This window comes from Stenotrophomonas lacuserhaii, assembly GCF_039674585.1.
Taxonomy (GTDB): domain Bacteria; phylum Pseudomonadota; class Gammaproteobacteria; order Xanthomonadales; family Xanthomonadaceae; genus Stenotrophomonas; species Stenotrophomonas pennii_A.
This window is the reverse complement of record NZ_JBDJNU010000001.1, coordinates 1-193060: the sequence shown is the minus strand read 5'-3', so window position 1 is coordinate 193060 and position 193060 is coordinate 1. Positions and strand designations below refer to the sequence as shown.

Sequence of the window (193060 nt, the reverse complement as noted above, 5' to 3'; positions counted from 1 at the left end):
CCATGGATGGCGCGAAACGAGGCCCGCAGGAGCGGCTCTTGCCGTCCCACGCCAACCCACCACGCCCCGCCCCGCCAACAAGCGATCCCGCTTTGGACGTTGACGTTGACGTTGCTTCAAAAGCGGGCAGCCGGGCCGCAGGCCCGGCAACCACACCCGATCACCAGTTGCCGGCACCCGGCACGTGATGGGCCACCGCACGGCGGCGCATCAGCAGGTTCAGCCATTCCACCAGCACCGAGAACCCCATCGCCGCGTAGATGTACGGCTTGGGCACGTGCACGTCCAGGCCATCCAGGATCAGCACCGCGCCGATCAGCAGGATGAAGGCCAGCGCCAGCATCTTCACCGTCGGGTTGGCATCGATGAAACGGCCCAGCGGGTTGGCCGCCAGCAGCATCACCGCCACCGACAGCAGGATCGCCGCCACCATCACCGGCACATGCTCGGCGATGCCGACCGCGGTGATGACCGAGTCCAGCGAAAACACGATGTCGATGATCGCGATCTGCAGGATCACCATGCCGAACACCGCCGACGCCTTGGTGGTGGTCGGGTCTTCGTCTTCACCGCCGGTGATCAGCTCGCGGATTTCCATGCCGCCCTTGATGATCAGGAACAGGCCACCCAGGATCAGCACCAGGTCACGGATGGAAATGCCCATGCCGGCCACGGTGAACAGGTTGGCCTGCATGTGCGCCAGGTAAGCCAGCGACACCAGCAGCAGGATGCGGGTGATGCAGGCCACCGCGATGCCCAGCTTGCGCGCGAACGGGCGGCGCGCTTCAGGCAGCTTGCTGACCGCGATGGAAATGAACACCAGGTTGTCGATGCCGAGCACGATTTCCAGCGCACTCAGCGTAAGCAGGGTCAACCAGACGTTCGGATCGGAAAGGAGTTCAACAAAGGGCATGGCGGTATCTTCGAAGTAAGTCGGGGAGAGAGGGTCAGAACAAGCGGGGCACCAGGATCAGCCCCCAGCACAGCAGTACATTCATCATCAGCACGAACACCGCGGCCGAGCCCATGTCCTTGGCACGACCGGCCAGTTCGTGGATCTCCGGACCGTAGCGCTCGATCACCGCCTCGATGGCCGAATTGAGCAGCTCGGTGGCCAGCACCAGCAGCATCGAGCCGATCATCAGGATGCGCTCGATGGCACTGTCACCCAGCCATAGCGCCACCGGGGTGAACAGCAGCAGCAGCCAGGCTTCCAGCCGGAACGAGGACTCGTGCAACCACGCCGCGCGCAGGCCCTGCCAGGACCAGCGTGCGGCCTGCAGGATGCGTCGCGGGCCGCGCGGCATGTGGCCGAACTGATCAGCCATGGCGACGTGCTCCAGCGGAAGCGCAGGCGATCGGGTCGCGACGAAGCAACCGCAGGGACAGGGAGCGGACGGTCATGGAAAGCCAGGGTGGGCAGCAGGCCGCTATTTTGCCATAAGGGCATGCCTGCCATCCCGCCGCGGCCGGCAGTGGCAGCCCCAGCGCCGTTATCATCCAAGGCTGCAACCCGCTGGAGATCCTGATGAACCTGCCACGCCGCCCCCTGCTGCTCGCCCTCGCCCTCTGCCTGTCCACCGCCGGCTTCGCCCACGCGCTGTCGCCGCCGCGGCCCGCGCAGGTGCCGGAAGAAGTGTCCAACGTCGCCTGGGCCGATGACATGGCCGCCTTCGCCAAGGCCGACCTGGTCAGCCCGCCGCCGCGCGACGGCATCGAGTTCGTCGGCAGTTCCTCGATCCGCATGTGGGACAGCCTGGCCGCGGATTTCCCGGGCAAGCCGGTGTTCAACCGTGGCTTCGGGGGATCGGAGGTGCGTGACAGCACCTGGTATGCCGACCGCATCGTGGTGCCTTACGCGCCCTGCAAGGTGTTCCTGTATGCCGGCGACAACGACCTCAACAGTGGCCGAAGCCCCGCGCAGGTCCGTGACGACGTGCTCGCGTTCGTGGCCCGCGTGCGCCGCGAGCTGCCATCGACGACGGTGGAGTACATATCGATCAAGCCCAGCCCGTCACGCGCGCACCTGCTGCCGGGCATCATCGAAGCCAACACGATGATCCGCAGCGCACTCGCTGCGCTGCCGAAGACCGGCTACACCGACATCTACACCCCGATGCTGGGCCGCGACGGGCAGCCCGATCCGTCGCTGTTCCGCGAGGACATGCTGCACATGACCCCGGCCGGGTATGCGATCTGGAAGAAGGCGCTGGCGCCCAAGGTCAGCTGCGATTGAGTAGTGACGGCCGCTGGCCGTCATTTCGTGGTGGGTGACGACCGTTGGTCGTCACGACCTTGCCGCTGCGCTCGCCGAGCATGGCTCGGCGCTACCTGCATCCGGGTTCAGCGGAAGATCACCGTCGCTTCGGTGCCCTTGCCCGCCTGGCTGGTCAGGGTGACCTTCCAGCCGAAGCGGTCGCACAGGCGGCGCACGATCGACAGGCCCAGCCCGGTGCCCTGCGGGCGGTCCGGCTCGGCACGGTAGAAGGGCTCGAAGGCCTTGTCCAACGCTTCGGGGGACATGCCGATGCCGGTATCGATCACGCGCACGCGGTCGTGTTCGACGAACACGTCCACGCGGCCTTCGTCGGTGTAGTTGCAGGCATTGCGCACCAGGTTGCTGATCACCACCTGCAGCACCCGTGGCGGCCCGTGCAGCTCGACCGCGCCGTCGTGGTGCAGCTCCACGTGTACGGGTCGATCGGCCATGAGTCCGGTGGCGGTGTCCACTTCGTGGCGCACCACCTCGACCACATCGAACATCTCCATCTGCGGCTCGACATCGGCCTCGCGCGCCAGGATCAGGAAAGCATCGATCACCGCTTCCATCTCGCGGCCTGCGCGCTGGATACGCTGCAGGCTGCGCTGCTGGCGCGGCGACGCGGTTTCATCGGCCAGGGCCATGTCGCTGGCCACCCGGATCACGGTCAACGGGGTTCGCAGCTCATGGCTGGCATCGCGGGTGAAGTTGCGCTCGCGGGCGACATTCTCGGTGACCCGGTTGGCCAGCGAATGCAAGGCTGCGGCCAGCTGCCGGGTCTCGCCCTGCATGTCGGCGGGCAGTTTCTGCGGGTCCAGGTCGCTGGCCTGCGGCTTGGCCGGATCCCAGCGCGACACCCGGCGCGCCAGCCAGTTGACCGGCGACACCAGCCGCTTGGACGCGCGGTAAGTGACCCAGCTGGCGCCGTACACCGCCAGCAGGGTAAGCAGCACCGGCACGATGCCGAACCAGAACGCCAGCAGCTCGGCGCGCGAGCGCAGGAACACCAGGTAGAGGCGACCCTCGGGACGCACGTCCACCCACACCAGCTGGTCATCGCCGCGCAGTTCATGGAAGCCAGCCGGCAGGTCGCGCAGGTTGGCCGGCAGCGACAGGCTGGAGCGCCCGGTTTCGACCAGGTAGCCACGGATGTTGTGGGTGTTGGGTGGCGGCTGCGTAGGCGACGCCTCGTGCAGCGTCCAGTAGTACGCCGCTTCCTCGCGCAGGGCGGCACTGACCAGGCTGTGCTTGATCACCAGCGACACCAGCCACGCACCAAGCAGGATGCCGAGGCTGGCCAGGACGGCCTGCAGGATGAAGGCGATACGTATCTTGCGCGGCAGGCCGTGCGGCATCAGGCGGGATCACTACGGAAGATGGCCGCGCCGAGTATAGGCAGCGGGTGCGTCATTCCCCCGTGCAGGGGCCGTTGGCGGCCTGCACGGGGACCATGACGGCGATGTCAGCCCATCGGCTGGGCGATATCGGCGATGCGGTAACCGGCGCTCTGCACAGTGTGCAGCAGCGGGCGGTCGAACGGCTTATCGATGATCTTGCGCAGGTTGTACAGATGGCTGCGCAGGGTATCCGAATCCGGCAGCCCGTTGCCCCAGATCTCGCGCTCGATTTCCTGCCGGGTGACCACGCGCGGCGATTCGCGCATCAGGATGGTCAGCAGGCGCAGGCCGATCGGCGAAAGCTGCAGTTCGGTGCCGGCGCGGGTGGCGCGCATGCTCACCGGATCCAGCACCAGGTCGGCGACCTTCAGCACTTCCGAGCCCACCTGGCGGCGCTCGCGGCGGATCAGGGCACGCAGGCGGGCTTCCAGTTCCTGGATCGCGAACGGCTTGGTCAGGTAATCGTCCGCGCCGAAGCCCAGCCCGGTGAGCTTGTCATCCAGCGTGTCGCGCGCGGTCAGCATCAGCACCGGCGTGGACTTGCGGGCATCGTTGCGCAGGCGGCGGCAGACTTCGATGCCGTCCAGGCGCGGCAGCATCAGATCCAGCACGACCACGTCGTAACTGTTTTCCGCCGCCAGACGATAACCGTCCAAGCCGTCCTGGGCATAGTCGACCTCGAAACCACGGCCTTCCAGATACTCGCCGATCATCTCGGAGATATTGCGGTTGTCCTCGACGACCAGAACAAGGCCGGAGGTTTCCTTCGTCTGACGCATGGTCTTCCCTCTAACTTCAGCTTTGTGAAACATGCCGGATCGACGGTGCACGCGGCGTGAAGTGGCCACGCCCATCGACTGAACGCTTCAGAGCAGGGGCTGCAGCAGCGGCCAGACGTTGGAAAGCACCTTCGGCTGGGCGCTCTGGGTAGGGTGCAGGCCGTCGGACTGCATCATCCCGGGCTGCAGCGCGACGCCCTCCAGCAGGAACGGCAGCAGGGGCACCCCGTACTGGTCGGACAACGCGCGATATACCGCGGCCAGGCGCTGGCGGTACGCCGGGCCGTAGTTGGGTGGCACGTCGATGCCGAGCATCAGCACCTTGGCGCCGCCCTGCTGGCTGGCCACGATCATCTTCTCCAGGTTGGCGCGGATCTGGGCGGGGGTCAGCCCGCGCAGCGCATCGTTGCCGCCCAGCGCGATGACTACCACGCCGGGTTTCTCCCGTGCCAGCAGTCCCGGCAGTCGGGTCGCCGCGCCGGCGGTGGTTTCCCCGCTCATGCTGGCATTGACCACCCGTGCCGGCGAGCCCGAACGGGTGCTGAGCCGCTTGCCCAGCAGGTCCACCCAGCCGGTGCCGGCCGGGATATTGTGGGCGGCACTGAGGCTGTCGCCGAGCACCAGCACCGTTGTGGCTTGACCTTTGGCACACGCCAGCACCGGCAACAGCAGCAACCATGCCAGCAGCATTCCCATCCGGCCGATGTTCCGGCCTTGTCCTGTAACGCGCATTGGAGTCTCCTCATCGACAGCCTGTCCCCCCGCAGCGCGCCCGTCGCCATCGCCGTCGACCAGGTCGGCAAATCCGTGCATGGCCCGGAGGGTGAAGTCCACATACTGGACAACATCAGCATGACGGTACATGAAGGCACCTCGGTTGCCATCGTCGGTGCCTCCGGTTCGGGCAAGACCACCCTGCTCGGCCTGCTGGCCGGGCTGGACCTGCCCAGCCGCGGCAGCATCACCCTGGCCGGCAGCGTGCTCGGCGGCCTGGACGAAGAAGCCCGCGCCCAGCTGCGCGCGCGCGAGGTCGGCTTCGTGTTCCAGAGCTTCCACCTGCTGCCGGCGTTGACCGCGGCGGAGAACATCGCCCTGCCGTTGGAACTGGCCGGGCGCGAGGATCCTGCCCGGGTCGAGCAGGTGCTCGAAGCGGTGGGCCTGGCGCACCGCGCGCGCCACTATCCGCGCCAGCTGTCCGGCGGCGAACAGCAGCGCGTGGCGCTGGCACGGGCCTTCGTGGCGCGCCCGCGCATCCTGTTCGCCGATGAACCAACCGGCTCGCTGGACCAGGCTACCGGCCAGCACATCAGCGACCTGCTGTTCGCCTTGAATGCCGACAGCGCCACCACCCTGGTGCTGGTCACCCACGACCTGCGCCTGGCGCAGCGCTGCCAGTTCATCCATCGCATCGACAACGGCCGCCTGCAGCAGGTCACGCACGGGGCGGACGCATGAACCTGCTGCGCCACGCGCTGCGTTCACTGCGCCGCGAAGCGCTGGCCGGCGACCTGCTGACGGTGTTTGCCGCGCTGGTGCTGGGCGTGGCGGTGATGACCGCGGTCGGCACGCTGGTGGACCGGGTCAACCTGGCGCTGGCCAACAGCACCGCGGAGATGCTGGGCGGTGACCTCGGCATCAGCGGGCGCGCCGAAGCGCCGGCCGAACTGGTCGGCGAAGGCACCCGGCGCGGACTGCAGAGCACCCGCATCGCCGCCTTTGGCAGCGTGCTGTTCCATGGCGAAGCCAGCCAGATGGCCACCATCAAGGCGGTGGAAGCCGGTTACCCGCTGCGCGGCCAACTGCGTGTGCGGACCGGGGCGGATGCCGTGTTGAACGAAGCCGCCGCCGCGCCGGCCCGCGGCGAAGCCTTCGCCGATCCCCGCCTGCTGCAGGCCCTGGACCTGCGCATCGGCGACGAACTGGAGTTCGGCGCAGGCACGCTGCGGGTGGCCGGCAGCATCGAATCGGAACCGGACACGTCCAGCGAACTGCTCACCCTGTCGCCCACCCTGCTGGTCAACCGTGCCGACGTCGAAGGGACCGGCCTGCTCGATCCGGGCAGCCGGATCAGCTACCGCACGATGTTCGTCGGCGAGGCCGAGGCCATTGCGGATTTCCGCCAGTGGCTGCAGCCGCGCGTGCAGGGGCTGCGCCTGCTCGGCGTCGGCGATACCCAGCGCGGGGTGCGCGAATCATTCCAGCTGGCCGGGCGTTTCCTCGGCTTGAGTGCCTTGCTGGCGGTGCTGCTGTCCGGCGTCGCCACGGCACTGGCCGCCAACCGTTTCGCGTTGAGCCGCATCGACCAGGTTGCGGTGCTGCGCTGCCTGGGCGCACGCCAGCGCGACATCCTTGGCAGCCTGGCGCTGCAGCTGGTGTTGATGGCGATCCCGGCCTGCGTGGTCGGCGTGCTGGTGGGCATGGCGGCGCAGGAAGGGCTGGTGCAGATCCTCGGCGGACTGGTGCCGCAGCGGCTGCCCCTGCCGCAGGCGCTGCCGGCGCTGACCGGGGCCGGCATCGGTCTGCTGCTGCTGCTCGGCTTCGGCCTGCCGCCGCTGCTGCGGCTGCGCAACGTGCCGCCGATGCGCGTGCTCAACCGCAGTTTCGCAACCCTGCCACCGGCCTCGCTGCTGGTGTATGCCGGCGCCCTGCTGGCCAGCCTGGCGCTGACCGTGCAGGTCACCGGCGACCTCAAGCTGGCGTTGTGGGTGCTGGGCGGACTGGCCGCGCTGGCGCTGCTCGCCGCAGGCGGTGGCTTCGCCCTGCTGATGCTGGTGCGGGGCCTGCAGCATCGCCTGCACGGCAACTGGCGCCTCGGCCTGGCCGCGTTGACCCGCCGCCGCGCGCTGGCGGTGATGCAGCTGGTCGGGCTGTCGCTGTCGCTGTGTTCGCTGTTGATGCTGGCCGTGGTCGGGCCGGGCCTGCTGCAGCAATGGCGCGACCGCCTGCCGGCGGACACACCGAACTACTTCCTGATGAACATCCAGCCGGACCAGCGCCAGATCGTGCTGGATGCGCTGACCGCGCAGGGTGCGGTGGATGCCAGCGTGGAACCGTTCGCCACCGGTCGCCTGCTGGCATTGAACGGCGACGCACCGCGTCGGCGTGGCGATGACCAGGACGCGGCGCAGGACAACGGCACGCCGCCAGCAGGCGCTGCGGACAACGACCGCGACCGGCCGCTGAACTTCAGCTGGCGCACCACCTTCCCGCCGGCAAACCAGCTGCTGCAGGGCCGCTTCTGGGCGGCCGACAGCACCGCCGCCGAGGCCTCCGTGGAAGAGGGTTGGGCCCGCCGCTACGGCGCCGGGCTGGGTGACCGGGTGACGCTGCAGGTCGGCGAACAGCAGCGCGAGTACACCATCACCAGCATCCGCAAGGCCGAGTGGAACAGCTTCCGGGTCAACTTCTTCGTGCTGGTCAACGCCAATGCGGTAGGCGATGCCCCGCACAACCTGATCTCTGCCTTCCATCTGCCGCGCGCCAAGGCGGCCGGACTGGGCCAGCTGGTACGCGAGCAGCCGAACCTGTCGCTGCTGGATATCGATGGACTGATCAGCGAGGTGCGGCAGGTGATGGACCGGGTCGCGCAGGCGATCCAGGTGGTGATGGGTTTCAGCCTGCTGGCCGGCGTGCTGGTGTTGCTGGCGGCGCTGCAGTCGACCGCCGGTGAGCGGCGCTACGACAGCGCGGTGCTGCGTACGCTGGGGGCCACGCGGCGCCAGCTGCGCGGTGCGGTGCTGGTGGAATTCGGCGCGTTGGGACTGCTGGCGGCGATCCTGGCGGTCGGTGCGGCGGCGATCATCGGCGTGGTGGTGTCGCGGCAGGTGTTCGAACTGGCGCTGTCGCCGCCGTGGCCGGGATTGCTGGCCGGTGGTGCCTGCGGGGTGGCGCTGAGTGTGTTCGCCGGATGGTGGGGCACGCGGCGGATCCTGCATACGCCGCCAGCGCTGGCGTTGCGCGAGGCATAGCCTGCAGGTGGGAGGGGCGCTCGGCTACGTGCCAGGGTCGGGCGGTGGGGCTGGGCGGGGGACGGCAAAAACTGCATCCATGCGGGCCTCGTTTCGCGCCATCCATGGCGCTCAACGCCCCCGCCCAGCCCCACCGCCCAGCCCTCGGAGAGATTCCGGGGGCCGCCACCCGCCAGTAAGAATGGCGGCAGGGGTCGTCTGCGGAGCGGGCGTCTACCGACGCGGGAGTCGGTTATCGGCCGATAACCCTCGGAACCGGTCGCGATTAGCGTGGAGACTCCTTCAAGGAGACTGCCCCGATGCGTGCCCCCGTGCTGCTGCTCTCACTCGCCCTGTTGTCCCCCGCCCTCGCCCACGGGCAGGCGTTCGTCCATCCCGGCATCCTGCTCGACGCGCCCGCGCTGCAGGCGACCCGGGACGCGCTGGGGGCCGGCGACCCACTCAAGACCACCGCCCTGGCCGCGATGCGGCAGAGCGAACTGGCGTCGCTGGAGCATGCCGCCACACCGTTCGCGCGGGTGGAATGTGGTTCCTTCGACAAACCCAGCATCGGCTGCAAGCCCGAACGCGATGATGCCAAGGCCGCCTATACGCATGCGCTGCTGTGGGCTTACCTGGGCGAGGAGGCGCATGCCCGCAAGGCCGTGGAGATCATGGACGCCTGGGCCACCACGCTGACCGGCGGCCACGCCAACAGCAACGCGCCGCTGCAGGCGTCCTGGGGCGCACAGTTGTGGACACGTGCGGCGGAAATCATCCGTTACACCAGTGCGGTGTGGCCGGAGGCGGATGCCCGGCGCTTCGGCGACTGGCTGATCGCGCAGTACCTGCCCGACATCGACCGCATGGGGCCCTGCCCCGGAGGCAACTGGCATGCCAGCAGCATCGAGGCTCGCATGAACATCGGCATCTACACCGATCGCCGCGATATCCATGACCGCGCCGTGGCCGATTGGCACACGCGCCTGCCGACCTATGTCTACCTGCCGATGGACGGTGCCACGCCATTGCCGCGCCCCGGCTGCAACACTCCCATCGAGACACTGTGGTTCGGACAGACCGTCATGGCGGCCGGACTGGCGGAAGAAACCTGCCGCGACCTGGAACATACGGCGTACGGCCTGGCGGCTTACCTCAACGCGGCCGAAACCAACCGCCTGCAGGGTGGCAGCCTGTACCAGGCGCAGGGCGAACGACTGGTCGCTGCGATGGAGTTCCACACCGACATGCTGGCGCGCCCCGTTGTTCCTGCATGGTTGTGCAAGGGCAAACTGGTTTCAGATGTGCGCGGCACGCTGGAGATCGGCTACGCGCATTTCGCGGGCCGCCTGGGACAGGCACTTCCACACACCGCTGCCTGGTTGGCCGGGCACCGTCCCAGCCAAGGTGATTTCCATTTCGTCTGGGAGACCTTGACGCACGGCACCGCGTTCGACGAATAGCCGCTGTTGACCTGTCGCGCACGCCGCAGGCGCATAATCCGCCGACCCCACCGGCGTGATCGACATGGCCCAGTACCTCTACCCCGTGCTGCTGCTCCTGGGCAGCAACATCTTCATGACCTTCGCCTGGTATGGGCACCTGAAATACAAGAGCGCACCGCTGATGACGGTGATCCTGATCAGCTGGGGAATCGCCTTCTTTGAGTACTGCCTGCAGGTACCGGGCAACCGGCTGGGCAGTGCGGTGTATTCGGCGCCGCAGCTCAAGGGCATGCAGGAAGTCATCACCCTGGTGGTGTTCGCGGTGTTTTCCGCGTTCTACCTCGACCAGCCGCTGAAATGGAACCACTACGCGGCTTTCGCCCTGATCGTGGTCGCCGCCCTGCTGATGTTCAAGGAATGACCCTGCACGCCTCAGGCGTGCAGGGCCAGCGCAGGCACTTCGGCGCTGCCGTCCGCGCTTTCAAGGCGGGCGATGCGGCGTGCGGTCGCACTGCCCAGCGATGACAGCGGGGCGAGGCTTGCCGCCAGGCCACTGCCCTGCTCCACCGCGTGCAGCTGCACCGCACACATCCGCCAGCGTTGCCCGCCCAGGCTGCCTGCCAAGCGCCGCCACAGGCGCTCGCCGATACTGGCGTCGTCGCCGCCGGCCGGGCGTATCGGCAGCCCGGCAACCAAGCGGTCCCACGCGAGGAAATCGCTGTCCGGCAGCAGGTACAGCCGCCAGCAGCAGCGGCCGCGCGCGTCGGTGAAGCACAGGCTCTCGCGTACACCTTCGCTGTCCAGCCCTTGGCAGGCGTGGGCGGCAACCGCATCCTGCCAGCCGGCCAGCTCATTGCTGTCGGCGCGGTACAGGCACAACACGGTGCCCAGCGATGCCAGCTGGCTGGCGGTCGGGCGGCGGATGGTGGGCGATAACGGCAGGCCGCGCGGCATGGTCGCGCGTACTGCGGACAAGGCTCTGCTCATGGGATCACCGTGTTGTGCACCTGGCCGTGCGGGGAGGGATCCCCCGGGGCCGCCACCAGACGCAACGAAGGCGCTGGCTGGCAGACCGAGGGGGAGAGAGACAGGAGGGGCGACCGCCCGCGTGGACCGCGTCGCGCCTGGGCGCGGCGCCGCGTCCGGGAGGGAGGCGGCCGACCCGTTTACTTGGTCAGGATCAGCTTGTCGTTGCTGGTGTGGCGCAGCCGATAGAAGCGGTCACCATGTTGGATGACGATCTCGCGACGCCCTTTCAGAAGGGCCTCGCTGTCGATCACTTCCTCGGCGGGCACGGCACGGACCGGGCGCTCACGGAGGGTCAGGGTTTCGGGACGAAGCAGCACTGCTTGAGCATTCATTCGTCTGGACTCGGTGCGAGGGACGACTCAAATGATAACGATTCTCAGTTCGCAATCAACACCCATTCTCAAATTGATTGATGGGATTGATGATTGAAGTCAGAACTTCAATAGCTCTCAACTATCACTGGTAGCGCCGAGCCACGCTCGGCGGATCCCCGAGAGCCGCGCCGAGCGTGGCCCGGCGCCAGCACCATCAGGCGAACACCGCTTCCACCCTGCCCCAGGCAGCCTCATCCAGCGTGCCCACCCGCTCCAGCGCCTGCAGGTTCTGCAGCAGCTGCTCGACCCGGCTGGCGCCGAGGATCACGCTGGAAACGTTCGGATTACGCAGGCACCAGGCGATGGCCAGGGTGGCCGGGGCGACACCCAGCTCGGCCGCCAGTGCGGTGTAGCGCCGTACCTGCTGCAACCGCGTGGCGCCGTCCGCACCCAGCACGATGTCCTGGAGCCAGGCCATGTCATCCAGCCCCAGCCGCGAACCCGCAGGGAAGCCGTCGTTGTACTTGCCGGTCAGCAGCCCCGATGCCAGCGGCGAGAAGGTGGTGGTGCCCAGCCCGGCCTCGGCATACAGCGGAGCGTACTCACGCTCCACCCGGTCGCGGTGCAGCAGGTTGTACTGCGGCTGCTCCATCGTCGGGCCCTGCAGGTTGTGGCGGCGGGCGATGTCCAGCGCTTCCTGGATCTGCGTGGCCGACCATTCCGAAGTCCCCCAGTAAAGCACTTTGCCCTGCCGGACCAGGGTGTCCATCGCATGCACGGTCTCGGCGATCGGCGTGTCTGCATCAGGGCGGTGGCAGTAGTACAGGTCCAGGTAGTCCACCCGCAGCCGCTTCAGCGCCGCATGGCAGGCATCGGTCACATGCTTGCGCGACAGCCCGCGCTGGGTCGGTGCCGGGTCCACCGCGCTGCCGAAGAACACCTTGCTGGACACGCAGAAGCCATCACGCGGCAGCCGCAGGTCGGCGATCACATCGCCCATCACCTGCTCGGCGCGGCCATTGGCATAGCCCTCGGCGTTGTCGAAGAAGTTGATGCCGTTGTCCCAGGCCGCCGCCACCAGGTTGCGCGCCTGGTCGCGGGCCACCTGGCTGCCAAAGGTGACCCAGGCGCCGAAGGACAGCGCGGAAAGCTTCAACCCGGAGGTTCCAAGGCGGCGGTAGAGCATGCACGACTCCTGCTGCAGGCCCGCAGATCGGGCCGGAAGGGGGGTCATTCTAACCGCGCGAGGTCGCCTGCATCCCTTGTCAATACAGAGCGTATCGGCGCTGATCGCCCCTCGCTGCGCGCTTTTCCTTGCCCCCGCCCCTGCCCTGCTCTAGGCTTCCCGTTTTTCGCGGTGCCCTCAGGGGATTCAACATGGTCGAAGGTTTGGGCAGGATCGGCTTCGGCCTGTTTGGTCTGGCGGTGCTCATCGGCATTACCTGGCTGTTCTCCAACAACAAGCGCGCGGTGGACTGGAAGCTGGTGGCGACCGGCCTGCTGCTGCAGATCGCATTTGCCGCCGTGGTGCTGCTGGTACCGGGTGGCCGCGATGTGTTCGATGCGCTGGGCCACGGGTTCGTGAAGGTGCTGAGCTTCGTCAACGAAGGCTCCGGCTTCATCTTCGGCTCGCTGATGAACGTGCAAAGCTACGGCTTCATCTTCGCCTTCCAGGTGCTGCCGACCATCATCTTCTTCTCCGCGCTGATGGGCGTGCTGTACCACCTCAACGTGATGCAGGCGATCGTGCGCGTGATGGCGCTGGCGATCACCAAGGTGATGCGCGTGTCCGGTGCGGAAACCACCAGCGTCTGCGCCAGCGTGTTCATCGGCCAGACCGAAGCCCCGCTGACGGTGCGCCCCTACATTTCGCGGATGACCGAATCCGAGCTGCTGACCATGATGATCGGCGGCATGGCCCACATCGCCGGTGGCGTGCTGGCGGCCTACGTCGGCATGCTCGGCGGCGGCGATCCGGAATCCCAGGCCTTCTATGCCAAGCACCTGCTGGCGGCCAGCATCATGGCCGCGCCCGCTACGCTGGTGGTGGCCAAGCTGCTGATCCCGGAAACCGGCACCCCGCTGACCCGCGGCACGGTGAAGATGGAAGTGGAGAAGACCTCCAGCAACATCATCGACGCCGCCGCCGGTGGCGCTGCGGACGGCCTGAGGCTGGCCCTGAACATCGGTGCGATGCTGCTGGCCTTCATCGCGCTGATCGCGCTGCTGAACGCCCCGCTGACGTGGTTGGGTGATGTCACCGGCCTGGCCGCGGCGATCGGTCGCCCGACCAACCTGTCCACCATCTTCGGCTACCTGCTGGCCCCGATCGCCTGGGTGATCGGCACCCCGTGGGCCGATGCCAGCACGGTCGGCTCGCTGATCGGCCAGAAGGTGGTGATCAACGAGTTCGTCGCCTACAGCGAATTGTCGCGCATCATCAACGGCCAGGTCCCGGGCGTTACGTTGTCCGAAGAAGGCCGCCTGATCGCCACCTACGCGCTGTGCGGCTTCGCCAACTTCAGCTCCATCGCGATCCAGATCGGCGGCATCGGTGGCCTTGCCCCGGAACGACGCCAGGATCTGGCCCGGTTCGGCCTGCGCGCCGTGCTGGGCGGTACCATTGCCACTTTCATGACTGCCACGATCGCCGGCGTCCTGACCCACTTTGGTTGATACCCTCGGGTACCACCGCGCTTCACTGAGAACCGTTTTCCTATGAGCAGCAACGTCGTCGTCGTCGGTTCCTTCAATGTCGATCATGTGTGGCGGTGCGAAGCACTGCCCGCCCCCGGCGCGACCATCGCCGGGCGCTACAGCACCGGCCCGGGCGGCAAGGGCTTCAACCAGGCCGTGGCCGCACGCCGCGCCGGTGCGCAGACCACCTTCGTCTGCGCGCTGGGCGACGATGCCGGCGGCGCGATGGCCCGCGGCCTGGCGGCCCAGGACGGCTTCACCCTGAGCGCCGAGGCGAGCACGGAACCGACCGGCACCGGCGGCATCTATGTCGATGCACGCGGCCGCAACACCATCGTCATCGGGCCGGGTGCCAATGCCGCGCTGAGCATCGGCTTCGTGCAGCAGCAGCAGGCGCTGCTGGCAGGCGCCAAGGTGGTGCTGGTGCAGCTGGAATCGCCGGTGGACACCATCGAGGCCGCCCTGGCGGTGGCGCGCGAAGCCGGCGTCACCACCGTGCTCAACGCCGCCCCAGCCGACGCGCCATCCAGCATCGGCCTGCTGAAGCTGGCCGATGTCATCACCCCGAATGAAACCGAATTCGCCGCGCTGCTCAGCCGCCATGTCGGCGAGCGGATCGATCCCAACGATGTCGCCGCGCTGGACGGCGCCAGCCTGCATGCGCTGTGCCGCAAGCTGGTCGGCAGTGGCACCGTGGTGGTGACCCTCGGTGCGGTAGGTGTGTTCGTGTCGCACGATGAAGACACCCTGCGCGGTGACAGCCAGCCGTACTACCGCGTGGGCGCCGAGCAGGTACAGGCCATCGATACCACCGGTGCCGGTGATGCCTTCAACGGTGCGCTGGTGGCCTCCATCGCGCATTCGCCGGATGCCCCGTTCGCGCGCCACGTGCGCTTTGCCAACCAGTTCGCCGGCCGTTCCACCGAAAAGGAAGGCGCCGCCGCGGCGATGCCCCACTTCACACCGGACGACCAGCCGGCGTAACGCACCGCCAGCTTGGTCGTGACGGTCGCTGGCCGTCACGCCGTAGCCCCGCCCCTGGTGGATGACGACCGCCGCCCTTGGTGGGTGACGACCGTTGGTCGTCACGCTGTTGCTCTTGCCGCTGCGCTCGCCGAGCATGGCTCGGCGCTACCACCCGGTCGTGCCGGGTGCATGCCAGCCGCCCACCATGCCCCGCGCCTGGGGGCGGCGGAAGCAACCGTCAAGCATCTGCTGATGCCGGTGTAGCATGAGCCCCATCCGGATCGGCCTGAACCGGGGGCTCCCCACAGCGGCCCGGCCTGCGCTGCCGCACTACAATGGCCGCATGCAGATCGGCCCTTATTCCATTGCCCCCAACGTCGTGCTGGCGCCCATGGCCGGCGTCACCGACAAGCCGTTCCGGCTGCTGTGCAAGCGCCTTGGCGCAGGGCTGGCTGCCTCGGAGATGACCATCTCCGACCCGCGCTTCTGGACCACCCGCAAGTCCCTGCACCGGATGGACCACGACGGCGAGCCCGACCCGATCAGCGTGCAGATCGCCGGCACCGAACCGCAGCAGTTGGCCGAGGCGGCACGCTACAACGTCGACCATGGCGCGCAGATCATCGACATCAACATGGGCTGTCCGGCCAAGAAGGTCTGCAACGCCTGGGCCGGCTCGGCGCTGATGCGCGATGAGGACCTGGTCGCCCGCATCCTGACCGCAGTGGTCAACGCCGTCGACGTGCCGGTGACGCTGAAGATCCGCACCGGCTGGGACTGCGACCACCGCAACGGCCCGCGCATCGCCCATATCGCCGAAGACAGCGGCATCGCCGCGTTGGCCGTGCACGGCCGCACCCGCGACCAGCACTACACCGGCCAGGCCGAGTACGAGACCATCGCCGCGATCAAGGCGGCGCTGAGGATCCCGGTGATCGCAAACGGCGACATCGATTCGCCGCGCAAGGCCGCCCACGTGCTCGCCGTCACCGGCGTGGATGCGGTGATGATCGGTCGCGCCGCGCAGGGGCGGCCGTGGATCTTCCGCGAGGTGGCGCACTACCTGGCTACCGGCCAGGAGCTGCCGCCGCCGTCGTTGTCCGAAGTGCGCGACATCCTGCTCGGCCACCTGCAGGCCCTGCATGCCTTCTACGGCGAACCGCAGGGCGTGCGCATCGCGCGCAAGCACCTGGGGTGGTATGCCAAGGATCGCCCGGAAAACGCAGCCTTCCGCGCGGTGGTGAACCGGGCCGAAGACCCGGCCAGCCAGATCGCGCTGACCACGGAATATTTTGATCGGTTGATCGCGGATACGCGCGAAACAGCTTGCGTTGATTGACCCCTTCGCCGGGCAGTGGCCCGGCGCTACCCGGATACCGCCATGACCCCGCCGATTTCTTCGCCTACCTACCTGCATGGCTTCTCCAGCACCGAACAGGAGCGCCTGATGACCCAGGCCCGCCTGCTGGAGCCGACCATCTTCGGGCAGATCGACTACACCGGCGTGCGCCGCCTGCTGGAGGTCGGCAGTGGCGTAGGCGCGCAGACCGAGATCCTGCTGCGCCGCTTCCCGGAACTGCACGTCACCGGCGTGGACCTGAGCGAAGCCCAGCTGGCCACCGCACGCGCCAACCTGGAGAAAACGCCCTGGTGCAGCGACCGCTACGTGCTGCAGCACGCCGATGCCGGTGAGCTGCCGTTCGGCGCGCGCGCCTTCGATGGCGCGTTCCTGTGCTGGGTGCTGGAACACGTGCCCTCGCCGGCCAGGGTGCTGAGCGAAGTGCGCCGGGTGTTGTCACCCGGCTCGCCGGTATACATCACCGAGGTGATGAACGCCTCGTTCCTGCTGGACCCGTATTCGCCGCACATCTGGCGCTATTGGATGGCCTTCAACGACTTCCAGCATGACCACGGTGGCGACCCGTTCGTCGGTGCAAAGCTGGGCAACCTGCTGCTCGCCGGCGGCTTCCGCGACGTGCAGACCGACATCAAGACCATCCACCTGGACAACCGCGAGCCGGCACGCCGGAAGACGATGATCGCGTTCTGGGAACAGGTGCTGCTGTCAGCCGCCGAGCAGCTGCTGCAGGCCGGTACGGTGGACGAAGAGACCGTGGACGGCATGCGCCGCGAGTTCCGCCAGGTGCAGAACGATCCGAACGCGGTGTTCTTCTTCTCCTTCGTGCAGGCCCGCGCGACGGTGTATTGATGCGCAATCCCGGTAGCGCCGAAGGCGGCGGCAGGAGCCGCCGCCAACGTCGCTTGCGACGGCCGCAGGGTGCCGGTCAGGACGACGGGCATAGCCGTGCCCGGGTAGCGCCGAGCCGTGCTCGGCGAGCGCGAAGCGCGGCCTGCGTCAGACACCGCACGATGCCGGACAGATTCCGCCGAGCATGTCTCGGCGCTACCGGCGCGGCATCCCGATAACGCCGAGCCATGCTCGGCGAGCACCCACCACAGCGGCGCTACCGTGCGGGTTCGCGCCAGATCCGGTCCCACATCAGCCCCAACCGGCGGCTGATGTCAGCGCGCGCTTCGGGGCTGCTGTAATCGCCACGCAACTGCTCCGGCACGATGCCCTGCCACCGCCCATCGCGCTCGGCCGCCACCGCGAAATTGAACGTGTAATCCGGTTCCAGGCCCATCCGCAGGTCGCTCAGCACCAGCCGGCCATCCACCACCTGCGCGCGCATGAAGCCACGATTGAACCATTCCAGCCGCTGCACGGCCGGAATGTCCGCAGCCTGGCGCAGGGCCTGCACGTTGGAGGCGAATCCTTCGAAATGCATCTCTCCCTTGTCCGCCACCAGCGAGCGATCAGCCACCACGTAGCCGCTGGGGGTCATCGCCACCACCCGCCACAGCAGGGTATTGAACGGCATGGGCACCGAGAACCGCGGCGCATCGCCCAGGCCCATCGCGGCCAGGCTGCGCTGCGCGGCGCGGTCCACCTGCGCCTTGGCCAGCAGGCTCCATCCCAGATAACCACTGCTGACCACCAGGGCGACCACCAGCGCCTTGCCGGCCCAGGGCCGGCTGCGCCCGAACCAGGCCAGCACGCAGCCCAGCAGCAGCCACACGGTGTACAGCGGATCGATGATGAAGATGTTCGAGCCCATTACCGGCGAAGGCCGCAGCGGCCACCACAGCTGGGTGCCGTACACGGTCATTGCGTCCAGCAGCGGGTGGGTCACCAGCGCCAGCTGCATCGCCCAGAACCAGCGCAGCGGAGACTGCGCCACCCGGCTGTTGCCGAAGCGCTTGAACAGCCACCAGACCAGCGCGGCGACCCACGGCAGCACCAGCAGCGAATGGCTGAAACTGCGATGTTCGGTCATCACCGCCACCGGGTCGGCGGCCCTGAAGCCCAACCACAGCGCGTCCAGGTCGGGCAACGTGCCAAGCGCGGCACCGGCAAGCAGGGCGGCACGGCGATGGCCGGCCGGGGCGATGGCAGCGGCTACCGCGCCACCGAGTACGATCTGGGTAAGGGAGTCCATCGGCCGATGCTAGCAGCCGCGCGTTGCGTGCGGACTGTTGCCGCTGCGCTCGCCGAGCATGGCTATGCCGGTCGTCCTGACCGGCACCCTGCGGGCCGGCGCAAGCGACGTTGGCAGCGGCTCCTGCCGCCGCCTTCGGCGCTGGCAGGCCGGCCCAACGCGGCGCCAGCACGGTCCGGTCATGGTTCCCGGCTACCCTCAGCCCGGGCACACCACCTTAACCACCGGCAACCCGTCGCAGTCCACAATGCACGTGCGACGCGCGCCGTGTATCATTCGCGCCCATCTTTCCATCCGAATTAAAGGATATAACGCCTGATGTCCAGCTACCTGTTCACTTCCGAATCGGTCTCCGAAGGCCATCCGGACAAGATTGCCGACCAGATTTCCGATGCGGTCCTGGACGCGATCCTGGCCAAGGACCAGCGCGCCCGCGTGGCCTGCGAGACCATGGTCAAGACCGGCGTGGCGATCGTGGCCGGCGAGATCACCACCAGCGCGTGGATCGACCTGGAAGCCCTGACCCGCCAGGTGATCCTGGATATCGGCTACAACAGCTCCGACGTCGGCTTCGACGGCGCGACCTGCGGCGTGCTGAACCTGATCGGCAAGCAGTCCCCGCACATCGCCCAGGGCGTTGACCGCAAGAAGCCCGAAGAAATGGGCGCTGGCGACCAGGGCCTGATGTTCGGCTACGCCACCAACGAAACCGACAGCTACATGCCGGCGGCGATCCACCTGTCGCACCGCCTGGTCGAGCAGCAGGCCAAGATCCGCAAGAAGAAGAACTCGCCGCTGTCCTGGCTGCGCCCGGACGCCAAGAGCCAGGTCACCCTGCGCTACGAAGACGGCCAGGTCTCGGCCATCGACGCCATCGTGCTGTCCACCCAGCATGCCCCGGGCATCAAGCAGAAGGACCTGATCGAAGCGGTCCGCGAAGAGATCATCAAGCCGGTGCTGCCGGCCAAGTGGCTGCACAAGGGCACCAAGTTCCACATCAACCCGACCGGCAAGTTCGAGATCGGCGGTCCGGTGGGCGACTGCGGCCTGACCGGCCGCAAGATCATCGTCGATACCTACGGCGGCTGGGCCCGTCACGGTGGCGGTGCGTTCTCCGGCAAGGATCCGTCCAAGGTCGACCGTTCGGCAGCCTATGCGGCCCGCTACGTCGCCAAGAACGTCGTGGCCGCCGGCCTGGCTGACCGTTGCGAAGTGCAGGTCTCCTACGCCATCGGCGTGGCCGAGCCGACCTCGATCTCGGTCACCACCTTCGGCACCGGCAGGATTCCGGACGAGCAGATCGAAAAGCTGATCCGCAAGCACTTCGACCTGCGCCCGTACGGCATCATCAAGATGCTCGACCTGATCCACCCGATGTACCAGCAGACCGCAGCCTACGGCCACTTCGGCCGCAAGCCGAAGGACTTCAGCTACCTCGATGGCAACGGCGAGACCGTCAATGCCACGGCCTTCTCCTGGGAGAAGACCGATCGCGCCGCCGCCCTGCGCGCGGATGCGAAGCTGAAGTAATCAGTACGCAGTACGCAGTATCCGAAGGGCCGCGCAAGCGGCCCTTCTTTTTTGCGGACGGTTTCCTTGATGGGATCGGCAACCCGCGCGAGCATGGACCCATGAAGGGGACCACCATGCTGTCCAGACTGCTCCACTGGCTGCCACGCAGGCGTCCCGACGAGGATGCTTTCGCGCAGCACTTCGTGCGCGCTGCGCGGCGCGCAGGTGTCATCGTTCCCCTGCATTACAACCGCGCACTCTTCCGTATCGATCTGGAGGAAGGTGGCCACGTCAATCTACATAATGCCCACCGTCGATACCTGTCCAGCCCTAGACACCTTCAGGAGCAGGTGGTTGCCCGCTATGTGGCGTGGTTGGTGGGTGATCACCCGGTACACGATCCACTGCAGGAGGTCAGGAGCCGGCTGCTTCCCGTGCTCCGCAATGCTTCGCTGCTGGACCAGACGAAGCTGGCGGCTGCGGAAAAAGCCGGCTGGGATGAAGACGCCTCGTTTCAGTACCGCAGAGTCAGCAACGAATGTGTCGTCCTGCTGGGCGTCGACAGTGAAGAGCACACCCTCATCAAACCGGAAGGGCCTGACGCGTCGTGGGGGATCGATCTTGAGCATGCATTGGCCGTTGCGCGTGGCAACCTGCGTGAGCAACCGGACCTGCCTTTCGAACAGCCCGCCGACGGCGTATTCAAGGCCGCCTGGGGCGACGGTTACAACAGCAGTCGTGCGTTGCTGCCTGACATGCTGCACCGCATCCCCCTACGCGGCCTTCCGGTCTTCATGATCCCCACCCGCGAGCTGCTGCTGGTTGCCGGCGATCGTGACCTGGACGCCCAAGCCACCCTCTTCAGGCTGACCGAGGAGGGCCTTGAGGATGGCTACGCCGTGTCATGGGAGCTGTTTCAGTACGTGGATGGTGAAATGCAGCCAGTGGAGCTTGCTACGCCACAGCTCCGCTCGCTGCAACGCAGGCTGCGCTTGCAGCTCCAGGAAGGCAACTACGCGGTCCAGCAGGAATTGCTGACGCACTTGCACCAGGTCCAAGGTAATCACGTCTTCGTCGCCGCGTACGGGATCAACATGAAGGCAGAGCGATCCTTCTGCTACTGGGCCGAGGGCGTGGAGGTGTCCCTCCCCAAGACCGACTGCATCGTGCTGGCGGCCCCCGATATCGACACCGAGCCGATGATGGTCGAGTGGGAGGCGGCGATGCCGGTGATCGGTCACCTCCTCGAGCAGGATCACCGTCATATCCACCCGCCCCGATACCGCGCGCATGAATGTCCCAACCGCGAGTTGCAGGCGCAACTGACGCCGGTGTCGTTCGATTAGGCACCGGTTGCTTCATGCGAAGATGGCCGCATGTCGACAGAACTGAAATCCCACCAGCTCACCATGACCGTGTTGATGACACCGGACATGGCCAATTTCTCCGGCAAGGTCCACGGCGGCGCCGTGCTGCGCCTGCTCGACCAGGTGGCCTACGCCTGTGCCAGCCGCTATGCCGGGCGCTACGTGGTCACCCTGTCGGTGGACCAGGTGATGTTCCGCCAGCCGATCTCGGTGGGCGAGCTGGTCACCTTCCTGGCCTCGGTGAACTACACCGGCACCTCGTCGATGGAGATCGGCGTCAAGGTGGTGGCCGAAGACATCCTGGAGCGCAGCGTGCGCCACGCCAACAGCTGCTTCTTCACCATGGTGGCGGTGGACGACGAAGGCCGGCCGACGCCCGTGCCGGCGTTGCAGCCCACCTCTTCCGACGAGAAGCGCCGGCACGCCGCCGCCCTGCTGCGGCGCCAGCTGCGGCAGGAAATGGAACAGCGCCATCGGGAACTGCTGGCCTCCAACCCGCCTGCGCCGGAATAACGATCCTGCCTGGACGGGTGACGACTTGATCTGGTGGGGTGACGATCTTGCTTTGGTGGGTGACGACCTTGCTTTGGTGGGGGTCGAACCTTTGTCGGGGCGCGTGCCCCCCCCGGGCGGGTCCGACCCCCGGGCGCACCCCCCCAGAGGTGGTGGCCGCCGGTTGTTCCGCCCGCTCCACCGCCCGCCGCGTGACGACCACGGGTCGTCACCCACCATGAGGCGGTCGTAACCAACATGAGGCGGTCGTCACCCATCATGAGGCCGTCCTCACCCACCGATACGGGCGTCCCCCAGCAGCGGCCTCAGCCGGTGTTCTGCACGCCCTGCGATACCCCGTTGACGCACGCCACCAACGCGCGCAGCAGGTCCTCGTCCTCTCCCCCGCTTGCCCGCCAGCGCTGCAGCAGGTCCACCTGCAGCACGCTGATCGGGTCTACGTAGGGGTTGCGCAGGCGGATCGACAGCGCCAACCGCTGGTCGTGCTCCAGCAGCGACTGCTGGCCGGTCAGCGCCAGCACCCAGCGCTCGGTCCGCGCCCACTCGTCCTGCACCTTCGGGAAGAAGCTGGCGTGCAGCTCACCGGACAGCCGCGAGAACTGCTCGGCGATGGTGATGTCACCCTTCGACAACACCATCGCGATGTCATCCAGAAACGTCCGGAAGAACGGCCAGTCGCGCGCCATCTGCCGCAGGGTGTCCTCATGTCCGGCATCCACCGCAGCCTGCAGGCCACTGCCCACGCCGTACCAGCCGGGGATCACCGCACGTGCCTGGCTCCAGGCGAACACCCAGGGAATGGCGCGCAGGTTGGTCAGCGCCGCATCCTGGCCCAGCCGACGCGAGGGACGCGAACCCAATGTCATCCGCTCGATGACGTCGATCGGCGTCGCGGTGCGGAAGTACTCCATGAAGCGCGGCTGGCCGACGAAGGCACGGTACGCAGTGCTGCTGGCATCGGCCACCACGTCCATCACCGGCCGCCATGCCTCCTCGCGCGGTTCAGGCGCGCGCGGACGCAGGCTCGAACGCAGCACCGCGCCGGTGGCCTGTTCCAGCGAGCGCACCGCCAGCGCGCGGATGCCGTACTTGCGGTGGATCACTTCGCCCTGCTCGGTGACCCGCAGGCGACCGTCGATGCTGCCACGCGGCGATGCATCCACGGCGTGGGTGGTCTTGCCACCGCCACGGCTGATCGACCCACCACGGCCATGGAAGAAAGTCAGCGCGATGCCGCTTTCGGCGGCCACCTCCAGCAGTTCCACCTGGGCCCGCTGCAGTCCCCAGCGCGAGGCGGCGATGCCCCCGTCCTTGCTGCTGTCCGAGTACCCCAGCATCACCATCTGCACGTCGTTGCGCGCGTGCAGGTGCGCGCGGTACACCGGATCGGCCAGCAGGTCGCGCAGGGTCGCGGTGCCGTGCTTCAGGTCGTCCACGGTTTCAAACAATGGCGCGATATCCAGCGGCACGCCGCCGGCTTCATCCACCAGTCCGCCACGCCGCGCCAACGCCAGCACCGCCAGCACGTCGCCGCGGTCATGCGCCATCGAAATGATGTAGCTGCCCAGCGCATCGGCACCGTGCCGACGGCGCGCGTCGGCCAGCGCGGAGAACACCGCGTCCAGCCGCTGGTTGCCCTCCTCGTCCGCCTGCGGCAGTGCCTGTTCGCCACTGGCGTAGGGTCCCAGCAAGGCCGCACGTGCCTTCGCATCGCGGGCCTCCCAGGCGGCCTCGCCATCCAGCGCGGTGGCCAGCGCGCGCGCATGCACGCTGGATTCCTGGCGCACGTCCAGCCGTGCCAGGTGGAAGCCGAAGGTCTTCACCCGCCACAGCAGGCGCTGCACCGCAAAGCCACCGGCGTGTTCGCCGCGGTTGGCGCGCAGGCTGTCGAAGATCAGCTGCAGGTCGTCGATCAGTTCATCCGGCCCGGCATACGCACCCGGTCCATCATCCCGCGTAGCCTGCAGCCGCGCGCGCATGCGGTCGTTCAACAGCCGGTACGGCATGTCGCCGTGGCGCGGGCGCGACTGCACGTCCGGCAGCCGCTGCTGGTAGTCCGCCAGCCGCGCCTGCAGCGCGTCGCTGACGCCCACCCGTTCGGTGGATTGGCTGAGCAGGCTGGCCAGCTGCAGCAGTTCCTTCTGGTACTGCGCCAGCACCGCGCGGCGCTGTGCATCCAGCGTGTTGCGGATGGTGCCGGCGTCCACGTTCGGGTTGCCGTCCATGTCCCCGCCGACCCACGTGCCGAAGCGCAGCAGCCGTGGCAGGGGCAGGCCTTCGCCGAAGGTATCCACCAGCGCCTGCTGCAGCGATTCGTACAGCACCGGGATGACCCGGTACAGCACCTGCACCAGGTAGAAACCCACGTGCTCGCGCTCGTCATCCACGGTGGGGCGCACCGGCGACGAATCGGTGGTCTGCCAGGACGCGGTCAGCGCCATGCGGAAGCGCGCATCGTCGGCCGCGGCTTCACCGGGGGTGCGCTGACCATCCAGGTTGTCGACCAGGCTGGCCACCATCAGCTGCTCTTTTTCCAGCAGTGCGCGGCGTACCGCTTCGGTGGGATGCGCGGTGAACACCGGCTCGATGTCGATCCGCGGCAACCAGTCCTGCAGTTCCTGCAGGGTCACGCCCTGCGCCTTGAGCTGCTGCAGCGCATCCTGCAGGCCATCCGGCTGCGGGGTGCGCGTGCCGGCGCGCTGGTAGTCGCGGCGGCGGCGGATGCGATGCACGCGCTCGGCGATGTTGACCACCTGGAAGTAAGTGCTGAACGCACGCACCATCGCCTCGGCCTGCTGCGGCGAACGTCCAGCCAGGCCCTCGGCCAGGTCGGCCAGAGGCGAGGCGTTCTCGCGGCGTGCGATGGCGCGGGTGCGCACGCTTTCCACGTCGTCGAAGAAGGCGTCCGATACCTGCTCGACCAGCAGGTCGCCGACCAGTGCGCCGAGGCGGCGCACGTCGTCACGCAGGGGAATATCGGGGTTGGCGAACATGATGCTGCTGCGGAACTCGTTCATCGGCGACGCACGAACCTCAAGCAAGGATCCCTCGCCAAGCCTAGCGCAGTTCAATTGCCTGCCGACGGTTGGTTTCAGTAGTGACCGCCCGTGCCCGGTAGTGACCGCCGCTGGCCGTCAGCCGCTGCCCTGGTGGGTGACGACCGTTGGTCGTCACGCCGTTGCCGTTCACCGCTGCGCTCGCCGAGCATGGCTCGGCGCTACCGGCCGATGCGTTCGCCCTTGCCGATGGTCTGCTCCAGCCAGCGTTCGCTCTCGGCCAGCATCGTCATGATCGATTCGCGCGCGCGGTAGGCGTGCGATTCGTTCGGCAGCATAACCAGCCGCGACGTGCCACCCAGGCCCTTCACGGCCGCGAACATGCGCTCGCTCTGCATCGGGAACGTACCGGAGTTGTTGTCGTCCACGCCGTGGATGAACAGGATCGGATCCTTGATGTTGGCTGCGTGGTTGAACGGCGACATCTTCAGATAGGTATCCTGCGCCTGCCAGTAGTTGCGCTCTTCAGCCTGGAAGCCAAACGGCGTCAGCGTGCGGTTGTAAGCGCCGCTGCGCGCGATGCCGGCCTTGAACAGACGGCTGTGCGCCAGCAGGTTGGCGGTCATGAACGCCCCGTAGGAGTGCCCGCCGATGGCGATGTGGTCGCGATCGGTGACGCCACGGCGCACCACTTCATCCACCGCTGCCTGCGCGTTGGACACCAGCTGTTCCAGGTAGGTGTCGTTGGGCTCCTTGTCGCCCTCGCCGATGATCGGCATGGTCGGGCTGGCCAGCACGGCATAGCCCTTGGCCAGGAACGCCTGTGGGCCCCAGTAGCTGACCGCGTTGAACAGGTACGGCGAGCCGGTGACCTGGCTGGCGGCCGCCGCACTTTTGTACTCGCCCGGGTAGGCCCACATCAGCAGCGGGCGCGGTCCATCACGCTTGGGGTCATAGCCTGGCGGCAGCAGCAGGGTCGCGGTCAGGTCCACGCCGTCCTTGCGCTTGTAACGGATCTGCTCCTTGCTGACACCGCGCAGCTGCGGCAGCGGATGGGCAAACGTGGTGAGCGCGCGCGGCGCCGCGGCCGCATCGCCAAGCGGCTGCACGAAGTAGTTGGCCGGCTGCTCCGGGCTTTCGCGGGTGAACAGCAGCGAGGAGGCATCCGCGCCCAGCAGTGCGATCGGCACCGAATGGGTCGGCGCCTGCGAATGGAACAGGCGGGTGGTCTTGCCGGTCGCCAGCTCGTAGCGGTCCAGGAACGGGCGGTCGCCTTCGGGCGATGCACCGGCACCATAGAAGTAGATGCTGTTGCCATCGGCGCTGGTCTGCAGCAGCGCGCGACCGTTGTCGTCGCGCAGCGTGCCCGGCTTGCCCGGATCGCTGTAACGGTCCTGCGCATCACGGTCGAACAGCAGCTTCGGATCGGTCGCCGCCTGATCCGGGGCAATCAACCAGGTCCTGGTGCGGCGGGTCTTCCACCACGACTCGTTGAGCAGGGCCAGGTCGCCGCGTGCCCAGGTGATGCCGGCATAGCGGCTGCCAAGCTGGGCCAGGGTCACCGGCGGCTTGTCGAACGGTGCGGCCTGCATCAGCACCGCGTCGCGGATGCTGGCCTCGCGGTTCGGATCGCCGCCGTCCTGGGCTTCGGCCCACACCAGGGTGGCCGGCGTATCGGCACGCCAGCTGATGTCACGCACGCCGGTCACTTCGGCATCGTTGCCGGTCGGCAGGCCTTCCACCAGCGGCCGCGTGGCCACGGTGTGCACCAGCGTGCCGGCGCGGTCGAGCACTTCGATGCGGCGCGGGAAACTGCTCACCGGCACCACGTACGAGTACGGCCGCTGCACGCGCTGGCTGAGCAGGTAGCCACCGTCCGGCGACAGGCTCAGGCCGAGGTACACGCCGGCCGCGCCGACCGCGCGGGACTGGCCGTCCAGGCCGATTTCGGTGGGCTGGCTGGTGGCGTAGTAATCGAACAGGCGCGCGTCAGCCTCGTTCTTCAGCAGGTCCTGGTAGGTGCGGATGGACACCACGCCGCTGCCTTCGCTGGTCTGCTGGACGGCCGGGCCGGTTGGCGCCACGTCGCGCGACGGCGGGCTGCCGGCGTTGCCAACGCGACTCATTACCAGCAGCCCGCGGCTGTCGGGCAGCCACTGATAGCCATCGCCGAGCACGGTGTTCAGTTCACCACGCAGCCGGCGCGCGCTGGCGGTTGTTACATCCACCAGCCACAGTTCGTTGGCCCCACTGGCTGGATCGACCTGGTTGAAAGCCAGCCATTTCTGGTCCGGCGACCAGGCCAGGCTGGCCACTGAAAGTGCCGGCGGCAGGCCGCTGATCTGCCGTTCCTTGCCATCGTTGATGCCCATCAGCCACAGCTTGGCGCCGTAGCTGAAACGGCTGTCGGAGAAGGTGCGCGGGTTGATCCGGCGGCCGGCCAGCTTCAGCTCCGGCTGCGCGACCACCTCGATGGACGGCAACGGCGGCATCTGCAGCATGGCGGCCAGATCGCGCTGCGGGGACAGGAACAGGCCCGGCGCACGCGGCTGGTCCACCACCGCCTGCAGCGCGGCCGAAGGCAGCTCATAGCCGCCCACGGCGGTGGATGCAGCAGTGGACGGCGCGGCCCCCACGGCCGGCGTCATCGCCAGCAGGGCCATCGACAGCACCACTCCCTTCCAACGCCCAGTGCGGCGCACGCGCTTGCTCATGACCATCCCTTCGCTGCTTGTGAATACCCGACCTTAACAGCCGCCGCGTCCTTCACCCCCTGCCGATGGTTGGGCCCCCCCCGGGCCGCGATATAATGGCCGCCTTCCCCTGCCGAGGGGCGCTGCGACCGGACAACCCGGCCAGGCTCGGAGGGTGGCAATGTAAAACGGCGCCCGGCCAGATACGAGCACCTGCTCGTCCACAACCGGAGCAATGAATGAACGCTGTTGCCAAGACCTTCTCCACCGAAGGTGATTACAAGATCGCCGATATCTCGCTGGCCGACTGGGGCCGCAAGGAACTGGACATCGCCGAGCACGAGATGCCGGGCCTGATGTCGATCCGCCGCAAGCACGCTGCCACCCTGCCGCTGAAGGGCGTGCGCGTGACCGGCTCGCTGCACATGACCATCCAGACTGCGGTGCTGATCGAAACGCTGAAGGACATCGGCGCCGACGTGCGCTGGGCGTCGTGCAACATCTTCTCCACCCAGGACCATGCGGCGGCGGCGATCGCAGCATCCGGCACCCCCGTGTTCGCCTGGAAGGGCGAGACGCTGGAAGAATATTGGGACTGCACCCTGGATGCGCTGACCTTCACCCTGGCCGACGGCACCCTGACCGGCCCGGAACTGGTGGTCGATGACGGCGGCGATGTCACCCTGCTGATCCACAAGGGCTACGAGCTGGAAAACGGCAGCACCTGGGTCGACGAGCCGGCGGCTTCGCACGAAGAGCAGGTGATCAAGAACCTGCTCAAGCGCGTGGCCAGCGAGCGTCCGGGTTACTGGGGCCGCGTGGTCAAGGACTGGAAGGGCGTTTCCGAAGAGACCACCACCGGCGTGCACCGCCTGTACCAGCTCGCCCAGGCCGGCACCCTGCTGATCCCGGCGATCAACGTCAACGACTCGGTCACCAAGAGCAAGTTCGACAACCTGTACGGCTGCCGCGAGTCGCTGGCCGACGGCCTGAAGCGCGCGATGGACGTGATGCTGGCCGGCAAGGTCGCCGTGGTCTGCGGCTATGGCGACGTCGGCAAGGGCTGCGCCGCATCGCTGCGTGCCTACGGCGCGCGCGTGGTGGTCACCGAAATCGACCCGATCTGCGCCCTGCAGGCGGCGATGGAAGGCTTCGAAGTCAACACCATCGAATCCACCCTGGGCCGTGGCGACATCTATGTCACCACCACCGGCAACAAGGACATCATCCGCATCGAACACCTGAGCGCGATGAAGGACCAGGCCATCGTCTGCAACATCGGCCACTTCGACAACGAGATCCAGGTCGATGCGCTGAACGCGCTGGCCGGCGTGCAGAAGATCAACATCAAGCCGCAGGTCGACAAGTACGTGTTCGACAACGGCAATGCGATCTTCCTGCTGGCCGACGGCCGCCTGGTGAACCTGGGCTGCGCCACGGGCCATCCGAGCTTCGTGATGTCCAACTCGTTCGCCAACCAGACCCTGGCGCAGATCGACCTGTGGGCGAACAAGGACAGCTACGAGAAGAAGGTCTACCTGCTGCCGAAGAAGCTGGACGAGGAAGTCGCCCGCCTGCACCTGGAAAAGATCGGCGTCAAGCTGACCACCCTGAGCAAAGAGCAGGCCGATTACATCGGCGTGCCGGTGGAAGGCCCGTTCAAGCCGGAGCATTACCGCTACTGATCTGCGGGTAACATCGCAGATCGTCTGGACGGGCGCCTTCGGGCGCCCGTTCTTGTTTGATGCCCGGTAGTGCCGGCCGCTGGCCGGCAATCCTGGATGGTCGAGGCCATAGCCTGGGTCAAGCCACGCCGGTGGTTGCGGCGTTACGATCCCCGCATGACTCCGGCCATCAACCTGCTCCAACGCGAGAAAGTCGCCCACACCGTGCGCAGCTACGTGCACGACGCGCAGGCAGACTCCTTCGGCGGCGAAGCCGTGCAGAAGCTCGGACTGGAGCCGGAACAGGTGTTCAAGACCCTGCTCGCCAGCACGGAAACGCATGAGCTGCTGGTGGCCATCGTGCCGGTGGCCGGGCAGCTGGACCTGAAGGCGCTGGCCGCTGCTGCAGGCTGCCGCAGATGCGCGATGGCGCCGGTGGATGCGGCGCAGCGCGCGACCGGCTATCTGGTCGGTGGCATCAGCCCGTTGGGGCAGAAGAAGCGGCTGCGTACGTTCATTGATGCCAGCGCGCAGGAACTGCCGACGCTGCATGTCAGTGCCGGACGGCGCGGCTTGGAAGTGGAGCTGGCGCCGGCCGAGCTGGCGCGGCTGACCGCTGCGGTGTTCGCGATGATCCGGCGTTGAACCTGCCTTCGCGGTAGCGCCGAGCCATGCTCGGCGGGTTCCCGCGCCGTCCATGGATCCCCGCAGAAGCGCCGCGCGGCGCGCTCGCCGAGCATGGCTCGGCGCTACCAATCCCACGGCGCGACCGATCACCCCCGCCAGTTGGCGTTGGCTTCCCAGAACGCCACCGCGCGGGCGTAGGCTTCGCGGTCCAGCGGCACGCCGGAACCGCCCTCCTCCACGCCCAGCGCGTTGCGCATCATGGTGATCGGGGCCATCGGTACTTCTTCGGGCCCGGCAGTGTAGATGCAGCCGACGATGCCCCAGTCGGCCGCGATGCCGGTGCCTTCCTTCGCCAGCTGCTCCGCGCTGTACAGGATCACCACCAGATAGTTCGCCACCGGCGATTCCACGCCCTCGAACCAACGCACCAGCACCGGCAGTTCGTCGCGGCTGCGCGCTTCATAGCCGCTGCGCAGCTGGTGCTGGTTGGCTGCGGTGATCGGCACGGTCAGGCAGCGCGTACTGGTCCAGTTCTCGTACACATGCAGCTTGCAGAACGGCGCGTAGCCATCCAGCTCCTTGAATGGCGCATGCGTGTTGAGGTGCTGCACGAACTGTTCGGCCGAACAATCCTGGATGGTGTTGGCGCGCGGCGTGCGCGGAAAAAGGCGAGGACGGGCGAATTCGGTCAGGACGATGGACATGGCAGAATCAGGAAGGGCAACCCCGCCAGACTAGCTGCGCGCGCGGTGCAGGGAAAGTCGCAATCAGGAACGTCAGGCCCCTTCCACGAAGCCCTGCTTTTCGAACAGGCGTCGGATATCGGCTCCCGTGTAGTCTCGGCCGGCGTGCAGCCTGATGCGGGCCGCGAACCGGCGCTCGTTGCCTTCGCCCTCCCATCTGTAACCAGAGGCGCCCAGGCGCTGCACGTGTCTCAACTGCAACGATCCCGCCCGCCCATCGTGATCGGTGTACTGCACCCTGCCTGCATCGAGCACGAACGTCGATGTCGGCAGAGGGGCGGAAGAAGCCATCACCGCAGCGGGCCCGGCAGGCTGGTCGCGCTGCACACGCAGGCGTTCATCATCGTCGGGCGGTGTCGGCCCCATTTGTGGCATCGGCAGGAGCCCGTTTTCCTGCAACACATGGGCCACCTCGTCAACGGTGTAGCGCCGACCCGACTGCAGGCCGTGCAACGCGGCGAACGTGCACACATCGAGCGTATCGCAGCGCAGCGCGCGGGCCTCGCGTGCGGACGCATCGGCGGTGTAGTACAGCGCGCCGCCAAGCCCGTTGGCATCGGCGAACAGGATCGTGTCGTCCAATGCCAGGAAGCTTCCCAGATACAGCGCGAAGGGCCGAGCGTAGCCGGCAGCCTGCACCACGACCGGGGAAAACGGGTCCAACGACCGGTTCAACGGCAGGGGGTGATCCGCATGGAGTGACCTCGTTTCGTTGAAATCGACGAAGAGATTGCGCGCGCGCGGGGCCACGTCACCTGCCAGCACGTGATCGGCCGGATCAGTGCAGCGCAGCCCGGTCAGCTTCTCGATGCTGGCCACGAGCACGTCGAGGGTGTCGCCGACGATGGCCGACCCATGCACCTTGTCGGTAATGCTCAGCTGGCCGCCCGCGTTCACCTCCACTTCCAGGAAACCCGCGTTGACGCCCGTGTTTGCGGGCTGCTCGCGGTGCAGGAAGTACGCAAGATACAGCCGGTCATCGCCGTCGACTCCGGAGTGCTGCATCACCTTGAAGCTGTTGCGCGGCATGAACCGCGGATTCCAGCCACTGGCCTCGCGCCGAAGCGGGTCATCCAGCAGCGACACCGTCAACAGCGAGAAGATGCGCTCATCGCCAAGCCACTGCCAGGGCAAGGGTGCGTCGAGCAGGATATCGCCTGCGCCGCCATGGTGGCGTACGCTCAACGGTCGCAGGGTGTGCGGCACATGTTCGTGCACGAGTTCGCTCACCATCCAGCGGCCTACCCCGTGGGCAGGAGCCATCGAGTCGCCGAACAGGCCCTTGAACCAGGGTGTGTCACGGGAAGGAATGCAGAAGCGCATCAAGGGCGGACGGTAGCGCTGCTGCCTGACCAGCAGCAGGGCGACACGCTCATCGTCGACCTGCAGGCAGTCCACTATGCGCCCGGGCATGGCCAGCGCCTCGCGCGCGAACGATGGATCATCCGCCCGCGGGCGCGGCCCGACGCCGTGCCCGGACCTGGCCCGTCCCCGCCCTGCGCCAACAGCCGCTACGCCATGGGGCACGGCGCCCGCACGTGGCTTCACCGCCGGATCCAACCGGATTCCGGCGGAGCCGCCGCCCGTGTGCTCATCGGCGGACGGGTAGACCGGACTCATGAGCAGCTCCTTGGGGCCGTCTGCGTAGCCGGCCATCGCGGTAGGCGCATAGCTGTGCATGCGTTCGCGGTGGCTGCTTTCACCCTGCCGCCTGCCACTGCCACGCAGGCTGCCGCTCGTCATCGGCCTGCGCTGCAGCGGACTGCGGCGTTCCCCACCGCCGGTCATCGGCCGCCCGCCGACGTGTCCGGCATGCTGCGCCGGGCGCGGGTGCGGATGCGGGTGGCTGCCACCATCGCCTCCCCTGGGTGACGCCGATGCGCCTGCGAACAACCAGGCCCCTGCTCCCGGTGCCGGTACCGGCGCGCCCATGCTGACGGCAAACAAAGCAGATTCCCTGACCGGACCCGCCCCACGGCGCTGGAGTGCCGTGCCCGCCCCTACTGGACCGGCTACCTGCGTGCCGTTGCCAACGCCTGATCGCCGATTGGTTGCATCAAGCAGGCGCAGGTTGCCGCTCGCCCCGTCCGCTTGCAGCACACCGCGCAGGCTCTCGTACGTCGCCCGCATCCCTCTCACCGCAGCGGCTGCAGACGAGGGCGCTGCTGGCAGCGGTCTGCTGTCCGGCGTTGCATGCAGCTCATGCAGCAGCGCCACGGCGGCCAGCAGCGCCAGTGTCGGATCATTGTCCAATCCGAGCATCACCCACTCCGGCAACAGCGCGTGCAGTGTTGCCCGTGCCCAGGCCAGCGCCTGGGGCGGCGCAAGTGCTGCCCATGGCACCTGCGCGGACGCTGCGGCGAATTCACCCCGACGTACGGCGCACAGCGCAAGCACGACCCGGCTCGCCGCATGGAGGTGCGTCAGCTCCGGCCATGTCCGCGCGCCGGCCTGTGCGGCACGGCGCACCAGGATGTCACCACCCCAGCTGACCAGCTCGCGGCAGACCGCTGACGAGGGCAACCGCAGGCGTTCCTGCGGCGGTGCGCGGTTGCACACTTGGCGCAGCTGCAGGGGACCGGCAGCGGGTAACAACGACCGCAACGTGTCCATGACGTTGATGGATCCGGAAGTACCACAGCGCGCCGAGGGACAAAGGGGCATGGGGAGCCTTCACTTGCGGGTCGCACGACGTTACCCGCGGCATGCGGTGGCGCGCTTGCAGATAATGGCCGCTTGCGTTCATCGCACCGCCGCGCAGCTCCCACTCAAAGCGCCATCCGCTCGCGCAGTTCGCGCGCCTGTCGGCGTGAGACTTCCGCGCGCGCCCCATCGGCGAGGAGCAGCTCGTAGCCATCGGCGATGGTCGGCTCCACCGCCCGCACCATCCGCAGGTTGACCAGCGTATTGCGGTTGGCACGGAAGAACAGCGCCGCGGGCAGCCGCGCTTCCAGCGCGCTCAGGCTGCGCGCCAGCAGCGCGTTCTGGTCGCGGAACCACAGGCGGGCGTAGTTGCCATCCACCACGATGCGGCTGATCTCGGCTACCGCCACGAACCAGCAGCGTTCCCCATCGCGCAGGAACACCTGGTCCTGTGGACCGAGCAGCGCACGTTCGCCCGGCGCAGCGTTGTCGGGAAGCCGCCGTTCCAGCGCGCGCTGCAGCGCCTGCTGCAGGCGCGGCGCTTCCACCGGTTTGACCAGATAGTCCAGCGCATTGGCCTGGAACGCCTGCACGGCATAGGCATCGTAGGCGGTGACGAACACCACCGACGGCACCGTCTCCAGCCCATCAAGTACATCGAATCCGCTGCCGGAGGGCATCTGCACGTCCAGCAGCACCACGTCTGGACGCAGGCGCGCGATCGCCTCGCACGCGGCCGGTACGTCGTCGGCCTCGCCGACACAGTTCACCCACGGCAACGCAGACAGCAAGGTGCGCAGTTCCTGCCGCGCCAGGCGTGCGTCATCCACGATCAGTACCCGCAACGGCGCGGTCATTGCGGCACCTCCAGCACGGCCCGCATGCGGTCCCCTTCGCGCCGCAGTTCAAAGCGGCCGCTGGTGCCGTCCAACTGGGCGCGCAGGTAGGCAAGGCCAACGCCATGGCCGGCGGTATCGGCGGCGACGCCCAGCGGATTCTCCACGTTGATAAGGAGCGCCCCGTCCTGCTGCCGTGCGGCGATGTGCAGTTCGCCACCGGACGGGGTCACCCCGATGCCATGCTTGATCGCGTTTTCCACCAGCAATTGCAGCGCCATGGCCGGCAACAGCGCGCCGCCGTCCGCGCTTATGTCCTTGACCACGCGCAGGCGCTGTTCGTAGTGAACCGCTTCGATGGCGAGATAGTCATCGACCACGGCCAGCTCCTCATCCAGTGTCACCCGGCCGGCGCCGCCGTGTTCCAACGCGTGGCGCAGCGTGCGCGACAATCGGGTCACCATTTCCCGTGCGCGTTCGGGATCCTCGTGGATCAACGCGCGCAGGTTGTTCAGGGCGTTGAAAACGAAATGCGGATTGAGTCGGGCCCGCAGGGCATCGCGCTCCAATGCGCTGTGCGCAGCTTCGGCGCGCAACTGCGCCAGCTGGGCCAGGCGTGCACGCCGCATGCTGTGCAGCCCGGCCCATATACCCGTCCACAAGGCCAGCACGATGGCTGTGTTGAGCCAGTATCCAAGCGCCGATGCAAGGCTGTAATCGGCAGTGCCCGCAGGCAGTCGCACCCATCCGTTGCGCAGTGAAGCCAGCAGCACGGCGGCAATCAACGCCTGCGCGAGCAGCGCGCCGAACACAACGCTGGCGGCCAGCTTGGACAGCAGCAACGGCGCGGGATCGTCCCACCAGTGCGCGGTGAGTGCACGCCAGCGCAGCACGCTGCTGATCGCCCACAACGCCACCGCCAACGCCACGCCGATGAGCGTGCCACCACTGCTGGCGCCGCCGAACTGGGCCATCAGGAAGACGTTGAGCAGCGCGTAGGCGGCCCAGGCGATGGTATTGAGCAACCAGAAGCGCAGCGAGGAATTCGGTTGGTGCATGGGCGTGCCTGGGCGGGTCATGCGTGGCGGTCTGGCGCCACGCATCAAGGCGCCTCGTCAGTCCGTGGTCTTCAGGAAGCTGCGGATCTGCCCGTACAGCCACTGCGGATCATCCCACATCAGGAAGTGGAAACCTTCCGCACTCATCTCGATACGCACGCCCGGCAGCCTGGCGTACTGTGCCGCGAAGATGCCCCGGGTGGACGCTTCGGTGGCTCCCATCGGCCGATACGCCGCCCAGCTGCCCAGCACCAGGGTCGGCGAGCGGATGCCCGCCACCGCGTCGCGCAGGTCGTTCACCAGCATCGAATGCATCGCCGCTGCCGTGGTGGCCCGGTCGCTTTCACGGGCCCAGCGCACCAGCACCGGCATGTGGTTTTCATCGTGCAGCATGCCCTTCAATGCCGCCTCGGCCTGGGCCTGGTAAGCGGCCGGTTCGGCCGCCAGCATGCCCGCCCGCATCTGGTCGGCCATCGGTCTGACGCTTGCCGCGGTGGTCTGCGGATTCTGGATGGCCGCATAGAACGGCAGCGAATCGACGATGATCAGCGGACCCACGGCATCGGGTGCGGCGATCGCCATCTGCAACGCCAGCACACCCCCCAGGCTGTGGCCGATGACGGCCGGCTGCTTCATTTTCCGTGCTTTGGCGTAAGCCAGCAGTTCGTCACGCATGGCCGGCAGGAAATCCTCCGGGAGCGGGTCGGCTGCCGCTGCGCCGGCAAAACCGGGCAGCTGCACCAGGTGGCACTGCACCTGCGGCTGCAGGGCCGCGCAGGTTGCGCGCCAGACCTCCGCGCCACTGTTGAGGCCGGGAATCATCAGCACCGGTCGGCCGCTGCCGACCACCTCCACCTGCAGGTGGCCAGGCTTCCCGATAGTGGCCGCTTGGCTGGCACCGGCGCAGGCCAGCAGGGCCAGCAGTCCGTTCATGGCCAGCAGCGTGACGCGTCCGGCGCAGTTGCGGGAGAGAGCGCGCTTCATCTGTCGAACTCCAGTCAGTGCAGGGAAGCACAGCGTGCCGTGGCAAGGCGCGCTGCGGCACGAAGAATGACCAGCGGCCGCAGGCGCACGGCAAGCGGCCGACAAACAGGATGGCCGATGGATTGCACATCTATCGCGATGAAGCGATATACTGGCCGCGAGCCCGCCGCCACGATCGCCATGACCTCTCTCAGCTTCGAGTTCTATCCGCCCAAGACCGACGAGCAGCGCAGCCAGCTGGACCGCACCGCCGCCCGGCTGCGCAGCTTCGGACCGGAGTACGTGTCATGCACGTTCGGCGCCGGCGGCTCCACGCTCAGCTATACCTCTGAAACCGTGCGCCATCTCAAGCAGCACCACCGCTTCGAGGCCGCGCCGCATCTTTCCTGCGTCGGTGGCAGCCGCCAGGAAATCCGCGAGCTGCTCAAGCTGTACCGCGCCATCGGCTGCACCCGCATCGTCGCCCTGCGCGGCGACCTGCCTTCGGGCATGGGCCATCCCGGTGACCTGCGCTACGCCGCCGAGCTGATCGATTTCATCCGCGCCGAGCACGGCGCTGCGTTCCGGATCGAGGTCGGCGCGTATCCGGAAACCCATCCGCAGGCCAGCGATGCATTGGCCGACCTGAAGCACTTCAAGGCCAAGGTGGACGCCGGCGCCGATGCGGCGATCACCCAGTATTTCTACAACGCCGATGCCTACTTCCATTTCGTCGATGCCGTACGTGCGCTCGGCGTCAGCGTGCCGATCGTGCCGGGCATCATGCCGATCTCCAACTTCAGCCAGCTGCGCCGCTTCTCCGAGCAGTGCGGCGCGGAGATTCCGCGCTGGATCGGACGCAAGATGCAGGCCTATGGCGATGACAGCGAATCGATCCGCGCGTTCGGCGCGGAGGTGGTGGCTCAGCTGTGCCAGCGTTTGCTGGAAGGCGGCGCGCCGGGACTGCATTTCTACACCTTGAACCTGGCCAAGCCGACGACGTCGGTGCTGAAACTGCTGCGCAGCTGACGCGTTTTCATCGCGCGGGCGGGCGCTGGGCGCTACCCTGCAGGCAATGAGAATCCTCGCCTGCCTGCTCCTTTTCCTGCTGCTGTCCGCGCTGCCTGCACCGGCCCATGCCCAGCAGGCACAGCGCCTGAACCGCTGTACCGATGCGGGTGGCCAGAGTGTGTACACCGACCGCCCCTGCGAAAGCCTGGGTGCCCGTTCGCGGCTGCCGGAGCTCACCACCGCAGCGGCCGGTAACACCCAGCAGCGCAACACGCTCGGGGCCAGCTGCCCGCGTCGCCTGAGCGAGCTGGTGGGTGCGCTGCGGGGCGCGATGGCGGCCAACGACGTCAATCGGCTCTCCACGTTGTACCTGTGGGGATCGGTATCCGACGCCGGGGCGCAGCGCATCCTTGGCCAGCTGGAGTCCATCGCGCGGCGCCCGCTGGTGGATATCGTGCCGGTCTATCCGCAGACGCAGGAACCGCCGCTGCCCGCAGCGGAAGGCGCGGCGGAGGCCGGGGAAGACCGACCCAATCCGATCGCACTGCGGTTGGAACAAGTGTTGCCCGGCACCGCCACGCCGGCGCGCAGCGTGCTCGGACTGCGCCGTCAGTACGGGTGTTTCTGGATCACCCTGTAACCGCTGCGTCACCGCTCTTGGAGGTAGCGCCGCGCCATGCTCGGCGGCTCTCCGTTCCGGGATCGCAATGCCGGACGCGGGCCGCGCTACGCGCTCGCCGAGCACGGCTCGGCGCTACCGGTCGGATGGCCTGACGGTCGAAGGGGGTCAGCCGGTCAGGCGGGCCACAGGCCGCGGATGGCGGCGACGCCCTGGGCACCGTGGCGGCGGGCGGTGACGATGTCTGCGGCACCCAGTCCGCCCAGCGCGTAGATCGGCAGGGCCACCTGCGCGCGCAGCGCGGCGAAGCGCTCCCATCCCATCGGCTCGGCACCGGGATGGCTGGTCGTCGCCTGCACCGGCCCCAGCACCACGAAGTCACAGCCCAACTGTTGCGCGGCCTGCAGTTGCGCCAGGTCATGGCAGGACGCCGCCACCAGCTGGTCGGCCGGCAGCGGTCGCTCCTGCAGGGTGGCCAGTTGCTCGGCACCCAGGTGCACGCCCACACCGAGCGTGCGCGCCAGCTCGATATCGCGGTTGAGCAGCCACTGACCGGCACGGCGATGGCCGCGCACCACCGCTTCGCACAGCGCCACGCGCTGCGGGTAGTCAGGTGGCAGCCGCAGCTGGATACGCTGGTGCCCTTCCGCCAGGGCCCGCCGCAACTGCTCGCTCCAGCGCAGCTGGTCGCTGTCCTCGTCGGCCGGCGCCGGGGTGATCAGGTAGCGGTCGGGCTGGCGCAGCGCGGCCACCACCGGCAGGTCGGCCGGCGGCATCGAATAGCGTCCCAGCTTCTCCGGCGCCACCCAGGTGATCGCCTGGCCTTCGCGGCCGCGCGGGCTGCCCTTCCAGCTGCGGATATGCCGCACCTCCAGCACCAGGTCCTTGTCCGGGTAACTCTGCGGCACGTCCATCAGCCAGTCTCCGACGTCCGCCTCGATGCCGAGTTCTTCGTGCAGTTCACGGGCCAGGGCCTGTTCGGAGCTTTCGCCGGGTTCGCGTTTGCCGCCGGGGAATTCCCACAGGCCGGCCAGATCGCTGTGTTCAGTGCGACGGTTGAGCAGCACGCGGCCACGGGCGTCGGTGATGACGCCAGCCACCACATGGATGGATCGTTTGGGGGAGGACATGGAGTCAGCATGCCGAAAACGGCGGAGGTGACGCAAGCTGCATGGGAAGGCCGTGACGACCAACGGTCGTCACCCACCGAACCACGAGCGGTCGTCACCCAGCGGGGTAACCGCATGACGGCCAGCGGCCGTCACTACCGGGTAGCGCCGCGCCATGCTCGGCGGGCATCCAACCGACCGAACGACAACGGGCTCCCGAAGGAGCCCGTTGCCGTCCTGCTACGACTCAGCGATGGATCAGAACGCCACGTTCCAGTTCAGCTGTGCACCGACTTCGCGCTGGCCGTCACCGGCGCGGCCCTGCGCGGCGAAGGACAGGCGGCTGCGGCTGGACGTATTGACCGACACGCCCAGCTCGGCGATGCCGACGTTGCGCGCCAGCGGCAGGCCCTGCACGGTGAAGCCGTCGCTGCCCGCCACGAAGCGGTGGGCCGAGTCCGCGCGCAGTTCGCCGGCCGCGTTCTGCCAGGCCAGCCCGGCTTCCAGTCGCGCACCGTCCTGCTGGCCGCCACTGATGTCCCAGGCGGCGCGCAGGCCGGCCGTGGTGGTCCACGCTTCGTCCTTGCTGGCGGCGATCGCCAGCGCGGCATTGCCGCCGGTTTCAACGCCGGCGTCGGTGGACAGGCGGGTGTAGGCCACCGCCACGTACGGGGTCAGCGTCAACGTATCGTCGAGCTGGAAATCCCAGCCACCTTCGACGAAACCGGAAACAGCATGCGCATCGCGGCGGTTGGACAGGGTCTGCCCCCACGCCGTGCCCGCACCGACCGTACGCCGCGTATCCAGCTCGTAGTCGGCATAGCTGGCTCCCCCGTTGAGGTAGGCAGCGTCGCCGCGGAAACCGGCATACAGGCCGCTGTGCACGGCATCCACGTCGGTCGTCGCATTGCGTGCGTTGACCTGCTGGCGCAGCGACTCCGGTCCACCTGCCACGCCGAAGGTCCAGCGCTCGCCGATGCTCCAGTCGGCACCGGCCATCAGGCCCTGGCGATGGTCGCGGGTGCGCGCGGCGCTGCCGTTACCGTCTCGCTGGCTGGAGGCACCGCTGCCACCGATCCAGGCAGACGGGCCGTCGCCCGCCGGCATGCCGCTGCGCAGGCGCTGGCTGATGCCATCGCGCAGGAAGCGGTCTTCCAGCAGCAGCGCACGGTTGCTGGCGTGGATTTCGCCGGACAGGTCATCAAACGCCAGGCGGGCACTGTCCGCATCCAGCATCAGCAGGCGGTTGTACAGCGCCAGGGCATCACCGGACTGCTGCAGCGTATCCAGCGCGGCCGCCGTGGCCAGCTGGTTGCCGGTCGCCGCCGCGGTGACGAAGACCTGCGGCGGCGGGGTGACCGGATCGACCGGCGGGGTGATCGGATCCACCGGCGGGTCGATCGGATCCACCGGCGGATCCACCGGGGGATCGACCGGCGGATCGACCGGGCCGGTGCCCTTCACGGCAATGTTCAGGCGCACGTCGTTGTCGGTATAGCTCAGCGAGGTGTCCAGGAAGGCCGAACGCGAGATCACGTCATCGAAGGTACCCGTCACGCCACCTGCCGCGCTGAGGATCGTGTAGCTCTGCCCATCCTGGTAGCTGGTGGCCGGATCCAGCGCGGTGACACGCACACCGGTGTCGCCCATCTGGCCGACGTTGGCACCTCGCCCGATGTAGGCCTTGCCGGCCACGGTCAGCAGGTCCGCCTGTCCGTTGCCCAGCACGTCCACGTCGAAGAAGGCCTTGTTCGCGACCTGCTCGGGCAGCAGCGCGTTGGCGTTGTAGAACAGGTCGCCGTCGATGCTCATCGTGCCGACACCGCCATGGCCCGGCGACAGCGTGCCGCCATCGCGCACATAGGTGGTGCCGACCGTCGCATTGCCGGCCAGCACGCCGCTGCCGCTTACTTCAGCCAGTGAGCTGCGACGCACCTCGCTGCCGAGTCCCGGGCCGAAATCGATGGTCTGCTGGAAGCCTGCCGCACCGTTCAGCACCAGCGTACCGCCACGCACGTCGATCTGCTGCTGCACGGCCTGGCTGGGGCCCGTGTAGCCTTCGCCCACGTACATGTCCGAGTTGATCACCAGGCTGCCGCCGTTGACGGTGATGTCGCCACCGAACGCGCGCAGGTCGCCATCGAGCGTGGTGTTGCCGGACACCTGGGTCAGTGCGCCGCCGTGCAGGTGGGCATTGGACGATCCCGTCGAGACGGTCTGCAGGGTGTTGCCCAGGGTGATGTCACCGGTGTGGTTGAACACCAGCCCGCCGGCGTTGCTGTCCATCGAGATCGCCGCGCCGTCCAGCGTGCCGGCTGCTTCGGCGGCCAGCCACTGCGGGCCGCCGTCGGCCACCGACCACGTCGCCATGCCGCCGCCCAGCACCAGGTAGCCGCTCTGGTCCAGCAGGATGCCGCTGCCACCGGCCACCCGCCCCCCGTTGCTCACGCTCAGCATGCCGTACGGACCGCGCATCAGCACGGCACCGACGGTCAGGCCGTTCACCGCTTCGATGGCCGATCCGGCGCCACTGACGCGCACCTGTTCGTCCAGCAACGCCGGCGTCATGGTGACGTCGTTGAGGCCGCCGCTGATGGCCACCGAATCACTGCGGATGACCGCGCCGTCCAGCACGTCCAGGTTGGTGCTGATGGCCATCGCACCGGTATTGGTCCATGCGGTACCCGCGCCGGTGATGAGCGCGGTGCTGGCGGTCGGGCCGAAGCTGTCCTTGATCGCCGCGCGATCGGACTCGATCAAGCCACCGGCTTCCAGCAGCAGATGGTTGCTCGCATCCACGCGCGCGGCGCGGATCGCCGAGCCGGCACCGGTCACCACGATGCTGCCGGTCTGGCCGTAATCACCGCTGCCCAATGCGTCGTACTTTTCCGCATTGACTTCGTCGGCGGTGACCACGCCGCCACCTTCGACGCGCAGCGTGCCGTCACCGTTCTGGCCCACCCGCACGGTGGTGGCGTCGACCACCGATCCCGCGCCACTGACGGTCAGCGTGCCCGCCGCGTTGTTGGACGTGCCGAGCACCAGGTCCTGCGACACCAGCTGGCCGCCGCCGCTGACGGTGATTTCGCCGCGACCACCCTGGGTGGCACCGGACTGCGTGCCTGCGCCCACGTAGATGCCGCGACCGGCTTCGACGCGGCCGCCGTCCACGGTGAGGCGACCCCGGCCCACCTGGCCGACCAGCAGATTGTTGTCGGTAACGAGAAGCTGGCCGCCGTTGCGGACGTTGATCGTGCCGCTGCCCGCCGGGTCCGAGCCGAGGCTGACGCCGAAGTTGTTCACCACCGTATATGCCATCGTACTGGTGACGCGACCGCCATCGATGTCCAGCGTGCCGGTGCCCTCGCGGCCGACCAGCAGCTGACGCGCAGTCAGGCTGGAGTCGGCGCCACGCACCAGCGCGTTGCCGGTACCGCCGGCGCCATAACCCAGCGACACTGTGTTGTTGGACGTGGCCGTGCCACCGTCGAGCAGCTGCAGGGTGCCGCTGCCGGCCTCGCCGATACGCAGCGCCGCGCCGGTCATCTGCAGGTAGGCGGTCGGGCCGATCACCCGCAGGGTGCCATTGGCGCCGGCAACCGTACCCAGCGATACCAGGCCATTGGAGGTCAACGCGCCGCTGCCGACCAGGTCGATCGCCACGGTGCCGGTGTTGCCGATGAAGAAGCCGTCGGCGTAACCACGGGTGTCGCCGATGACTTCGTCGCTGGTGAAATCGTAGGGCACCGCGAATGCGGACGGTGCCGCAGCGGCACCCACGCACAGTGCGGCGACCACGGCGACGCCGAGCGGTGTGCGACGGCGCGTTGCACCGTCGGTGCGGGCCGGCGAGGACGTGCCGGACGCAAGTTCAGAGGCCACCTGCATGGCACCGGTAGCGCGATTGAAGACCAAACGGTAAATCCTGTTCATGAAGCTCCTTGGGATGACGATCAAGACGCGGGTGAGCGCGTCGCGCGCGGGGGATGCGCGCTGGAACCCTGCGTGTGGAAGAACGCGCGGGGCCTGTGACCCTAGGGGGCAGGTCAGGAAAATCCGAGGGGGTGCTCCCTACTTATTTGTGGGGATGCACCCGACATGAAGGTCAGAAAACTCTGATTGGTGCCAATCAGTGACATCAATCACACGAGGCATATCTGATGTGATGCATTTGTGGTCGCGCATTTCCTGCACTTCTGCGCCGGTTTTGATGGCAATAACGACGCGCGCTCGCCGCGGGCGAGGCAATAGCGCCACGTCGGCGTGACGGATACGGCGCAAAAAAAACCCCGCTTGCGCGGGGTTGTTTTCAATCAGCATCAGCAGCGGTCGATCAGCTCAACTGACCATGGCAGTGCTTGTACTTCTTGCCGCTGCCGCACGGGCACGGGTCGTTGCGTCCGATCTTCGGCTCGCCGCCCTGCGCCAGGCCGTCCTGCTGCGCGGCCTGCACCTGTGCGGCCTCTTCGTCGGCGCCATAGCCGCCGGCATCCTGGTGCTGGAACTGCGACTGGCTCAGGCGCGCCTGTACCTGCTGGCGCTCGGCCGCTTCCAGTGCCGCCACTTCCTCGTCGCTGCGGATGCGCACGCGCGAGAGCATGGTCACCACTTCGCGCTTGACGTCTTCCAGCATGCCGGAGAACAGCTCGAAGGCTTCCTTCTTGTATTCCTGCTTGGGCTGCTTCTGCGCGTAACCACGCAGGTAGATGCCCTGGCGCAGGTAGTCCATGCGCGCCAGGTGTTCCTTCCAGCTCTGGTCGAGCACGGTCAGCATGACGTGCTTTTCCAGCGCGCGCATGGTCTCCGGGCCGACGCCGGTTTCCTTGGCTTCGAAGTGCGCGTTGACGCGTTCCTGCACCTTCTGCGCGATGCCTTCGGCATCCAGCTCTTCGTGGGTCCTGACCAGGTCGGTGACCGACATTTCCAGGCCGAAATCTGACAGCAGCGTGGCTTCCAGGCCCGGCAGGTCCCACTGCTCGTCGATCGAGTTCGGCGGCACGAAGCGCGCCACGATGTCGAAGATCACATCGTCGCGGATGCCATCGACGTTGTCCTTCACCGACTCGGCGTCCAGCAGTTCATCGCGCTGGGCGTAGATCACCTTGCGCTGGTCGTTGTTGACGTCGTCGAAGTCGAGCAGGTTCTTGCGGATGTCGAAGTTGTGCGCTTCCACCTTGCGCTGCGCCTTCTCGATCTGGCGGCTGACCAGGCGGTCTTCGATGACGTCGTCTTCCTTCATGCCCATCATGCGCATCGCCTTCTGCACCCAGTCCGAGGCGAAGATGCGCATCAGGTTGTCTTCCAGCGACAGGTAGAAACGGGACGAACCCGGATCGCCCTGGCGGCCGGAACGGCCACGCAGCTGGTTGTCGATGCGGCGCGATTCATGGCGCTCGGTACCGACGATATGCAGGCCGCCGGCGGCCTTGACCGCGTCGTGGCGCTTCTGCCATTCGGCCTTGGCGGCGGCGCGTTGTGCCTCGCTGGCGTCTTCGCCCATCTCGTGCAGTTCGGTTTCCAGCGAGCCACCCAGCACGATGTCGGTACCGCGACCGGCCATGTTGGTGGCGATGGTCACCGCGCCCGGACGACCGGCATTGGCGACGATGGTCGCTTCGCGGTCATGCTGCTTGGCGTTGAGCACTTCGTGGTGCACGCCGGCCTTGCGCAGGTGCTCGGACAGCATCTCCGAGGTTTCAATCGAGGTGGTGCCGACCAGCACCGGCTGGCCGCGCTTGTTGCATTCCTGGATATCAGCCAGCACCGCGTTGAACTTGCCCTGGCGGTTCAGGAACACCTGGTCCGGCGAATCCTTGCGGATGGTCGGGCGGTTGGTCGGGATGACCACCACTTCCAGGTTGTAGATGCTCTGGAATTCGAACGCTTCGGTATCGGCGGTGCCGGTCATGCCGGACAGCTTGCCGTACATGCGGAACAGGTTCTGGAAGGTGATGCTGGCCAGGGTCTGGTTCTCGCGCTGGACCGGCACGCCCTCCTTCGCTTCCACCGCCTGGTGCAGGCCGTCGGACCAGCGGCGACCGGCCAGGGTGCGGCCGGTGAACTCATCGACGATCACCACTTCGCCATCGCGCACGATGTAATCCACGTCGCGCTGGTAGATGGCATGCGCGCGCAGGGCGGCGTTGAGGTGGTGCACCACGGTCAGGTTCTGCGCGGCGTACAGGCCTTCGGTTTCGGCATCCAGGATGCCGGCTTCCACCAGCAGGCGCTCGGCGTGCTCCATGCCCGCTTCGGACAGGTGGACCTGCTTGCCCTTCTCGTCGATCCAGAAGTCGCCATCACCCTCTTCGCTTTCCTGCTTGACCAGGTTCGGCACGATGCGGTTGACGCGGATGTACAGCTCCGGGGAATCATCGGCCGGGCCGGAGATGATCAGCGGGGTACGCGCTTCGTCGATCAGGATGGAGTCGACTTCATCGACGATGGCGTAGTGCAGGCCGCGCTGGTAGCGGTCGGCCTTGGACAGCGCCATGTTGTCGCGCAGGTAGTCGAAACCGAATTCGTTGTTGGTGCCGTAGGTGATGTCGCTGCCGTAGGCTTCGCGCTTGTCGCCATGCGGCATGCCCGGGTACACCACGCCCACGCTCAGGCCCAGCCAGTTGTACAGCTTGCCCATCTGCGCCGAGTCGCGGCGGGCCAGGTAATCGTTCACGGTGACGACGTGGACACCCTTGCCTTCCAGGGCGTTCAGGTACACCGGCAGGGTCGCCACCAGCGTCTTGCCTTCACCGGTACGCATCTCGGCGATCTTGCCCAGGTGCAGCACCATGCCGCCGATCAGCTGCACGTCGTAGTGACGCATGCCGAGCACGCGACGGCTGGCTTCGCGGCAGACCGCGAAGGCTTCCGGCAGCACCTTGTCCAGGGCCTCGCCATCGGCGATGCGCTGCTTGAACTCCGGCGTCCTGGCCTGGAGCTGCGCATCGCTGAGCTTCTCCATGTCCGGCTCCAGCGCATTGATCTGGGCGACGATGCGGTTGAGCTGGCGCAGCTGTCGTTCGTTGCGGCTGCCGAAGACGCGGGTAAGCAGGCTGTTGATCATTGAGGGAACCGGTTGTCAGGTGAACGCCGGTACGGCTCCCTGGTGGAATCCGTCCGCCGCAAACGAAACGGGGCGCCCAGCGCCCCGTCGATGGCATCACCCATTGTAACTTGGGATGGAGGTCGGGGGTTTCAAGCGCTTGGCGGTTCGCTGGCGGTCAGGACGACCGGCATAGCCATGCCCGGCGGGGTGCCCGCCACATTCGGCACATCCACGGTCGGGCTGCCGCTGCGCTCGCCGAGCATGGCTCGGCGCTACCGGAATCCGTCAGCCGCGGGAAACGCGACCCACCGGCGTGTTGCCGCCATCGCCGAGGAACTTGCGGGGATTGACCACCCGGCCGCTTTCCCAGACTTCAAAGTGCACGTGGGCACCGGTGGAACGACCGGTGGAACCGGCCTTGGCCACTTCCTGCCCGGCACGGACCAGGTCACCGACCTTCACCACCAGGCGGGAATTGTGCGCGTAACGGGTGACGTAGCCGTTGCCATGGTCGACATCGACCACGTTGCCATAGCCGCCCTTCACCCCGGAGAAGCTGACCACGCCATCGGCCACCGACATCACCGGGTCGCCGACCCTGGCGTGGAAATCGATGCCCTTGTGGTTGCCGGCACCGCGGCCGAACGGATCGGCACGGGTACCAAAGCCGGAGGTCACGTAGCTGTTGCGGATCGGCATGCGCGAGGGCACGGCGTTCTGCTGCAGCTGGTGGTCGAACATCAGCGATTCCATCACCGAAAGCTGGCTGCCTGAAGCAGCGAACCGCTGCTCCAGCACCTGTAAGTCGGCGTTGATGTCCTTGACCGGGATGTCCACGGTCGGGCCGCCGGCATCGCCGTCACCCAGGCCGGGGGTTTCCTGGAAGTCGAACTCGCCGTCTTCCAGCTTGCCCATCTGGGTCAGGCGCTCACCCAGGGCGTTGAGCCGGGTGGCCTGTGCCTGCAGCTCGCCGAGGCGGGCCGCCAGGGCGTTCACTTCGGTCTGCGACTGCAGGCGGACCTGCGCCAGTTCGCGTTCCTGGCGGTCGACCTTGGCCTGCAGGCGGGAGTCGCCGAGCAGGTTGGCGCCCATTCCACCGGCGAAGCCGATAATGCAGCCCATGCCCAGCACGCTGCCCAACAGGGCGCGGGGGCGATCCTCGAAATAGAAGCGAAGACGCGCTAGTGGCGTTTTTGCCTTTCCATCACGCGTTTTGATTACGATCTTTTTAAATGCCATCAGTGAGTTTTCATGTCTGAGCCGAAATCCAGTACCCGTCCTGCATCAGCACCGAAACCGGCACTGGATGCAGTCATGGGTGACAAGAGCGGGAACCCGCTGCGGCGTGCCTTGTGGCTCGACGCGCTGGACCTGCAGTTGCGCCCCCATCTGCCGCCCAGCCTGCGCAGCCATTGCCGGCTGGCGAACGTGAGCGACGAGCACCTCGTTTTTCTCGTTGAATCTCCCGTGTGGCACGCCAAGCTGCGGCTTGCCGAAGCACAGTTGATCAACGCGGCCCGGTCCATCGGGCTGAAGGCCACAAAAGTGACCATCAAGACTGCGTCCCCCGCTCCACCACGCTCCCCAGCGATCGACAACCGGAACGGACCCCACGCAGTTTCAGCCGCCACGCACAAAGGACTACGCGACGCCTTGGCTAGCCTCCAGGACACGAAACCGTCCAGGTCCTGATGACCGCGAAGCCTCCGGCTCCGCCTCCCCGCACCGCCTGCTTCCGTGGAAGCGGCGTGAAACTTTGCGAGGACCGTGGGGCATCCTAACGGCGGACGGCCGCTCAGTCGTTAGGGTTTTGTTATTTAAACGTTAAATTCAGTCTTTGAGGGGAACAGGTTCACAAACTGTGACACGCTCAACCCTTGGACGCGCCGCGTCACTTCTGGCCATGCCAGAACGCGAAACGCCGCCCTGAGGCGGCGTCAAACCGTTGATCCTGAAGTGCTTTTCAGGCGTACGCGGGGGCGCCGTAGGCGACGGGTTCGGTCGCTGAAGGGGATTCATAGCTCACCCATTCCCATGCCGTGGCATCAGCCATCAGGGCCCGGACCAGCTTGTTGTTCAAGGCGTGGCCCGACTTGAACCCCTCATAGGCGCCCAGCACCTGGCCGCCCGCCAGGTAAAGATCGCCGATCGCGTCAAGGATCTTGTGACGGACGAACTCGTCGGCATAGCGCAGGCCGTCTTCGTTCAACACGCGGAACTCGTCCAGCACGATCGCGTTGTCCATCGAACCGCCCAGGCCGAGGTTGCGTTCGCGCATGTATTCGAGGTCGCGCATGAAGCCGAAGGTGCGCGCCCGGGAAATTTCCTTGGTGTAGGCCATGGTCGAGAACTCGATTTCCTGCCGCGACTGCTTGGCCGGGATCATCGGGTGGTCGAACTGGATGGTGAAGCCGAGCTTGTAGCCCTCGTACGGTTCAAAGCGCGCGACCTTGTCGCCTTCGGTGACCTCGACGGTCTTCAGCACGCGGATGAAACGCTTGGCGGCGTCCTGTTCGATGATGCCCGCCGACTGCAGCAGGAACACGAACGGGCCGGACGAACCATCCATGATCGGCAGCTCGGCCGAGGACAGTTCGACGATGATGTTGTCCACGCCGAGGCCGGCCAGTGCCGACATCAGGTGTTCGACGGTCTGGATCTTGGCGTCGTTGCAGGTCAGGCCGGTGCACAGGGTCACCTCGGTGACGAGCTCGGCCTTGGCTGGCACATCGACCACCGGATCCAGGTCCACGCGACGGAACACGATGCCATGGTTGACCGGTGCGGGACGCAGGGTCATGTAGACCTTGTCGCCGCTGTGCAGGCCAACGCCGGTAGCGCGGATCGTGTTCTTGAGGGTACGTTGCGGGATCATGGGGTGTGGCCAGGTGCATGCGGCGGGCCGCGATGGCCAGCCCAGGGGTGGGACAGATTAACACGCGGCCGGCCCTACCCCGGCTGAAGCCAGGCCGGTCACGGCGCGATGCAGGTACAGGTGCAGGTCGGGTGCAGCTCACGCATGACAGGGCCGCCGGGCCCATCCTGGCCCGGCGCCTGCATGCAGGACATGGTGCTTGCCGCCGGGGAGGACAACCCCGGCGTCGGCGATCAGTCCGCCTGGCGGCGCAGGAACGCCGGGATGTCCAGGTAATCGTTGGGCAGTTCGGCCGTCTGCGTGGTCGGGCTGGAAGACGCCGCAGCGGACGAGGACGAGGAGCTCGCCACGCTGTCGCTGCTGGCACGACGCAGGCCCAGGCCCACGCCACCCACCGCCTTGGACACCGCATCGCCGCCGTTGTCGAAGTCGGAGAACTCCGGCTGGCCGGTGGTCGCATTGCGGACCAGCTTGATCGGGGCACGTTCGCCCGGACGCTGGGTCTTGCCGGCGACCACGCGGTTCAGGCCGGTGGCCACCACGGTAACGCGCACTTCGTCCTGCATGTCCGGATCCAGCACGGTGCCGACCACGACCGTGGCATCTTCCGATGCGAAGCCGTCGATGGTGCGGCCGATCTCGTCGAACTCGGCCATGGTGAAGTCCGCACCGGCGGTGATGTTGACCAGGATGCCGTTGGCGCCGGCCAGGTTCACGTCGTCCAGCAGCGGGTTCTGGATGGCCGATTCGGCCGCAGCCTGCGCGCGGTCATCGCCGCGGGCGGTGCCGGTACCCATCATCGCCAGGCCCATTTCGGACATGACGGTGCGCACGTCGGCGAAGTCGACGTTGATCAGGCCCGGACGCACGATCAGGTCGGCGATGCCCTGCACGGCCCCCTGCAGCACGTCGTTGGCGGCACGGAAGGCCTGGATCATGGTGGCGTTGCGGCCCAGCACGGTGATCAGCTTTTCATTCGGGATGGTGATCAGCGAGTCGCAGTGCTGGCTCAGTTCCTCGATGCCCTTCAGCGCGACCTGCATGCGGCGACGGCCTTCGAACGGGAACGGCTTGGTGACCACGGCCACGGTCAGGATGCCCATTTCCTTGGCCAGCTGCGCCACGACGGGCGCTGCACCGGTGCCGGTGCCACCGCCCATGCCGGCGGTGATGAAGACCATGTCCGCACCCTGCAGCGCGTCCATGATGCGCTCGCGGTCTTCCAGTGCGGCCTGGCGGCCGACTTCCGGATTCGCGCCTGCGCCCAGGCCCTTGGTGACATTGGTGCCCAGCTGCAGCTGCAGCTTCGCACCGCAATTCTTGATGGCCTGCGAGTCGGTGTTGGCGGTGATGAATTCCACCCCGTCCACCGCAGAGTTGACCATGTGCGCCACGGCGTTGCCGCCGCCGCCGCCCACGCCAACGACCTTGATCACCGCATTGGGTGCCATCTTTTCAATCAGTTCAAAATGCGCCATGTCCGTGTCCTCGGTTGTATCCGCTTCCTTTGGCATGTGGCGGGGGAGGCATCCTGCCTTCCGCTGCATGCCGCCGTTGCGGCTGTAGTGGTGTGTTGTTGCCGTGTGTTGCGGTGTTGCGGTGTTGCGTTTTGAAGCAGCCGGCCGCGGCCGGCATCGCTGCGGTCAGAACTCGCCGCGGAACCAGGTCTTCAGTTTCTTGAACATGCTTCCCGCGCGCCCGGCCGGCAGTGAGGGCCGGCGCGGGTGCTCGATCTGGCTGCCCATCAGCAGCAGGCCGACGCCGGTTGCGTGGACGGGATTGCCGACCACTTCGCCCAGCCCGGTGACGTGCTGTGGAATGCCCACGCGTACCGGCATCTGCAGCATTTCCTCGGCCAGTTCGACCACGCCTTCCATCTTCGAAGCCCCGCCGGTCAGCACCATGCCGGCCCGTACCAGTTCCTCGAATCCGGAACGGCGCAGTTCGGCCTGCACCATTTCAAAGATCTCCTCGTATCGGCCCTGCACCGCCTGGGCGAGTGCATGGCGCGGCATGCGGCGCGGCGGTCGGTCACCGACGCTCGGCACCTGGATGCTTTCCTCGGCGGTGGCCAGCTGGGCCAGCGCACAGGCGTAACGCACCTTGATCTGCTCCGCTTCCGGGGTCGGCGTGCGCAGCATGTGGGCGATGTCGTTGGTGACGTGGTCACCGGCGATCGGCAGCGAAGCGGTGTGGCAGATCGCGCCCTGCACGAACACCGCGATGTCGGTGGTGCCGGCGCCCATGTCCACCAGCACGACGCCCAGTTCGCGCTCGTCGGCGGTCAGCACGGCTACGCTGGATGCCAGCGAAGACAGCACCAGGTCGTCCACCTGCAGGCCACAGCGCTGCACGCACTTGCTGATGTTGGCCGCAGCGGACTGCGCGCACACCACCAGGTGGGCGTGTACTTCCAGGCGCACGCCGGTCATGCCGACGGGATTGCGGATGCCTTCCTGCGAATCGTCCAGCACGTACTCACGCGGGATGGCGTGCAGGATCTTCTGGTCGGCCGGGATCGCCACGGCCTTGGCCGCATCCAGCACACGGTCGAGGTCACCCCAGGTCACTTCGCCGTCGCGGATCGGCACGATGCCGGGCGAGTTCTTGCACTGCACGTGGTTGCCGGAGATCGAGGCATACACCGAACGGATCTCGCAGCCGGCCATCAGCTCGGCTTCTTCCACCGCGCGCTGGATCGACTGCACGGTGGATTCGATGTCCACCACCACGCCGCGCTTGAGCCCGCGCGATTCGTGCGATCCGATGCCGATCACCTCGATCGGATTGCCCGGCGAGTATTCGCCCACCAGCGCCACCACCTTCGAGGTGCCGATGTCGAGTCCGACGATCAACGATTTGTCACCCTTGCGATTCATGTCCTGTCCTGCGTTTTCTTCGGCGCTGCGGCCGGCGGTTCACCCCAGCTGAGGGTGAAGCCATTGGTGTATCGGAGGTCGGCGCGCTCGATCGGCGCGGCCTGGCTGGCCAACTGCGGCAACACACGTACATAGCGCTGCAGGCGCGAACGCGCGTCGTCGCGGCCCACCACCACTTCGGTCCCGTTGCTCAGCAGCAGCGACCAGCTGCCGCGTGCATCCATGCTCAGCCGGGTCACGTCCAGCCCGGACGGGGCGAACATCGACCGGGCGTCGTTGTAGAGCGTCACCACTTCTTCGGTCTGGCTGTCCGGGCCATCCAGCTGCGGCAGCTGCAGGTCGGCCAGCTTCTTCGGCGTGGGGAACAGCTTGCCCTGCTCGGACAGCAGGCGATCGTCGCCCCAGCGTGCGAACGGCTTGTGTTCGATCAGCGTTACTTCCAGCACGTCCGGCCACTGCTTGCGCACGCGGGCGCTTTCCACCCACGGCAGGCGCTCGATGCTGTCCTGCGCATCCTGCAGGCGCACCGCGAAGAAGCCGGCGTGCGCATACGGCAGCAGCACCTTCTGCAGCTGTTCGGCCGGCACCCGCTTGAACTCACCGTGCACGCGCAGCTTGGCCAGCGGCCAGCGTTCGGCGCCCACCCAGCCATTGAGCACGGCCACCACGGGCAGTGCCACCACGGACAGGGCCAGCAGCCAGACGAAGATGCGCAGCACCGCGTTCATGCGTGGCGATTCTCCTGCGACGGATCGGCCAGGGTCTGTTCCAGCACGCGCCAGACCAGTTCTTCGAAACCGATACCGGCCTGGCCGGCGGCCTTGGGCACCAGCGAATGGCTGGTCATGCCCGGGGCGGTGTTCACTTCCAGCAGGAACAGGCGGCCCGTGGCGCGGTCACGCATCACGTCCACCCGGCCCCAGCCCCGGCAGCCGGCGGCGCGGAACGCGGCCAGCGCGAGGCGGCGGATCTCCTGTTCGTCCGCACCGTCCAGGCCCGGGCACAGGTACTGGGTATCGTCGGCCTTGTACTTGGCCTCGTAGTCGTACCACTGGCCTTTCGGCACGATGCGGATCGACGGCAGGGCGACATCGCCGAGGATGCCGACGGTGAGCTCGTCGCCGACCACCATCTGTTCCATCAGCAACTGGCCGTCGTAGCGCGTGGCCAGCGCCACCGCTTCGTCCAGGCCGGCATCGTCGAAGACCCGGCTGATACCTACGCTGGAGCCTTCGTTGGCCGGCTTGACCACCACCGGCAGGCCCAGATCGGCGGCCTGGGCATGCACGTCCGCGGCGGTCACCTTGCGGTACTGCGGCGTGGGCAGGCCGACCGACAGCCACACCTGCTTGGTGCGGATCTTGTCCATGCTCAACGCCGAACCCAGCACGTCCGAGCCGGTGTACGGCACGCCGAACGCTTCCAACAGGCCCTGCACGATGCCGTCCTCGCCGCCGCCGTTATGGCCGTGCAGGATGTTGAACACTCGGTCGACCTCGCCAGCGACCAGCGCCTTGGACAGGGCCGGGATGCCATCGATGGCGAACGCGTCCACGCCGCGCGCCTGCAGTGCTTCGAGCACATTGCGGCCGGAATCCAGCGACACTTCGCGCTCGCTGGAGGTACCGCCGAGCAGCACGCCGACCCGACCGAATTCGGCCGGATCACTGCTGCGCGGGGCCGGGAAAGCGAAGCCGTTCATGCCTGGCCCTCCACGCTGAAGCCTTCGCTGGCGATCTGCTGTGCGACCGCGCCGATATCGCCTGCGCCCATCATCAACAGCAGGTCGCCGTCCTGCAGTACATCAGGCAGCACGTGCGCCAGCTCGGTGGCCTTGCCGACCACCACCGGCTCACCGCGGCCGCGCGCGCGGATGGCGCGGGCGAGCGCTTCTGAATCGGCGCCGGCGATCGGCTCTTCGCCGGCCGGGTAGACCTCGCTCAGCACCAGCGCATCCACGCTGGACAGCACCGCGGCGAACTTGTCGAACTGGTCGCGGGTACGGCTGTAGCGATGCGGCTGGAAGGCCACCACCAGGCGCTTGTCGGCCCAGCCACCGCGGGCGGCGGCGAACACCGCCTCCAGCTCGCTGGGATGGTGGCCGTAATCGTCGATGACCCGGACTTTGGCACCACTGGCGGTGCTGACTTCGCCCAGGTCATTGAAACGGCGACCCACGCCGGCAAAGCTTTCCAGCGCGCGCGCTATGGCATCCGGGGCCACCCCAAGCTGCCAACCCACGGCGGCCGCGGCCAGCGCATTGAGCACGTTGTGCTTGCCGGGCAGCGCCAGCACCACTTCCTGGCTGGTGCCCTGCGGCAGGCGCAGGGTGAAGCGCATCCGCGATCCTTCCTGCACCACGTTCTCCGCACGGACATCGGCATGGTCGCTGAGGCCGTAGCTCATCACGTGACGCGGCGTCTTCGCCGCCAGCGCGGCCACTTCCGGGTCATCGATGCACAGCACGGCCAGGCCGTAGAACGGCAGGCGCTGCAGGAACTCGGCGAAGGCCGCCTGCACCCGGGCGAAGTCGTTGCCGTAGTTTTCCAGGTGGTCGGCATCGATGTTGGTGATGATCGACATCAGCGGGTTCAGGCGCAGGAAGCTGCCATCGCTTTCATCGGCTTCGGCGACCAGCCACTGGCCACTGCCCAGCTTGGCATTGGCACCGGCGGCCAGCAGTTGCCCACCGATGACGAACGTCGGATCCAGTCCGCCTTCGCTCAGCACGGCCGCGGTCAGGCTGGTGGTGGTGGTCTTGCCGTGCGTTCCGGCCACCGCGATGCCGCGGCGGAAACGCATCAGTTCGGCCAGCATCGCCGCGCGCGGCATGATCGGGATGCGCTGGCTGCGCGCTTCCATCAGTTCCGGGTTGTCTTCGCGGATCGCGCTGGACACCACCACGCAATCGGTGCCGAGCACGTTGGCAGCCGAATGGCCGCGCATGATGCGGGCGCCGAGGCCGGCCAGGCGACGGGTCGCGGCATTGTCGGCGTTGTCCGAGCCGGACACTTCATAACCCAGCGTCAGCATCACTTCGGCGATGCCGCTCATGCCGGTGCCACCGATGCCGACGAAATGCACGCGCGGGAAGGCGCGCACCAGGTCGTTGGTGTCGTGCAGGCGGCGGATCATGCGCAGCTCCGCGGGGTGTCGGCGCGGTGGCGCGGCACGTTGTTCATACAGCTTCCTCGAGGATGATGTCGGCGATGCGCTCTGCGGCATCGACCTTGGCCAGCGCACGTGCGGCTTTCGCCATCTGCATGCGGCGGGCGGGATTTTCGGATAGTTCACGCAACAGTGACGTGATGCCGCTGACCAGCGCGTCGCCCTGCTTCAACAGCACGGCGGCATCGCGTTCGACCAGGTACTCGGCATTGCGGGTCTGGTGGTCGTCGACGGCGGCCGGGAACGGCACCAGCACGCTGCCCACGCCGACCGCGCACAGCTCGGCCAGGGTGGACGCGCCGGAACGGCACACCACCACGTCCGCCCACCCGAAGGCATCGGCCATGTCGGCGATGAAGGGCGTGATGTCCGCCTCGACGCCGGCCTTGGCATACGCCTCCACGGCCTCGCCATGCATCTTTTCGCCGCTCTGGTGGCGCACCGTCACCGGGCATGCCGCACCCAGCGCGGCGATGGCCTGTGGCACGCCGGTGTTGAGCGCACGCGCGCCCTGGCTGCCGCCCACCACCAGCACGCGGAGCGGACCGCTGCGGCCGGCGAAACGCTGTCCAGGCGGCGCGATCGCTGCGATCTCGGCACGCACGGGATTGCCGACCGCCTCTTCGCGCGCGGCGAAGCTGCCGGGGAAACCGGTCAGCACGCGCTGCGCGAAGCGCGACAGGAAGCGGTTGGTCATGCCCGGTGCACGGTTCTGTTCGTGCACCAGCAGCGGCAGGCCGTGCAGGCGCGCGGCCAGGCCACCGGGGCCGGAGGCATACCCGCCGAAGGCGATCACCGCGCGCGGATTGCGGTCACGCAGGATGAAACCGGCCTGGCGGATCGCACGCAGCAACCGCCACGGCGCGCCCAGCAGGGCCAGCTTGCCCTTGCCACGCAGGCCGGCGATGTCCAACGTGTCGATCGCCACGCCGTGCTGCGGCACCAGGCGCGTTTCCATCTGCCCCACCGCGCCCAGCCAGGTTACCGGGACGCCACGCGCGCGCAGCACGCGGGCCACGGCCAGGCCGGGAAAAATGTGCCCGCCGGTGCCACCGGCCAGGATCATCACCGGGCGATCGACAGGCGCGCGGGCGCTCATGACAACCTCCCGAAGGTCGGTTCGATGCGCGTCTGCAGGCGGCTGGTGCCACGCGGGGCGGTTCCCTGCGCCGGTGCGTCCGGCCTGGTTTCCTGGCTGCTGGCGACGTTGGCCACGCGGCCCGGAACGGCGGCGGGCGCGGCGCCGGCCGGCGCGCGCACGACGTCCTCGCTGGCATCGTCTCCACCGCCCATGCGCACCGCGTGGCGGCGCTCGGCGCGGTCCAGTTCATACGAAACGCGCAGCAGCAGGCCCATCGCCACGCAGGTCATCAGTACGCTGGAGCCACCCGAGGAGATCAACGGCAGGGTCAGGCCCTTGGTCGGCAGGATGCCCAGGTTGACGCCGATCGAGACGAAGCTCTGCATGCTGATCCACAGCCCGATGCCGAAGGCGATGTAGCCGGAGAAGTGCCGCTTCATTTCCACGCAGCGCATGCCCAGCCACATCGTGCGCCCCACCAGCAGCGCATACAGCGCCACGATCAGGCAGGTGCCGATGAAGCCGAGCTCTTCTGCGGTCACCGAGAAGATGAAGTCGGTGTGCGCTTCGGGCAGGTAGTACAGCTTCTGCACCGAATTGCCGAGGCCGACACCGGTCCACTCACCACGGCCCACGGCCATCAGCGCGTTGGACAGCTGGTAGCCATCGCCCTGCTGGTCGGCCCACGGATCCAGGAAGGAGGTGATGCGGCGCATGCGGTAGGGTTCGAAGATCGCCAGCGCGGTCATGCCGATCATCCCGAAGATGATCGGCATGGACATGCGCGGCATGTTGACCCCGCCCAGCACCAGCATGCCGGCGGTGATCGCCAGCAGCAGGGTGGACGAACCGAAATCGGGCTGCAGCAGCATCAGCACCACCAAAGCGCCGGCCACGCCGAGTGGCTTGAGCATCGCCGGCCAGGTGGCGTTGACCTCGTCGCGGAAGCGCACCAGATAGCTGGACAGCCACACGATGTACAGCACTTTGACCGCTTCAACGGTCTGGAACTTGGACACGCCCAGGTTGATCCAGCGCCGGGCGCCGTTGACGCTGCTGCCGAGGCCGGGGATGAACACCACGATCAGCAGCGCGAAGCAGCCCAGCAGCAGCAGCTGGTTGTACTGCTCGATGGTTTTCAGTTCGGTACGCATGGCCAGCCCGGCCAGCACGATGCCCACCGCCAGGAAGATCAGGTGGCGGTTGAGGTAGTAGAACGGGCTGCTCATCAGCGCGATCGAACTGGACGCGACCATCACCACGCCCAGCCCGGTCAGCGCGATGATCGCGCCGAGCAGCCACTTGTCGAAGTGGCCTCCGATGGCTTCAAGGCGTGTTGCCTGGCGCGACAGGTCATTCATCAGCGCACCTTCAACGTGGCCAGGCCGACCAGCACCAGCACCACCGAGATGATCCAGAAGCGCACGATCACGCGCGGTTCCGGCCAACCCTTCAGTTCGAAGTGGTGGTGGATGGGGGCCATGCGGAACACCCGCTTGCCGGTCAGCTTGAACGAGGCGACCTGGATCATCACCGACAGCGTTTCAACCACGAATACGCCGCCCATGATCACCAGCACCAGTTCCTGGCGCACGATCACCGCGATGGTGCCCAGCACCGCGCCCAGCGCCAGCGCGCCGATGTCACCCATGAACACCATGGCCGGGTAGGTGTTGAACCACAGGAAGCCGAGGCCGGCGCCGGCGATCGCCGCGCAGATGATCACCAGCTCGCCCGCGCCCGGGATCTGCGGGATCTGCAGGTAGTTGGAGAACACCACGTTGCCCGATGCATAGGCGAACACGCCCAGCGCACAGGCCACCAGCACGGTTGGCATGATCGCCAGGCCGTCCAGGCCGTCGGTCAGGTTGACCGCGTTGGAGAAGCCGACGATCCAGAAATAGGCGATGGCCACGAAGCTGATGCCGGCCAGCGGCAGCGCCACCGACTTGAACATCGGGATGTAGAAGGTCAGCGCGGACGGCACGTCGGCGGTGAAGTACAGGAACAGGCCGGCGGCCAGGCCGAAGATCGACTGCAACAGGTACTTGTAGCGCGACTTCAGGCCGTTGGGGTCGCGGCGCACGATCTTGATCCAGTCGTCGTACCAGCCGATGGCGCCGAAGCAGATCATCACCGCCAGCACCAGCCACACGTAGCGGTTGCTCAGGTCGGCCCAGGCCAGCACCGCCAGGGTGACGGTCAGCAGGATCAGCGAGCCACCCATGGTCGGCGTGCCGGCCTTGGCGAAATGGGTCTGCGGGCCATCGGTGCGGATCGGCTGGCCACCCTTGAACTGGGCCAGCCGGCGGATCACCGCAGGGCCCATCCACAGCGACAGGAACAGCGCCGTCAACGCGGCCAGGATGGCGCGGAACGTCTGGTAGTTGAACAGCCCGAACGAGCTCTCCAGCTGCTGCAACCATCGAGCCAGTTCATACAACATGGGGGGCTTCCTCTCCTTGCGCGAGCAGCGCTTTCACGATCTTGTCCATGGCGCTGCCACGGGATCCCTTGACCAGGCAGCGCACGCCGGCATGCAGGTCGTCCTGCAGCGCGCGCGCCAGTGCGTCATGGGTTTCGAAATGCCGACCACCGTCGCCGAATGCAGCCGACGCGGCAGCGCTGAGCGGACCCAGCGTATACAGGCGCTTGAGGCCGCCCTGGCGCGCGCGCTGGCCGGCCTGCGCATGCAATGCCACCGCGTCCGGGCCAAGTTCGCGCATGTCGCCGAGCACCAGCCAGGCGTCCTGGCCACTGCCGGCCAGCGCATCGATGGCAGCCGCCAGCGAACCGGGATTGGCGTTGTAGCTGTCATCCACCAGCACCGCGCCGTTGGGCAGGCGGTGGGCGATCTGGCGGCCCGGGACCGGTTCGGTGACCGCCAGCGCGGCCACGATCTGCTGCAGCGGAATACCTGCCGCCAGCGCCAGCGCGGTGGCTGCCAGCGCATTGCCGATGTTGTGGCGCCCCGGCAGCGGCAGCGCTACCGTCGCTTCGCCTGCCGGCGTATGCAGCAGGAAGTGGCTGCCCGCGGCGTCGAAGCTGATCGCCGTTGCGGTCACGTCCGCGCTGTGGTCCAGGCCGAAACGCAGCACGCCGCAACGCGGCGGGGTGCCGATGAAATGCTGCTCGAACCACGGCGCGAAGGCGTCGTCGGCGTTGATCACCGCCACGCCATCGGCCGGCAGGGCGGCGTAGATCGCGCCCTTGGTGCTGGCCACGCCCTGCAGGCTGCCCATGCGTTCCAGGTGCGCGGCGGCGATGTTGTTCACCAGCGACCAGCGCGGACGCACGATGTCGGTCAGGTAGGCGATGTCTCCGGGCTTGCCGGCGCCCATTTCATAGACCGCGAAGTCGGCATCTTCCGGCGCTGCGATCACCGCCAGCGGCAGGCCGATCTCGTTGTTGAAGTTGCCCGGGTTGGCATGCACCACCTTGTGCGCCACCTGCGCGTGCTGGCGCAGGATATCCAGCAGCAGGGTCTTCACGCTGGTCTTGCCGTTGCTGCCGGTGATGGCGAACACGCCGGTGTTGCGATCACGCTGCATGCCGGCGGCGATGCGGGCCAGCGCGAGCTCGCCGTCGGCGACCAGCACCTGCGGCAGGTTCAGCGGCAGCAGGCGTTCGACCAGCAGCGCGCTGGCGCCGCGTGCCTGCGCATCGGTGCCGAAATCGTGCCCGTCGAAGCGCTCCCCGCGCAGCGCCACGTACAGGCTGCCGGGGCTCATCTGCCGGGTGTCGTTGCTGATGGCATCGATGGCGACGTCGTCGCCATGGATCTCGCCACCGGCCCAGTGGGCGATCAGCGAAAGCAGGGTGCGCCTCATGCGGCTCCCCCCACCTGCGCACGTGACGCCAGCGCAGCGGCGGCCACGCGGGTGTCATCGAAGGCGTGGCGCACGCCGTTGATCTCCTGGTAGGGCTCATGGCCCTTGCCGGCGACCAGCACGATATCGCCGTCGCCTGCCGCGGCTACCGCAGCGCCGATGGCGCGTGCGCGGTCACGCTGCACGACCACCGTGGACGCCGTGTGGAAGCCAGCGAGGATGTCGGCCACGATGCGGTCGCCGTCTTCGCCGCGCGGATTGTCGTCGGTCACGATCACCTGGTCGGCCAGGCGTTCGGCGATCGCGGCCATCTGCGGGCGCTTGCCGGCGTCACGCTCGCCACCGCAGCCGAACACGCAGGCCAGCTGGCCGGCGACGTGGCCGCGCAGGCTGGACAACGCCTGTTCCAGGGCATCCGGTGTATGTGCGTAATCAATGACCACGGTGGGCTCGCCCGCCGCGCCGCCAAGGCGGTTCATCCGCCCATGGATCGGCTGCAGCTGGCCCAGTACGCCGGCAATGGTGGCCAGCGGGTGGCCCAGCGCATGCAGGGTGCCGGCCACGGCCAGCAGGTTGTCCACGTTGAAGCGACCGAGCAGCGGCGAGCGCACGTTGGCGCTGTCTTCGTCGATCTGCAGGGTCAAGGCCAGGCCCTGCCCGTCCAGCACGATGTCGCGCGCACGCACCGCAGCGCCAGCCGCACCGCGCGAGCTCACGCCGATCGCCTGCTGGCCGGCCGGCAGGCGCGCGTGCAGTTCGCGGCCGAAGCCGTCGTCGAGGTTGACCACCGAGGCACGCAGGCCAGGGCGGTGGAACAACCGCTCCTTCGCCGCGCCATAGGTGTCCATGTCGCCGTGGTAATCCAGATGGTCGCGGGTGAGGTTGGTGAACACCGCCACGTCGTAGTGCACGGCGTCCACGCGCCCCTGGTCGAGCGCGTGCGAGCTGACTTCCATCGCTACCGCCTGTGCGCCGGCATCACGCAGCTCGGCCAGCAGGGCATGCATCTGCAGCACCAGCGGCGTGGTGAAGCCGGTCGGCTGCACGTCGCCGAACAGCCCGGCGCCGAGGGTGCCGATGCTGCCGCTGCGGGTGCCCAGCAGGTGCCAGGCCTGGGCCAGCAGCTGCACGGTGGAGGTCTTGCCGTTGGTGCCGGTCACCCCGACCATGCGCATCGCGCGCGATGGCGCGCCGTGGAACTGGTCGGCCATGGCGCCCATGCGCGCGCGCAGCCCGGGCACGGCGATGGCGTCGGCCGGTGCGGGCAGCTCCTGCGGCGCCGGCGGCTCGAACAGGATCGCCGACGCACCGGCGCCACGCGCCTGGTCGACGAAGCCGAGGCCGTGCGCGCCGAAGCCGGCGATCGCCACGAACGCATCGCCTGCACGCACCGCGCGGCTGTCCATCACCAGTCCGGAGACGGCCACATCGCGGCCGGCCAGGGCAATATCGGGAAGCAGGGTCGACAGCAGCATCGAACGGCTCATTGGGTGCCTCCCGCCGGTGCGGGGGCAGGCGCAGGGGCCTGCGCGGCGGTCGGCAGCGCGGCGTCGAATTCAGCGGTGGCATCGGCGGGCAGTACGGCATCGGCCGGCGGCGTCGGCAGCACCGAAGCAGAATGACCGGTCTTGCCTGACTGCTGCGCCGTCAACCAGGACTGGATGTCATCCGGCGGCACGTCCATCAGGCGCAGCGCGCCATCCATCACGTTGTGGAACACCGGCGCCGACACCAGGCCGCCGTAGTACTTGCCGGCCTGCGGATCGTTGATGACGATCACCGTGGCGAAGCGCGGGTTGCTGGCCGGCACCACGCCGGCGAACAGCGCGTTGTAGTGGCCGCGTTCGTAGCCTCCGGGGCCGGCCTTGCGTGCGGTGCCGGTCTTGCCGGCCACGTGGTAGCCGAGTACCGCAGCCTGCTTGGCGCCGCCCTGGGTGACCACGGTTTCCATCATCGCCACGACTTCCTTGGCGACTTCCGCATCGACCACCTGGCGGGCTTCGTTGTGCTGGCCCTTGACGAAGGTCGGCGGGATCAGCCGGCCGCCGTTGCCCAGCGCCGAATACGCCGTGGCGATCTGCAGCGGGGTCACCGACAGTCCGTAACCGTAGGACATGGTGGTCTTGGACGAACCGCTCCAGCGCGCCGGGCGCGGCAGCACGCCGCCGGATTCACCAGGGAAGCCACTGCCGGGACGGCTGCCATAGCCGAAGTTGTGCACCGAATCGTAGAACACCTGGTCGGTCATCTTGGCCACGACCTTGGCCGCGCCGACGTTCGAGCTGCGGGTGATCACGCCGGTGACGTTGAGCACGCCGTTGTTACGCGGTACGTCGCGGATGGTGTAGCGCCCCAGCGACATGTAGCCGGGGTTGGTGTCGATGATGGTGTCCTTGGTGACCACGCCGGCCTGCAACGCGGACGCGATCGTCAGCGGCTTCATCGTCGAGCCCGGCTCGACCAGGTCGGTCACCGCGCGGTTGCGGCGCGTGTCCGGCACCGCGCCATCCAGCGAGTTCGGGTTGTAGGTGGGCAGGTTGACCATGGCCAGCACTTCACCGGTGGCCACGTCCATGATCACGATCGAACCGCCCGCAGCCTTGTTGGCGATCAGCGCGTTGCGCAGCTCGCGGTAGGCCAGGAACTGGATGCGGCGATCGATGCTCAGGGTCAGGTCCTTGCCCGGCGTGGCGGCGCGCAGCAGATCGCTTTCCACCGTTTCGCCCTTGCGGTTGCGGATCACCCGCTTGGCACCGGCTTCGCCGCGCAGCCATTCGTCGAAGGCCAGTTCCAGCCCTTCCTGGCCGCGGTCGTCGATGTTGGTGAAGCCGAGCACGTGCGCCATCGCTTCGCCCTGCGGGTAGAAGCGGCGGAACTCGCGCTGTGCGGCAACGCCCGGGATCTTCAGCGCGACCACTTTTTCCGCATCGTCCGGGTTGATGCGGCGACGCAGGTACATGAATTCCTTGTCCGCCTTCTGGCTCAAGCGGCTGCTCAGGTCGTCCACCGACAACCCCAGTGCGGTCGCCAACTCCGGAATGCGGTCCGGCGTGCGCAGCAGTTCCTGCGGGTTGACCCAGATCGAAGCCACCGGCGTGGAGACCGCCACCGGCTCGCCGTTGCGGTCGGTGATCATCCCGCGCGAGGTCTTGATCGGCAGCTCGCGCAGGTAGCGCGCCTCGCCCTGGCGCTGGTAGAAATCGCTGTTGATCAACTGCACGTAGGCGGCACGACCGACCAGCGACACCGAACACAGGCCCAGCGCCAACGCGACCCAGCGCAGGCGCTGGCGCAGGTTGAAGGCGTTGCGGGGACGGTTGCGGCCGGTCTTGTTCATGGGCGGACCACCACCACGTCGGCGGCTTCCGGGAACTTCATGCCCAGCTTTTCACGCGCCACCTGGTCGACCCGGTTGGCCTCGGCCAGGGTCGCCTGTTCCAGCTGCAGCCGGCCGAATTCGATGTTCAGCTCATCGCGCACGCGCTCGGCGCGGGCCAGCTCGATGAAGGTCTGGCGATGGCGATGGCGCACGAACACCACGCCGATCGCCGAAGCGACCGTGCAGGCCAGCAGCACGATCAGGATCAACCGGCTCATCCGGCGACCTCACGCTTCTGTGCCACGCGCAGCACCGCACTACGCGCGCGCGGGTTACCGGACAGTTCGTCGTCGTTGGCCTTGATGGCACCGCCGATCAGGTCCAGCGTGGGCACGAAGACCTGCTGTTCGGGCAGGCGCCGGTTGCTCGGAGGCGCTTTGGCCAACCGGTTCATGTACTGCTTGACGATGCGGTCTTCCAGCGAATGGAAGCTGATCACGGCCAGCCTGCCACCCGGCTTGAGCCGTTGCACGGCCGCATCCAGGCCCGCCTCGAGGTCGGCCAGTTCGCGGTTGATGTGGATGCGGATGGCCTGGAAGCTGCGGGTGGCAGGGTGAATCTTGTCCTTGCCACGCGGCATCACCGAGGCGATGGCTTCGGCCAGTTCGGCGGTACGGGTGAACGCCTGCTTCTGCCGGCGGGCCACCAGCGCGCGGGCGATGCGGCGGCTCTGGCGTTCTTCGCCATAGGTCCACAGCACGTCGGCGATCTCGGTGTCGTCTGCGCGCGCCAGCCACTGCGCCGCGCTTTCACCGCTGTCCGGGTCCATCCGCATGTCCAGCGGGCCGTCCTTGCCGAAGCTGAAACCGCGTTCGGCCACGTCCAGCTGCGGCGAAGACACCCCGAGGTCGAACAGCACCCCGTCCAGGCCGGCGGCGGTCTGGTCCCACTGCAGCAACTGGGCGAAGCTGCCACGGAAGATCGACACGCGCGGGTCGGGCGCGAAGTCACGCTCGGCCACCGCGATGGCATCCGGATCCTTGTCCATGACCAGCAGGCGGCCGGCCTCGCCGAGCTGCTCCAGCACGCCACGGGCATGACCGCCACGTCCAAACGTGCCGTCCAGGTAGGTTCCGTCTTCGATCACCCTCAGGCCTTCAAGGACCTGGGTGTACAGCACCGGCAGATGACCCGCCGGCGACTGCGACACCGGGAGGTGACCGGTCTGCGCTGCTCCGCGCATCCGGGCACCCCGGCTCACAATTTCAGGTCGAGAAGCCCATCGCCCAGATCCTCGTCAGACAACGTCTGCTGGATCAATGCGCGGTGTGCCTGCTCGCTCCACAGTTCAAATTTGTCACCCATGCCCAGCAATACCGCCTTTTTTTCGATGCCCACCGCGCCGCGGTGGCTGGCGGGGATGCTGATCCGGCCATTGCCGTCCAGCTCAAGATGTGCGGCCGAACCGACCAGTTTCTGTTGCAGCAGGCGTACCACCCGCTGCGTGTTCGGCTTGGCCATGACGTCGTCACGGACGCGCTCCCATTCGGACTCGGCATACAGCCAGAGGCAGCCGGATTCGAACGGGTTGTAGGTCAGGACCAGGCGGTTTCCGCTCACGCGCGCGACCAGGTCGCGATGAACGGTCGGAACCGCCATGCGCCCTTTATCGTCAACTGTGATGGCCGTCTCGCCCTGAAACACGACGCGTGCACCTTTCCTTCAGCGTGATGAAACATTGAACCACGAAAAACCACAAAAGACCCGGTTTTCCCTCTGTTGCCCACCTTATCAGCGGTCAAAGGGTTGTCAACAACTTTTGGACAAGGAAATCACCTGTCCCATCAATAGCTTGCGGCGATCTTTAGAGACTTGTTCAAGGCTTATCCACAAGTGGCTGTTTCGTCTCAAATTTTGAGATTTGGACGAAGTTCAGGGGCGTGCACGGCGCGTGAAACCGTCGCCGCGCATTCAGCGGCGGCGCCGATCACGTAGCCGGCAACTGCGCAAAACCGCACAATGCGAGCCATGTGCCTGCTTGCTCTGTCCTGGCTGCATCACCCGCGCTGGCGCCTGGTGATGGCTGGAAACCGCGATGAATTCCACGCCCGGCCGACCGCCGCGCTGTCCCGCTGGACCGACGCACCGCAGGTGATCGGCGGCCGCGACCTGCGTTCAGGCGGCGGATGGGCAGGCGTCGGTTCAGGCGGCCGCATGGCGGTGGTCACCAACGTGCGCGATCCACTGGCGTCGCAGGCGGGGCCTTCGCGCGGTGCACTGGTCGCCGACTACCTGTGCGGGAGGGCATCGGCCGCCGTGCACGCCGACCGGCTGTCGCGCGTCGCCGCAACATATGCCCCGTTCAACCTGCTGCTGGCAGACGCGCAGGCCGTGCATTTCCTCGGCAACCATCCGTCCGAACAACAGCCATTGGCACCCGGCATCCACGGCCTGTCCAATGGCGCGCTCGATGCGCCGTGGCCGAAGACACGACGACTGATGGACGCGCTGAGAGCGTGGATTGATAGCGACAGCTCGTCGCTGGAGCCCTTGTGGACGGCATTGGCCGATGAGCACCGGCCTGCCGATGCCGACCTGCCGGACACCGGGATCGGACTGGAACGGGAGCGCTGGCTCAGCCCGGCCTTCATCCGTGGCGACGACTACGGCACCCGCGCCAGCACCCTCATCCTGATCGACCACGATGGGCGGGGTGCCATCCACGAACGACGCTTCGGGCCGCAGGGCGCGTTCGTGGGCGAGGGCAGTCTCGCCTTCCACGGCGGGGTATGAACGTGTGCGCCCTTTTCCTGTCGCCTCTGTCTCTATGAATGTCTCGGCCGCCATCACACGCTGAATTGGCGCGCCCCCACGCGCATGTTCAATTCATAGGGAGTCATCAATGCGTCGCATCCTCGTCCTTGCCGCCACCCACGTACTCACCCTCGGCCTCGGCTTCGGCCTGGGTGTGTATTTCCTGCCTATCCTGATCGCCCCGGACGATCCGCCGGTCGAGCAGGTACAGACCGCGATGGACGACGCCACTTACCGCACCACCTTCCGTCGCGACCTCAAAGGCAGTGACGCGGTGCATTGGGCCGAAGGCAAGGTCAGCGTCAGCGCCCACCAGGTCGCCTTCGCCGGCAAGATGGGCCCGGGCCCGGACTACAAGGTCTACCTGGTCCACCAATTCGTCGACAACAAGGCCGACTTCCTGAAGATCAAGGCCAACGCCCAGCGCATCGGCGAGGTCAGGACCTTCAACCGCTTCCTGGTGGATGTGCCGGCCAACGTGGACGTGAATGAGTTCACCACCGTGGTGGTGTGGTGCGAGCACTTCTCGAAATTCATTTCCGCCGGACAGTACCGCACGCCGGGCTGAGCCCGGTCATCGTCCGGGTAGTGCCGGCCAGCGGCCGGTACTACCCGCTGAAGAGAGTGGCGGAGCCGGCCGATAAGCCGGGTTCTGTCGTGGACAGTCATTCCTCTAGGCGTTACGTCACCGCAACGCTCAAGCAACCTACCCGGACCCGACGCGGGCCGCGCCATGAGGTCCCTATTTGGTCTTGCTCCAGGTGGGGTTTGCCGTACCGGTCTGTTGCCAGACTCGCGGTGCGCTCTTACCGCACCATTTCACCCTTGCCACGCGCCCGAAGGCCGTTCGGCGGTATCTTTCTGTTGCACTTTCCGTCGGCTTGCGCCGCCCAGGCGTTACCTGGCACCTTGCCCTATGGAGCCCGGACTTTCCTCGGCATCCCGAAGGATGACGCGACTGTCTGGCCGACTCCGCCGCGTGCATTCTCCCATATCCGCCCGTCTTCGGGGCGGCGATCATCAGCTGCCGTACAGCGCCTTGCGCGGCGCACCGGTCAGTTCGGCCGCCAGCTTGGCCGCCGTGGACGGCGGCAGGTGCTCGCTGAGGGTGGCGTACACGCGACGGCCTTCGGCCAGCTGTGCCTGCTCGTCATCGGCGGCGCCCTGCACCATCACCACGAACTCGCCCTTGCGCTGGTTCTCATCGGCATCCACCTGTTGCTGCAGGCTGTGCAGGTCGCCATCGAGCACGGTTTCGAACAGCTTGGTCAGTTCACGCGCCAGCACCGCCGGCCGCTCTCCACCGAACACGCTGGCCATGTCGGCCAGCGACTCGGTGATGCGGTGCGAGGACTCGTAGAACACCATCGTGCGCAGTTCCCCGGCCAGGCCCTGCAGCCGATCACGACGCCCACTGGCCTTGGCCGGCAGGAAGCCTTCGAAGGTGAAGCGATCACTGGGCAGGCCGGCCACGCTGAGTGCGGCGATGGCCGCGCACGCACCGGGAACCGGGCTGACCCGGATCCCGGCCTGGCGCGCCGCGCGCACCAACCGGAAGCCCGGATCGCTGACCAGCGGGGTACCGGCATCGCTGACCAGCGCCAGTGACTCGCCAGCCTGCAGGCGGGCCACGATGCGCTGCGCCAGCACCTCTTCGTTATGGTCGTGCAGGGCCACCAGCGGCTGGGAGATGCCGAAATGCGACAGCAGCTGGCCGGTGCGCCGGGTGTCTTCGGCACAGATTGCCGCCACCGTCCGCAGCACCTCCTGCCCGCGCGGGCTCAGGTCGGCGAGGTTGCCGATCGGGGTGGCAACGACATACAGCGTGGCAACGGTCATTTCAGCGGCACTCCAAGGTCAAGGGTAGAATCCTAGCGTGTACCCGGCCACGGCCGCTGCCCCTACTGCATGGACCCGATCATGAACAAGCCTGTCGTCCGGATCTCCGCCCTGTCGTTGTCGCTGCTGCTGCTGGCCGGCTGCGCCACCACCAGCCTCACCAGTGCACCGGACTCACCGGCGCAGAGCCAGGCCCTGCTGCTGATCGAACAAGGCCGCCCGCGCGATGCGGCGATGCAGCTGGAAAGCCTTGCCGGTACCCTGCGCGGAGCAGCACGCAGCAACGCGCTGGCCGACGCCGCGTTCGCCTGGCATGAAGCCGGCGATGCCACGCGCGCGCGCAGCCTGTTGTCCCAGCTGCAGCCGCGCCAGCTGTCCGCCGCCAGCCGCCAGCGCTACCTGCTGACCACCGCCGAACTGGCACTGGCCGACAAGCAACCCGCGCAGGCGCTGGCCGCGCTGTCCGAACCGGCCACCGAGCTGCTGCCGGCACTGGCTTCACGCTGGCAGCTGGCCCGCGCCGCTGCCCTGCAGGCCACCGGCGACAACTTCGGCGCCGCGCAGGAACGTGCCCGCGCCCATGTCGGGCTGTCCGGCAAGCCGCGCACCGACAACCAGTCGGCGATCATCGGCCTGCTCGGCACGCTGGATGACGCCACCCTGCAGTCGCGCGCCGCGGCGCTGCCGGCCAATGACCCGCTGTACAACTTCGCCGGCCGTGCCCTGATCGCGCGCGGCATGCCGCTGCCGCGTCCGTTCGACCGCGATGCGGCGAACGCCCAGTTCGACACCAGCAAGCGCCCGCCGGCGATGAGCGATGGCTACCGGCCGCCGGTGAAGCTGGCCGTGCTGCTGCCGTTGACCGGCCGCCTCGCCACCGCCGCACAGCCGGTGCGCGATGGCCTGTTGACCGGTTACTACGGTGAAACCCGGCGCAAGCCGGAGATTGATTTCATCGACACCGCCGGTACCCCGGCCGGTGCCCTGTCGGCCTACGACCGGGCCGTGGCCAGCGGCGTGGATTTCATCGTCGGTCCGTTGGGACGCGATGAAGTGGATGCCGTTTACGGCCGCGCCCAGCTGCCGGTACCGGTGCTGGCGCTGAACCGCGGCAAGGATGCACCACCGGCCGGCAGCGCGGGCTTTTCGCTGGCGCCGGAAGACGACGGCGTGATGGCCGCCGAATACCTGCGCGGCCGCGAACGCGCCAAGGTGATCGTGCTGCACAGCAGTGATGACACCGGCCGCCGCACCGCGGCCGCATTCGCCGAACGCTTCACCCAGCGCGGCGGCCAGGTACTGGCGACGATAGGCGTAGCCGACGCCGTGGGCGACATCAGTGCGCGCCTGCGCGCCGCCGGACAGGCCGATGGCGTGCTGCTGGCGGTGCGTGCCCCGCAGGCCCGCCAGCTGGCGCCGCAGCTTGCGCTTGCCGGCGTCGGCGGTGGCACCCGCGTGGGCACCTCGCAGCTGACCGTCGGCAGCGGCAAACCGGAAGAAGACATGGCACTGGACGGCATCATCTATCCGAACGAGGCCTGGAACGTGCGCGGCGTGGCCGGCCTGCCCAGCGCCGGCACCGCCGGCCAGATGCTGCCCAGCGCGCGCGGTGCCGCCGGCCGGCTGTTCGCCTTCGGTTTCGATGCGTGGAAGATCAGCGCGTACATGGAATCGCTGGCCGCCCAGGGCGGGCTGTCCGGCGCCACCGGCACCTTGTACCTGGACGGCGGCGGCAACATCCTGCGCGTGCCGGCGTGGTCGACCTTCAGCGGCGGCCGGCCGATGCCGATCGCCAATGCCAACTGACAGGGCCCGTCGTGGCGCGGCGGTCGAAGCGGCCGCCGAACGCCTGTTGTGCGAGGCCGGGCTGCAGGTGCTGGACCGCAACGTGAACTACCGCGGTGGCGAGCTGGACCGCGTGATGGACGATGGCGGCACGGTGGTGTTCGTCGAAGTGCGTTACCGCGCACGCGCGGATTTCGGCGGCGCTGCCGCCTCGGTGGACCATCGCAAGCAGCAGCGACTGGTGCTGGCCGCGCAGTTGTACCTGCAGGCACATCCGGCGCTGTGCGAACGGCCGTGCCGCTTCGACGTGGTGCAGGCCAGCGGTGACCCGCCGCGCCTGCAGTGGCTGCGCGATGCGTTCCGGCTGGACAGCTGAGCGCCCCATCCTTTGGTTTCCGCTGGAATCACCATGTACACCGAACTGCCCGCCACGCTGGTTGCCGAACTGTCACTGCTGCTCGGCACCGACGGTTGGCGCACCGATTCCACCGCGCTGGACGCCAATGCGCAGGACAACTCCTGGCGCCATCAACTGCCGCTGGCGGTCGCCCTGCCCTGCAACCGCGAGCAGGTGCAGGCGATCGTGCAGGCCTGCCGCGCGCATCGCGTGGCGTTGGTCGCACGCGGTGCCGGCACCGGCACCACCGGTGCCGCAGTCCCCCTGCAGGGCAGCATCGTGTTGTCACTGGCGCGCATGAACCAGATCCTCTCCGTTCGTCCGGGCGATCGCTGCGCCGTGGTGGAACCGGGGGTACTCAATGGTGATCTGCAGCAGGCACTGGCCCCACACGGCCTGTTCTGGGCGCCCGACCCGTCCAGTGCGGATATCTGCAGCATCGGCGGCAACCTGGCCTGCAATGCGGGCGGCCCGCGCGCGGTGAAGTACGGCACCAGCCGCGACAACGTGCTGGGGCTGGTGGCGGTGACCGGCACCGGCGACCTGGTCCGCTGCGGTGGCGCCTACACCAAGGATGCCACCGGATACGATCTTACCCACCTGCTGGTAGGCAGTGAAGGCACGCTGGCGATCATCGTGGAAGCCACCCTGAAGCTGACCCCGGTGGCGGTCGCCCAGGCCGGGCTGCGGGTGCTTTATCGCGATGCCGATGCCGCCGCGCAGGCGGTGTCGCGGGTGATGGGACAGCCGGTGGTGCCGACGCGGCTGGAGTTCATGGATGCGCGCAGCCTGCAGCTGCTGCGCCTCAATGGCGCCGATGTACCGGACGCCGGTGCGATGCTGCTGATCGAAGCCGATGGCGACCATGACACCCTGCCCTACCTGCTGCAGGCATTGGCGAATGCCGCCGAAGGTGACGGCATGATCGCGCTGGACGTGGCGATGGAAGGCGCGGCGCGCGAGAAGCTGTGGGCGGCGCGCAAGGCGCTTTCACCGGCGTTGCGCAGCATCGCGCCCGGCAAGATCAATGAAGACGTGGTGGTGCCGGTGTCGCGCATCCCGGCGCTGGTGGGCGGCGTGCAGGCACTGGCCGCCGAATTCGACCTGACCATCGTGACCTTCGGCCACGCCGGCAATGGCAACCTGCACGTCAACATCCTCTATCACCCGGACGATGTGGATGAGAATGCGCGCGCGCAGGCCGCGCTGCCGCGGATATTCGCATTGACGCTGGCACTTGAAGGTACGTTGTCAGGCGAGCACGGCATCGGCCTGGCCAAGCGTGGATTCATGGCACAGGCCTTCAGCCCCGAAACGTTGATGGCGATGCGCGCGATCAAGTCTGCGCTGGATCCGGATGGGATTCTCAACCCGGGCAAGGTACTACCGCCGACCACGTAGTGCTCCCGCGGGAGTCAGTTGCAGGCAGTCGTGACCGCAGCCTTCCCGCTCATGCTGCAGGATGCGCTGCATCGCCGGTACAGATGCGCGGGACTACGGATCAGAATGATCTGTTTGACGTATACAGGATCAGGCAACCAACGCTTGCTATCCGTGATCATTCATACGCCGCAGTGATCGTGATGCTGGCAGCCACCGTGCCGGCCGCCAGAGCGGAACCTTTCGTGTAGAAGTAGCCGGCGCGCATCGGGAAGGTTGCCGTGTCGGCGGCTACTGTCAGCACTTGGGTATCGCCCTTCTTGATGTAGGTGGTTCCAGTTTTCTCTTTCAGCAGCGACAAGGACACACCTTCGGCGGCGCCGGTGTTTTCCCAGCGATCGCCGTCGTTCGGAGCGGCGGCACCGTCGAACGTGAGGGTGGCCTTCTTGACGCCCACACAGCCCGTCAGCGCGAGATCGACTTCGACCAGGCTGTTGTCGCCTTCCTTCAGCGTGTTGGCCGGCATGGCGGGCAGCGTCACCGCGGGTGCGCTCAGCGAGCAGGTTCCTGCCCGCAGTTCACCGTCGATGGTCAGGGTAGCCGCGCTCGCAGGCGCAGCCAGCGCGACACAGGCGCCTGTCACAAGCAGGCAAGAAGCAAGAGTACGAAAATACATGATGGCGCAGTCCTTTCAAGGAAGAGTTGAAGAGAAGAAGAAGAAGAATTCAATCCATGGACCCCGTATGCGTACAGGTGGACTGGATCCATTTCAGCCCGTTTGCATCGGGGGTTGCAGGAAGTTCATAGACAAGGCGGCAGAGAGCCCGGCCGTCGACTCGGGCGGTCAGTACGCCACGTGCCTGCGCGCCGCGCAGCTGGATCACACTGCCTTGACCTACCGCACCCACGGCCCGTCCCTGCTCGTCGTGGATCACGGCCGCGAAGGGCAGCGAGCGGCCCAGCCAGTCGACGGCATCGATGAACAACACGCTATCGCGACGTACATCGAACGTTACTGACGCGATGCTGCCTGCCGTGGGCGCAACCTGTTGCGAGGTCCGTACCACAGAGACGTCGAGCGGCAGTCCACTCGGGTCCAGCTCGATACGGTTCCAGCGATAGGGGCTTGCATGCGGAAGCACCGCGTAGCCGTTACGCGCTATGCGGATGTCGCCCCCCAGGCCCACGCGCGCCCCCTCCGCACCAGCGGCATGGGCCAGCACCAGCGTACCGGGGCTCGCTGGGCCCGCGTTGAGCCCCCCCGCGTGGAGCACCAGACTGCCCGCCGCGCCCAGCGAACGCGTCGCGCCCTGTTCCGCATGCCCCGCACTGGCATGGAATCGGCCATGGCTCGACTGCCATGTCCCGCTCAGGTGGCTGGTGTCGCCATGGCTGCCGCGGCTCGCCGATGCACCATAGCTGAAAGGATTCGAAGCACCGAGGGAGCCGCTGATGTCAAGGCTCTGACGCGATCCAGTGTCCGCGCGGTCCAGACGCGTGATCAGCCGCGGAGCGTGCATCGCCCGGCCCAGTGGCATGCTCATGCCAATCGCGTAACGCACGTCCTGGCCGCCGTCACCGGAGTCGCTGCGCGTCGCGGACACGTCGATGTTCACGCTGCCCAGTGACTGCTGCCATCCCATCTGATACTGCAGGTGACCTTGAGCATGTCGCCACGAGGTGCTCTGGCTGCCCATGAGGTAGAACTGACTGTGGTCGCCGAGTCGTTGGTTGATGTTCCAATGCAGACGGGAGCGCTCGGCCTTCGTTTCCTTGCCCCCGCTGTAGGGATCAAGGTGATCGGCCAGGCCGGAGAAACCCCGTGCCAATGTCCACGAAGAGGACAGCCCAATCCGGGTCGCCGTACCGGCAACATAGCGTTGGTAATTCAGGCGAACACTGGACCCTGAGCGCGCAGCGACACCTGGCGGCCGTGCAGAAGAAGAGGTGAGATCGGAACCGAACGCACCGATGCGCGTGTTCAGGGCAATGCCTGCCGAAGCGGCATGATAGTGCTCTGCCCACTGCGCGCCGGCCAATGCAGTGACCGTATTGGACAGGCCGCGCGCGTAGGTGGCTTCGACGAAACGACGGCCTGTCCGCAGCGGCGTGTCCCGGTAACCTGTCTGCAGACTGTCCAGTTGCCCGGCAGCTACGTTCACGCGCGATGTACCCGCCCGCAGCGCCAAGGGCGCGGCGGAAAAACTGACGTCGAACCGTTGCTCACGACCATCCGCTTCCATTACGGTGACCTGCAGGTCGCCGCTGTAAGCTGTCGGGTAGAGGTCGTCAATGATGAAAGGCCCCGGCGCCACGCTCAGCTCCCGGATGGCCTGCCCGTTCTGGCGAACCGTGACCAGGGCGCTGCCTTCTGCAGTTCCTCTTACCACTGGCGCGTAGCCACGTTGTGAATCGGGCAGCATCTGCTCGTCCGTCAGCACGCTTGCGCCGATGAACGGGACGGAAGGAAACAGGCTGCTGCTGGTGGCTCCCTGCCCCATTACAAGCCGGGCGTTCCAGTCGGCCAGATCACGCTGCAATGTAGTGGCGTACGCCTGATGGTCCAGGCGGCCCCGTCGGCGGCCAAGTGAAAACCGGTGGCGCAGCCGCCATGACCCCGCATTGAAGCCAGCGGCGACGCCGAGATAGGCCGCGCTGCGCTGTGCAGCGGCGTAATGGTTGAACGTGTAATCGATGAAACCGGCGGTCAGCCCTTGATCGCGCTGCGCCGGTGCGACATGACCACGGGGGCCGGCGTCCAACGCGGCCTGCGGTACTGAAATCCGCAACTGCAGGGTGGCGGCATCCACCGTGACACGGGCGCCCTCCACCTGCGTCGATAGATCCGCACACCCGCCGGCCTTGTCGAGCGCTTCGCGCAGCGCAGGGCGCAATGGCAGACGCTGCAGGATATCCACCGGCAGGCAGGACACGCGTCCCTGCGGATCGATGTCGATATCGCTCGTATCGTCCAGCACACCGTTGATGCGGATCTCCAGGCGATGGATTCCCGCGGGCAATGAGTTGCCATCCGCATAGGACTGCGCACTGGCTGGGAGATTGCCGACCAGAAATCCCTCATTGAACGCATATCGGCTCTCGTCACGTCCTGCAGCGGGCCCGGCGCAAGGGTGCGCCAAGATGATGGCCAGGGACAGAAGAAGCGGGAGCGTGTTACGCATGGAGTTGCGGAGTATTCCGCCGAGGAGGACGAATAGGCCGCAAGTTAGGTGGATTCCAGCGCCGCTCACATCAGGTTTTCTGCAATCTGCACTGGCATGGAGAGTTATCGATTGACTCTCGTACCCCGATAGAAACTTGCTGCGCTGGACTTGCACCTTTGCTCATATCGGCGACAGACAAGGTCGATAACACTTCCGGAACCGCAGCGCTCTCACCGTGCAGCCACGCCTTTTCCTCTTCGGACTTTCCCCTGATGAATCTCCTCCCTTGCTTTGTCACGGGCCTGCTTGCTACTACTGTCTCCTCCGCCGCTGGCGAATTGCCACTGCAGATACGCGGCGAACTGGTCACCTCAACCTGCGAGGTCCACGCCGATCACCCCGTGCTTGCGGTCCTGACGGGGAGCGTCGACCCGGCCGTGGTCAACGACAATGCACGTGCTGGCCGCAAGACCTTCAGCGTGTTCCTGGCCTGCCCGGCATCCAGTGGTGGCCCATCACTGGACATTCGGATTGATCGGCTGCGCCATGGCGGCGTCGCCATCTTCGATGCCCAGGGCACACCTTGGCCGATCGGGGAATCGGATGGCCGCTGGCTGCGCGTGCAACGCAGGGCGCGCACCCGTATCGACCTCACTGCCTGGCATGCATCGCCCGCAGGCGATGGCACGGCAGGAACCGCCGGTGCATTCGCCGCGCTTGTGGTGGCCTATCCATGAAGATCTTCGATGTCTTCTTTTTCAGCGCCACCGTCATGCATCGTACTCAGCGCTGGCTCCCCCCCATTCTTGCGGCGATGCTGATCACGCCGGCATCGGCAGCCGTGGTTGTTGACGGAACGCGCGTGGTGCTTGATGCACGCCGCAGCAACGACGTCACGATCACCGCCCGCAATAACGGCAATGTGCCCGCCCTGGTGCAGGTATGGATCGATGCGGGCGACGCGGGACGATCGCCCGACGACATCCGCACGCCATTCCAGCTGACGCCGGTGGAGCCGCGTGTGATCCAGGACCAGCAAAGCCAGGCCTACCGCCTCACCTACGCGCCGCGCCCGGCTGACCCTGCACTCGCTTCAGATCGCGAATCGCTGTTTTATTTCAATCTGCTGGACATTCCCCCGAAACCGCGAGAGGCCCAAGGCAGCAATCTGCTGCAGTTCGCTGTGCGCTCGCGCATAAAGCTGTTCTTCCGCCCTGCAGGCCTACCTGGGCAACCTGCGGCTGCGGCGGCAGGCCTGCGCTGGTCAACCGCACCTGACAGCGCGCCGCAGTTGCGCGTCCACAACCCCAGCCCCTATCACGTGACGCTGACCCGCATCTCCCTTGCAGATGGAAAGGAGCTTGCTGCGGAGATGCTGGCACCGTTCGGCACATTGCATGTTGCCTTGCCGGACACGGATACACGCCCTGCGACGATCAGCTACGCGTGGCTGGACGACCATGGTGCGGAGCGCGAAGCGAAGGCGCACGCACGGCCAGCAGATGACCCTATCGTCGCTGCTGCGCGGAGTTCACCATGAGCATCCGTTACCCCCGTATGCATCGAACAGCGGGCATGGCGATGTGCATGTTGCGCTGCGCTGTCACCGCAGGTACCTTCCTAACCGGCACGCTGCACGCCTGCAATGTGGTAAAGGGCAGCGACCTGATAAGTGGCGGTGAGATCACCATAGCGGATGAAACAAGACCGGATGTCCTGCTGCATAGCGTCAGCAACGGGCGAGGCGGCGGCCTGGTGTTCACCAACTGCCCACGAGTGACGGCCATCGACATACACAGCGTCCCGCAGATGGGGGGACTGACCTATGTCCGCGACATCCTACTCGGTGGGCGTCCGTATCCTGCTTTTGGCTGGGGGCCGGATTCGCCGCTGATCGTGTTCAATCTCCACAAGTACAGTGCCGGCGCCCCTTCTGGCACGGATAACACCCCCTACAGGGCAGACGCGACGAACACGTTCCAGCTGAAAAGCGGCCACGGCGGAGACGTGAACATGACCCTCAGCCTGGGCTATTTCATCTATTCGCGCGGCGGGGTAATGGCCAGCGTCGCTCCGACAACCCTGAGTGCCATCACCACGATGCCGGGTTTCCCCGCCAATGGCTCATTGCAGCACAGCCTGTCATTCAGCCTGGTGATTCCCGCGCGCACCTGTGTCCTGTTCGATACCGCCCTGCAGCTGAGCCCAGCGTCGGCAAACCAATTCCCCAGAGTGGGCGCATCGACCGGCGACACACCCTTGAACGTGCTGATGAATTGCCCGCGCGATGGCATCAAAGTCAAATTGACGCTTCATGATGCGCTGGACGCAGGCAACCAAGGCAGCATACTTACACCGACGCCATCACACAGCGACGCTGGCGTTGCGGTGCAGTTGCTGCGTGATGGCCAGCCGGTGCACTTTGGCGACCAATGGACGCGTGCAGGTCCACATGCCGGTGATCAGACCATCGCGCTGACCGCACGCTACGTCCGGACCGCAGGTGCGTTGACGCCCGGTAGCGTGCAGGGGAAAGCGATCCTGACCGCTGACTACGACTGACCGCCGGCCGCCATGGGCGGCGAACGGAAATGGACGTAGCCGTGTGTCGCCCCTGATCCTGGGCAGTGAACGCCTTCGCCATGCAGCATCGCACCGATGCGTGTCAGCGATATGCCAAGCTCACCGGACAGCGCCGACAGACGCTGCCGACTGCTTACCGGCGCGGTGAAGCACAGCTCGTAATCATCGCCCCCCTGCAGGGCACAGGAGCGCGCGGCCTCCCTGCTCAGCACCCGCTGCAGCGCCGTCGAGCAGGGCAGCAGATCGGCGTCGACATGGGCCGCCACGCCGCTGCGCGCGGCGATATGCCCCAGGTCTGCCATCAGTCCGTCGGACACATCCACTGCAGCGGTCGCGATACCGCGCAGCGCAAGCCCCAGCTGCACACGCGGCATGGGCCGCAGCAATCGCTGGCGGAGGTACTCCCATGCGGGATCCGCCGCGAGCCGGGTGACATCCAGCTCACCGCGCTGCCAGGACTGCAGCGCACACGCCGCATCACCCAGCGTGCCGCTGACCCAGATGTCGTCGCCCACCTGCGCGCCATCGCGCCGCAAGGCCTGCCCGTGCGGTATCTGGCCGAACGCGGTCACCGACAACGACAGCGGGCCGCGCGTGGTATCGCCACCAATCAGCCGCCAGTCATGCGCATCAGCCAGTGCGAAGAAGCCGTCGGCGAAGGCATCGATCCACGCCGCGTTGGCTTCCGGCAGGGACAACGCCAGCGTGCCCCAGGCGGGGATGGCGCCCATCGCGGCGAGGTCGGAAAGATTCACCGCCAGGGTCTTCCAGCCGATGTCGGCGGGCAGCGTTTCCGGCGGAAAATGCACGCCGCTGTTGAGCGTGTCAGCAGTCACCGCCAGCCAGTGTCCGGCCAGCGGTTGCAGCAGCGCCGCATCGTCACCGATGCCCAGCACGATGTCATCCCCCCCCTTGCTGCGGGCGCGGATACGATCAATCAGGGCGAATTCGGCGAGGGACATGCAAGGTGTCCGTGGCGCCGGACATCGTTCGGCGCCATCACGGGTCAGTGACCGCTTTCGGTCTTGCGCCACTCCACGGCAGCACGATCCAGCACGCCGTTGACATAGGTGTGGCCGTGTTCGGAGCCGAAGCGCTTGGCCGATTCGATGGCCTCGTTGATCACCACGCGGTACGGGATGTCGGCACGGAAGCGCAGTTCATAGGCGGACAGCCGCAGCACCGCGCGTTCGATCGCATCGACTTCCTCGATGGTGCGATCCAGGTACGGCGCCAGTGCCTGGTCGATGTCGCGACGGTTGTCGAGCACGCCGTGCACCAGCGCTTCGAAGTAGGCCAGGTCGGCGACTTCGCGGGCCTGTTCGTGGGCGAACTGGGCGACCAGTGACTGGCCATTGCCGCCGGAGATCTGCCAGGCGTAGATGGCCTGCACGGCACGACGGCGTGCGCGCGAGCGCAGCACGGGATCGACGCCATCACGGCGTACGGGTCTGCCGGACGGCCTGCCCTGGGAATGGTTGTTCATGGCAGCTGCTCCAGAAGATTGATCATTTCCAAGGCCGCCAACGCGGCCTCTTCACCCTTGTTGCCGTGGCTGCCGCCAGCACGTGCTTCGGCATCCTCGGCACGTTCCACCGCCAGCACGCCGTTCAGCACCGGCACGCCGAAGTCCAGCTGCACGCGCATCAGGCCTTCGGCGCAACGGTCGGCCACGTGTTCGTAGTGGCGGGTATCGCCGCGGATCACGCAGCCCAGGGTGATGATGGCGGCATGCTGGTGGGCCGCGGCCAGGCGCGCAGCGACCAGCGGGATTTCCCAGGCGCCGGGCACCCGGACGACATCCACGGCGTCTTCGCTGATGCCATTGCTGGCCAGGCTCTGCCGCGCGCCGGTGACCAGCGCGTCGGTGATGCGGGCGTTCCAGCGGCTGGCCACGATGGCCAGGCGCGCCGATCCGGGAGAGCGAAGATCGCCTTCGAAATGGCTCATGTGCGGGTATGGGGTACGTAAGAGGGGGCAAGTTTACCGCGCGCGGGCTGTGCGCGGGCCCTTGGCGGGCCCGCACGCGATGCCGGGCTCAGCAGCCCAGCGTTTCGACCACTTCCAGGCCATAGCCGGCCAGGCCGACCTGACGACGCGGCGTGCCCAGCACGCGCAGCTTGCCCAGTCCGAGATCGGACAGGATCTGCGCGCCGGCCCCGTTGCGGCGCCACTGGCTCACATCCTTGTCCTTGCCGGGGGCGATCGGCTGCGGCTGCTGGCGCAGCCGTGCCAGCAGGGCTTCGCCATCGCGCGGGGCCGACAGCACCACCATCACACCGCTGTCTGCCGCGGCGATGGCGCGCAGCGCATCGGTCGCGGCCACGCCGAAATCATCACGGCGCCAGTGCAGCAGGTCGGCCAGCGGGTTTTCCACCTGTACCCGCACCAGTGTGGGGGTATCGGCATCCGGGGTGCCCCGGACCAGCGCGAAATGCAGGTCATGCGCGATACGGTCGCGGTAGGTCACCAGGGTGAAGCCACCGAATTCGGTGTCGATCTCCCGCTCGTCCACCCGCTCGACGGTCTTTTCGGTGGCCAGCCGATAGGCGATCAGGTCGGCGATGGAGCCCATCTTCAGGCCGTGTTCGCGGGCGAACACTTCCAGTTCCGGCCGCCGCGCCATGCTGCCATCGGGGTTCAGGATTTCGACCAGCACGCCGGCCGGTTCCAGCCCGGCCAGCATCGCCAGGTCCACGCCGGCTTCGGTGTGGCCGGCGCGGGTCAGCACCCCGCCCGGCTGGGCGATCAACGGGAAGATGTGGCCCGGCTGGTGCAGGTCGCTGGCCTTGGCCGTGGGCTTCACCGCAGTGCGGATGGTGTGCGCACGGTCATACGCGGAGATGCCGGTGGTCACGCCCTCGGCGGCCTCGATGCTGACCGTGAAGTTGGTCTGGAACTGCGCCGTATTGGCCTGCACCATCGGCGCCAGGCCGAGGTCGGCTGCCCGTTCGCGGGTCAATGGCAGGCACACCAGTCCACGGCCATGGGTCACCATGAAGTTGATGTCGCTGGGCTTGACCAGCTCGGCGGCCATGATCAGGTCGCCTTCGTTCTCGCGGTCTTCGTCGTCGACGATGACCACCATGCGGCCCTGGCGGATGTCTTCCAGGATCTCGGGGATCGGGGCGAAATTCATGCGCGTGCTCCTTCGCCCAGCAGGCGTTCCACGTAGCGGGCGACCAGGTCGATTTCCAGGTTCACCGCACTGCCGACCGTCGTGTTGGAGAACGCGGTGTGCGAGACGGTATGCGGAATCAGGGCGACGTCGAACCCCTCCTCGTCCACCTCGTTGACGGTCAGGCTGACCCCGTCGACGCAGATCGATCCCTTCTTTGCGATGTAGCGGCGCAGGGCGGCCGGGGCGGCGAAGCGCCAGCGCTGCGCGCGTGCGTCGTCATGGATGGACAGGACCTGCCCCAGGCCATCGACGTGGCCGCTGACCAGATGTCCGCCGAGCCGGTCGGTCGGACGCATGGCGCGCTCCAGGTTGATCACCGCGCCTTCGGCCAGCTGGCCCAGGGTGGTCAGCCCCAGCGTTTCGGTCGATGCGTCGGCCTGGAAGGTCTGCGCGTCGAAGGCGATCACGGTCAGGCACACGCCGTTGATGGCAATGCTCTCGCCCAGCTGGACGTTGTCGAACGGCAGGCTGCCGACGCGGAAGGTGAAGCGGACATCGCCGCCGAGGGTTTCACGGGCGGCCAGGTGGCCGAGGCCTTCAATGATTCCAGTAAACACGTAACGTTCTCCGCAGGAGTGAGCGAAAAACGCCGCAAGGCAAACAGGTACGCACGGCACCGCAAGGCCCCGTGGCACCGTCTTCTTTCATCCGGACTATGACCGTCGGCTCCGGCATCCGACCGGATCTGCTGACCTCCTGCCGGGATGACCCTGCCGGAGCGCTCGCGGGCTCGCGCCGTATCTGGCACCTACCGCCGGTGGGGAATCGCACCCCGCCCTGAAGACGTTTGTATACCGGCGAACCGGCGCAGCTAGTGTAACAAATGAGGCTGAAGGCTCGCTTTTTGTGAAACTTTCGTTAGAATCCGCGCCGAGTGCGACAAAGACGTCGCCCCGGGCGGTCGGACCGGCTGCCTGCAATGGAACGCAACCTCAAGGAATTCACGCATGCGCAAGATGCTGCTGGCCGCCTCCCTGCTCGCCCTGTCGCCGCTGTCGGCCTTCGCCGCCGACGATCTGAGCTACACCTACGTCGAGGCGGGCTGGACCCAGTTCAAGGTCAACGATGACTTCCTGGACGACCCCAAGGTCGACGGCGGCTACATCCGTGGCTCGTTCGCGATCGCACCGCAGGTCTACCTGTTCGGCGCCTGGTCGCAGGTGTCCAAGTCCTACGGCTTCGATGGCGGCAGCCTGAAGCTGGAACTGGACCAGCCGGAGTTCGGTATCGGTTACCACATGGGCATGAGCGATCGCGTGGACTTCACCGCCGACATCGCCTGGACCCGCCAGAACGCCGAGCTGACCCTGAAGGAAACCGGCTTCGCCACCGTACGCCAGAAGGACCACTTCAATGCCGCCCGCGGCACGTTCGGCGTGCGCGGCAAGCCGTCGGCACGTACCGAAGCCTGGCTGAAAGGCGGCTACATGGACGGCAGCGACATGGACGGCACCTGGGTCGGCAATGTCGGTGGCCAGATCAACATCACCCCGATGTGGGGCGTGGTGGGGGAAGTGCAGGTCATCGAAGACGTGACCCAGTACTCGGCCGGTGTCCGCGCCAGCTTCTGAGTCTGTCAGTAACGACACGTCGATCAAGATGGGCTCCTCCGGGGGCCCATTTTTTTGCGCCCGTTGCACGGTGCGGAAATACCGAATGGACTGGGCACTTCCGCGGCGGATGATGACGCACTGGCCGCGTAGCTCACCGGGGATGCATCGCGCGCGCGGCGACGTCCGAACACCCCATCGACTTTGCCGACTGCAATGTCTTCTCCAAGCCTGTTGATTGACGATAATCCAAACGGAGTATCGCCATGATCCGCGGCGTTCCCTTGCAGTCTGCACACGTTCGCGCCTACTGGCTGCTGTCAGCGGCCATCGCCTGCCTGCTTCCCTTCGCGGGCTCGGCCGCTGCCCCCGTTCTGCAGGAATTCGTTTTCATCTCGGACCCGCAACACCGATGGACCGAAAAATCGGATTCGGGCGAGCCGGAATCCAATGCAGAAAAAGAGCGCCGCTCAAAGCTTTTCATCAACCGTCAGGGGCTGGCAACCATGGAGTATCGAATGGAGTTCGGCAGCCTGGACACCATCCCGTTGTTCATCAATGGCGACATCACGGCGTTCGGGCATGGCGATGAACGGGCCTACATGTACAGCCATCCGTTCAAGCAATTCTATCGCCGCAATTTCTACGTCAATCTCGGCAACCACGACTATCAAAACAATGTCAACGACTGCGCCAACAATGGCTGCGCACGCGACATGTACAAGGACATGGCGGGCTGGGCAAGAAGCTACCCCACACGCGCATTCGACCATTCGGTCAGTGACAACGGCTGGGAAACGCATCGTGGCAGCCTGGCTTACTCCCTGGTGCTCGGCGACATCCTGGCGATCCAGCTGCAGAACGAACCAACCTACAGCGTGAAGTTCGAGTCCGCCCGACGGACGTTCATCATCAATGACTCCCTCGGCTTCCTCGAGACCGAGCTGAAGTGGGCGCGAGAAGCAGGCAAAGATGTCATCCTCAACATGCACAAACCGCCTTATGCCAACTGGCAGTCGCCCGACAATCCGCGCTTCCGGCAGCTCATGAAGGACAATGAAGATCTCATTCTCGGCATCTTCGCCGGACATCTGCACGGCACGGCAGGAAAGTACAAAACAGTCGGCACGATTCCGGTGTACCTGAGCGGCGCAGCATCCCGTGAGACATTTCTTACCGCTTTCTACAATCCGCAGGACCGTGAACTGCTGGTGTTCAAAGTCACCGGGAATGATTGGCGCAACAACAGAAAGCTGGTCGGACGGTCGAAAGCGACGTCTCCTCGCGACGCATCAAGCCGCGCCTCCGACGGTTACGCGATCACTCGCCTCATCCCATCTGGGGACGTAGCAACAAACGCTGATCCTCACCCACTTGCACCTGTTGAATGACCTGCATGCGCCGTTGCTCCGTCATCGCCTCGATACCCAAGCCGGAAAACAGGGGCAGGCCGTGTTCGCCGAGCAGCGTCGGCGCTTGGTACAGCAGCAGCTCATCGACCCAGCCGCCGGCCAGCAGCGCGCCGGCGAGCGTGGCGCCGGCTTCGGTATGCACTTCGTTGACGCCCTGTGCTGCCAGCAGCGCAAGCACCGCGCCCAGGTCCAGCCGGCCGGCCGTGCAGGGCACGCTGGCGAATTGCGCATCGGCTGCGTCCGGTGGACTCACCTCGGCGCCGTGCAGATACAAGGTTGGCGCTCCCCCTTCCCGTACGCGCGCGCATTCCAGCGAACGCAGCCGCGCATCGAGCACCACGCGCAGCGGTGGCATCACTTCGATGCCGGGCAGGCGCACGGTCAGCATCGGATCGTCAGCCAGTACCGTGTCGGCGCCGGTCAGGATCGCCCCCGCCCTGGCCCGCCAGTGCTGCACGTCTTCGCGCGCGGCCGGCCCGGTGATCCATTTCGAACTGCCATCTGCCATCGCCGTGCGGCCGTCCAGGCTGGCGGCCAGCTTGACCCGCACCCATGGGCGGCCGCGCTCGACGCGCGACAGAAAACCGCGATTGAGCTCCCGCGCCTGCACGGCCAGCAGCCCCTCGTTGACCTCGATCCCTGCGGCGCGCAGCCGGTCGAAACCTCCGCCGTCGACCTGCGGAAAGGGATCGCGCATGGCAGCGACCACACGGCTCACGCCGGCTTCGATCAAGGCCAGCGCGCAGGGCGGCGTGCGGCCGAAGTGGGCACAGGGCTCAAGGGTGACGTAAGCGGTGGCGCCCCGCGCCTGCTCGCCCGCTTCGCGCAGTGCGAACACTTCGGCATGCGGGCCGCCGGCGCGTTGATGCCAGCCCTGTCCCACCACCTGCTGCCCATGGGCGATCACGCAACCGACCATGGGGTTGGGGCGGGTGGTGTAGGCAGCACGCTCGGCCAGGCGCAGGGCCGTGGCCATGTGCAGGTGATCCAGCGCGGAAAAAGCGCTCATCGGTGCTCCTTGGATCCAGGCACGCGGCGGCGCGCGCTCAGCCTTTCTTTTTCTTGGTCAGGGCGATCACATCGCCCAGCAGCTGCAGTTGCTCGGTGCTGGCCGGCAGATCACGTTCCAGCTTTTCGATCTCTTCACGGAAGTCGGCGACATCTTCAAAGCTGCGATATACCGAGGCAAAGCGCACATAGCCGACATGGTCGAGCTTGCGCAGTTCGTTCATCACGAACTCGCCGACGCGGATGGAGGGCACTTCGCGCTCACCGCAGATGCGCAGCTGGTGGATCACCGAGCGCACCGCCGCTTCGATCTTGTCTTCCGGCACCGGACGCTTCTGCAGCGCGCGGTCAAAGCCGGCGCGCACCTTGCGGGCCTCGAACGCCTCGCGGCTGCCATCGCCCTTGACGATGGTCGGCAGCTTCAGCTCGATGGTTTCCAGGGTACTGAAGCGCTCGCTGCAGGCCTCGCACTCACGCCGACGACGAATCGTCGCACCGTCTTCAGAGACGCGCGAATCGATCACCCGGGTGTCGGCATGTTGGCAGAACGGACAGTGCATGGAGCGCCTTGAGTCTCGGAAACGTCATGCGAAGGACATGGCGGCGTCGCAACGGTACCTGAGAAGGCCATGAGCAGCAAACAAAGCCCGCTCATGGCGGCAGCAGGCGCGCGGCCGGGCGTTCCCGCCCCGCCCGCCCACGTCCCGATCGCTCAGCCGTAGACCGGATGCTTCCGGCATTGCGCGCTGACCGCATCGCGCACGCGGGCGATCACCGCTTCGTCTGCCGGTGCATCCAGCACGTCGGCGATCCAGTTGGCCAGATCGATACAGTCCTGTTCGCCATAGCCGCGGGTGGTCACCGCCGGGGTACCCAGGCGCAGGCCGGAGGTCACGAACGACGAACGCGGGTCGTTGGGGACCGAGTTCTTGTTGACCGTGATGTGGGCCTTGCCGAGTGCGGCTTCGGCGTCCTTGCCGGACACGTCCTTGCCGATCATGTCGACCAGCATCAGGTGGTTTTCGGTGCCGCCGGAAACGATCTTGTAGCCCCGCGCAATCAGGGTCTTCGCCATGGCCTGGGCGTTCTTCACCACCTGCTGCTGGTAGCTGGTGAAGCCCGGCTCCAGCGCTTCCTTGAAGGCCACGGCCTTGGCCGCGATGACGTGCATCAGCGGGCCGCCCTGGATGCCTGGGAAGACGATCGACTGCAGCTTCTTGACCAGTTCTTCGCTGGCGCCCTTGGCGATGATGATGCCGCCACGCGGACCGCGCAGGGTCTTGTGGGTGGTGGAGGTCACCACGTGGGCGTGCTCAAGCGGGCTCGGGTAGACGCCGGCGGCGACCAGGCCGGCCACGTGCGCCATGTCCACGAACAGATACGCACCGACCTTGTCGGCAATGGCACGGAAACGCGCCCAATCAACCACCTGCGAATAGGCCGAGAAACCGGCGACGACCATCTTCGGCTTGTGCTCGACGGCGAGGCGCTCGACTTCGTCGTAGTCAATCAGGCCCTGGTCGTTTACACCATACTGCACCGCATTGAACAGCTTGCCGGAGGCATTGACCTTGGCGCCGTGGGTCAGGTGACCGCCATGCGCCAGGCTCATGCCCAGGATGGTGTCACCGGCCTGCAGCAGGGCGAAGTAGACCGCCTGGTTGGCCTGCGAGCCGCTGTGCGGCTGCACGTTGGCGTAATCGGCGCCATACAGCTGCTTCAGGCGATCAATCGCCAGCTGCTCGGCGATATCCACGTACTCGCAACCGCCGTAATAGCGCTTGCCCGGGTAGCCTTCGGCGTACTTGTTGGTCAGCTGGCTGCCCTGGGCTTCCATCACCATCGGGCTGGCGTAGTTCTCGCTCGCGATCAGCTCGACGTGGTCTTCCTGGCGGCGGGACTCATCGGCGATGGCCTTGGCCAGTTCGGGATCGTAGCTTTCGATTCGGACGTCGCGCGGGAACATCGGTTTCTCCGGGGGCAGGCAGGAAAGGAACAACAAGGCGGTCAATTGTAGTGCCTGCGCCGGGAGGGGGGCCATCGCCGCAGGACGCCGTGAACGACAACGGCGCCCTGCTGGGCGCCGTCGTGGCGTGCGTGTCCCGCTGCTCTCAGCGGCCGTTGATCACGAAGTCGGCGAGGATCCCGGTGGCGATGGCGACCAGCAGCAGGTTGCCGCGATCGTCGCGGACCCAGTGGTGGCCGCGCGGCGGGCGACGGACGTGATAGCTGTTGTAGTCATTGACTACATAGATCGGGCCACGGTAGTAATCACGGTAGCGGTGACCGACCTTCCAGCCATAGCCCGGGCCCGGTCCGTACGCGGGGCGGTAGGCTGGACGGTAAACCACGCGCGGGGGCGGCGCCGGCCGGTAGTAGCCGCCATGGCGTCGATCATCGCGCCAGTCGCGGCGGTCATGCCGACGGTCGTCGCGCCAGTCCCGCCGTGCTTCGCGCCGGTCGTGGCGGTAGTCACGGCGGTCGTCGCGCCGATCCTCCCGCCACTCGCGACGATCGTGTCCGCGATGGCGGTCGTCGTCGGCAAAGGCCGGACTGACCGCGGCAAAGGCCAGTGCGGAAGCCACGGCACCGGCCAGGAATCGATTGATGCGCATGGTCTACCTCTGCAGGACGGGTGGGTGATGTCCATATTGCCCATGCGATCTGAATGGATTCCGGCTGGAAACGCTTCCTCCGTCGCCACGAACGCCCCTGTTCATTTTTTGGCAAGGCTTCAGCCGTCCTCGCTGGCCGTCCAGCTCCCAAGCAGGTTGACCGGTGCACCGGTTCCCTCGACGGACACGTAGTAAACGCCGGCTTCCAGACCGCGCAGGTGGCAACGCCGCCAGGCATCGCCTTCGTCCGCACAGGCAGAAACCGGGAATCCGCCGCCGACGGCCGGCCCTGTGACTTCCAGCTTCACCGCCGCATTGCCGCCCCAGGTGCGCAGATCCACATCGGAGGGCTTGGTCAGCCGCAGTTCCAGCGTCTCGCCGAAGGCTTCTCCTGCGCGGTGACGCGGATATACCGGTACGACCTGGCCGGACCTGAGCTGCGGCCGCATCGGCATCAACGACAGGTTGGTCCGCATGTCCTGCGACCCGCCCTGCAGACTGATCCGCAGGCGGCGCGCGGAGGCGGTGGCGGGCAACACCACCACCCCGCCGACGATGGTCCTGCCATCCAGCGTGACCTCACGCAGCGACTGGCCGCTGGCAAGTGACACGTGCAGCGTGCCTGACAGCGCCCCGCCGTCGACAGCGACCAGTTCGTAGGGAAGCCATTTTTCGGTCCGCGGCACTTCGATGTCGAACTCCCGCAGGCTTCCCATGGACACGCCCAGGTCGATCAGTTCCACTCCTGCCGGCAGCAGGGGCGGTGGGGCCTGCGCAGCCACCGAAAGCGGCAGCAGGACCGTGGCCAACAACGTAACGACGGCTTTCATGCGCGATCTCCCTGGGTTGGAGCCAACAGACTGCTCGCTTCCCCGGACCGCCACAGTCGGGATACCGGCTTGCTGGTGCTGCCGGGGTGGACAGCGCAACGTCGGCGCCCGCCCATGGCTGAACCCGCCGCCCGGCGGCATGGCAGTGAAAGGGGGGATCGGCGATAATGCTGGGTCAAATATTCCGTTTTCCGCCGGCCCGGGCTCTCGGCCCGGTGGATCGACCCTCTGGGAGACTTCATGTCCTCGCAATACATCTACACCATGAACCGCGTGTCCAAGGTGGTTCCGCCCAAGCGGCAGATCATCAAGGACATCTCGCTGTCGTTCTTCCCGGGGGCGAAGATCGGCCTGCTGGGCCTGAATGGCTCGGGCAAGTCCACCGTGCTGAAGATCATGGCCGGCGTGGACAACGATTTCGAGGGCGAGGCACGCCCGCAGGCCGGCATCAAGGTCGGCTACCTGGCGCAGGAACCGGAGCTGGACCCGACCAAGACCGTGCGTGAATCGGTCGAGGAAGGCGTGGGCGAAGTGCTGCAGGCACAGGCCGCGCTGGACGCGGTGTACCTGGCCTATGCCGAGGAAGGCGCCGACTTCGACAAGCTTGCCAAGGAACAGGAGCGCCTGGAGGCGATCCTCGCCGCCGGTGACGCGCATACCCTGGAAAACCAGCTGGACGTAGCCGCCGATGCGCTGCGCCTGCCGCCGTGGGAAGCCATCGTCGGCACCCTGTCCGGTGGTGAGAAGCGCCGGGTGGCGCTGTGCCGCCTGCTGCTGCAGAAGCCGGACATGCTGCTGCTCGATGAGCCGACCAACCATCTCGATGCCGAGTCGGTGGAATGGCTGGAGCAGTTCCTGGCGCGCTATACCGGCACCGTGGTGGCAGTCACCCATGATCGCTACTTCCTGGACAACGCCGCCGAGTGGATCCTGGAACTGGACCGCGGTCGCGGCATTCCGTGGAAGGGCAACTACACCGACTGGCTGACCCAGAAGGACGAGCGCCTGAAGCAGGAAGACAACCAGGAGAAGTCGCGCCAGAAGGCGATCCAGAAGGAACTGGAATGGTCGCGCCAGAATGCCAAGGGCGGCCGCACCAAGGGCAAGGCCCGCCTGGCCCGCCTGGAAGAACTGCAGTCGGTCGATTACCAGAAGCGCAACGAGACCAATGAAATCTTCATCCCGCCGGGCGAGCGTCTCGGCAACGCGGTGATGGAGTTCAAGAACGTCTCGAAGAAGTTCGGCGATCGCCTGCTGTTCGACAACCTGAACTTCCTGGTGCCCGGTGGCGCCATCGTCGGCATCATCGGCCCCAACGGCGCCGGCAAGTCGACCCTGTTCAAGATGATCACCGGCCAGGAAAAGCCGGATACCGGCGAAATCGTGGTCGGCCCGACCGTCAAGCTGTCCTACGTGGACCAGAGCCGCGACGCGCTGGAAGGCAACCATAACGTCTTCCAGGAAATCGCCGGCGGCCTGGACATCCTCAACATCAACGGCGTGGAGATCCAGTCGCGCGCCTACATCGGCCGCTTCAACTTCAAGGGCCAGGACCAGCAGAAGCTGGTCGGTTCGCTGTCTGGTGGTGAGCGTGGCCGCCTGCACATGGCCAAGACCCTGCTGCAGGGTGGCAACGTGCTGCTGCTCGATGAACCGTCGAACGACCTGGATATCGAAACCCTGCGTGCGCTGGAAGATGCGCTGCTCGAGTTCCCGGGCAACACGTTCGTCATTTCGCATGATCGCTGGTTCCTCGATCGCATCGCCACGCACATCCTGGCCTTCGAAGGCAACTCGCACGTGGAGTTCTTCCAGGGCAACTACCGCGAGTACGAAGAAGACAAGCGCCGCCGCATGGGCGACGACGCCGCGCCCAAGCGCCTGCGCTTCAAGGCGCTTAAATAAGAAGGAAAAACGGCCGCGCACTGCGCGGCCGTTTACATTCCGGTAGGTCACGACCGTTGGTCGTGACATCTGATCGTCACGAGACTTCCATGGCCCTCCTCGAACGCCTGTTCCAGCTGCAGCAGCATGGCACCACCGTGCGCACCGAACTGCTGGCCGGCCTGACCACCTTCCTGACGATGTCCTACATCGTCTTCGTCAACCCGGACATCCTGTCCACCACCGGGATGGACGCCGGCGCGGTGTTCGTGGCCACCTGCCTGGCCGCCGCGCTGGGCTCGCTGGTGATGGCCTTCGCCGCCAACTTCCCCGTCGGCATGGCGCCGGGCATGGGCTTGAATGCGTTCTTCGCCTTCACCGTGGTCGGTGCCGCCGGCCTGCCGTGGCAGCAGGCGCTGGCGGCGGTGTTCATTTCCGGGCTGGTGTTCCTGGTGCTGTCGCTGACCGGCGTGCGTGCCTGGCTGGTGGCGGGCATCCCGGCTTCGCTGCGCTCGGCGATCGTGGCGGGCATCGGGTTGTTCCTGGCCATCATCGCGCTGCAGAAATCCGGTGTGATCGTCGGCAACGAAGACACGCTGGTGGCGCTGGGACCGCTCAACACCGCGCCCCCGCTGCTGGCCCTGGCCGGCTTCCTGCTGATTGCCGTGCTGGAGGCACGCCGCGTGCGTGGCGCCATACTGATCGGCATCCTCGCGGTCACCGGCGCCGGCTGGCTGCTCGGCAGCGTGCAGTACCAAGGGCTGGTTTCGTTGCCGCCCAGCCTGGCCCCGACCTTCCTGCAGCTGGACCTGCCCGGCCTGCTGCACCACGACGGCGGCGCGCCGCTGGCGGTGCTGCTGCAGGTGGTGCTGGTATTCGTGCTGGTGGAAGTCTTTGATGCCACCGGCACGCTGTACGGCGTGGTGGGCCGGGCCGGCCTGCTGAAGCTGCCCGGTGCACAGAAGCGCTTCGGCCGGGCGCTGCTGGCCGACAGCACGGCGATCGTCGCCGGTTCGCTGCTGGGCACCAGCAGCACCACCGCCTTTGCCGAAAGCGCTTCCGGCGTGCAGGTGGGCGGGCGCACCGGACTGACTGCGCTGGTGGTGGCCGCACTGTTTCTGGCGGCGCTGTTGTTCTCACCACTGGCGGCAATGGTGCCCGGCTACGCGACGGCCCCGGCGCTGTTGTTCGTGGCCGGATTGATGCTGCGCGAACTGGTGGAAGTGGAATGGAACGACCTCACCGAGTCGGTGCCGGCGGCGTTGTGCGCACTGGCGATGCCGTTCACCTACTCCATTGCCAATGGCCTGGCATTCGGCTTCATCGCCTATGCCGCGCTGAAGGCCGGCACCGGGCGCTGGCGCGAGGTGCATCCAGCGGTGTGGCTGGTTGCCGGACTGTTCGTGCTGCGCTTCGCGCTGGAGTGACCGCGCCGCCGCTGCGCTCGCCGAGCATGGCTCGGCGCTACCGAGGTGGTTGGTAGCGCCGCGCCCCGCGCGCCGGCTGATGGTAGCGCCGAGCCATGCTCGGCGAGCGCAGCGGAAGTCCGCGCGGATCAGAGCGCTGGCGGCAGCTCGAAGACCTGGCGCAGGTAGGCCAGGTAACCGGGATCGTCGCACATGCTCTTGCCCGGCGAATCACTCAATTTCGCCACCGGTTGCCCGTTGCAGCGGACCATCTTGATCACGATGTTCAGCGGTGTCGGACCGAGGTCATTGGTCAGGTGCGTACCAACGCCGAAGGCGACCTGGCAGCGGCCACGGAAGTAGTCGAACAAGCGCATGACCTTTTCGATGTTCAGCCCATCGCTGAACACCAGCACTTTGGTGCGCGGATCGACGCGGCGCTGCTGGAAGTGCGCCAGCATGCGGTCGCCCCAGTCGAAGGGATCGCCGGAATCGTGCCGCACGCCGTCGAACAGCTTGCAGAAATACATGTCGAAATCGCGCAGGAACGCGTCCAGCCCGACCACGTCGGACAGCGCGATGCCGAGGTCGCCACGGTACTCGCGGGCCCAGGATTCCAGCGCCGCCACCTGCGAATCCCGCAGGCGCGGGCCGATCGCCTGGAACGCCTGCAGGTACTCGTGTGCCATCGTGCCGTGCGGCGTCATGCCGTACAGCCGGGCGAAATGCACGTTGCTGGTGCCGACCAGCTGGGTTCCCAGCGCGTCACGCAGCAACGGCAGCAGGCGCGCGTGCCAGTCACGCGAGTAGCGCCGACGCGTTCCGTAGTCGGCCACCCGGCAGTGTTCGAAACCCGGGGTGTCACGCAGCAGCGCCGCCTTGGCCTGCAGCCGTCGTTCACCTTCGGCGATGTCGGGGGTGGTGGTGTTGCGGAACCAGACCTCGTTGATGATCGCCAGCAGCGGCACTTCGAACATGATCGTATGCAGCCACGGCCCGGTGATGTCCAGCTCGATCTCGCCCGGCACACTGTCCGACGCCCGCAGGGTGATGTACTTGCGATCCAGGTGGAACAGGCCGAGGAAGTCCGCGAAGTCCGGCTTCACGAAGCGCAGGCCGCGCATGTAATCCAGCTCTTCGCTGCTGAAGCGCAGGCTGCACAGGTGATCGATCTCCTCGTCGATCTGGTCGATGAACCGGGCCAGGTCGATACCCGGCGTACGGCACTTGAACCGGTACTGCACCGTGGCGCCGGGGTACTGGTGCAGTACCGCCTGCATCATGGTGAATTTGTACAGGTCGGTGTCGAGCAGGGATTGGATGATCATGCCGCCATTATGCGCCGCGTGCGGGGGTTGTTGCCGGGCCTGCGGCCCGGCGCCCGCGGAGGCAACGTCTAGAGCAACGGCGACGGCAACGGCAACAGCAACGGCAACAGCAACAGCTGCAGGGCTGCTCGTTGGTGGGGCGGGGTGGGTTGGCGGGGGACGGCAAAGACTGCGTCCATGCGGGCCTCGCTTCGCGCCATCCATGGCGCTCTACGCCCCCGCCATCCCACCCCGCCCCACCTTCGACAGGTCCATGGTGGCCTTGGAACCTTGGCTGACCTGTGATCGGCGGATGGAGGTGTGAGGGGGTTTGATGGTTTCCGCCGACCATGGGTCGGCGCTACCGCTTTTTCTTTAATTTTCATTACGTGGCTGGCGGCGCACGGAACCTGTCGGGGTGCCGGGTGGTGGGGCTGGGCGGGGGCGTTGAGCGCCAAGGATGGCGCGAAACGAGGCCCGCAGGATGCAGCTGTTGCCGTCCCCCGACCAGCCCCACCGCCCGGCCTAACCCAGTAAGCCGCTTCCAGCGACCCAGCACGAGGGGCTCCGCCGTTCGCTGCCAACTCGCCGCCAACCAGCAGGCAACAAAAAACCCGGCCGGAGCCGGGTTTCAAGTAGCAGCCAACACCCTGGGGGCGCGGGCGACTTCGCCTGATCAGGCGGCCTTGAGGGCCTTGATGCGGGCGGTCAGGCGGCTCTTGTGGCGAGCAGCCTTGTTCTTGTGGATCAGACCACGCGCGCTGAAACGATCGAGGATCGGCTGGGCAACGGTGAAAGCGGCTTCGGCGCCGGCTGCATCGTTGTTATCCAGAGCCTTGATCACTTTCTTGACAGCGGTGCGCAGCATCGAGCGCTGAGCCACGTTGCGCGCGTTGCGCACGACGGTCTGCTTGGCGCGCTTCTTGGCGGACTTGATATTGGCCACGGTGGTGGTTTCCTGAAAAATCGGTGTTATGGGAACAGCAAGCTAGCTAGTATGATGACTCGAGAAATGTACGTCAAGTCGATTGTCAAGAGGATGTTTGAGTGAGTTCACCCAGGATGCTGCGGGGCCTGCTGTCGTTCAGCAGCATGACAATGGTTTCGCGGGTGTTGGGGCTCGTACGGGACACCGTCATCACCACGACTTTTGGTACGAACGCCACGACGGACGCGTTCTGGGTCGCCTTCAGGGTACCTAATTTCCTGCGCCGGTTGTTCGCCGAGGGCTCTTTTGCCACCGCCTTCGTGCCGGTGTTCACTGAAGTGAAGGAGACCCGCAGCCACGAGGAGCTGCGCGACCTGATGGCGCGGGTGGCCGGGACGCTCGCCGGCGTGTTGATGGTGGTGACGGCACTGGCGCTGATCTTCGCGCCGCAGCTGGCCAATCTGTTCGCCAGCGGCGCCACCACCGATCCGGCCAAGCAGGGCCTGCTGGTCGACCTGTTCCGGCTGACCTTCCCGTTCCTGTTCTTCGTCTCGCTGACCGCGCTGGCGGGCGGGGCGCTGAACAGCTTCCAGAAGTTCGCCATGCCGGCGCTGACCCCGGTCATCCTCAACCTGTGCATGATCGGCGGCGCGCTGTGGCTGGCCCCGCGCATGGATGTGCCGATCCTGGCGCTGGGCTGGTCGGTGCTGGTGGCCGGCATGCTGCAGTTGCTGTTCCAGTTGCCTTCGCTGAAGGGCATCAACCTGCTTACCCTGCCGCGCTGGGGCTGGAACCATCCCGGCGTGCGCAAGGTGATGACACTGATGATCCCGACCCTGTTCGGCTCGTCGGTGGCGCAGATCAACCTGCTGCTGGATACCGTCATCGCTGCCAAACTGACCGACGGTTCGCAGTCCTGGCTGTCGCTGGCCGACCGCTTCCTGGAGCTGCCGCTGGGCGTGTTCGGGGTGGCGCTGGGCACGGTGATCCTGCCGGCGCTGGCACGCCATCACGTCGGCACCGACCGCGCGGGCTTCTCCAGTGCGCTGGACTGGGGCCTGCGGATGACCCTGCTGATCTCCATCCCGGCCATGCTGGGGCTGCTGCTGCTGGCCGAACCGCTGATCGCCACGATCTTCCAGCACGGTGAGTTCACCGCCTTCGATACCCGCATGACCGCGCTGGCCGTGTACGGCCTGAGCTTCGGGCTGCCGGCCTTTGCCCTGCTGAAGATCGTGCTGCCGGCCTTCTACGCCCGCCAGGACACCCGCACCCCGGTGCGCGCCGGCATCGCCGCGCTGGTGGCCAACATGGTGTTCAACTTCGCCCTGCTGGCGGTGCTGTACCAGGTGATGGTGCCGGCGGAGCTGCGCGCGCAGGGCGTCATGCAGGCGCTGGGCCAGCAGCCGGGCCTGCACCTGGCGCTTGGGATCGCCAGTGCGCTGTCCAGCTACCTGAACCTCGGGCTGCTCTGGTACTGGCTGGGCAAGACCGACGTGTATGAGCGCCGCCCCGGTTGGTCGCGTTTCCTGGTCCGCCTGGCGGTGTCGTGCGTGGCGATGGTGGGCGTGCTGCTGGCCCTGCTGTACTGGCTGCCGGCGTTCTCGCCGATGGGCCTGTGGCAGCGGATCGGCGCGCTGTCGCTGCTGGTCGGGGCGGGCGGGGCGACCTACCTGCTGGTGCAGGTGGCGCTGGGCCTGCGTCCGCGCGACCTGCGTGGGCATTGATCCACGGCCACCACGGCTATACTTCATGGTTACCACAGTTGATCCAGCGGCCCGTGCCGGCCGCGAGCGGAGTTGATGAGCAGGTTGTTTCGAAGCGTTGAGGGCGGGGCGTTGTTCCCGCACGGAAGCGTGGTCTGCATTGGTGCCTTCGACGGCCTGCACCTGGGCCACCGGGCGCTGGTGCGCCACGCTGTCGCCCGTGCCCGCGCGCTGGGCGTGCCGGCCGTGGCCGTGGCCTTCGAGCCGTTGCCGCGCGAGTTCTTCGCCCAGGGCACGCCGCCACCGCGGTTGACGCTGGCGCGCGGCAAGGTGGAGATGCTGCGCGAACTCGGCGTGGATGCCATCGGCCTGCTGCGTTTCGATGCGCGCATGGCCGCCATGCAGGCCGAGGACTTCGTGCAGCGCCTGCTGGTACAGCGGCTGAGCGCGCGTGAAGTGTGGATCGGCCCGGAATTCCAGTTCGGCAATCGTCGGCGCGGGAACCTGGCGTTGCTGCAGCAGATGGGCGCCCAGCTCGGCTTCCAGGCCAATGAAATCGAGCCGGTCCATCTGCGCGGTGAGCGTATCTCCAGCACCCGCATCCGCCAGCTGCTGCTGGCCGGTGATTTCGACCACGCCAGCGACCTGCTGGGGCGGCCCTACGCGATCAGCGGACGGGTGGTGCGTGGACGCCAGCTGGGCCGTACGCTGGGCTATCCCACCGCCAACCTGCGTTTCCCGAAGACGCCGGCGCTGTCGGGCATCTATGCCACTCTGGTGCACGGCGTTTTCGAGCAGCCGTGGCCGTCGGTGTCCAGCTTCGGCACCCGTCCCACCGTGGACGGCGTGGAGCCGCTGCTGGAAGCCCACCTTTTCGATTTCCAGGGCGACCTGTACGGTCGACACATCGACGTCGAGTTCGTGGCCAAGCTGCGCGACGAAGAAAAGTTCAATGATCTGGCGGCACTGACCGACCAGATGCACCGCGATGCCGAACAGGCGCGCGCCATCCTTTCCGAACATAGATTGCGAGCCACTGCGTGAGCCAGGACTACAAAGCCACCCTCCATCTGCCGGCCACCGAATTCCCGATGCGCGGCGACCTGCCCAAGCGCGAGCCGGGCATCCTGGCGCGCTGGGAAGAGCAGGGGCTCTACGCGCAGCTGCGCGAGAACGCCGCCGGCCGCCCGCTGTTCGTGCTGCACGACGGCCCGCCGTATGCCAACGGCCGCATCCACCTGGGCCATGCGGTCAACAAGATCCTCAAGGACATCATCGTCAAGTCGCGCTACCTGGCCGGCTTCGATGCGCCCTACGTGCCGGGCTGGGACTGCCACGGCCTGCCGATCGAGATCGCGGTCGAAAAGAAGTGGGGCAAGGTCGGGGTGAAGCTCGATGCGGTCGAATTCCGGCAGAAGTGCCGTGAGTTCGCCGAGGAGCAGATCGAGATCCAGCGCGCCGACTTCAAGCGCCTGGGCGTGACCGGCGACTGGGACAACCCGTACAAGACGCTGAGCTTCGAGTTCGAAGCCAACGAAATCCGCGCGCTGTCCAAGATCGTGGCCAATGGCCACGTGATCCGCGGTGCCAAGCCGGTGCACTGGTGCTTCGACTGCGGTTCGGCGCTGGCCGAAGCGGAAATCGAGTACCAGGACAAGGTCTCGCCGACGGTGGACGTGGCCTACACCGCGCGTGATTCCAAGGCGCTGGCCGCGGCCTTCGGCGTGGACCTGCCCGAAGGCGTGGAAGTGGCGGTGCCGATCTGGACCACCACCCCGTGGACCCTGCCGGCGTCGCTGGCGGTGTCGCTGGGTGCGGCCATCGAGTACTCGCTGGTGGAAGGCCCGGCGCACAACGGCGGCCGTCGCTGGCTGGTGCTGGCCACCGCGCTGGCCGGCCGTTCGCTGGCACGTTACGGCGTGCAGGACGTGGTCAGCCACGGCCATGCCAACGGCGCGGCGCTGGAAAACCTGCTGCTGGCCCACCCGTTCTATCCGCAGCGCGACATCCCGCTGCTCAACGGCGCCCACGTGTCCGACGAAGACGGTACCGGTGCGGTGCATACCGCGCCCGGCCACGGCCAGGAAGATTACGCGGTCAGCCAGCAGTACGGCCTGCTGGAGCGCTACCACGCCGGTGAAATCAATCCGATCGACGGCGCGGGCGTGTACCTGCCGTCGACCCCGCCGGCCGGTGATGTCGTGCTGGCCGGGGTGCACCTGTGGAAGGCGCAGCCGCTGATCGTGGAGGTGCTGCGCGCGTCCGGCGCACTGCTGGCCTTCGCCGAGATCACCCACAGCTACCCGCATTGCTGGCGCCACAAGAAGCCGGTGGTGTTCCGTGCCACCCCGCAGTGGTTCATCTCCATGGAGAAGGCGAAGCTGCGCGAAGACGCGCTGACCGCCATCGACAATGTGGGCTGGTTCCCGGCCTGGGGCAAGGCGCGCATCCAGAGCATGGTCGATGGCCGGCCGGACTGGTGCATCAGCCGCCAGCGCACCTGGGGCGTGCCGATCGCACTGTTCACCCACCGCATCACCGGTGAAATGCACCCGCGCAGCGTGGAGCTGATGCAGGCCGTGGCCGATCGCGTGCAGGTGGACGGCATCGACGTCTGGTACTCGCTGGACGCCGCCGAACTGCTGGGCGCCGAAGCAGCCGACTACGAAAAGGTCACCGATATCCTGGATGTCTGGTTCGATTCCGGCGTCACCCACGAAGGCGTGCTGCTGGCGCGTGGCTTCGGCAAGCCGGCCGACCTGTACCTGGAAGGCTCCGACCAGCACCGCGGCTGGTTCCAGTCCTCGCTGCTGACCGGCGTGGCGATCGACCGCCATGCGCCGTACAAGCAGTGCCTTACCCACGGTTTCACCGTGGACGAGCACGGCCGCAAGATGTCCAAGTCGCTGGGCAACGGCATCGAGCCGCAGGACATCATGAAGACCCTGGGTGCGGACATCCTGCGCCTGTGGATCGCCTCGGCCGACTACAGCAATGAAATGTCGCTGTCGCAGGAGATCCTCAAGCGCAACGCCGATGCCTACCGCCGGCTGCGCAACACCGCACGCTTCCTGCTGGCCAACCTGGACGGTTTCGATCCGGCCGTGCACCTGCGCCCGCTCAACGACATGGTCGCGCTGGACCGCTGGATCGTGCACCGCGCCTTCGAACTGCAGGAAAAGATCAAGGCGGCGTACGAAAGCTACGACATGGCCGAGATCGTGCAGCTGCTGCTGAACTTCTGCAGCGTGGACCTGGGTTCGCTGTACCTGGACGTGACCAAGGACCGCCTGTACACCATGGGCGAGGACTCGCGCGGCCGGCGTTCGGCGCAGAGCGCGATGTACCACATCGCCGAAGCGTTCACCCGCTGGATCGCCCCGATCCTGACCTTCACCTCCGACGAGCTGTGGGGCTACCTGCCGGGCGAGCGCAGCGCACACGTGCTGTTCGACACCTGGTATGACGGCCTGGCGCCGCTGCCGGCCGATGCCGAACTGTCCGCCGCCGATTTCGACCAGCTGCTGGCCCTGCGCGAGCAGGTGTCCAAGGTGCTGGAGCCGATGCGTGCCAACGGTGCCATCGGTGCCGCGCTGGAAGCGGAGATCACCGTCGCCGCCAGCGAAGAGCAGGCCGCACGCTGGCAGCCGCTGGCCGAGGAACTGCGCTTCCTGCTGATCAGCGGTGACGTGCAGGTGCGCCCGGCGACCACCGACGAAGTGTTCGTCAGTGCCCAGCCGACCAGCAAGACCAAGTGCGTGCGCTGCTGGCACTTCCGTGCCGACGTGGGCAGCGTGGCCGAACATCCTGAGATCTGCGGCCGCTGTGCCGACAACATCGACGGTGCCGGCGAAGATCGGCGGTGGTTCTGATGACCGCCGTCCGTCCGCGTCCGAACGCGCTGATCTGGCTGGTCCTGTCGGTGGTGGTCATCATCCTGGACCAGTGGAGCAAGGCCTGGGTGCTGTCCAGCCTGCCCGAATACGAACCGGTGCCGGTCATCGAAGGCTTCTGGAACTGGTTCCGCACCTACAACACCGGGGCGGCGTTCAGCTTCCTCAGTGATGCTGGTGGCTGGCAGAAGTACTTCTTCACCGTGCTGGCGATCGGCATCAGTGGCCTGATGGCGTGGTGGCTGTACGGCACCGCCCGCAGCAACTGGCGCAGCGCGCTGCCGTTCGCGCTGGTGATCGGCGGGGCCATCGGCAACGTGATCGACCGCCAGGTGCACGGCCACGTGGTGGATTTCATCCAGTGGTACGTGGGTGACCATTACTGGCCCTCGTTCAACATCGCCGATGCGGCGATCGTGGTGGGCGCCGTCGGTATCGCGGTGTTCGGCCTGTTCGAGGGCAAGTCGTCCAAAAAAGCGGATAATACGACCCCGTAACCCCCCAAGCCGGCCGACGCCGGGAGACGTTGATAGATGGATGTCCTGCTCGCCAATCCGCGTGGTTTCTGTGCTGGTGTCGATCGTGCGATCGAGATCGTGAAGCGCGCGATCGAAACGCTCGGCGCACCCATCTACGTGCGCCATGAAGTGGTGCACAACCGTTTCGTGGTCGACGACCTGAAGCAGCGTGGCGCCATCTTCGTCGAGGAACTGGACGAAGTGCCGGACAACAACACGGTCATCTTCAGCGCACACGGCGTCTCCCAGGCGGTGCGCCAGGAAGCCGATCGCCGTGGCCTGAAAGTGTTCGACGCCACCTGTCCGCTGGTGACCAAGGTGCATTTCGAAGTGGCGCGCCATTGCCGCGCCGGCCGCGACGTGGTGTTGATCGGCCATGCCGGCCACCCCGAAGTGGAAGGCACCATGGGCCAGTGGAACCAGGAAGCCGGCACCGGCAAGATCTACCTGGTGGAAGACGTGGAGCAGGTGGCCTCGCTGGTGCTCGAGCAGCCGGAAAATTTCGCCTACACCACCCAGACCACGCTGTCGGTGGATGACACGCGCGGCATCATCGATGCGCTGCGTGCCAGGTTCCCCGCCATGCAGGGACCGAAGAACGACGACATCTGCTACGCCACGCAGAACCGCCAGGACGCCGTGCGCGACCTGGCCAAGCGCTGCGACCTGGTGCTGGTGGTGGGCTCGCCGAACAGCTCCAATTCCAACCGGCTGAGCGAACTCGCTCGTCGTGAAGGCGTGGAGTCGTACCTGATCGACGGCGCGCACGAGATCGACCCCGCGTGGGTAATCGGCAAGCAGCACATCGGCGTCACCGCCGGTGCATCGGCGCCGCAGGTGCTGGTGGACGGCGTGCTGGCCCGCCTGCGTGAACTCGGTGCCGACGGCATCGGTGAATTGGAAGGCGAACCCGAATCGATGGTGTTCGCGCTGCCGAAGGAACTGCGCCTGCGCCTGGTCGACTGACCACCGCGCCGCCTCTGGTAGCGCCGACCCATGGTCGGCGAGCGAAGCGGCCGCCTTGGCTTTTGCGATTGACGTTCAGGGCGGCGCACACCCGACTTTGCCCAATCCGGCCACCGGCCCATCCGTGACCTTTGGCCATGGGGCAGGGCGTTGCCGTAGGCCTAGGATCAAGGTTCCCCTTCTGCTGGAACTGCCGATGAAACCCCGTGCCCTGGCGCTGTCCGTCCTGCTCTCGTTGACGACTACGCCGGCACTCGCGCAGACCCCGCCACCGGTCGGCAGTGCCTGGCCCGGCACGCTGCGCATCAACGTCGACGCACGTGACCTGGACCGGCGCATCTTCAAGGTCACCGCCACGGTGCCGGCCAAGCCGGGCCCGCTGACCCTGCTGTACCCGCAGTGGCTGCCGGGTAACCATTCGCCCAGTGGCCCGATCGACAAACTGGCCGGCCTGCAGGTCACCGCCAACGGCACGCCGCTGAAGTGGGAGCGTGACCAGTTCAACGTGTATGCGTTCAAGGTGGACGTGCCGCAGGGCGTCACTGAGGTGGTGGCGCGCTTCAATTACCTGTCTTCGCAGGGCGGCAGCCAGGGCCGCGTGGTGATGACCCCGGAAATGCTCAACCTGCAGTGGAACGCCAGTTCGTTGTATCCCAGCGGGGTGGATGCCGGAGGGCTGCAGGCGCAGGCCAGCGTGACCCTGCCGGCCGGCTGGTCCTATGCGACCGCGCTGGAAACCGAGCGCCGCGACGGCGACACCGTGGTATTCAAGCCGATCAGCTATGAGCACCTGGTGGATTCGCCGTTGTTTGCCGGCGAGCACTTCCAGCGCTTCGACCTGGATCCCGGCGCGAAGCAGCCGGTGCACCTCAATGTGTTCGCCGACGATGCCAAATCGCTGAAGGCCAGCGCGGAGCAACTGAAGGCGCATCGCGCGCTGGTGCAACAGATGGACAAGCTGTACGGCGCACGCCATTTCGATCATTACGACTTCCTGCTGGCGCTGACCGACAAGCTGGGCGGCATCGGCCTGGAGCACCACCGTTCCAGCGAAAACAGCGGCGATGTGGGCTATTTCACCGAGTGGGACAAGAACTGGTGGGCGCGCGATCTGCTGCCGCACGAGTACAACCATTCCTGGAACGGCAAGTACCGCCGTGGCGCTGACCTGGCAACCGCCAACTTCAACGTGCCGATGGGCGACAGCCTGCTGTGGGTGTACGAAGGGCAGACCCAGTTCTGGGGCCAGGTGCTGGCCGCGCGTTCCGGATTGTGGAGTACCGACCAGGCGCGTGACATGCTCGCCAATGTGGCGGCGACGTTCGATCGCGGGCGTCCCGGACTGGCCTGGCGGCCGCTGCAGGACACCACCAACGACCCGACCATCGCCCAGCGCCGTGGTCTGGCGTACCGCAACTACCAGATGAGCGAAGACTACTATTCCGGCGGGCAGATGCTGTGGCTGGAAGTGGAGGGCAAGCTGCGCGCGCTGAGCGGCGGCAAACGCGGCCTGGATGATTTCGCCAAGGCCTTCTTCGGCATGGACAACGGCGCGTGGGACGTCAATCCGTACACCTTCGATGACGTGGTGGCCACGTTGAACACCATCGCCCCGGCGGACTGGGCCGGCTTCCTGCGCGAGCGCCTGGATGGGCATGGATCGCTGATCGGCGGGCTGGAAATGGCGGGCTGGAAGCTGGCTTACCGTGATACCCCGAACGAGGCGTTCAAGGCGCAGGAAACCCGCGCCAAGGCCGCGCTGCTGACTTACTCAATCGGGGCTACCGTGACCGACGCCGGCGTGGTGGGTGACGTGGTGTGGGACAGCCCGGCCTTCAATGCCGGTCTTGCACCGGGCATGACCGTGATCGCCGTGGACGGACGCGAGTACAAGAGCGAGCGGCTGAAGGAGGTCGTGGCCGGCTCCAGGGACAGCAAAGCGCCGATCACCCTGCTGGTGAAACATTTCGACCGGGTAATGCCGATCAGCATCGATTACCACGGCGGCGCGCAGTACCCCGCGCTGGAACGGATTGCCGGCACGCGCGATGGGTTGTCGGCGCTTTGGAAGGCGCGCTGACCTCACCGTCGAGGCTCAGCCTGCCCCGGTAGCGCCGAGCCATGCTCGGCGAGCAGCATCCTGATCCATCTGCACACGCGACGGATTCCCGGGATCGTAAAGAATCTGCAGCGTGTCACGTGGAATCGTCGCCAGATCAATCAACGGCACGTAGCGCCGGATCACCGCGCGCTGCGGCTGTCCGGCCACATCGGTAAACCGCAGCTGGAACTCCACCTGCGGCTGTTCATTGAAGAACGCACCGGTCTGGCGCACGTCGTCGATGATGGCGACGGTACCCACGCCCCGATACTTCAGGGCATTGCCCGCCGAATCCGCTTGCAGCCGGCGCATCAACAGTTGGCTCCCGGGGACGCGAAGCAACAGGTGCTCGCGCTGAAGCCGCGCTCGGACGCGGGTGACGGCCTTGCCACGTATGAAATCGAGCTTGTGGTGCGTGATTGCAGGAATCTCATCTCCGGTGAACCCGAAGCGGGTTGGCAGGCCATGCGGCGTGCCGGCATGCGAACCGACCCGGACTTCCTGAGCAAGCTGGAGGTGCGCCTGGGCGAGTGCGTCGCCCTGAGCCAGGATCCCACGCTCTACCGGGCGCCATGGCTGGCACGCGCGGCCGAGCAGGGGTCGGTGGAGGCGCAGCTGCTCTACGGCATCGACGTGCGAGCCGCAGTGGGTGCGACATCTGCATCGGAACTGGCTGAGCGCGAGGAGGACGTGCTGGCCTGGCGTGAGACCTCCCTGCGCTACCTGCAGGCGCTGGCGGACGGTGGCAACGTGGAGGCGCTTTCAGGCCTGCAAAGCGTTCATGAGCACGGTTACCGGACCGTCAAGGATCCGGTCGCGGCTTACGCCTATGGGCAGGTGCTGCAACGGCTGAGCCCCACGTTCTGGTCGGATGCGCTGCTGGCCCAGTCCCGCCAGGCCCTGTCCCTGGACCAGCAGCGGATGGCCGCCGAGCAGGCGGAAGCAATCTACCGCCGCTGCTGCATGCTGCCCGGGCCCGGTGATTGACCGGCTGTTCCCCAGCCCCTAGAATTGCCTGCTCAGCCGGAATAGCTCAGTTGGTAGAGCGGCGCATTCGTAATGCGTAGGTCGTAGGTTCGATTCCTATTTCCGGCACCAGTTGTACGAAAAGCCCCGGCCTTGGTCGGGGCTTTTTGTTTGTTTGCGTTGGCGCCGACTCATGGTCGGCCGCAGTCGGGTGTCCACCTCTCCAACGTAAGTCGGCTTCCCGGACACTCACCGACATCCTCCTTCCAGAGCGCGTGCGACGTGTGCTATGAAGGCCATGCCTTGCTCCAAGGTTCTTTCAAGGATTGGAAGGATGACTGCGTTCGGGAGACGCGTCGCCGGTGCATTCGCGCACATTGCGGCGGCTGCAACCAGTAGGCTCAGGGCCGGTTCGGTAGCGCTCTGGAGCTGCGCCCTTCTAGCCGGGCTGTCCTGGCTTGCGCCGGCTTCGGCGCAGACAACGGTCCGCTACCTGCATACCGATGCACTCGGATCGGTCGTGGCCAAGACGGATGCCAATGGCAACGTCATCGAGCGGATGACGTACGAGCCTTACGGCGATGTTGTCGGGGAGGATCTGACTGACGGTCCCGGCTATGCCGGACATGTGAGCGATGCCGCTACCGGTCTGACTTACATGCAGCAACGGTACATGGATCCGCAGTTGGAGATGTTCCTGTCTGTGGATCCGGTGACTGCGTTTGAACAGCCTGTGTGGCAGTTCAATCGGTATCGGTACGCAAATGACAATCCGTACAGATTCACGGACCCGGATGGACGGCAGGTTTCAGATCCTCGCTCCTGCCACGACACGGGAGCTTGCATTACAGTTGAGCAAGCTCAGGAGCAAATCGGCAGGGACGGTCGTCTGATGCTGAAGTTCCTTGGTGGGGCGGCTGGCGCAGGAGCGACAGGTGGCGTGTCCGCTGAGGGAGGCGCGATGCTGTCTACGTTGGCCAGCGTGATGCGTGGTACATCGCTCGCGGGAAGAGATTACGGGCAAGCCAGAACATACATCGAATCAGCTGCGCGAGACCTCGGTCGCACCGGCGGCCGTTCAGGCCGCAGGACATCTGAGTTCGAAGGTGCGGGGGGCGGAGCAGGCGCCTCCAAGATGTTTGATCGCCTCACGCAAGGTACTTCGGAGGTTCGAGATGGCGGGCAGTTGGGCAGATTGGGCGATGGCTCTGTCGTCCAGATGAGCTCACGGACCACGAAGGATGGAGTCAAGGAGACTTCCGTTCGTGTGAGCAGTGAAAAAACAGGAACTCGGATCCGCGAGGTAATCAAGGTTCGTTTCAGAGAGAAATAGGAGAGAGCCCAATGCATGGCGATAAATCAGAACTATTTCGCGCCTACGTGGAAGGGCGGCAGAAAGTTATATTTCCCTGGTCGCTATCAATCGTAGATTGTTTTTTTGTTAGTGGGGCTTTCTTGAAGCTTGGCGGTTCAGGGTCTGTGACGTTGTCGAGAATATCGGCCAACGGCGCGCAAGTTGTGCCGGTAAAAATTGTTGATGCTTATGATCTGTACGATATAGATACTGAAGCCAATGGTCTTGAAGTGGTGCTCTTGCATGAGGCTTCGGGGTCTGCGTGCTACTGGGATGTCCATGAGAGATTCGTGGTGGCTGTTGGGGGAGGGGATTTTTTAGAATTGGCGCGACCCTATCCAAGCGACATCGAGAGACATCGCTACGTTGAGGCAATGCTTCACTTGGAAGATATTGAGTGCAATGAATCGGCAGAGGCGATCTACGAAGCTCTATCCGCAAGGCCCTTGGCCGGCTTAACCTGATGCTTGATCCAACCCCTGTTTCATGGACATGAATGCCCCGGCCCTGGGTCGGGCCTTTTCGTTTGTTTGCGTAGACAACGCCCTCCAGGCGCTCAACCCACTACCCGGTTGCGCCCGCCCTGTTTGGCGGCATACAGGTGGTCGTCCGCAACGGCGAGCAGCGCGTCGAAGTCCGGATTTCCGCTGATGCCCGCCGCAACCCCTGCGCTCAACGTGGCGTTGACGGGCTCCTCCCCGACGGTCCGTGCGGCCTGTTCGAACGCCGCCCGAAGCCTTTCTGCTGCCTCTACCGCTCCGGCATGGTCCACGTCCGGGAGCACGCACAGGAACTCTTCCCCGCCGAGCCGGAATACCCAGTCCTTCTTCCGCAGGGAATCCTCCGCGACGCGCGCGGCCAGCACGATGACCTGGTCGCCGATGGCGTGCCCGAAACGATCATTGATGCGCTTGAAGTGGTCGATATCAAAATAGATCAATGCGCGGGAGCGTCCAGTGGACCTGTCGCCCCGTTGCCACGCCGCCTTGCGATCTTCCAGGAAGCGGCGGTTGTACAGGTTCGACAGAGGATCGCGGATGGAGGCCTCGTAGAGTTGCTGGGCGGCCCGTTCCTTGCTCATCGTCACCATCAACGCGCTGGCGAGCAGCACTTCGATGAGGATCTGCGCATTGAAGAACACGACGGCCCACGTTTCAGCCGGCGCAGCGCCGAGGGGTTGCGGCAGCCACACGGTGAAGGGCAGCGCCAGCACGGCCAAAGCGCTCGCCGCCAGGAAGACCATGCCGAGCGACCGCCGCGACGGCAGGCCCGGATCCTGTTCCCGCAGCAGCTGGTAGGCAGGCAGCCCGGTATACAGCGCAACCAGGCCGATGCGCAGGGTGGCGTTCAGCGCCTCCATCCCCAGCCGGTCGAACCACACGAACGCGGCAGCAAGCCAGGCCAGCGATGGCAGCAGCAACCAGCCCCATCGTGCGTTGTGCCCGAAGAACGCGCGTACGGCCTGCCATCCAAACGCGAACGCCAGCGAGATGAAGAAGGCCCCCAGATGGAGCCCCGCTTTGCCTGGAAACGCGCTGGGATGGACCAGGAAAGCGCAGCCGATCGCCCCCGCGGCGAAGGGAGCCGCGAACCAGGCAATGCGTCGGCCGGTCGGCCGCACAGCCCCCAGGAGCACCGCGATGAGCAGGAGGACGACGGCGCTGTAACCGAGGAGGGTGGGGATGTCGACCATCAGTTGGCTTGATAGGGGGCGCGGTGCTGCGCCGTTGCGATCCGGGTGCTGGCAGCCGGTGTCGGAAATCCTGCTGGACGGGCAACGATCGCCGTGTTGCATTCAATGGGTAGAATACGTCGGCCCGATGCAGCGTCGGCTGAAGCCAGCGGGCGCAGCGGGCGATGTGCTCACAAGACGAGACGGGGACCTTCAATGCAGTCTGGCTCATCGGGGCAACACACGAAGATCCTCGTGGTGGAGGACGACCATGAGTTGCGCGACCAGATCCTGGTGCCGGACCTGATTGACATGGGTTTCGATGTCCAAGCGGCCGGCAGCGCGCTTGAAATGTATCGGCAGCTGATGAGGGCGCGCGTGGACGCCGTCGTGCTCGACGTTGGGCTGCCTGATGAAGACGGCTTCAGTGCATTGGCGCATCTACGGCAAAGCGATGACGTTGCCGTCGTGCTGCTCACTGGGCGCTCGGGCAGTGCGGACCAGATCCGCGGACTGGACGGCGGTGCCGATGCCTATCTGGTCAAGCCAGTGGAAAGCGAAGTCCTGGCCGCCACCCTGCGCAGCGTGTTGCGTCGCCGTGGGCGGGAAACAGCCGGGCGCGCAACCGCCACGGTGCTGAAAGCCTCCGGCTGGAGCCTGGCGCTGGAAGGCTGGCGTCTGACCTCGCCGGCAGGAAAGCAGGTCCAGCTTTCGCACGCCGAGCTGCTGCTGTTGGCGGCGTTGATGCGTACCCCGGGGGCGGCCATGTCACGCGATGACCTGACAAAGAACATCGTCGCCCAGCTTCCCGAATTCGACCCGTATCGGCTCGAGATGGTCGTCCACCGGCTGCGACGGAAGGTCGAAGACGGCGGCGCGCAGCCGCTGCCGGTGCGTTCCATACGTTCAATCGGCTACGCCTGGGCCTCCTAGTCGGCGGTCTTCGCCGTTTATTTCTTTTTATTTCACGCGATGAAAACATCCGTGATTGAGTGGTAAACAGCCGCTGCTTATAGTGCGCGCCTCGCAATGGGGCGCTCGGCAACTCGCCGCAGCATCGTGCTTTCTCCCGCTCCGACCGCTGACACCAGCGGTGCGCTTTCGTGCGCGTGCGTGATCTTCGCAATTGGCTTGTGCCGCCGCACCAACAGGGGTTCCAAGGATATGGCTCGTCAGCTCGCACGCTCTCCGCAAGGGCGCTTCCGTCGTTGCTCTGGTTTCGGGTTCTGGTTGATGGTGCTGGTGGCCCTGGCGCCGCTGACCGCATTCGCCCAGCTCGCCCCGCGCCACAGCTTCAACGTCCGCGGCGATGTGGCCATGGTCGGCAACGCCCTGTTGACCTGCGCCACGTCCGGCACGGGCTCGGCGAACTGCGCCAGCCAGCGCATGAGCAACAGCACCGGTGGCAACGGCAACCGCGTGATGGAGTTCATCAACGTGGATGCGGCGGGACTCCCGTCCGCCGTGCCGGCGAACTCCTCCGCGGCCACCTTGAGCGTGCCGACAGGAGCGCGGATCCGCTCGGCTGGCCTGTACTGGGGCGCGCGAGCGGGCAACACCGATGCCGCGCGGCGGACGATCCAGCTGCGGGTGCCTGGCGGGACCTATCGCTCGGTGACCGCCAGTGCTGCGGACCTGAACACCTTCAATGATCAAGGCGATACCAACGCCAACCGGCCCTATACGGCTTACGCGGACGTGACCGCGCTGGTCGCCGCGTCGGGCAACGGAACCTACTACGCCGGTGGGCTGACCGCCGTCACCGGGAACGGCGGTGGGCTCGGTAACTACGGCGGCTGGGCGCTGATCGTCCTGTACGAAGACGACAGCAAGCCCTTCCGCCGCTTGATGGTGTTCGATGGCAACGCTGGTTACGTCAGTGGCGGCAATGCACAGTCCGCCTCCGTGTCGGGTCTGCTGACGCCGGCAAGCGGTCCGTTCAATGCCTTCATGGGCGCCCTGGTGTGGGAAGGCGACGGCGACATCACCGGTGACGCATTCCAGTTGAGCGGCAACGGAAACGTGCTCAACGCAGGCGCCGTCAGCGATGCGCTGAGCCCCGCCAACAACTTCTGGAACAGCGGCATCACCCGGCTCGGTGAGCGCTTCACCAACAAGACGCCCGACTACGCCAATCAGTTCGCCGTCGATCTGAAGCTGGTCGACATTTCAAACAACGCGGCGAATGCGGCGTCTGCCCGCCCGCGGCTGGCCAACAGCGCCACCGGCGCCACGCTGACGTTCACCAGCACCGGCGATGCCTACTTCCCGCATGCGCTGGTGTTCGTGACGGACCTGTTCGTGCCCGATCTGGTCAGCTCGCTGGACAAGACGGTGCGCAACCTGACCCACCCGACCGGTCCGTTGCGGCGCGGCGACATTCTTGAGTACACCATCTCCTTCCAGAACAGTGGCCAGGACGGTGCGACGCGCACCACGGTCCGCGATCCGATCCCGACGCACACGGCGTTCGTGCCGGGCAGCCTGCGCGTCGTCTCGGATGAGGGACGGGGCATCAGCAGCGGTGGCAACCCGGCCGAAACCGATTCGGCTGGCGACGACGTCGCGGAATTCGACGCTGCCGGCAACCGTGTTGTGTTCCGCGTGGGTGCGGGCGCCGATGCGACCAATGGCGGCCTGTTGACGCCGGGGCAGGGCGCAACCCTGCGCTTCCAGGTCAAGGTCAGTGACACGGCGCCGGATACGGCGCAGATCATCAACAACGCCGAGGTCACCCACAACGGCCAGACCGTGGAGGTGCCCGATGACTACGAGGGACGCGCCTCGGCCACCATCGGCCCGGTCGAAGTGCCTGCCATTGCCACGGTGGATTTCTGTCCGGCGGACGGGGGCATCTTCGGCGTGGTGAACGGAGCGGGCTTCCGACGTTTCATTCCGGGCGCCAGCATCGACGAAGCCGTCGGCGACCTGGCCATCAGCCTGCCCGGCAACCTCAACGGATTGATGGTGGATGCCGCGCGCAACCGCCTGCTGTTCCACACCCGGGCCAACGGTTCCGGCGGTGAAGTGTGGGCGTATGACGCCAACAACGGCGGCTGGTACCAGACCGGTGCGGTGATCGCCGCGGACCTGCCGCGCGCCGGCATGACACGCGAAGGTATTGGTTACATGGTCACCGCCGTCAGCGGCAGGACCGCCCGCATGTATCGGCTGGACCCGGCGGGGACGTTTGGTTACACCCCCGGCGCCCCCACCACGTTGACCTACGACGTGGCCCCGTCGGATACCGGCTCGGGCGACATCGCCTTCGACCAGGATGGCATCGGCTGGCTTGTCGCCGGTTCGGATCTCTACCGGGTAGATGTGGACGCCGGCACGGCCACCCTGCAGCAGCGCTTCACGGGAGCGCCGAACGGTGCCTTCTATGCCGGCGCGGCGTTCGGCGCGGATGGCCGGCTGTACGTCGTGGTCAACGCGACGGGCAACTACTACGCGATGGACCTGGCTACCGGCACCATGACGCTGGCGGGCAATTCGTCGCTGGCCAGCGGCAGCGACCGCGGCCGTGACCTGGCCTCGTGCAGTTTCCCGGCGATCGCTCCGCCCCAGCTCCAGGTCGACAAGGTGCTTGGCGCCGTGAACGGCGACGTGCCGGGCTCCAGTGTGGCGCCGGGCGACGTGCTGGAATACGAGATCCGCGTCCGCCACGTCGCGGGTTCCCAGGCCGCAACCCTGTTCGCAGGCGATGTGGTCGAGGGCGTCCCGGCGAATACGACGTTCCTTCCGGCCGGCAGCGACTTCACGTGCAGCGCCGCCGTGTGTTCGAACACCAACGCGGTCAACATCACGGCCGGAGGCTCGGTTACGCTGCGCTTCCGGGTGCAGGTGGCGGCCACGGTGCCAAGCACGGCAACGGCGATCCGCAATGAAGTGGCCGTGCAGGGCAACACGCCCGTGGACTGTGCCGCGACCGGCAACGACTGCGAGGAGACCACGCCGCTCACGCTGACCCCTGGCCTCGCCTCGACCAAGGTGCTGAGCCTGGTCAACGGCGCCGCGCCCAGCGGAACCGTCGCTGTCGGTGATGTGCTGACCTATGCGGTCACCGCGACGAACACGGGCAACATGCTGCTGCCTTCGGTCGTCGTGGCCGATGCACGCATCGTGCCGGCCAGCATCACCTGCACGGATCTGGCTCCCGCCGCGGCGTGCGTTCTGACCGGTGTGTACACCGTCACCCAGGCCGACGTGGACACCGGGCTGGTCCGCAACACGGCCACGATCACCACGCCGGGCACCGACGGGGTCTGCCCCGTCGGCAACAGCAACGCGTCGTGCAGTCCCACCCTGGAAATCCCGGCCGACCCGGCGCTGCCTGCATTGACGATCGTCAAGACGGCCAGTGCCCCGGGTACGTCCGCCGTCGGTGACACGATCGCCTACAGCTTCCTGCTGACCAACACGGGCAACGTGACGTTGAACGCGCTGGCGGTCGTCGATGACAAACTGGCCACGCCCCCGGTGTGCCCGGTGACCACGCTGGCTCCGGGAGCGACCACCACCTGCACCGGCACCTACACCCTGGTCCAGGCTGATCTGGATGCAGGCCGCGTGGTGAACACGGCCCATGCGGAAGGCACCCCGCCGGCGACCCCGGGCAATCCGAACCCGCCGCGCGTGCCGAGCCCGGAAGACGAGGAGACCACGGACCTCACGTCGGCCCCGGCGCTCACCATCGTCAAGTCCGCAGGCCTTCCCAGCGGCAACACCGTGGGCAGCACCATCGCCTATGCTTTCCTGGTCACCAATACCGGCAACGTGACGCTGCGTGACATCGCCGTCGTGGACGCCAGGCTGGCCACTGCGCCGGTGTGCCCGATGACCACGCTTGCTCCGGGAGCGACCACCACCTGCACGGGCACCTACACTCTGGTCCAGGCTGATCTGGATGCAGGCCGCGTGGTGAACACGGCCCATGCGGAAGGCACCCCGCCGGCGACCCCGGGCGATCCGAACCCGCCGCGTGTGCCCAGCCCGGAGGATGAAGAGACCACCGTGTTGCCGGCGATGCCGTCGTTGGCGCTCGTCAAAACGGCCGGATCGCCGAGTGGCAATGCCGTAGGCTCGACGATTCCGTACAGCTTCCTGGTGACCAATACCGGCAACATCACGCTGACCAGCGTTGCCGTGGTCGACGACCGCCTGGCCGTTGCACCGTCCTGCCCGCTGACCACCCTGGCACCGGGTGCAAGCACCACCTGCACCGGCACCTACACGCTCAGCCAGGCTGATCTGGACGCGGGCCGCGTGCGCAATGTCGCGCATGCCGAAGGCATGCCCCCGGCGACCCCGCAGAACCCCTCGCCGCCGCGGGTACCGAGCCCGGAGGACGAAGAGATCACCGTGCTTCAGGCCGCTCCCGCGCTGCGCATCGTGAAGACGGCCGGCGCACCCAGCGGAAACGCGGTCGGCGCCACCATTCCCTACAGTTTCCTGGTCACCAACACCGGCAACATCACGCTGACCGGCGTTGCCGTGGTCGATTCGAAGCTGGCCACGGCGCCGACCTGTCCCGTCTCCACGCTCGCACCGGGCGCGACGACCACCTGCACCGGTTCCTACGTGCTGACCCAGTCGGACCTCGACACCGGACGCGTGCTCAACACGGCCCACGCGGAAGGCACGCCGCCGGCCACCCCGGACAATCCGACCCCGCCGCGGGTGCCGAGCCCGGAAGACGATGAAACCACCGAGCTTGCCCAGACCCCGGCACTGACGTCGGTGAAGCAACTGGCGGGCAATGCGGACGAGGACGCGTCGGGCACGGTGACCCTGGATGACACGCTGACCTACGCGGTCACGGTGACCAACACCGGCAATACGACGCTCGCCAGCGTCACGGTGTCCGATGCCCGCATCGTCCCCTCGACCATCACGTGTTCCAACCTGGCACCCACGCTCAACTGCGTGCTGACCGGTACCTACCGTGTCAACCAGAACGACATGGACAGTGGCCTGGTCCGCAACGCCGCCGTGGTGTCCACCCCGGGCAACCCGTCCTTGTGCCTGGCGGGCAACACCGGCGCGCTCTGCAATCCGACCCTGGACATCCCCGTGGACGCCCCGGCGCCCGCGCTGAGCATCGTCAAGTCCGCGGCCACCCCGACCGGCAACGCCGTCGGCAGCACCATCGCTTATACCTTCGTGGTCACCAACACCGGCAACGTCACCCTGGGCGGCATTGCCGTGGTGGATGCCAAGCTGTCCGTTGCCCCCGTCTGCCCGCTCACCACGCTGGCGCCGGGTGCGGCCACGACATGCACGGGCAGTTACACGCTGGTCCAGGCCGATCTCGATGCAGGCCGGGTGGTCAATGCGGCGCATGCCGAAGGCACCCCGCCGGCGACGCCTTCCAACACCAATCCGCCGCGCGTGCCGAGCCCCGAGGATGAAGAAACCACGCCGCTGCAGGCGATGCCAGCGCTGACGATCGTCAAGACGGCGGGCACGCCCAGTGGCAGCACGGTGGGCAGCACCATTGCCTACTCCTTCCTGGTCACCAACACCGGCAACGTCACGGTCACCGGCGTTGCGGTCGTTGATGACAAGCTGGCGCAGGCCGCGCTTTGCCCCACCACCACCCTGGCCCCGGGCGGAACCACCACCTGCACCGGCACCTACACGCTGGTCCAGGCCGATCTGGACGCTGGACGGGTAGTGAATTCGGCCCACGCCGAAGGCACGCCGCCGGCGACGCCGGGCAATCCCACCCCGCCGCGCGTTCCCAGCCCGGAAGACGAAGAGACGACCGACCTGCCGGCCGCGCCGTCGCTGTCGATCGTCAAAACGGCGGATGCGCCCAGCGGCACGACCGTCGGCAGCACCATCGCCTACCGCTTCCTGGTCACCAACACCGGCAATGTGACCCTGCGTGACATCGCCGTGGTGGATGCCAAGCTTGCCGCTGCGCCCACATGTCCCACCACCACGCTCGCACCGGGTGCCACCACGACCTGTTCGGGCAGCTACACGCTGACCCAGGCCGACGTGGACGCCGGACGGGTGGTGAACTCGGCCCACGCCGAAGGCACGCCGCCGGCGACGCCGTCGAATTCGAACCCGCCGCGCGTGCCCAGCCCGGAAGACGAGGAAACGACCGACCTGCCGTCGGCCCCGTCGCTGTCGATCGTGAAGACCGCTGGAACGCCATCGGGCGCCACGGTAGGCAGCACCATCGCCTACACCTTCGTGGTGACCAACACCGGCAACGTCACCCTCAGCGACATCCGCGTCGTGGACGCGCAGCTCGCAGTGGCTCCGGACTGCCCCACGACCACGCTGGCCCCGGGTGCCGCCGTTTCGTGCACGGGCAGCTACACCTTGAGCCAGCTCGACCTCGATGCGGGCCGGGTAGTGAACCGTGCGCATGCAGAAGGCGTGCCGCCGGCGACCCCGGGTAATCCCAACCCGCCGCGCGTGCCCAGCCCGGAAGACGAGGCGATCGTGGACCTGCCGGCGGCACCGTCGCTGAGCATTGAAAAGACCGCGGGTCCGGCCAGCGGCAACGCTGTGGGCAGCACCATTGCCTACACCTTCCTGGTCACCAATACGGGCAACCTGACGTTGACCGCGGTCAACGTGGTGGACAGCAGGTTGGCCACTGCACCGAACTGCCCGGTTACCGTGCTGGCGCCCGGTGCGAGCACGGTCTGCACGGGCAGCTACACGCTGGTCCAGGCCGACCTGGATGCGGGGGAGGTGGTCAACACCGCCCATGCCGAAGGCACGCCGCCGTCAACGCCGGGCAATCCGGGCTCCGGCCGCGTCACCAGTCCGGAAGACACGGTGCGCACTCCGGTAGCGCAGCTGCCGGCACTGGAATCGACCAAGCTGCTTTCCCGCAATGCCGATGAAGACGGGTCGGGCACGGTGAGCCTCAACGACACCCTGACCTACACCATCACCGCCACCAATGCCGGCAACACCACGCTCAAGGACGTGGTCGTGACCGACAGCAGGATCACTCCCGCAAGCGTCACCTGCGCGGCGCTTGCGCCCGCAGCGAGCTGCGTACTGACCGGCACCTACCAGGTCAGCCAGGCAGACGTGGTCGCAGGCAACGTGCGCAACGTGGCGACCATCGCCACGGCAACGCCGGGCCTGTGCGAAGCCGGCAATGACGATCCGATCTGTTCGCCGAGCCTGGACATCCCGGTGCTGGCCTGGGACATCGACGCGGTGGATGACCGTGACCGCACACCGCAGAACACCCCGGTAAACACCCCGGTCCTGCAGAACGATCTGCTCGACGGCAGGGCGGTCGACCCTGCGACGGTGCAGGTCAGTGAACAGGTCCCGCCGACCAACGGTTCCATCGTGGTCAACGACGACGGCACCATCACGTATACGCCGAACCCTGGCTTCTGGGGCGAGGACAGCTACGAGTACCAGATCTGCGAGCGCGCCAACCCGACCAACTGCACCACCGCCCGCGTGGTCATCGCCATCGATCCCAACCGGGTCGAAGCGATCGACGATGCAGGCCGCACCGAGCCGGGCGTACCCCTGCAACTGGTCGTGGTCGGCAACGACCGCAGCCACGGCGCGCCGCTGGATCCGCACTCCGTGTTGCTGATGACGCCGCCGGCGAACGGCAGTGTCACGTGCGCGGCAGGCAGCTGCAGCTACACGCCGGCGGCCGGTTTTGCCGGCACCGACACCTACGTCTACCGGGTGTGCGATACGTCGTACCCCACGGCGCTGTGTGCTGATGCAACCGTTACGGTGGACATCGAAGGCACGGCCTCGCTCCGGCTGACGAAGTCGACCACCTCGCGCGACATCAAGACGGGCGACCTGGTCCGTTACAGCGTCACGATCGAGAACGTCGGCACGGTGGATCTGTCCGGTGGCAGTGTGCTGGACACCCCGCCGGCGGGCTTCACCTACGTCGAAGGCTCGCTGGCTGCCAGCGACGCCCGATCAACCGTCGTTGCGAGTGGCTTCAACCCGATCCGCTTCGACGGGATCGATCTGAAGGTCGGCGACCAGATGACCCTGGTCTACCTGATGCGGGTGGGCGCAGGGGTACAGCGGGGCGTGCAGATCAACCGTGCGCAGGCACTCGATGGAACCGGACAGCCGGCGTCCAACGTGGCCACCGCGGAAGTGGTGCTCGATGCCGATCCGCTGCTGGATGAAAGCCTGGTGTTCGGCACCGTGTTCGACGACCGCGACGGCGATGGCTGGCAGGACAGCGCGGCGTTGACGGGCGTGAAGGTGCAGGGCGGTTTCGCTGCAGGCGACTACGTCGCGGGATCGACCCATGTCGACAATGGCGATGGCGCCGGCCTGTCGCCGGTCGCCGATGCCAGCGCCCCGTTGTTGCGCGGCCTGTCGCTGGGCCGCGTGAGCGGACGCCAGTCGGTGGCTGACCCGGCGGAGCGCCATGCGGTGGTGATCCGCCAGCGGCTGCGCACCGCTGCCTTCACCGACGACTTCGTCCTCGAAAGCGACCAGGGCATCCGCGTCCGCATGGCCGCCGATGGCAGCACGCGGATCGAGACGCGGGGCGATGCAGCGAAGGGGCTGACGGCCGCAGCGCCAGTGGTCGAGCGCCGCTCCGTGGTCGAGGGCAACGAGGTCGTCGTGGATTACATCATCCGCAACGAAGGCATCGATGAGCGCGGCATCCCGGGCGTCCGCCTGGCGTCGGTGGAAGGGCTGCTGATCGAGACCGACCAGTTCGGCCGCTACCACCTCACCGGGGTCGATGGCGGGGCGTGGACCCACGGGCGCAACTTCATCCTGAAGGTGGATCCCTCCACGCTGCCGGCCGGTGCGGGGTTCACCACGGCCAATCCGCTGCTGCGGCGGGTTACCCCGGGCGTACCGGTGCGCTTCGATTTCGGCGTGCGCATGCCCGAACCGATCCGCGCCGACGCGCAGTCGGTGGAGCTGGAACTGGGCGAGGTGCTGTTTGCCCCGGACAGCGCAGTCGTGCGGCCCCGCTACGGCGCGGTGCTCGAAAAGATGGCCGCGCAGGTCGAAACCCACGGCGGCGGCGATGTGCTGATCCGGGGCGACGGCAACCAGGCGCTGGGCTACCAGCGCGCGGTTGCGGTACGCGACGCGCTGGTTGCACGGCTTCCGCAAGCGGTGGCTCAACGCACCTCCATCAGCGTGCGCGGTGACCTCGGCGATCCCGCCAGTCGCTCGCTCACGCTGCAGGGCGCGGACACCCTTCTTGGGACCGTGCTGTTCGACACCGACAAGGCCGAGGTCAAGCCGGAGTTCGGCCCGCTGATGGAGCAGGTAGCGGCGGCCGTCGTGCAGGTGAAGGGGCGCGTGATTGTCACCGGCCATACCGATGTGCGCGGTTCGCACGCCTACAACAGGCAACTCGGGCTGCGCCGTGCCCAGGCTGTGCAGCGCGCCATTGCGGCGAACCTGCCGCCCGGGACGGTCCAGGCAGTGAACGTGGAATACAACGATGACCCGGCAACCCCTGCCGAGCACGGTCGCTGAGAAGGAACAGGGGACAGCCATGAAAATTCAAATGAAGCTGCTGGATTGCGCGCTCATCAGCCTGCTTGCTGGCGGGATGGGGCTGGGAACGGCCAACGCCCAGGAACGGGCCGCCGACTGCACGGACAGCGGTTGCCGCTCCGAAGACGGAGTGCTCTTCCAGCTCCGCACCCGAAGCTACGACGAGCCCGTGACGCGCGGAACGGCGCCGGACTCGGGGTCGCGGGCGCTGGCGCCTGATCGCCGGGTGCAGGTGGCGTTGGAGCAGCCGGGTCGCGCCGTCGCCAGTGGAAAGTTTTCCATCGATCTGCCGAACGGTGGCGCGGTCTGGGCCACCGAAGACCCCACGCTGGGGCAGCCGACGCTGTCCATCTCGGCGCCGTCGATCGTGGCCTTCGACGGCACCCGCGTGACCAAGCCGGTCCAGTTCTACGTCCGCAGCAACTACCCGCGCTTCATCGACCGGTACGAGTTGAGCATCCATCGGGCAGAAGACGTGGACCTGATCGAGCCGCTGGCCCGCGTGCCGCTCGCGGTGGCTGCGGTGTCGAGCGGCGAATGGGACGGAGAGCTGCCGGGCCGGTACCGTTACCGGGCAGGGGACGAACTGGTCTACGTGCTGCGCGCCTACGATGCAGAGGGGCGCTTTGATGAAACGCAACCGCGTCAGCTGCAGCTGGTGCGCCCTGAAGAGGCCGAGCGCGGCGCCGTCGCGCTGCGCCAGAGCGTGGAAAAGAGCATGGGGACTGCGCTCACCGCCGAGCAGGCGCAGCAGCAGAGCCTGCTTGACGAGGTCTTCGCGGTCGATGGCCTCCGTCAGCAGAACATCCCGATCCACGGCTCCCGCATCCGGATCAATGGACGCAACCTGCCCGAAGGCTTGAGCCTGAAGATCAACGGCGACACTTACCCGGTGGACATGGAGCGCAAGTTCGTCGCCGAGTACTTGTCCCCGATCGGCTTGAGTTCTTTCCTGATTGAGCTGGAAGGCAAGGGCGAGCCGATCCGCAGCACGCTGGATGTCGATGTCACCGGGCGCTACCTGTTCGGTGTGGGCCTGGCGGACGTGACGGTGTATCAGAACAAGGTGGGCGGCTCCGTCGACGCAACGGCGGTGAACGAACGTTACGCCGATGATGTGATCAGCGATGGTCGCCTGGCGTTCTATCTGAAAGCCAAGACCCAGGGGCGTTACCTCATCACCGCGCAGGCCGATACGACCGAACGTGACCTGGAGGCGCTTTTCACTGGGTTCACCAAGGCGGACCCGACGGATATCTTCCGCCGCCTGGATCCGGATCTGTACTACCCGGTGTATGGCGATGATTCCAATGTCCATCGGGACGTGGACACCATGGGCCGGTTCTACGTGCGGATGGACTGGGACAAGAACCAGGCCCTGTGGGGCAACTTCGCCACCGGCATCACCGGCACCGAGTACGCGCAGTACGTGCGTTCACTGTACGGCGCAGCCCTGGACTGGCGCTCGCGTGCGAGCAACGCATGGGGCGACCCTGCGACCATGCTGCGTGCGTTTGCATCCGAAGCGCAGACCGCACCGGGACACAGCGAGTTCCTGGGCACCGGCGGCAGCCTGTACTACCTGCGCCATGCGGACGTCCTGCCGGGCTCGGAGCGCGTCGTGCTGGAGATCCGCGACCTGACCACCGGCCGGGTGGAAAGCACGGTATCGTTGCAGCGCGGCGCGGATTACGAGATCGACGAACTGCAGGGCCGCATCCTGTTGACGCGTCCGCTCGCGCAGGTCACCCGCGAGAACCTGCCCTCGATAACGCGGGATACGCCGCTGGACGGCTATCAACAACGCCTGGTCGTGGATTACGAATGGGTGCCCTCCGAGTTCGATGCCGACGACATGACGGCAGGCCTGCGGGCCAAGCATTGGTTCGGCAACCACGTGGGCGTGGGCGTCACCCAGGTCAACGAGAACCGTTCGGGCGAAGACTATTCGCTTTCCGGTGCGGACCTTACGCTGCAGGCCGGCAAGGGGACCTTCCTGAAGATCGAGCACAGCCGCACAGAGTCGAACAGTGCACCGCTGTTCTTCTCCGACAATGGCGGCTTCACCTTCCAGCGCATCGACGGCGCCGGGCCGCAGAGCGGCGAAGCTACGGCGGTCGAGGGCCGCGTGAACCTCAAGGAGCTGGGCTGGACCGCCCAGGATTGGAGCGCGGCCGCGTGGTGGCGCGAAGTGGGGGCGGGCTACTCGATCAGCCGCTACGACACGGCAGCCGATGTCACCGAGTACGGCGCCGAAGTGCTGGGCCAGGTCCATCGGGACCTGTCGCTCTACAGCCGTGTGAGCCGCGCCGAGCGGGGCAGCGAAGCACTGGAGCAGGCGCAGGTGACCGCGCAATGGCGGATCGGCGATTTCGATGCACTGACGGCCGAGCTGCGACGAACCGATGAAGAGCGCGCCAGCGGCAATGCTGCTGGAACCCTTGGCGCACTCAAGTACACCCGCCGCCTTGGTACGGCATTGGACGTGTACGGTGTGGCGCAGGTGACGCTCGACGATGACCATGGCAAGTACGCCGACAACGATGCGTACACGCTGGGTAGCAAGTATCTCTTCGGCGACAGCTCGACCGTCGGCCTGGAGACCACCCGGGGTGACAGGGGAGATTCCACCCAGGTCGATGCCGAATACCGCGTCAACGCGCAGCAGAGCCTGTATGGCAGCTACACAGTTTCCACCGACAGCACGGGCTACGACTCGTTGTTCAACCCGCAGCGCCAGTCCGGCTGGACGGCTGGCCAGCGGTGGCGCCTGTCCAACCAGGTGAACGTGTTCAACGAGAGCCAGTACCTGAAGAATCCGGACGAATCCGGCCTGGCGCACACCTTCGGCATGGATTTCTATCCGGCGCAGGGCTGGAACCTCGGCTTCACGCTGCAGGACGGCGAGTTGGTGAACAACGATGGAGGACAGGTCGATCGGCGCGCGGTGAGCGTGTCGGGTGGGCGCACCTCGGTGGAGACCGATTGGCAGAGCAAGCTGGAATGGCGGCGCGACACCGGTGCCGAGCGCCGCGAACAATGGGTGCTCAGCAACCGGCTGACCCACCGCTTCAATGACAGCTGGCGCATGGCAGCGCGCCTGAACTGGTCGGACACCGATGACGAGCTCGATCCCACGCAGGGAGCCCGCTTCATCGAGGGCAACGTCGGCTTCGCCTGGCGCCCTTGGGAAAGCACGCGCTGGGGCGTCTTCGGCCGGTATACCTATCTGTATGACCTCTCCACACTGGGGCAGGTCAACGGCACGAACGTGGACCAGAAAACCCAGGTGGTTTCCCTCGAGGGTGTTTACCGGATCGACCAGCGGTGGGAAGTCGCGGCAAAGGTGGCCCAGCGCGAGGGCGAGGTCCGCATGGGCCGGGGCGCCGGCCCGTGGTTCGACTCATCAACGACCTTCATGGCGGGGCAGTTGAGGTATGACCTGTTGCAGTCGTGGCATGGTTTGGCCGAGTACCGCACGCTGCAGGTGAAGGACGGCGGTACCCGCCAGGGCTGGCTGGTCGGCCTGGACCGGGACATCGGCAAGAACTTCCGCGTGGGGGCAGGCTACAACTTCACCGACTTCAGCGATAAGCTCACCGACTTCGACTACGACCACCGCGGCTGGTATCTCAACGTGGTGGGCACTTATTGAGATACATGCAGACCACGTCACCCGGGCACGAACCCTCCAACGAACGCGGCGATGCTGCCCGGCAATCCATCGGGCGCGGCACGCTTTCCGTGCTGGCCCAGCCCGTCCGGTGGCTGCGGAACGTGCCCGTGGCCGATCCGGTGGACCTGCGCAACGCACCGATGCTGCAGTTGGTCCTGCTCCTGCTGGGAGGGCTGCCGCCGCTTGCGTGGGCCTACCGGGCGTTTGCCATGGACGTGCCGTGGCGCGAGGGAGAAGTCGGCAGCATGGCCTTGAGCCTGCTGTTGAGCGTCGTCGCGCTGAGCGGGTTCGTCCTGGTCCGGATGGGGCACTTCCGCTGGGCGGCCTATCAGCTGCTGGCCGTTTTCGCAGTGTCGGTATGCCTGTCCTATGCCGGCAGTGGGTTCGGCGCCCAGCGCTTCGAACAGCCGGTGCTGACCGTCTGCATGGTCATTGCAGCCCTGGTCGTCGGCCGTGCTGCGTTGTGGGGCGTCACGGCGGCCATCTGGATCGCGTTCGGTCTGGGGGTCTGGTCTGAATGGTCTGCCGATGGCTCGGCAGCGCTGGTTGTCGATGGGCTCATCAGCGGGGCGATCTTCCTGCTTATCGCCGTGGTGCTTGACCGCGCCAGCTCGGCACTGCGACAGAGCCTGGCCGAAGCGAGGGCGAAGGGGCGCGAGGCGAACGAGGCCTACGTGCGGCTGCAGGGGGCGGTGGAGCAGCGGCGCAAGGTGGAGCAACAGCTGGTACATGCCCGCAAAATCGAAGCCGTGGCACGCTTGGCGGCAGGGCTGAACCATGATTTCAACCACCTGTTGTCGCTGATCCTGGGGTATGTGCAGCAGGCAAAGCGCGGCCAGACCGCGGAGAAAGTGGCGGGCTCGCTTGCAGGCGCCGAGAGCGCCGTGCGCAAGGCCGATGCTCTGAGCCGACGGCTGCTGACGTTCAGCCGGCAGAATGATCCGGTGATCGAGCGCCACGAACTGCGCGAGGTGGTGGAAGAGCTGGCGCCGCTGCTGCGACAGACGGTGTCACCGGGCGTGCGGGTACATACAGACATCCCGGCAGGGCTGTGGGTGGAGTTCGATCGGGATCAGTTGGGGCTGATCCTGCTGAATCTGTTGAGCAACGCGGACGACGCGATGCGCGGGACAGGAGACGTCCAGCTGGTGGCGCATGGCACCGCCAATGAAGTCTGGCTGGTCTGCAGCGATTCGGGCCCGGGAATCGCGGCCGAACTGCAGGATGCGATCTTCGAACCCTTCGTCACCAGCAAGCCGGCCGGGCAGGGTACCGGCCTTGGGCTGGCCATGGCGCGCGACCTCATGTCCAGCCAAGGCGGCAGCATCGCAGTGGAAAGTACGCCGGGCCGCGGCGCCACCTTCCGCCTGTGCTTCGTGCGGTCTGCAGGCTGCGCCGCGTGAGCGGATCCTGATCCCTGCGCACGAATATCGGAATTGCCAACGGTTATTTAAGCGCGGCGACGTGACGTGAAACAGTGGGCCTTCGTTCACGGTCACCCACGGAGTCCGCCCGCCCATGTCCACCGCCCGTTCCGCGTCGCCGTTCAAGGTGTTCGGCGCGACAACCTTGTCTGCCATGCTGCTGCTGGCCGCGCCGCTCGTTTCCTCAGCGGCGGAAGGGGGCTCTCCCCTGCGTAGCTATCTGGCCGCCAAGCGCGAAGCCATCCAGGCGCAGTCCGCGCAGCCTGCCGCGCCCACCGCGATCCACGCCAAGGTCACGGCCGAAAGCCGCTCCGGCGTACGTCGCCTGCGCATCGGGCCCACGGGCGAGTTCCAGTACATCAGCGATAGCGGCCGCAACTACGCCGGTTACAACCTCGGCGCCGGTTCGTGGGACTCGCTGGTCGGCACGCTGGCCAGCTCGGTTGCCGATGAGTACATCGTGCAGGCGGCCGCACAGAATGTCCCGCTGGATGCGCTGGACGTGGTGTTCACCAGCATTCCCGAACGCAAGAGCGAGAGCCTGGCGTACCCGAACAATCTTTCCTATGTGGCGTACATCGATTCGCCTGCCACCGACGCGCAGCTGCAGGCGCTGAAGCGCGCGGTGCACGAAAAATCCTCGGCCATCGACCTGGTAACGCGGCCTCAGCAGGTCAGCCATGCCGAAGTCGAGTACATCCATAGCGATGCGGTGCGCGACCCCAAGCTGCCGCCCGGTCTGCGCGATTTCATCACCGAGGAGAAGCGTCCGGCGGTGTTGGCCAGGCAGGTCAAGCCGGGCTCGGGCAAGGGCAAGCCCACCGAGCCGGAAACCCTGGTGGCGCGCTCCCATGTCGAGCCACGCACCGGCCTGCGCCGGGTGTTCCTGGGCAAGGACGGGTATCACCAGCAGCTGCACGACAGCGCGCCCGGCCTGCTCGGCTACGGGCTGGCGCCGACGGTGGAGGAACACCTGTTGGGCGTGACCGGTACCTGCCTGACCCACATTTTCGAGGTGCAGGCTGCTGCACGGAACGTGCTGTTGGATTCGCTGGAGCTCACGGTTGATGGTCAGCTGAGCCCGCGTTTCGGCAGCAACATCCGCTCGCCGGCACGCTACAGCGACATCCGTTACAAGGTGCGGGTTGAATCGCCTGCATCCGAACAGGAGATCGACGCGCTGCGCCAGTCGGTGGAGGCGACATGCCCGCTCTACAACCTGGTCAAGGACGAGCAGAAGCTCGAAGGCAGCATCGTCCGCGGTGCTTACACGGAAGCGGCGAACCACGCGCGATAACGCACGCCGCGATCCATCCGGCAGTGCCTTTCAGCCATCACCTGGGGATATTCGATGAGTCGCACCCTCCGTTCGCAGCCGACCGCGAAAAGCCCGCGTCATGCCCTGCACGGCGTTCGTCCTCGTCGCGGTCGGCTGGCTTTCGCCTTGTGCACCCTGCTTGCACCGGCAGCGTATGCGGCCGAGGAGACGAGCGCCGATGCCACCCAGTCGCAGGACTCGAACGCCCGCCTGCTGGACAAGGTATCGGTGCTGGGTTCGCAGATCGCCGGAGGGGGCGCGCAGGCCGCGCTGCCGGTGGTCGCGGTGGACCGGGAACAGATCGACGCCACTGGGGCGACCAACGGCAACGAGTTCTTCCGCAGCCTGCCGCAGTTCGGTGATGTCGCTGTCAGCGAGAAAGGCACCACCAACGCAGGGCGAAACTCCAATGTCGCGCGCGGTGACGTGGGCTCCATCAACCTGCGCAACCTGGGCGCCAAGTACACGTTGCTGCTGGTCAACGGCCGACGCACGGTGCAGCACCCGATCAGCAACAGCGGTGACGACACGACCTACAACGCCAATGCCATTCCGACCTTCGGCCTGGAGAGGGTCAACCTGCTGCTGGATGGCGCGGCGTCCATCTACGGGTCCGATGCCGTGGCGGGCGTGGTCGACCTGGTGACGCCGAGCAACCTGCCCAGTGGCGGGCGAATCAAGCTGAACTACGGCAAGGTGGCCGATGGCCATCGCGAAGACATCTCGCTGGACGGCTACTTTGGCAGTGATTTCGCGCAGGGGCGCGGCAATATCTCGGTGCTGTATGGCGTTTCCAAGCGCACGGCGCAGCGCAATTCAGATGCGTGGTTCACCGCCACCGATGGCCGCCGTCCCCTCGGCGATGGAACCAGCGTGCCGGATCCAGACGGCACCTCGGGCTTCAGCACACGAACGCCGTGGGGTCACTTTGATACCTATGCCGGCAGCCGGCGCACAGGCAGCTGGCACGTCGATCCCGCCAGCGGCGCGCTGGTGTCCGGCGCGGTACCGACGCGCTATCACTACGATTCCGCGGCCGAGCCGGGCATTACCTCGGCACCGGCCATCAACAAGGGGAATGTTTTCGCCAGTGGACGCTTCGATGCCACCGACACCCTGCAGCTGTTCGGTGAGCTGGGTTACTACCGGGCGACTTCCGAATCCTGGGTGAGCAGCGAGTCGGGCTTCGGCGGTGACGGCTTCCTGCTGCATATCCGGCCGGACGCCTATTGGGTACCGGACGCCTTGCGCGGCGCCGACGCGATCCGGCTGCTGAACTACCAGTTCGCGGATTCAGGTATCCGCCGGGTCAAGGTGGATAACGATCAGTCGCGTGTGCTGCTGGGCGTGCGCGGCTGGACAGACGGCGGCTGGAACTGGGAAACCGCGCTGCTGTATTCGCGTGCACGCAGTACCGACACGCAGCAGGGCGGGCTGACCGATGCCTTCATCACTGCGGTGAACCGTACCGACGCCGGTGCCTACAACCCCTTCAGTGGCGGCGATCCGGCCAGCATCCGGCTGGGCGATGCCACGCCCTACGACACCTCGGCGTTCATTGGCGAAGCCACCCGCGAAGGCACCACGGAGCTGGCGCTGTGGGATTTCAAGATCAACCGGTCCGATCTGTTTACCTGGTACGCAGGTGACATCGGCCTGGCGGCGGGCGTTGAGTACCGGTATGAGAGCCGTGAGGATGATCGCGACGAGAACATCGACGGCAGCCGTCCCTATACGGACTGGTATACCGGCACGGTCGCGGCCAGCAACTTCTTCACCCATAGCCCCCGGCCCGATGTCCGCGGCAGCCGCAACGTAAAGTCGGCGTTGATCGAGCTCGCCGTGCCGCTGGTTTCCCCCGCGCAGGGCATACCGCTGGTGCAGTCACTGGACCTGCAGCTTGCGGGCCGCTGGGAGGACTACAGCGATGCCGGCAAGGTGGCCAAGCCGAAGCTGGCCGCGGCGTGGAAAGTCAATGACAGCCTGTTGCTGCGCGGCTCGGTCAGCGGCGGTTTCCGCGCACCGGGACTGGAACTGGTGAACTCCCCGCCAACCTACGGGTTTGGCTTCAACAACGATGCGATCCGCTGCCACGCACTGATCAGCAAGGGTGCCCAGCCCGACTACAGCGCCTGCTTGAATGCCTACAGCAGTGGTTCGTCGGTCAAGCCGTCGGTGAGCGCGGTGACCTCCTACGGCGACGACGTGAAGCCGGAGACCACCCGGCAGTCGTCGTGGGGCGCGGTGTTCGAGCCGCAGTTCCTGCCGGACGCCCTGGGGTCGATCAGCCTGAGCGTGGATGCCTGGCGGGTGCAGGTAGAGAATCCGATCAATACCTTGGGTGAGGAGCTGTTGTACGACGCGTATCTGCGCGTGGTGGAAGGCAGCAGCAATCCGAATGTGGTGCGTGCCGAGGTGACGGCAGAAGATACCGCGCTGTTTGCAGGCTCGGGTCTTGCGCCTGCAGGCGTGGTGACGCACGTGTACAACCGTTACCAGAATCGTCGGCCGCTCACCGCGTCGGGCGTGGATTACAACTTCACCTGGCGCCTGCGCGAGACGGCGTGGGGCAACTTTGCGTTCCTGCTCAGTGTCAGCCAGCTCAAGGAGTACACCCAGCAGAAGCCTGCCGAGGTGCAGCAGGTGGCCGCCGCGATTGCCAATGGCCAGTTGAACATCATCGCGCCGGACCTGGGCGCGGCCAACGAGGTCGGCATCAATGGGGCCAAGCCGGAATGGCGGGCCAGCGCAACCTTGATCTGGAACCTCCAGGACTGGACGGTCCGCGTGCGCGACGACTATATCGACAGCGTGACCGCCGGCGCCTATGCCGATCGCACGCCGTTCGTGGTGGGCTCCACACAGCGCTGGGCGTTGTCGGTCAAGAAGGAGTTCAACAGAGGACGCCTGAAGGGAACGGCAGTGGAAGTGGGGGCGCGAAATCTGTTCAACGAAGAGCCGCCGTTGAATGCCACCGGCAGCTACCTGAGCGCATTGCACGAAACCTACGGACGCTACGTCCACCTCGGTATTTCCAAAAACTGGTGACCTGCATGAAGACGCACACGCTTGCCTCTGTACTTGTTGTCACCCTGCTTGCGGTGGCGTGCAGCCCGCAGGACAGGCCTGCGCCGGAAGCTTCCGCAGCGGCGACTGCAGCGCTTGATTTCAAGCGCGAACACGCCGAGTGGGTGCATGAACGTGCCGCGGACCTGGGCAAGGCCGATGGGTGGACCAGCCTGATCGGACTGCACTGGATCGAACCCGGAACGCAGAGCGTGGGCGGTGCTGAAGGCAATGCCATCCGCCTGGCGATCGCACCGGACCGCCTGGCCCAGCTGGAGCAGCGCGCCGACGGTGTGTACGTCAGGCCGGTCGATGGGGCGCAGATCACCGCCGATGGCAAGCCGGTGCACGGAGAGGTGCGGCTGGAACCAGAAGGGAAGGGCGGGGGCACCAAGCTGTCCTATGACGAAGGCAAGGGGCAGATCACCGCGATCAAGCGCGCGCAGCGACTGGCCTTGCGCGTGCGCCATGCGGATGCGCCGGCGCGCCTGCATTTCGGTGGTCTGGACTTCTTCCCGGCCGAGGAAAGCTGGCGTGTGCAGGCGCGGTTCGTGCCGCACCCGGCCGGCAGGACGCTGCCGATCGTGAACGTGCTCGGCGAGGTCGCGGATACTCCGAATCCGGGCTACGTGGTGTTCGAGAAGGAAGGGCGTGAGTGGCGGTTGGAAGCCCTCGGCGACCCGACGAAAAGCTTGAACCTGATGTTCCAGGACCAGACCACCAGCCGCCAGACCTACGGTGTGGGGCGCTACCTGCGCACCGATGCGGTCGCGGCAGACGGCACGGTCACGCTGGATTTCAATCGCGCCTACAACCCGCCGTGCGCCTATACGGACTTCGCTACCTGCCCGTTGCCGCCACCGGAAAACCGCTTGGCCCAGCAGGACGCCAGCGGTGAACGCGTGCGGCTGGCGGTGCTGGCGGGCGAGAAGAAATACGCCCTGGCGCAGCACTGACCTGGTAGCGCCGACCCATGGTCGGCGGCACACGAGTGGTCACCCGCTGATCCGCACCCGATTCCGCCCGTCGGCCTTCGCCTGATACAGCGCCTCATCAGCACGTGCCACCAGCTGTTCCAGCAACCTCGCATCGCTGCCCGGCAGGGCCTCGCCCATGGCGCCGCCCACGCTGGCCGTTACATCGATGCGAAGGCCGCCCACGTGCACCGGCGCGCCGGAAATCGCAATGCGCAGGCGTTCGGCGGTGGCGGGTACTTCATCGGCAGTCGGAGCCGCCAGCAGCGCGATGAACTCCTCCCCGCCAAAGCGCGCGAACAGGTCACGCTCACGCAGCGCCTCGCGACAGCGGCGGGCGACCACTTTCAGCACTTCATCGCCGATCGGGTGACCGTGGGTGTCGTTGATCTTCTTGAAATGGTCGACGTCCAGCATCAACACCGCGACCGAGCGGCCAGTTGCCTCGCGCGCGGCGATGATCTGCGCGGAGCGCTCTTCGAAGTGCCGCCGGTTGGGCACGCCGGTCAACGGGTCCGACGAAGCCAGGCGCCGCAGTTCGGCGGCCATCAGCAGGTCCGCGGTGATGTCGGTGAACAGCCAGATGCGGCCCTGTTCGCCATTGCCGCGCACCGGATGGGTATCCACCTCGAAGGTGCGCTCCCCCATCACCCAATGCAGCGTCGTCGCAAAATTGAGGTTGCCCACCTGGGCGGCGTAGGCCTGTTCCAGCTCTTCATGGTTGTGGCAGCGCTGCCGCAACGCCCGCATCGGCGCAACGAGGTCAACGGCGCGATGTCTGCCGGGCTTCTGCCCCAGCAGCTCGGCGGCGCGCTGGTTTATCACCGTGCCCAGTCCATCGCCGTCGACCAGCACGATTCCCGCAGGAACACTTTCCACCAGATCGATGAACTGGTTGCGCACGACGATGTCCTGCACCGCGCCGCGTCGCGCCGAGAGAAGCTGCGCGACACTGGGGCCCAGCAATGCCACCGAGGCAGCGGACTGCTCGGGGTTGGCACCGGTCTTCCAGAGCAGCAGCAGGCCGCTCGATGGGGCGTCGTCCGACGGCGCGGGGATGAACAGCACGCTGCCTGCAGGGCCGCCCAGCGCGGTGAGAACAGCTGTTGGCAGGCGGAAGCGCGAGGCGTCCACCGGCTGATCATTCCAGGCGTGTTCCAGCACGCCACTGCGCGCGAGATTGAAGCCGGAGAACGCGGTCACGGGAAAGCCGGTAGACCATGCGACGCGGCCGTCGGTCTGCACTTCAACCACGATCGCCAGGTCGGCCCCGGACGCGGTACGTGCGAACTGGCTCAGGCTGACCAGGGCGTTGCTGTCGGCCATCTTCAACGGGCCGTCCGATCCAGTCGCTGTTGGAGGATCCGGGTCATTTCATCGGGCGCGGTCATGTGCGGAAGATGGCCCGATGCATCGATGATGTCGAGGGTTGCTCCCTCGATGGCCTCGGCCAGCCAGTGACTGACGGCCACTGGCACGGCGACGTCGACCCAGGTCTGGACCAGGTGCACCGGGCGCGAAACCTGCGCCGCCAGTGCTCGGACATCTGAAGTAAAAATGGTGCGGGAGGTATTCAGCGCGATATCCGGACGCATCCGGAACAAGGCATTGGAAAAATCGGCGATGACCTCGCGGTCATCCACGCCGACCACCATCGGGGCGAAGCCGGCCACCCACGCCTGGTAATTCGCGCTCATGCTGTCAAACAGGTTTTCCAGGTCATCCGGCTTGAACCCACCGGTGTAACCGTCGTCATCCAGATAACGCGGCGATGCCCCGATGAGTACCATGCGCTCGAACAGCTCCGGCCGCGCGATGGACGCAAGGGCGCCGATCATCCCGCTCATGGAGTGTCCGATATAGGTGCAGCTCTGCACGTCCTGCTCGTCCAGGATATCCAGAAGATCATCGGCATAGCCGGCCAACGAACCGTGCCGTTCGAAGTCGTAGGTTTCCGTACCACGGGGACCGCAGCCGGCGAGATCGAATGAAATGACATCGAACCGTTGTTCGAACCACGGACGCAGGGCGGACCAGGCGTTCTGGTCGGTGCCAAAGCCATGCGAAAGGACCGCGATGGGCTTGCCTGCACCGCTGCGGCGGCCGTTGAATCTGTCAAAACTTTCCACGAACAAGGTACCCATGGCGTTTCGTAACCCGCGATAGTAGGCCACGTTGGGGCGAGGGTCCATTACACCTCCGGGGTAGGGGGGATACACCCGGCCGCGGGCGGCACCTTGGCGCAGGGCGGCCGGTTACTGTCCTGGTTCTGCCCTCAGCTGCAATCCCAACGCCCGGCTCACCCCAAGCACCGTCTCGAAATACAGCGGTCGGGTGCTATCCAGTTGCCGGCGCATGGCGTCGCTGCGCATCCCGCAGGCGCGGGCGACCCGGCTCATGCCGTGCAGTTCGGACATCAGCAGCAGGGCGCGCGCGATGCTCGCTTCGTCGCAGTCCTGCAGGCGTAGGCGGGAGTCCAGATGTTCCGCCATCTGCCAGGCCGGATCTGTATTGCGGGGCAGACGATGTCCCGCACTTCCGTTGCCGCCAAGGCTCATTGGCTCCTCCACGCTGTCTGCGCGGCGTCACTGACCAGGGCCTGTCCGGCAAGGAGCAGGCCCTCAACGTGCCGCTCGCTGATGCCGCTGTTGGTGATGCCATTGATGCGGGCCGTGTAGGCGGCATGCAGCAGGTCCAGCACGCAGGCCAATCCTTGCAGGGTTCGCATCGGCACGGCGACGCGGCTGGCGTAGGCGCTTTCCTCACGTTGCTCTGGCGTGTTCTGTAAGGCGTTCTCGACGTTATCGGCGACCAGCCGCAGATGCACCACGCTTTCACCACGGGAGCGCGAGGTTTCGTACTCTTCCAGCCTTCGTTCAAGTCGTTCAATGAAGTGGGGCGGGAAGTCGAGCATTCTGTCGCCCAACAGGGCGTGCAGACGTTTGGCACTGAGCGGATGCTTCGGATCCATCGGTCGTCCTTCGCAAGGCGTGAGGCCACCTGCGCGAGCGCGCAAGGTGGCAGGCGATGCGGGTTGCCATACCGGTGAACAGTTACCAAAAAAGCCGGCGGATCAGGGATCCCCCACATCGCCCGCCATGGAATCCACGGGCAATGCAGTGCATTCTCCGCCGTGCCCAAAGGGCAAAACAGAGCCAAGTTGGTAACTATTCGAACAGGATGGCAATCCCGACTGATGCTCTTCGTCATCAGCACGGCCATCCCACCAGCCATTGCCCCACGCGTACATGGGCGGATCTTCAAAAGCAGGCGGCGTCCGTCGTCCGGTGCGTCGGTATCAGCCCGCGCGTGCCGGGAAAAGTGCACCGGATCCCAGCCGACCCACACCGAATGCCAGCTGCCGCAGGTAGCCGCCCATCGCGCCCGCCGCGATGCCCGCCAGCGCCCGCCGCGCCACGCCAAGCGCCGGCCCCGCATGGCCGCGCAGCCACGGCAAGGTCGCCAGCATCTGCGCCCCCAGCAGCATCGCCAGCACGTCCAGGCCCAGCGCATCCACCACCGGCAGCAGCGGCAGCAGCTCCGGGTTACAGGCCACCAGCAGCGCGAACACCGTGGTCAGCAGGAACAGCGTGCGCTTGCCCGCAGGGGAGGTCGTCCAGCGGACGATGCGTGACATGAGCAACATGGCGGGGCCAGATGGGCGGTTGATCGACAGTGTAGCGCCGGGTGAGCCTCGCGCCTGTTACAGTCCGCAAAACGTCATGGGGAAGGAAGTCCTGTATGAAAGTCGCCGTTTTCAGCGCTCGCCCCTATGACCGCCGCTCGTTGGATGAAGCCAATCAGCAAGGAGGGGCGGCCAACGGGGTCGAGTTCCAGTATTACGACGCCACGCTGGACGTCCACACGGCCACTCTGGCGCAGGATTGCGACGCGGTCTGTGTGTTCGTCAACGACCGTCTGGACGCCCCGGTGCTGCAGGCATTGCATGGAATGGGGGTGCGCGCGGTGCTGCTGCGCTGCGCCGGTTTCAATAATGTCGACCTCGCCAGCGCCGAAGGCCTGGGGTTCTTTGTCGCGCGCGTGCCCGCCTATTCGCCCGAGGCCGTCGCCGAGCACACGCTGGCGTTGATCATGACGCTCAACCGCCAGACGCACCGGGCGTACAACCGGGTGCGGGAGGGCAACTTCATGCTTGAAGGCCTGCTCGGCCGCACCCTGCATGGCAAGACCGCGGGTATCGTCGGCACTGGAAAGATCGGTCTGGCGACCGCGCGCATCCTGCATGGCATGGGCTGCATCGTGCTCGGCCATGATCCATATCCATCGCCGGATTTCGCTGGGTTGGGTGAGTTCGTGCCGCTGCAGGAGCTGCTGGCACGTTCGGATATCGTCTCGCTGCACTGCCCGCTGACACCGGAAACCCAGCACCTGATCAACGATGATTCGCTGGCGCTGATGAAGCGCGGCGCGATGCTGGTCAATACCTCGCGCGGCGGGTTGGTGGATACCGATGCGGTGATCCGCGCGCTGAAGTCGCGGCAGCTCGGTCACCTGGCCATCGATGTGTACGAGCAGGAAAGCGCGCTGTTCTTCCAGGACCGTTCCGGACAGATCATCGACGACGATGTGTTCCAGCGCCTGATGACCTTCCCCAATGTGCTGGTGACCGGCCACCAGGGCTTTTTCACCGCCGAGGCGCTGCAGGAAATCGCAGAAACCACGCTGGGGAATCTCGGCCATTTTGTTGCCGGTACCGACTGTCCCAACAAGGTAGCCAAGGCGTAACAACGGTCGTCATGCGCACACCTGCCGGGCATGCCCGGCACCACCATAGGAAGGCGGACCATGTGGCAACAGAACTACGATCCGCTGGTTAACTCCAATCTTTCGGCGCTGCTGGCCGCCTTGCCGGTGCTGGTATTCCTGCTGGCATTGACCGTGCTGCGGCTGAAAGGGCTGACGGCCGCGCTGCTGGCGGTGGTGGTGTCCGCGCTGGTTTCTGCGCTGGTGTTCGGTATGCCGGCCGGGACCATCGCTGGCGCCGGGCTGCTGGGCATCGCCAATGGCGTGTTCCCGATCAGTTTCATCGTGCTGATGGCGGTGTGGCTGTACAAGCTCGCCATCCGCAGCGGCAAGTTCGAGGTGATCCGCGGCAGCATCGCGACCATCTCCGAAGACCAGCGCATCCAGGTGCTGCTGATCGCGTTCTGCTTTGGTGGCTTCCTGGAGGGCGCGGCCGGCTTCGGCGTGCCGATCGCCATCTGCGCCGCGTTGCTGGTGGAGCTGGGTTTCCGCCCGTTGAAGGCGGCCATGCTGTGCCTGCTGGCCAACGGCGCGGCCGGTGCGTACGGGGCGATCGGCATCCCGGTGCTGGTGGGCGCGCAGCAGGGCGGGGTCAGCCTGGATGCGATGTCGCTGATGCTGATGGCGCTGGTGCAGGTGATCGCGCTGCTGTCCCCGGCGATCCTGGTGCTGATGCTGGATGGCTGGCGCGGTGTGCGCGAGACCTGGCCGGTGCTGCTGGTGGTGGGCGGGGTATTCAGTGGCGTGCAGACGGCGGTGCTGTATCTGCTGGGGCCGGAACTGGTGGACATCATCGGACCGCTGGCGGCGATGGCCGCACTGGCCGGCTTCATGCAGGTCTGGCGGCCCCGCCGCATCTACCGTGAAGCGGATACGCCGCCGGGGCCGGTGCAGCGCTACACCTTGAAGGAGGTGCTGCTGGCGTGGTCGCCGTTCTACATTCTTACCGGCGCCATCCTGCTGTGGAGCCTGCCGGCGTTCAAGGCGCTGTTCGCCGCCGGCGGTGCGCTGGCCAATACCATCGTTCACCTGCCGATCGGCCTGCTGGATGGCCGCGTGCAGGAGCTGCCACCGCTGGTGGAAAACGTGCATACGCTGCCGGCGGTGTGGAATGTCGGCTGGTTGAATGCTTCAGGTACCGCCATCCTGGTGGCTGCCGTGCTGACCGTGGTGCTGTCGCCCCGGCTCAACCTGCGCATGGCCGGGGAGGAGCTGGCACAGGCCGGCCGGGAGATGTGGAAGCCGCTGGCCACGGTGTCGCTGGTGATGGCGGTGGCCTACATCACCAATTACTCCGGCGCCTCGTCCACCATCGGGCTGGCGCTGGCGCAGACCGGTGGCGTGTTCCCGTTGCTGTCGCCGGTGATCGGCTGGATGGGCGTGTTCATCACCGGCTCGGTGGTCAACAGCAATACCCTGTTCGCCCATCTACAGGCGGTCACCGCCGCCCAGATCGGGGTGCCCGAAGCCCTGCTGGTGGCGGCCAACACGGCCGGCGGGGTAATGGCCAAGCTGGTGTCACCGCAGTCGATCGCCATCGCCGCCGCAGCGGTCAAGCTGGTGGGGCAGGAGTCGGCGATCATGCGCACCACGCTGGGCATCAGCCTGGGTCTGCTGGCCTATGTATGCCTGTGCACGTGGGGGCTGTCGGTGTTGCTGGGGTAGGGGAGACGGGGCTTCAAGCGGCGTTGTAGTGCAGTACGGCCTGCGTGCCGCGCGCCTGCACCACATTCCAGCCCACCATGGCCAAGCCGATGGGGCGGGGGATCTCTTTCTGGCCACTTCTATAGTAGGCAAGCATGCGCCGGCTGATGCCGAGCGCATCGGCTCCCGCATCGAGCGACATGCCGTGGTGAGCCATCCATGTAACCAACTGGTGGTGGGAAAATCCGCCGGCTTGTTCCGTGGCCATCGCACGAAGTGTGTCGCTGGCCAGGCTGAGGTCGTCGTTGCCGCCGAAGACGACACCCAGGCGCCACTCATCTGTTTGAACGCGATGAAAAACCGATGCTTCGCGCAGGGGGTGCAATGTCGGGTGGCGCTCGATGACCTCGGCCAGGCTTACATCAGCGCTGAAGCCATCGGCGAAACAAAGGCGCAGAACGCTGCCGTCCCGTGCTTTTACTTCGGTGAGAGTGAAGTGCTTCTGCCTCATGGATTGAGTTCTCTCCAGCGGAATGTAAGCAGTGGGATGTTCGCTTGCGCCCATCCCGCGTTCGAACATGGAAATGCGGTGGAGGGTGGTCACCTGCGTACAGGGTGATGGCGCACCGGCCCAAGCGCTTGATTACGGGCATCGGCGTGTTCCGGCAGGTGCGCCGGATAGTGCAACTATTGCACTGTATGAGGCGGGGGTCCAGCGTTCCATCCACCTGCTACGAGAACGCGCCCTTGGGCTTTCCCAGAGCCTGAAGGAGGAGGCTTGCGTGAGTCATAGGAAAATGCCGTTCAATCACGCGGACCGCGCATTTCGCAACTTTTCTCATGTACGGCGTTGGCGTCAGGCCACACGATGAACGTGCTGGAAGCAGCTCCTCCGGCCGGTGGCGGCCCCTTCTCTCGAGGGCGTCGCCACCGTTTCAGCCTGTCATTGGGCAACGGCGGAAGTGCGGCGTCCTCGTCCTCACAGGGGGGCGTCTGCATGGGGTCATGCCCATCCGCCGTATTTTTTTGTCTTGTGGTTGCCCCCCTTGGGGGCAAGGGGTAGGGTGCCTGGCGGAAGAGCGTGACGACCAACGGTCGTCACCCACCAGGGCGGCGGTCGTCACCCACGGGGTGCGCTTTTCGGGCCGCATGCGCCCCGCGACAGGCGGCTGCGACAACGTGTCGCAGGCCGAAAACGCCGAAAACTGCGTCAGATCAATGTCAATGGCTTTCTTAAATGGGCGGTGACGGCCTAAACTTGAAAGGCTGACTCTTCCCCCGTTCTCCGAACCCGTCGATCCTTGGCAGGTCGGGCCGGCTTTTGCCGGACTGGGCAGGGCGGGGTGGCATTCCCTCGCAATTGGATCGACCGATGATTCCGTTGAAAACCCTTGGACGCTTGTTGCGTCCGGGCCTGCTGTTCGCACTGGCGGTGTTCCTCACCGGCTGCAACACGGCCATCCTGAATCCGAAGGGCCAGATCGGCCAGGATGAGAAGACCCTGCTGATCACGGCTGTCGTGTTGATGCTGCTGGTCGTCGTCCCGGTCATCATCATGACCCTGACGTTCGCCTGGAAGTACCGCGCGTCCAACACTAAGGCCCGTTACGAGCCGAACTGGTCGCATTCCACCGCGATCGAAGTGGTGGTCTGGTCGATCCCCTGCATGATCGTGCTGGTCCTGGCCGTGCTGACCTGGCGGTCTTCCCACGCGCTGGACCCGTATCGCCCGATTGAATCGGACGTCAAGCCGGTCGTGATCGAGGCCATCTCGCTCGACTGGAAGTGGCTGTTCGTCTATCCGGAAGAAAAGATCGCCGTGGTCAACGAGATCAAGTTCCCGGTCAACACCCCGCTGAACTTCAAGATCACCTCCGATACCGTGATGAATGCATTCTTCATCCCGCATCTGGGCAGCATGATCTACTCGATGGCCGCGATGGAGACCAAGCTCCACCTGATCGCCAACGAGACCGGTGAATTCCCGGGCATGTCCTCGCACTACAGCGGTGCCGGCTTCGCCAAGATGCATTTCACCGCGCATTCGGTCACCGAACCGGAATACCGCGCGTGGGTGGACCAGGTGCGTGCCGAACAGGGCAACAGCCTGAACAAGGACACCTTCCGTGCGTTGGGCGAAGAGCGCAACTCCGACTGGCACCCGGTGACCTATTACGGTCAGGTGGAAGAGGGCCTGTTCGACTGGGTCATCGCCAAGCACATGGGTGACAACAAGCACTACGGCATGAAGCACGCCCATGCCGGTGCTGCGGCGGCCGACGCGGGCTCGCAGGAAGACCATGAGGGCCATGCGCCGATGGACGACCACGAGTCCAAGGCGTCTGGCGAGAACCTCGACGCCAACACCAACCACGACGAGCACGCGGGCCACGCCGGCCACGAGGGCTCGGGAGAATGAACATGCTGGGTAAACTCTCTATTGAGTCGATCCCCCACGATCCGATCGTCCTGACGACGTTGATCGGCGCGATCCTTGGTGGCCTGGGCGTTGTCGCCCTGATCACCAAGTTCAAGCTGTGGGGTTATCTGTGGAAGGAGTGGTTCACTTCGGTGGATCACAAGAAGATCGGCGTGATGTACCTCATCGTCGCCTTCGTCATGCTGCTGCGCGGTTTCTCCGACGCCATCATGATGCGTACCCAGCAGGCCATCGCCGTCGGCGGGTCCGAGGGTTACCTGCCGCCGCACCACTACGACCAGATCTTCACCGCCCACGGCGTGATCATGATCTTCTTCGTGGCGATGCCGCTGATCACCGGCCTGATGAACCTGGCCGTGCCGCTGCAGATCGGTGCGCGCGACGTCGCGTTCCCGTTCGTGAACTCGCTCAGCTTCTGGCTGTTCGTGTCCGGTGCGGTGCTGATCATGCTGTCGCTGTGGATCGGTGAGTTCGCCGCCACCGGCTGGCTGGCATTCCCGCCCTTGTCCGGCATCGAGTACAGTCCAAGCGTCGGCATGGACTACTACATCTGGGGACTACAGGTCGCAGGCCTGGGTACCACGCTGAGCGGCATCAACTTCTTCATCACCATCCTGAAGATGCGCACGCCCAGCATGAAGCTGATGCAGATGCCGATCTTCACCTGGACCGCGCTGATCACCAACATCCTGATCGTCGCCGCCTTCCCGGTGCTGACCATCACCCTGGTGCTGCTGACCCTGGACCGTTACCTGGGCACGCATTTCTTCACCAATGACGGTGGCGGCAACGCCATGCTGTACATCAACCTGATCTGGATCTGGGGCCACCCGGAAGTCTATATCCTGGTGCTGCCGGCCTTCGGCGTGTTCTCCGAAGTGATCGCCACGTTCTCGCGCAAGGCGCTGTTCGGCTACAAGGGCATGGTGTATGCCACGGCCGCCATCGGCGTGCTGTCCTTCATCGTCTGGCTGCACCACTTCTTCACCATGGGCTCGGGTGCCAACGTCAATGCCTTCTTCGGCATAACGACGATGATCATCTCCATCCCCACCGGTGTGAAGATCTTCAACTGGCTGTTCACCATGTTCCGCGGTCGCGTGCACTTCACCTCCCCGGTGCTGTGGACCATCGGCTTCATGATCACCTTCGTCATCGGCGGCATGACCGGCGTGATGCTGGCGATCCCGGCCATCGACTTCGTGCTGCACAACAGCCTGTTCCTGATCGCCCACTTCCACAACGTCATCATCGGCGGCGTGGTGTTCGGCATGTTCGCCGGCATCACCTACTGGTGGCCGAAGATGTTCGGCTACAAGCTCAATGAGTTCTGGGGCAAGGCCGCGTTCTGGTGCTGGTTCATCGGCTTCTACGTGACCTTCATGCCGATGTACGTGCTGGGCTTCATGGGCATGACCCGTCGCCTGCAGAGCACCGTCAATCCGGCCTACGAACCGTTGTTGCTGATCGCCGCAGGTGGTGCCTTCATCGTCGGCGCCGGCATCCTGTGCCAGGTCATCCAGGTCTTCGTGTCGATCCGCGACCGCAAGAAGAACATGGACCTGACCGGCGATCCGTGGGATGCCCGTACGCTGGAGTGGGAAACCTCTTCGCCGCCGGCCTTCTACAACTTCGGTACGCTGCCGCAGGTCACCGAGCTGGACGATTTCTGGGCACGCAAGCAGCGTGGTGAAGCCTGGCCGAAGCCGGCCAGGTATTCCGACATCCACATGCCGCGCAACACCGGCACGGGCGTGGTGATCGGTGCCTTCAGCATGGTGTTCGGCTTTGCGATGATCTGGCACATCTGGTGGCTGGCCATCATCGGCCTGGTCGGCATGATCGGCACGTTCATCTACCGCACCTTCGACAAGGACGTGGACTACTGGGTCCCGGCCGCCGAAGTGGAGCGCATCGAAAACGAACACCGCAAGCACCTGGTTGCCCAGGGCCTGGTCAAGTCGGAGCTGAAGGCATGAGCACCCATACCCCAACCGTGAACCACGGGCACGCCGCGCAAGCGGCGGCCCATGGCCATGACGAGCACGAGCACCACGACACCGGCGGCAACACCGTCTTCGGTTTCTGGGTGTACCTGATGAGCGATTGCCTCATCTTCGCTTCGCTGTTTGCCACCTACGTGGTGCTGGTCGGTGGTACCGACGGCGGCCCCGGCCCGGGTGACCTGTTCGAGCTGCCGTTCGTTGCGTGGGAAACCGCGCTGCTGCTGACCTCTTCGCTGACCTTCGGCCTGGGCATGATCGCCATGCACAAGAACAAGGTCGGCCAGCTGTACCTGTGGCTGGGCATCACCTGGTTGCTGGGCTTCGGCTTCATGTGCATGGAAGTCTGGGAGTTCAACCACCTGATCCACCAGGGTTACGGTCCGGACCGCAGCGCCTTCCTGTCGGCATTCTTTGCCCTGGTCGGCACCCACGGCCTGCACGTCAGCGCTGGCCTGCTGTGGCTGCTGGTGATGTTCATCCAGGTCAAGCAGAACGGCCTGACCGCGACCAACAAGACCCGCCTGGCGTGCCTGAGCCTGTTCTGGCACTTCCTGGACCTGATCTGGATCGGCGTGTTCTCCGTCGTCTACCTCAATGGAGCGCTGTAATGGCACATGACAACGCACACGACCATGGCCACGGCGCCGGCGGCGAAAGCCACGGCAGCGTCAAGTCGTACCTGATCGGCTTCGTGCTGGCGGTGATCCTGACCGTCATCCCGTTCTGGGTGGTGATGTCGGGTGATTTCTCCCGCACCGTCAGCGGCGTGGTGATCGCGGTCTCCGCAGTGCTGCAGATGCTGGTCCACCTGGTGTTCTTCCTGCACCTGGACCGCTCGTCGGAAAGCCGCTGGAACGTCAACGCGGCGGTGTTCACCGTCGTGGTGATCGGCATCATCGTCGCCGGCACCCTGTGGGTCATGCACAACATGAACGTGCACATGATGCACTGACGTCTTCGCCACGTTGCCGCAAACGAAAAGGCCACCCCTCGGGGTGGCCTTTTTGCTGGTGCGCTCGCTGGGGACTACGGCGCTTGGTGGGTGACGACCGTTGGTCGTCACGCCGTTGCCTTTGGGCTCTGCAGGATAGTGACGACCAACGGTCGTCACCCACCGAGGGCGGTCGTCACCCACCGAGGGCGGTCGTCACCCACCGAGGGCGGACGTCACCCACCGACCGCGGTCGTCAGGCGACCTTGCGCAGGAACTCGTCCGGGGCCATCGGGCGGCCCAGGTGGTAGCCCTGCAGCTGGTCGCAGCCCAGGCTGCTGAGGTAGTCGCGCTGGCCGGCGGTTTCCACGCCCTCGGCCACGATGTTGAACTGCAGCGAACGGCCCAGTGCGACGATCGAGGACACGATGGCGGCATCCTCGGCGTTGTCTTCCAGGTCGCGCACGAAGGCGCGGTCGATCTTCAGCTCGGTGGCCGGCATGCGCTTGAGGTACAGCAGGCTGGAGTAGCCGGTGCCGAAGTCATCGATCGAAATCCGCACGCCCAGTGCGGTCAGCGCGTTGAGGATCTGCAGGCTGGTTTCCACGTTCTTCATCGCCGTGGTTTCGGTGATCTCCAGCGTCAGCCGGCTGGCCTCCAGACCATGCCGTTCCAGCGTTTCCTTTACCGTTTCCACCAGGCCGGCCGCGGCGAACTGCAGCGGCGACAGGTTCACCGCCATCGTCCAGTGCGGATTGCCGGCGTCATGCCACGCCCGCAGCTGCGCGCAGGCCTGGTCCAGTACCCAGTCGCCAATCGGCAGGATCAAGCCGCTGCGCTCGGCGATCGGGATGAAGATGTCCGGCGCCAGCATGCCCAGTTCCGGGTGCTGCCAGCGCAGCAGCGCTTCAGCGCCCACCGCGGGCGTGCCGGCAGCGACGAACTTGGGCTGGTAGTGCAGCAGCAGCTCGCCACGTTCGGTGGCCTTGCGCAGGTCCTGCAACAGGCGCAGCTGGCGATTGGCGCTGACCTGCATGGACGGGGTAAAGAAGGTGTAGCCATTCCGCCCTTCCTGCTTGGTGTGGTACATCGCTGCATCGGCGTTGGCCATCAGCTCGCGTTCGTCGGCCGCATCTTCCGGATACAGCGCAATACCCAGGCTGGCGGTGACCTGCAGTTCGGCCGCCTCGATCAGGAAGGGCTCGGCCACGGCGGCGATGATGCGCTCGGCCACCACCACCGCATCGTCGGGTTCGTCGATGGCCAACACGATCACGAACTCATCGCCACCCAGGCGCGCCAGGGTGTCCTGCGGGCGCAGCAGGGAGCCGATGCGCTGGCTCACTTTCACCAGCAGGCGGTCACCGAGCTGGTGGCCGTAGGCATCGTTGACGGTCTTGAAGCCGTCCAGGTCGCAGAACATCACCGCCACGGCGTGGTTGCGCCGGCGTGCTTTTTCGATCGCCTGCTCGATGCGATCCTGCAGCAGCGAACGGTTCGGCAGCTGGGTCAGCGGATCGTGCAGCGCAGCCTGCAGCAGCTTGTCATTGGCGCGTTCCAGCGACTCGGCCAGCAGGCCGGTGCGTTCGCGCATCTGGCGGTCGAACAGGGAGGCCACCAGCGCGATGCCGATGGTGCCCAGCGTGGTGACGATGACCAGCACCGCCAGCCATTGCGCATCGATGCCACCGTCGATCACCGCCCCGCACAGGCTGTCCAGCGGGAAGCGGGCGGCGGCCATGCCGGTGTAGTGCATGCCCACGATGGCCAGGCCCATCACCAGCGATGCGGCGCCGCGCAGGCGGCGGGTGTTGCGGCCTTCGATGCGCAGGCGGAAGGCGATCCACAGCGCTGCGCCGGCGGCGCCGATGGCAATCAGAATCGAGGCGATGAACCACAGCGGGTCGTAATCGATCCCCGGTTGCATGCGCATCGCGGCCATGCCCAGGTAATGCATCGCGGCGATGCCCAGGCCCATCAGCAGCGCACCGGCGAACAGGCGGCGGGTGGGCAGCTGCGGACGCGAGACCAGCCACAGCGCATACGCCGAGGCGCCTACCGATACCGCCAGCGAGTACACGGTGATGGCCAGGTCGTAGCCGATCGGGATCGGCAGCTTGAAGGCCAGCATGCCGATGAAGTGCATGGACCAGATGCCCAGGCCCATCGCCGCGGCGCCGCCGGCCAGCCACCAGCGCGCCACGCGCCCTTGCGCGGTGGCCAGTCGGCCTGCCATGTCCAGTGCCGTGTAGGAGGCCAGTACGGCCACCAACAACGAGAAAAAGACGAGGCTCTGGCTGTAGCTGCCAGTCATGGGAGGTCCTTGGAATGGGGGAGGGCGCGCAGGGCGGCGCACATGGTAGCGGCCGGCCTGCCCTGAACCTGAGTGGAGCATCACGCATGGCCGGGGGACCCCTGCCGGAATGGCGCGTCGCAGCGGTTGCGACGGGGCTCGGCTATGCTCGCCCTCCAACGCGCAACCGGAATGATCATGGCCAAGAGCCGCACCGCCTACGTCTGCAGCGAATGTGGCGCCGACTACAGCAAATGGCAGGGCCAGTGCACTGAATGCAAGGCCTGGGACACGCTGTCGGAAATCGTCGTGGAAAGCGCGGCGGCGGCCGGTGCGCCGGCCTCCCGTCGCAGCGGCTGGGCCGGCAAGATCGATCCGCCCAAGGTCACCGCCCTGAAGGACGTGGCGCAGGCCGACCACATCCGTGTCACCACCCGCATCGGCGAGTTCGATCGTGTGCTCGGTGGTGGCCTGGTGGAGGGCGCGGTGGTGCTGGTCGGCGGTGACCCGGGCATCGGCAAGTCGACCCTGCTGCTGCAGGCGGTGGCTCTCATGGCCGCCGAACTGCCGGTGCTGTACGTCACCGGCGAGGAATCGCTGGCCCAGGTGGCTGGCCGCGCGCACCGGCTGGAGCTACCGCTGGAGGGCGTCAACGCGCTGGCCGAAACCTGCGTGGAAACCATCCTGCAGCACGCCGGCAAGGCCAAGCCGCGGCTGATCGTGGCTGACTCCATCCAGACCCTGTGGACCGAATCGCTGACCGCTGCGCCCGGGTCGGTCAGCCAGGTCCGTGAAAGCGCCGCGCGGTTGGTGCGCTTCGCCAAGGAGACCGGCACCGCCGTGTTCCTGGTCGGCCATGTGACCAAGGAAGGCGGTATCGCCGGCCCTCGCGTGCTGGAGCACATGGTCGACGCGGTGCTGTATTTCGAAGGCGAAAGCGGCAGCCGTTTCCGCCTGCTTCGCGCGTTCAAGAACCGCTTCGGTGCGGTCAACGAACTGGGCGTCTTCGCGATGGGCGACAAGGGCCTGAAGGAAGTCTCCAATCCCTCGGCGATCTTCCTGTCCGGCGGCAGCACGCGGCAGCCGGGCTCCTGCGTGATGGTCACCCGCGAGGGCACGCGGCCGTTGCTGGTGGAAGTGCAGGCGCTGGTGGATGCCTCGCCGCTGTCCAATCCACGCCGCGTGGCGGTGGGCCTGGAACAGAACCGGCTGGCGATGCTGCTGGCGGTGCTGCATCGCCACGGCGGCGTGCTGGTCGGCGACCAGGACGTGTTCGTCAACGTGGTCGGCGGCATCCGCGTGCAGGAAACCGCGGCCGACCTGCCGGTGCTGCTGGCGGTGCTGTCCTCGCTGCAGGACCGCGCCCTGGCGGAGAAGACCATTGCCTTCGGGGAAGTGGGCCTGTCCGGCGAAATCCGCCCGGTACCGAACGGCGAAGACCGCCTGCGCGAAGCGGCTACCCATGGTTTCAAGCGCGCCATCGTGCCCAAGGCCAACGCGCCCAAAGGCGGCACGGTGAAGGGCATGGAAGTGATCGCGGTGGAGCGCCTGTCCGAAGCGCTGGAAGCGGCTGGCGCGTAACCTGCCGGCACGGCGTTACCGGCCCTGTAATGCGATGGGCCGGGTGCGCGCGCAGGCTTGCTGGTGAACAGCCCCCTTGTTGTTCAAGGGGGCGCGCCAACGGCGCGGGGATAAGGTGGAATGCGTGGGCATACGACCCGATGCTTCACCGGGTCGTATGCCCGAAGACCAGTTCGATCACGAACTGGCTGCCGAAGAACGCCAGCAACAGCAGCAGCATCGCGCTCAGGGTCCAGTGCACGGCCTTCAGGCCGCGCCAGCCGTAACGGCGGCGGCCGATCAGCAGCACCCCGAACACGATCCACGACAGCACGCTGAGCACGGTCTTGTGCACCAGCTTCTGCGCCAGCAGGTCATCGACGAACAGCACGCCGGTGACCAGGGTCAGGGTCAGCAGGAAGAAGCCGACGGTGATCACCCGGAACAGCAGTGATTCCAGGTCCGCCAGCGGTGGCAGGGCGCGCAGCCAGGGGCGGAATTCGCGGCGGCGCAGGGCGCGTTCCTGCAGCCACTGCATGATCGCCAGCAGCGCGGCGATGCTCAGCGTGGCGTAGGACAGCAGTGCCAGCCAGGCGTGGGTGGCCAGCCGCCAGCCCAGTTCCTTGCTCGGCTCATGCCCATAACCGTGGTAGGCGCCCAGCAGCACCGCCGCCAGCGGAAACACCACCACGCCGAGTGCCGCCATGCGACCGCGCGCGCCGACCAGCGAGGTCAGCCCGGCCATGCCCAGGCCGACCAGCGACAGCGCGGCGAAGAAGTGCATGTCCGGCCCGCCGGCACTCTGCAGTGCCACCTGCACGTGGTAGCCGGCGTGCAGCAGCATCGCCGGCACCGCAGCGGCCAGCCAACCGCGGCCCGGGCGGGGCGTATCGCTGCCGACCGCGCGCACCAGCGCGGCGGTGGCGGTCAGGTAGAGCAGGGCTGCGATGAGAACGATTGTCATCGTGGAAGTTTCGCACACCCCCAACGCAGTGGCGACGGCCCATCGCGCGCGCCCGGGTCGCCGGGGCGACCGGCTATACTGTCTGCCTCATTGTCCCCCGTTCCAGACAGGTTGCATCGCATGTTCGAGTCCCTGACCCAGCGCCTTTCCGGCACCATCGAGCGCCTGCGCGGCCGTGGCCGCCTGACCGAGGAAAACATCCGCGACGCCACCCGCGAAGTGCGCATCGCGCTGCTGGAAGCCGACGTCGCCCTGCCGGTGGTGCAGGCGCTGATCGAACGCATCAAGGAGCGCGCGGTCGGCCAGGAAGTGCTGAAGTCGCTGACCCCGGGCCAGGCCCTGATCAAGGTCGTCCGCGACGAGCTGACCAACGTGATGGGCGCTGAAGCCAGCGACCTGAACCTCAACGTGCCGGCACCGGCGATCATCCTGATGGCCGGCCTGCAGGGTGCGGGCAAGACCACCACGGTGGGCAAGCTGGCCAAGCACCTGAAGGAAAAGCGCAAGAAGAAGGTGATGGTGGTGTCGGCCGACGTCTACCGTCCGGCCGCGATCGAGCAGCTGAAGACCCTGGCCGAACAGGTGGGCGTGCTGTTCTTCGCCTCCAGCGCCGACCAGAAGCCGGAAGCCATCGTGCGCGCGGCGATCGATGACGCACGCAGGTCCTTCGTGGACGTGCTGATCGTCGATACCGCCGGCCGCCTGGCCATCGACGAAGCGATGATGGCCGAGATCAAGGCCCTGCACGCGGCGGTCAATCCGGCCGAAACGCTGTTCGTGGTCGATGCGATGACCGGCCAGGACGCGGCCAACACCGCCAAGGCCTTCGGCGATGCGTTGCCGCTGACCGGCGTGGTGTTGACCAAGACCGACGGTGATGCCCGTGGTGGTGCCGCGCTGAGCGTGCGTTACATCACCGGCAAGCCGATCAAGTTCGTCGGCGTCAGTGAAAAGCCGGACGGCCTGGATGTGTTCCACCCGGACCGTATCGCCAGCCGCATCCTGGACATGGGCGACGTGCTGTCGCTGGTGGAGCAGGTCGAGCAGCAGGTCGACAAGGACAAGGCGCAGAAGCTGGCCGAGAAGGTCGCCAAGGGCAAGAAGTTCGACCTGAACGACATGCGCGACCAGCTCGAGCAGATGCAGAACATGGGCGGCATCGGCGGGCTGATGGACAAGCTGCCGGGCCTGGGGCAGATCCCCGAACACCTCAAGGCGCAGGTCAGCCAGGGCAAGGAAGTGCCGCGCATGATCGCCATCATCAGCTCGATGACCAAGAAGGAACGGCGTAATCCGGGCCTGCTCAACGGTTCGCGTCGTGCCCGCATCGCGCGCGGTTCGGGCACCCAGCCGGCCGACGTCAACAAGCTGATGAAGCAGTACATGCAGATGGAAAAGATGATGAGCAAGATGGCCGGCGGCGGCATGAAGGGCATGATGCGCAGCATGAAGGGCATGATGGGCGCCATGGGCGGCCGCGGCCTGCCGTTCCGCTGATGCCGGATTGCCCCGCACGGACTCATCAAAAGAGGCTCGATGCATGCGTGATGATGGAATTGCTGGCCGGGTAGAACGCTTCTGCCAGCGCTTCAACCTGCAGATGCCGATCCTGCTGGCGCCGATGGCCGGCGCCTGTCCGGTGCCGCTGTCGGCGGCATTGGCAACCGCCGGCAGCATGGGCGCGATGGGCGCGGTGCTTTCGCCTGCGGCCGATATCGGCCGCTGGATGGATGACTTCCGTCGCCGCAGCAGCGGCCCGGCGCAGGTGAATCTGTGGATCCCCGATGCGCCTGCGCTGCGCGATGCGCAGGCCGAAGCGGCAACCCGCGCGCTGCTGGCGCAATGGGGACCCGAGGTGCCGGCCAGCGCCGGCGACGCCGGTCCGGCCGACTTCAACGATCAGTTCACCGCCGTACTCGCCGCACGGCCGGCCGTGCTGTCCACCATCATGGGCGTGCTCGACGACCGCCAGGTGCAACGGTTGAAGCACGCCGGCATTGCCTGGATCGCCTGTGCGACCACCCTGGCCGAAGCGCGTGCCGCGCAGGCCGCCGGTGCCGATGCGGTGGTGGCGCAGGGCTTCGAAGCCGGCGGACACCGTGGTGCGTTTGACCCGGCCCAGGCCGAGCGCCAGCTGGTGGGCCTGTTCTCGCTGTTGCCGCGCCTGGTCGACCATCTGGACATCCCGGTGATTGCCGCAGGCGGCATCGCCGACGGCCGTGGCATCGCCGCCGCACTCACGCTGGGCGCCAGTGCGGTGCAGATCGGCACCGCGTTCCTGCGCACCCCGGAGGCGGCGATCGCGTCGGCATGGGCCGATGCGCTGGCGACCAGTGAACCGGAAGACACCTGGCCCACCCGTGCCTTCAGTGGCCGGCTGGGACGCGGGTTGGCCACCGATTACGTACGTGCGGCCGCCGAAGTCGATGCGCCGCCGCCGCGACCCTATCCGGTGCAGCGCGGGCTGACTGCGGCGATGCGTGCGCAGGCGACACGCGACAACGCCTTGGCTTCGATGCAGGCCTGGGCGGGGCAGTCGGCGTGGATGGCGCGTGCCGAACCGGCCGCTGGCCTGCTGCAGCGCTGGTGGCAGGACGCGCAGGCGCGCCTGTGAGCGCGACGGGCAGCAGCGCGCTGTTCTGCAATGGCCAACCGGCCGATGCGGCGACATTGGGCGCGGCGTTGGTGAATTATGGCCACTTCACTTCGCTGCAGGTACGCGGCCATGCAGTGCAGGGGCTGGACCTGCACCTGCAGCGCCTGGCGCATGCAACGCAGGCGCTGTTCGGCAGCGTGCTCGATGAGCGCCAGGTGCAGCGATGGATGGCGCAGGCGCTGCAGGATGCCGGGGTGGTCGATGCATCGCTGCGGGTGACGGTGTTTTCCCGTGCCTTCGATTTCCGCGATCCGTTGTCCGTGGTGCCGGTGGACGTGCTGGTGGCCGTGTCCGCGCCGGTGCGGCTGAGCGCTTCGCGCGCGGTGTGCAGCGTGCGCTATCAGCGCGAACTGGCGGGGTTCAAGCACGTGGGGACGTTCGGCCTGTTCCAGCAGCGGCGCGAGGCGATGGCCGCCGGCTTCGACGACGCGCTGTTCCTGACCGCGGAGGGTCTGGTCAGCGAAGGCAGCACCTGGAACCTGGCCCTGCACGATGGGCAGCAGCTGGTATGGCCGCAGGCCGCGGCGCTGCGCGGCACCGCCGAGGCGCTGCTGCGGCAGCATTGGGACGGGCCGCAGGGGGTGAGGGCGGTCGCCGCGGCGGAGCTGGACGGAATCCAGGCGGCGTTTGCCTGCAACGCCAGCGGGATCTGGCCGCTGGGGGCCATTGACGGCCGCGCGCTGGCCGGATCGGAGGTGCTGGCAGCACAGGGCAGGGCGGTGATGGCTGCGGTGCCATGGCAGCCGTTGCAGGCGTGAAGGCCGCAAACCCAGGCTGGGGTTGGCTTGGGCCGAACCTGCCGCTATAATCGTCGGCTTACCGCGCCATCCTGGCGACTGGGTTACATAGGAAAATACACCATGGTCAAGATTCGACTGACCCGCGGCGGCGCCAAGAAGCGTCCGTTCTACCACATCATCGTGACCGACGTCCGTAGCGCCCGCGACGGCCGCAACATCGAGCGCGTCGGTTTCTACAACCCGGTTGCACAGGGTGGCGAGAAGCGCATCGAGCTGGACCTGGCCCGCGTTGACCATTGGGTCAAGAACGGCGCCCAGCCGACCGACAAGGTCCGCAACCTGATCAAGGAAGCGTCCAAGTCCCAGGCCGCTGCGGCCTGATCTTGAAGGGCCGCGCCCGTCGCGGCCCATCTGGCATACGCAGATGAAAGATATCGAGCGCCGGATCCTGCTGGGCAGGGTTGCCGGCGCTTTTGGTGTGCGCGGCGAACTCAAGCTCGAGTCCTGGACCGAGCCGCGTTCTGCCATCTTCAATTACCAGCCGTGGATCGTGGTCAGCCCCTCGGGGCAGGAATCCACGCTTTCCGGCGTCCGCGGTCGCGATACCGGCAAGCACCTGATCGCCCGGTTCCCCGACGTGGATGACCGTGACGTGGTCGAGGCCATGCGCGGTACCGAGGTCTACGTGGCACGCAGCTCGCTGCCGCCGCCGAAGCCGGACGAGTACTACTGGGTCGACCTGGAAGGCCTGGACGTCAAGACCATCGACGGGGTATCGCTGGGTCAGGTGTCGCACCTGTTCTCCACCGGTTCCAACGACGTGCTGGTCACCCGCGGCGACCGTGAGCGGATGATCCCGTTCGTGCAGCCGGAGTTCGTCAAATCCGTGGACTTCGATGCCAACCTGGTCATCGTCGACTGGGATCCGGACTTCTGATGCGCTTTGACGTCATCACCCTGTTCCCGGAATTCCTTGCCCAGTCCGCCGGACTGGGCGTGGTCGGCCGGGCGCAGGAAAAAGCGTTGTTCAGCCTGCACGGCTGGAATCCGCGTGATTACGCCGAAGGCAACTACCGCCGCGTGGACGACCGCCCGTTCGGCGGTGGGCCGGGCATGGTGATGCTGATCGAACCGCTGCAGGCCTGCCTGTCTGCGGTGCGCGCGGCAGACCCGACCCCGGCGCCGGTGATCTACCTGAGTCCGCAGGGACGCCCGTTGACCCAGGCCAAGGTGCGCGAACTGGCGGCATTGCCGCGCATGATCCTGCTCTGCGGCCGGTACGAGGGGATCGACGAACGGTTCCTGGCCAGTGCGGTCGACGAGGAGATTTCCCTCGGCGATTACGTGCTGTCCGGCGGCGAACTGGGGGCGGCGGTGATCATCGACGCCGTGGCCAGGTTGCAGGAGGGCGCGTTGAATGACGCGCAATCCGCCGCCCAGGACAGCTTCGAAGGGGAACTGGGGCTGCTCGATTGCCCGCATTTCAGCCAGCCGGCCCAGCATCCGCTGGGTGACGTCCCGGATGTGCTGCGCTCGGGCAACCATGCCGCCATCGCTGCCTGGCGCAGGCAGCAGTCGCTGCTGCGGACCTGGCAACGGCGGCCCGAATTACTGGACGAGTCCACGTTGAACAAGGCTGATCGCAAGCTGCTGGCACAGGGCCGGGACGGATTGGAAAGCGACAACACCCCCTAGCAAGGACGGCCCGTATTGGGCTATGATTGCGAATTACCATCGCCCGTACTGGTCGATGTGCTCCATACATAACAAACGTGCGGCACAGTCCAGTGACCGCATGAGCCCACGCTGTCGAATGACACGCCCACCCGAACATATGAATCGGTGTAACCCATGAGCAAGCTGAACAAAACCATTCTCGCGGACTTCGAAGCCGCCCAGATCACCCGCGAACTGCCGAAGTTCAGCCAGGGCGACACCATCGTCGTGAACGTGAAGGTGAAGGAAGGCAACCGTGAGCGCGTCCAGGCCTACGAAGGCGTTGTGATCGCGACCAAGAACGGCGGCCTGAACTCGGCCTTCACCGTGCGCAAGATCTCGCACGGCTACGGCGTCGAGCGCGTCTTCCAGACCCACAGCGCCATCATCGACTCGGTCGAAGTGAAGCGTCGTGGTAAGGTCCGCGCCGGCAAGCTGTACTACCTGCGTGGCCTGGAAGGCAAGGCTGCCCGCATCAAGGAAGATCTGGCTGCTGCTGCGCAGGCCAAGGCCGCGCGCCTGGCTGCCAAGGCTGCCCAGTAAGACCTGCCGACAACTCCGGTTGTCGCCGCAACGGCCGCCTTCGGGCGGCCGTTTGCGTTTGGGTCCGGGCAGCGGCTATGTTCCGGGGATGAATACGTCTACTCCCCCGATTTCCGAGCGCTATCCGCCGCCGGTGCGCCGCGCACTGCAGCAACTGGACGCCGCCGGCGTGAAGCGCTCGATGTCCGCGCCGCCGCTGTACCGCCTGTTCTGGCGGCTGGGCTGGGGCATCGCCCCGCCGATTCTCAGCACCTTCGCCACCAACGTGCTGACCACTGGTGCGTGGTTCGGCGTGGGCTGGGGCACGGTGATGTGGCTGATGCTGTGGCGCAGTAGCGGCATGACCGGGCTGGGGATGGTGACCACGGCCGTGCTGGCCGGATTGGCCTTCGGCGTGCTGATGGCGGTGATGCTGCGCTACCAGCGGCAGCGCTTGGGCCTGCCACTGTGGAAAGACATCGCGCCCTGAGGCAAGGTCCGCGACACCCCCGGTAGCGCCGCAGGCAGCGGCAGGAGCCGCTGCCAACGTCGCTTGCGACGGCCTGGAGGGTGCCGGTCAGGACGACCGGCATACCCACGGTCGGCGAGCGCAGCGGGCCTCAGCGGAGAGATTCCGCCGAGCACGGCTCGGCGCTACCGGGCACTGGGTAGCGCCGACCCACGGTCGGCGAGCGCAGCGGACCCTGCGCGGGCGGCCTCAGCGCGGTGGCGTGGCGGGCGACACGGCCGCAGGCGCGGCGATGTCCAACGCGGCATCCGGATCGGCCACCGGCGAAGGCGGACTGGCCGGGACTTCGGCCGGCGTGCCATGCGCGGGGCTGTCCAGCATCCTCGCCTTGCGCCATCCGCCCCAGCGGTAATACGCCAGCGACAGCAGCATCGACACCAGTGAGCTGGCCGGGAAACTCCACCAGATCGCATCCACGCCCAGGTACGGCTGCAGCAGTTCGGCGAAGGGCACCCGCACGCCCCATAGCGACCCGGCCAGGATCAGCAGCGGCGCCAGCACCGCACCGGTGGAGCGCACCACGCCGGAAATCACGAAGCTGACACCGAAGAACAGGAACGACCACACCGCGATGTGGTTGAGGTGCCGGGCCGCCTGCAGCGCCTCGCTGCCATCGGGCAGGAACAGCGCCAGCGTGTAGCGGTCCAGCAGGATCAACGGGGCGATCAGCACGCCGGTCAGCAGGAAATTGAACAGCACGCCCTGCCGCGCGGTGGCGCGCACGCGGCCCCACAGCTGCGCACCGACATTCTGCGCGGCCATCGACGAACACGCCGCACCGATCGCCATCGCCGGCATCTGCACGTAGGTCCACAACTGCAGCGATGCGCCGTAGGCGGCTGCAATATCGGTGCCGTACTGGTTGACCATGGTCATCAGCATGATCATCGACAGCGAGATCAGCACCATCTGCAGGCCCATCGGCACGCCCTTCACCACCAGCGCCTTCAGGATCGGCAGGTCCACTTTGAACAGCGCCATGTCCCTGCGCCCCAGCCACAGCACGTGGCGCTTGTGGCGCATGTACAGCAGCAGCGCAACCAGCGAGAGTGTCTGCGCGATCAACGTGGCCCATGCGGCACCGGCGATGCCCAGCTCCGGCAGCGGCCCGAGGCCGAAGATCAGCAGTGGGTTGAATACGATGTCCAGCGCGACGGAGACCAGCAGGAAGCGGAACGGCGTCCGCGAATCGCCCGCACCGCGCATCGCCGCGCTGAGGAACGCGAACGCGTACAGCGTCGGCATCGCCAGGAAGATCACCTTCAGGTAGGCCTCGGCCAGTGGCAACGACGCGGCGGGTGTGCCCATCGCCGCCAGCAGGGGATGCGCCAGGAACCAGCCGGCCACCGCGATCACCACCGACAAGCCGATGAAGAAGGTCGCGCTGGTGCCCATGACCCGGCGCGCCTGGCCGATGTCCTTGGCGCCCATCGCCTGGCCGATCAGGATGGTCGAGGCCATCCCGATGCCGAACACCGAGCCGATCAGGAAGAACATGATGTTGTTGGCGTTGGCCGTGGCGGTCAGTGCCGCTTCGCCGAGGAACCGCCCGACCCAGACCGCATTCACCGAGCCATTCAGCGACTGCGCGATGTTGCCCGCCAGGATCGGCAGGGAGAACAGCAGCAGGTTGCGCCCGATCGGGCCGGAAGTGAGGTCAAGCGGCGCTTTTGCCATGGGTTGGAGATCGAACGGGCGTGCGCGCACCCTAGCATCTGGCGGGTCTGCGGGATGTGCCGGTGAATCATTCACCGAGGGGCGCAGCAGGCAACCGGGGGAAGCTTGATTGCCGCAGGGAAGGCCGCATGTCCTGAACAGCATCTCCTTGAACGAGCCCGCGGAGCAACCCCTGTCGATGACCGAGCTTTCCCTGCCGCAGCCCAGCGTCCGTCTGGATATCTGGTTGTGGGCGGCACGATTCTTCAAGACCCGGAGCCTGGCCAAACAGGCCGTTGAAACCGGCAAGGTAACCGTAGCTGGCCAGCGGCCGAAGTCCTCGCGCGCGGTGCGGGTCGGCGAGCAGCTGACCATCGAGCGCGGCGAAGAGCACTTCGAAATCGCGGTGGCCGCGTTGAGCGACCAGCGCGGTCCGGCGCCGGTGGCCCAGCAGCTGTATGCGGAAACAGACGCATCCAGGGCACGCCGTGCAGAGCAGCGTGCAGTGCGGATCGCGGCGCGTGATGGCTACAAGGCGCCGGAGCACAAGCCGGACAAGCGGGCGCGAAAGCTGATCCGCGCGTTGGGGGACCTGGACGCGCTTTGAGTGTGGGGTGAAAGGCGGTGACGACCAACGGTCGTCACCCACCAAGACCAGTCACCCACCGGGACCAGTCACCCACCGGGACCAGTCACCCACCCGGGGCGGTCCATGCCGCCCGGGTGAGGGGCTGCGACCTCAGCCGTGCAGGTCGTAGCGGTCCAGCTCCATCACCCGCGTCCAGGCGGCGACGAAGTCCTGCACGAACTTCTTCTGGCCATCGGCACTGGCATACACCTCGGCCACCGCGCGCAGCACCGAGTTCGATCCGAACACCAGGTCCGCACGGCTGGCGGTCCAGCGCGTATCACCGCCGTTGCGGCTGCTGCCTTCGTAGCCATCGCCGGCGGCCTTCCACTGCGTGCCCATGTCCAGCAGGTTGACGAAGAAGTCGTTGCTCAGCGTGCCGACACGATCGGTCAGCACGCCGTCCTTGCCACCGTCCACGTTGGCGCCCAGCACGCGCAGGCCGCCGACCAGTGCGGTCAGTTCCGGTGCGGTCAGGGTCAGCTGCTGGGCCTTGTCGATCAGCAGCGCTTCGGCGGGGACGCTGTAGCGGCCCTTGAGGTAGTTGCGGAAGCCATCGGCCGCCGGTTCCATCACCGCGAAGGACTCCACATCGGTCTGCTCCTGGCTGGCATCGGTGCGGCCGGGAGTGAACGGCACGCTGATGTCATGGCCAGCGGCCTTTGCCGCCTGCTCGATGCCCACGCCACCGGCCAGCACGATCAGGTCAGCCAGTGACACCTGGGCGCCACCGGCACCGTTGAAGTCGGCCTGCACGTTCTCCAGCGCGGCCAGCACCTTGGCCAACTGCTGCGGCTGGTTGACCGCCCAGTCCTTCTGCGGGGCCAGGCGCACGCGTGCCCCATTGGCACCACCGCGCTTGTCACCGCCACGGAAGGTCGATGCCGATGCCCACGCGGTGGACACCAGTTCGGCCACGCCCAGCCCGCTGGCGGCGATCTTCTGCTTCAGCGCGGCCACGTCCCTGGCGTCCACCAGTGGATGCGTGGCTTCGGGCACCGGGTCCTGCCAGATGAAGGTTTCGGCCGGGATTTCCGGCCCCAGGTAACGGGCACGCGGGCCCATGTCGCGATGGGTCAGCTTGAACCAGGCGCGCGCGAAGGCATCGGCGAAGGCCTGCGGATCGGCCAGGAAGCGGCGCGAGATCTTTTCGTAGGCCGGATCGAAACGCAGCGACAGATCGGTGGTCAGCATGGTCGGACGGTGCTTCTTCGATGCATCGTGTGCATCGGGAATCACCGCCTCGGCATCCTTGGCCACCCACTGGTGGGCGCCCGCCGGGCTCTTGGTCAGTTCCCACTCGTGCTTGAACAACAGCTCGAAGAAGTCGTGGCTCCACTGCGCCGGGGTGCGCGTCCAGGTGACTTCCAGGCCGCTGGTGATGGTGTCCCCGCCCTTGCCGCTGCCGAAGCGGTTGCTCCAGCCCAGGCCCTGGCGTTCCAGTCCATCGGCCTCCGGTTCCGGACCGACGTTGTCGGCCGGGCCTGCACCGTGGGTCTTGCCGAAGCTGTGGCCACCGGCGATCAGCGCGACGGTTTCCTCGTCGTCCATCGCCATGCGGCCGAAGGTATCGCGGATGTCGAAGGCAGCCAGCAGCGGATCGGGATTTCCGTCCGGGCCTTCCGGGTTTACGTAGATCAGGCCCATCTGCACGGCGGCCAGCGGGTTTTCCAGCTTGCGCGAATGCACGTCGCCGTCGGCATCGTCATCGGATACCAGCACGCCGCCGGCCTTCTCCACGCCTTCCGAACCATGCTTGTAGCGCTCGTCGCCGCCGAGCCAGGTGGTCTCGCGACCCCAGTACACGTCCTGGTCCGGTTCCCAGGTATCCGGGCGACCGCCGGCAAAGCCGAGCGTCTTGAAGCCCATCGATTCCAGCGCGACATTGCCGGTGAGGATCAGCAGGTCCGACCAGGAAACAGCCTGCCCGTACTTCTGTTTGATCGGCCACAACAGGCGTCGTGCCTTGTCCAGGCTGACGTTGTCCGGCCAGCTGTTGAGCGGGGCGAAGCGCTGCTGTCCACGGCCACCACCGCCGCGACCATCGCCGATGCGATAGGTGCCCGCGCTGTGCCAGGCCATGCGCACGAACAGGCCACCGTAGTGCCCGAAGTCGGCCGGCCACCAGTCCTGCGAATCGGTCATCAACGCTTTCAGGTCATTCTTCAGCGCCTGGTAGTCCAGGCCCTTGAACGCGGTGGCGTAGTCGAACTGCGGATCCAGCGGATTGGAGCGCGAGGAATGCTGGTTGAGCAGGTCCACGCGCAGTTGCTTGGGCCACCAGTCCCGGTTGGTGGTGCCTTCACCGGTGACGGCGTGGTTGAACGGGCACTTCGCTTCGCTATTCATGGGTCTCTACCTGTGTACTGGCGAATGTTTATAGGGAACGTAAATCGATGTCCCATCCCACGGTAAGCACCGCGCGCGGGAACGTACATTCGATTCGCTCAACCTCATCAATAGTAAGAAGCTATGAACCCGGAGCGATTGGACAGTCGTGCCCAATCAGGGGCGCTTGCCAAGCAGTCCGCCGCCGATTTTCAGGACATCTCCGAGGCCAAACTGCCCATCGCCGTCCTGATCGAGCAGGGCGCCAAGGCCACCGCCGGCCATGCCAGATGACTGTGCTTCCTGTCCGAGGGCCTGGCTGAGCTGGCCGGCGTTGCCCTGTTGGGCAAATTTCTGGGCCAGGAACGACATCACGATCGGGGCAAGCAGGGCCAGCAGCTGGCCGGACCTGCTGCTGTCCAGCCCGGTCTTCTGCCCTAGCAGCTGCGCAGCCTGCGGACTCTGGCTGCCGAATACGTGGCCGAGGATGCCGGCGCCGTTGGTCGCCTGGCCACCGCCGCCGCCCAGCACCGCGCCCAGCAGGTCGCTGAGGTCGAAGCCGCCTGCAGCACCGCCGGTCGAGGCAGGGCTACCACCCAGATGGTCGCGCTGCAGCGCGTTGAGCAGCGACTGGGCGCCCTGGGGATTGCTGGCGTTGTTGCCCATGGCGCCCAGCAGCAGCGGCAGCGCGGACTGGATCGCCTGGCTGGCCTGGGTGTTGTCCACGCCGAGGGTCTGGGACACCTGCTGCAGGGCCGGACCCTGCTGCAGCTGCTGGAGGAGGGAGCTGGTGAGGGACTGCGTGTTCATGGCGGAACTCCTGCGGCTCGGGGTGGGTGCAGCTCAAGCGCGAACCGGCCGAGCATAACGCCGCCTGCACGAAAGCGATGCGAAGGCTTCACATGGGCGGCGGCGGGGCTTCGACAGGAGCGTCGGCGATTTCCAGCATCAGCCGATCAAAGTCCGGCAGCAGCAATCGATTGCCGTGCCCGCTGAGATGCTCGCGGTCAAAGAACAGGGGGGTAGTCCCGTCCATCGCAGCGCAGCGGTCTTCGGGGCAAAGCAGTGGCAGCGGGTCCCATACCTGCAGCAAGGGATAACGCTCGACCAGGTCATGCAGCAGTGCCATCTGCGGACCGCGCATCGCCTCCATGGCGGCACGCGGGACGGTGAGCCCGGCCTTGCACGCGGGATTCATCCGGTTGAACACGTCCGAACACCGGAAGGGATCGGACTTGAACACCGGCATCGGCGCGCTGATGATCACGTGCACCTGCAGTGCCTGCAGTCGCGCAAGGATGGCATCGGCGTCGCGCGCGGCACCTGCGGCGTCCATTGATGTGCGTCGCATGGCCAGTTCCTGGAAGACCTGCGCCTCGCCACGGCTCCAGTCCAGGCCGCGAAGCTCCTGCATGCGCAGCGAGGAAAGCAGCACGATGTCGCCTGGACGTGCCTCGCGCTCGATCCGCGCCAGTGCGTTGTCCCGTGCCGGCGCGCACCCGCGCGGATCCGCGCGCATCAGGTTGCTGAAGCTGCATCCGGGCACATCAAGGATGATCAGCTGCATGCCGAACTGACGCGCAGCAATGGATGTCATGGGCCGGAAGCTGGTAGACAATGAATCACCCGTCACGAACAGCTTGCGCCCGTGCAACGATGGCGCATCGATCGGCTCTACCTGCATCCATGCAGGATGCAGGTACGTACGCCATACGTAGCTGTCCCGCGTCCTGCTCAGCGAAAGCTGCTCGTTGAAATGTGGCATGGCCCACGCGATGCCGAGGCTGGCAACGACCGCGGCCAAGGCCGTGCCCAGGAGGATCGGCGAGCGCGCGCGCCTTGCAGCTGCCGCATTGCGGATCGGACGTTCGACCCAGTGATAGGAAGCGCTGGCGAGCGCGAACAGGACCACGGGGTAGGCCCACAAGGCAGCGCCCTGCAAGCCGTAGGTCCAGCGCAGCAGCACCAGCAGGGGCCAGTGCCACAGGTACAACGAATACGACAGACGCCCCACGTAGGCGAGCGGCCTGCTGCCCAGTACCTGCAATACGGGACTCTTCCGCTGCTGTCCGCTGGCGGCCGTGCACGCCGCAAGCAGCATGACGGTGCCGATGACCGTGGCGATCGCGCCGGGGAAGGGGAACTGCAGGTTCGATTCGAAGGCGAAGCCCACCACCACCAGCACCAGGCCAGGTACTGCCCAGGCCTGCCAGCAAGGCGATGGCGTTCGCGAGGCGATGCATTGGAAAAGCACGGCACCTGCAGCCAGCTCCCAGAAGCGCGCGGGGAGCAGATAGAAGGCCTGGTCGGGTGCGGCCGCCGCCTGCCACGCGGCGAACGCCATCGAACCCACGGCCAGCGCGGGAAGCAGCCAGCGCACCCAGGCCTGCGAGGGCGAGGCACGCAACCAGATCAGGAACAGCAGGGGGAACAGCAGGTAGAACTGCTCTTCCACACCCAGGCTCCAGCTATGCAGGTAGGGGTTCAGGCTGGCTCCCCAGGAGAAGTAATCCTCGACCTGCCATGCCAGCACGAGGTTGCTGATGCCCAGGATCGCTGCAAGTCCGGTTTGATCGTACTGGTCGCTGCTGCCGCCGCCACGGGGAATGAACAGTGTGGACAACACGAAGGTCACCAGCAGCACCAGCAGCAGGGCGGGCAGCAGGCGCAGCACGCGCCGGCGGTAGAAGTCCAGCAGGTAGCGACCGATGTGGTCATGCGGGCGCGAGGCCAGCGACTGGCTTATGACGAAGCCGGACACCACGAAGAACAGGTCCACGCCACTGAAACCTCCGGGCAGCAGGGATGCATCGACGTGGAAGATGACCACCGCCAGCACGGCGATGGCACGCATGCCATCGATGGCGTTGTCATGACGCGAGGTTGGATCGGACATGGACGAATCTGCAGACGGGAAGCACACAGGATCGAAAGCGCGGCGGCGTCGGGCAAGCGTCAGACGCGACACACGCGGATGCTGTTGGGCAGACGTTGTGACGTGGCGGGGCGCGCTCTGGGCTTGGCCTGTATGTTGCACCCGAACCTGGCCGGTCACGGCGGGCCAAGGGCGCCACGGGGGCGTTGCTGCGTGATCGAAATCTTGAAGCGCCGATGGAGGACCGTGGGAATGATGTCTGTTGGCCGGAGATGGCAGGTCTTGTTCAACCGGACGAGACGCGAACGACGGAAAAGGAGACGGAATGAGCGCTCGTGTTGCAAAGACAGCAGGTGATGTGATCCTGGATCCAATGAAGGGTTGGGAGCGCGTCGAGGCACGCAGCGACTGGCCGTGGCCCCTGTTGGCACTGACATTGGCTACGGTGGTGGCCTGGACGACTTACTACGCGAACGTGGACCTAGCGTGGCTGCAGGACCATGTGCTTGCGGACCACAGTGAGCTGGACGGTCGAGAGCTTGAGTTCATGCGAAACCTGCTCGGGCGTGGCCTGTTGACCGTCCTGTCGGTCGCCAGCTCGCTGTTGGTGGGCGGCGCCTTCATCCTGGTCGCCGCAGCCTATCTGAAGGTGGTCGCACGTACCCGCCGCCCCGATCCCTACGTGAGGTGGGTGGGGCGTGCTGCATGGCTGACGGTGCCGGAGACCGTGATGCTGCTGATGATGGCGCTGCGTTGTGCAATGGCTGACACCAGCAACCTCCCTCCTGAACTGTCCAACCCGCTGTCCCTGGCCCAACTGACCGGAATCGGCGTGGGCAGCCGATGGTTTTCGCTGGCCGGTTCGGTAGGCGTGCAATCACTCTGGACGGTGGCCCTGTGTGCAGCCGGCCTGCGCTACTGGCTCGGCATGGGCTGGGTCCGCGCGCTGTCGATCGCGCTGGCACCGGCTCTGTTGGTGTACGGCGCATGGGCCGTGCGCGTTGCCGCAGGCGCCATGCAATGAACCATCGTCTGGTGACCGATGGCATCGTGATCATGGTGCTGGCGGGCAGCATGGTCGCCGCCCTGTGGGGCGGGCGGAAGCCCGTGGAGGTGCAGTACGAAATCGCGGAGAACAGGCCCCTGCGCGCGTCGGTGCTTGGTTCCGGTACGTTCGACTTCCGCGATACGGCCGCGCTTTCGCCCGAAGTCATCGGTCTTGTGCGCCAGGTGCTGGTGAAGGAAGGGGACCACGTCCAGAGCGGTCAGCTGGTGATGGTACTGGACCAGGAAACCCAGAAGGCCGAGGTGCAGCAGCGGGAATCAATGGTGCGTCAGCAGGCACTGGATATCGAACAGCAGGCAGAGCTGCTCGACATCCGCCAGACCCAGGAACGCCGCAGTACCGAACTGGTGGCCAAGCGCTTGGTCGACCAGGCCAGCCACGATCAGGTCCGCCACGAGGTGGCACTGGCGCGGCTGCGGCTGAAGGCCAGCCGAGAGCAGCTGACACAGTCCATGGCGGCCCTGGTACAGGTGCGTGAGAGCCTGGCCAAGACGCTGATCCGCGCACCCATCTCAGGTGTGGTCACGTCCATCGCCTTGAAGGTCGGCGAGACCGCGGTACCGAGTTCGACGGGCATCGCGGGCTCCAGCCTGATGACCATCGCCGACGTCGGCACCATGGCCGCGACGATCAAGGTCGATGAGATGGATGTGTCGCGGATCAGGCAAGGACAGCAGGCCCAGGTATTCGCCGGATCGGACAGCCGCAGGGTGCTGAGTGGCAGGGTCCAGGAGATTGCATTGGCACCGACGCGAACCGGGCTCGAGAGCGCCAGCGCCCACCAGCGCAGCTACGCGGTCCAGATTGCCCTTGATGGACAAGCCCATGCCGACCTTCGAACCGGGATGAGCTGCCGTGCCGAGGTGTTTGTTGATGTCGGCCGTACACCGGTCGCGGTGCCGGTGCAGGCACTGTTGAGCGAACAGGCCGATGTCGCCCGCCATCGAGGTGCGGCCGGCAAGGCGACGCAGCAGCGGCACTACCTGCTGGTGGAGTCGGGAGGCGCCGTCGTCAGGCGGCACGTCGAATCCGGCGTGTCCGACGACAGCCATGTCGAGATTGTCTCGGGACTGGCGCGCGGCGATCGGGTCATCACCGGACCTGCAAAAACGATGCGGCATCTGCGTGACAACCAGCGCGTACGTGCGGTGCCGGCGATGCTGGAACTGCCCTGACATGCAGCCCATCCTCGCGTTGCAACAGGTCTACAAGCACTACGCCATGGCGGGCGAGCAGGTTCCGGTACTGCGCGGAATCGATCTGACCATAGCGCGCAACGAGTACGTCGCCATCACCGGCCCTTCGGGATCCGGGAAGACCACCTTGATGAACATCCTGGGATGCCTGGACCGGCCCAGTGCAGGAAGCTATCTGCTCGCGGGTCAGCCGGTCACGCGCCTGGACGAGCGCGAGATGGCGGGAGTGCGCAATCGCGCCATCGGCTTCGTTTTCCAGAGCTTCAACCTGATGTCGCGCGCAACCGCGCTGCAGAATGCCATGCATCCGTTGCTGTACCGGAAGATGGGACGCGCAGAGCGACAGCAGCGGGGCATGGACGCCTTGTGCAAGGTGGGGCTGGCGGACCGCGCAGGCCATCTCCCCAGCCAGTTGTCCGGGGGGCAGCGGCAGCGTGTGGCGATTGCGCGCGCGCTGTGCGGCTCGCCATCGATCCTGCTCGCCGACGAGCCTACCGGCAACCTCGATTCCGCGACAACGCGAGACATCATGGCGCTGTTCGACGCGCTCTGGGCGGACGGAAGCACCATCGTCATGATCACCCATGAGACGGATATCGCGGACCACTGCCACCGTGTCATCCGTATCGAAGATGGGAAGGTGACTGCGGATCGGAGGCGTCAGCGGAATGGCTGATCTCCTGCTGATCTTCGAGTCGGCCTGGGCAAGCATACGCGCGCACGCCATGCGCAGTCTGTTGACCGTGCTGGGCATCGTCATCGGTGTTGCATCGGTCATCGCGGTGGTGTCGATCTTCCAGGGCATGGCCGCCTCGATTACGGATCAGTTCGCCGGACTGGGCGCGAACAACCTGACCGTCAGGTCCGAGACCTCCTTCGATGACCAGTTGCAGGGTCGCCGTAGCCGGATATCACTGGAGGATTACCAGCGCCTGGTCGACGGCTTGCCCGGGGTGGGGGAGGTGTCTCCGAGCTTCAATGTCATGGGCGACCATGGCGGCACGGTGCATGCGGGGCGCGCGGATACCTTCACCCGAATCATTGCCAGTTCACCGGCTTACCAGCACTCGCGGCAGGTCTACCCCCGGCTTGGCCGGTTCATCACCGCGGCCGACAACGATTCCCGTCGTCGGGTCTGCGTGGTCGGGGAAAAGCTGCGCGGCAACCTGGAACTGCCTGCTGATCCCACCGGCCAGTACATCCGCATCGGCAGTGAGTGGTGCAAGGTGGTGGGGTTGATGGAAGAGCGCGGCGACGTGTTTGGCTTCAGCCAGGATGACTTCGTCCTGATGCCTTTCGCCACCGGTCTTGCACTGGTGCAGGATGCATCTCAGGTGGATCTCAGTATCGACGTCCAGGTCGCCGATACGGCGGAAATGGAGGCAGTGAAGGAGCGTATCGAAGCGCTGCTGCGTCAGTCCCGCCTCCGGGGAGTCAGCCAAGGGGGCGACTTTCGCGTCGAAACCGCTGAGCAGCTTGGGGATTCGCTGAAGAGCATCATCCACCTGGTCAGCATGGTGTTCGCGGGGATCGTGGGTGTCTCGCTGCTGGTCGGGGGTATCGGCATCATGAACATCATGCTGGTTTCAGTCACCGAGCGGACCCGCGAGATCGGCATCTGCAAGGCGCTTGGTGCCACCCGCCAAGCCATCCTGCTGCAGTTCCTCAGCGAGGCGGCGCTGCTTTCTGCGATCGGCGGGATCATTGGTGTTCTGCTGGGTTACGCCGGCGGCCTGGTCGCTTCTCTGGTCATCCCCGGGCTGCCACCGGCCACGGTGCCGTGGTGGACGGTTCTTCTGTCGGTCCTGTTCTCCGCCGCCGTCGGTGTGGTGTTCGGAACGATCCCCGCCGCCAAAGCAGCCGGGCTGGATCCCATAGACGCGCTTCGTTACGAGTGACCGCAGGTCAACATGCCCGCCCCGGTAGCGCCGACCCATGGTCGGCGAGCGCAGCGGGCCGTGCAGACTCAGACCAGCGCTTTCAACCGATACAGTGCTTCCAACGCCTGCCGCGGCGTCAGTTCATCCGGATCCACTGCCGCCAAGGCATCCAGCGCGGCGGTGTCGTGGGCGGCAAACAATCCGAACTGCTGCGGCGCATCCAGCGCCTGCGGCGCAACCGCCGCCGACTGCGTTTCACCGCCACGCTGCTCCAGTTCGGCCAGCCGGCGTCGTGCCTGCGCCACCGTCGCGCGCGGCAGCCCGGCCAGCGCGGCTACCTGCAGGCCGAAGCTGCGGTTGGCCGGGCCATCCTTCACTGCATGCATGAACACCAGCCGCTCGCCGCCGTTCTGGTCGGTGTGTTCCACCGCATCCAGATGCACGTTGGCGATCCCGCTGCGGCCACCTTCGTGCTGTTCGCCAGCCAGTGCGGTCAGTTCGAAATAGTGCGTGGCAAACAAGGTGTAACAGCGGTTCTGCCATGCGAGGTGACGCGCCACCGCGTCGGCCAGCGCCAGGCCATCATAGGTCGATGTACCACGGCCGATTTCATCCATCAGCACCAGCGAGTGTTCGGTCGCGTGGTGCAGGATGTAGCTGGTTTCGGCCATTTCCACCATGAAGGTCGACTGCCCGCGCGCCAGGTCGTCGCCGGCGCCGATGCGGGTCAGGATGCGGTCGATCGGGCCGATCACCGCACGGCTGGCGGGCACGAAGCTGCCGATGTGGGCGAGCAGCACGATCAACGCGTTCTGCCGCATGTACGTGGACTTGCCGCCCATGTTCGGGCCGGTGATCACCAGCATGCGGCGGTCCGGGTGCAGGTCCAGGTCGTTGGGTTCGAACGGCTGGTCGCGCACCGCTTCCACCACGGGGTGGCGGCCGCGTTCGATCTTCAGGCAGGGCACGGTTTCCAGCTCTGGCCGCGACCAGTCCAGCGCCTGCGCGCGTTCGGCGAAACCGGCCAGCACATCCAGTTCGCTCAGCGCGCCGGCGCACTGCTTCAGCGGCTCCAGGCAGTCGCCCAGCGTGTCCAGCAGCTGCTCGTAAAGCTGCTTCTCGCGCGACAGCGAGCGGTCGCGCGCGGACAGCACCTTGTCTTCGAAACTCTTCAGTTCTTCGGTGATGTAGCGTTCGGCATTGGTCAGCGTCTGGCGGCGGGTGTAGTGCACCGGGGCGCGGTCGGACTGGCCCTTGCTGATTTCGATGTAATAGCCGTGGACGCGGTTGTAGCCGACCTTCAGCGCGGCGATGCCGCTGCTTTCGCGTTCGCGCTGTTCCAGGTCGATCAGGAACTGGTCGGCGTGCGTGGACAGCCGGCGCAGTTCATCCAGTTCTTCATCGAAGCCATCGGCCAGCACGCCACCGTCGCTGAGTTTGAGCGGCGGCATGTCGGCGATGGCGCTGGCCAGCAGGCGCGCGCAGTCGTCGTGTTCGCCGAGCAGCTGGTGCAACGCCTGCAGGCGCGGCGAGTCCAGCGGGGCGAGCACCTCGCGCACCGCCGGCAACAGGCCCAGGCCATCACGCAGGGTGGAGAAATCGCGTGGGCGCGCCGAACGCAGCGCCACGCGGGTCAGGATGCGTTCCAGGTCGCCCAGGCGCCGGAACTGTTCACGGATATCCGCATCCGCGCCGCGGTCGATCAGGGTTTCCACCGCATGGTGGCGCTGTACCAGTACCTCGCGCAGGCGCAGCGGCCGGTGCAGCCAGCGCCGCAGCAGGCGCCCGCCCATCGGGGTGACGGTGCTGTCCAGCACGCCGAGCAGCGTGTTGCGGGTATCCCCATCGACGCGGGTATCCAGCTCCAGGTGGCGGCGCGTGGCGGCATTCATCGCGATCGCTTCGCCGGCGTTTTCCATCGCGATCGACGTCAGGTGCGGCAGGCGCTGCTTCTGGGTTTCTTCGACGTAGCCAAGCAGCGCACCGGCGGCACCGGTGGCACGTGGTTTGTCATCGATGCCGAAGCCACTGAGGTCGTGCAGCTTGAAGAACGCGAGCAGCTGGCGGCGTCCACTGTCGGCGTCGAACAGCCACGGCGCGCGCAGGCGCACGCCCTTGCGCTGGCGCAGGAATTCCGGCCAGTTCTCTTCGTCGGGAACCAGCAGTTCGGCCGGTTCCAACCGGGCGAGTTCGGCTTCCAGCGCGTCATCGGTGTCCACTTCATTGACCAGGAAGCGCCCGCCGGCCAGGTCGGCCCACGCCAGCCCGTAGCCGGACCTGCTGCGCGACAGCGCCATCAGCAGGGTGTCGCGGCGCTCGTCCAGCAGGGCTTCGTCGGTGACGGTGCCGGGGGTGACGATGCGCACCACCTTGCGTTCCACCAGGCCCTTGGCCAGGGCGGGGTCGCCGATCTGTTCGCAGATCGCCACCGATTCGCCCAGGGCCACCAGCCGGGCCAGGTAGCCTTCGTAGGCATGCACCGGCACGCCGGCCATCGGGATCGGGGCACCGCCGGAGCTGCCACGCTGGGTCAGGGTGATGTCCAGCAGCCGCGCGGCCTTGCGTGCGTCGTCGTAGAACAGCTCGTAGAAATCGCCCATGCGGAAGAACAGCAGCAGGTCCGGGAACTCGGACTTGGCGGCGAAGAACTGCTTCATGAGCGGAGTGTGCTCGGCAGTATTCTTCGGAGACGAGGTTTTCGGATTGGAATCAGTGGTTTGCAAGAAACGTCCTTACGGGGTGTAGCGGTCGGTCCGGGTCGCTGGCGGCAAGTAACGGTGTTCGCTGGCACCGCTGTTGCGGCGGCGCCTCGAACGGGTCAGGTCAAGGTTGCGACGGACACAGAGCGGATCGACCAGGGATACGGTTGTTGCGACGGAGGCGGCTGCCCGCATCGCCCAGGCACCAAGTTTAAGCTGACCCACCGGCAAATCCGCGAACTGCGTGGTCAGGGAGCCGGCGGAAGGAGGGCAGGGCAGGCCGATCGTCATGCCACAGCCCGTCACACAGGTCCGAATGGCGTGCCGGGGAGCCATGGGCCGGAGCGTCAGATAAGGTCCCGGAAGGCGCCGCCCCCGGGCATCCCCGGTTGCCATCAAGGCAGCGGCTCGTCCTCGATACACCGCAGGGGGCGGTGCGGATTCCACGTAGCGGGGGAGGCACGAAAGAGCGGCTGGCGGCTTGCACCGCCAGCCTACGGACGCGGGAGGGGACCCGCCCGATGCTTCAGAAATGGTAAGCCGCAGAGAAGGCCACGATATCCGTGCCGACGTCATACTTGCCTTGCAGCGTGCTGCCCGTCGCCGACACCAGTGACACCTCCGGCTCGTCGAGGAAGAGGTGGGTGTAGCCAACGCTGTATTCGGCTGATCCGGAAGCACGATAGGTCGCGCCCAGGGAGACCCACTTGCGGTCGGTATCCGGCACGCGGACATCACGGGTATCGTCGGTGACCGGGCTTTGGTCGGTGGCCAGGCCCGCACGCAGGGTCAGCTTCTCGTTATAGCGGTACTCTGCACCGATCGAGGCGAAGGTCGTGTCCCGATAGCCGAAGTCCAGAGCCCGTGTGGGCTGGGCCGAGTCGAAGTCCAGTCGCACTGCCGCAAACTTGGACCACCCGGTGCGCGTGACATCAGCCATGACCGTCCAACGATCATTGACTTGATGACTGATGCTGCCGGTCAGCGTGGCGGGAAGATTGAGCGCTGTGCTGGCTTGTGTGTCGACAAACCACCCCGGACGGGCCGCTGCCAGGAAGGGAGCGGCACTGGCCGGAACGTCGAAGCTGATATCCGCGTCGTTGAGCTTGTGGTCGACCTTGGACCGGTACGCAATGCCGATGTTGGTGCCCTCCACGGGCGTGAAAAGACCGCCCAGCGTGAAGCCGACCGCATCATCCTTGGCCTCGATGCGGGTATAGCCATCGGCGCTGCCCGGGGCGAAGCCCGGCGCCCGCGCGCCGGCCAGGACCGCACCGAAGTCGACGGCATCGTAGAGCTCGGCTTCTGCGCGTTCGACGAAGACTGACGCACCCAAGGACACATAGGGGTTTATGTCGTAAGAGAACGAGAGGCCCAGGTCGACCGCCTTGATCTCCGTCTTGATCCCGTTGTATCGACCCATCCAGTTGCTGTCGTATTCGGTCTTGAAGCCAAACGGTGCGGTGACTGAGAGCCCCAGGTGAGCGTTGTCACCCAAAGGCGTGTGGAAATACAGGGCCGGGACCGGACTCGTGTCGCCGGCGTCACCGCCATCCCCGCCAGACTGAGGGCGGCCGAGCGCGTCGCGGCCTTGGCCCTTGAAGTCGATGGTGTAGTTCACGACGCTGGCATCGGCCTGGAAGACCCGACCATCCAGCAGCCGCATTGCGGCGGGGTTGTCGGCAATGACGGATGCGTCCCCTGGCGCACTGATCGAGCCCGCGAACGCCCGCCCCAGACCCTTGGCGCTCTTTTCCTTCAACTGGAATGCAGCGGCCCCTGCGTTGCCGGCCACGCTGGCCAAGGCACCGAGCAACGCAAGTGCGAGTAGTGTTTTTGTGGTCATTGCTTGCCCTCCACAGGCAAAGGTAGGTCCGACGGTTCGCATGCAAGGAGATATCCGGGAGCCAGACGTCATTCCTACCGCGTGTCTGGCCTGCCTGGCGCGTCGGCCGGCAGGCCCTGGCGGATTCTTATTCCAGTGACCAAACAAGTCAATAGTCACTTATCAGGGCCTGTTGTGACCTGATACTCGACTGGTCACCGTTTGCCCGCACTTCGGCGCGGCGCTACCCTTGCCGCATGTCTACTTCACTTTCCGCAGCCTTCGATGCCGGGCGTGGCCCCGCTGAGCATGACGTGCGCACCCAGATCATCGAGGCTGCCACCGCCCATTTCAGCCACTTCGGCTACGACAAGACCACGGTCTCCGACCTGGCCAAAGCCATTGGCTTCTCCAAGGCCTACATCTACAAGTTTTTTGCCTCGAAACAGGCGATCGGGGAGGTGATCTGCGCCAATTGCCTGGCCCAGATCGAAAGCGAGGTGCATGAGGCCCTGCAGGGGGTTCAAGCAGCCCCGGACCGGCTGCGGGTGCTCTTCACCGCCATCGTGGACGCCAGTCTTCGCCTGTTCCTGCACGATCGCCGGCTCTATGAAATCGCCGTTGCGGCCGCGACCGACCGGTGGCCGTCCACCCAGGCGTACCAGAGCCGTATCCGCGGACTTGTCGAAGAAATCCTGAAGGAGGGGCGCGATGCCGGGGCGTTCGAGCGCAGGACCCCGCTCGACCAGACCAGCCGCGCGGTCTATCAGGTGCTCGTCCCCTACCTGAACCCGGTGACCCTTCCGCACTTGTCTGGCCTGCATGAGGAAGCGCCTACGGCACTGCAGGAACTGGTCCTCAGGAGTCTTGCTCCGTAGTTAGTGACTATTGACTATATTGGTCACAAGGAACAGAATGCGTCCGGATACCCCACTCCGGAAGGCCGTATGCGTCGCCGCTTTGTAGTCATAGCCCTCTCCTGTGTCACTCCGCTCATGCTTGTGGCCTGTGCAAAGCCGGACGCCAGCGACCCGCGTACTGCGCCGCCCATCGTCCGGGTTGCGCAGGTCCAGGCGGGCGCGGCAAACGCACGCACTTTCACCGGCACGGTCGCCGCACGGGTGCAGAGCGATCTGGCCTTCCGGGTCGGTGGCAAGGTCACCGAACGCCTCGTCGATACCGGGCAGGCGGTCAAGCGCGGCGATGTGCTTTACCGGATTGATCCGATCGACCTGGATCTGGCAGCGGCCTCCCAGCAGCAGGCTGTCATCGCGGCCCGCGCGCAAAGCATGCAGGCCACCGCCGACGAGGCGCGCTATCGCGAACTGGCGGCCAAGGGCGTGGTGTCCCGGTCGGCCTATGACCAGGTCAAAGCGGCGGCGGACGCCGCAGCGGCACAGCTCAAGGCGGCCGAAGCGCAGGCACGGGTCGCGCGCAATGCGAGCCAGTACACCGCGCTCGTCGCCGATGCCGATGGGGTGGTGATGTCCATTTCCGCCGAGCCCGGCCAGGTGGTGGCGGCGGGGCAGATCGTCGCCCGGCTTGCCCGTGCAGGCCGTCGCGAGGCCGTGATCCAGCTGCCCGAAACGCTGCGTCCGCAGATCGGCTCGGTGGCCTCGGCGTCCTCGTTCGGCGGCAGCGGCAGGATCCCTGCACGCTTGCGCGTGCTCTCTGAATCGGCAGACCCCGCAACCCGTACGTTTGAAGCCCGTTACACGCTGGAAGACACCCATGCGCCGTTGCCGCTGGGTTCCACGGTGGCGGTCGAGCTGGCAGGCGCCGCTCCTGCCGGCGTCTCCGCCGGGTTTGAGGTTCCGCTGGGCGCGCTGTTTGATCCCGGCACCGGAACCGGCGTATGGGTGGTCAGCGGCGACCCGCTCAAAGCCAGCTGGAAGCCGGTAGCGGTCAAGCAGCTGGGCGATGACCAGGCCCTGGTCGAGGGCGCCTTGAAAGCGTCGGACCGGGTGGCGGCGCTTGGCGCGCACCTGCTCCGTGAAGGGCAGGTGGTCCGGCTTGCCGACACGGCCAAGAGCGCTGCTGCTGCGAACGGGGCCCAGCAGTGAGTGGGTTCAATCTGTCGGCGCTTGCGGTGCGCGAGCGCGCCATCACGGTCTTCCTGATCTTCCTGGTTTCCGTTGCCGGCATTGTTTCTTTCTTCCAGCTCGGTCGCGCCGAGGACCCCGCGTTCACCGTCAAGGTCATGACCATCGTGACGGCCTGGCCGGGCGCCACGCCCACGGAAATGCAGGACCAGGTCGCCGAGAAGCTGGAAAAGCGCCTGCAGGAACTGCGCTGGTATGACCGCAGCGAAACCTACACGCGGCCTGGCCTGTCCTTCACCACGCTGACATTGCAGGACGGCACGCCGCCTTCGCAGGTGCAGGAGGAGTTCTACCAGGCGCGCAAGAAGATGGACGACGAAGCGGCGAACCTGCCCGCCGGCGTGATCGGTCCGATGGTCAACGACGAATACGCGGATGTGACGTTCGCCCTCTACGCCCTGAAAGCGAAGGGTGAGCCGTTCCGTGTGTTGGCGCGCGACGCCGAAACCCTGCGCCAGCGCCTGCTGCACGTGCCCGGCGTGAAGAAGGTCAACATCATCGGCGAGCAGCCCGAGCGCATCTACGTGGAGCTTTCGCATGGGCGGCTGGCCAACCTCGGGATCACGCCGCAGGCGGTATTCGGAGCGCTGAACGGGCAGAACGCCTTGACGCCGGCCGGCTCCGTCGAAGCCAAAGGACCGCAGATATTCATCCGCCTGGATGGGGCGCTGGACCAGCTGGAAAAGATCCGCGATACGCCCATCGTCGCGCAGGGCAAGACCCTCAAACTGCGTGACATCGCCACCGTCAAGCGTGGCTATGAAGATCCGTCGACCTTCATGATCCGCAACGGTGGCGAGCCTGCCATGCTGCTGGGCATTGTAATGCGCGACGGCTGGAACGGCCTGGATCTCGGTGCCTCACTGGATGCGGAGGTCAAGAAGATCAATGACGGGCTGCCCGTGGGGATGGCGCTGGACAAGGTCACCGACCAGGCGGTGAACATCAGTGCGTCGGTCGATGAGTTCATGATGAAGTTCTTCGCCGCGCTGTTGGTGGTGATGCTGGTGTGCTTCGTCAGCATGGGCTGGCGGGTCGGCATCGTGGTGGCCGCAGCCGTGCCGCTGACGCTGGCTGCGGTGTTCATGGTGATGGCCGCGACCGGCAAGAACTTCGACCGCATCACGCTCGGTTCGTTGATCCTGGCACTCGGCCTGCTGGTCGACGACGCGATCATCGCCATCGAGATGATGGTGGTGAAGATGGAAGAAGGCTACAGCCGGGTCAAGGCATCGGCCTACGCGTGGAGCCATACGGCAGCGCCGATGCTGGCCGGGACGCTGGTGACCGCAGTGGGCTTCATGCCCAACGGCTTCGCCCGCTCCACGGCTGGCGAATACACCAGCAACATGTTCTGGATCGTGGGCATCGCGCTGATCGTGTCGTGGGTGGTCGCGGTGTTCTTCACGCCCTACCTGGGGGTGAAGCTGCTGCCGGAACTCAAGACCGTGGAAGGCGGCCACAACAGCCTCTACGACACGCCGCGCTACAACCGCTTCCGTTCGATCCTGGCGAGTGTGATCGCCCGCAAGTGGCTTGCCGCAGGTTCGGTGATCGGCCTGTTCGTGCTTTCGGTGGTGGGCATGGGCGTGGTGAAGAAACAGTTCTTCCCGATCTCTGATCGTCCGGAGGTCCTGGTCGAAGTGCAGATGCCTTACGGCACGGCCATCGAACAGACCAGCCTGGCCACGAGGAAGGTGGAACAGTGGCTCGCTGGGCAGGAAGAAGCGAAGATCGTCACCGCCTACATCGGCCAGGGCGCGCCCCGGTTCTATCTGGCCATCTCACCGGAATTGCCGGATCCGGCGTTTGCGAAGATCGTGGTGCGCACCGACAGCCAGGACCAGCGCGATGCCCTGAAAGCACGCCTGCGTCAGGCAGTGGCAGAGGGCTTGGTGCCCGAAGCACGCGTGCGTGTGACGCAGCTGGTGTTCGGGCCTTACTCGCCCTATCCGGTGGCCTATCGGGTCAGCGGTCCGGATCCGGACGTCATCCGTGGCATCGCGGCCAAGGTCGAGCAGACCCTGCACGCCAGCCCGATGATGCGCACCGTGAACACGGACTGGGGCGTGCGCACGCCGACGCTGCACTTCACGCTGGACCAGGACCGGCTGCAGGCGATGGGCATGACCTCGGCGTCGGTCTCGCAGCAGTTGCAGTTCTTCCTGAGCGGGGTGCCGGTCACTGCCGTCCGTGAGCACATCCGCACGGTTGAGGTTGTCGCACGGTCAGGCGGGGATACACGCCTGGATCCTGCGCGGATTGCGGACTTCACGTTGGTCGGTACTGCGGGCCAGCGTGTGCCGCTGTCCCAGATCGGCTCGGTCGAGGTGCGGATGGAAGAGCCGGTGCTGCGCCGTCGTGATCGGGTGCCGACCATCACCGTGCGCGGTGACATCGATGATGCATTGCAGCCACCGGATGTATCGGCGGCGATCAGCAAGCAGCTTGAGCCGCTGATCGCCTCGCTGCCCGCGGGTTACGCCATCGCCCAGGCCGGCTCCATCGAGGAATCGGGCAAGGCAATGAGTGCGATGTTGCCGCTGTTTCCGATCATGCTGGCGGTGACCCTGCTGATCATCATCCTGCAGGTGCGGTCCATCTCCGCGATGATCATGGTCTTCATGACCAGTCCGTTGGGGCTGATCGGCGTGGTACCCACCCTGCTGCTGTTCCAGCAGCCATTCGGCATCAACGCGCTGGTGGGATTGATCGCGTTGTCAGGCATCCTGATGCGCAACACGCTCATCCTCATCGGTCAGATCCACGAGAACGAACAAGCGGGGATGGACACCTTCCACGCCATCATCGAAGCGACGGTCCACCGCGCGCGCCCGGTGATCCTGACCTCGTTGGCGGCGGTGCTTGCCTTCATTCCGCTGACCCATTCGGTGTTCTGGGGAACGCTTGCCTACACGCTGATCGGCGGCACCATCGCCGGCACCGTGATGACGCTGGTGTTCCTCCCGGCGATGTATGCCATCTGGTTCAAGGTCCGGGCGGAGAAGACCCCCGTTGCCTGACACTGGCGCGGACCTCTTTTATATGGGAATTGATTCATGAGCATTGCTGACAAAGACCGCATCGTGGTGACCGGAATGGGCGTGGTGAGTCCGCTCGGATGCGGGGTTGAAACAGTCTGGTCGCGCCTGCTGGCGGGGCACTCCGGGATCGGATCGCTGGGTGCCGATCTTGCGGCGGGGACCGGCTGCGAAGTCGGCGGCCGCGTGCCTGACCGCGTTCAAGACCCGGAGGCGGGCTTTGACTCGACCGGGATCATCGCGCCGAAAGATCTCAAGAAGATGGACCGGTTCGTTGAGTTCGCGCTGGTCGCCGCTCACGAAGCGCTCGGGCAGGCGGGCTGGCGGGAAGCCGATGAGCGCGGGCTGCTGCGCACGGCGACCGTCATCGCCACGGGCATCGGCGGGTTTGGATCGATCGTCAATGCGGTCCACACCACCGAAAGCCGTGGGCCTGGCCGGTTGTCGCCGTTCACTGCGCCCACGTTCCTGGCCAACATGGCGGCGGGGCAGGCGTCGATCCGTTACGGGTTCAAGGGACCGCAGGGGGCGCCGGTCACGGCGTGCGCCGCGGGTGTCCAAGCGATTGGCGATGCGGCGCGTCTCATCCGGTCCGGCGAGGCGGATATCGCGCTGTGCGGTGGTGCGGAGGCCGCGATGCATCGGGTCAGCCTGGGCGGCTTCGCGGCGGCCAAGGCGCTCAGCACGTCGTTCAACGACACACCGCAGGCCGCCTCCCGCCCGTTCGATGAGCAGCGCGACGGGTTTGTCATGTCCGAAGGGGCAGGGTTGCTGGTGATCGAGCGGTTGGACCACGCGTTGGCACGCGGGGCGACGCCACTGGCCGAACTGGTGGGCTACGGCACGACCTCCGATGCCCATCATCTGACCGCGGGGCCGGAGGATGGCAGTGGCGCGCGGCGGGCGATGGAGATCGCATTGGCGCAGGCAGGCATTGCGCCGGAGCATGTCGATCACATCAATGCACATGCGACGTCGACCCAGGTCGGTGACCGGGGTGAGCTTGCCGCCATCCGGGCGCTGTTTGGCTCCCGAACCGATCTCCTGATCTCTGCCACCAAGTCCAGCACCGGGCATCTGCTCGGGGCGGCGGGCGGCATCGAAGCGATATTTACCGTGCTCGCTCTGCGCGATCAGGTCGCGCCCGCGACGCTCAATCTGGTTCGCCCGGATCCATTGGCCGAAGGGCTGGCGATCGTCGCCGGGGAGCCTCGCAAGGCGGACATCGCGTTTGCGCTGACCAACGGATTTGGCTTTGGCGGCGTGAATGCCAGCGCGGTGTTCCGGCGCCTGTGAAGACTTCCGCAACTCCCCGCTTCCCGAGCAGAACCGCGCTGCGCTGGGAGGCCGCCCGGGCGCTGAGCCGCCAGTGCATCCTGGACGCGGCCGGAGCGGTGTTCGCGGAGGAAGGCTTCGAGCGCGCCACGATGAAGCGGATCGCTGAGGTCTGTGGCCTCAGCAAGGTGACTCTCTATGCACACTTCCGCGACAAGGAGCATCTCTACACGTCGGTCATGGATGGTCATCTGGCATCGATGCCTTCAGGCGAGCTCGACCTTTATGCAGTGACCGATCCTGGCGACGCGCTGCTTCGCATCACGGAGGCAATCGAAAGAATGGCGGCGGACTCCTCCTGCCAGGCGTTCTGCAAGGCGTTGTCGCGCTCAGGTTGGTCCCGTGATGTTTATCTGAACCGCTGGGGGGTGCTGTTGGAACCGTATCTCGACGTTGCAGAGCGGGTCTTTGCGCAGGCATCGGTGCGCTCGACCAACGCACGCGACAGCGAGATGTTTCTCACGCTCATACTCCTGGAGCGTGGCCTGCCTCCCGGGGCGTGGCCCGTCTCCGACAGTGCTGCAACCGTCGCTCTTTTTCTGCGTAGCTACGGCGTGGGCCGAACCTCGCCGGCCTTGGGTTCCGGGGTGGGGACGTCTTCAATCCTGAGAACTTCGGGACCACCGGTTTCATGGAAGCGGACATGACGTGCCATCTGGATTCTCCTGTTTGTTCAGCCGCCTGTTGATGGCAGTGACTGACGGTTTGCATGGATGGCCCTGCGCTTGATCAGGCTGATCCAAGGGCGCCGGGCTTCAGGAGAACGATAGGATTGGAAGGCAGGAAGCAGAAGCCCTTCTGGCATGAACTCATTGTTCATCGCAGTCGCAACTATCGATAGGATCCGCCAACGCCGCTACGGGCAGCCACGCGCCACCCAGCCCGTGCGCAGCATTTCCTGCAGGGCGGCAACCGCATTGCCATCGGCGTTCTTCGTCGAGCTCGCCCACGCGACAGCCATGGCGGCAAGAAAGATATCCTGCCCGGTGAGGGAGGCCTTGGCGCCGCCAGCGTGCTGCGCAGCATTGAGGAAACGCTCTGACGCGTCGACCAGCGACTGGCACGTCGGCATCAATACCGAGCTCGGTTGAGACCATGCCGCGCGTAGAGGTTCAGGCAATCCCTCGTAGGCGTTCATCCATTCGCCGAGCGCGCCGATCCAGCGGTGTAGCGCGGCGGCCGGCTCGGGCTCGTCTGCTTCGATGCAAACGCGTATGTCTTCCAGATCCGCGTAGTGCTTTTCAAGCAGCGCCGCCAGCAGCGCGTCGCGGGTCGGGAAATGGCGGTAGAGCGTCCCGGGACCTACGCCGGCCCGTTTGGCGATGCTGTCCATGGACACGTCGATCCCTTCCTCTCCAAACGCGATCCGCGCGATATCCAGGATGTGGCTTCGGTTGCGCTGCGCATCAGCACGGGGGAGGCGAGCTTGAGGAAGTTTTGACATGAGGTCGACGGCGGGGTTGATATCCGGAGTGTATCTCCATATAGTCCATCCATAAAGCGGAGACAGTCTCCTTTTCGTAGATAAAGCACTGCACAGCCTCCCGATGGATGCAGCCCCCACACCCCGGCTCCAAGGTCGAACACCGTGAACCACGCGAAGAAAATGCTCCTCGGGCTCCACCTGGGCAACGGCTACGGGTCGCAACCCGGCGCCTGGCGCATGCCGTGGGTCGACCCGACCAACTACACAAGCTTTGATGCCCGCGTTCGCCAAGCGCAGGCCGCCGAACGTGGAAAATTCCAGTTCATCTTCCTGCCCGATGGTCCGAGCGCAGTGGCTGACATCGCCAAAGAACCGCCTCATTTCAATCTGGACGTCATGATGACGCTGGCGGCCGTGGCCCGTTCGACCGAGCGTATTGGCCTGGTCGCCACAGGGTCTACCACGTTCAATGAGCCGTTCAATCTGGCGCGACAGTTCAAGGCGCTTGATGTCATGAGTCACGGTCGAGCCGGCTGGAATGCCGTCACTTCAAGCGGAGACGATGTGGCCGCCAACCATGGTCGACAGATTCCGTCGAGCGCTGATCGCTACGGTAGAGCGCACGAGTTCGTGCAGCTTGTGCAGGCGCTTTGGGGCAGCTGGGGTAAAGACGCATGGCTTCACGATCAAGAATCAGGTCAGTTCGCCAACGCTGATCAGATCAGGCCGGTGAACCTGCGCGGAAAGTTCGTGGGTTCGCGCGGGCCGCTCCACATCCCACCCTCAGAGCAAGGTCAGCCCATCGTTTTCCATGCCGGTGGCAGCCCCAACGCGCATGAGCTGGCGGGCCGTTTCGCCAGTGCGGTCATCGGCGCGTCGTTCACGATTGAAGATGCCCGTGAGCAGCGGATGGCGTTCCGGAATGCGGCAGAGCGGGCAGGGCGCGATCCTGACGAAATCAGCTACATCCCCGGTTTGATGACCACCCTTGCCAAGGATCGGCGCACGGCTTTGGATCGCCGCATCGCCTTGACCGGGCGTTCCTTCCCGCAGACCGCGGCCTATCTGCAACACATGCTCGGCATTCGTATTGATTCCCAGGCGCTCGATCAACCCCTGTCGGCCTCCCAGCTTGCTGCAGCAAGGCCGTCATCCCGCGATCCGCGTTCAGCGCATGCCTTGAAGGTCGCTCGGGAAGGGTGGAGCGTGAGGGACATCCTGGCCCACGGCGTCATCGACTACCACCCCGTGGTCGTGGGCCCCCCCGAGGAGGCAGCCGACCACATGCAAGCGTGGTTCGAGGCGGAGGCGGCAGACGGCTTCTGGATCTCCCCGGATGTCAACGACGACGGCATCGACGCGTTCGTGGACGGCGTGGTGCCGATTCTGCAGGAGCGTGGACTGTTCCACCTGGACTATGAGGGGGCAACGCTGCGTGAGCATCTTGGGGCGCCCGCGCAGTACGGGCTTGACCCGCGAGTGAGTGCATGAAAAGTCAGATCGGCAAAGCCATGCCTGTCACCACCCCAGACTCTCTTCCCTACAAGGACCCGACATGAAAATTGGCATCATAGGCACTGGCAATATCGGCAGCACGCTGGCACGAAAGCTGGTCGCGGCAGGACATCAGGTTCGAGTTGCAAACTCGCGTGGCGTTGAGGGTGTGCGCGCGCTTGCAGCGGACGTTGGAGCGGAGCCGGTCGACATCCACGGCGCGGTGGAAGCCGCAGACGCTGTCATCCTGTCGATCCCGTTCCCGGCCGTGGCGGCCCTCCCCAAGGGTCTGTTTGGCGCCCTTCCGAAGCACGCGCCGATCATCGACACAGGCAACTACTACCCGGGGATGCGCGATCCCAACATTGCCGCGATCGATGAAGGGATGACGGAGAGCGTCTGGGTTTCCGAGCAACTCGGTCGCCCGGTCACCAAGGCTTTCAACAACATCCTGGCGCACTCGCTCGCCGCGCTTGGCAAGCCCAAAGGGCAGCCTGGTCGCTTGGCGGTCGCCGTCGCCGGTGATGATGTTGAAGCAAAGGCCATTGCCAGCGGCATCGTTGACGATATGGGCTTTGATGCGGTGGATGCGGGCAGCCTGGAGGACTCCTGGAGAATCCAGCCGTCGACCCCGGCGTACTGCTGCGATTTCGACGCCGGCGAAATGCAGAGCGCGATTGCAGCTGCCAGGAAAGGCGAAGCCCCGTCCAAACGGGACCGGATGATGAGCGACTATGGCAGCCGTCTCGGCCCCGACGCAGACCACGCGGCGATCGTTGCCCTCAACCGGGAACTCAACGCCCCCTCGCGCTGAACCGTGGGGGCCAATGACGGTGGATTGCTTCTGTGTCTACCTATAGGTAGGATGGGGTCTTGACCCTTGGTGATGCCGCTATGTTTGCCCAGCTTTCCCCCAAAAGCGCCGAGATCGTCGCGCACACACGGACCCTGCTTGAATCTGGCGGCTACAACAGCTTCAGCTATGCCGACATATCGGCGTTGGTGCAGATCAGCAAGGCGAGCATCCACCATCACTTCCCCAGCAAGGTGGATCTGGTGCGTGAGGTGGTGGCGCGCTATCGGGCCGAGGCATCTGAAGGGCTGGGACTGCTGGAACGGCAACTGGCCGATCCCCTGAAGGAACTGACCGCCTACGCCGATTACTGGTCAAGCTGTATCCGGGGAGGCAAGTCTTCCTTCTGCATTGCCGCGATGCTGGCCGCAGAATTGCCGACCATTCCTCCGGAGGTCGCCAGCGAGGTGCGTGGCCATTTCGAAGATCTTTCGGCATGGCTTGCGTCCACTCTGGAGCGTGGCGTGGCGAGCGGGCAGTTCCACCTGGCGCAGAGTCCTGCGCTAGAAGCCCAGGTTTTCATGTCCTCGGTCTACGGGGCGATGCTGGCCGCGCGAGGGCTTGATGATCCGGACGCATTTGAATCCACAGTGCGGATCTCCATCGATCGTCTTACGGGTAACCGTTAAGGCTCGCATAGGCGGCTGCCCTCCCAGTTAAGCGGACAGTCGCACCAGCATATGCGGTGTCAGCATGACCAACAAGCCTATCAACTAGTAGATATATTGCCGTTTCCGCATTTCGACCTTCTGGAATCCATGATGAAATCCGCCAAGTCTGCGTCGTCCCCCACCACCAATCAGTGGCTGGCAGCCTATTACTTCCTCCGGGCAGGCGTTTCCTTGGCCTGGATCGCGCTGGCGGTGCTGCTGGGAAGGCACGATGCAGCCCTCGCCGCACTGCTGCTGGTGATCTACCCGGCGTGGGACGCCTTCGCCAATTATCTTGATGCGCGCAGGAATGGCGGGTTGATCCGCAACCCTACGCAGACGCTCAACCTGGTGATCAGTGCTGTTGTCACCGTGGCCATCGGCTGGGCATTGACCCTCGGCATGCCAGCCACGATCAAGGTATTCGGCACCTGGGCGATCCTGTCGGGCCTGCTCCAGCTGGCAACCGCAGTGCGCCGCTGGAAAACATCCAGCGGGCAGTGGGTCATGATCCTCAGCGGCGCGCAGTCTGCCGCTGCCGGTGTCTTCTTCTTCAAGGTGGCGGCAAGCGGTGCCGCCCTGGGCGTGGTCACGGTGGCACCCTACGCGACGCTGGGTGCGGTGTATTTCCTGATATCGGCAGTGTGGCTGAGGGTGAGGAATCGGCGTCGGCACGCCAACGCACGCGCCGGCTGACAAGTTACGGCCGGACGATCATGCGTTGTTGTCAGGGCGGGCCGGCCAGCATTGCCGCCCGACGTGCGCGATAGACTTCGGGTGTCTGCGGTTTGATGAACAACGCGGTCAGCTCGGGATACTCGCGCTTCACCGCCTGTTCGATGCGGGTGATGCATTCCTCGATCTGCGGCGTGGTGCGGTCGTCCTCGAACTCTGCACTGAGCATCGCAACGACCTGGTTGGGTCCCATCTGCATGGTGCTCAGGCCGTTGGCGCGGCGCACGTCCGGATCGGCGCTGGCTACTTCCAGGATGCGCTCGGCCACATGCGGGTGTGCGGCCTCGCCAACGAGAAGGCCCTTGGTTTCGCGGGCCAGCAGGAAGGCGGTGGCAGCCAGCACGGCGGCAATGCACAGCGACGCCACGCCATCCAGCACCGGCATGTCCAGCAGCTGTGCGGCGAGCAGGCCGAGCATCGCAAACCCCAGGCCGAGCAGCGCCGCGCTGTCTTCCAGCAGCACGGTGAAAGTGGTGGGGTCCTTGCTGCGCCGGAACGCTTCGAAGTACCCCATGCTGCCCTTGGAGGCGCGGAATTCGCGCAGCGCGATCCACCATGAGGTCCCTTCGAACACCATCGAGACGCCCAGCACGATGTAACTCACCAGGTGGTTGGTGGCGGGTTCCGGGTGCAGGATGTGCTGCACGCCCTGGTAGCCGGACACGATGGCGCCGGCGGCGAACACCAGCAGGGCGACGATGAAACTCCAGAAGTACAGCTCGCGGCCATGGCCGAACGGATGCGTTGCATCGGGCCTGCGTTCGGCGCGGTGCAGGCCGTACAGCAACAGCAGCTCGTTGATGGTGTCGACCAGCGAATGTACGCCTTCGCTGACCATCGCCGAACTGCCGGACAGGCCGGCGGCGATGAACTTGGCGATGGCGATGGCGAGGTTGCCGGCGAGGGCGGCGTAGATGACGAGACGGGAGCCGGACGGTTTGGCCATGGCGGGGGAACCGGTGGGGGACTCCATCATCGGCAAGCGGCCGTGCCGGCTGCGTGCAGGGCGCGCTGCAGGCCGTCCCGTGGCAGGAGCGGCATGGCATCATCACGGTCTTGTCCTGCCGTGTGATCGTCCATGAGAGCCGCCCTGCTATGCCTTGCCTTGTTGTTTGCGCCGCTGCTGCCGGCGCAGGCCACGCCGCCCCAGCCCCAGAACGGCGACCTGCTGTTCGTCACCGCCGCCACCACCGGCCTGAGCGGTGCGATCAACGATGCCACCGGCAAGCCGGGCACGCTGAGCTATGACCACGTCGCGCTGATCGCACGTCAATCCGGCGGCGCGGTCGTGCTGCATGCCGATGAGAAGGGATCGCGCGAACAGACGCTGGACAGCTTCCTCGATGATGCCCGTGCCAGGCACCGCCACGTGGTGCTGTACCGCCTGAAGGGCGAACAACGTGCAGCCATTCCGGCGGCCATCGCCAAGGCGCGCACCCTGCTGGGCAAGCCCTACAACGACACCTACGTGCAGGATGAGGACAGCTACTATTGCTCGGATTTCATCGAACGTGCGTTCCGTGCGCAGCGGGTGTTCGCCACCCAGCCGATGAACTTCAAGAACCTGCAGACGGGAGAAGTGTCGCCGTACTGGGTGGAATTCTACCGCAGCCGCGGCATGGACGTGCCCCAGGGGGCGCCGGGCACCAACCCGAACGACATGGCCGCTGCGCCGGTGCTTGAGCGCATCGGGGAGCTGGAATGATGCGCCTGCTGGTATCGAGTTTGTTCGCCGTGCTGCTGGTGGGCGGTGCAAACGCGGGTGAGCGCGCCCCTGCACAGCGCGGCCACGGCCAACCGTACGAAATCATCGGCAGCCAGGTATGGGACGTGCCGGATCCCGCCTCCGGACGCGATTACCAGGTGTTCGTGCAGCTGCCTGCTTCGTATGAGAAGGAGCCTGCGCGCCGCTACCCGGTGCTGTACGTCACCGATGCCGACTATGCCTTCCCGGTACTGCGCCAGGTTGGCCGCCGGCTGGGCAGTTCGGTGCAGGAGTTCATCCTGGTCGGGGTGTCCTACGCCGTGGGTGAGGAAGGCATGCCGAGCCGCCGCCGCGACTACACGCCGACCGTCAACGGCGCAGACGGTGCGCCGGCCGATGCGGTGCATGGCGGCGGGGCGGCTCACGCCGCTTACCTGCGCGACCAGGTGCTGCCGTTCGTGGCCAGGCGCTTGCGCACCGATGAGACGCAGCGCCTGTTCCTGGGCCATTCCTACGGCGCACTGCTGGGCACGCAGATCCTGCTGAGCGAGCCATCGCTGTTTGCCGGCTATGTGCTGGGCAGCCCGTCGTACTGGTTCGACCAGCACGTCATGGAGCGCATGGAGCAGGCGTCCGCGGCAACCCTGAAGGACATGCCGGCGAAGGTGTATTTCTACATCGGCGAGTATGAGGCGAAGCGGGTCGGCGATCCGCGTTACCTGCAGGACGATGACATGGTGGAGGACGCGCGGCGCATGCAGCGCACGCTGCGCAGCCGCGGCTATCCCTCGCTGGTGATGCGGTTGGATGTATTGAACGACGAGGACCACCTGAGCATCGCGCCACGTGGTTTCACGCTGGGCCTGCGCTATCTGCTGCCGGGTAAGTCCGCACCGTAGTGGCGACCTTGGTCGCCACCTGAAGCATCCCGGTAGTGGCGACCTGGGTCGCCACCTGAGGCATCCGCCGAGCATGGCTCGGCGCTACCACGGCCAGTGCAGGACCGCCGCGCAGGGCGCCATCACCGGTTACGCGGGCTGCAGGTGGATCTGCGGGTGGCTGGCGAAGATGTCCAGCACGATGTCGAAGCAGGTGGGGCCGTGGCCCTGATTCGATGCTCATGCAGCGCCCCGCGCGGGAGCGCGTTGACACTGTTGCCGCCGCTTCTGCATTAGATTGCCCGCTTTCCTGGTCCTGGCGTGCGCAGTCTTGTCGACGTCCCCCTACCTGGGCAAGGCCCAACGCGGATTCCCCTTCACTGTCGGGGAGGCGGCCGACCGCGTGCGTGGCCATGACTGGCACGCTACTTCGCTTGGCCATCCGGATGGCTGGCCACCCGCGCTGCGGCATGCCACCAGCCTGATGCTGGCCAGCCCGGAGAGCATGTACCTGGCATGGGGCGATGACCTGGTGTTCCTGTTCAATGATGCCTACAGCCCGATCCTCGGCCCGCGGCTCGAACAGGCGATGGGCGCGCCGCTGCGCACGCTGTGGGCGGACGCCTGGGATGCAGTGAAGGTGCCGGTGGAACAGGCCCTGGCCGGCGGATCATCGCGCTATGTCGATATGCCGGTACGGATGAACCGCTATGGCGTCGAAGAAGAGACCTGGTGGACCTTCTCGTTCTCGCCGATCCATCGTGAAGACGGCAGCATCGGCGGCGTATTCTGCGTGACCCGCGAAGTCACCCAGGCCACCGTGGCGCAGCGGCGGCTGGCCCATGAGAACGAGCGGCTGATCGCGCTGTTTGAGAAATCACCGATGTTCATGGCCTTCCTGAGTGGGCCGGAGCACCGGGTGGAGCTGGCCAATCCGCGATACGCCGAGATGGTCGGGAATCGGCCGGTGATCGGCCAGCGGCTGGCCGATGCGATCCCGGAAGTGATCGACCAGGGCTACCTGCCGCTGCTGGACCAGGTGTACCGCAACGGGGAGACATACACCGGCACGGAGGTCACCTATGACCCGGTCGCTGCCGATGGCGGCACGGCCGAGCCCCGCAAGCTGGACATCGTGTTCCAGCCGGTCAAGGACGAGGCGGGCCAGTCGATCGGCGTGTTCGTGCAGGGCCTGGATGTCACCTCGCAGGTGGCGTTGCAGCGCAGGCTCAGGCGCAGCGAGGCGCGGCACCGGCAGATCATGGACAGTGCGATGGACTACGCCATCTTCGCCATGGACCTGGAAGGGCGCATCACACTGTGGAACGAAGGTGCACGGCATACGCTCGGCTGGACCGAAGCGGAGATGCTGGGGCAGACCCCCGAGCGCTTCTACCTGGAGAAGGATCGCCGGGCAGGCCGGTTCCAGCACGGGATGAAGGTGGCGTTGGCCGAAGGCGGCCTGTCCGGCGAGCGCCCGTTCCTGCGCAAGTCCGGCGAGACGTTCTGGGCGCAGGGCGCACTGACCCTGTTGCGTGACGAGGAGGGCACCGCGATCGGCTTCGTCATCGTGCTGCGCGACCGCACCCTGGAGCGCGCTGCGATCGATGCCCTTGCCGCCAGCGAGCGGCGGCTTGGCGCGCTGGTCGCTGCCTCTTCGCAGGTGCTGTATGCGCTGTCGGCGGACTGGCGCGAGCGCCGGCAGATCCTGCGCCAGGGCGATACCGCGCAACTGCTGCCACCGGACTGGAACTGGCGGGAAGCGTTCGTGCATCCTGATGACCGCGCCATGGTGGATGCCGCCATTGCCGAGGCGGACCGGCAGAAGAAGCCGTTCGAGATCCAGCACCGCACGCCGCTGCGCAACGGCAGCCATCGCTGGGTGTTGATGCGCGTGGTACCCCTGTTGGATGCGGACGGGTCGGTCAGCGAATGGTTCGGCACGGCCACGGACATCACCGGGAAACGCGAGGCCGAAGAGCGGCTGCAGCAGCTCACCGTGACCCTGGAAGAGCGCGTGCGCGAACGCAGTGCCGAGTTGCTGATGACCGAAGAAAAGCTGCGGCAGAGCCAGAAAATGGAAGCGGTCGGCCAGCTTACCGGCGGCATTGCGCATGATTTCAATAATCTGCTGACGTCGGTGTCGATGGGACTGGAACTGCTGGAAATGCGGGTCGCGCAGGGGCGTATCGACGACCTGGGCCGCTACGTGGAGATGGCGCGTTCCGGTGCCGACCGCGCTGCGGCGCTGACCCAGAGACTGCTGGCGTTCTCGCGGCGGCAGACCCTCGCCCCCACCGGCGTGGTGGTGGAGCAGATGGTGCTCGGGATGATGGAGATCATCGCGCGCTCGCTGGGACCGTCGATCGCCATCAGCACCGCTTTCGACGATGGCGGTGCCGCGGTGCAGGTCGACGGGCCCCAGCTGGAGAATGCGCTGTTGAACCTGTGCATCAATGCACGCGATGCCATGCCTGATGGCGGAACACTGGACATCAGCAGCCACGCCGTCGAACTGGCCGGTACCGATGCAGCGGCGCTTGAACTTCCGCCTGGCCCCTATGTGCGCTTGTCGGTGCGCGACAGCGGCACGGGCATGGAAGCGGACGTCGTAGCCAAGGTATTCGAGCCGTTCTTCACTACCAAGCCGATCGGCCAGGGCACCGGCCTCGGGCTGTCGATGATCTACGGGTTCACGCGGCAGTCCGGTGGCCAGGTCCAGGTGGACTCGCGTCCCATGCAGGGCACCACGATGCATCTCTACCTGCCGCGGATGGCCGAAGGCATGCAGGCGCCGGCGGACCCAGCGGCGGCGGTGGCCGAGAACGAAGTGCGACGCGGGCCGATGCGCACCGTGCTGCTGGTGGAAGACGAAACCGCGGTGCGCGTACTGGTCAGTGAGGTGCTGGTGTCGGCAGGCTATCGGGTGATCGAAGCCTCCGAGGGGCCGCCTGCCTTGGACGTGTTGCGCTCGGTGGAGCCGATCGATCTTCTGCTGACCGACGTCGGGCTGACCGGACCCTTGAATGGCCGGCAGGTCGCCGACGCCGGCCGGCAATGCCGACCCGGCTTGCCGGTCATGTTCATCACCGGCTACGCGGCCAGTGCGGCGGTCGGCGCCGGGCACATGGAGGCGGGCATGGAAGTACTGGCCAAGCCGTTTTCCGCGGCCGAACTGGTGCGTCGCGCGGACGCCTTGCTGGCCCGCAGCGAAGACGCGCCCCGGTCGCCACGGCCCACCGCTGGCTGAACAGGGCGACCCGCCTGCACAGTTCCTGCACGGGAATTCACCCGGGTTTGCCAACGCCAAGGGAAGACTGTCGGCATACACCCGGACCGTGAAGGAGTCCCCCGATGAAGATGTCCATCTCCCTTTTGTGCGCTGGCGCCCTGATGGCCGCATCCTCGGCGGTGTCCGCGCAGACCTACGGCCCGCGCGATGAAGGCCGCCGCTTCGACGACGGCAGCCGCGTGGTGTGCCGCAACGTGGAAGTACAGCGCAACAGCAAGGATTCCAACCGCATCGCAGGTACCGCCACCGGTGCGGTGGTGGGTGGCCTGCTCGGCAACCAGATCGGTGGCGGCAACGGCAAGAAGCTGGCCACTGTCGCCGGTGCGGTGGCTGGCGGCGCGGCAGGCCGCAACATCCAGGGCCGTCACCAGCAGAAGACCGGTGATCGCGTGGTCGAGCGTCGCTGCGAGCGCGAGTACAGGTAAGACCGCTGACAGGCGCAACGCGACTGTCATGGCAGCAACAGGAGGGCGGCTTCGGCCGCCTTCCTGCGTTCCTGGCACGCCCGACGACCACGTAGGAGCGTAGCCGCCTGCCGGCATCAGCCGCCCAGCACCCCGGCGAATTCATCCAGCTGCTGCTGGCTGGTCGACCACGCCGTGACAAAGCGCACCGGTACCTCATCGGCGCCCAGCGGCATCGAGGTCGGCAGGCTGTCCGGATACCAGTCGTAGCACTCCGCGCCCGCGTCCCGCAGGCGTTCGAGCAGGGCCTTGGGCATCACCACGAACACTTCGTTGGCCTGCACCGGCCAGGCCAGGCGGATGCCTGCATGCGCCTGCAGGGAGACGGCGAGCACCTGTGCGGCGTGGTTCGCCTGGTGGGCGAGGTCCAGCCAATGGTCGTCCTGCAGCCAGGCGGTGAACTGGGCACCGAACAGGCGTCCCTTGGATACCAGCTGGCCCGCGCGCTTGCGCCGGTAATCGAATCCTTCGGCAAGTTCCGGCTTGAAGAAGACCACCGCCTCTGCCGCCAACGCGCCGTCCTTGGACGCACCGAAGGACAGCACGTCGATGCCGGCGTGCACGGTCATTTCGGCAGGCGTGCAGCCCAGCGCCGCCACCGCGTTGGCCAGGCGCGCCCCATCCATGTGCACGTGCAGGCCATGCTCATGGGCGAGGTCGGACAGCGCCTTCAGTTCGGCGGGCGTGTATACCAGGCCGTTTTCGGTGGCCTGTGCCAGCGACACTGCGGCCGGCTTGACGCTGTGCGGCCGCGCATCGGGCAGCCGCTTGAGCGTATCGCGCAGCGCCGCCGGGGTGATCTTGCCGCTGTCGGTGGCGATCGGCAGCAGGCGCGCGCCACCGGTGAAGAACTCCGGTGCAGTGGATTCATCGCTGATCAGGTGCGCCTGTGCATGGCACAGGATGGCATTCCAGGGCTGCGCCACTGCAGACAGGGCAAGGCAGTTGGCGGCGGTGCCGGTGGCCACGAAGAAGGCTTTGACGTCGTGCTCGAACACGCGCGCGATCGCCTGTTCGGCCTGGCGGGTCCACGCATCGTTGCCATACGAGGCGGCGGTGCCCGAGGACGCCGCGATCAGTGCATCGAGGATGCGTGGCGAAACGCCGGACTGGTTGTCACTGCCGAAATTCATGGAAGGCCTTTCATTGGATGACATTGGCAAAGCGTACCGCGTGCAACCCGCCCGTGGCTTATGGATCTGATCCGTGCACTGCATGTGCAGGAGCGTGTGCGGCGCGCAACGACTCGATCACCGGCAGCGAACGTAAATTTACGTTTTCGGTTGCTCTAATGCGCACGACCGATCTGTCGGGATCGGCACACAACTCGTCACCCCGTCCAGCGCTGCCTGCCTGGCGCGTGCTCCCCCAGGATCCTCCTGCGCACCCGTTGCTGCCGGCCGGGAAGGTGCATGCCCTCGTCTGGCGCCGCACCTCGAAAGGAACACCCCTGCATGTCCCGATCCGCTCCCCCGCGCCGCCGCCGCATGCCAGCGCCCCTCCTGCTTCGGCGCTCGCTGCTTCCTTCGATGATCCTGGGCATGGTGGGCACTGCGCAGGCGCAGGCGCCGGCGCCGGCCACGGCCACGGCCACGGCATCGGAACCGTCCGCGCCGGTGGCTGCACAGGAACTGGATTCGGTGCAGGTGCGCGGTGTGCGCGGCAGTGCGACCGGCGCGGTGGAGGCCAAGCAGGCCAAGGCGGAGATCAGCGATTCGGTGGTCGCTGAAGACATCGGCAAGCTGCCTGACAACAGCGTGGCCGCCGCACTGCAGCGGGTCACCGGTGTGCAGGTGGCGCGTGGCGGTGCGGAAGTCGGCACGGTGCTGGTACGCGGGCTGCCGGACGTGGTGACGACCTTCGACGGCCGCAACGTGTTCACCGCCAGCGGGCGCGGCATTGCCCTGCAGGACATCCCGGCCGACCTGCTGCAGAGCGTGGATGTCTACAAGACCGGCAGCGCGAAGTTCCTGGAAGGGGGCATCGGCGGCAGCATCGACGTGCACCTGCGCAAGCCGTTCGACCTGGACAAGGACACCACGCTTGCCGGCAGCATCAGTGCCGTCCGCGGTGACCAGGCAGGGGACACCAAGCCCAACGGCAGCCTGACCGCAGCACACAACTGGGACAGCGGACACGGGCGGATGGGCGTGCTGGGCAGCGTCTCGCTGCAGCAGCGCCCCTACCAGGAAAGCAACAGCTTCCATGGCACCTACGACCGTGTTGCCAATCCGGCTGATCCCTCCCAGGAGATCTTCGTGCCGTACAACGCCGGCGGGCTGGTGGCGAACAACACGCACAAGCGGCGCGCGGCCAACTTCACCTTCCAATGGGCGCCGACGGACAACAGCGAGGTCTATCTCGATACCTTCTATGTCAATTACGAGGGCCGCAACAACGTCAACTACTGGATGCCGTTCCCCGGCCTGGTGAACCCAGGCAACGTGGAATCAGTGAGCCTCCGCCCCGGCAGCAACGTGATGGACGGTTTCGTCGCGCGTGACCTCTATACCCTGTCCAGCACGCAGGCACACAAGCAGACCTCCGATACCTTCCAGGCCGCGCTGGGCGGCAAGTGGCACAACGACACCATCAGCCTTTCCACCGAACTGGCCTATACCTGGAGCACCAACAAACACCGTGCGATGACCCTGGACATGGGCATGGATGCGCCGTTGATGCATATGCGCGATGCCGGTGGCGTGCCCGATACGTGGGTCACCCACGCCGATGGCTCGGCATACGATGTCACCAACCCGGCCAACTGGTACCTCAGCCAGTACTACGACAGCTGGGACGAACAGAAAGGCGAGGAGTGGGCATGGCGCGGCGACAGCACGTTCCAGTTCGACGCCGGTCCGTTCAGTTCACTCGATGCGGGGCTGCGGATCAGCCGTCGCACTGCTTCCAACCACGGCGGCGATCCGGGCGCGATGGACAACATCACCGGCAGCCGGGTGTACGCCCGCGATGTCCCCGGGCTGGCCGACGTATCACCCGGTGGCATGCTGGATGGCGCCCGCGCGTTCTCCACCGACCGCTGGGCGGTTGCCAACGCGGCCTACCTGCTGCAGCAGACCGCGCAGCTGCGCCAGGTCATGGGCCAGTCGCCGGACGCACCGGCCGAGCTGGCCTCGCTGTTCTTCGACAACCGCGAAGACAACTACGCCGCCTACCTGCAGCTCAACTGGGGCACTACGCTGGGCAGCATCCCGGTGGATGGCCGCATCGGGGTGCGCGCCACCCGGCTGGAATCCGAGCTCAGCGGCACGCGGACCCTCGACGGCGTGGACGTACCCAGCCGGATAGCGACATCGCAGACGAAATTCCTGCCCAACGCCAGCGCCAATTTCTCGCTGCGTGAAGACCTGGTCCTGAGGCTGTCCGGGAGCCAGACCATCGCCCGGCCGAACTTCGCCGACCTCAATCCGCAGTTGAGCCTGTATGAGTCCACCGATACGCTGCCGGCGCGAGGCAACGGCGGTAATCCAGAGCTGCAGGCGGTGGAATCGAAGAACCTGGATGCTTCGCTGGAGTGGTATTTCCAGCCCGGCTCGTTGGTGTCGGCTGCTGTGTTCCACCGCAGGCTGGACGGCTATGTGCAGCGCTATGCCGATGATGAGGTGATCGGTGGCACCACGTATTCCATCACCCGCCCGCGCAATACGGGCGAAGGCACGTTGAAGGGATTCGAGGTGGGTTACAGCCAGTTCTACGACTTCCTGCCGGGCTGGCTGTCCGGCTTCGGGACCCAGCTCAACTACACCCGCATCAGCGCCGAAGCCGAGTCGCCGACCGGGCAGATGCAGCCGCTGACCAATGTGTCCAAGCATGCCTTCAACGCCGTGCTGATGTATCAGTACGACCGCTTCTCAGCCCGCCTGGCCTGGAACCGTCGTACCGACTATACGGCCAGCTTCAACAGTTCCGGAGACCAGCCCAGCGAGATCCGGCATGCCGACGAGGACTGGCTGGACGTCGCGCTGAACTACGACGTCAACGAGCGCGTCACCGTGTTCGCCGAAGCAACCAACCTGCTTGGCGGTTCGACCCGCAACTACTTCGGCAGTCCGGCCTTCCCGCGTGATTTCGCCTCGCCCGAGCGGACCTACACGGTGGGGGCGCGCTTCCGGCTGTGACTGCGGCTGAAGGGGCCATGGTTCGCCGGGAGGGGAGACTCAGTCGTCGAGCCCGGTCACGCCGGGCGCGAGCGGAATCCGGCTGCCGTCCAGCAGGCCACGGCTCAGCCGGCCTTCTTCGATGAACAACAGTTCGCCGTTCTGGCCGTTCTTGATGCTGCTGTCGACCGCGATGACGCGGTCGCCATGGAAGCTGCTGACGTGGGGCATCGAGGTGTGGCCGACCACGATGCGTTTCAGTCCGAGACGATCCAGCACCGCCTGCACGCCATCAGTATCCAGCCGGCCATCGAAATAGCCGCGGTACCAGATCGGGCTGGTCTTGCCATCGTACAGCGACGCGGTGGCCGGGTCGGCTTTCACCTGCCCGCGCGGGAGACCCAGCGAGGACCGGTAGGCGGCATTGGTCGCCGCCGGATCCAGCGCCAGCGCGAGTGCGTCCGGTGAGATGCCCCCGTGCAGGAACAGCGTATCGCCGATGCGCAGCAGGACCGGCCGGGTGCGCAGCCATTGGCCGATCACCGAGTCAGGGCCGTACAGCTGCGGATAGCTGCGACCCAGCAGCTGCGCACTGCGCAGGTACTTCGGGTTGACGTAGCGCAGGTCGTCGTACAGCACCATCGTCTCGTGGTTGCCCAGGACGAAGTGCACCGCGCCGCCCGCAGCGCTGGCCTGCTGCTGCAGGCCATACAGCAGCCAGAAGGCCTCGGTCACCTTTGGCCCGCGATCAAACACATCGCCTGCCACGACCAGTGTGTCGGTACCCCGCGCCCAGCGGTCCTGCGCATCGATGATGCCGTTGGCGCGCAGCAGCTGCACCAGCAGGTCGTACTGGCCGTGGATGTCGGACAGTACCACCACGCGCGGCACGGCAGGCAGTACGTCCACCGCAGCGACCGCCCCGGGGGCGACGTCCACGGGGTGCGGATAACCACAGACCGGCGCGACCTGGGGGGCGGTCTGCTCGCGGGTGACCACCTTGTCATCGCATATCCAGCGCGCCTGCAACTGCTCGCCGTCACGCACGATGTAAGGACCATCGGCGTCGACGTGGGCGGCTGGCGCAGGGACTTCGCGCGCGCTGGATGCCGTGCTTGCAAGCAGGCCGGAAAGCAGCAGAAGGGACGTGGTGCGGCGGATCATGGCGGGACATCCGGAGGGGAATCGGGCAGGGCGCAGTGGCCCGACCTGATCCTACCCGCTGTGCGGATGCCGGGTCAGCGCCGTGCTGCCGACCCCTCGATCGCGGGATGCGGATCAGCCCTGGTCGAGCTTGAGCACCATGGTGTCGGCGGCCTCCAGCACGCGGCCTCGCGGCGTGCGCGGTTGCATGTACGGCAGTTCGCGGCCGCTGTTGCGCTCCACCAGCCGCGAGTGCGGCTCACCCGGGGTGAAGCGTTGCGCCTGGCCCCACTGCCGCAACGCAACCACGACCGGGAACAGCGCAGTGCCCGCGTCGGTGAGCACGTACTGCTGGTAAGAGGTTCCATCGGCGGCCGGCTGCAATGCCAGCACGCCCCCGTCGACCAGGCGGCGCAGACGGTCGCTGAGGATGTTGCGGGCTACGCCCAGACTGCGCTGGAAGTCGCTGAAGCGGTGTACGCCATCGAAGGCGTCGCGGACGATCAGCAGGATCCAGCGGTCGCCGAGCAGCTCGGTGGCGCGGGCCACGGGGCAGGGGGAGGAACTGGGCATGGTCGGCTCCGTCATGGATTCTGGTTGCATTTTAAAACCGAAATGCCTACGGTGCGAGCGGTTGCATTTTGAAACTGATATATGACGAAGCCACGATCCTCCCCCTTTTTTTTCGACCCTACGCTGTTCCTGCTTGCCAGCGCAGCCGGCGCCAGCGTTGCGAACGTGTACTACGCACAGCCACTGCTGGAGCGCCTGGCCGAAGCCTTCCAGATGGATGCCGCGATGGCCGGAATGGTGGTGGCGGCCACCCAGGTGGGCAGCGTGCTTGCGCTGTTGATCCTGCTGCCGCTTGCCGATCGGCACGAACGCCGGGGCCTGCTGTTGCTGCAGTTCGGTCTGCTGGCGTTGTCGCTGCTGTGGCTGGCTGCCGCGCGCGGGAGCGTGTCCCTGCTGGTCGGCATGCTGCTGGTCGGGCTGTTCGGGACGGCCTGCACGCAGGCATTGATCACCTGCACGGCGGCGATGGCCGCCCCTGCGGTACGCGGCCGCCACGTCGGCACCGTGCAGGGTGGCGTGTTCGTTGGCCTGCTGCTGGCGCGCGTGGTGTCCGGGACGGTAGCCGCCGGGCTGGGATGGCGCGTGGTGTACGCGGGTTCGGCGGTGCTGATAACCGCCTTGGCGCTCCTGCTGTGGCGGTGCTTGCCACCGATGCCGGTGGTGCAGGCGCGAGTCCATCAACGCGGCGTCATGGCGTCGATGTGGCGGCTGCTGTGCGTGGACTCCACGCTGCGCGAACGGGGCGTGCTGGCATTGCTGCTGTTCGCCGGCCTCAACCTGTTCTGGAGTGCGGCGTCGCTTGCGCTGTCGGCACCGCCGTTGTCCTGGTCCACGACGGGTATCGGTGCGCTGGGCCTGGCCGGGCTGGCGGGCGCCTTGCTGGCGGGGCGGGTGGGCCGCTGGATGGACCACGGTCATGGGCGCGCGGTGAGCGCTGCGGCCTTGTTGCTGATGCTGCTGGCATGGCTGCCGCTGCTGCAGCTGCCCTCTTCACTGGGATGGCTGCTGCTGGGCATCGTGTTGCTGGACCTTGGCGGCCAGGCCTTGCACGTGAGCAACCAGGCGCTGGTGCTGCGGGCGGCGGAGCCCGTGCACGGGCAGCTGATCGCGCTGTACATGCTGTTCTATGCGGTGGGCAGCGGCATCGGGGCGGCGGCCGGCCCCGCGCTGCAGGCGCACATGGGGTGGACGGGGGTCTGCATTGCCGGCGCGGGCGTTGCGCTGCTGGCCTGCCTCTGGTGGGGCGCGGCGCGCTGTCGCAGGGCCACCCTGGCGCGCTGCACCTGACGCGTCGAGGGCGATGTTATAACCGGTGTGATGGTATCCCCTGCACGCGGGGCGTAGCCTGCCGGCAACACACAGGAGACCCCGATGGGCCACGACCACAACCATCTTCCCACTGAAATCCGCCACGAAAAGCCGCTGTGGTGGGCACTGGGCCTGACCGCCGCGTTCCTGCTGGTGGAAATCATCGGCGCGTTCGTCACCAACAGCCTGGCGCTGCTGTCCGATGCGGCGCACATGGCCACCGATACCCTGGCGCTGATGATCGCGCTGGTCGCGGTGCGGCTGAGCCGGCGTCCCCCCGATGCCCGCCGGACCTACGGCTACGCGCGGCTGGAAGCGCTGGGGGCGATGTTCAATGGTGGCATGTTGTTCGTGGTGGCCGGCTACATCCTGTGGGAGGCCATCGCCCGGTTCCGCCAGCCGCAGGAGATCGCTTCCACCGGCATGCTGGTGATCGCCGCAGTGGGCCTGGCGGTGAACCTGGTGTCGATGCGCCTGCTCAAGGCCGGTAGCGGCGAAAGCCTGAACGTGAAAGGCGCGTACCTGGAAGTCTGGGCGGACATGCTGGGATCGGTGGCGGTGATCATCGGCGCGCTGCTGATCCGCTGGACCGGGTGGAAGGTGATCGATCCGATCCTGGCCGTGCTGATCGGCCTGTGGGTGCTGCCGCGGACCTGGGTGCTGATGCGTGAAGCGATCAACGTGCTGCTGGAAGGCGTGCCGAAAGGCATCGTGCTGGCCGAGGTGCGCAGCAGCCTGTGCAACCACGGCGCGGTGGTGGACGTGCACGACCTGCACGTATGGGCCCTGGCCTCCAGCACGCCGGCGTTGAGCGCCCACGTGGTGCTGCGCGACGGTGCCGATGCGGACCAGGTGCGGCGCGAGCTGGCCGATGCCCTGCACGAGCGCCACGACATCGACCATGTGACCCTGCAACTGGAGGCCGAGCATTGTGGCGATGCCTGCGCGGTGGGACCGGCGCCGGAGATACGCGGCCACGGTCACGACCACGACCGTCACGGCCATCATGGCCATGTCCACCACTGAGCCGGCGCCCGGCGTTCTTTCACCGTCTACAATGGCCGCCTGCCTTCCCGACGTTGGAGACCCTGCAGTGACTCGTAAACTCGTACTGTTGCGCCACGGCCAGAGCCAGTGGAACCTGGACAACCGCTTCACTGGTTGGGTCGACGTGGAGCTGACCGACAAGGGGCGCCAGGAAGCGGCTGCCGCCGGTCGCCTGATGCGCGAAGAAGGCCTGCAGTTCGACGTGGCCCATACCTCCGTGCTCAAGCGTGCCATCCACACCCTGCAGGGTGCACTGGCCGAAATGGACCAGGACTGGTTGCCGGTCAGCAAGAGCTGGCGCTTGAACGAACGCCATTACGGCGGCCTGCAGGGCTTGGACAAGGCGGAAACCGCGGCAAAGCATGGCGAGGACCAGGTCAAGATCTGGCGCCGCTCCTACGACATCCCGCCGCCGACGATGGATATCGAAGATCCGGGCCATCCGCTGCACGACCGCCGCTATGCCACGCTGGACCGCAACGCGCTGCCGGGTACCGAATCGCTGGCCACCACGCTGGACCGCGTGCTGCCGTACTGGTTCGATTCGATCGCCCCGCAGTTGAAGGACGGCAAGACCGTGCTGGTCACCGCGCATGGCAACTCGCTGCGCGCGCTGTACAAGTACCTCAACAACGTTTCGCGCGAGCAGATCCTGGAACTGAACATTCCGACCGGCATCCCGCTGCTGTTCGAGCTCAACGATGACCTGACGGTGCAGTCGTTCCGTTACCTCGGCGACCCGGAAGCCGCGCGCAAGGCCGCCGAAGCGGTGGCCAACCAGGGCAAGGCGAAGTAAAGGCGGTTGTAGTGCCGACCTTGGTCGGCAGTCGTTGCAAAGGTGCCCCCCCAGGTCGGCACAACATTACC

Annotated in this window: 154 protein-coding genes, 1 tRNA gene, 1 other RNA gene and 2 riboswitches; of the genes, 83 read left to right on the top strand and 73 right to left on the bottom strand. The window is 66.4% G+C overall.

Annotated elements, in window-relative coordinates; translation table 11 throughout:
* Positions 1–160 precede the first annotated feature (160 nt).
* Together ABE522_RS00780 and ABE522_RS00775 are read right to left on the bottom strand one after the other, a co-directional pair.
* Complete coding sequence (locus ABE522_RS00780; RefSeq protein ID WP_346589880.1) at positions 161–913, bottom strand: TerC family protein; 753 nt, start codon at positions 911–913, stop codon at positions 161–163.
* Positions 914–947: 34 nt separating this feature from the next.
* Positions 948–1328 (bottom strand): diacylglycerol kinase, encoded by a 381-nt coding sequence (locus tag ABE522_RS00775; RefSeq protein WP_042613702.1) that lies wholly within the window; start codon positions 1326–1328, stop codon positions 948–950.
* 200 nt (positions 1329–1528) lie between these two features.
* Between ABE522_RS00775 and ABE522_RS00770 the strand changes: the two genes are divergently transcribed.
* On the top strand, positions 1529–2236 hold the full coding sequence (locus ABE522_RS00770) for an SGNH/GDSL hydrolase family protein (RefSeq protein ID WP_346589878.1): 708 nt from the start codon (positions 1529–1531) through the stop codon (positions 2234–2236).
* A 107-nt stretch (positions 2237–2343) separates the two neighbouring features.
* Here ABE522_RS00770 and ABE522_RS00765 read toward each other — a convergent pair whose 3' ends face one another.
* The 3 genes from ABE522_RS00765 to ABE522_RS00755 all read right to left on the bottom strand — a co-directional run bounded on the left by ABE522_RS00765 (position 2344) and on the right by ABE522_RS00755 (position 5168).
* Positions 2344–3615 (bottom strand): sensor histidine kinase, encoded by a 1272-nt coding sequence (locus tag ABE522_RS00765; RefSeq protein WP_346589876.1) that lies wholly within the window; start codon positions 3613–3615, stop codon positions 2344–2346.
* A gap of 107 nt (positions 3616–3722) precedes the next feature.
* Positions 3723–4436, bottom strand: a complete 714-nt coding sequence (locus tag ABE522_RS00760; RefSeq protein WP_042613699.1) for a response regulator transcription factor — start codon at positions 4434–4436, stop codon at positions 3723–3725.
* Positions 4437–4523: 87 nt separating this feature from the next.
* Positions 4524–5168, bottom strand: a complete 645-nt coding sequence (locus ABE522_RS00755; RefSeq protein WP_346589875.1) for an arylesterase — start codon at positions 5166–5168, stop codon at positions 4524–4526.
* A gap of 75 nt (positions 5169–5243) precedes the next feature.
* Between ABE522_RS00755 and ABE522_RS00750 the strand changes: the two genes are divergently transcribed.
* The 4 genes from ABE522_RS00750 (at position 5244) to ABE522_RS00735 (ending at position 10249) form a co-directional block, all read left to right on the top strand.
* Positions 5244–5891 (top strand): ABC transporter ATP-binding protein, encoded by a 648-nt coding sequence (locus tag ABE522_RS00750; protein ID WP_346589891.1) that lies wholly within the window; start codon positions 5244–5246, stop codon positions 5889–5891.
* The gene (locus tag ABE522_RS00745; RefSeq protein WP_346589873.1) at positions 5888–8404 is read left to right on the top strand and encodes an ABC transporter permease; all 2517 of its coding nucleotides are present in this window, start codon (positions 5888–5890) and stop codon (positions 8402–8404) included. Before ABE522_RS00750 ends, ABE522_RS00745 begins: the two co-directional genes overlap by 4 nt.
* 299 nt (positions 8405–8703) lie before the next feature.
* Positions 8704–9846: an alginate lyase family protein gene (locus ABE522_RS00740; protein ID WP_346589872.1), complete on the top strand. Its 1143-nt coding sequence runs from the start codon at positions 8704–8706 to the stop codon at positions 9844–9846.
* 64 nt (positions 9847–9910) lie between these two features.
* Positions 9911–10249 carry a DMT family protein gene (locus ABE522_RS00735; protein ID WP_346589871.1) on the top strand — a complete coding sequence of 113 codons (339 nt, stop codon included), beginning with the start codon at positions 9911–9913 and terminating at the stop codon, positions 10247–10249.
* Between the two features lie 11 nt (positions 10250–10260).
* Here the strand turns inward: ABE522_RS00735 and ABE522_RS00730 are convergent, their stop codons facing one another.
* The 3 genes from ABE522_RS00730 to ABE522_RS00720 all read right to left on the bottom strand — a co-directional run bounded on the left by ABE522_RS00730 (position 10261) and on the right by ABE522_RS00720 (position 12357).
* Positions 10261–10815 (bottom strand): Hemin transport protein, encoded by a 555-nt coding sequence (locus ABE522_RS00730; RefSeq protein ID WP_406846273.1) that lies wholly within the window; start codon positions 10813–10815, stop codon positions 10261–10263.
* 179 nt (positions 10816–10994) lie between these two features.
* Entirely contained in the window at positions 10995–11189 is a 195-nt protein-coding gene (gene hemP / locus ABE522_RS00725) for a hemin uptake protein HemP (RefSeq protein ID WP_346589869.1), read from the bottom strand.
* Between the two features lie 196 nt (positions 11190–11385).
* On the bottom strand, positions 11386–12357 hold the full coding sequence (locus ABE522_RS00720; protein ID WP_346589868.1) for a potassium channel beta subunit family protein: 972 nt from the start codon (positions 12355–12357) through the stop codon (positions 11386–11388).
* Between the two features lie 191 nt (positions 12358–12548).
* Here ABE522_RS00720 and ABE522_RS00715 point away from each other — a divergent pair, with 191 nt between their 5' ends.
* The 4 genes from ABE522_RS00715 to ABE522_RS00700 all read left to right on the top strand — a co-directional run bounded on the left by ABE522_RS00715 (position 12549) and on the right by ABE522_RS00700 (position 17043).
* Positions 12549–13847: a NupC/NupG family nucleoside CNT transporter gene (locus ABE522_RS00715; protein WP_346589866.1), complete on the top strand. Its 1299-nt coding sequence runs from the start codon at positions 12549–12551 to the stop codon at positions 13845–13847.
* A gap of 42 nt (positions 13848–13889) precedes the next feature.
* Positions 13890–14852 carry a ribokinase gene (locus tag ABE522_RS00710; RefSeq protein WP_346589864.1) on the top strand — a complete coding sequence of 321 codons (963 nt, stop codon included), beginning with the start codon at positions 13890–13892 and terminating at the stop codon, positions 14850–14852.
* Positions 14853–15177: 325 nt separating this feature from the next.
* Positions 15178–16173, top strand: coding sequence for a tRNA dihydrouridine synthase DusB (dusB, locus tag ABE522_RS00705; RefSeq protein WP_346589862.1), 996 nt, complete (start codon positions 15178–15180; stop codon positions 16171–16173).
* 42 nt (positions 16174–16215) lie between these two features.
* Positions 16216–17043: a methyltransferase domain-containing protein gene (locus tag ABE522_RS00700; protein WP_346589861.1), complete on the top strand. Its 828-nt coding sequence runs from the start codon at positions 16216–16218 to the stop codon at positions 17041–17043.
* 256 nt (positions 17044–17299) lie between these two features.
* On the opposite strand, the gene ABE522_RS00695 is transcribed toward ABE522_RS00700, so the two are convergent.
* Positions 17300–18334 (bottom strand): metal-dependent hydrolase, encoded by a 1035-nt coding sequence (locus tag ABE522_RS00695; RefSeq protein ID WP_346589860.1) that lies wholly within the window; start codon positions 18332–18334, stop codon positions 17300–17302.
* Between the two features lie 318 nt (positions 18335–18652).
* On the opposite strand from ABE522_RS00695, the gene metK reads away from it, so the two are divergent.
* The 3 genes from metK to ABE522_RS00680 all read left to right on the top strand — a co-directional run bounded on the left by metK (position 18653) and on the right by ABE522_RS00680 (position 21726).
* On the top strand, positions 18653–19864 hold the full coding sequence (metK, locus tag ABE522_RS00690; RefSeq protein WP_346589858.1) for a methionine adenosyltransferase: 1212 nt from the start codon (positions 18653–18655) through the stop codon (positions 19862–19864).
* 116 nt (positions 19865–19980) lie between these two features.
* Complete coding sequence (locus tag ABE522_RS00685; RefSeq protein WP_346589857.1) at positions 19981–21192, top strand: DUF1444 domain-containing protein; 1212 nt, start codon at positions 19981–19983, stop codon at positions 21190–21192.
* Between the two features lie 30 nt (positions 21193–21222).
* On the top strand, positions 21223–21726 hold the full coding sequence (locus ABE522_RS00680) for an acyl-CoA thioesterase (RefSeq protein WP_346589856.1): 504 nt from the start codon (positions 21223–21225) through the stop codon (positions 21724–21726).
* A gap of 305 nt (positions 21727–22031) precedes the next feature.
* On the opposite strand, the gene ppc is transcribed toward ABE522_RS00680, so the two are convergent.
* Positions 22032–24743 carry a phosphoenolpyruvate carboxylase gene (gene ppc / locus ABE522_RS00675; RefSeq protein WP_346589855.1) on the bottom strand — a complete coding sequence of 904 codons (2712 nt, stop codon included), beginning with the start codon at positions 24741–24743 and terminating at the stop codon, positions 22032–22034.
* A 200-nt stretch (positions 24744–24943) separates the two neighbouring features.
* A complete protein-coding gene (locus ABE522_RS00670) occupies positions 24944–27436 on the bottom strand; it encodes a S9 family peptidase (protein WP_346589854.1) in 2493 nt (830 codons plus the stop codon).
* A gap of 108 nt (positions 27437–27544) precedes the next feature.
* A riboswitch (S-adenosyl-L-homocysteine riboswitch) is annotated at positions 27545–27619 on the top strand.
* 35 nt (positions 27620–27654) lie between these two features.
* Between ABE522_RS00670 and ahcY the strand changes: the two genes are divergently transcribed.
* Together ahcY and ybaK are read left to right on the top strand one after the other, a co-directional pair.
* Positions 27655–29100 carry an adenosylhomocysteinase gene (ahcY, locus tag ABE522_RS00665; RefSeq protein WP_346589852.1) on the top strand — a complete coding sequence of 482 codons (1446 nt, stop codon included), beginning with the start codon at positions 27655–27657 and terminating at the stop codon, positions 29098–29100.
* Between the two features lie 156 nt (positions 29101–29256).
* Positions 29257–29724: a Cys-tRNA(Pro) deacylase gene (gene ybaK, locus ABE522_RS00660; protein WP_346589850.1), complete on the top strand. Its 468-nt coding sequence runs from the start codon at positions 29257–29259 to the stop codon at positions 29722–29724.
* A 128-nt stretch (positions 29725–29852) separates the two neighbouring features.
* On the opposite strand, the gene ABE522_RS00655 is transcribed toward ybaK, so the two are convergent.
* From ABE522_RS00655 to ABE522_RS00635, 5 genes are all read right to left on the bottom strand, one after another.
* Positions 29853–30410: a DUF3228 family protein gene (locus ABE522_RS00655; protein ID WP_346589848.1), complete on the bottom strand. Its 558-nt coding sequence runs from the start codon at positions 30408–30410 to the stop codon at positions 29853–29855.
* 72 nt (positions 30411–30482) lie between these two features.
* Complete coding sequence (locus tag ABE522_RS00650; RefSeq protein ID WP_346589847.1) at positions 30483–32069, bottom strand: hypothetical protein; 1587 nt, start codon at positions 32067–32069, stop codon at positions 30483–30485.
* Positions 32070–33217: 1148 nt separating this feature from the next.
* A complete protein-coding gene (locus ABE522_RS00645; RefSeq protein WP_346589846.1) occupies positions 33218–33949 on the bottom strand; it encodes a LytR/AlgR family response regulator transcription factor in 732 nt (243 codons plus the stop codon).
* Complete coding sequence (locus ABE522_RS00640) at positions 33946–34986, bottom strand: sensor histidine kinase (RefSeq protein WP_346589844.1); 1041 nt, start codon at positions 34984–34986, stop codon at positions 33946–33948. The genes ABE522_RS00645 and ABE522_RS00640 overlap by 4 nt, the downstream gene beginning before the upstream one ends.
* A gap of 57 nt (positions 34987–35043) precedes the next feature.
* Positions 35044–35970 (bottom strand): alpha/beta fold hydrolase, encoded by a 927-nt coding sequence (locus tag ABE522_RS00635; RefSeq protein ID WP_346589843.1) that lies wholly within the window; start codon positions 35968–35970, stop codon positions 35044–35046.
* Between the two features lie 180 nt (positions 35971–36150).
* On the opposite strand from ABE522_RS00635, the gene metF reads away from it, so the two are divergent.
* Together metF and ABE522_RS00625 are read left to right on the top strand one after the other, a co-directional pair.
* Positions 36151–36978, top strand: coding sequence for a methylenetetrahydrofolate reductase [NAD(P)H] (gene metF / locus ABE522_RS00630; protein ID WP_346589842.1), 828 nt, complete (start codon positions 36151–36153; stop codon positions 36976–36978).
* Positions 36979–37024: 46 nt separating this feature from the next.
* Positions 37025–37600, top strand: coding sequence for a DUF4124 domain-containing protein (locus ABE522_RS00625; protein ID WP_346589840.1), 576 nt, complete (start codon positions 37025–37027; stop codon positions 37598–37600).
* A 155-nt stretch (positions 37601–37755) separates the two neighbouring features.
* On the opposite strand, the gene ABE522_RS00620 is transcribed toward ABE522_RS00625, so the two are convergent.
* From ABE522_RS00620 to ABE522_RS00600, 5 genes are all read right to left on the bottom strand, one after another.
* The gene (locus ABE522_RS00620; RefSeq protein ID WP_346589838.1) at positions 37756–38709 is read right to left on the bottom strand and encodes a Nudix family hydrolase; all 954 of its coding nucleotides are present in this window, start codon (positions 38707–38709) and stop codon (positions 37756–37758) included.
* A 237-nt stretch (positions 38710–38946) separates the two neighbouring features.
* Complete coding sequence (locus ABE522_RS00615) at positions 38947–42621, bottom strand: autotransporter outer membrane beta-barrel domain-containing protein (protein ID WP_346589836.1); 3675 nt, start codon at positions 42619–42621, stop codon at positions 38947–38949.
* Positions 42622–42759: 138 nt separating this feature from the next.
* Positions 42760–43008: a hypothetical protein gene (locus ABE522_RS00610; protein WP_346589835.1), complete on the bottom strand. Its 249-nt coding sequence runs from the start codon at positions 43006–43008 to the stop codon at positions 42760–42762.
* A 13-nt stretch (positions 43009–43021) separates the two neighbouring features.
* Entirely contained in the window at positions 43022–45751 is a 2730-nt protein-coding gene (secA, locus tag ABE522_RS00605) for a preprotein translocase subunit SecA (protein ID WP_346589834.1), read from the bottom strand.
* Positions 45752–46018: 267 nt separating this feature from the next.
* Entirely contained in the window at positions 46019–46972 is a 954-nt protein-coding gene (locus tag ABE522_RS00600) for a M23 family metallopeptidase (RefSeq protein ID WP_346589832.1), read from the bottom strand.
* A gap of 12 nt (positions 46973–46984) precedes the next feature.
* Here ABE522_RS00600 and ABE522_RS00595 point away from each other — a divergent pair, with 12 nt between their 5' ends.
* Entirely contained in the window at positions 46985–47425 is a 441-nt protein-coding gene (locus ABE522_RS00595; RefSeq protein ID WP_346589830.1) for a DUF721 domain-containing protein, read from the top strand.
* A 271-nt stretch (positions 47426–47696) separates the two neighbouring features.
* Here ABE522_RS00595 and lpxC read toward each other — a convergent pair whose 3' ends face one another.
* The 15 genes from lpxC to ABE522_RS00520 all read right to left on the bottom strand — a co-directional run bounded on the left by lpxC (position 47697) and on the right by ABE522_RS00520 (position 64589).
* Positions 47697–48608, bottom strand: coding sequence for a UDP-3-O-acyl-N-acetylglucosamine deacetylase (lpxC, locus tag ABE522_RS00590; RefSeq protein WP_346589828.1), 912 nt, complete (start codon positions 48606–48608; stop codon positions 47697–47699).
* Positions 48609–48841: 233 nt separating this feature from the next.
* Positions 48842–50086 (bottom strand): cell division protein FtsZ, encoded by a 1245-nt coding sequence (gene ftsZ / locus ABE522_RS00585; protein ID WP_346589826.1) that lies wholly within the window; start codon positions 50084–50086, stop codon positions 48842–48844.
* A 165-nt stretch (positions 50087–50251) separates the two neighbouring features.
* A complete protein-coding gene (gene ftsA / locus ABE522_RS00580; protein WP_042613652.1) occupies positions 50252–51487 on the bottom strand; it encodes a cell division protein FtsA in 1236 nt (411 codons plus the stop codon).
* On the bottom strand, positions 51484–52215 hold the full coding sequence (locus ABE522_RS00575) for a cell division protein FtsQ/DivIB (protein WP_346589825.1): 732 nt from the start codon (positions 52213–52215) through the stop codon (positions 51484–51486). The genes ftsA and ABE522_RS00575 overlap by 4 nt, the downstream gene beginning before the upstream one ends.
* Positions 52212–53189: a D-alanine--D-alanine ligase gene (locus ABE522_RS00570; RefSeq protein WP_346589823.1), complete on the bottom strand. Its 978-nt coding sequence runs from the start codon at positions 53187–53189 to the stop codon at positions 52212–52214. Before ABE522_RS00570 ends, ABE522_RS00575 begins: the two co-directional genes overlap by 4 nt.
* Positions 53186–54622 carry a UDP-N-acetylmuramate--L-alanine ligase gene (murC, locus tag ABE522_RS00565; RefSeq protein ID WP_346589821.1) on the bottom strand — a complete coding sequence of 479 codons (1437 nt, stop codon included), beginning with the start codon at positions 54620–54622 and terminating at the stop codon, positions 53186–53188. The genes ABE522_RS00570 and murC overlap by 4 nt, the downstream gene beginning before the upstream one ends.
* A 43-nt stretch (positions 54623–54665) precedes the next feature.
* Positions 54666–55754, bottom strand: a complete 1089-nt coding sequence (gene murG, locus ABE522_RS00560; RefSeq protein WP_346589820.1) for an undecaprenyldiphospho-muramoylpentapeptide beta-N-acetylglucosaminyltransferase — start codon at positions 55752–55754, stop codon at positions 54666–54668.
* On the bottom strand, positions 55751–57097 hold the full coding sequence (ftsW, locus tag ABE522_RS00555) for a putative lipid II flippase FtsW (RefSeq protein ID WP_042613647.1): 1347 nt from the start codon (positions 57095–57097) through the stop codon (positions 55751–55753). Before ftsW ends, murG begins: the two co-directional genes overlap by 4 nt.
* Entirely contained in the window at positions 57097–58182 is a 1086-nt protein-coding gene (gene mraY, locus ABE522_RS00550; protein ID WP_057507808.1) for a phospho-N-acetylmuramoyl-pentapeptide-transferase, read from the bottom strand. The genes ftsW and mraY overlap by 1 nt, the downstream gene beginning before the upstream one ends.
* Entirely contained in the window at positions 58172–59566 is a 1395-nt protein-coding gene (locus ABE522_RS00545) for a UDP-N-acetylmuramoyl-tripeptide--D-alanyl-D-alanine ligase (protein WP_346589819.1), read from the bottom strand. Before ABE522_RS00545 ends, mraY begins: the two co-directional genes overlap by 11 nt.
* Positions 59563–61053, bottom strand: coding sequence for a UDP-N-acetylmuramoyl-L-alanyl-D-glutamate--2,6-diaminopimelate ligase (locus ABE522_RS00540; RefSeq protein ID WP_346589818.1), 1491 nt, complete (start codon positions 61051–61053; stop codon positions 59563–59565). The genes ABE522_RS00545 and ABE522_RS00540 overlap by 4 nt, the downstream gene beginning before the upstream one ends.
* The gene (locus ABE522_RS00535) at positions 61050–62903 is read right to left on the bottom strand and encodes a peptidoglycan D,D-transpeptidase FtsI family protein (RefSeq protein ID WP_346589816.1); all 1854 of its coding nucleotides are present in this window, start codon (positions 62901–62903) and stop codon (positions 61050–61052) included. The genes ABE522_RS00540 and ABE522_RS00535 overlap by 4 nt, the downstream gene beginning before the upstream one ends.
* Complete coding sequence (gene ftsL, locus ABE522_RS00530) at positions 62900–63163, bottom strand: cell division protein FtsL (RefSeq protein WP_042613642.1); 264 nt, start codon at positions 63161–63163, stop codon at positions 62900–62902. The genes ABE522_RS00535 and ftsL overlap by 4 nt, the downstream gene beginning before the upstream one ends.
* The gene (rsmH, locus tag ABE522_RS00525; protein ID WP_346589814.1) at positions 63160–64128 is read right to left on the bottom strand and encodes a 16S rRNA (cytosine(1402)-N(4))-methyltransferase RsmH; all 969 of its coding nucleotides are present in this window, start codon (positions 64126–64128) and stop codon (positions 63160–63162) included. Before rsmH ends, ftsL begins: the two co-directional genes overlap by 4 nt.
* Before the next feature lie 14 nt (positions 64129–64142).
* Complete coding sequence (locus tag ABE522_RS00520; RefSeq protein ID WP_346589813.1) at positions 64143–64589, bottom strand: division/cell wall cluster transcriptional repressor MraZ; 447 nt, start codon at positions 64587–64589, stop codon at positions 64143–64145.
* 324 nt (positions 64590–64913) lie between these two features.
* Between ABE522_RS00520 and ABE522_RS00515 the strand changes: the two genes are divergently transcribed.
* A complete protein-coding gene (locus ABE522_RS00515) occupies positions 64914–65678 on the top strand; it encodes an NRDE family protein (protein WP_346589811.1) in 765 nt (254 codons plus the stop codon).
* Between the two features lie 109 nt (positions 65679–65787).
* Complete coding sequence (locus ABE522_RS00510; protein WP_346589809.1) at positions 65788–66267, top strand: DM13 domain-containing protein; 480 nt, start codon at positions 65788–65790, stop codon at positions 66265–66267.
* 57 nt (positions 66268–66324) lie between these two features.
* On the opposite strand, the gene rnpB is transcribed toward ABE522_RS00510, so the two are convergent.
* Positions 66325–66673: RNase P RNA component class A (rnpB, locus tag ABE522_RS00505), an RNA gene on the bottom strand.
* A gap of 46 nt (positions 66674–66719) precedes the next feature.
* Positions 66720–67538, bottom strand: coding sequence for a 16S rRNA (cytidine(1402)-2'-O)-methyltransferase (rsmI, locus tag ABE522_RS00500; RefSeq protein ID WP_346589807.1), 819 nt, complete (start codon positions 67536–67538; stop codon positions 66720–66722).
* An 81-nt stretch (positions 67539–67619) separates the two neighbouring features.
* Between rsmI and ABE522_RS00495 the strand changes: the two genes are divergently transcribed.
* From ABE522_RS00495 to ABE522_RS00485, 3 genes are read left to right on the top strand one after another with little or no spacing between them, the layout of a single operon-like run.
* Complete coding sequence (locus ABE522_RS00495; RefSeq protein WP_346589806.1) at positions 67620–69344, top strand: penicillin-binding protein activator; 1725 nt, start codon at positions 67620–67622, stop codon at positions 69342–69344.
* The gene (locus tag ABE522_RS00490; protein WP_346589804.1) at positions 69334–69699 is read left to right on the top strand and encodes a YraN family protein; all 366 of its coding nucleotides are present in this window, start codon (positions 69334–69336) and stop codon (positions 69697–69699) included. Before ABE522_RS00495 ends, ABE522_RS00490 begins: the two co-directional genes overlap by 11 nt.
* A 33-nt stretch (positions 69700–69732) precedes the next feature.
* Positions 69733–71121, top strand: a complete 1389-nt coding sequence (locus ABE522_RS00485; protein ID WP_346589803.1) for an FAD-binding oxidoreductase — start codon at positions 69733–69735, stop codon at positions 71119–71121.
* Positions 71122–71278: 157 nt separating this feature from the next.
* On the opposite strand, the gene ABE522_RS00480 is transcribed toward ABE522_RS00485, so the two are convergent.
* Both ABE522_RS00480 and ABE522_RS00475 read right to left on the bottom strand, forming a co-directional pair.
* The gene (locus ABE522_RS00480; protein WP_346589801.1) at positions 71279–71776 is read right to left on the bottom strand and encodes a fimbrial protein; all 498 of its coding nucleotides are present in this window, start codon (positions 71774–71776) and stop codon (positions 71279–71281) included.
* 49 nt (positions 71777–71825) lie between these two features.
* A complete protein-coding gene (locus ABE522_RS00475; protein ID WP_346589800.1) occupies positions 71826–74282 on the bottom strand; it encodes a fimbria/pilus outer membrane usher protein in 2457 nt (818 codons plus the stop codon).
* 383 nt (positions 74283–74665) lie between these two features.
* On the opposite strand from ABE522_RS00475, the gene ABE522_RS00470 reads away from it, so the two are divergent.
* The 3 genes from ABE522_RS00470 to ABE522_RS00460 are packed head-to-tail and all read left to right on the top strand — an operon-like array spanning position 74666 to position 76826.
* Positions 74666–75001, top strand: coding sequence for a hypothetical protein (locus ABE522_RS00470; protein ID WP_346589798.1), 336 nt, complete (start codon positions 74666–74668; stop codon positions 74999–75001).
* Complete coding sequence (locus ABE522_RS00465) at positions 74998–75804, top strand: fimbrial biogenesis chaperone (RefSeq protein ID WP_346589797.1); 807 nt, start codon at positions 74998–75000, stop codon at positions 75802–75804. The genes ABE522_RS00470 and ABE522_RS00465 overlap by 4 nt, the downstream gene beginning before the upstream one ends.
* Positions 75801–76826, top strand: coding sequence for a fimbrial protein (locus ABE522_RS00460; RefSeq protein WP_346589796.1), 1026 nt, complete (start codon positions 75801–75803; stop codon positions 76824–76826). Before ABE522_RS00465 ends, ABE522_RS00460 begins: the two co-directional genes overlap by 4 nt.
* On the opposite strand, the gene thiL is transcribed toward ABE522_RS00460, so the two are convergent.
* The 5 genes from thiL to ABE522_RS00435 all read right to left on the bottom strand — a co-directional run bounded on the left by thiL (position 76817) and on the right by ABE522_RS00435 (position 80585).
* The gene (gene thiL / locus ABE522_RS00455; RefSeq protein WP_346589794.1) at positions 76817–77809 is read right to left on the bottom strand and encodes a thiamine-phosphate kinase; all 993 of its coding nucleotides are present in this window, start codon (positions 77807–77809) and stop codon (positions 76817–76819) included. The two genes, ABE522_RS00460 and thiL, sit on opposite strands and share 10 nt — an antisense overlap.
* Positions 77810–77853: 44 nt before the next feature.
* The gene (nusB, locus tag ABE522_RS00450) at positions 77854–78333 is read right to left on the bottom strand and encodes a transcription antitermination factor NusB (RefSeq protein WP_042613631.1); all 480 of its coding nucleotides are present in this window, start codon (positions 78331–78333) and stop codon (positions 77854–77856) included.
* On the bottom strand, positions 78330–78797 hold the full coding sequence (ribH, locus tag ABE522_RS00445) for a 6,7-dimethyl-8-ribityllumazine synthase (RefSeq protein ID WP_346589793.1): 468 nt from the start codon (positions 78795–78797) through the stop codon (positions 78330–78332). Before ribH ends, nusB begins: the two co-directional genes overlap by 4 nt.
* 88 nt (positions 78798–78885) lie before the next feature.
* Positions 78886–79986 carry a 3,4-dihydroxy-2-butanone-4-phosphate synthase gene (gene ribB / locus ABE522_RS00440; protein WP_346589792.1) on the bottom strand — a complete coding sequence of 367 codons (1101 nt, stop codon included), beginning with the start codon at positions 79984–79986 and terminating at the stop codon, positions 78886–78888.
* Positions 79983–80585 carry a riboflavin synthase gene (locus tag ABE522_RS00435; protein ID WP_346589791.1) on the bottom strand — a complete coding sequence of 201 codons (603 nt, stop codon included), beginning with the start codon at positions 80583–80585 and terminating at the stop codon, positions 79983–79985. Before ABE522_RS00435 ends, ribB begins: the two co-directional genes overlap by 4 nt.
* A gap of 75 nt (positions 80586–80660) precedes the next feature.
* Positions 80661–80817: riboswitch (FMN riboswitch) on the bottom strand.
* A gap of 158 nt (positions 80818–80975) precedes the next feature.
* Between ABE522_RS00435 and ABE522_RS00430 the strand changes: the two genes are divergently transcribed.
* Positions 80976–81599 (top strand): hypothetical protein, encoded by a 624-nt coding sequence (locus ABE522_RS00430; protein ID WP_346589790.1) that lies wholly within the window; start codon positions 80976–80978, stop codon positions 81597–81599.
* Positions 81600–81844: 245 nt separating this feature from the next.
* A complete protein-coding gene (locus tag ABE522_RS00425; RefSeq protein ID WP_346589789.1) occupies positions 81845–82969 on the top strand; it encodes a metallophosphoesterase in 1125 nt (374 codons plus the stop codon).
* Here ABE522_RS00425 and ribD read toward each other — a convergent pair.
* From ribD to ABE522_RS00400, 5 genes are all read right to left on the bottom strand, one after another.
* Positions 82908–83999: a bifunctional diaminohydroxyphosphoribosylaminopyrimidine deaminase/5-amino-6-(5-phosphoribosylamino)uracil reductase RibD gene (gene ribD, locus ABE522_RS00420; protein ID WP_346589788.1), complete on the bottom strand. Its 1092-nt coding sequence runs from the start codon at positions 83997–83999 to the stop codon at positions 82908–82910. The two genes, ABE522_RS00425 and ribD, sit on opposite strands and share 62 nt — an antisense overlap.
* Positions 84000–84036: 37 nt before the next feature.
* The gene (gene nrdR, locus ABE522_RS00415; protein ID WP_042613625.1) at positions 84037–84558 is read right to left on the bottom strand and encodes a transcriptional regulator NrdR; all 522 of its coding nucleotides are present in this window, start codon (positions 84556–84558) and stop codon (positions 84037–84039) included.
* Between the two features lie 152 nt (positions 84559–84710).
* The gene (gene glyA / locus ABE522_RS00410; protein ID WP_346589787.1) at positions 84711–85964 is read right to left on the bottom strand and encodes a serine hydroxymethyltransferase; all 1254 of its coding nucleotides are present in this window, start codon (positions 85962–85964) and stop codon (positions 84711–84713) included.
* 145 nt (positions 85965–86109) lie between these two features.
* Entirely contained in the window at positions 86110–86613 is a 504-nt protein-coding gene (locus ABE522_RS00405) for an RcnB family protein (protein ID WP_346589786.1), read from the bottom strand.
* 119 nt (positions 86614–86732) lie between these two features.
* Entirely contained in the window at positions 86733–87443 is a 711-nt protein-coding gene (locus ABE522_RS00400; protein ID WP_346589785.1) for a hypothetical protein, read from the bottom strand.
* A 240-nt stretch (positions 87444–87683) separates the two neighbouring features.
* On the opposite strand from ABE522_RS00400, the gene ettA reads away from it, so the two are divergent.
* Both ettA and ABE522_RS00390 read left to right on the top strand, forming a co-directional pair.
* Entirely contained in the window at positions 87684–89348 is a 1665-nt protein-coding gene (gene ettA / locus ABE522_RS00395; RefSeq protein ID WP_042613621.1) for an energy-dependent translational throttle protein EttA, read from the top strand.
* Positions 89349–89437: 89 nt separating this feature from the next.
* Positions 89438–90754, top strand: coding sequence for an NCS2 family permease (locus ABE522_RS00390; protein WP_346589784.1), 1317 nt, complete (start codon positions 89438–89440; stop codon positions 90752–90754).
* Between the two features lie 128 nt (positions 90755–90882).
* Here the strand turns inward: ABE522_RS00390 and pncB are convergent, their stop codons facing one another.
* On the bottom strand, positions 90883–92061 hold the full coding sequence (gene pncB, locus ABE522_RS00385; RefSeq protein ID WP_346589782.1) for a nicotinate phosphoribosyltransferase: 1179 nt from the start codon (positions 92059–92061) through the stop codon (positions 90883–90885).
* Positions 92062–92716: 655 nt separating this feature from the next.
* Positions 92717–92986, bottom strand: coding sequence for a 30S ribosomal protein S20 (gene rpsT, locus ABE522_RS00380; protein WP_042614258.1), 270 nt, complete (start codon positions 92984–92986; stop codon positions 92717–92719).
* Between the two features lie 116 nt (positions 92987–93102).
* Between rpsT and murJ the strand changes: the two genes are divergently transcribed.
* From murJ to ABE522_RS00350, 6 genes are all read left to right on the top strand, one after another.
* Positions 93103–94695, top strand: a complete 1593-nt coding sequence (gene murJ, locus ABE522_RS00375; protein ID WP_346589889.1) for a murein biosynthesis integral membrane protein MurJ — start codon at positions 93103–93105, stop codon at positions 94693–94695.
* A 75-nt stretch (positions 94696–94770) separates the two neighbouring features.
* Positions 94771–95718, top strand: a complete 948-nt coding sequence (locus ABE522_RS00370; RefSeq protein ID WP_182655903.1) for a bifunctional riboflavin kinase/FAD synthetase — start codon at positions 94771–94773, stop codon at positions 95716–95718.
* Positions 95715–98546, top strand: a complete 2832-nt coding sequence (ileS, locus tag ABE522_RS00365; RefSeq protein ID WP_319274724.1) for an isoleucine--tRNA ligase — start codon at positions 95715–95717, stop codon at positions 98544–98546. The genes ABE522_RS00370 and ileS overlap by 4 nt, the downstream gene beginning before the upstream one ends.
* Positions 98546–99064, top strand: coding sequence for a signal peptidase II (lspA, locus tag ABE522_RS00360; protein WP_057509280.1), 519 nt, complete (start codon positions 98546–98548; stop codon positions 99062–99064). Before ileS ends, lspA begins: the two co-directional genes overlap by 1 nt.
* 36 nt (positions 99065–99100) lie before the next feature.
* Positions 99101–100051: a 4-hydroxy-3-methylbut-2-enyl diphosphate reductase gene (ispH, locus tag ABE522_RS00355; RefSeq protein ID WP_346589780.1), complete on the top strand. Its 951-nt coding sequence runs from the start codon at positions 99101–99103 to the stop codon at positions 100049–100051.
* A 196-nt stretch (positions 100052–100247) separates the two neighbouring features.
* Positions 100248–102131 (top strand): M61 family metallopeptidase, encoded by a 1884-nt coding sequence (locus tag ABE522_RS00350; protein WP_346589778.1) that lies wholly within the window; start codon positions 100248–100250, stop codon positions 102129–102131.
* A 15-nt stretch (positions 102132–102146) separates the two neighbouring features.
* Here the strand turns inward: ABE522_RS00350 and ABE522_RS00345 are convergent, their stop codons facing one another.
* Positions 102147–102464: a hypothetical protein gene (locus tag ABE522_RS00345; RefSeq protein ID WP_346589777.1), complete on the bottom strand. Its 318-nt coding sequence runs from the start codon at positions 102462–102464 to the stop codon at positions 102147–102149.
* Between ABE522_RS00345 and ABE522_RS00340 the strand changes: the two genes are divergently transcribed.
* The 4 genes from ABE522_RS00340 (at position 102450) to ABE522_RS00325 (ending at position 104936) form a co-directional block, all read left to right on the top strand.
* Positions 102450–103139, top strand: a complete 690-nt coding sequence (locus ABE522_RS00340) for a hypothetical protein (protein WP_346589775.1) — start codon at positions 102450–102452, stop codon at positions 103137–103139. The genes ABE522_RS00345 and ABE522_RS00340 overlap by 15 nt on opposite strands.
* 35 nt (positions 103140–103174) lie before the next feature.
* A tRNA-Thr gene (locus tag ABE522_RS00335) sits at positions 103175–103250 on the top strand.
* 244 nt (positions 103251–103494) lie between these two features.
* Positions 103495–104451 carry an RHS repeat-associated core domain-containing protein gene (locus ABE522_RS00330; RefSeq protein ID WP_474200914.1) on the top strand — a complete coding sequence of 319 codons (957 nt, stop codon included), beginning with the start codon at positions 103495–103497 and terminating at the stop codon, positions 104449–104451.
* A gap of 11 nt (positions 104452–104462) precedes the next feature.
* Positions 104463–104936: a hypothetical protein gene (locus ABE522_RS00325; RefSeq protein WP_346589772.1), complete on the top strand. Its 474-nt coding sequence runs from the start codon at positions 104463–104465 to the stop codon at positions 104934–104936.
* A 92-nt stretch (positions 104937–105028) separates the two neighbouring features.
* Here the strand turns inward: ABE522_RS00325 and ABE522_RS00320 are convergent, their stop codons facing one another.
* Positions 105029–106165, bottom strand: a complete 1137-nt coding sequence (locus ABE522_RS00320) for a GGDEF domain-containing protein (RefSeq protein WP_346589770.1) — start codon at positions 106163–106165, stop codon at positions 105029–105031.
* A gap of 93 nt (positions 106166–106258) precedes the next feature.
* Here ABE522_RS00320 and ABE522_RS00315 point away from each other — a divergent pair, with 93 nt between their 5' ends.
* The 7 genes from ABE522_RS00315 to ABE522_RS00285 all read left to right on the top strand — a co-directional run bounded on the left by ABE522_RS00315 (position 106259) and on the right by ABE522_RS00285 (position 127093).
* A complete protein-coding gene (locus ABE522_RS00315) occupies positions 106259–107077 on the top strand; it encodes a response regulator transcription factor (RefSeq protein WP_346589768.1) in 819 nt (272 codons plus the stop codon).
* A 231-nt stretch (positions 107078–107308) separates the two neighbouring features.
* Entirely contained in the window at positions 107309–116632 is a 9324-nt protein-coding gene (locus tag ABE522_RS00310) for a DUF7507 domain-containing protein (protein ID WP_346589767.1), read from the top strand.
* A gap of 19 nt (positions 116633–116651) precedes the next feature.
* Positions 116652–120308 carry a porin family protein gene (locus ABE522_RS00305; RefSeq protein ID WP_346589765.1) on the top strand — a complete coding sequence of 1219 codons (3657 nt, stop codon included), beginning with the start codon at positions 116652–116654 and terminating at the stop codon, positions 120306–120308.
* Positions 120309–120313: 5 nt separating this feature from the next.
* Complete coding sequence (locus ABE522_RS00300; protein ID WP_346589764.1) at positions 120314–121732, top strand: sensor histidine kinase; 1419 nt, start codon at positions 120314–120316, stop codon at positions 121730–121732.
* A 115-nt stretch (positions 121733–121847) separates the two neighbouring features.
* Positions 121848–123050 carry an OsmC family protein gene (locus tag ABE522_RS00295; protein ID WP_346589762.1) on the top strand — a complete coding sequence of 401 codons (1203 nt, stop codon included), beginning with the start codon at positions 121848–121850 and terminating at the stop codon, positions 123048–123050.
* A 54-nt stretch (positions 123051–123104) separates the two neighbouring features.
* Positions 123105–126119, top strand: coding sequence for a TonB-dependent receptor domain-containing protein (locus ABE522_RS00290; protein ID WP_346589760.1), 3015 nt, complete (start codon positions 123105–123107; stop codon positions 126117–126119).
* 5 nt (positions 126120–126124) lie between these two features.
* On the top strand, positions 126125–127093 hold the full coding sequence (locus ABE522_RS00285) for a DUF1684 domain-containing protein (RefSeq protein ID WP_346589758.1): 969 nt from the start codon (positions 126125–126127) through the stop codon (positions 127091–127093).
* Positions 127094–127132: 39 nt separating this feature from the next.
* Here the strand turns inward: ABE522_RS00285 and ABE522_RS00280 are convergent, their stop codons facing one another.
* From ABE522_RS00280 to ABE522_RS00260, 5 genes are all read right to left on the bottom strand, one after another.
* Positions 127133–128437, bottom strand: a complete 1305-nt coding sequence (locus tag ABE522_RS00280) for a GGDEF domain-containing protein (RefSeq protein ID WP_346589887.1) — start codon at positions 128435–128437, stop codon at positions 127133–127135.
* 2 nt (positions 128438–128439) lie between these two features.
* On the bottom strand, positions 128440–129303 hold the full coding sequence (locus ABE522_RS00275; protein WP_346589757.1) for an alpha/beta fold hydrolase: 864 nt from the start codon (positions 129301–129303) through the stop codon (positions 128440–128442).
* A gap of 63 nt (positions 129304–129366) precedes the next feature.
* A complete protein-coding gene (locus tag ABE522_RS00270; RefSeq protein ID WP_346589756.1) occupies positions 129367–129669 on the bottom strand; it encodes a helix-turn-helix domain-containing protein in 303 nt (100 codons plus the stop codon).
* Positions 129666–130082: a hypothetical protein gene (locus ABE522_RS00265; protein ID WP_346589754.1), complete on the bottom strand. Its 417-nt coding sequence runs from the start codon at positions 130080–130082 to the stop codon at positions 129666–129668. Before ABE522_RS00265 ends, ABE522_RS00270 begins: the two co-directional genes overlap by 4 nt.
* A gap of 327 nt (positions 130083–130409) precedes the next feature.
* Complete coding sequence (locus ABE522_RS00260; RefSeq protein ID WP_320504988.1) at positions 130410–130748, bottom strand: hypothetical protein; 339 nt, start codon at positions 130746–130748, stop codon at positions 130410–130412.
* A 104-nt stretch (positions 130749–130852) separates the two neighbouring features.
* Between ABE522_RS00260 and ABE522_RS00255 the strand changes: the two genes are divergently transcribed.
* Positions 130853–131857 (top strand): 2-hydroxyacid dehydrogenase, encoded by a 1005-nt coding sequence (locus tag ABE522_RS00255; RefSeq protein ID WP_346589753.1) that lies wholly within the window; start codon positions 130853–130855, stop codon positions 131855–131857.
* Positions 131858–131917: 60 nt separating this feature from the next.
* A complete protein-coding gene (locus ABE522_RS00250) occupies positions 131918–133540 on the top strand; it encodes an L-lactate permease (RefSeq protein WP_346589751.1) in 1623 nt (540 codons plus the stop codon).
* 13 nt (positions 133541–133553) lie between these two features.
* Here ABE522_RS00250 and ABE522_RS00245 read toward each other — a convergent pair whose 3' ends face one another.
* Positions 133554–134123, bottom strand: coding sequence for a hypothetical protein (locus tag ABE522_RS00245; protein ID WP_346589749.1), 570 nt, complete (start codon positions 134121–134123; stop codon positions 133554–133556).
* A 768-nt stretch (positions 134124–134891) separates the two neighbouring features.
* On the opposite strand from ABE522_RS00245, the gene cyoA reads away from it, so the two are divergent.
* Genes cyoA through cyoD form a run of 4 tightly spaced genes read left to right on the top strand, consistent with a single transcriptional unit; the run spans position 134892 to position 138917 of the window.
* Entirely contained in the window at positions 134892–135938 is a 1047-nt protein-coding gene (gene cyoA / locus ABE522_RS00240; RefSeq protein ID WP_346589748.1) for a ubiquinol oxidase subunit II, read from the top strand.
* Positions 135939–135940: 2 nt separating this feature from the next.
* Positions 135941–137938: a cytochrome o ubiquinol oxidase subunit I gene (cyoB, locus tag ABE522_RS00235; RefSeq protein ID WP_042613164.1), complete on the top strand. Its 1998-nt coding sequence runs from the start codon at positions 135941–135943 to the stop codon at positions 137936–137938.
* On the top strand, positions 137935–138573 hold the full coding sequence (cyoC, locus tag ABE522_RS00230; protein ID WP_042613165.1) for a cytochrome o ubiquinol oxidase subunit III: 639 nt from the start codon (positions 137935–137937) through the stop codon (positions 138571–138573). Before cyoB ends, cyoC begins: the two co-directional genes overlap by 4 nt.
* Positions 138573–138917, top strand: a complete 345-nt coding sequence (gene cyoD, locus ABE522_RS00225) for a cytochrome o ubiquinol oxidase subunit IV (protein ID WP_042613166.1) — start codon at positions 138573–138575, stop codon at positions 138915–138917. Before cyoC ends, cyoD begins: the two co-directional genes overlap by 1 nt.
* A 235-nt stretch (positions 138918–139152) precedes the next feature.
* Here cyoD and ABE522_RS00220 read toward each other — a convergent pair whose 3' ends face one another.
* Positions 139153–141210, bottom strand: coding sequence for a putative bifunctional diguanylate cyclase/phosphodiesterase (locus tag ABE522_RS00220; protein ID WP_346589746.1), 2058 nt, complete (start codon positions 141208–141210; stop codon positions 139153–139155).
* 177 nt (positions 141211–141387) lie between these two features.
* Here ABE522_RS00220 and radA point away from each other — a divergent pair, with 177 nt between their 5' ends.
* Positions 141388–142770 (top strand): DNA repair protein RadA, encoded by a 1383-nt coding sequence (gene radA / locus ABE522_RS00215; RefSeq protein ID WP_346589745.1) that lies wholly within the window; start codon positions 141388–141390, stop codon positions 142768–142770.
* A 145-nt stretch (positions 142771–142915) separates the two neighbouring features.
* On the opposite strand, the gene ABE522_RS00210 is transcribed toward radA, so the two are convergent.
* Positions 142916–143713, bottom strand: a complete 798-nt coding sequence (locus ABE522_RS00210; RefSeq protein ID WP_346589744.1) for a cytochrome C assembly family protein — start codon at positions 143711–143713, stop codon at positions 142916–142918.
* Between the two features lie 120 nt (positions 143714–143833).
* Here ABE522_RS00210 and ffh point away from each other — a divergent pair, with 120 nt between their 5' ends.
* The 8 genes from ffh to ABE522_RS00170 all read left to right on the top strand — a co-directional run bounded on the left by ffh (position 143834) and on the right by ABE522_RS00170 (position 149837).
* Entirely contained in the window at positions 143834–145210 is a 1377-nt protein-coding gene (gene ffh, locus ABE522_RS00205; protein WP_101100245.1) for a signal recognition particle protein, read from the top strand.
* Between the two features lie 43 nt (positions 145211–145253).
* A complete protein-coding gene (locus ABE522_RS00200; protein WP_346589742.1) occupies positions 145254–146327 on the top strand; it encodes an NAD(P)H-dependent flavin oxidoreductase in 1074 nt (357 codons plus the stop codon).
* Positions 146324–147127, top strand: coding sequence for an aminotransferase class IV (locus tag ABE522_RS00195; protein WP_406846272.1), 804 nt, complete (start codon positions 146324–146326; stop codon positions 147125–147127). Before ABE522_RS00200 ends, ABE522_RS00195 begins: the two co-directional genes overlap by 4 nt.
* Positions 147128–147229: 102 nt before the next feature.
* Positions 147230–147490 (top strand): 30S ribosomal protein S16, encoded by a 261-nt coding sequence (gene rpsP, locus ABE522_RS00190; protein ID WP_042612633.1) that lies wholly within the window; start codon positions 147230–147232, stop codon positions 147488–147490.
* A gap of 43 nt (positions 147491–147533) precedes the next feature.
* Positions 147534–148046, top strand: a complete 513-nt coding sequence (rimM, locus tag ABE522_RS00185) for a ribosome maturation factor RimM (protein ID WP_346589740.1) — start codon at positions 147534–147536, stop codon at positions 148044–148046.
* The gene (gene trmD / locus ABE522_RS00180; RefSeq protein ID WP_346589738.1) at positions 148046–148804 is read left to right on the top strand and encodes a tRNA (guanosine(37)-N1)-methyltransferase TrmD; all 759 of its coding nucleotides are present in this window, start codon (positions 148046–148048) and stop codon (positions 148802–148804) included. Before rimM ends, trmD begins: the two co-directional genes overlap by 1 nt.
* A gap of 156 nt (positions 148805–148960) precedes the next feature.
* Entirely contained in the window at positions 148961–149368 is a 408-nt protein-coding gene (gene rplS, locus ABE522_RS00175; protein ID WP_101100249.1) for a 50S ribosomal protein L19, read from the top strand.
* Positions 149369–149456: 88 nt separating this feature from the next.
* The gene (locus ABE522_RS00170) at positions 149457–149837 is read left to right on the top strand and encodes a DUF6404 family protein (RefSeq protein WP_346589737.1); all 381 of its coding nucleotides are present in this window, start codon (positions 149457–149459) and stop codon (positions 149835–149837) included.
* 228 nt (positions 149838–150065) lie between these two features.
* Here ABE522_RS00170 and ABE522_RS00165 read toward each other — a convergent pair whose 3' ends face one another.
* Positions 150066–151553, bottom strand: coding sequence for an MATE family efflux transporter (locus ABE522_RS00165; RefSeq protein ID WP_346589736.1), 1488 nt, complete (start codon positions 151551–151553; stop codon positions 150066–150068).
* A 178-nt stretch (positions 151554–151731) separates the two neighbouring features.
* Here ABE522_RS00165 and ABE522_RS00160 point away from each other — a divergent pair, with 178 nt between their 5' ends.
* Positions 151732–152139 carry an RNA-binding S4 domain-containing protein gene (locus ABE522_RS00160; protein ID WP_346589734.1) on the top strand — a complete coding sequence of 136 codons (408 nt, stop codon included), beginning with the start codon at positions 151732–151734 and terminating at the stop codon, positions 152137–152139.
* A gap of 132 nt (positions 152140–152271) precedes the next feature.
* On the opposite strand, the gene katG is transcribed toward ABE522_RS00160, so the two are convergent.
* From katG to ABE522_RS00145, 3 genes are all read right to left on the bottom strand, one after another.
* Entirely contained in the window at positions 152272–154509 is a 2238-nt protein-coding gene (gene katG / locus ABE522_RS00155) for a catalase/peroxidase HPI (protein WP_346589733.1), read from the bottom strand.
* A 156-nt stretch (positions 154510–154665) separates the two neighbouring features.
* Positions 154666–155298 carry a DUF937 domain-containing protein gene (locus tag ABE522_RS00150; RefSeq protein ID WP_346589731.1) on the bottom strand — a complete coding sequence of 211 codons (633 nt, stop codon included), beginning with the start codon at positions 155296–155298 and terminating at the stop codon, positions 154666–154668.
* An 88-nt stretch (positions 155299–155386) separates the two neighbouring features.
* A complete protein-coding gene (locus tag ABE522_RS00145; RefSeq protein ID WP_346589730.1) occupies positions 155387–157384 on the bottom strand; it encodes an acyltransferase family protein in 1998 nt (665 codons plus the stop codon).
* A 304-nt stretch (positions 157385–157688) separates the two neighbouring features.
* Between ABE522_RS00145 and ABE522_RS00140 the strand changes: the two genes are divergently transcribed.
* From ABE522_RS00140 to ABE522_RS00125, 4 genes are read left to right on the top strand one after another with little or no spacing between them, the layout of a single operon-like run.
* On the top strand, positions 157689–158387 hold the full coding sequence (locus ABE522_RS00140) for a YIP1 family protein (protein ID WP_346589728.1): 699 nt from the start codon (positions 157689–157691) through the stop codon (positions 158385–158387).
* Positions 158384–159604 carry an efflux RND transporter periplasmic adaptor subunit gene (locus ABE522_RS00135; protein WP_346589727.1) on the top strand — a complete coding sequence of 407 codons (1221 nt, stop codon included), beginning with the start codon at positions 158384–158386 and terminating at the stop codon, positions 159602–159604. Before ABE522_RS00140 ends, ABE522_RS00135 begins: the two co-directional genes overlap by 4 nt.
* Before the next feature lies 1 nt (position 159605).
* Positions 159606–160301 carry an ABC transporter ATP-binding protein gene (locus tag ABE522_RS00130; RefSeq protein ID WP_346589726.1) on the top strand — a complete coding sequence of 232 codons (696 nt, stop codon included), beginning with the start codon at positions 159606–159608 and terminating at the stop codon, positions 160299–160301.
* Positions 160294–161523: an ABC transporter permease gene (locus tag ABE522_RS00125; RefSeq protein ID WP_346589725.1), complete on the top strand. Its 1230-nt coding sequence runs from the start codon at positions 160294–160296 to the stop codon at positions 161521–161523. Before ABE522_RS00130 ends, ABE522_RS00125 begins: the two co-directional genes overlap by 8 nt.
* 68 nt (positions 161524–161591) lie before the next feature.
* On the opposite strand, the gene mutS is transcribed toward ABE522_RS00125, so the two are convergent.
* Entirely contained in the window at positions 161592–164228 is a 2637-nt protein-coding gene (gene mutS / locus ABE522_RS00120) for a DNA mismatch repair protein MutS (RefSeq protein WP_406846271.1), read from the bottom strand.
* Between the two features lie 502 nt (positions 164229–164730).
* Positions 164731–166050, bottom strand: coding sequence for an outer membrane protein transport protein (locus tag ABE522_RS00115; RefSeq protein WP_346589722.1), 1320 nt, complete (start codon positions 166048–166050; stop codon positions 164731–164733).
* Between the two features lie 236 nt (positions 166051–166286).
* On the opposite strand from ABE522_RS00115, the gene ABE522_RS00110 reads away from it, so the two are divergent.
* The 5 genes from ABE522_RS00110 to ABE522_RS00090 all read left to right on the top strand — a co-directional run bounded on the left by ABE522_RS00110 (position 166287) and on the right by ABE522_RS00090 (position 173154).
* Positions 166287–166907: a TetR/AcrR family transcriptional regulator gene (locus tag ABE522_RS00110; protein ID WP_346589721.1), complete on the top strand. Its 621-nt coding sequence runs from the start codon at positions 166287–166289 to the stop codon at positions 166905–166907.
* Positions 166908–166976: 69 nt separating this feature from the next.
* Positions 166977–168092: an efflux RND transporter periplasmic adaptor subunit gene (locus ABE522_RS00105; RefSeq protein WP_346589720.1), complete on the top strand. Its 1116-nt coding sequence runs from the start codon at positions 166977–166979 to the stop codon at positions 168090–168092.
* The gene (locus tag ABE522_RS00100) at positions 168089–171154 is read left to right on the top strand and encodes an efflux RND transporter permease subunit (RefSeq protein WP_346589718.1); all 3066 of its coding nucleotides are present in this window, start codon (positions 168089–168091) and stop codon (positions 171152–171154) included. Before ABE522_RS00105 ends, ABE522_RS00100 begins: the two co-directional genes overlap by 4 nt.
* 36 nt (positions 171155–171190) lie before the next feature.
* Positions 171191–172468: a beta-ketoacyl-ACP synthase II gene (fabF, locus tag ABE522_RS00095; RefSeq protein ID WP_346589716.1), complete on the top strand. Its 1278-nt coding sequence runs from the start codon at positions 171191–171193 to the stop codon at positions 172466–172468.
* On the top strand, positions 172465–173154 hold the full coding sequence (locus ABE522_RS00090) for a TetR/AcrR family transcriptional regulator (protein WP_346589714.1): 690 nt from the start codon (positions 172465–172467) through the stop codon (positions 173152–173154). Before fabF ends, ABE522_RS00090 begins: the two co-directional genes overlap by 4 nt.
* Before the next feature lie 209 nt (positions 173155–173363).
* Here the strand turns inward: ABE522_RS00090 and ABE522_RS00085 are convergent, their stop codons facing one another.
* On the bottom strand, positions 173364–173951 hold the full coding sequence (locus ABE522_RS00085) for a TetR/AcrR family transcriptional regulator (RefSeq protein ID WP_346589713.1): 588 nt from the start codon (positions 173949–173951) through the stop codon (positions 173364–173366).
* A gap of 144 nt (positions 173952–174095) precedes the next feature.
* Here ABE522_RS00085 and ABE522_RS00080 point away from each other — a divergent pair, with 144 nt between their 5' ends.
* From ABE522_RS00080 to ABE522_RS00065, 4 genes are all read left to right on the top strand, one after another.
* Positions 174096–175424 carry an NtaA/DmoA family FMN-dependent monooxygenase gene (locus ABE522_RS00080; RefSeq protein WP_346589712.1) on the top strand — a complete coding sequence of 443 codons (1329 nt, stop codon included), beginning with the start codon at positions 174096–174098 and terminating at the stop codon, positions 175422–175424.
* On the top strand, positions 175417–176241 hold the full coding sequence (locus tag ABE522_RS00075; protein ID WP_346589710.1) for an NADPH-dependent F420 reductase: 825 nt from the start codon (positions 175417–175419) through the stop codon (positions 176239–176241). The genes ABE522_RS00080 and ABE522_RS00075 overlap by 8 nt, the downstream gene beginning before the upstream one ends.
* Positions 176242–176321: 80 nt before the next feature.
* A complete protein-coding gene (locus tag ABE522_RS00070; protein WP_346589885.1) occupies positions 176322–176909 on the top strand; it encodes a TetR/AcrR family transcriptional regulator in 588 nt (195 codons plus the stop codon).
* Positions 176910–177041: 132 nt separating this feature from the next.
* A complete protein-coding gene (locus tag ABE522_RS00065) occupies positions 177042–177626 on the top strand; it encodes a DUF308 domain-containing protein (RefSeq protein ID WP_346589708.1) in 585 nt (194 codons plus the stop codon).
* Positions 177627–177657: 31 nt separating this feature from the next.
* Here ABE522_RS00065 and ABE522_RS00060 read toward each other — a convergent pair whose 3' ends face one another.
* Positions 177658–178641, bottom strand: coding sequence for a cation diffusion facilitator family transporter (locus ABE522_RS00060; RefSeq protein ID WP_406846270.1), 984 nt, complete (start codon positions 178639–178641; stop codon positions 177658–177660).
* A 102-nt stretch (positions 178642–178743) separates the two neighbouring features.
* Between ABE522_RS00060 and ABE522_RS00055 the strand changes: the two genes are divergently transcribed.
* From ABE522_RS00055 to ABE522_RS00040, 4 genes are all read left to right on the top strand, one after another.
* A complete protein-coding gene (locus ABE522_RS00055; RefSeq protein ID WP_346589704.1) occupies positions 178744–179370 on the top strand; it encodes a YiiX/YebB-like N1pC/P60 family cysteine hydrolase in 627 nt (208 codons plus the stop codon).
* Entirely contained in the window at positions 179367–180269 is a 903-nt protein-coding gene (locus tag ABE522_RS00050; RefSeq protein WP_346589702.1) for an alpha/beta hydrolase, read from the top strand. The genes ABE522_RS00055 and ABE522_RS00050 overlap by 4 nt, the downstream gene beginning before the upstream one ends.
* A gap of 484 nt (positions 180270–180753) precedes the next feature.
* Entirely contained in the window at positions 180754–183498 is a 2745-nt protein-coding gene (locus tag ABE522_RS00045; RefSeq protein WP_346589883.1) for a hybrid sensor histidine kinase/response regulator, read from the top strand.
* A 104-nt stretch (positions 183499–183602) separates the two neighbouring features.
* Complete coding sequence (locus tag ABE522_RS00040) at positions 183603–183965, top strand: glycine zipper 2TM domain-containing protein (protein ID WP_042612649.1); 363 nt, start codon at positions 183603–183605, stop codon at positions 183963–183965.
* 116 nt (positions 183966–184081) lie between these two features.
* On the opposite strand, the gene ABE522_RS00035 is transcribed toward ABE522_RS00040, so the two are convergent.
* Positions 184082–185137, bottom strand: a complete 1056-nt coding sequence (locus ABE522_RS00035; protein WP_346589700.1) for a threonine aldolase family protein — start codon at positions 185135–185137, stop codon at positions 184082–184084.
* A gap of 396 nt (positions 185138–185533) precedes the next feature.
* Between ABE522_RS00035 and ABE522_RS00030 the strand changes: the two genes are divergently transcribed.
* The gene (locus ABE522_RS00030) at positions 185534–188143 is read left to right on the top strand and encodes a TonB-dependent receptor (RefSeq protein ID WP_406846274.1); all 2610 of its coding nucleotides are present in this window, start codon (positions 185534–185536) and stop codon (positions 188141–188143) included.
* A 39-nt stretch (positions 188144–188182) separates the two neighbouring features.
* Here ABE522_RS00030 and ABE522_RS00025 read toward each other — a convergent pair whose 3' ends face one another.
* Positions 188183–189286, bottom strand: a complete 1104-nt coding sequence (locus ABE522_RS00025) for a metallophosphoesterase (protein ID WP_346589699.1) — start codon at positions 189284–189286, stop codon at positions 188183–188185.
* Positions 189287–189400: 114 nt separating this feature from the next.
* Positions 189401–189838, bottom strand: a complete 438-nt coding sequence (locus tag ABE522_RS00020) for a winged helix-turn-helix transcriptional regulator (protein ID WP_346589698.1) — start codon at positions 189836–189838, stop codon at positions 189401–189403.
* Positions 189839–189919: 81 nt separating this feature from the next.
* Here ABE522_RS00020 and ABE522_RS00015 point away from each other — a divergent pair, with 81 nt between their 5' ends.
* The 3 genes from ABE522_RS00015 (at position 189920) to gpmA (ending at position 192989) form a co-directional block, all read left to right on the top strand.
* Positions 189920–191125, top strand: a complete 1206-nt coding sequence (locus ABE522_RS00015) for an MFS transporter (RefSeq protein ID WP_346589696.1) — start codon at positions 189920–189922, stop codon at positions 191123–191125.
* An 84-nt stretch (positions 191126–191209) separates the two neighbouring features.
* Positions 191210–192172, top strand: coding sequence for a cation diffusion facilitator family transporter (locus ABE522_RS00010; RefSeq protein WP_346589695.1), 963 nt, complete (start codon positions 191210–191212; stop codon positions 192170–192172).
* Between the two features lie 67 nt (positions 192173–192239).
* The gene (gpmA, locus tag ABE522_RS00005; RefSeq protein ID WP_191771048.1) at positions 192240–192989 is read left to right on the top strand and encodes a 2,3-diphosphoglycerate-dependent phosphoglycerate mutase; all 750 of its coding nucleotides are present in this window, start codon (positions 192240–192242) and stop codon (positions 192987–192989) included.
* The last annotated feature ends 71 nt before the right edge of the window (positions 192990–193060 follow it).

What these genes read in the sequence shown, in the direction of transcription:
- ABE522_RS00720 (WP_346589868.1), bottom strand. Translation starts at nt 12,357, where the DNA reads ATGCTCTACCGCCGCCTTGGAACCTCCGGGTTGAAGCTTTCCGCGCTG.
- murJ (WP_346589889.1), top strand. Translation starts at nt 93,103, where the DNA reads ATGCTGCGGGGCCTGCTGTCGTTCAGCAGCATGACAATGGTTTCGCGG.
- metF (WP_346589842.1), top strand. Translation starts at nt 36,151, where the DNA reads ATGACCTCTCTCAGCTTCGAGTTCTATCCGCCCAAGACCGACGAGCAG.
- radA (WP_346589745.1), top strand. Translation starts at nt 141,388, where the DNA reads ATGGCCAAGAGCCGCACCGCCTACGTCTGCAGCGAATGTGGCGCCGAC.
- ABE522_RS00110 (WP_346589721.1), top strand. Translation starts at nt 166,287, where the DNA reads ATGTCTACTTCACTTTCCGCAGCCTTCGATGCCGGGCGTGGCCCCGCT.
- ABE522_RS00210 (WP_346589744.1), bottom strand. Translation starts at nt 143,713, where the DNA reads ATGACAATCGTTCTCATCGCAGCCCTGCTCTACCTGACCGCCACCGCC.
- ABE522_RS00295 (WP_346589762.1), top strand. Translation starts at nt 121,848, where the DNA reads ATGTCCACCGCCCGTTCCGCGTCGCCGTTCAAGGTGTTCGGCGCGACA.
- ribD (WP_346589788.1), bottom strand. Translation starts at nt 83,999, where the DNA reads ATGAGCGCTTTTTCCGCGCTGGATCACCTGCACATGGCCACGGCCCTG.
- ABE522_RS00305 (WP_346589765.1), top strand. Translation starts at nt 116,652, where the DNA reads ATGAAAATTCAAATGAAGCTGCTGGATTGCGCGCTCATCAGCCTGCTT.
- ABE522_RS00595 (WP_346589830.1), top strand. Translation starts at nt 46,985, where the DNA reads ATGTCTGAGCCGAAATCCAGTACCCGTCCTGCATCAGCACCGAAACCG.
- ABE522_RS00575 (WP_346589825.1), bottom strand. Translation starts at nt 52,215, where the DNA reads ATGAACGCGGTGCTGCGCATCTTCGTCTGGCTGCTGGCCCTGTCCGTG.
- rimM (WP_346589740.1), top strand. Translation starts at nt 147,534, where the DNA reads ATGAAAGATATCGAGCGCCGGATCCTGCTGGGCAGGGTTGCCGGCGCT.
- ABE522_RS00085 (WP_346589713.1), bottom strand. Translation starts at nt 173,951, where the DNA reads ATGTCAAAACTTCCTCAAGCTCGCCTCCCCCGTGCTGATGCGCAGCGC.
- ABE522_RS00515 (WP_346589811.1), top strand. Translation starts at nt 64,914, where the DNA reads ATGTGCCTGCTTGCTCTGTCCTGGCTGCATCACCCGCGCTGGCGCCTG.
- rsmH (WP_346589814.1), bottom strand. Translation starts at nt 64,128, where the DNA reads ATGCGCGGAGCAGCGCAGACCGGTCACCTCCCGGTGTCGCAGTCGCCG.
- ettA (WP_042613621.1), top strand. Translation starts at nt 87,684, where the DNA reads ATGTCCTCGCAATACATCTACACCATGAACCGCGTGTCCAAGGTGGTT.
- murG (WP_346589820.1), bottom strand. Translation starts at nt 55,754, where the DNA reads ATGAGCGCCCGCGCGCCTGTCGATCGCCCGGTGATGATCCTGGCCGGT.
- ffh (WP_101100245.1), top strand. Translation starts at nt 143,834, where the DNA reads ATGTTCGAGTCCCTGACCCAGCGCCTTTCCGGCACCATCGAGCGCCTG.
- ABE522_RS00495 (WP_346589806.1), top strand. Translation starts at nt 67,620, where the DNA reads ATGAACAAGCCTGTCGTCCGGATCTCCGCCCTGTCGTTGTCGCTGCTG.
- ABE522_RS00780 (WP_346589880.1), bottom strand. Translation starts at nt 913, where the DNA reads ATGCCCTTTGTTGAACTCCTTTCCGATCCGAACGTCTGGTTGACCCTG.
- ftsA (WP_042613652.1), bottom strand. Translation starts at nt 51,487, where the DNA reads ATGAATCGCAAGGGTGACAAATCGTTGATCGTCGGACTCGACATCGGC.
- ABE522_RS00610 (WP_346589835.1), bottom strand. Translation starts at nt 43,008, where the DNA reads ATGCTGATTGAAAACAACCCCGCGCAAGCGGGGTTTTTTTTGCGCCGT.
- ABE522_RS00770 (WP_346589878.1), top strand. Translation starts at nt 1,529, where the DNA reads ATGAACCTGCCACGCCGCCCCCTGCTGCTCGCCCTCGCCCTCTGCCTG.
- pncB (WP_346589782.1), bottom strand. Translation starts at nt 92,061, where the DNA reads ATGATCATCCAATCCCTGCTCGACACCGACCTGTACAAATTCACCATG.
- ABE522_RS00135 (WP_346589727.1), top strand. Translation starts at nt 158,384, where the DNA reads ATGAACCATCGTCTGGTGACCGATGGCATCGTGATCATGGTGCTGGCG.
- ABE522_RS00400 (WP_346589785.1), bottom strand. Translation starts at nt 87,443, where the DNA reads ATGAAAGCCGTCGTTACGTTGTTGGCCACGGTCCTGCTGCCGCTTTCG.
- ABE522_RS00035 (WP_346589700.1), bottom strand. Translation starts at nt 185,137, where the DNA reads ATGAATTTCGGCAGTGACAACCAGTCCGGCGTTTCGCCACGCATCCTC.
- thiL (WP_346589794.1), bottom strand. Translation starts at nt 77,809, where the DNA reads ATGTCCCTCGCCGAATTCGCCCTGATTGATCGTATCCGCGCCCGCAGC.
- ABE522_RS00025 (WP_346589699.1), bottom strand. Translation starts at nt 189,286, where the DNA reads ATGATCCGCCGCACCACGTCCCTTCTGCTGCTTTCCGGCCTGCTTGCA.
- lpxC (WP_346589828.1), bottom strand. Translation starts at nt 48,608, where the DNA reads ATGATCCCGCAACGTACCCTCAAGAACACGATCCGCGCTACCGGCGTT.
- ABE522_RS00710 (WP_346589864.1), top strand. Translation starts at nt 13,890, where the DNA reads ATGAGCAGCAACGTCGTCGTCGTCGGTTCCTTCAATGTCGATCATGTG.
- ybaK (WP_346589850.1), top strand. Translation starts at nt 29,257, where the DNA reads ATGACTCCGGCCATCAACCTGCTCCAACGCGAGAAAGTCGCCCACACC.
- ribB (WP_346589792.1), bottom strand. Translation starts at nt 79,986, where the DNA reads ATGAATTTCGCCCCGATCCCCGAGATCCTGGAAGACATCCGCCAGGGC.
- lspA (WP_057509280.1), top strand. Translation starts at nt 98,546, where the DNA reads ATGACCGCCGTCCGTCCGCGTCCGAACGCGCTGATCTGGCTGGTCCTG.
- ABE522_RS00615 (WP_346589836.1), bottom strand. Translation starts at nt 42,621, where the DNA reads ATGAACAGGATTTACCGTTTGGTCTTCAATCGCGCTACCGGTGCCATG.
- ABE522_RS00285 (WP_346589758.1), top strand. Translation starts at nt 126,125, where the DNA reads ATGAAGACGCACACGCTTGCCTCTGTACTTGTTGTCACCCTGCTTGCG.
- ABE522_RS00015 (WP_346589696.1), top strand. Translation starts at nt 189,920, where the DNA reads ATGACGAAGCCACGATCCTCCCCCTTTTTTTTCGACCCTACGCTGTTC.
- ABE522_RS00130 (WP_346589726.1), top strand. Translation starts at nt 159,606, where the DNA reads ATGCAGCCCATCCTCGCGTTGCAACAGGTCTACAAGCACTACGCCATG.
- ABE522_RS00160 (WP_346589734.1), top strand. Translation starts at nt 151,732, where the DNA reads ATGACCGAGCTTTCCCTGCCGCAGCCCAGCGTCCGTCTGGATATCTGG.
- metK (WP_346589858.1), top strand. Translation starts at nt 18,653, where the DNA reads ATGTCCAGCTACCTGTTCACTTCCGAATCGGTCTCCGAAGGCCATCCG.
- ABE522_RS00115 (WP_346589722.1), bottom strand. Translation starts at nt 166,050, where the DNA reads ATGACCACAAAAACACTACTCGCACTTGCGTTGCTCGGTGCCTTGGCC.
- ABE522_RS00200 (WP_346589742.1), top strand. Translation starts at nt 145,254, where the DNA reads ATGCGTGATGATGGAATTGCTGGCCGGGTAGAACGCTTCTGCCAGCGC.
- ABE522_RS00460 (WP_346589796.1), top strand. Translation starts at nt 75,801, where the DNA reads ATGAGCATCCGTTACCCCCGTATGCATCGAACAGCGGGCATGGCGATG.
- ABE522_RS00430 (WP_346589790.1), top strand. Translation starts at nt 80,976, where the DNA reads ATGCGCAAGATGCTGCTGGCCGCCTCCCTGCTCGCCCTGTCGCCGCTG.
- nrdR (WP_042613625.1), bottom strand. Translation starts at nt 84,558, where the DNA reads ATGCACTGTCCGTTCTGCCAACATGCCGACACCCGGGTGATCGATTCG.
- ABE522_RS00695 (WP_346589860.1), bottom strand. Translation starts at nt 18,334, where the DNA reads ATGGACTCCCTTACCCAGATCGTACTCGGTGGCGCGGTAGCCGCTGCC.
- ftsW (WP_042613647.1), bottom strand. Translation starts at nt 57,097, where the DNA reads ATGAATGACCTGTCGCGCCAGGCAACACGCCTTGAAGCCATCGGAGGC.
- ABE522_RS00510 (WP_346589809.1), top strand. Translation starts at nt 65,788, where the DNA reads ATGCGTCGCATCCTCGTCCTTGCCGCCACCCACGTACTCACCCTCGGC.
- ABE522_RS00325 (WP_346589772.1), top strand. Translation starts at nt 104,463, where the DNA reads ATGCATGGCGATAAATCAGAACTATTTCGCGCCTACGTGGAAGGGCGG.
- ABE522_RS00065 (WP_346589708.1), top strand. Translation starts at nt 177,042, where the DNA reads ATGAAATCCGCCAAGTCTGCGTCGTCCCCCACCACCAATCAGTGGCTG.
- ABE522_RS00310 (WP_346589767.1), top strand. Translation starts at nt 107,309, where the DNA reads ATGGCTCGTCAGCTCGCACGCTCTCCGCAAGGGCGCTTCCGTCGTTGC.
- trmD (WP_346589738.1), top strand. Translation starts at nt 148,046, where the DNA reads ATGCGCTTTGACGTCATCACCCTGTTCCCGGAATTCCTTGCCCAGTCC.
- ABE522_RS00265 (WP_346589754.1), bottom strand. Translation starts at nt 130,082, where the DNA reads ATGGATCCGAAGCATCCGCTCAGTGCCAAACGTCTGCACGCCCTGTTG.
- ABE522_RS00740 (WP_346589872.1), top strand. Translation starts at nt 8,704, where the DNA reads ATGCGTGCCCCCGTGCTGCTGCTCTCACTCGCCCTGTTGTCCCCCGCC.
- cyoC (WP_042613165.1), top strand. Translation starts at nt 137,935, where the DNA reads ATGAGCACCCATACCCCAACCGTGAACCACGGGCACGCCGCGCAAGCG.
- ABE522_RS00270 (WP_346589756.1), bottom strand. Translation starts at nt 129,669, where the DNA reads ATGAGCCTTGGCGGCAACGGAAGTGCGGGACATCGTCTGCCCCGCAAT.
- ABE522_RS00070 (WP_346589885.1), top strand. Translation starts at nt 176,322, where the DNA reads ATGTTTGCCCAGCTTTCCCCCAAAAGCGCCGAGATCGTCGCGCACACA.
- fabF (WP_346589716.1), top strand. Translation starts at nt 171,191, where the DNA reads ATGAGCATTGCTGACAAAGACCGCATCGTGGTGACCGGAATGGGCGTG.
- glyA (WP_346589787.1), bottom strand. Translation starts at nt 85,964, where the DNA reads ATGTTCCCGCGCGACGTCCGAATCGAAAGCTACGATCCCGAACTGGCC.
- ABE522_RS00465 (WP_346589797.1), top strand. Translation starts at nt 74,998, where the DNA reads ATGAAGATCTTCGATGTCTTCTTTTTCAGCGCCACCGTCATGCATCGT.
- ABE522_RS00165 (WP_346589736.1), bottom strand. Translation starts at nt 151,553, where the DNA reads ATGGCAAAAGCGCCGCTTGACCTCACTTCCGGCCCGATCGGGCGCAAC.
- ABE522_RS00730 (WP_406846273.1), bottom strand. Translation starts at nt 10,815, where the DNA reads ATGAGCAGAGCCTTGTCCGCAGTACGCGCGACCATGCCGCGCGGCCTG.
- ABE522_RS00055 (WP_346589704.1), top strand. Translation starts at nt 178,744, where the DNA reads ATGAGAGCCGCCCTGCTATGCCTTGCCTTGTTGTTTGCGCCGCTGCTG.
- ABE522_RS00170 (WP_346589737.1), top strand. Translation starts at nt 149,457, where the DNA reads ATGAATACGTCTACTCCCCCGATTTCCGAGCGCTATCCGCCGCCGGTG.
- ABE522_RS00370 (WP_182655903.1), top strand. Translation starts at nt 94,771, where the DNA reads ATGAGCAGGTTGTTTCGAAGCGTTGAGGGCGGGGCGTTGTTCCCGCAC.
- ABE522_RS00050 (WP_346589702.1), top strand. Translation starts at nt 179,367, where the DNA reads ATGATGCGCCTGCTGGTATCGAGTTTGTTCGCCGTGCTGCTGGTGGGC.
- ispH (WP_346589780.1), top strand. Translation starts at nt 99,101, where the DNA reads ATGGATGTCCTGCTCGCCAATCCGCGTGGTTTCTGTGCTGGTGTCGAT.
- ABE522_RS00540 (WP_346589818.1), bottom strand. Translation starts at nt 61,053, where the DNA reads ATGAGCCGTTCGATGCTGCTGTCGACCCTGCTTCCCGATATTGCCCTG.
- ABE522_RS00425 (WP_346589789.1), top strand. Translation starts at nt 81,845, where the DNA reads ATGATCCGCGGCGTTCCCTTGCAGTCTGCACACGTTCGCGCCTACTGG.
- ABE522_RS00655 (WP_346589848.1), bottom strand. Translation starts at nt 30,410, where the DNA reads ATGTCCATCGTCCTGACCGAATTCGCCCGTCCTCGCCTTTTTCCGCGC.
- ABE522_RS00105 (WP_346589720.1), top strand. Translation starts at nt 166,977, where the DNA reads ATGCGTCGCCGCTTTGTAGTCATAGCCCTCTCCTGTGTCACTCCGCTC.
- ABE522_RS00775 (WP_042613702.1), bottom strand. Translation starts at nt 1,328, where the DNA reads ATGGCTGATCAGTTCGGCCACATGCCGCGCGGCCCGCGACGCATCCTG.
- ABE522_RS00475 (WP_346589800.1), bottom strand. Translation starts at nt 74,282, where the DNA reads ATGCGTAACACGCTCCCGCTTCTTCTGTCCCTGGCCATCATCTTGGCG.
- cyoB (WP_042613164.1), top strand. Translation starts at nt 135,941, where the DNA reads ATGCTGGGTAAACTCTCTATTGAGTCGATCCCCCACGATCCGATCGTC.
- ABE522_RS00140 (WP_346589728.1), top strand. Translation starts at nt 157,689, where the DNA reads ATGAGCGCTCGTGTTGCAAAGACAGCAGGTGATGTGATCCTGGATCCA.
- ABE522_RS00125 (WP_346589725.1), top strand. Translation starts at nt 160,294, where the DNA reads ATGGCTGATCTCCTGCTGATCTTCGAGTCGGCCTGGGCAAGCATACGC.
- cyoD (WP_042613166.1), top strand. Translation starts at nt 138,573, where the DNA reads ATGGCACATGACAACGCACACGACCATGGCCACGGCGCCGGCGGCGAA.
- murC (WP_346589821.1), bottom strand. Translation starts at nt 54,622, where the DNA reads ATGATCCGCCGCCTGCACGACACCAACGACCTGGTGCGCGCCTTCCCG.
- ABE522_RS00650 (WP_346589847.1), bottom strand. Translation starts at nt 32,069, where the DNA reads ATGAGTCCGGTCTACCCGTCCGCCGATGAGCACACGGGCGGCGGCTCC.
- ABE522_RS00680 (WP_346589856.1), top strand. Translation starts at nt 21,223, where the DNA reads ATGTCGACAGAACTGAAATCCCACCAGCTCACCATGACCGTGTTGATG.
- ABE522_RS00670 (WP_346589854.1), bottom strand. Translation starts at nt 27,436, where the DNA reads ATGAGCAAGCGCGTGCGCCGCACTGGGCGTTGGAAGGGAGTGGTGCTG.
- ABE522_RS00030 (WP_406846274.1), top strand. Translation starts at nt 185,534, where the DNA reads ATGATCCTGGGCATGGTGGGCACTGCGCAGGCGCAGGCGCCGGCGCCG.
- ABE522_RS00350 (WP_346589778.1), top strand. Translation starts at nt 100,248, where the DNA reads ATGAAACCCCGTGCCCTGGCGCTGTCCGTCCTGCTCTCGTTGACGACT.
- nusB (WP_042613631.1), bottom strand. Translation starts at nt 78,333, where the DNA reads ATGAACAACCATTCCCAGGGCAGGCCGTCCGGCAGACCCGTACGCCGT.
- ABE522_RS00700 (WP_346589861.1), top strand. Translation starts at nt 16,216, where the DNA reads ATGACCCCGCCGATTTCTTCGCCTACCTACCTGCATGGCTTCTCCAGC.
- ABE522_RS00485 (WP_346589803.1), top strand. Translation starts at nt 69,733, where the DNA reads ATGTACACCGAACTGCCCGCCACGCTGGTTGCCGAACTGTCACTGCTG.
- ABE522_RS00060 (WP_406846270.1), bottom strand. Translation starts at nt 178,641, where the DNA reads ATGATGGAGTCCCCCACCGGTTCCCCCGCCATGGCCAAACCGTCCGGC.
- katG (WP_346589733.1), bottom strand. Translation starts at nt 154,509, where the DNA reads ATGAATAGCGAAGCGAAGTGCCCGTTCAACCACGCCGTCACCGGTGAA.
- ABE522_RS00635 (WP_346589843.1), bottom strand. Translation starts at nt 35,970, where the DNA reads ATGAAGCGCGCTCTCTCCCGCAACTGCGCCGGACGCGTCACGCTGCTG.
- ABE522_RS00250 (WP_346589751.1), top strand. Translation starts at nt 131,918, where the DNA reads ATGTGGCAACAGAACTACGATCCGCTGGTTAACTCCAATCTTTCGGCG.
- ABE522_RS00535 (WP_346589816.1), bottom strand. Translation starts at nt 62,903, where the DNA reads ATGAACAAGACCGGCCGCAACCGTCCCCGCAACGCCTTCAACCTGCGC.
- ABE522_RS00020 (WP_346589698.1), bottom strand. Translation starts at nt 189,838, where the DNA reads ATGCCCAGTTCCTCCCCCTGCCCCGTGGCCCGCGCCACCGAGCTGCTC.
- rpsP (WP_042612633.1), top strand. Translation starts at nt 147,230, where the DNA reads ATGGTCAAGATTCGACTGACCCGCGGCGGCGCCAAGAAGCGTCCGTTC.
- ABE522_RS00260 (WP_320504988.1), bottom strand. Translation starts at nt 130,748, where the DNA reads ATGTCACGCATCGTCCGCTGGACGACCTCCCCTGCGGGCAAGCGCACG.
- ABE522_RS00045 (WP_346589883.1), top strand. Translation starts at nt 180,754, where the DNA reads ATGTACCTGGCATGGGGCGATGACCTGGTGTTCCTGTTCAATGATGCC.
- rplS (WP_101100249.1), top strand. Translation starts at nt 148,961, where the DNA reads ATGAGCAAGCTGAACAAAACCATTCTCGCGGACTTCGAAGCCGCCCAG.
- ABE522_RS00255 (WP_346589753.1), top strand. Translation starts at nt 130,853, where the DNA reads ATGAAAGTCGCCGTTTTCAGCGCTCGCCCCTATGACCGCCGCTCGTTG.
- hemP (WP_346589869.1), bottom strand. Translation starts at nt 11,189, where the DNA reads ATGAATGCTCAAGCAGTGCTGCTTCGTCCCGAAACCCTGACCCTCCGT.
- ABE522_RS00040 (WP_042612649.1), top strand. Translation starts at nt 183,603, where the DNA reads ATGAAGATGTCCATCTCCCTTTTGTGCGCTGGCGCCCTGATGGCCGCA.
- ABE522_RS00220 (WP_346589746.1), bottom strand. Translation starts at nt 141,210, where the DNA reads ATGACTGGCAGCTACAGCCAGAGCCTCGTCTTTTTCTCGTTGTTGGTG.
- ABE522_RS00545 (WP_346589819.1), bottom strand. Translation starts at nt 59,566, where the DNA reads ATGAGGCGCACCCTGCTTTCGCTGATCGCCCACTGGGCCGGTGGCGAG.
- ABE522_RS00010 (WP_346589695.1), top strand. Translation starts at nt 191,210, where the DNA reads ATGGGCCACGACCACAACCATCTTCCCACTGAAATCCGCCACGAAAAG.
- rsmI (WP_346589807.1), bottom strand. Translation starts at nt 67,538, where the DNA reads ATGACCGTTGCCACGCTGTATGTCGTTGCCACCCCGATCGGCAACCTC.
- ftsL (WP_042613642.1), bottom strand. Translation starts at nt 63,163, where the DNA reads ATGAGCCGGTTGATCCTGATCGTGCTGCTGGCCTGCACGGTCGCTTCG.
- ABE522_RS00405 (WP_346589786.1), bottom strand. Translation starts at nt 86,613, where the DNA reads ATGCGCATCAATCGATTCCTGGCCGGTGCCGTGGCTTCCGCACTGGCC.
- ABE522_RS00290 (WP_346589760.1), top strand. Translation starts at nt 123,105, where the DNA reads ATGAGTCGCACCCTCCGTTCGCAGCCGACCGCGAAAAGCCCGCGTCAT.
- ABE522_RS00685 (WP_346589857.1), top strand. Translation starts at nt 19,981, where the DNA reads ATGCTGTCCAGACTGCTCCACTGGCTGCCACGCAGGCGTCCCGACGAG.
- secA (WP_346589834.1), bottom strand. Translation starts at nt 45,751, where the DNA reads ATGATCAACAGCCTGCTTACCCGCGTCTTCGGCAGCCGCAACGAACGA.
- ABE522_RS00620 (WP_346589838.1), bottom strand. Translation starts at nt 38,709, where the DNA reads ATGTCCTCCCCCAAACGATCCATCCATGTGGTGGCTGGCGTCATCACC.
- ABE522_RS00280 (WP_346589887.1), bottom strand. Translation starts at nt 128,437, where the DNA reads ATGGCCGACAGCAACGCCCTGGTCAGCCTGAGCCAGTTCGCACGTACC.
- ftsZ (WP_346589826.1), bottom strand. Translation starts at nt 50,086, where the DNA reads ATGGCGCATTTTGAACTGATTGAAAAGATGGCACCCAATGCGGTGATC.
- mraY (WP_057507808.1), bottom strand. Translation starts at nt 58,182, where the DNA reads ATGTTGTATGAACTGGCTCGATGGTTGCAGCAGCTGGAGAGCTCGTTC.
- ABE522_RS00300 (WP_346589764.1), top strand. Translation starts at nt 120,314, where the DNA reads ATGCAGACCACGTCACCCGGGCACGAACCCTCCAACGAACGCGGCGAT.
- cyoA (WP_346589748.1), top strand. Translation starts at nt 134,892, where the DNA reads ATGATTCCGTTGAAAACCCTTGGACGCTTGTTGCGTCCGGGCCTGCTG.
- ABE522_RS00745 (WP_346589873.1), top strand. Translation starts at nt 5,888, where the DNA reads ATGAACCTGCTGCGCCACGCGCTGCGTTCACTGCGCCGCGAAGCGCTG.
- ABE522_RS00150 (WP_346589731.1), bottom strand. Translation starts at nt 155,298, where the DNA reads ATGAACACGCAGTCCCTCACCAGCTCCCTCCTCCAGCAGCTGCAGCAG.
- ABE522_RS00275 (WP_346589757.1), bottom strand. Translation starts at nt 129,303, where the DNA reads ATGGACCCTCGCCCCAACGTGGCCTACTATCGCGGGTTACGAAACGCC.
- ABE522_RS00490 (WP_346589804.1), top strand. Translation starts at nt 69,334, where the DNA reads ATGCCAACTGACAGGGCCCGTCGTGGCGCGGCGGTCGAAGCGGCCGCC.
- ABE522_RS00625 (WP_346589840.1), top strand. Translation starts at nt 37,025, where the DNA reads ATGAGAATCCTCGCCTGCCTGCTCCTTTTCCTGCTGCTGTCCGCGCTG.
- ABE522_RS00755 (WP_346589875.1), bottom strand. Translation starts at nt 5,168, where the DNA reads ATGCGCGTTACAGGACAAGGCCGGAACATCGGCCGGATGGGAATGCTG.
- ABE522_RS00735 (WP_346589871.1), top strand. Translation starts at nt 9,911, where the DNA reads ATGGCCCAGTACCTCTACCCCGTGCTGCTGCTCCTGGGCAGCAACATC.
- dusB (WP_346589862.1), top strand. Translation starts at nt 15,178, where the DNA reads ATGCAGATCGGCCCTTATTCCATTGCCCCCAACGTCGTGCTGGCGCCC.
- ppc (WP_346589855.1), bottom strand. Translation starts at nt 24,743, where the DNA reads ATGAACGAGTTCCGCAGCAGCATCATGTTCGCCAACCCCGATATTCCC.
- ABE522_RS00600 (WP_346589832.1), bottom strand. Translation starts at nt 46,972, where the DNA reads ATGGCATTTAAAAAGATCGTAATCAAAACGCGTGATGGAAAGGCAAAA.
- ribH (WP_346589793.1), bottom strand. Translation starts at nt 78,797, where the DNA reads ATGAGCCATTTCGAAGGCGATCTTCGCTCTCCCGGATCGGCGCGCCTG.
- ABE522_RS00570 (WP_346589823.1), bottom strand. Translation starts at nt 53,189, where the DNA reads ATGAACGGCTTCGCTTTCCCGGCCCCGCGCAGCAGTGATCCGGCCGAA.
- ABE522_RS00765 (WP_346589876.1), bottom strand. Translation starts at nt 3,615, where the DNA reads ATGCCGCACGGCCTGCCGCGCAAGATACGTATCGCCTTCATCCTGCAG.
- ABE522_RS00480 (WP_346589801.1), bottom strand. Translation starts at nt 71,776, where the DNA reads ATGTATTTTCGTACTCTTGCTTCTTGCCTGCTTGTGACAGGCGCCTGT.
- ABE522_RS00645 (WP_346589846.1), bottom strand. Translation starts at nt 33,949, where the DNA reads ATGACCGCGCCGTTGCGGGTACTGATCGTGGATGACGCACGCCTGGCG.
- ABE522_RS00640 (WP_346589844.1), bottom strand. Translation starts at nt 34,986, where the DNA reads ATGCACCAACCGAATTCCTCGCTGCGCTTCTGGTTGCTCAATACCATC.
- ABE522_RS00145 (WP_346589730.1), bottom strand. Translation starts at nt 157,384, where the DNA reads ATGTCCGATCCAACCTCGCGTCATGACAACGCCATCGATGGCATGCGT.
- ABE522_RS00760 (WP_042613699.1), bottom strand. Translation starts at nt 4,436, where the DNA reads ATGCGTCAGACGAAGGAAACCTCCGGCCTTGTTCTGGTCGTCGAGGAC.
- ABE522_RS00390 (WP_346589784.1), top strand. Translation starts at nt 89,438, where the DNA reads ATGGCCCTCCTCGAACGCCTGTTCCAGCTGCAGCAGCATGGCACCACC.
- ahcY (WP_346589852.1), top strand. Translation starts at nt 27,655, where the DNA reads ATGAACGCTGTTGCCAAGACCTTCTCCACCGAAGGTGATTACAAGATC.
- ABE522_RS00320 (WP_346589770.1), bottom strand. Translation starts at nt 106,165, where the DNA reads ATGGTCGACATCCCCACCCTCCTCGGTTACAGCGCCGTCGTCCTCCTG.
- ABE522_RS00345 (WP_346589777.1), bottom strand. Translation starts at nt 102,464, where the DNA reads ATGCGCCGGCTGCAAGCGGATTCGGCGGGCAATGCCCTGAAGTATCGG.
- ABE522_RS00715 (WP_346589866.1), top strand. Translation starts at nt 12,549, where the DNA reads ATGGTCGAAGGTTTGGGCAGGATCGGCTTCGGCCTGTTTGGTCTGGCG.